Raw genomic sequence first — 230,686 nt, forward strand, 5'->3', positions numbered from 1 at the left:
TCTTGAACCCGCCGACGGTGATCTGATTACCGTGTGCCATGTCACTCACTCCAAGTAAAACGCATCCGGGGCCAATCCCCATTTGCATTTATACTATACCTTCTTATCAGATTTACTTGTAGTCCATTGTTTTCTTGACAAGATTTCATCGTATCTGGTGAGCCTGAGCAAACAAAAAACAAAAAAACGCATGGCGAAGCCATTCCTTACTGATCAGCGGCGGACGGGAGGGTGCCTGTCTGTCATCGCATCCGGAGCCGCCTTCGCATGGCGCAAGGGCCAGAGGGGATCCGGCCATGCAAGGGACGTTTCGCTGCGGCCTTTAGGAAATCTTGGAGAAAATGGGCCTGCCGACTGCTGAACCCGAGCGATGACGTCGGCAGGCCCATTTTATCCTAGATTTTCTTGGCCGGAGGCAGCCCTTGCAGGGCCGGACCCCCTCTGGCACGCCGCGACAATGCGGGGGCGGCGTAGGATGCGATGACAGACCTCGTCCGACGCTGATTGCGGGCCGAGGCGGCCTCGCCGAGGCCCGCCCCCGAGGACGAGGCGGGACGACGGCGAGATCGCGGACCGGCTCGGCGAGGCGCCCGCGGAAGGGATCGTTACGGCTTCAGCCGCCAAGACCCCGCAAGGGGGCTTGGTCGGAGCGCAGCGGAGATAGAGCCCGGTGCCCGCCTGCGGCGGGCATCCGCCCAAACAACGCTGCCCCCGCCCTGCACGGCCTCGCTTCCGCGTCACCGGATATCGGCGGGCAATGCCGGACGCAAAGTGCCCGCCGGAAGCATCAGGCCCGATCGCAAGGACTGGGGCGCTGGTGCATGCACACGGGAGGGTGCGTGCCGAACGTCGCGCGTCGCCGGGCTTCGGCGCGGTCCAGATCGGGGGCGTCGGCGAAGACCTCGCTCGTATAAGCACCGCGGATGAAATCGTCCCCGGCTGGCGGCACCATGGCGGTACAGGCGGGACAGCCAGCGGCACAGGAGCAGCGCGGCGGGCGGGTGCGTAGCGGACGAAGAGGATGTCGACGGCGTGAAGGCCGAGGGACGGCGGTCGAACAGATCGGGTCCGGACGGGAGGCGGCGAGGTCGGTTTCCATCCCGGCACACTCCGGCGGTTTCGAGGATCACGGGATAGCAGCGGCCGAGCGGCAGGCCGGCGCCCGCGAATCTGGCGGGGATGTCGATCGGCATGACGTTGGGCAGCGTTAGACGCGACCGGGGATAGAGCTGCCGGCAGGTAGCGGGTTCGTCGGTGAGTCTCATCGCTTCGTGACTCCTGCGACAGGAGGAGGTCGCCCGCGCCGGGCTGCTACCGGACGGGGCGGGCTGCCACGCCATCAACCCGGCCTCTGGGACGCGAGGAAAGCCGCCCTGTCCGCGCCGCATCGCAGTGGCAGGAAGCGGCCGTCCGGGCAGAGATAGACGAGGACGTAACAGCCGCGATTGCTCAGCCGCTCGATATTGGCAAAGCTGCCTGCGCTGGATCCGTCCCAGATAACCAGCCCGATATCAGCGAGGCGGGCCATTTCGCGGTCCTTTGCCATGTGCCAGGTGCGCGTCCCTGTAGGAGCGTCAGCGCGGACAATCCTGATCGGCCATCCACCGATATTATGACGCGGGGCACTGCCACTACAGAAGATCGTGCCGTTCCACGCTTGCCGATCGGCGAGGTATTGTTGCACGGCCGTGTCCACGCCGGGAGCATCGCCGATCAGGACCGGCATTTCGCGGTCGATGACACGGCCGAGGCGCTCCAATATCGGAGAAGGAAGACGTCGGATGGAAATCGAGCCGGAAATGAAAACAGACGGTGTGCCGGACCGGACGTTCCGGGCTTCATTGACGATGCTCATCGGGGCGGCCTTCCTCAACCGAACGACTGCGAACCCGCCCCTCTCCCTTCCTCTTCCCCGTGCATCGTCAGGATCGGATCGACGGTCGGGCTTTCCTGGCCGCTTGTCTCCGGCACTCAAGGACTAGGCAGTCGGTCCGGGCCTGATCCAGTCGCTGGCGGGCATCCAGCCAAGGACGTCGCCGCTTCCGGTCAGCCAAAAGGGCATGTCAGTCGGATGACTGATCCCTGTCGTTCGGACCGCGGGAAAAGTACACGGCTGCGAGATTCGGGTCGAGGATGTAGGAGCCGCCCCTGCCCGGGACGGCGGGCGGCCAGTTACGCAGCGCCCTGCAATAGGTCCGAAACGGGATCTTGCGCTGAAGGAGCAGGCGGGTTGCCGTTGCCGCGTATTTCAGTTTCCACATATGTCCGGTCCTTTCCGGGATTGAGGGAGCGGCGCGGAACATGGCCTGCCGGTGATTTGATCAGCGCCATCGTCGGCTGCGGGCTGGCATGCGAGACCATGGTCATCGTAAATGTGAGGTCATCCGTCGGGCGGGCCATCGCATCGTACCAGTTGTTCTCAGGCACACCAACGACGGGATCGAGGATCCGCGCGATCCGCATCGAGAAACGCCTCGAACTCGCGCAGTTCCTCGTCGGTTTCGATAATGACGGGAAAATAACGCCCCAAGGCAAGGCCCGGCCCGCGGTATCGACCCGGAATGTCGATCACGAGCAGCGCAGGGACGGTGACCAGCGGGCGAGAATAGAGCAGCCGCCGCGCGGCGATTTCATCTGACAGGCGCATGGCAGATTTCCTGATAGACTGAGGACAGTCGGGCGCCGCCTGCCGCTCGAAACGCGCTGGGCACGGAAACGTCGACCATCTGGTGGGCTCGACGACGCAGAACAGCCGATGCACTGTGTCGCCCTTATCCACCCCCTCCGCTCCGGCGGGATTGGCAAGGCGATGGATCATTCTCTAGCAAGCGTGCGGTCGAGCGCTTCGTTCCGGACCTCGCGGGCCCATCCTTGGGGATCGGTGTGGTGGTCGAGGAACTCCTGCGCCCACTGGAACACGGTCTCGGCGTCCTGCTGAACCGTGTCCAGCGCGTCACCATAATCGGCGTGATGAGCGCCCTTGCAGTTGTTCTTCATGAAGATCAGCGCACCGGCACACATCGCGCGCGCGTCGGTTCCGTCGCCGGGGATCGTCTTGTGTCAGGGCAAGGGCGGGCCATCGAACTGGACCTGTTGGGTAAAGTCCTCGGGGCGGTAGCCGCCGAGCCATCCAGCCGGGTGCTTGCGGCGCCAGGGGCACTCATTGCACGGCCACGTAAGAAGAGGTTTCATGGGGCGGACACCTCTATTCCGGCTAATATGGTTATACGAGCGGGACGTCGTAGTTCGAATTGCAGCCGGGCTCGCCGGGATAGCGGCCCTCGGGATCGCAGAAGAGAAGTTGCAGCACGTCGTAGCGTTCGTGGCCGAGATATTGACCGGCCTGGATCGTGTAGCGCCCCTTGGCTGCCGGGTCTGCCTGGCGAACACGGACGGGAAAGCGTCCGCCGAGGCTGACATCGCCCACGAGGGGGAAGCCTGCGGCGCGCATCTTGCGGCCGAGCTCGTTCAGGATCGCCGCCGTCGTGTGCGGCGCGAAATTGCCGATGATCAGCAATTCCGGCAGCCCGACATTGGCATTGCCGATCGTGTAGGCGAAGGCGGGCGACTCCTCGCTCGGAAAGATCGCGAAGACGTGCTGGCTGTTGCGGTCGATATTCTCCTGGACAAGGCGCATCAGGTCCGAGTGGTTCGGCATGGTGGTTTCCTTTCATTGAGAGTGTGCAAAAGGGATCGGTCGAGACCGGGCAGGGCGGCCACGCTCAGAAGAAGCGCAGCTGCCGTGGCAGTTCGTCGGTGCCGGCCTCGGCGGACGTATCTTTCGCTGTGCTATCCGAAGGCGGGTTGAGCAGCGCGCGGGCCGCGTCCTCGGCTTCGCGACGCGCAAGCTTGGTGGACCACCCGCCGAGAATGTGGGCGGGCGTGTACCAGCACTCGCGCATTTCCATGGACAGCGAATTGCCGACGATGACGACGGCCGGAATGTGCATCAGCGTGAGCTGGATATAGGCCATGTGGACCGCACAGGGGTCGATATCGACGGCGGTCACGTGGAGATACTGCTGATAGTTGATGCCCCGTGCGCGCATCGCCTCGGCGAGGGCGATGATCATCGCGCCGGCACCGCAGGCCGGTTCGGACGCGCGCACGAAGCCATTGCGTTCGATGAGCTCGGCGAGCTTCTCCGTGTCGCCCAGCGTCATTTCCGCCATAGCGCGGCAGATGTCGTAGGGCGTGAAAAATTGCCCCCTCGTGGCGCTTTTCAGCCCGAGTTCGGCAAAGACCGCACCGAGCACGTCGCCGGGTTCCGCTTCGAGCGCCAGGACGATTTCGGCGAGAACCTGCGGGAAAATCTCGACGACATCGCGCTCGTAGCGGCCGACGATGTCCAGGTACCGTTTCTCGCGGGCGTCCCGGTTCGCATGATCCACGCTGTTGGACAGGGCGATCGCGGCGGTCTCCATGCAGTCGGAGAACACGTTGTGGAGGTCGTAGCGATAGCCGCAGGAGCGCAGCAGCTTGCATATCGTCTTGATGTGTTTGTCATGGGGGTTCATCGCGCATTTCCTGATTGGCGGACGCACGCGAACGGCCCTTCATTCGTGTCGAATGAGGGAAGCGCGGCGACCGGCGGTGTTGGATGGATGTCGGCGGGCGCCCGAGCGAACCCCGATCGACCATCTCCCCTCACCCCCTCCCCTCCATGGGACAGGCGGTCTTCGCGGCGTCATGCAGTGTTCGGAGAAATCCGATCAGGCGATCATGGTCGCGATCCGGGAGGCGGCGCAGCTGAGACGCGAAACGGTAGCAGCGCGCCGGCGGGCCACATGGCGAACTCGACGGGGCCCGTGGCGGCAGTCCCGGAAATCCTCAACAACGTCGAATTCTAGCGGGCCAGTAGATCGCCAAGCTCGGCCAGCGATTGTTCAGCTGTGCAATGGGTGATCCATAGACCACCTCGTTCGATCCACAATGAGCGGTATTTCTCCCAGTCGTCGATGAGGATGTCGCCAGGATTGCGGATGTGTAGGCTCTTGTCCTTCGAAGAGCAGGCAATCATCGGCTGCAATGGGCCGATATGGCGATCGACCCAGGCGCGTTTGTGCGCCGCTGCATCTTCGACGGATGCGGGCACGCCGGTCAGGATAATCGGACGATAGCATTCGAGCCCCCTCCAGAGGTCGGCGAAATCAGGCATCGGCGGGAGCCGGGTGTAGAAGGCGTCGACCTGACGGACAGCGTCCCACTCCACGTTGTCGGTGACGATCGACGGCCGCGTGCCGAGCATCTGTTCATAGCCGGTATCGAAGTCAGCGAGGACGCCGTCCATGTCGACGAAAATGATCGGAAGGGTCATTGAAGCCTCCGGTTTTCAACGCAATGTCCGTCGTCAGAACATTTGGCGCAACTCGCGGCGTAAATTAGCGGAGCGCGGGCCTCGTCTGGGGGCTGATATTAGGCGGCGAGCTTGCGGTGCAGCAAGCGCCGATGTTCGATGGTCTGTCGTTTGATCCTTTCGCGCTGTTTGATGATGGCAGGTGCCCTGCCGAAGTAGGCGTCGGCTGGCGTCACGTTGCCGAGGCTTTCATGGTATCGGCGGTGATTATAGTGGTCGATGAAGGCCTCGATCTGGGCCTCCAGATCGCCGGGCAGGAAGTAATTTTCCAACAGGATGCGGTTCTTGAGGGTCTGGTGCCAGCGTTCGATCTTGCCCTGGGTCTGAGGATGCATCGGGGCACCGCGGACATGGCTCATGCCGTTGGCGCCGATCCATTCGGCCAGCTCTTCAGCGATATAACTGGGACCATTATCGCTGAGCAGCTTCGGTTTTTGCACGACCCTGGCCGAAGAACAACCCGAGGCTTCGAGCGCCAGCTCCAGCGTGTCGGTGACGTCCTCGGCACGCATGGTGGTGCACAGCTTCCAAGCGATGACGTAACGGGAGAAGTCGTCGAGCACGGTCGACAGATACACCCAGCCCCACCCGATGATCTTGAAGTAGGTGAAGTCGGTCTGCCACATCTCGTTCGGCCGTGTCGTCTTCGTGTGGAACGCATCGGCCGCCTTGATCACGATGAAGGCCGGGCTGGTGATCAGGTCATGGGCCTTCAACAGACGGTAGACCGTGGCTTCCGACACGAAGTAGCGCTTCTCGTCGGTGAAGCGCACCGCGAGCTCGCGGGGTGACAGATCGGTTGTATCCAACGCCATGTCGATGATTTGCTGCTGGATATCATCGCCGATGCGGTTCCACACTCGGCTTGGAGCCGATGGCCGATCCTCCAGTGCCTCCGGGCCGCCCTCGAGGTAACGGTCGTACCAGCGGTAGAAGGTTCTGCGCGGGATACCGAGCTGGTCCAGCGTGCGTTTAGCCGGCAGGTGCGATTGCTCGACGATCCTGAGGATCTCCAGCTTCTCGGATGCGGGATACCTCATTCGCCGCCTTCCCCATCCGCGATCATGCTTTTTTGAGCAGACGGTTCTCCAGCGTCAGATCGGCGACGCATTCCTTCAGCGCACGGGCTTCGCGGCGCAGGTCATGCACCTCGCCGGTGGTCGCGGCACGGGCGGTGTCGCCCGCCAAGCGCCGCTTGCCCGCTTCCATGAACTCCTTCGACCAGGTATAGTACAGGCTCTGCGCTATGCCTTCCTTGCGGCACAGCTCGGCGATGCTGTCCTCGCCGCGCAGCCCTTCCAGTACGATCCGGATCTTGTCCTCTGCTGAGAAGTGCCGGCGTGTCGCGCGCCGGATATCCTTCACCACCCGTTCCGCAGGGGCTTGGCCGATTTTTTCAAGGAGGATTTGGGCTTCATCTTCGTTCCTTCGTCACTACGACGAAGCCCAAATCCTCCTTACTTCACAACCTCAAATCTGTGCCATTGGTGCTGACGGCGGACACTGTTAGGACCGAACGGATTGCCGACATACAATGCGCCCGACCTTGGATCATAGATATCGAAGGATGGGTCGACACCGCCCGGTCCACGCTCCCAGTATTCTTCTTCAATTCTGATGCGCTCAAGTTCCTTGATCTCATCCCAAGACAGAGAGCCGTCTCCGGCAGGCCGAGCATCGAGCCAGGCGCGTACGTATCCGACGGCGAGCACGACAAGCGCCGTCGGCGGGAAGAACAGGATATTGAGATAGCCAGCAAATGCGCTGTCGTAGAAGGAAGCCAGCGGCGCCACCTTCACGGAAGCCGCCATTCCCATCCACCAAACGGGGATCGCCACCCACCAGAGTTTGGCATACCAGGGACGCCAGAGCCATTCAGACACGCGCGTGCGCGGTGCCAGCGGGACATCGGCATGTCCAAAGGCGGGCTCAAAATAGCGGTTCACGGCATATTCCTTCATAGAAAATGATAGCACAGTTCCGTTGAAAAGAAAAGCCCATATCCACACATTATATATAAATATCAAAAACTTGCCGGAGTTGCCAACGTGCTGTGGCCGGACGTCTTTCTCATCCGCAAGGCAGATGACAAACGTAGCGACATGATGGAGAGCGAGTATCTGGCACAAAACTGACATTGATCTTCCCCCGGTTGCGCGGACACCGATGAAGGGCTCATTGGAGCCAGGAGGTGTAAGATGGCAAAGGTTGGGAAGCGATATTTCACGGACGAGTTCAAGCGCGAGGCGGTGACGCTATGGGAGACGAGCGGTCGGATGCAGGCCGACGTTGCGCGTGAGTTGGGTATCATGCCGACGATGTTGAGGCGCTGGCAACGGGCACTGGAGATCAAGGGGACAGTGCCTGCGGCGAAGCCGCTATCATCGTCGATGGCGTCGCCGGCGGATCAGGCGTCGGAGATTGCCAGGCTACGCCGCGAGCTCGATCGCACGCGCATGGAGCGCGACATTCTAAAAAAGCGGTCGGCATTTGCGCGGAGATGCCACGGTGAAGTTCCAGTTCATCCGCGCCCATGCTGGCCCCTGGCCGGTCAGCGTCATGTGCCGCATGCTCGGTGTGTCGCGCAGCGGCTATTACGATTGGCGCGATCGACCGCCGAGTATGCGCATGACGGAGAACGCCGTGTTGCTCGCCGATATCCGCCGGATCCAGGCGCGGCATTCCGGGCGATACGGCAGTCCCCGGATGCATGCCGCGCTGCGCGCGGAAGGGCGCGGCTGCAGCCGCGGTCGTGTCGAGCGGCTGATGCGCCGTCACGGCATTCGTGCGCTTGCCGGTCGCCGCTTTCGGCCCTCGACGACCGACAGCCGCCATTACCTGCCGATCGCGCCGAACCTGCTAGCGCAGCGCTTCGAAGCAACGGCGCCGAACCGCGTGTGGCTGGCCGATATCAGCTATATCCCGACCGGCGAAGGCTGGCTGTATCTGGCGGCCGTGCTCGATCTGGCGACGCGCAAGATCGTGGGCTGGGCGATGCGGGATCACATGCGCACCGAACTGACGCTCGCTGCGTTGATGATGGCCGCCCAACGGCAGCGACCAGCACGCGGACTCGTGCATCACTCCGATCGCGGATCGCAATATGCCGCCGGGGCTTATGTCGATCAACTCACCGCGATCGGCGCGACCGCGTCGATGAGCCGCACCGGAAACTGTTACGACAACGCGCCGATGGAGAGCTTCTTTCATACGCTGAAGGTCGAACTGGTCCATCAATGCCGCTGGGCAACGCACGTCGAAGCCCGGCAGGCTCTGTTCGGATATATCGAAGGCTATTATAATCGGCATCGCATGCACTCGGCGCTCGGGTATCTCACCCCCGAACAGGCCGAGCAACGCATGACGGGCTAACCCTAGTGTCCGCACAACCGGAGGAAGATCACTCCCGGCGCCGCGAGCCGGCGACACCCCACAGCATCGTCACTTCGGAAGACCGGATGCTGCAGCATCCTCCGCTCGCCGACTGTGCCCGCTATGATCTGCTGCGAGGCTATGATGCAGCGGCATGATATGATCGACACGATGCGCGGCCTCGGACTCAAGGGCATGGCGGCGGCGTTCGACGAGGCGGTCACCACCGGCCTCCAGCGCAAGCGCACCACCATGGAGATACTGACCGACCTGCTCCGTGCTGAGGCGACCCACCGGGATGCAGCCTCCATCCGCTATCGGATGACGGCTGCGAGGCTGCCCGTGGTGAAGGACCTGGAGCGGTTCAGCTTCGAGGGCACACCGATCAATGAGGAGATGATCCGCTCCCTTCACGATGGCTCCTTCCTCCCGCCTCGCCGCAATATCGTGCTGGTCGGCGGCACGGGGACAGGCAAGACCCACCTCGCCATCGCGATCACCGCCAATGTCGTGCGAAGGGGCGCTCGCGCCCGCTACTTCAACACCGTCGATCTGGTGACACGCCTCGAAGAGGAGACCCGGATCGGCAAAGGCGGGACCCTGGCGGCGCAGCTGTCGCGGCTCGACCTGATCGTGCTCGACGAGCTCGGTTATCTGCCGTTCGCCCGCTCGGGAGGGCAGTTGCTGTTCCACCTCATCAGCAAGCTTTATGAGCGGACCAGCGTCATCATCACCACGAACCTCGCCTTCGGCGAATGGCCGACCGTGTTCGGCGATCCCAAGATGACCACGGCGCTGCTCGACCGCGTCACCCACCACTGCGATATCGTCGAGACGGGCAACGACAGCTGGCGCTTCAAAAACCGCAGCTGACAGCCACCTTCGGCGCCTTCAAAAATCTATCTTGCGCTGCGCGCGCCTCCGGTCGGGCTACGCCCGCCCTCCGCCGCACGCAGCGCAAGGCCATCTTCAACAAACCAGCATCATATTATCCGAAAAGGGGGTCCCTCTTCGACGCCGATCGGGGGTCCCTTTTGAACGCCGTTTGACATCCGAGGAGCTACCGGCCGGACGACGCGCGATAATGGGAAGGCCGGGCTAAGCGCCGGTCTTCGCCTTGTCGAACTTGCCCTTGAGCACCTTCGCACCGTCTCGGAGAAAATCGAGATGGTCGGACCAGTGCTGCATCATCCTGACGCGCTCGTCCCAATATTCGCCGCGCGTGTAGGCGCGGCGCACGGCGTTGTTGTCGCAATGGGCAAGCTGCCGCTCGATTGCGTCGGGATGCCATAGGCCCATCTCGTTCAGCAAAGTCGCGGCCATCGCGCGGAAACCATGGCCCGTCATTTCATCCTGTGCGAAGCCCATGCGACGCAGCGCCGCGTTGATAGTGTTCTCCGACATTGGCCGATCGACCGAGCGCAGCGATGGGAACAGGAAGCGGCTATAATCGGCGTCATGCTCGATGGTTTCGAGGATGGCGAGCGCCTGGGCGGAGAGCGGGATGACGTGCGGACGCCGCATCTTGGTCTTGTGCGCTGGGACGGTCCACAACGCCTTGTCGAAATCGAAGTCGCTCCATTCGGCATAGCGAAGCTCGCCGGGACGCACGAACACATGCGGCAGCAGTTGAAGCGCCGCCTTAGTGTTTGGAAGCCCCTCGAACGCCTCGATAGCGCGGAGTAACCCGCCCGCCCCTGCGGGGCTGGTGATCGCGGCGCGGTGGACCGGCTTAGGCGCGATCAGCGCGCCGCGCAGATCAGCGGCAACGTCGCGCTCCGCTCGCGCCGTGGCGATGGCGTAGCGGAATATCTGCGAACAGGTGCTGCGCAGCCGTTTGGCCGTCTCGTAGCGGCCCTTGCTCTCCATCTTGCGGAGCATCACCAACAACTCCTGAGCGGAGATAGCGGCAATGGGGCGCTTGCCGATTGACGTGTTGATGAAATCCAGAAGCCAACGCAGTTTCTTCATGGTGACGGCTGAACGGCCTTCGCGCTCAACCTTGATTAGCCATTCGTCGGCCACAGCCTTGAAGCTGTTGGAAGCTGCGACCGTCGCGGCGATCCGCTCAAGCTTGATCTGCTCGGCGGGATCACCGCCCCGCGCCAACACCTTGCGCGTGGCGTCGCGCTGCTCGCGGGCTTCGGCAAGGCCGGTGTCGGGCCACACGCCGAACGCCAACGTCTTCTGCTTGCTCAGGTGGCGATAGTTCATGCGCCAGTAGCGCGCGCCATTGGGAGAAACGAGAAGATAAAGCCCATCGCCGTCGGCGAGTTTGTAGGGCTTAGAACGGCCCTTGGCCGCTTTGATTGCCACAACGGAAAGCGCCATGATGGTATCTCCAATCCGGGGATCGGCGCGCTACCATCAAATCTACCATAAAATTGCTGGCATGTGATGGTATCAAGCCGCTCCGTATGGGATGCTTGTACCACAGAGAATCCGCATAAAACAGCCAGTTATGGCACTTTATGACATCCGCTGGGAGCGGATTTTGGTGACCCCTACGGGACTCGAACCCGTGTTTTCGCCGTGAGAGGGCGACGTCCTGGACCGCTAGACGAAGGGGCCACGGGCGGCAGAGCCGCTTGCGAAGGCGCGTGACTTAAGCGCGGGGCCAGTCCAAGTCAAGCGGGCAAGAAAAAGGGCAGCGATGCTGCCGTCGCCGCCCGGTTTCAGGAGAGGGAGCCGTGCCTACTGGTCGATGTCGCGGCGGAAGGTTTCGGGCAGGAACAGGAGGCCGATCACGAGCGTGATCACCGCCACCACCACCGGATACCAGAGGCCGTAGTAGATGTCGCCCGTCGCCGCGACCATCGCGAAGGCCGTGGTCGGCAGGAAGCCGCCGAACCAGCCGTTGCCGATGTGATACGGCAGCGACATTGAGGTGTAGCGGATACGGCTCGGGAACAGCTCGACGAGCAGTGCCGCGATCGGGCCGTAGACCGCCGTCACCAGCAGCACGAGGAAGAACAGGATCGCCACAACCATCGGCTTGTCGATCTCAGCCGGGTCCGCGGCGGCAGGATAGCCGGCATCGCCGAGCGCGGCCTTCACCTGATCCTGGAAGGCGGCGATCGCCGCCGCGCGCTCGGTGCCCGTCACCACGGCGGGATTGGGAGCGGCGATCGCGGTGCCGCCGATGCGGATCTCGGCGACGGTGCCCGCAGACGCCTCGACATTCTCGTAGTTGAGGCCGGCCTTGGCGAGATACGCCTTGGCGATGTCGCAGCTCGTGGCGTCGAACCTGTTCTTGCCGATCGGGTCGAACTGGAACGAGCACTCCGCCCCGTTCGCCGTCACGCTGATCGGCGCTGCCGCCTGCGCTGCGGCGAGCGCCGGGTTCGCTGCCTTGGTGAGCGCGCCGAACAGCGGGAAGTAGGTAAGCGCCGCGATCAGACAGCCGGTGAGGATGATCGGCTTGCGGCCGATCCTGTCGGAGAGCCAGCCGAAAAAGATGAAGAACGGCGTGCCGAGCACGAGCGCGATGGCGATGAGGATGTTGGCGGTCGCGCCGTCCACCTTCAGCGTCTTTTCAAGGAAGAACAGCGCGTAGAACTGGCCCGTGTACCAGACCACCGCCTGACCTGCAACCGCACCCATCAGCGCGACCAGTACCCACCTGAGGTTGCCCCACTTGCCGAACGCCTCGGTGAGCGGCGCCTTCGACGTGGTGCCCTCTTCCTTCATCTTCTGGAAGACCGGGCTTTCGGAGAGCTGCAGGCGAATCCACATCGAAATCGCGAGCAGGATGATCGAGACGAGGAACGGGATGCGCCAGCCCCAGTCGGCGAAGGCTTCCTCGCCCATCACGGTGCGGATGCCGATGACGACGAGCAGCGCCGCGAACAGCCCGAGCGTCGCCGTGGTCTGGATCCAGCTCGTGTAGAGGCCGCGCTTGTGGTTGGGCGCGTGCTCGGCAACGTATGTGGCCGCACCGCCGTACTCGCCGCCGAGCGCGAGGCCCTGGAGCAGGCGCAGCGCCACGAGGATGAACGGCGCGGCGACACCGATGCTGGTATAGGACGGCAGCAGGCCGACCGCGAAGGTCGACAGGCCCATGATGCCCATCGTCACGAGGAAGGTGTTCTTGCGTCCGACGATGTCGCCGATGCGCCCGAAGAAAATGGCGCCGAAGGGCCTGACCGCGAAACCGGCCGCAAAGGCCGCGAGCGCGAGGATGAACCCCGTCGTCTCGTTCACGCCCGAGAAGAAGTGGGACGAGATATAGAGCGCCAGAAGGCCGTAGAGATAGAAATCATACCATTCGAACACGGTGCCCAGCGACGACGCGGCGATGACGAGCTTTTCGCTCTGCGTCGCCTTGTGGTGCTTGGGCACGTTTTCATATGTCGTCGCCATGTCCCTGTTCCCTCTCCCTCAGAAATTGTATTTCGCTGCAAATTCCAGACGATCGAGCTGCCCGGCAAGCCCGTTCAGCAACTTTCGTTCACCGTGCCGGTATTCCACGCCGAGATCGAGACTCCTGACCGGCGACCAGAACAGGTTGCCCGCCACGCTCCATGCCTTGTCGCTCGCCGTGAGCGGCGCCGTCGACGGGTAGGCGGCGTTCTGGTAGCCGGCCATCACCGTCGAGCGCAGCGATGGCGTCCAGCCGATCTTGAGCGCCGCGAGCGCCGCGAAGGTTCGGACCGTATCGAGCGTGCCCGCAAGGCCGTCGTAAACCGCATCCGGCGCGAAGTTGAGGCCGACATACCGGCCGATGCCCTCGCCGTAGGTCGCCATAAAGCGCAGGTCGTGCCGCTTGTCCGGCCCGAACACGATCTTTCCCGCGCCGCTCACGCCCCAGCCCGTCGCCGTTTCGGAAGCACTGCCGTCATCGACGGAGAGTTTGCGGAACAGTCCCGCGAGCGAGAGTTCGCCGAAGGGGGCCGTATAGGCGAGGCGCGCGGCAAGATCGGGAAGGCGATCGTCGTCGTTCTCGGCGAGCGCCGGCGAGGCCGGCGTGATCGTGGCCGATTCCGCGTTTTCGGCGGCGACGCTGAGCGCGAGGCCCGGCCCCAGCTTCGCCGTGTAGCGCACGAGCGGCTGGCGGACGAACACCGTCCCCTCGGTGGGGCCGACGAAATCCGTGGTTTCGGGAAGCGCACCGACATACTGGAACGTCGACCAGTCCTGCCCGACAAGCAGGTTGTCAAACTGCACCCACGCGCGGCGCAGCGCGAGGTTGTAGCCGTTGGTGGTGCGCTCCGAGCCCTGCGTGCCGGGCGAGGTCTGGAAATCGGTTTCGAGATAGCCCTTCAGCGTGTGGCCCGACACGTCGGTCGAGAGGTTCAGCCACAGGCGCGTCTGCTTCGCGGAAAAATCGCTGTCGGTCGACTCGCGCGTGCCGCCCGCGGGGATCGCCTGCGGCAGATAGAAGTCGCGGCCGGGCGAAGTCCCGGCGACATCGCCGTCGTCCCAGCGGCTGAACGTGGCGACGGTCTTCAGGAAGCCGCCGATCTTCACGGCGGTGCCGCCGACCTTGAAACCATCCGCGGGCGGAGCCACCGCGGCGCGGCTTTCGGCAAGCCGGGCGCGCAGCGCGGCGTTTTCAGCGCGGGACGCTTCAAGCTCCCCGGCAAGCGCGGCCATGCGGCTCTCGATCGCGCTCATGCGCGCTTCGATGCGGCCTTCGGCGCGCGCCGGCCCGACGGCAATGGCGATCAGGGCGACCCCGACGCAAAGGCCGGAGCGCGAACGCGCGGTCATGGCAATCCTCCCAAAATCCGGCCGATCCCCGCGACGGGACTGTGCCGACGCTGATCAGCATCGCGTCGGGCAGGGAGCGCGAACACCCCGACCATGGTCGAATGCGTCTACGACCTTGGTCGAGGGTGCAGGGACGCCGCCCGGCGTTCTATGAGTCTCCCCAAACAGAAATGGGAGGATCATCATGGCCAGTCTCGCCGTATCCGCAGGTAGCGCCGCCGCGACCTATCCGGTTCCCGCCGCGTGGCGCGCACGCGCCATGATCAATCCCGAAACCTACGCCGCCTTCTATGCGGAGGCGGCGCGCGATCCCGACGCCTTCTGGACGCGCGAGGCGCAGCGGCTCGACTGGATGACGCCGTTCACGACGGTGAAGAACACGTCGTTCAACGAAGCCGACTTCGGCATCCGCTGGTTCGAGGACGGCGCGCTCAACGTCTCGGCGAACTGCCTCGACCGCCACGTCGCCGAGCGCCCCGACGCGACCGCGATCATCTGGGAAGGCGACGAGCCCGGCGACAGCCGCATCATCAGCTACCGCGAACTCCACGCGGAGGTCTGCCGCCTTGCGAACGCGCTGAAGGCAAGCGGCATCCGCAAGGGCGACCGCGTGACGATCTACCTGCCGATGATCCCGGAGGCCGCCGTCTCCATGCTCGCCTGCGCGCGCATCGGCGCGATCCATTCCGTGGTGTTCGGCGGCTTCTCGCCGGACAGTCTCGCCGGACGCATCACCGACTGCGATTCCCAGCTCGTCATCACCGCCGACGAAGGCCTGCGCGGCGGCAAGCGCGTGCCGCTGAAGGCCAACGTCGACGAGGCGCTGACGCACTGCACGAGCGTCTCGAAGGTCATCGTCGTGCGCCGCACCGGCGCCGACATCGCCATGACCGACGGCCGCGACGTCTGGTATCACGACGCGGTCGCCGCCGCCGCGCCGGACTGCGCGGCCGAGCCGATGAACGCGGAGGACCCGCTGTTCATCCTCTACACCTCCGGCTCCACCGGAAAACCCAAGGGCGTGCTGCACACGACCGGCGGCTATCTCGTGTGGGCGTCGATGACGCACCGGTACGTGTTCGATTACCGCCCCGGCGAGGTCTTCTGGTGCGCGGCGGACGTGGGCTGGGTGACGGGCCACACCTATGTCGTCTACGGCGCGCTCGCGAACGGCGCGACGACGCTGATGTACGAGGGCATCCCGAACTACCCGGACTTCAGCCGCTTCTGGACCATCATCGACAAATATCAGGTCGAGATCTTCTACGCCGCGCCGACCGCGCTGCGCGCACTGATGCGCGAGGGCGACGACTGGGTGACGCGGACGCGCCGCACGTCGCTCCGCCTGCTCGGCACGGTCGGCGAGCCGATCAACCCGGAGGCGTGGGAATGGTATCACCGCGTCGTCGGCGAGGGACGCTGCCCGATCGTCGACACGTGGTGGCAGACGGAAACCGGCGCGGCGATGATCTCCCCCATGCCCGGCGCCACCGACCTGAAGCCCGGCAGCGCGACGAAGCCGATGTTCGGCGTGAAGCCCGAACTCGTCGACGCCGAGGGCAAGGTGCTGGAGGGTGCCGCCGAGGGCAATCTCGTCATCACCGATAGCTGGCCGGGGCAGGCGCGCACGATCTGGGGCGACCACGAGCGCTTCTTCCAGACCTATTTCACGACATATCCCGGCAAGTATTTCACCGGCGACGGCTGCCGCCGCGATGCTGACGGCTATTACTGGATCACCGGCCGCGTCGACGACGTGATCAACGTCTCCGGCCACCGCATGGGCACCGCCGAGATCGAAAGCGCGCTCGTCGCGCACGCGAAGGTCGCCGAGGCCGCCGTCGTCGGGATGCCGCACGCGGTGAAGGGCCAGGGCATCTACGCCTATGTGACGCTGAACGCCAACGAGGAGGGCGACGACGCGCTGCGCCGCGACCTCGTGCAGTGGGTGCGCCGCGAGATCGGCCCCATCGCGACCCCGGACGCCGTCCAGTTCGCCCCCGGCCTCCCCAAGACGCGATCGGGCAAGATCATGCGGCGCATCCTCCGCAAGATCGCGGAAGGCGACGTCTCCAACCTCGGCGACACCTCGACGCTTGCCGATCCTTCCGTGGTTGCGAACCTCGTCGCCAATCGCCAGAGTTGAGGCCGCATGGCAGGCGAGAGCATCCTGATCGCGGACGACCACCCGCTGTTCCGACAGGCGCTCTCGCTCGCCGCCTCCAGCGTCCGCCCCGACGCCCGCATCATCGAGGCGGGAACGCTCGACACCGCCGCGCACGCGGCGGAAACGAACGCGGACATCGCGCTCATCCTGCTCGATCTCAACATGCCGGGCGCCACAGGCTATTCGGGCGTCGCGCTGCTCCACGCCGAGCGGCCGGGCGTGCCGATCCTCGTGGTGTCGAGCGCGGAGGCGTCGTCTGCGGCGGCGGAGGCGCGCCGCTTCGGCGCGGTGGGCTTCGTCAGCAAGGAAAGCGATCTCGCCGCGATCGAAAAGGCCATCGCCCGTGCGCTCGCGGGCGAGACGATCGAGACCCCGGCAAGCGGCGAACTCGACGATGTCGCGGCCCGCGTCGCGGCGCTGACGCCCACCCAGCTTCGCGTCCTCCTCGGCGTGCTCGACGGACGGCTGAACAAGCAGATCGCCTTCGACCTCGGCATCACCGAAGCGACCGTGAAGGCGCACATGACGGCGATCCTGCGCAAGCTCGACGTCGGCAACCGCACGCAGGCGGCGCTCGCGGCACGCGCGCTCGGCATCGGTATCAAGCACTAGAACGGGTTGTGATCTCATGGGATCACCCCTCCCCTTCAGGGGAGGGGCTAACCGATCCCGTCCGGTCACAACCCGTCCGGATTCAGGCTGCTTGCGGTTCCTCCGCCGCCCCCGCGAGCCACGCATCGAGCGCCGCCGCCGCGAGCGGCTTCGCAAGGACGGGAATGCCGAGTGCGGCCGCGCGGCGCGGCGTTTCGGGGCTGCGATCCGCCGTGACGAGCGCGGCGCGCAGGCCGGGATGACGCGCGCACAGGCGGTCGATCAGCGCGATTCCGTCCATCGCGCCGCCGAGCTGGAAATCGACGAGCGCGACATCGAACGGGCCGTCATGGGCCAGCGCCGTTTCCGGGTCGTCCGCCGTCGTCACCTGATGCCCGCGGCTGGTGCCGAGCACGGTCATCGCCTCGCAGACGGCGCGGTCGTCATCTACGACGAGCAGGCGCAGCGGCGCAGCGTGCGCCACGTCGACCGGCGCGTCACCCGGCCGCTCAGGCAACGCCGTTTCAGCCGCATCGAAGGTCACGCTGAAACGGCTGCCCCTGCCCTCCACCGATGCGAGTTCGACCACCGCGCCGAGACGGCGGCAGGCGCGCTCGACGATGGCGAGCCCGAGGCCGACGCCTGCCTCGCCGCCGGTGCCGAGACGTTCGAATTCGCGGAAGATCGTGTCCCGCTTATCCTCCGGGATGCCCGGCCCGGTGTCGACGACGTCGATGCGGATGCGCCCGCCCCGCCGCCGCGCGCCGACGACGATGCCGCCCCGCGCCGTATAGCGCACTGCGTTCGACAGGAGGTTCTGCACGATCGAGCGGAGCAGCGTGCGGTCCGTCTCCAGCGCCGCGTCGATGCCGCCCACGCGCAGCGTCAGTCCCTTCTCCGCCGCCATCGGCTGGACCGTCTCCGCGACCTCGCGCAGCACCGCCTTCAGCAGGAACACCGTGATCGTCGGCTCGAAGCCGCCCGCGTCGAGCTTCGAGATGTCGAGCAGCGTCCGCAGCAATTGCTCGGCCGCGTCGATCGACTGGTCGATGCGTTCGACGAGCGCATGACCGCCACCGCTCACCTCGCGGCCGAGCGCGGCGGCGAACAGGCGGGCCGCGTGCAGCGGCTGGAGCAGGTCGTGGCTTGCGGCGGCGAGGAAGCGCGTCTTCTCGCGGGTCGCGCGCGCAAGCGCGACGTTCGCCTCGGAAAGCTCGGCGGTGCGCTGCACGACGCGGGTTTCGAGCTCGGCGCGCGACTGTTCGAGCGCCCTGCGCGCCTCCGCCTCCGCGGTGATGTCGGTGAAGCACATCACGTAGCCGCCGCGCGGCATCGGGCCGCCGACGGTCTTGATGACGCGCCCGTCGGGGCGCACGCGCTCGAAGCTGTGGCGGCTGCCGCGCCGCATGTGATCGAGGCGGCGGCGGACGTGGTCGTCCACCTCGCCGGGGCCGCATTCGCCGCGCAGCGCGTTGTGGCGGATGAGATCGGCGACCGGTGCGCCGACGCGCACCATGCCGGGCGGATAGTCGAACAGGTCGAGATAGCGGCTGTTCCACGCCACGAGATCGAGGTCGCTGTCGACCACGCTGACGCCGGGGTCGATGTGCTCGAGCGTCGCCGCGAGCAGGTCCTTCGAGAATTGCAGGCTGCCGCTGCTTTCATCGAGCATCAGCGCGACGTCGCTCGCCGTGAACGTCGCGCCCGAGAGCGCCGAGGCGACCAGCGCGCGCGCCGAGGGTGCGCCGACGACACCCGCGATCATCCGCTCCGCCGTCTGCGCGGCAGCGCGGCCGACCGGAACGCCCGCCGCCGGCGCCTCGCCGAACGCGGCCGCCGTCCGCTCCGCACCGACGAAGCGCTCGACGAGGCGGGCGAGGCCCGCGAGGTCGGAGACATGCGCGACGCCGTCGCCGTCCCCGAAATCGAACGAGACGCGCGCCGAGCGGATGCGCCGTGCCGCCACCAGCGCGTGGACCGCGATGTTGAGCCCGAGGCTCCAGAGCGTGCCGTGGACGAGCGGGCTGAGCCCGTCGATGCCGAGGAGCGCCGTCGGATCGGCCAGCGTCCCGGCGAGCGGCGCGATCCCTTCGGGTCCGACGACGGCGGGGACGAGAAGCGTGTAGGTCCAGAGCGCGAGGCCGGTCGACAGGCCCGCCTTCGCCGCCGTCGCATCGCGCCCGGCGCGGCCCACGGCGAGCACGAGGCTCGGCGCGAACTGCGCCATCGCCGCGAACGCGATCAGCCCGATCGCGGCGAGGCGCTCGCCCGCCGGGATGATCTGCGTGTAGACGAGCGCGCCCGCCATCGTCGCGATGATGACGATGCGCCGGATGGCGAGCATCACGCGCCCGAGGTTCGCCTCGTTCGCCCAGCGCGGGCTGCGCAGCAGCAGCGGCGCGATGAGATCGTTCGAGACCATCGTCGAGAGCGCGACGGATTCGACGATGGCCATGCCCGTCGCCGCCGAGAAGCCGCCGATGAAGACGAGGACGGCGAGCATGTCCGCCCCGGCGGCGAGCGGCATTTCGAGCACCAGCAGGTCGGCGCTGGCGCCCGCCGGCACCAGCGCGGTCGCGGCGAGGCCGATCGGAATGACGACGACGGAGGTCACGACGAGATAGGCCACGAACGGCAGGCGCGAGCGGCCGACATCCTGGACGGACGCCGCCTCGATGACCCCGATGTAGAACTGGCGCGGCAGGCAGACGATCGCCGCCATCGACAGCAGCGTGACGACGAGGAAATCCATGCCGATCCCGGCGGGCGCGAAATTCGCGCCGAGCGCCGCGATGCCGGACGCGCGCGCCGGCGCGTCGAGCCCCATGAACACCACCGCCGCGAACACGCCCGCCGCGACGAGCGCCGTCAGCTTCACCAGCGATTCGACGCCCACCGCGAACAGCACGCCGTCGTTGCGGCCCGCCGCCTCGTAGCGCCGCGTGCCGAACAGCATCGCGAACAGCGCCAGCATCGCGGCGGTGAGCCCCATGACGAGGCCGGGATTGCCGCTGCCCGTGAACTCGGCGAAGCTGGTGCCGACCGAGCGGAGCTGCAGCGCCAGGTACGGGATCGTGCCGAGCAGCGCGAGCAGCGTCACCAGCGCCGCGACCGTGCGGCTCTTGCCGAACCGCGAGCCGATGAAGTCGGCGATCGAGGTGGCGCCCTCGTCCTGCACGGTCTCCACCAGCCGTTCGAGGAAGCGCCGTCCGAACAGGTAGACGAGGATCGGCCCGAGGTAGATGGGCAGGTACAGCCAGCCCTCCGCCACTGCGCTGCCGACCGCGCCGTAGAAGGTCCAGCTCGTGCAGTAGACGGCGAGCGCCAGCGTATAGACCGGAATCCGGTAGCGCGGCTTCAGCCAGCGGCCGCGCCGGTTCTCCGCCCAGTAGGCAAGCGCGAACAGCGCGGACACGTAGACCGCCGCGATCGCGAACAGGACAAGCCCGTCCATATGGGCCAAACCTCCCCGGAATTGACCGGAATTTGAGAGGATTCACAGGGCAATGCAAGCAATGCTATGAAGCGCCATGCGCATCTTCACGATCGGCTACGAAGGAACGACGCAGGAGGCCTTCATCGCGGCACTGCGCGATGCCGGGGTCACTGTCGTCGCCGATGTCCGCGCGGTGCCGCTGTCGCGGCGGCCGGGCTTTTCGAAGAACGTGCTCGCGGCCAGCCTGCGCGAAGCCGGGATCGACTATGTCGGGCTGAAGGCGCTCGGCACGCCGCCCGCCGGACGGGAAGCCGCCCGCAAGGGCGACCACGACCGGCTCGCCGCCATCTACACGGGCCAGTTGCAGGAACCCGGCGCGATGGTGCAGGCCGCCGAACTCATCGAACGCGCCGAGAGGCAGCCGACCGCCCTGCTCTGCTTCGAGCGCGACCCGGCGTGCTGCCACCGCACGCTCCTCATCGAGGCGGTCATGCCCGATGCGGACGTGACGCATCTTTTCGCCTGATGCGCCGCACGGGCTGTCTCACACGGACCGTACCCGCCCCCTGGAAAACGTCTCTGTCACAATTGTGCGATTGCACGGTTTCCGATCGGGCGGCAAAGAGTCCGGAACAAGGCCGAATGGCCGCAAAAACGCCATCCGGGACAATAACGACCCGAGATGGAAAAACCCCTGGGCCGCGAGGTAAGTCGATGAAAAACAGTGAAAATTTACGATACAAAATAACCAAAACGGTATCAGAGATGGCTGGACGGGTGAGTATCGGTGATGAATATTCTGTATCAGAAGAAGAAAATTCAAAAAAACAATGTAACGGTAAAGCGAAAATGTCCTGGAATATGTACAATACTAATGGACGGCGTAAATATCTTACTGAATCTGAAACTATGGATTTTGTTAGATTTGCGAAACAAAAAAATAAAGATGTCTATGCTTTTTGTTGGTTGATGGCGGAAACCGGATGCAGAATATCGGAAGCGCTGTCTGTTACGACGGAGAGCATAGATTTCCAGGCCCGAATGCTCATTATAAAATGCCTGAAGAAGCGCGGTAAATCCGTCTACAGGGAGGTTCCTCTTTCCGAGGAGTTCCTCTCTTTCATGAAGAAGTGGCAGAAAGGCAAATCGAATGCTGAATCTGCTCTGTGGACATGGTCGCGCATGACTGCATACCGCCGCGTTTGCGAGGTGATGACCGGGGCGGGACTTACCGGAGACTATGCGACGCCGCGCGGACTACGGCACGGTTTCGGCGTTCGCGCCATCCAGTCGGGCGTTCCGCTCAATCTCGTGCAGCGATGGCTCGGCCATGCCGACATGAAGACGACGGCGATCTATGCGAGCGCGTCCGGGCCGGAGGAGCGGCAGATCGCGGCGCGCATGTGGCTCGAAGGGCGGAACGGGACGGCGGCGGCGCCTGCCGGCGGAAACGCACCGCGCAATAACAAAATCGAGTCCGTTGAACGGCTTGAATCGCGGGATTCCGCCGGAAATGTATCAATCGGGGCGGGTTCTCGAACGGTTCGGGCTCGCGCCGGGGTCAGGCTGCCCTGGACGCTCCGTTCCGCGGCGCGTTTAATTTATTGCCATCTGTTACGATATTGGTTATTTCGTCTCAAACCGAAGCGAAATGATTTTGGCGGGACGAATGGCGGACACGGCAGCAAGGTTCACGACGGTCGAGGCGGCGGCCGCGCATCCGGACATTTCCGTGGCCAGCGTCTTCCACTGCGCCCCGATCCTCATCGCGCTCAGAATCGACAATATCCGGTCGATCGCGAAAGCCTACGGCGAAGCCGCCGCGCTGGCGTCGCAGCAGCATCTTGAGGCCGCCGTCGCCGGGCTGGCGACGATGCACGTGGTCGACCGCGCGCTCGGCCGGCTCGACGCCGCGTTCGTCGTTCCGGGCAGCGCCGAACACTTCACCCGGCAGTTGCGTAGCGTACTCTGTTCGCCGATCCGGCATCTGGACATCCCTATTTTCCTGACCGTGTCCAGTGCCTGGTCGGCGGCGGCATTCCCGGGCGGGGCGGACGGCATAAGCCCCGCCGGGTTTGCCGCGCTTCACGACGCCCTCGGCGCCTCTCCGCCCGCATGTCCGGACGCCGCCCGCTATCGCCGCGACATGGCGACCGCCGCGCAGGTGTTCGCGGCTGCGGCGGAGGGGCGCCTGTTTCCGGCATGGCAGGCGGTGAGCGGCGAGAGCGGCATCCTCTATCACGAATGCCTGCTGCGCCTCGTCGGCGACGATGCGCCCGCGGTGAGCGACGCCATCGCGGCGCTCGAACGCACCGGCCTCGTGCGGGCGTTCGACCAGATCATGGTGTCGCTGGTGCTGGACGAGCTGGAGGCCGATCCGGACGTCCGGCTCGCGGTCAATGTCTCGGCCGCAAGCGCGGTGCTCGATTTGTGGTGGGACGACGCGCTCGCAAGGCTGCGCGCGAACCCCGCCGCCGCGCGCCGGCTCGTCGTCGAGATCACCGAGACCGCGGCCTTCGCCTCCATTTCCGGCGCCGCGCGCTTCACGTCCGCGCTGCGCGAACGCGGCTGCCGGATCGCGATCGACGATTTCGGCATGGGCTTCAGCTCCGTGCGGAGCGTGCTCGCCCTGTCGCCCGACTATCTGAAGGTCGACGCCTTCTTCCTGCACCGCGCGAGCCAGTCGGCACGCCACCGCAGCACGCTCGCGCACCTCATCGGGCTCGCCGGCACGCTTGCCGCCGGAGTCATCGTCGAAGGCGTCGAGACCGAGGCCGAAAGCCGCCTCGCCGCCGCGCTCGGCGCGGACTGGCAGCAGGGCCACTACATCCATTTCCCGTCCACGCTGCGCCCGTGGATCGCGCGCCGCGGCGCAGCCGCCGCGCCGAGCGGATTTGCATCCACATTGGCCGCATCCGGCGGAACAGGGTTTCTCCCCGCAAATTCGGCGCAGCGGTCGCTCGGACGGGCAGGATGAGGCGCGCGCGATCGTTGCGGCAGCGGTCCGAGGCGCCGGAATGGTTCCATCCCCGGTTCGACTCCGGGGATGCCGCGTCTATGCTTTCTCCCGCGAAGTCGAACGGCAGTCGCACAAAACAATAACAAATGCTGCTGGTGATCAATGTCTCCGTTACTCTACGAAGACCCCGTCCTTCTCCGGGGAGATTCGACCGTTCTTCGCACCGCGTTCACGCGGGACAGGATCCGCACCGCGAGCGTCGATCTTGATCTCGACTGGGCCGACACCGGCGGCGGCATCAATCTCGTCAGGGCAGGCGCGATCAAGGGCCTCTCCGGGCTCGGCGCCACGGCGGACGACGACCCGCTGCGCACGCGGATGAACGGCTCCGCGTCCTTCCTCAATCTCACGCTCTACGCGCAGCGCTATCAGCCGGTCGCCGCGCTGGCGGGCGGCGATCTCGGCGTCGTCGCCAAGGGCTCCGGCCAGTGGGCCGCGACCGATGCGCTGCTGAGTGCGGCGGAATGCAGCTACGGCGGCGCGGGTTTCGGGCGCAGCTACGACAGCGGCACGGTGAGCGCCGATCATTGCCTGATGGGCGGGCTGGAAGCGCGCTGGCGCCGCGCCGTGACGACACCGGCCGGCAAGGTCGGCCTCGGCGTCCACGGCTTCGTGGACGGCGGCTTCGGCTGGCAGAAGGGCCGTCTCGATACCGGCGAGGCGCGCCGCCATTCCGCGTCCTCCGCGGGCGGCGGCGTCTCGTTCCAGATCGGGCCGCGCCTCACCGCGCTCGCGGAAGCCGCGCGCGGCCTGTCCGGCCCCACCGACCGCAAATGGCGCGCCAACCTCTCGATCTCCCTCTCGCTATGACCCTGAGCAAGGACCGACCCATGATCGCCGCGCCCGCCATCCTCCTCGCCCTCGCCGCCGCCGCGCCTGCGGCCGAAACGCCGAAGACGAACGTCCACGGCGACTGGGTCGTGCAATGCACGAAGCAGGCGGACGTGCCGCCGTGCGAGATCGCGCAGGCGGCGACGTCGAAGGGCACGGGCGAGCAGATCATGCGCATCGCCTTCGCCTATCGCGGCAGCGGCGAGCGCTATGCCGTGCAGATCCGCCTGCCGCTCGGCGTCCGCCTGTCGCAGCCGCCGCTGCTGCGCCTCGACGGCGGCACCGATCTCGAAGGCTACGGCTACACGCGCTGCGACGCGGGCGGCTGCTACATCGAGCGCCTGCTCGGCACGCCGGAGATCACGCGCCTGCGCGCGGCGAAGACAGGCGTGCTCGCCGTCCTCGGCAGCGACGGCAAGCCGATGGTGCTGCCGCTCTCCTTCAACGGATTCGCCGAGGCGCTCGACGCCTCCGCACTTCAGAACACGGCGTGGGCGAAGGCCGCCAATCGCTGAGAGAACAACAAGAGGCGTTCCCAATGGTCCTGCGTCCCGCCCTCGACAAGCGTCGCATCATCCTCGCCGGCACCAGCCTCGCGGCGCTCGCGCTTGCGGGCGCTGCGCACGCGGGGCCGAGCGGCGGCACGGTGAGCGCCGGGAGCGCGTCCATCGCGGGCGACGGCACCGGCCGCGTGACGGTGACGCAGACCAGCGACCGCGCCATCCTCGACTGGAACAGTTTTTCGATCGGCGCGGGCGAAAGCGCGCGGTTCATCCAGCCCGGCAGCACGTCGGTCGCCGTGAACCGCGTGACCGGCGCGGACCCCTCCTCGATCCTCGGCAGCCTCACCGCGAACGGCCGCGTCGTCCTCATCAACCGGAACGGCATCGCCTTCGGCAAGGACGCGACGGTGGACGTCGGCGGCCTCGTCGCGACGACCGCGGACATCGACCGGCAGGCCTTCATGGCGACCGGATCGCTGAACTTCTCCGGCGGCAGCCTCCCCGGCGCGTCCGTCGTCAACGAGGGCCGCATCACCGTGCGCGACGCCGGGCTCGCCGCGCTCGTCGCGCCGAGCGTCCGCAACAGCGGCACGATCGTCGCCGACCTCGATGTCAGCGGCTGGTCCTATCAGGGCATCATGGGCGCGGGCTATTTCGGCACGCGCAACGCCGACGTCGGCCTCGACGCCCTCGACGTCTTCGGCAATGCGGTCGCACTCAACGCCGCCGGCGACCGGATGGCGGTGGGCGTGGCCTATGACGACGGCACCAGCGGCGTCTCGACGGACAATTACGGCGCCGTTTATCTGTTCAGCTTCACGGACGGCAATTTTTCGGGCGGCGCGCTGCAAGGCATCATCGGCAAGGGCTACGCGGACGGCAAGAGCATCGACGTCGACATGCTCGACGCGGGGGATGCTCTTGGCGTCTCGGTTTCCCTCAATGCCGTCGGAGATTTGCTTGCCGTCGGGGCAGCCTTTGACGACGGCTCGGGAAATTCCGGGAGCAATTTCGGCGCCGTGCATCTGTTCGGCTTCACGGACGGCAATTTTTCGGGCGGCACGCATCTCGGCACGATCGGGCAGGGCTACGGCGCGGACGCGGGGAAACCGGCCAATATCGACATGGCCGACCACGTGGACTGGGGCATCGGGTCCGGTCTCGATGCCAACGACAATTTTGGTTCGTCCGTTTCGCTCAACGCGGCGGGCAACAGGCTGGCGGTAGGCGCGGTCTATGACGACGGCTTCGGCAACCCCGGCGCCATCGCATCCAACAGCGGCGCGGTCTATCTGTTCACCTTCGATCATGACAGCCAGTTCGTCGGCGGATCGCTGAGCGCTACCATCGGCTACGATTACAGCGGCGCCAACGACCTCGCACTTCCGACCGTCGCGGGCCAGAACGACGCTTTCGGCCGAAGTGTCGCGCTGAACGCCAAGGGCGACAGGCTGGCTGCCGGGGCCTTCGCCGACGACGGCTTCGGCGCCGACGGCGTTCTCAATATCGGCGCGGTTCACCTGTTCACCTTCGACGATGCGGACATGGACACCGGCTTCACCGGCGGCGCGCATGTCGGCACGATCGGCAAGAACTATGCGGGCGCAGGCGATATCGATATCGCCCCGCTCGCCAACGCGGACAACTTCGGATACGCCCTCTCGCTGAACGCGGCCGGCGACCGTCTTGCCGTGGGCTCGCCGGGCGACGACGGGTATGGAATCGACGACACGGGCCTTACCGCGCCGACCGCCTCGTCCGGCGCCATCTATCTGTTCAGTTTCACCGACGGCGATTTTTCCGGCGGCACACATCTCGGCACCGTCGGCAGCGGTTATATGGGCGCGAAGGACATCAATGTCGCACTGGACCAGCAGGACGGCTTCGGCACATCGGTCGCGCTGAACGCTGCCAGCAACCGGATGGCGTCCGGCGCCTATCTGGACGACGGGACCGGCAGCGATCCGACGGGCAACTATGGCGCCGTGCATCTGTTCAGCTTTGAGGATACGAGTTTCTCCGGCGGCAGGCAGGTCGGCATCATCGGCCACGGCTATGCCGGCATGGCCCGCGACGTGCATGTCGGCCTCGATACCGGCGACCAGTTCGGAATCGGCGTCGCGCTCAATGCGGCGGGCAACCGCCTTGCCGTCGGCGCGTCCGGCGACGACGGCTTCGGCGATCCCGGCACGACCGACAATGCCGGCGCGGTCTATCTGTTCAGCTTCACCGACGGCGACTTCAACGGCGCCGCGCTGGAAGCCATCATCGGCAGCGGCTACACGGGCGGCAAGAACATCCCCGTCGCGCTCGACACGAACGACGGGTTCGGCTCCGGCATTGCGTTCAATGCCGCCGGCGACCGGCTCGCCATCGGCGCGCACCGCGACGACGGATTCGACAATATCGGGCCCGACGGTCCCATCGACCCGGCCGATATCCCGTCCCTCACGCTCGGCAACATGGGCGCTGTGCGCCTGTTCGCGTTCGATGACGAGCATGGCGCCTTCTCGAACGGCGCGCATGTCGGCACCATCGGCTATGGCTATACCGGCGCCGGCGATCTCGACCTCGGCGCCGGCGTCGCCGACCCCGGCAACCGGCTGGACATCGGCAGCACCTTCGGTGTCTTTCTCTCGCTGAACGCCGATGGCACGCGTCTCGCCGCCGGCTCGCATGGCGACAGGGGCTACGACAACGACCAGGTCGGTACCGGCGCCGTCTACCTGTTCACTTTCGATGACGGCGACTTCACGAGCCCGACCCACGTCGGCACGATCGGCAAAGGCTATGTCGGCGACGGCGACATCGACATGTCATCCATGATCGGCATGCACGACCTCTTCGGACGCAGCGTCGCGCTGAACGCGGCGGGCGACCGCCTCGTCGCCACAGCGTCCACCGACGACGGACCCGGCGTGGACACCGCGGCCACCACCCATAATTTCGGGGCCGTCTATCTGTTCGCCTTCGCGGACGACAACGGCGCCTTTTCAGGCGGCGAGTTCAAGACGATCATCGGCCACGGCTATGTCGATACGCCCGATTACACGGGCATCGACATGTCCGCCCATATCCGCCCCGTCGACAACTTCGGCCTTGCCTCCGCTCTCAGCGCCGACGGCCGCGTCCTGGCGATCAGCGCACAGAATCACGACGGCAAGAACAACGACGCGGCGCCCGATGCGAACAGCGGCGCGGTGTTCCTGTTCCGGTTCGACGACGGCGATTTCACGAATCCGCAGCTCACGACTATCTTCGGCAGGGACTATGGCGGCACCGATTTCGGCGTGGCCGGTCTGGACGGCAACGACAATTTCGGCTTCACCGTCGCGCTGAACGGCGCGGGCACCCGCATGGCGGTGGGCACGTCCGGCGATGACGGCGCCGGCAACGCCGCGACGAATGCCGGCGCGGTGCGCCTCTTCTCCTTCTCCGGGGCGAGCGAGGGCTTCACCTACGCCGACGACGCCGGCGACACGGTGAACATCCGGGCCAGCGATCTGGCCTGGCAGTTGTCGCAAGGCACGAACCTGACGCTCCAGGCCAACAACGACATCACGGTGAACACGGCCATCGCCGTCGACAACGCGGACGGCGACGGCGGCGACCTGACGCTCCAGGCCGGGCGCAGCATCCTTCTCAACGCCGGCATCACGACGGACGGCGGCGACCTGACGCTGATCGCCAACGACGACCTCGCCAGCGGCGTCGTCAATGCCCATCGCGACGCCGGAAACGCCGTGATCACGATGGGCGCGAGTTCCTCCATCAACGCAGGCGCCGGTTCGGTCGCCATCGAGATGCGCACCGGCGCCGGCAAGACCAACAGCGGCAGCGGCGACATCACGCTGCGCGGGATCACAGCGGGGACGCTCAGCGTCACGAGCGCCGCCGTGGCAGGCGACATCCTGCTGAACGGCAACATTACCACCAGCGGCGCGCAGGACTATACGTCGGAGCGCGACGTGAAGCTGGCGGCGAGCACGACGCTCTCCGTCTCCGGCGCGGCGACCCTCGGCATCGACGCCGCGCGGCAGATGCTGCTCGGCGCGTCCTCGAAAATCGAAAACACGTTCGACGGCAACCTCACGCCGTTCGACGCCATCGTCATCGAAGCGAACCGGCGCGCCGTCGCCGCAAGCGGCTCCCTCGAAGGCATCCAGCTCAATACGGGGGCCATCATCCGTACGGCCGCGGGCGGCGCGGGCGCCATCGACCTTTCCGGCCGCGGGGGCTCATCCGATGGGCGCGGCATCAACATGATCGGCGGTTCCAAGATCGAATCGCTCGGCTCGGGCACCATCACGCTCCACGGCACCGGCGGCGCGGGAACCGCTTCGTCCAGCTACGGCGTCTTCCTCACCATCTCGTCCGAAATCATCGGCACGAATGGCGACATCGACATCATCGGCGAGGCCGTGGGTACGGGCAACGTCCCGGGGCTCTATATTTTCAACGGTTCGCAGGTCCGCACCACCGGCACCGGCAATATCACGCTCGAAGGGTCCACGGCAGGCGCTGGCGCAGGCATCTGGATCTACAGCGGCGGGGCCAGCGTGAAGACCGCCGCAGGCGACATCGGCATCACCGCGACCAGCGCCGCCGGCGGCTCTCCGGATTTCGAGATCGGCTCGGGCGGATCGCTCGGCGTTTCAGGCACGAACGACATCACCATCAATGCGGATACGGTCTCGTTCGCAGGCACGGTTTCCGGAAACGGCATCCTGACGATCCAGCCGCGCACCGACGGGCGGACGATCGGCCTTGGCGACGGCGCAGGAGACCTCGCGCTCAGCGCCATATCGCTCGCCAATATCCAGAACGGCTTCAGCGAGATCGTCATCGGCAATGCCGATGCGGGCGCCATCACCATCGGCAGCGGCCTTTCCGCCTTCGTCGACAATCTGCGCTTCCAAAGCGCCGACGCGCTTGCGATCGGCGGCACGCTCAGCGTCGGCAGCAATCGCCTGACGCTCGACGTCGCGGACGGCGGCACACAGACCGCGGCCCTCACCGCGGGCCAGTTGCTGCTGCTCAGCACGGACAGCGACTACACGTTCGATCATTCGGGCAACGCGGTCGGCACGCTCGCGGCGAGCGTCGGCGCGGGGTCGGTCCGCGTGAACAGCGGGGCCGCCGCCGCGCTCGCCGTGGGAACCATCGGCGCGACATCGGGCATCGCGGCAGACAGCGTCGACCTCAGCACCACGGACGCGGCCGCCGATATCCTGCTGAACGCAGGGGTCAGCACGCCGGGCGCACAGACCTACACGGCAGGGCGCGACGTCAAGCTCGCGGCAGGCACGACGCTTGCCGTGTCCGGCGCCGAAACCTTGACGCTCGACGCCGCGCGGCAGGTGAGCCTCGGCGCATCCGCGAAAATCGAGAACACCTACAGCACGGATCTCACAGCGTTCGACGCCATCGTCCTCACCGGCAACCGCCGGCTCGTCGCCGATGCAGGCAATCTTTCCGGAATCGATCTCGGCGCCGCTGCCGTGGTCAGGACCGCCGCGGGCGGCGCGGGCGCGATCGACATCTCCGGCCGGGGCGGCGCCACGCTCGGCCACGGCATCGCGATGGTGACGACCGCGACGGTCGAATCGCTCGGCGCCGGCGACATCACGCTGACGGGCGAAGCCGTGAACAGCGCGTCGAACTATTCGGGCGTGTTCATCGGCGGGGGCAGCGCCATTTCCTCCGTCGACGGAGATATCGAGGTGGCCGCTCTGTCGACAGGCTCGGCGGGCAACTACCCGGCGCTCTATGTCCTCGGCGGCACAAGCGCGACGATCCAGTCCTCCGGGACCGGCGGCATCACCTTACAGGGCACGCGCACGACCGGCGACGGCGAAGGCATATGGATCGGTCTTGCAGGCGCGAAGGTGCAGGCGACATCGGGCAATATCGACATCACCGCCGCCGCCGCCGTCTCGACGCGCGACGCGGTGCGGCTCGGCGGCGGCGGCCAGATCGTCACGACCGCCGGCGGCGACATCACGATCGAAGGCACGGCGGCGACCGGCGGCTCCGGCAAGGACGTGGGAACGCTGGCGTCGTCCGTGCTCGGCGGCGCGAACACCGGCGACATCACGATCAACGCCGACACCGTCGCGTTCGCGGGCTCGACCACCGGCGCAGGCACCCTCACCTTCCAGCCGCGAACCGGCGGCCGCAGCATCGGAATCGGCACAGGCGCGGGCGACCTCGGCCTATCGGCGGCAACGCTCGGGACGGTCGTGAACGGCTTTGCCGAAATCGTCATCGGCAACGCGGGCGCGGGCGCCATAACCGTCGGCACCGGCCTTGCGGCGTTCAACGACGACCTGCGCATCGTGGGCGGCAGCACGCTTTCGATCGGCGGTGCGCTCAATGTCGGCAGCAATCGCCTGACGCTGGATATCACCGGAGCGACGGGTCAAAGCGCCGCGATCACGGCCGCGAACCTTCTTTTGCTGAACGATACCGGCACCTATACGCTGACGAATACCGGGAACACGATCAGCACGCTTGCGGCCGACACGGACTCGATCGTGCTGACACACGGTGGCGCGGGCGCTCTTGCAATCGGTACGGTCGGCACGGTATCCGGCATCACCGCAACGAGCGTCGCCCTCACCGCGACGCAAGCAACCAGCAGCCTGATCTTCAACCAGGACGTCACGACCAGCGGCGCGCAAACTTACTCGGCGACACTCGGCAACATCACGGCGAACAGCGGCGCCGACCTGCTTGTAACCGGGAAAGCCGCACTTGCCCTGACGGCGGGATCACAAATCTCGATCAGCGGCGGCACATTGGAAAACGGCTACACCGGCGACACGGATTCGTTCGACGCCATCGTGCTCGCCGCCAACGACGATGCGACACCGTTCAGTTCGGCCGGCAGCAATGCCGCGATCACGCTTAAAGACGGCGCACGGATCACCACCGTCGCGGGCGGCGGCGGCGCGATCCGGATGACCGGCAAGGCCGGCACGGGGCTTTCCGACGCCATCGGCATCAGGATCGCGGACAGCACGGTCGAATCGCTGGGCGCAGGCACCGTCACCCTGGCGGGCACCGGCGGCGCGGGCGCGACGGGCGGCGGCAGGTCCGGCGTCGTCATCGGCGGCACGACAGGCTCGCGCATCGAGAGCGGCCTCGGCGACATCACCATCACCGGCATCGCCGGCGCGGCGACCTCCGGCCTCGCCAACGTCGGCGTCGACGTGGCCGGGAACTCGACGGTCGTCTCGACCGGAAGCGGCCCGGACGCGGCCGGGATCATCGTCAGCGGCACGGGCGGCGGCAGCGGCGGCTCCACGCTCAACCACGGCGTGCGCCTCGCCGGCGCGCTCGCGCTTTCCAGCGACGCCGGCGCCATCACCGTGACCGCGGCGGGCGGATCGCCCGTCTCCGGCAGCGACAACGACGGCCTCGTCCTTTCGGGCGCGGGCGCGGTCATCCAGTCCGTCAGCGGCGAGATCGTGGTCGACGCCGCCGCCGGCACCGGCGGCAAGCACCTCGACAACCTCGCGGGCAGCGGCGCGGTGGCCTCCGCCGGGCGGTGGATCATCTATCTCCCGGACCCGGACGACACCGTGTTCGGCGACCTCGCCAGCGGCAGCCTGCCGATCTGGGGACAGACCGGCGGAACGCTCCCGCCGGCCTCCGTGGGGGCCGGAAACCGCTACGTCTTCGCCCTCCAGCCGACGCTGACGGCGAGCACGGCCTTCAGCGACGACAAGGTCTACGGCGACGCCTATTCGTGGCCGACCCCGGTGTTCGGCACGCACTACGACCTGAACGGTCTCGTCGACGCCTCGGATTACGGCAACGTGTGGACGCAAGAGACGCTGGCAACCATCGGCCTCTCCGGCGCGCCCGTGCTGAGTTCGGCAGGCGCCGCCGCCGGCGCGAACGTCGCCGGCTCGCCCTACGGCATCAGCCTCGCGAACGGCACGCTGGCCAATACCGCAGGCTACCGGTTCGGCACGCCGTCCTCGACCGGCACGCTGACCGTGACACCGAAAACGCTCACCCTCACCGGCGTGACCGCGGCAGGCAAGGACTACGACGGCGACACCGACGCCGACCTTGCGGGCGGCGCCCTCGTCGGCCTCGTGGGCAGCGACGACGTGGAGTTCTCCGCCGGCACCGGCAGCTTCGCGAGCAAGAACGTCGGCACGTGGGCGGTCACAGCGAGCGGCTACGCCCTCACCGGCGACGATGCCGGGAACTACACGCTGACCCAGCCGACGGTCGCCGACGCCACGATCACGGCGAAAGCCCTCACGCTCACCGGCGTGACCGCGACCGACAAGAACTACGACGGCGACACCGACGCCGACCTTTCCGGCGGCACCCTCGTCGGCCTCGTCGGCAGCGAGGACGTAGGCTTCTCCGCCGGCACCGGCAGCTTCGCGAGCAAGAACATCGGCACGTGGACTATCACCGCCAGCGGCTACACCCTCACCGGCGATGACGCCGACAACTACACGCTGACACAGCCGACGGTCGCCGATGCAACGATCACCGCCAAGGCCCTCACGCTCACCGGCGTGACCGCGACCGACAAGGACTACGACGGCGACACCGACGCCGACCTTTCCGGCGGCACCCTCGTCGGCCTCGTCGGCAGCGAGGACGTGAGCTTCTCCGCCGGCACCGGCAGCTTCGCGAGCAAGAACATCGGCACGTGGACCATCACCGCTAGCGGTTACGCGCTGACCGGCGACGATGCCGGGAACTACATGCTGACACAGCCCAGCGTCGCCGATGCGACGATCACGGCGAAGGCGCTCACGCTGACCGGCGTCACCGCCTCCGGCAAGGACTACGACGGCGATGCGGATGCGGATCTTTCGGGCGGTGTCCTCGTCGGCGTGATCAGCGGCGACGATGTCGAATTCACTGCAGGTTCGGGACTCTTCGCCAGCAAGAACGCGGGAACGTGGAGCGTCACGGCCAGCGGCTATACACTCGGTGGCGACGACGCCGGAAACTACACGCTGACACAGCCGATCGTCGCAGACGCGACGATCACCGCCAAGGCCCTCACCCTGACCGGCGTCACCGCCGCCGGCAAGGACTACGACGGCGACACCGATGCCGACCTCTCGGGCGGCGCCCTCGTCGGCATCGTCGGCAGCGACGACGTTTCCTTCACGGCCGGAACCGGTGCGTTCGCCAGCAAGAACGTCGGAACATGGACGGTCACGGCGAGCGGCTATGCGCTGACGGGCGACGATGCCGGAAACTACACGCTGGCGCAGCCCACCGTCGCCGACGCGACGATCACGGCGAAGACGCTCACGCTGACCGGCGTGACAGCGGCAGGAAAGGACTACGACGGCGACGCCGACGCCGACCTTTCGGGCGGTACGCTCGCCGGTGTGATCGGCAGTGACGACGTGGGCTTTTCCGCGGGAATCGGCGCCTTCGCCAGCAAGAACGCGGGAACGTGGGCCGTCACGGCGAGCGGTTACGCCCTCACCGGCGACGATGCCGGGAACTACACGCTGACCCAGCCGACGGTCGCCGACGCGACGATCACGGCCAAGGCCCTCACGCTGACAGGCGTCGCCGCAGCGGACAAGGACTACGACGGGGATGATGCAGCCGACCTCTCGGGCGGGGCGCTCGTCGGCATCGTCGGCAGCGACGACGTCTCCTTCACGGGCGGAACCGGCGCCTTCGCCAGCAAGAATGCGGGCACGTGGACCGTTACCGCGACGGGCTATGCGCTGACGGGCGACGACGCCGGAAACTATACCCTCGCCCAGCCCACGGTCGCCGATGCGTCGATTTCTGCAAAGGCGCTCACGCTTTCGGGCGTCAGCGCCGCCGACAAGACGTATGACGGCGACACCGATGCCGACCTCTCGGGCGGCACGCTCGCCGGTATCGTCGGCAGCGACGATGTCGAATTCACTGCCGGATCGGGCGCGTTCGCGAGCCGGAACGCGGGAACGTGGAGCGTCACGGCCAGCGGCTACGCCCTCACCGGCGACGATGCCGGGAACTACACGCTGACCCAGCCGACCGTCGCAGACGCGACGATCACCGCCAAGGCCCTCACCCTGACCGGCGTCACCGCGGCGGGCAAGGACTACGACGGGGATGTTGACGCCGCACTTTCCGGCGGCACGCTCGCCGGTGTCGGCGGCGGCGACGATGTCGGCTTCACGGCCGGCAGCGGCAGCTTCGCGAGCCGCAATGTCGGCACGTGGAGCGTCACCGCCGCGGGATACGCGCTGACGGGCGACGATGCCGGAAACTACACGCTGGCGCAGCCCGCCATCGCCGCCGCGACGATCACGGCGAAGACGCTGACGCTGGGCGGCGTCGCGGCTGCGGACAAGGCCTATGACGGCACCACCGGCGCCGCGCTTTCCGGCGGCGCGCTCATCGGCATCGTCGTCGGCGACGACGTCGGCTTCGCGGCGGGCGCGGGCGCCTTTGCGAACCGGAACGCCGGAACATGGTCCGTCACCGTCACCGGCTACACGCTGACGGGAGACGACGCCGGGAACTATGCGATCGCGCAGCCGGTCGTCGCCGACGCGACGATCACGCCGCGCACCCTGAACGCCGCCGTCGCGGCGCTGGACAAGGTCTACGACGGCACGCGCGATGCCGTCCTCGCCTTCTCCACCGACGACATCGTGGACGGGGACACGGTGGCCTTCGATTACGAGGCCCGCTTCGCCGACAGGAACGCCGGCACGGACAAGGCGGTGAGCCTGACCGGCGGCGTGACGCTGACCGGAACCGACGCCGCGAACTACACGCTCGCGATCGACGCGGGCGCCCTCTCCGGCCTCGCGGCGGACATCTCGGCGCGAACGCTGACGGTGAGCACGGTCGCCGCGCTCGACAAGGTCTACGACGGCACCGCGTCGGCGGCCCTCGCGTTCACGACCGCGGACATTCTCTCCGGCGACGCGGTGACGTTCGCCTACACGGCGGGCTTCGCGGACAGGAATGCCGGAACCGGCAAGGGCGTCACCGCTTCCGGCGTCTCGCTCTCGGGCGCGGACGGCGGAAACTACGCGCTCGTCCTCGACGATGCGCTGCTCGCCGGGCTGACCGCCGACATCCACAGGAAGGCCCTGACGCTCGACGGCGTGGCCGCGCGCGACAAGACCTACGACGGCACCCGAAACGCCGCGCTGGATTTCACCACGGGCGGCATCGTTTCCGGCGACGACATCGGCTTCCTCTACGAGGCGCTGACGGCGGACGGAAATGCCGGAAGCGGCAAGGGCGTGACGGTCACGGACGGCGCGGTCGCGCTGGACGGCGCCGACGCGGGCAATTACGATCTCGGCTACGATCCGGCCCTGCTCGCGGGCCTCGAGATCGACATCGCCGCACGAACGCTGAACGTCACCGCCGTCACCGCGCTCGACAAGGTCTACGACGGAACCACCTCGGCCGCGCTCGTGTTCGACACGGCGGGTCTCGTCGGCGGCGACACCGTCGCGATCGACTACAGCGCCGCCTTCGCCGACAAGAACGTCGGCGTCGGGAAATCGGTGAGCGCGGAGGGAATGAGCCTCTCGGGCGACGACGCGGCGAACTACGTGCTCGCGCTCGATTCCACCCTGCTCGCCGGGCTTGCCGCCGACATCACCGCCCGCGCGCTGACGGTTTCGGACATCGCCGCGCTCGGCAAGACCTACGACGGCACGCGCGCCGCCGCGCTCGCCTTCACGTCGGACGCGGTCGCGGGCGACAATATCGCGTTCGGCTACGAGGCCCTGTTCGACGACCGGAACGCGGGCACCGGCAAGGCCGTCACCGTGACGGACGGTCTGGTCGCGCTGACGGGGGACGGATGCGGGCAACTATGTCCTCGTCGTCGATCCGGCGCTGCTCGGCGGTCTCGCCGGCGACATCGCCAAGAAAAGCCTCGTCGTCACCGATGTCGCCGGGGTCGCCAAGACCTATGACGGAAGCCGCAGCGCCGAACTCGATTTCGGGACGGACGACATCGTCGCGGGCGACGACATCGGCTTCGATTACGAGGCGCTCGCGGCGGACCGGAATGCCGGAACGGGCAAGGCCGTCACCGTCACGGGCGGCGCGGTCGCGCTCGCCGGGGGCGACGCCGCGAACTACGATCTCGTGCTCGATCCCGGCCTCCTGTCGGGCCTCAGCCTCGACATCGCGGCAAGGACCGTGACGATCAGCGCCGTCGCGGCGGAGGACAAGGTCTACGACGGCACGCGCACGGCCTCGCTCGCGATCACCTGGGCGGGCATCGTCGGCGGCGACGACGCGGCGTTCGGCTACGACGCCCGCTTCGCGGACAAAAACGTCGGTATCGGCAAACCCGTCACCGTCGCGGACGGCATCGGCCTGAACGGCGCCGACGCGGGCAACTATGTCGTCGCGCTCGACCCCGCATTGCTCGGCGGCCTCTCGGCGGACATCAGCGCGAAGACGCTGAGCGTCGCGGACGTGCTCGCGCTCGGCAAGACCTACGACGGTTCGCTGAGCGCCGAACTCGCCTTCGTCACCGACGACATCGTGGACGGCGACAATGTCGCCTTCGACTACGAAGCGCTGTTCTCCGACAAGAACGCGGGCATGGGCAAGGCCATCGGCGTGACCGGCGGCGCGGTGGCGCTGGCGGGGGCGGATGCAGGCAATTACGCGCTCAGCCTCGACGCCGCGCTGCTGCTCGGTCTCGGCGCCGACATCGGCCGCAGGACGCTCACCGTCACCGGCGTCGCCGCCGCCGACAAGACCTACGACGGCACCCGGAACGTGGCGCTCGACTTCACCGCCGCGGACATTCTCGCGGGCGACAGCGTCGGTTTCGACTACGCGGCGCTGGCGGCCGACCGCAACGCCGGAACCGGCAAGGCCGTGGCGGTGACGGGCGTTTCCCTCTCGGGCGAGGATGCGGGCAACTACGACCTCGCGCTCGCGGGCAGCCTGCTCGGCGGCCTCACCGTCGACGTCGCCGCGAAGGCGCTCACCGTCGTTGTCGACGACCGGTCGCGCCCGCGCTTCCTGCCCAACCCGGCGTTCACCTATCACCTCGTCGGTCTCGCCGAGGGCGACGACGCCGCGGTCGTCAGCGGCGTGACCTTCCTGACGGCCGCGACGGACGCCTCGCCGGTCGGGCAATATGCGATTGCGGCATCGGGAGGTTCGGCGCCGAACTACGTCCTCGCCTACACGCCCGGCACCCTCACCGTGACCGGCCACCTGATCCCGCCCTACGACCAGGACCGCATCGTGCACGTGCCGGGCAGCCTCGGCGGCGGCGACGGCTTCGGCGGCCTCGTTTCGATCACGCCGACGCCCACCCTGCACACGCTCGCGGGCTACGCGGACGGCAGCGCAGCGGGCGATGCAGCGCTCGACGGCCGGGGGCCGTTCTGCTCCGATCCGGGAAACCGCGGCCGCGGCCGGCGCCTGTTCCCGCACCTCCAGCTCAACATGAGCGGCCGCACGCTCTACTGCCTCGGCAGCCCCTCTCGTTTTGCGCAATAGACGGCACAAATTGACAGTCCTAGTGTCATATTGTTGACTGCCGGAAGGGCGTCTGCCCGGCGAGATAAAGGGACGGTAGGCGGGGAGGGTGTCGATGCGGCTGGGCGGGCTGCGGCATTGGTTTTGGACGGCGTTCGCCGCCATCGCGGCGACCTCGGCGTCCGCCCGCGCTGAGCAGCCGCCCGTCCGCCCCAACGTCGTGCTCATCCTCGTCGACGATGCGGCGCTCATGGATTTCGGCGTCTACGGCGGCGAGGCGCGCACGCCCAATATCGACCGGCTCGCCGCGGCGGGCACGCTGTTCACGCACTACCGCACCTCGCCGCTCTGCGCGCCCTCGCGCGCGATGCTGCTGACCGGGATCGACAACCACCGGAACGGCGTCGCCACCATTCCCGAGGTGCTGCCGCCCGGGCATCGGGGCAAGCCCGGCTACGGCCTCAGGCTGGAGCCGGACGCGATCACCGTCGCCGAGCGGCTGCGGCGCGCGGGCTACCGCACCTACATGACCGGCAAGTGGCACCTCGGCAGCGGCAAGGGCGAGCTGCCACCGTCGCACGGCTTCCGGCGGTCGTTCGCGCTCGACGCCTCCGGCGCCGACAACTGGGAGCAGAAGCCGTACATGCCGTATTACGATACGGCGCCGTGGTTCGAGGACGGGAAGCCCGCGACGCTTCCCGCCGGTTTCTATTCATCCGAATTCATCGTCGACCGCATGATCGACTATCTGGAGGCGGATCGGGCACAGGGAGGGGCGGGGGGCGACCCGTTCTTCGCCTATGTGGCGTTTCAGGCCGTGCATATCCCCGTGCAGGCCCCGCGCGCCTACACGGCGCGCTACGAGGCGGTCTACGACAAGGGCTGGGACAGCATCCGCGAGGCGCGCTGGCGGCGCGCGCAGGCGATGGGCCTGATCCCCGCGGGCGCTCCCCTCGCCGCCAGGCCGTCAGGCCAGCGGCATTGGGATTCGCTTGCCGATCCCGAGCGCCGCCTGCTCGCCAAGAGCATGGCGGTGAACGCGGGGATGATCGAGGCGATGGACCACCACGTCGGCCGCCTCCTCGCCTACCTCGAACAGCGCGGCGCGCTCGCGAACACCGTGTTCGTCGTCACCTCCGACAACGGACCGGAACCGAGCGAGCCCGTCGGCCAGCGCGGTTTCCCGCTGTGGATGCGGCTGAACGGCTACGACCAGAATCTCGACCGGCTCGGCGAGAAAGGCTCGTTCGTCTCGATCGGCCCGGAGTGGGCGACCGCCGCCGCATCGCCGCACAGCCTGTTCAAGTTCTATGCGTCGGAAGGCGGGCTGCGCGTGCCGTTCATCATGTCCGGCCCCGGCATCGCGCCGCAGCCGCGCGTGTCCGCCGCCGCCTTCGTCACCGACGTCGCGCCGACGCTGCTCGACCTTGCCGGTGTCGAAACCGGCGGCGGCATGGCGATGACCGGGCGGAGCCTGCGCCCCCTGCTCACCGGCGCGGCCGACCGCGTCTATTCGCCGGACACGCCGATCGGCATGGAGGTGGCGGGCAACGCCGCGCTCTATCGCGGCGACTACAAGCTCGTGCGCAACCTGCCGCCGCACGGCGACGGCACGTGGAAGCTCTACAATCTCGCCGACGACCCCGGCGAAACCCGCGACCTCGCCGCCGCCGATCCGGCGCGGGTGGAGGCGATGCTCGCCGACTACCGCGCCTATGCGAAAGACGTGGGCGTGCTCGAAATCCCGGAGGGCTACGATCCCTTCCGGCAGATCACGCTCAACACACGCATCAAGATCCTGAAGCATCACGGCTGGGCGCTCGGCGGCATCCTGCTCGGCCTTATTGCCATCGTCGTTCTTGCGGCGCGCCTCGTCCGCAGACGGAGACGCGCTTGACCGAACCTCTGCCATGAAAAAACGGGCGCTCCTGATCGGCGCCGCCGTGCTTCTGGCCATCGGCGTGCTCGGCTGGACACAGCGCAAGGAGGTGGTCCTCCGGCTCGTCACCACGCTCGCCAAGGACCGCGACATCGCGCCCTACAGCCCCGTGGCGTGGCAGGAAGGCCCGGCGACCGCACCGGCGGGAGAGCGCCCGCCCAACATCGTCTTCATCCTCGCCGACGATCTCGGCATCAACGACATCTCGGCGTTCGGCGGCGGCGTCGCGGGCGGGCGCGTGCCGACGCCGAACATCGACCGTCTCGCGGCCGAGGGCGCGCTGTTCGCGCAGGCCTATGCCGGAACCGCGAGCTGCGCGCCCTCGCGCGCTATGATCCTCACCGGCCGCTACCCGACGCGCACCGGCTTCGAGTTCACGCCGACACCGGACGGCATGGGCCGCATGGTGGCGATGCTTTCGGACAGCGCGCGCTCCGGCCTGCCGCCCGTCGACTGGAACCGCGATGCAGCGGGCGACGTGCCGCCATTCGACGAGCAGGGCCTGCCGGGTTCGGAAGTCACCATCGCCGAGATCCTGAAGGGCGCGGGCTATCACACCGTCCACATCGGCAAGTGGCACCTCGGCAGCGGCAGCGAGTTCGGTGCGAACGCGCAGGGCTTCGACGAAAGCCTGCTGATGGCGAGCGGACTCCATCTGCCGGAGGACGACCCCGGCGTCGTCAACGCGAAGCTCGATTTCGATCCCATCGACCGCTTCCTCTGGGCGCGGATGCAGTACGCCGCCGCGTTCAACGAGGGGCTGCTGTTCGCGCCGGGCGGCTACCTCGCCGACTGGTGGACCGACGAGGCGGTGAAGGTGATCCGCGCCAACCGCAACCGGCCGTTCTTCCTCTACCTCGCGCACTGGGGCGTGCACACGCCGCTTCAGGCGACGCGCGCCGACTACGACGCGGTCGGAGACATCAAGCCGCATCGCCTGCGCGTCTACGCCGCGATGGTGCGCGCGCTCGACCGGAGCGTCGGCCGCGTGCTCGCCGCGCTGGAGGCCGAGGGCCTCGACGACAACACCATCGTCGTGTTTTCGAGCGACAACGGCGGCGCGGGCTATGTCGGCCTGCCCGAGATCAACGCGCCCTATCGCGGCTGGAAGCTCACCATGTTCGAAGGCGGCATCCGCGTGCCGCTGTTCATGCGCTGGCCCGCCCGCATCGCGCCCGGCACGCGCATCGCGCGCCCCGCCGCGCACATCGACCTGATGCCGACCTTCGCCGCGGCGGCGGGCGCGCCGCTCCCCGCCGGTGTCGCCATCGACGGCATCGACCTGCTCGCGCCCGAAACCCCGCCGCGCGCCGACGACGCGCTGTTCTGGCAGAGCGCGTACTACCGCGTCGTGCGGCAGGGCGACTGGAAGCTGCAGGTGACGGAGCGCCCGAAGCAGACGTGGCTGTTCGACCTCGCCGCCGACCCCACCGAGAAGGTCAACCTCGCCGACCGCGAGCCCGCGCGCGTCGCCGCGATGACGGCGCTGCTCGACGCGCACCGCAAGGCCGGTCGCGCGCCGCTCTATCCGCACACGGTCGAGGCCCCGGTCGCCATCGACCGGACGCTCGCCGAGCGCGCCCGCCCCGGCGACGAATACGTCTACTGGCCCAACTGAGCCGGAACGTCCTGCGCGATGCGGAAGCCGACGTGGCTCGCCGAGAAATGTTCCTCCTCGGGCTGGCGCGCGGCGGGCCGGTAGCGGCGGCAGAAATTCTCCGAGCAGAGGTAGGAGCCGCCCTTGATCGTGCGCGTGCCCGCGCCATAGGGCGTGTCGGTGATCTCCCAGACGTTGCCGATCATGTCGTAGAGGCCGATGCGGCTCGGCGGAAAACAGCCCACCGGCGCGCGCCCGGCGAAGCCGTCCGCCGCCTTCTGCTCCTCCGGGAACAGGCCCTGCCACGTGTTGGCGACCGGCGCCTTGTCCGGGCGGTAAGCCCCCGCTTCCTGATCGCCGCCCTCCGGCAGGCCGAGCGACGCGGCATATTCCCATTCGACCTCGGTCGGCAGCCGCCCGCCCGCCCACGCCGCATAGGCCGCGGCGTCCGCGGGCGAGACATGAACCACGGGATCGCGCCCGCGACCGGCGATGCCCGAGCCCGGCCCCTCCGGCGTCCGCCACGTCGCCCCGCGCACCAGCCGCCACGGCCGCGCCTCGCCGCCCTCCGGCGTCGTGAACACCGCCGAGCCGCCGTCGGCATCGCCTGCCGTGCGCTCGGCATCGGTCACGTAGCCGGTCGCCTTCACGAACGCCGCGAACTGGTCGTTCGTCACCTCGTGCGCCTGGATACGGAACGCGCCCACGTGCAGCGACAGCTCGGGGCGCTCCTCGGGATAGCGCGGCGCGGCGCCCTTGATGAAGCGCCCCTCCGGCACGTCCACGAACGCGCCGAGCCGGTCGGCGGGAATGCCGCAGGCCGCCTCGCCGCCCCGCTCGCCGCACGCCGCAAGCGCCGCGAGCGCGACGAAGACGATCCGCCTCAAAGCCCGAGCAGCCGCTCGACGGCGATCCGCATCGCCGCCTCCGCGTCCTCCGGCGTCAGCGTCTGGTCCTGCCGCAGGCGCTGCCACGACTGGAAGCCGGTGATCATCTCGAGCGCGGCGAACAGCGCCGGGTTCGAGCGGACCTCCGCCGGGAAAATCGCCTGCAAGGCCGCGCGCTCCATCGCGAGGAAGCGGTGGTGGCCGTCCATCAGGTATTCGGACTGGAAACGGCGCACGCCCGCCGCGACCTTGAAGGGCATCACCCGCTCGTAGATGCGCGCGCGGCGCGTCACGAGTTCCGCCGCCCGGCCCTGCCAGTCGCGCGCCTCGAACGGCGTCATCACCATCGGCAGGATGTCCGCCTCCAGCTTCGCCATCATTTCGCGGTAGAGGCTGTCCATCTCCTCGAAATGCCGGAACACCGTACGCAGCGAGACGCCCGCCGCCTCGGCGACGGTCGCGGCGTTCGGGTTCATGTCGCCACCCTCGATCACCTCCAGCATCGCCGCGACGATCTGCGCGCGGCTCCGCTCGCTCCGCAGCCGCCGTCCGTCGACGCCCTCCTCGCGGTCCTCGCCGCGCGGCACCAGCCGGGTGATCTTTGCCTTGCTCATCGTGAAGCCCTTACATCCGCAATTACGAGGGCACCGCCGAGCCCCAGCTCGCAAAACCTGCGAAGCGGGGCGTCGAGGGCAGGTACATGGTTTCGATACGATCGACGCGGAACCCGGTTCCCGCCAGCATGGCGGCGGGGTCCCGCGTCAGGTGGCAGCCGCCGAAAAGCCGCCGCCACACAGGCTCGATGCGCTGCTGCCGGCGCGCGACGTTCGCATCGGGCGCGAGGCCATGCTCGGAGAACAGCACGCGACCGCCCGGTTTCAGCACCCGCCGCACCTCGCGCAGCGCACCCTGCCAGTCCGGGATCGTGCACAGCACGAACGTCACCACCGCCGTGTCGATGCTCGCGTCCGCGAGCGGAAGGCGTTCCGCGCCGGTCTCGTGGAACTGCACCCGGTCCGCGATGCCCGTGCCCTGCGCGCGCCGCCGGGCGCGCGCGACCATGCCCGGCGCAGGCTCCACGGCGTGGAGCCGCGCGACGCGCGCCGGATCGTAGAAGCCGAAGTTGGTCCCCGAGCCGCAGCCGAGTTCGAGCACCTCCCCCGCCGCCGCGGGCACGACCTTGGCGCGCTGCCGCATGACCGGCTTCGACGCGCAGGCGCACGACACGATCGCCGGCACCGCATAGCGTTCCCACAGCCCCATTCGCTTGCCTCCCTGTCCGGATACTCGGGCGCGACACCGGGGAGAGCAAGCGCCGTATTTCGGCAGGTGCGCCGGGCCGTTTGGGGTTTCCGCGCCGAACCCGCTCCTGTAACCCCGGTCGCACGGAGAACATCGCAGGGTGAACGCGGCGGGCGAGACAGGATGACGGGCGGTCTGCGCAATCTGGTGATCGAACGGCCGCGCTCCGCGCTGCGCGCGTTCCTGCGCACCGAATCCGCCGGCGGCATCGTGCTGATGGCGGCGGCGGTCGCCGCGCTCGCGGTCGCCAACTCGCCTCTCTCCGCCGCCTATTTCGCGGCGCTCAAGACCTATGTCGGCCCGCTCTCCGTCAGCCACTGGATCAACGACGGGCTGATGGCGATCTTCTTCCTGCTCGTCGGGCTCGAAGTGAAGCGCGAGCTTTTCGAAGGCCAGCTTTCCACGTGGGAGCGCCGCGTCCTCCCCGGCGCGGCGGCGGCGGGCGGCATGATCGTGCCCGCGCTCATCTTCGCCGCGTTCAACATCGGCGATGCCGTCACCATCCGCGGCTGGGCGATCCCGTCGGCGACCGACATCGCCTTCGCGCTCGGCGTGCTCACCCTGCTCGGCCCGCGCGTTCCCGTGTCGCTCAAGGTGTTCCTCACTGCGGTCGCCATCATCGACGATCTCGGCGCCATCGTCATCATCGCCCTGTTCTACACGGCCGGACTGAACCTCGCCGCGCTCGGCATCGCCGTCCTGCTGGTCGCGCTGCTCTATGGCTTCAACCGCTTCGGCGTCCGGTCGCTCTGGCCCTACCTGATCGTCGGCGCGGGCGTGTGGACGGCGATGCTGCTCTCGGGCGTCCACGCGACGCTCGCGGGCGTCGCGGTCGCGCTCACGATCCCGCTCGCGCCCGCGCATCCCCATGTCGACGACCGCTTCTCGCCCCTGCTCCGGCTCGAACACGCCATCGCCGGGTGGGTGGCGTTCGCGATCGTGCCGGTCTTCGGCTTCGCCAACGCCGGGCTCACGTTCGCGAACGTGACCGCGGACATGCTCGTGAGCCCGACCGTGCTCGGCATCGCGCTCGGCCTCTTCGTCGGCAAGCAGGTCGGCGTGTTCGGCGTGATCCGGCTGATGAAGGCGCTGCGCCTCGCCGACTATCCGGCGCACGCGTCCGCGCTCCAGGTTTACGGCGTCGCGCTGCTCTGCGGCATCGGCTTCACGATGAGCCTGTTCATCGGTGGGCTCTCCTACGCCTCCGACATCTATCTCGACGAGGTGAAGCTCGGCGTGCTCGGCGGCTCGCTGCTGTCGGGCATCGTCGGCACCGCCGTGCTGCGGGCAGCGTGCCGGGAAACACCCAAGGACTGAACTCAGCCCTTGGCGTGCTTCCGCATCAGCCCTTCCTGCGCGACGGACGCCACGAGCACGCCGTCGCGGCGGTAGATCAGCCCCCGGTTGAGCCCGCGCGCGGACGAGGCGCGCGGGCTGTCCTCCACGTAGAGCAGCCAGTCGTCGACGCGGAACGGCGCATGGAACCAGAGCGCATGGTCGAGGCTGGCGACCTGCATGGACCGGTCCCACCACGCGATGTTGTGCGGAAGCTGGCAGGTCGACAGCAGCGTCATGTCCGATGCGTAGGCGAGCATACAGCGGTGCAGCGCCGGATCGTCCGGCACCGGCACGACCGCCCGGAACCAGATGTTCTGATGGGGCGGCCTCGGCCCGCTGCGGCCCGGGATCGACGGATCGACGCGGCGGAAGTCGATGGGCCGTTCCAGCAGGAAGCGCTCGACATGCTGCTCCGGCACCTCGTCGAGGAACTGCCGCCGCCATTCGTCGTCCGACATCAGCGTCTCGGGATCGGGCACCGCGGGCATCTCGAACTGGTGCTCCAGTCCCTCCTCGGGCACCTGGAACGACGCCGCGAGGTTAAAGATCGGGCGGCCGTGCTGGATGGCGATCACCCGCCGCGTCGAGAAGCTCTTGCCGTCGCGGTCGCGCTCCACCTGATAGACGACCGGCACGTCGATGTCGCCTTCGCGCATGAAATAGGCGTGCAGGCTGTGCGGCGCGCGGTCCTCCGCCACGGTGCGGCTGGCGGCGACGAGCGCCTGCCCGATCACCTGACCGCCGAACAGGCGCTGGAAGCCCTCCTCGGTGTTGCGCCCGCGGAACAGGTTCTCCTCGATGCGTTCGAGGTCGAGCGCGGCGATGAGGTCGCGCACCCGCTCGGCCGCCGGAGACATCAGTGGGCGTCCTTGGGCGTTTCCATCAGCTCGACGAGAACGCCGCCCATGTCCTTCGGGTGAACGAAGATCACCGGCGTGCCGTGCGCGCCGATGCGCGGCTCGCCAGTGCCGAGCACGGTCGCGCCCTTCGCCCGCATGTCGTCGCGCGCGGCGATGATGTCCGGCACCTCGAAGCAGACGTGGTGCTGCCCGCCCGCCGGGTTCTTCTTCAGGAAGCCGTGGATCGGCGAGTCGTCGCCGTAGGGCTCGATCAGTTCGATCTGGCTGTTCGGCGTGTCCACGAAGCAGACCCACACGCCCTGCGCGGGCAGCGCGAACTTCTCGTGGATCTTCGTCGCGCCCAGGAAATCGCGGTAGACCGCGACGGCCTTGTCGATCGAGGGCGTCGCGATCCCGACATGGTTCAGGCGTCCGATCATAAGGCCTCCTTCGCGGCATGTTGCATCTGCGAAAGAGGCCTTAGCGCCGGTGCGCCGCCGGACGCAACCCGCCTAGAAGCTGAGGCTGAGCGTCGCCCGCACGTCGCGGCCCGCGAGCGGCACGTAGTCCTTGGTGAAGCTCGCGTGGCGGCGCGCATCGACATCGAAGATGTTGTTCGCCGAAAGCCGGAGCGTCGCCGGGCCGTCCGCGCCGAGCACGCGCCACGAAACCGACGCGTTCACCAGCGTGTGCGAGCCGGTCGCCGTCTCGAACGCCGCGACGCGCGTCTGCTTGTCGCTCCATTCGACCTCGACGCGGCCGGTGAGGAGGTCCGACTGCGCCTCGATGCCGCCGAGCAGCCGGAGCGGCGGGATGCGCGGCGCCGGGCCGACCGCGTCGATCTTCGCGCGCACGTAATCCGCCACGCCGTCCGCCACGATGCGGACCCCCCCCGCGTCGAACAGCGGCGCCGAGACTTCCGCCTCGAAACCGTAGTAGGTCGCGTCGCCCTGCGCGTACTGGAAGACCGGAAGCTCGTCCTCCTCGAGGCCGGTGTCCGCCTCGTAGATGTAATTGTCGAACCAGCTCGCGAAGGCGCCGAGCGAGAAGGCGAACCCTCCGGTCTCGCCGCGCAGGAACGCCTCGAGGCCCCAGCTCTTTTCCTTGGCGAGCGTCGGATCGCCGACCTCGAACGCCTGCGTCGCGATGTGTGGGCCGTTCGAGAACAGCTCCTCGGCGCTCGGCGCGCGCACGGCGCGCGAGGCGTTGACGCCGATGCTGATCCCGTCCGTCAGGCTGTAGCGCGCGCCGAGCGCCGCCGAGACGGCGCTGAAGCTGCGGCTGACGCCGATGGCGCTCGAGCTGACGTTGGTGCGCTCGTAGCGGCCCGACGCCTCGATGCCGAGCGCGCCGAGGTTCAGCTCCTGCACCGTGAACAGGCCGAACTGCTCGGTCTCGTTCGGCGGCAGGAACGCCTCGTCGCCCACCGCCGAGAAGTCGCGGATGTAGAACTGGCCGCCGAACGCGCCGTTCCACGCGCCGCGCTTCGCCTGCACGAGCTCGACGCGCCCCTCGACGCCCTGGTTGTCGAACACCGTGCCGACCTCGCCGCCTTCGAACTCGGTGTGCGTGTAGTCGGCATAGCCGACGCGCACGCGCAGCTTCTCGAGGAAGCCTTCGCCGAGCTCGACCTCGCCGCGAACGTCGGCGCGCCACTGCTTGAGGCCGATGCTGACGTCGCCGTGCTCGTGGCCGTGCTCGTCTTCATGGTCCTCGTCCTCGTCGTCATGCTCATCGTGCCCGTGCCCGAGCGTCGGGCGCGTCGGCACGCCGTAGCGAGATTCGAAGTAACCCACCGAGAAGCCGAGCATCCCGCGATCGGTGATGAGCGAGATGCCGCCGCCCGCCGTCTTGGTGCGCGTGTAGCTGTCCGGCAGGCGCCCGCGCGAGGCGGCTTCCTCCGCCGCTTCCTCGTTGCCCTCCTCGGCGTGTTCCAGCGCATGTTCGCGCAGCACCGGCGCGAGCTGCCAGCCGCCGATCCTGAGGTTGTTCGTGTCGCGCCAGCTCCCGTCCACGTGCACGACGATCGTGTCGGTGAGCGCGGCGTCGATGCCGCCCGCGACGCTCACCTCATCCGCCGCGCTCGCGACGCTGCCGATGGCGTCGACGTGCACGCCGTGCTCCGGCACCGCGCGCGGGATGCGCTTGTCGAGCACGTTGACGACGCCGCCGATCGCCGACGAGCCGTAGAGCAGCGAGGCCGGGCCGCGGATGATCTCGACGCGCTGCGCGGTGATCGGGTCGATGGTGACGGCATGGTCGGCCGACGTGTTCGACACGTCGATGGAGCCGATGCCGTCCGTCAGCACGCGGATGCGCTCGCCCTGCATCCCGCGCAGCACCGGCCGCGAGGCGCCGGGCGAGAAGCTCGTCGCCGAGACGCCGGGCTGGCGCGCGATCACCTCGCCGATCTGCGGTTGCAGCGCCCCGCGAAGCTCGCCCTCGGTCATCACCGAGGTGCCCGACAGCAGGTCGGCGCGGGAGCGCGCATAGGGCGCCGTCACCACGATGTCGTCGCCGATCGCGTGCAGATCGTCGACCTTCTGCTCGCCGGCGGCTTGCGCGAGCGCCGGAAGCGCAAGGACCTGAACCGCACACGCGGCGAGAAGCATCGAACGCATGACCACGAACTCCCTTTTTTCTCTGACGGGAGCCCGTTTAGAATGTGATGTTATATCTTGTCAATCAAGTGACGGCATCAGCTGGGCGCGATGCTTTCGGCAAAGGCGATCAGGTCGCGCGCCTGCGCGGCGTGGAGCACCTCGACGAGCTTGCCGTCGAGCGTCGCGACGCCCCGCCCTTCCGCCTTCGCCGCCTCGAACGCCGCGACGATGCGGCGCGCCTGCTCCACTTCCGCCGCCGACGGCGAGAACACCCGGTTCGCCGTCTCGATCTGCGCCGGGTGGATCAGCGTCTTGCCGTCGAAGCCGAGCGCCCGGCCCTGCACCGTCACCGCCTCCAGCCCCTCCATGTCCCTGATGTCGGGATACATGGCGTCGAACGCCACGATCCCGGCGGCGCGGGCGGCGATGACGACCCTTTGCAGCGCGTATTGAATCTCGCCGCGCGCCGCGCCGACGCGGCAGCCGAGGTCCTTTTCGAGATCGGCCGCGCCGACCACGAGCGCGGCGACGCCCGGCGTGTCGGCGATCGCGTCCACGGCCTGCACACCGCGCGGCGTCTCGATCATCGCCCACACCGGCACGCCGCCCGCGAGGCGGACCGCCTCCGCCGCCTCCGCCGCGCCGTTCACCTTGGGCACGACGGCCGCCGCGGGCCGTGCCGACTGCACGGCGAGGAAATCCGCCTCGCACCACTGCGTGCCGATGCCGTTCACCCGGATCGCGACCGCGCGCCGCCCCCATCCGCCCGCCTGCACCGCGTCCACGGCGGCGGCGCGCGCGGCCGGCTTCGCATCCGGCGCGACGGCGTCTTCGAGGTCGAGGATCACCACGTCCGCATCCAGCGTCCGCGCCTTCTCGATGGCGCGGGCGTTGGCGGCCGGAAGGTAGAGCGCGCTGCGGTGGGGACGAAAATCGGTCATGGCGTTAAGATTCCCTGTGGATTTCGTGCTATGGCGTTCCAATATCACCGTGGGCAACCGATTTTTGGGGGGAAAGCATGGGCGGCGGAATTTTCGTGATCGTTCTGGCGGCGCTCGCCGTCATCTTCGTGTGGACGGCCGTCGTCATCGTGCGGCAGGGCTACGAATACACGATCGAGCGCTTCGGCCGCTTCACGCAGGTCGCCAAGCCCGGCTTCACGCTGATCCTGCCGTTCATCGAGCGGGTCGGCCGCCGCATCAACATGATGGAGCAGGTGCTGGAGATTCCGGGGCAGGAGATCATCACCAAGGACAACGCGATGGTCTCCGTGGACGGCATCGTGTTCTTCCAGGTGCTCGACGCCGCCAAGGCCGCCTACGAGGTCTCGGACCTCTACGTGGCGATCCTGAACCTCACCACCACGAACCTGCGCACCGTCATGGGCTCGATGGACCTCGACGAGACGCTGTCGCACCGTGACCAGATCAACGCCCGCCTGCTGAACGTCGTCGACGACGCGACGACCGCGTGGGGCGTGAAGATCACGCGCGTCGAGGTGAAGGACATCAAGCCGCCGCAGGACATCGTGAACTCGATGGCGCGCCAGATGAAGGCGGAGCGCGAGAAGCGCGCCGCGATCCTCGAGGCCGAGGGCCTGCGTGCCTCGGAAATCCTGAAGGCAGAAGGCCAGAAGCAGTCGCAGATTCTCGAGGCCGAAGGCCGCCGCGAGGCCGCCTTCCGCGACGCCGAGGCGCGCGAGCGCGAGGCGGAGGCCGAGGCGAAGGCGACCGAGATGGTCTCGAACGCCATCGCCAGCGGCAACGCGCAGGCGATCAACTATTTCGTCGCGCAGAAATACGTGGACGCGATGCACGCCTTCGCGAACGCGCCCAACGCCAAGACCATCTTCATGCCCTTGGAAGCGACCAGCCTCGTCGGCACGATCGGCGGCATCGGCGAGCTGGTGAAGGCCGTGCGGGACGACGGCGGCACGCCGCCCGCCCCCCAGCCGCGCCCGCGCCGCCCGGGTCCGTTCGAGCAGGCGTGAGGAGGCGGCCATGCCGGATTTCCAGAACTTCGAGATGACCTACTGGGTCTGGTTCGCCGCCGCCGCCGTGCTCGCGATCATGGAGATCTTCGCGCCCGGCATCTTCATGATCTGGCTGGCGCTCGCCGCCGCCGCGACCGGCGTCGTGACGCTCGCGCTCGGCTTCGGCTGGGAGCTCCAGCTCGCGGTGTTCGCGGTCCTGTCGGTCGTCGCCGTGTTCGCGGGCCGCAACTTCCTGAGGCGCAACCCGGTGGAAACGACCGACAGCGGCCTCAACCGCCGCGGCGAGCGCCTGGTCGGCCAGCTCGTGAAGGTGGTGGAACCCATCGCCGACGGACGCGGCCGCGTGCAGGTCGGCGATTCGCCGTGGCTCGCGACGGGACCGGACGCCGCCGAAGGCAGTATGGTCCGCATCACCGGCGTCGAAGGCGCGACGCTCAAGGTCGAACCGGCTCAGGGCTAGGCGGTGGACAAATTCGGACGGTCGAGAATCAACTCCGTTGCAGACGTTGGCTGGCATCGGCTCATAGAAGAAACGCGATAAGCATGACGGTCAAAGCTACCTTCATCTGGCTTATAATCTCGGTAGCAACATTCGTAGCTTGCTGTTTGGCGACGCTCTATTTTGGTCCTGATATAGAGTCACCTGCGATAGTTTACCCGCTTCTCGCTGTATGGGGAGTGAGCGGATTGGCATGGCCGATACTCCTTATGCGGACCCTTCGGAGAGCAATTTCAGCGCTAAGAGGGTATTTCCAATCGAAGCAGCGGAAGCGTCCACTAACCACCCTAAATCCGCCATTCCGGTGAGCGCGGACTTTGTCCTCGCTGCTTAGGCTCCGACCTTTGCCTCCCCTCCCCTTCAGGGGAGGGGCCGGGGGTGGGGCGCATCCACAAGCCCGGCATCGAGGATGCGGCACCGCCCCTCCCCAAACCCCTCCCCTGAAGAGGAGGGGCTTCGGCGATTCAACCTGAAACAGGGCAACTCCGGGACCGGTCGACATTCACCCCGGAGCGAAGTCGAGAGACGCACAACACCGATTGCAGGGCCGCAAGCAGCCCGAATGGTCAGAGGGTCTGTAAGCCGGGTTCTGTACTGCCCCGCGAAGGGCAGCGACGACCATTCCTCTAGGACGGCGCTCGCGCGCCGCCTCCAGCAACCTACCCGGGCGGCCGGGCCGGATAAGCCCCGGTGCGTAAACACCCGCCGCCCCTATTCGGTCTTGCTCCCGGTGGGGTTTGCCGTGCCGCTTCCGTTGCCGGTCGCGCGGTGCGCTCTTGCCGCACCCTTTCACCCTTGCCTTCTGGCCGAAGCCGCCCGGCGGTCTGCTCTCTGTGGCACTGTCCCTGGGGTCGCCCCCGCCGGGCGTTACCCGGCACCGTCTATCCGTGGAGCCCGGACTTTCCTCCCCGCCGTTCTTTCGAACATGAGGCGCGGCGGCCGTCCGACCCTCTGACCGTCTGCGGAAATAAGGCGCCTTCCGCGCGTTGACAAGGAAAGACGGCACACGTCACGCCGCCCGCCGTACCTTCGCGAACGGGCTGCGGCCCAGCCACGCGTGCATGTTCGCGGCGAGGCGGCGGTCGCCGGTCAGGTGCAGCCGCTCGTCATCCACGGCGGCGGCGACCGTGTCGTGGCCCATCCAGATCGCCGTCATCGTGCGCAGGTCGCTCGAAACGTAGAGATCGACATCGAATCCGGGATCGACCGAGCAGAGGTCGACATCGAAGCCGGGTTCGATCATCAGCCACCATGCGCGCCGGTCCGCGGGAAGCTCGGGGTAGCGGAACTGGATGACGGTGCGCCGCTCCGGCAGCGGGCGCGGATCGAGGTTGCGCCGCATGTCCCACATCAGCAGCTGCGCGTCGAGCCGCTGGAGCGAAAGCGCGCTGTCCACCCAGCGCTGCCCCCACATGCCGAACGCCTCGACGAGCGGTTCCAGCTCCCGCCCCGCCTCCGTCAGCCGGTAGTCGAAGATGCCGGACTCACGCGCCGACGGCAGGCGGTGTATGATGCCCGCCGCCTCCAGCTCCTTCAGCCGCTGCGAGAGGAGCGCGGGCGACATGCGGGGCAGGCCGCGGCGCAGGTCGTTGAAGCGGGTGGAGCCGGCGATGAGCTCGCGCAGCAGGACGACGGTCCAGCGCGTGCAGAGGATCTCCGCCGCCATCGCGACCGGGCAGAACTGGCCGTAGGTGGTCTGTGCCATGATCGGGTTCCTTTGCGGGGGATTTTACCGCGAAGGGACCGCGGGTGACGAGTTCAGATTCTGTACCGGGGCGATTCAGATGCTGAACTGGCCGCGCCCCGCCGAAAACGCGATCGGTTGCGTCAACACCCAACGAGGAGATGACGACGATGTCTGCAACACCGGTTCTGAAAATGGAAACCCCGCGCGACTGGACGGCGGCAGGCGTAAAGATCGCCGAGGCCGTCGCCGCCACCGCCGCCGCCCACGACGCCGAAGAAAGCTTCGTCGCCGATAACTTCGCAAAGTTACGCGACGCCGGGTTTCTCGCTGCCCCCGTCCCCGCCGAACTCGGCGGCGGCGGCATCGACTACCGCACGCTTTGCAGCGTCATCCGCCAGATCGGCACGCGCTGCGGATCGACCGCGCTCACCTTCTCGATGCACGCGCATCTGGTCGCGACCGCGGCATGGCGCTGGAAGCACCAGCAGGCGCCCACCGACGGCCTGCTGCGCCGCGTCGCGGCGGAAAGCCTCGTGCTCGTGTCGAGCGGCGGTTCGGACTGGCTGAAAAGCGCCGGCACCGCCACGAAGGTGGACGGGGGCTTCCGCATCGACGCGCGCAAGATCTTCTCGAGCGGCTGCCCGGCGGGCGACCTCCTGATGACGAGCGCGGTCTACGACGATCCCGAGGCCGGCCCGACCGTGCTGCACTTCGCCGTGCCGTTCAAGGCGGAGGGCGTCAGCATCCTCGACACGTGGTACGTGATGGGGATGCGCGGCACCGGGTCGCACGACGTGGAGCTGAAAGGCGTGTTCGTGCCGGACGCCGCCATCTCTGGCAGGCGGCCGCAGGGTACGTGGCATCCGCTGTTCCACGCCATCAGCATGATCGCCTTCCCGCTGATCTATTCCGCCTACGTAGGCGTCGCCGAGGGCGCGCGCGACGCGGCGCTGACGATGGCCCGTTCGAAACCCGCGAACGCCGGTCTCATCGGCCTCACGGGCGAGATGCAGACCGCGTTCTGGACGGCCGAGACAACGCTGGCCGCGATGATCGTCACGGCGGAAACCGCAATGCCCGGTCCCGAGACAACGAATGCGATCATGACCGGGCGAACGGTCGCCGGACAGGCGGCAATCCGCACCGTCGAGCTTGCGCTGGAGGTCGCGGGCGGCGCGGCCTTCTACCGGAGCGCCGGGATCGAGCGCGCCTTCCGCGACGTACAGGGCGCACGCTTCCATCCGCTGCAAGGCCCGGCGCAGCGTGACCTCAGCGGGCGGCTGGCGCTCGGGCTCGATATCGACGGCTGAGCCACCGCCCGCCGAGCACCGGCAGCAGCGAGGCGCCGACGAGCGGGAAGAGCACGGCCAGCGCCGCGATCATCCCCACGACGACGGGCGGCAGCCAGTCATCCGCATGGGTGGCCGGCGCCGCCAGTTCGCCGGCCGGACGCCTGCGCCACCAGAGGACGATCCCCGCGATCACGCCGCCGATGAGGGTGAGGCACACGACAAGGTTCGCAAGCTGGTTGGCAAGCCCGTATTCGCGGCCGACGTGGAGCGACACGCCCCACTCCACCGCCTTCGCGACAGGGCTGTAGTTCTCCCACCCGATATCGCCGAGGATCGCGCCCGTGCCGGGATCGACATGGATCGTGCGCTGGCCTTCCGCCTTGTCCGGCACGTAGCTGATCGTGAAGACGCCGCCGGGGCCGGAAGGGTAGAAGATACGCACGCCGCCGCCGAAACGCTCGCGGCGGAGGCGCGGCAGCAGCGTCTCGATCTCGGCGATGCCGACGCCGTGGCCGCTGGAGCCATGCGGCATGGGCATCTGGCGGATCGTCCACGGCAGCTTCGCGGCGTCGGGATCGTGCATGGCGTGCTCGTCCGCCGTAAGGCCGGGCTTCATCGGCGGCGGCGCCCTGAAATTCGGCGAAGGCGCGATGAAGGGCACGCTCTCGCCGATACGCGCGAACTGCTGCCCCCAGAAGGCGGACCACGGCAACCCGGTCAGCACCAGCAGCGCGACGAGCAGCGCGTTGACCGTGGCCGGGATGGCGTGGAGGTCGCGCCAGAACCGCCGCCCCTTCGCCGACAGCCGCGGCACCAGCACGCCGCGCAGCTTCCAGCGCCGCGGCCACCAGAGCCAGATGCCGGTCGCCAGCATCACCAGCGTCCAGCACGCGACGAGTTCGACGACATGGCTGCCGATGTCCCCGCCCATCAGGTTGCCGTGAAGGTCACGTATGATCGCCATCGGCTGAAGGGCCGGATCGGCGGTGCCGGTGATCTCACCGCGATAAGGGTCGAGATACACATCGCGCATCGTGCCGTCCGGAAGCCGGGCGTTCCAGACGGCGGCCTCGGCCTTGCTGTGCGGGAGGCGGACCCTGCCGATAGCCGCGTCCGGAAACGCCCGCAGCACCGTGGCTTCCTGCGCGGCGAGCGGCAGCGCCGCTCCGCCCGCAGCAACAGTCTGCATGTCGCGGTTCCACCAGCCGTCGATCTCCCGATCGAACAGGTAGATCGCACCCGTCAGCGTCAGCACGATGAGCAGCGGCGCCGAAAACAGCCCGGCGTAGAAATGCCAGCGCCACACGGATCGGTAGGCGCCGGCGCTCCTTGTCTTCGTCATGGTCCGCCCCTCCCCTAGAAGCCGACGCCGACGCGGATGCCGAACGTCCGGGGATCGCCGGGGTTGACCGCGAAGCCGTTGCCCGAAGCGGTGTAGTACAGCCTGTCGAACAGGTTGCTGACCGTCGCGTCGATCGTGAAGCGGCCCGCGCGCAGCCCGGCGCCGACATCGGCGATGGTGTAGGCGGGAAGGCTGACGCCGCTGCCGTTCACCAGAAGGCGGCTTCCCACGTGGTTGACCGCCGCCCGGAGCGTGAGCGGCGTTCCGGGGATGGCGACGGCCGTGCGCGCCGTGATCGTATGCCGCGGAAGGTCGCCGAGCCGCATCCCCTCGTCTCCGTCGTTGCTGCGCGTGATCTTCGAATCAAGCAGCGCATAGCCCGCCGAAAGCGTCCACCACGGCGCGGGCTGCCACTCGCCTTCCAGTTCGACGCCCTGCACGCGCTGCGCGCCGACGTTGATGCTGTAGTCGGGATTGGCGAGATCGACAGTCAGCGCATTCACGCGCTTGATGCGGAACGCGGCAAGGCTTGCCCGGAAGTCGCCGTGCCGGAAACGAAGACCCGCCTCCAGCTGGTTCGATTCCTCCGGCTTCAGCGGCTTTCCATCGGCCGCGCGCGCACCGGCACTGCTTTCGACGTCGAAGCCGGTGTTGTAGCCGGCATAGACCGAAAGCCGGTCGCTGAAGCGCCAGGTGGAGCCGATCTGCCAGATCGTCGATTCGATCGGCGTGCGATCGTCGGCGGGGCCGCCCCAGTCGCCGCCCGAAGCCTTCACCCAGCTGTGCCGGATGGCGGCAACGACATCCCAGCGATCGGTGAGTGCGATCCGGTCCTGAAGGTAGAGTGCATGCCCGTCGATGTCGTAGAAGCTGTCGAACGCGAAGGTCGTGGCGGGCGCGGTGGTATCGTAGTTGTAGACCGGTGCGGTGACGTCGATCGGCGTGACGTTGTCGAGCGCATACTGCGTGAACCGGCCCCGCTCGCGGTCGTACTCGTAGCCGAGGAGCAGCGCGTGCGTGACCGGGCCGGTTTTGAACGTCCCGGCGAGGTCGAGCTGCGCGATCGTGTATGCGTCGTCCTCGCGCCCGATGCGGCCGTTACGGTCGATGATCGTGGATGTCATCGGCGCGCGCAGCCGGATTTGCAGGAAGGCCGAATTGAATTCCTGGTACTGGATGCGCGGCGTGAGCGTCCATCCGTCGGCCAGCTTCACGTCCACCCACGCCTGCACCAGCGGCGCGTCGGCGGTCAGCCGGTCGGCCGCAGGCTCGCCGAGGTTGAGCCCGCGCCGCAGACGCTCGCCGCCGTTCGAAACGACCGTGCCGACGACGGGAAGGCCGGGATAGCGGCTCGTCTTGCGCTCGGTGTATTCGGCGACGAGGTTCGCGCTGAAGCCTTCGCCGGCGTAATGCAGGCTGAGGCCGCCGTTCAGGCGGTCCATGTCCTGGAAATCGACGAACGTGTTCGAGCGCTCGACCTCGCCGGTGGCGCGGATCGACAGGCCGGGCGCGAGGCCGCCCGTCATGTCGAACGAAACCGCCTTCTGGTCAAAGTTGCCGAAATTGACGGCGAAGGTGGTGAAAGGCTCGGCCTGCGGCCGCTTGGTGACGATGCTGATGATGCCGCCGACGGCGGACTGGCCGTAGAGCACGCCGGAAGGGCCCTTCAGCACCTCGACGCGCTCGATGTTGGAAAGGGCGGAGGCGTCAACATCCTCGTAGTAGCGCTGACGGATGCCGTTGCGCATCTGGTCGGCGAGGAAGCCGCGGACCTTGAGCGTGAACGACTGATAGGCGCTGACGCGCGACGAACCCGCGTTCGCGCCCGGCACGCCGCGCAGCAGGTCGCCGATCGAGCGGGCGCCGCTCTCGACGATCTCGTCCGCCGTCACGATCTGCACGCTCTGCGGCAGACGGTCGATGGGAATGCCGGATTTTTCGCCGAAATCCCCGGAAAACTTGTTGCCGGTGACGACGATCTCGGGATCGCTCGCATCCGCGGCAAGGGCGGGCGCGGCGGCGGTGGCGGCGAGCAGGGCAGCAAACAGAACCTTCACGATATGTCCTCCTGTCGGCCGGGCAGCGCGCGAGGCGCGGGCATCCGGCGGGAATGTCTGGAAAGGTCAGAGAGGACGGCCCCGACCGGCGCGCGGGAACGCACGCGCGATCAGCGGCGGCAAGGTTCGGGCGATGCGCCGCGGGCCGTCAGGCGCGCGCGGGCGGACCGATCGCGGGCGGCGGCGGCGCCGCGAGGCGGTGGACCGTGAGGTCCGCAACGGCGCGGCTGAACGTCCGGCCCGCGTCGATCGCGACGAGGACCGCAAGCACCGGCGCGGCGGCAAGCGCGCCCGCGCCCATGCCGGCGAACGCGCAAGGCGCATCCATGCCGGTGTCGTGCTTCGTGGGGGCGTGCCCGCCCTCCAGATCGAGGAGGACCTCGACCGGGCCGTTTCCGGTGCAAAGCGTGACGACGACGCCGTCCGCGGTCGCGACCGGCATGTAGCCGGAGGGCACGAGGATGCGGGCGAACAATACGAGGAACAGCGCGGCCGCGACCGCGCCTTCCCGTATCCAGCCTTTCCGCAGCCCCCCGGTCATGCCCGCCCCGATAGGGCCATCGCGGCCGCTTGTCACGTGGGGCGCCGTGCCGCAGGTCTCCGCCGCCCGTAAATTCCCTGTTCACGTGGGGGGCGACAATTGCCTAGAAAACGGCGGGCAGAAATCGGGATCACGGGATCCCGGCCGGACAGGGTTTTGGAGGCAAGATGCGTTACATGATGGTGGCCACGGTGTTGCTGCTCGCGGCGTGCAACACGATCGGCGGCGTGGGCAAGGACCTGCAATCGGTCGGCGAAACGGTATCCGACGTCGCGAAATAGGCCCCGCGCGGTGCGCAAGCGCCGCGTAGCGCCCGAAATTCACAAGGGTCCGGCCCTTGGCGGGGACGCCTCGCTCCGCTAGGCGCTGCGGCATCGCCGCGGGCATCGCTGCGAACGGCGCTGCAAGCGTCGCTGAAAACAGGGATCAGGATACCGGCATGATGGGCAAGCTGCGCCCCGACGCGTTCACCATCGCGCTCGTCGCGACCGTGCTCGCGGCGACCGTGCTGCCGTGCCGGGGCGAGGCCGCGATGGCGTTCGCCCGCGCCGCGAAGGCGTCGATCATGCTGCTGTTCTTCCTGCACGGCGCGAAGCTCTCGCGCGAGGCGATCATCCGCGGCGCGGGCGCGGTGAAGCTCCACGTCTCCGCGCTCGGCCTCACCTACCTCGCGTTTCCGGCGATCGGACTGCTGATCGCGCTCGCCCCCGATGCCGTCGTCAGCCCGAACATCAAGGCGGGCATCATGTTCCTTGCCGTGCTGCCGTCCACGGTGCAGTCGGCGATCGCCTTCACGTCGATCGGCGGCGGCAACGTCGCGGCGGCGGTGTGCAGCGCCTCGCTTTCGAACGTCATCGGCGTGTTCCTGACGCCGCTTCTCGCCGGCATCCTCATCCACACGCAGGGCACGACCGGGGACCTCGATACCGTCGCGGCGATCCGCTCCGTCGTCGTCACCGTGCTCATCCCGTTCATCGCCGGACACCTGTCGCGGCCGCTGACCGCCGCGTTCATCGCCCGCCATGCCGCCGTCCTCGGCAAGGTCGACCGGGGAGCCATCCTACTCGTCGTCTACACGGCGTTCAGCGCGGCGGTCGTGGACGGCCTGTGGTCGCGCGTGTCGGGCTTCGACCTCGCGGTCGTCGCCGCGCTCAGCGTCGTGATGCTGGCCGCGATCCTGCTGGCCTCGCTCTGGCTGGCGCGCCTCACCGGCATGTCCCGCGCCGACAAGGTGGCGCTGATGTTCTGCGGATCGACCAAGAGTCTCGCGAGCGGCGTTCCCATCGCCGCGGCGCTGTTCGCGGCGCCGCTCGTCGGGATGCTGATGCTGCCCCTGCTGATCTATCACCAGATTCAGCTCATCGTCTGCGCCGTCATCGCCCGCTTCTACGCGGATCATCCCGGCGGCGCGCGGCAGGAATCCTAGACGGGCACGGCAGTGGTGTACTTGATCCGCTTCAACGCGAAGTGCGAGGCGGTGGACGCCACCGACGCGTGGTTCAGCAGCTTGCGCATCAGGAAGGCCTCGTAGGCGCCCACGTCCGCCACGACGACGCGGAGCTGGTAGTCCCACTCGCCCGACATGGAGAGGCACTCCATGATCTCCTCGCGCGCCATCACCCACGCCTCGAACTCCTCGCGGGCGCCGCGCTCGTGCGACTTGATGCGCACCTGACAGACGACATCGAGGCCCTTGCCGACCGCGTCGCGGTTCACGAGGCGCACCACCGGGCCGAGCACGCCCTCGGTTTCGAGGTTGCGGATGCGGCGCCAGCATGACGCCGCCGACGCGCCCACGCGCTCGCCGAGCGCGGCGCTGCTGATGCCGCCGTCCTCCTGCATGATTCGGACGATCTGGCGGTCGATCTCATCCATGTGATGCGTTCATTTCATATTCTTCGTGAAAACCGTGAGCATAGTTCATTCATATGGCCGAATGTCTGAACATTGAAAGGAATTTTCGGCATTTTCCGATTATCCTGTTCACGAGGCGTAAGATGGGGAAGCGTTCGTGAGTCAGGCAGCGACAGCACAAATCGAGACCGGCTCGGTTCTGGATGGCCTCGCCGCGCAGCCCGCAGACCCGCTGCTCGCGCTGATCGGCCTGTTCCGCGACGACCCCCGGCCCGGCAAGATCGACATGGGCGTCGGCGTCTACCGCGACGCGGGCGGCAGGACGCCGGTGATGGCCGCCGTGAAAGCCGCCGAGGCGTTCCTGCTCAAGGACCAGCAGACGAAATCCTACCTCGGCCCCGAAGGCGACGCGCGCTTTGCCGAGCTTCTAACCCCCATCATCTTCGGCGAGATCGACCGCGCGCGGCTCTGCGGCGTGCAGACGCCGGGCGGCACCGGCGCGCTCCGGCTCGGCGCCGAGCTTCTGGCGCGCGGCCGCGCCGGTGCGCGGGTGCTCGTCGGGACGCCGACATGGCCGAACCACGTGCCGCTGATGGAAGCCGCGGGCCTGCAAATCGTGCCGTTCCGGCATTTCGACGTGGCGACGCAGGCGCTGTGCTTCGAGGACACGCTGGCGGCGATCAGGGGCGCGGCGCCGGGCGACGTGATCCTGCTGCACGGCTGCTGCCACAACCCGACCGGCGCGGACTACGCGCCGGACCAGTGGCAGACGCTCGCGGCGCTGATCGCGGAGCGCGGGCTGCTTCCCTTCGTCGACCTCGCCTATCAGGGCCTCGGGAACGGGCTCGACGCCGACGCGGCCGGTCTGCGCGCGGTGGTGGCGCAGAGCGCGCAAGTGCTCGTCGCCTATAGCTGCGACAAGAATTTCGGCCTCTACCGGGAGCGCGTCGGGGCGCTGTTCGCGGTGTCGGACAGGGCGCCGATGATCCAGTCCAACCTGCTCGCGCTCGCCCGCGCCAACTGGTCGATGCCGCCCGATCACGGCGCCGCCGTCGTCCGCACCATCCTCGACAGCGCGGACCTCACGGCAAGCTGGCGCGCGGAGCTGGAGGCGATGCGGCTGCGCATCCGGAGCGTGCGCGAAGGCGTCGCCGCGTGCGACCCGGCGCTCGCCGGCCTGACGCAGCAGACCGGCATGTTCTCGATGCTGCCGCTGAGCCCGGAGCAGATCCGCACGCTGCGCGAAGTTCACGCCGTTTACATGGCCGGATCGGGGCGCATCAACGTGGCGGGCCTGACGCCGGACGCGATCCCGGCGTTCGCCGCCGCCGTCGCCGCCGTGCGCTGAGAGGGAGACGATCATGGCACAGAGAGCCGCACTCAAGGTCCCCCTTCGCAACGCGCCGGACGAGAACGTCGACTGGCGGCGCGTCGCCTATCTGCTGAGCCTGTCGCGCGCGCTCGACGCGATGGAGGAGCAGCGGCTGGTCCCTGAGAAGAAGGTGCTCTACCAGTTCTCCGCGCGCGGCCACGACATGGCGCAGATCCTGCTCGGCAGCAGGCTCGACAACCCGCGCGACGCGACCTGCGGCTATTACCGCTCGCGGCCGCTGCTGCTGGCGCTCGGCGTCGACGTGGCGGATGCGCTCGGCTCGTCGATGGGACGCTCGGGCGGCTATTCGGACGGGCGAGACATCGGCGTGGTGTTCAACTTCCCGAACCCGAACGGCGCATCGGCGCTCCCCATGTGCGGCGGCGTCGGCGCGCAGTACACGCCGACGGCCGGCTGGGCGCAGGCGATCGACTACTACCGCACCGTCATCAGGGACCCGGCCTATGACGATGCGCTCGCCGTCGTGCTGGGCGGCGACGGGTCGGTGGCCTCGAACGGCTTCTGGGCGGCGCTCACCGTCGCCACCACGCAGAAGCTGCCGATGCTGTTCTACATCGAGGACAACGGCTACGGCATCTCGGTGCCCTCCACGTTCCAGACGCCGGGCGGCAACATCGCCGCGAACCTCGCTGCGTGGCAGGACCTTCGCATCATCAACGGCGACGGCACCGAGCCTGCCGAGGCGGCGCGGCTGATCGAGGAGGCGGTCAGCTACGTGCGCGAGGAACGCGGCCCTGCCCTGCTGCGCCTCACCGTGCCGCGCCTGCAGGGCCACAGCTTCCAGGACACGCAGACCTACAAGGACGAGGACTTCGTCGCCTCCGAATGGGCGCGCGATCCGCTGCCCAAGCTGAAATCGTATCTCGTCCCCGCGCTGCTTTCCGAAAGCGAATGGGCGGCGATCGAGGACGAGGCGCAGGCCGACGCCGAAGCCGCGCGCGAGCGCGCCGAGGCGCGGCCGGTCGCGGAGCCGGAAACGGTGATGCGGAACGTGTTCTTCGAGGGCGACCTCCAGACCGTCGGCGGCCAGTGGACGCACGGCTACACACCGCCCGCCTCGACCGACCGGCCGAAGCCCGAAGGCCAGCGCATCAACATGGTGACGGCGATCCGCCGCACGCTGGAGCACGAGCTGGAGATCAACGACCGCGTCGTGCTGTTCGGCGAGGACATCGGCCCCAAGGGCGGCGTCCACGCCGTGACGCTCGGGCTTCAGGAGCGCTTCGGCGAGGGGCGCGTGTTCGACACCAGCCTTTCCGAAGAAGGCATCATCGGCCGCGCCGTGGGCATGGCGCTCGCGGGACTGATGCCGGTGCCGGAAATCCAGTTCCGCAAGTACGCCGAGCCCGCCACCGAGCAGATCAACGACTGCGGCACGATGCGCTGGCGCACCAACAACCGCTTCGCCGCGCCGATGGTGCTGCGCATCCCCGGCGGCTTCTTCAAGTGCGGCGACCCGTGGCACAGCCAGACCAACGAGGTGGCGTTCATCCACAACCCCGGCTGGAAGGTCGCGGTGCCTTCGAACGCCGAGGACGCCGTGGGCCTGCTGCGCGGCGCGCTGCGCGGCAACGATCCCGTGATCTTCTTCGAGCACCGCGCGATGCTGGACCACGCGTGGGCGCGCCGCCCCTACCCCGGCGACGACTTCGTGCTGCCGTTCGGCAAGGCGAAGCGCACGCGCGAGGGCGACGACATCACGATCATCACGTGGGGCGCGATGGTGCAGCGCTGCGAGGAGGCCGCCGAGGGCCGCTCCGCCGACGTGATCGACCTGCGCACATTGATGCCGTGGGACAAGGCGGCGGTGCTCGAATCCGTGCGCCGCACGCGGCGCTGCCTGATCGTGCACGAGGACCTGCAGACCGCGGGCTTCGGCGCGGAGATCGCCGCCGTGGTGGCGGACAAGGCGTTCATGGACCTCGACGCGCCGGTGGCGCGGCTGACGATGCCCGATATCCCCAGCCCGCATAACCCGGTGCTGCTGAACTGGGCGGTGCCCTCGGTCGAGCGCATCCGCGCGAAGATCGACGACCTCATCGGTTTCTGAAGGACGCGCCCATGATCGACATCCTCGTTCCCTACGAGCAGGAGGGGACCAAGGCCATCGTGCGGAGCTGGCTCGTGAAAGTCGGCGAGCCGGTGAAGGAGAACGACCCGCTCGTCGAGCTGGAAACCGACAAGGTGACGCAGGAGGTGCCCGCGCCCGCCGACGGCATCCTCGACGCGATCCTGCTCGACACCGACGCGGAGGCGACGCCCGGCGCGCTGCTGGGGCGGCTGCGACCGGCGGATGCGGCCACGCCAACGGCGCCGGAGGCTGCAACCGTCGAAGCGCCGAGGCCCGCGCCGACGAACGAACGCCCCGCCCCGGCGAACTGGCTGTCCCCCTCCGTGCGCCGCGCGGTTCAGGAGCATGACGTCGACCCCGCCGAGGTGACGGGCACCGGACGCGGCGGACGCATCACGCGCACCGACGTGGAACGCCATGTCGCCGAGCGCGCAAAGGCGCCGGAACCGTCTGCGCCCCCGCCCGCAAAGAGCGGCGGCGTCACCAGCGTGCCGCACGACCGGATGCGCCTCGCCATCGCGCGCAACATGCTCGGCTCGGTCACGACCGCGCCGCATGTGACCGCCGTGTTCGAGTGCGATTTCTCGGCGATCATGGCGCACCGCAAGGCGCACAAGGACGCGTTCGCGGCATCCGGCGCGAACCTCACCTTCACCGCCTATTTCATCGCCGCCTGCGTGGAGGCGATGCGCGCCGCGCCCGCGATCAACAGCCGCTGGTTCGACGACCGGCTGGAGATCTACGACGCCGTCAACATCGGCGTCGGCACGGCGCTCGGCGACAAGGGGCTGATCGTCCCCGTGGTCCACGGCGCGCAGGCGCTGTCGCTGCTCGGCATCGCGCAGCGCCTCACCGATCTCGTGGTGCGCGCGCGCGACGGCAAGCTCTCCGGCGGCGACGTTTCGGGCGGCACGTTCACGATCTCGAACCACGGCGTCTCGGGCTCGCTGCTCGCCGCGCCGATCATCATCAGCCAGCCGCAATCGGCGATCCTCGGCATCGGCAAGACCGAGAAGCGCGTCGTCGTGCGCGAGGCGGGCGGCGTCGACACGATCCAGATCCGGCCGATGGCCTACGTGTCGCTCACCATCGACCACCGCGTCGTCGACGGCCACCAGACGAACACGTGGCTGTCGAAGTTCGTCGAGACGCTGGAAAACTGGCCGCTCGCCTGAGGCCCTTCAGCCGTTCGCCGACCTGCGCCGCACTGCACGCGGGCCGGAGGACGCCGAGGGGGCGGTCGTGCAGCCGAGTTGCGGGATGCCGATCGTGCGGTTGCCGGAAAGGTCGCTGCGGCTGACGATGAGGCCGGTGCTCTCCATGTAGCCGAGCAGGCGGCGGACACGGCCGAGCGAGCTCGTGCCGTAGACGGCGGCGATGGCCGTGTCTTCCGGGCAGGGCAGACGCTCGCGCGCGGCGCGGGCGATGAGCAGGAACGCGCCGACCATCTCGGCGGGCAGCGTGTCGGCGAGCGCCATCGCCTCGCGCCAGTCCTCGCCCTCCGGGTTCGCGATCCCGGCGCGGGCGCAGGAGAGGCGGCGGCTGAAGCCGTCGAGGTCGAGCGGCGCGGCGAGGCCCGCCATGCGGCAGCGCACCTGGAAATCCTGGAAAAGCGCGCTCGGGCTGCGATGCTCGCCGCCCTCCTCCGCCAGCATGGCGTCCAGCACGTCAGCGACGATGGCGCCCACCGCTTCGGGATCGGGCGGCGGGCCTTCCGGCACGGGCGCCGCCGGGCGCAGGTCCTGCGCGACGCGGCGCAGCAGCGTTTCGGCCGGAACCGGCGTGCGCGGCGGCGGCGCGGGGAGCGGCGCATCCTCGGGCACGGGCGCGAAGATGAGGCCGCGCACCTCCGCCGCATCCATCGGCAGCGGCGCGAGCGACGGCCCGGTGCCGCGCGCCTGCGTGCGGACCGGGCCGATGCGGACGGGCACGGGACGGCGCGCGATGGCCGGGCCGAGCGCGAGGAACGCGCCGCGTTCGAGATCGCGGATCGCTTCGGCCTGCCGCCGCTCCATGCCGAGAAGATCGGCGGCGCGGGCCATGTCGATGTCGAGGAAGGTGCGGCCCATCAGGAAGTTGGACGCCTCGGCGGCGACGTTCTTGGCGAGCTTGGCAAGGCGCTGCGTGGCGATGACGCCGGCAAGGCCGCGCTTCCGGCCCCGGCACATCAGGTTGGTCATCGCGGCGAGCGAGGCGCGGCGCACGTCGTCCGACACGTCGCCCGCGCCCGCGGGCGCGAAGAGCTGCGCCTCGTCGACGACAACGAGCACGGGATACCACTGCTCGCGTGGGGCATCGAACAGGCCGGAGAGGAAGGTGGCGGCGCAGCGCATCTGCGCCTCGACGTCGAGGTCCTCGAGGTTGAGCACCACGGACGCGCGGTGCTCGCGCACGCGCGCGGCGAAATGGCCGATCTCGCGCTCGCCGTAGTCGCCCGCCTCGATCACCGAATGACCGAACGGCTCGGCGAGCGTGACGAAATCGCCCTCGGGGTCGATCACCACCTGCTGGACGCTGCCGGCACTCTCCTCGAGCAGGCGGCGCAGCAGGTGCGACTTGCCCGAGCCCGAGTTGCCCTGAACGAGCAGGCGGGTTGCAAGCAATTCCTGGAGGTCGATCGGCACGGGCTGTCCGGACCGATCGGAGCCGATGTCAATGGCGACCGTCATGCCCTCTCTTTGGGAGAGGAAGCGCGCCGCGTGCAAGCCCAAAGACGGCGCGCCGTCAGGGCGCGGCGCTCTCGACCAGTCCGCCGCCGAGCGCCACGTAGAGCGAGACGCGATTGTCGAGCACGGCGCGGCTCGCAGTGATCAGCGCCTGCTCGGCATCGAACAGGTTGCGTTCGGCATCCAGCACTTCGAGATAGCCGACGACGCCCTCGCGGTAGCGCGTGCGGGCAAGCTGCGCGATGTGCCGCTGCGCCTCCGTCGCGCGCATCTGCGCCAGCATCTGCTCGGCAAGGAAACGACGCCCCGCGAGCGCGTCGGCCACCTCGCGGAAGGCGAGCTGGACGGTCTGTTCGTACCCGGCGACCGCGATGTCCTCGCGCGCCTCGGCGACGGTGAGGTTGCCCTTGCGGCGGCCGAAATCGAAGATCGGCAGGTTCAGCGTCGGGCCGACGCTCCAGTTGAAGCTGTCGTTCTCGAACAGCGAATCGAGCTCGCCCGACGCGAAGCCGAGTGTGCCGGTGAGCGAGATCGTCGGGAAGAACGCCGCGCGCGCCGCGCCGACATTGGCGCGGGCGGCGCGAAGCGTTTCCTCGGCGGCGAGGATGTCCGGCCGCAAGGTCAGGAGGTCCGACGGCAGGCCCGCCGCCAGCCTCGGGAAGCCGTCCTGCTCGGCGAGCGGAAGCGGCTGCGCGGTTTCCGGCAGCACGCCGCCGACGAGCACGGCGAGGAAGTTCGCGTTCCGGCTGCGCGAGAGCCGGAGGCCGGCAAGCTCGGTCTCCGCCTGCGTCAACAGCGATTCGGCCTGCCGGAAATCGAGCGCGGAGGTGACGCCCGCATCGAGACGGCGCTGGGCGATCCGCACGCCGTCCTCGCGGCTCTTCACCGTCGCCTCGGCGAGCGTGATGCGCTCCTCGGTCTCGCGAAGCGCGAACCACGTCGTCGCGACATCGCGGATGAGGCTGAGGCGGAACGCGCGCTCCGCCTGCACGGTGGAGAGATACTGAGACCGCGCCGCTTCGGAGAGGTTGCGGACGCGGCCCCAGAAATCCAGCTCGAACGCCGAAACGCCGACGCCGACCGAAAACCGGTCCTGCTCCGCCACGGTCACGCCGGTCGGGGTGACGACCTGTCCCCGGCTTCGCGCCGCCTCCCCGCTCGCGGCGAGCGTCGGCAGGCGGTCGGCGCGCTGGATGCGGTAGAGCCCGCGCGCCTCCTCGATGCGGGCGATCGAGACGGCGAGGTCGCGGTTGCGCTCCAGCGCCGTGCCGATCAGCGTGCGAAGCGCCGGATCGGCGAAGAAATCGCGCCAGCCGACGGTTTCAGCGCGCGTGCCGTCCGCCGGGTCCGGGGACAGCGGATAGGCGGGGGCGGTGGGGAGCGCCGGACGCTCGTGCTTCGGCGCCATCTGGCACGCGGACGCGGACACCAGCAGCGCGGAGAGCAGCAGCAGCTTACGCATCGGCGGTCTCCGCGATCTCCGGGTGACGGGGCTCGCCGGGTGCGGGCGGGCGCCTCCGGCTGATCCAGCGGCGCACCGCGTAGTAGAACAGCGGGATCAGGAAGATGCCGATGAGCGTCGCGGTGATCATGCCGCCCATCACGCCGGTGCCGACCGCGCGGCGGCTCGCCGCGCCCGCGCCGCTGGCGATGAACAGCGGGAACATGCCGCCGATGAACGCCATCGAGGTCATGATGATGGGCCTGAGGCGGAGCTTCACCGCCTCCATCGTCGCATCGAGCGGCGATTTGCCCTTGGCTTCCTCCTCGATCGCGAACTCGACGATGAGGATCGCGTTCTTGGCGGCAAGCCCGATGATGGTGACGAGGCCGACGTTGAAATAAATGTCCGCCGAGAGGCCGCGCAGCGCCGTCAGCAGCACCGAGCCGAGCACGCCGAGCGGCACGATCAGCAGCACCGACACCGGCACCGCCCAGCTTTCGTAAAGCGCGGCGAGCAGCAGGTACACGACGACGAGCGACAGGCCGAGCAGCAGGCCGATCTGGCCCGCGGACTGCTTCTCCTCGTAGGAAATGCCGGTCCATTCGTAGGAGAAGCCTTCGGGAAGCTGCTCCGCGAACCGCTCCATCTCCGCCATCGCCTCGCCGGTCGAGCGGCCGGGCGCGGCCATGCCCGAGATCGTCATCGACGGATAGCCGTTGTAGCGCTGGAGCTGCTGCGGACCCGCCGTCCATTCCACCTGCGTGAACGCGCCGAACGGCACCATGTCGCCCGAGGCGCTGCGGACCTTGAGGTCGAGCACGTCCTGCGGCGTCATCCGGAACGGCGCATCGGCCTGCAGCAGCACCTGCAGCACGCGGCCGTCGCGCGTGAAGTCGTTCGCGTAGGCGCTGCCGAACGAGATGGCGAGCGTGTCGTTCACGTCGCCGATCGAAAGCCCGAGCGCGCGCGCCTTGATGCGGTCGATGAGCACGCGGAGCTGCGGCGAGTCCGGCTGGCCTTCCGGCCGCACGCCCGACAGCACCGTGCTCTGCGAGGCGAGGCCGAGCAACTGGCCCTGCGCGGCGGCGAGCGCCTTGTGCCCGTGGCCGCCGCGATCCTGAAGCTTGAACGTGAAGCCGCCGGCCGTGCCGAGTTCCTGGATCGCGGGCGGATTGAGCGCAAAGACCATCGCCTGCCTGATCTGCATGAACGCGCCCATCGCCCGGCCGACGATGGCGTCCGCCTTGTTCTCGGCGCCCTTGCGCTCGTCCCACGGTTTCAGGTTCACGAACACGATGGCGTTGCCCTGCCCCTGCCCGAAGAAGCTGAAGCCGCGCACGACGAAGACGTTCTGCACCTGCGGCTGATCGTCGTAGAAGGCCTTCACCTGAACGATGGCTTCCTCGGTGCGCTCGCGCGTGGAACCGGCAGGCGCCTGGATCGCGGTGATGATGCTGCCCTGATCCTCGGTGGGCAGGAAGCCGCCGGGAAGGCGCGTGAACAGGATCGCCGTGAGCCCGAACAGCAGGACGAACACGCCGAGCCAGCGCAGCGGTCGCGACAGGACCTTGCCGACCGTGCCCTGATAGCGATCCGTCGACCGGGAGAACCACGCGTTGAACCGGTCGAAGAAGCCGCCCGTCACCTGCGCGAACCGGCCCTGCCGGTCCTTCACCTCGCTGTGCGGTTTCAGGAAGGTGGCGCAGAGCGCGGGCGTCAGCGTCAGCGCCAGCAGCGCCGAGAAGCCGATGGAGACGATCAGCGTCACCGAGAACTGGCGATAGATCTGCCCGGTGGAGCCGGGGAAGAACGCCATCGGGATGAACACCGCCATCAGCACCAGCGTGATGCCGATGATCGCCGAGGTGATCTGGCCCATCGCCTTCACGGTCGCCTCGTAGGGCGACAGATGCTCCTCCGCCATGATGCGCTCGACGTTCTCGATGACGACGATGGCGTCGTCGACGAGGATGCCGATGGCGAGCACCATGCCGAACAGCGACAGCACGTTGATCGAGAAGCCGAACAGCCACAGGCCGAGGCAGGCGCCGGCAAGCGCGATCGGCACGACGATCGTGGGGATGAGCGTCGCCCGCCAGTTCTGGAGGAACAGGAACATGACGAGGAAGACGAGCACCATCGCCTCGGCGAGCGCCTTCACCACCTCGTCGATGGAGACGTTGATGAACGGCGTCGTGTCGTAGGGAATGGACCACGTGATGTCGGAGGGGAAGCTGCGCTCCAGCTCCTTCATACGCGCGTTGACGCCGCGCGCGGTGGCCAGCGCGTTCGCGCCGGGCGTCATCTGCACGGCGATGCCGGCCACCGGATTTCCGTTCAGCTCGGAATCGAACAGGTAGTTCTGCGCGCCGAGCTCGACGCGCGCGACGTCGCGCAGGCGCACCGCCGATCCGTCCGGATTGGCGCGCAGGATGATCGCCGCGAACTGCTCGGGATTGGTGAAGCGGCTTTGCGTGACGATCGTGGCGTTGAGCTCGCTGCCGTTCGCGAGCGGCCGGTCGCCGAGCGCGCCGCCCGGCGACTGGCTGTTCTGCTCGCGCACCGCGGCGAGCGCCTCCGCCGCCGAAAGGCGGTAGTTCGCGAGCTTCTGCGGATCGAGCCAGATGCGCATGGCGTAGGGCGGCGTGAACACCTGCACCTCGCCGACGCCCGAGACGCGGCGCAGTTCGTCGACGACGCGGCTGTTGGCGAAGTTGCCGAGATCGAGCGCGGGGGTTTCGCCGCTCTTCGATTGCAGGCCGACGATGAGCAGGAAGCCGGCGTTGGCCTCGGCGACGGAAATGCCCTGGCGGCGCACCTCCTCGGGAAGCCTTTGCTCGACGCGGCGCAGGCGGTTCTGCACCTCCATCTGCGCTTCGTTGATGTCGGTGCCGGTGCGGAAGGTGACGTGGATTTCCGCCGTGCCGTTCGAGAGGCTGGTCGACGACATGTAGAGGAAGCCCTCGACGCCGTTCAGCTGCTGCTCGATGACCTGCGTGACGTTCTGCTCGAGCACCGCGGCATCGGCGCCGGGATAGGTGAGCTGGATCGTCAGCGAGGGCGGCGCGACCGACGGATACTGCTCGACCGGAAGCCCGCGCAGCGCCAGCACGCCCGCAAGCGTGATGCAGAGCGCGAGCACCCACGAGAAGACCGGGCGGTCGATGAAGAAACGCGGGGTCATTGGGAGCCGGCAGCCTTCCGGGCGGCCTCTTTCGGCGGGGCGCCCGCGATGCGGACCGGCTGGCCGGGGCGAACGCCCTGAAGGCCGCTCACCACGACGCGGTCGCCCGCGCGCAGCCCGTCCTCGATCACCCAGCTTCCGCCCTGAATCCCGCCGAGCTTCACGATGCGCGCCTCGGCGACATCCTTGGCGCCGATCACAAACACGCTGCCCCCGGCTTCGGTGACGCTGACCGCGCGCTGCGGCACGAGGATGCCGTTCGCCCGCGTCCCGGCGCCGATCTGCGCGCGCACGAACTGGCCGGGCAGCAGCAGCTGCCTCGGGTTCGGGAACTCGGCGCGCAGCGCGGCCGTGCCCGTCGCCTCGTCGATCGAGAGGTCGAGGAAGTCGATATGGCCGATCTGGTCGTAGGTCGTGCCGTCCTCGAGGATCAGCTTCACGTCCCAGCGGCCGAGCTCCGGGATGTGCAGCTTGCCGCCCGCGATGTCGCGGCGGATCGCCAGCAGGTCGGAGCTCGACTGGGAGAAATTCACGTAGATCGAAGCGATCTGCTCGATCGTGGTGAGCAGCGTGCCCTGCGAGGCGCTGACCAGCGCGCCTTCGGTCACTTGCGCGCGGCCCGCGCGGCCCGCGATCGGCGCGCGCACGGTCGCGTAGCCGAGGCTGAGCCGCGCCGATTCGACCTGCGCGCGCGCCTGATCGACATCGGCCTGCGCCGTGCCCAGCCGCGCCACGGCCGCGTCGTATTCCTGCTTGCTGATCGCCTGGTCCGCGATCAGCCCTTCGTAGCGCTGAAGGTCCTGCGCCGCGTTCGCCGAGGTCGCCTGCGCGCGGGCGAGCGCCGCCTGCGCGGCGTTCAGCGCCGCCGTCATCTCGCGCGGGTCGATGGCGAACAGCGCCTGCCCCGCCTTCACGTCCGTGCCCTCGTCGAACAGGCGGCGCTCGATGATGCCGTCCACGCGCGCGCGCACCTCCGCCGTGCGGATCGCCTGCACGCGCCCCGGCAGCTCGATCACGTTCGCGATCGGCTGCGGCCGGACCGTGACGACCTCGACCTCGGGCGGCGGCGGCGCAGGGGGCGCATCGTCCGCGCAGGCTGCAAGCCACACGCAGGCGGCCAGTGCCGCTGCCGCCAGCCATCGGTTGTTACGCATGAGAACTCCGTCGCGGGGAATGGAATCGGGACGCCGTCGGCGCCGATCTTGTCAAGGCGTGTAGTGTAACGTACATTACAGGTCAACCACCAAAGACAAGATCAGCATGGGGAACGCCAGAATAGCATGAACGCAGAGGCAGATCAGCCAGATACGCCGCGCATGACACAGGACGAGCGCCGCACCGTCCGCCGCCAGGCGATCCTCGACGCCGCGGAGGTGCTGTTCCTCGAACACGGCTACCCGTGCGTCAGCCTCAGCGCGATCGTGCAGCGCTCAGGCGGCTCGCTCGCCACGATCTACCAGATGTTCGGCAACAAGCAGGGGCTGCTGCGCGCGGTGGTGGACCGCAACACCGACGAAAGCCTCAAAGACCTGGATACGCTGCTGGCAAACGGATTGCCGCCGCGGCGCATTCTGGAAGAGTTCGCCATAAGCTATCTCGCCTTTGCAACAACGCCGCGCAAGATCGCCTTCATGCGCCTCGTCATCACGGAAAGCCTCACCGATCCCGACTTCGGCGAGGCCTTCGACCGCGACATGCAGATGAAGTACGTTGCCCGTATCGCAAGCCTCTTCGAGCATTGGAACGCGAACGGCCTTGCACGCATCGACCGCCCGCGCCAGGCGGCGGAGCTTTATCTCGCCATACTGCTCTGCAATCTGCCGATCCGGTTCATGCTCGGCAGACCGCCGGAGAACACCTCACGCGAGGACACCATCTGGCGCCTCGCCTGCTTCCTCGATCGCTTCGGCATGGAGGCCGAGGCCTGCGCCTAACGCGCCGGCCCCATCCAGCGGTTGAACCACGCGACGATGCGCTTCAGCGCGTCGTCGCGCTCGGGTGTCGCGCCCTTCATGAAGACATGGCCGCCGGGGGCCTCGTCGTAGATCTTGGCCTCGTAGGTCTTGCCGTTCGCCTTCAGCGCGTCGATGAGCCTGCCGGTATGGATCGTGTGCGGCACGATCTTGTCGCCGCTCGTGGCGAGCACCAGCACCGGCGCCTCGATCCTGTCGACGAAGTTGATCGGCGACACGTTGATGTAGGCGGGCAGGTTCTCGTGCGGGAGCTTGCCCTTGAAGCCGGGGTTGGTCTCGGCGATCTCCTTGCGGCGATAGTCGGGCTTGTAGGACATGTAGGCCACGAAGTCGGTGAGGCCCACGATGTCCACCGCCGCCTTGAACTGCTTGGGCGCGCGCTCGATGGCGAGCAGCGTCACCATGCCGCCGCGGCTCTGGCCGAGGATGCCGATGCGGCCGCCGTCGATGTCAGGACGAGTCGCCGCGTAGCGCGCCGCCGCCAGCACGTCGGCGACATCGGTGTTGCCGTAGTCGTTCTGGTAGATCGCGTCGCCGTAGCCGCGGCTGCCCCGGTATTCCGGGAACAGCACGACATAGCCCGCCTCCACCACCGCCTCGATGAGCGGGAACCACGACGGCTCCAGCCGTTCGTGGAAGCCGCCGTGCACCATCACCACGGCAGGGCGGCGCGCGGTCGATGCCTTGACCGGCGTGAACACGTGCGTCGGGATCAGCTCGCCGTCGCTGTTCACGTACTCCGTCGACAGCCGGATGCGGTCCGAATAGTCGAGCCGGAACTGGGTGAGGATCGCGAGCTGCTGGTTGACGTAGATCTCCTGCTGGAGATGCTTCAGCAGCGCGGCAGGGTCGTCCGTGCCCGTGTTGGTGAAGCTGTCGAGCGCGCCTTCGCGCTCATCCGCCGTGCGCGCGAAGCTGTTCGCAGCCCCCTTTCCGGCAGCAGGCGTTTCCGGAGCCGCCGAAGCAGCAAGCGATGCGATGAGAGCAGTAACGAGCAGCATATTTTCCCCCTTATGCCCCCTATGCCCGCCATAGCTGACGCCACGCTGTCGCGATCCGGATGCCCCAGACCGCGATCGGTTCAGGCTCTAGTGCCGCGTGACCTGCTTGCCGCCGCGCAGGATCGGGATGGCATTGCGGCGCAGATGCCGCGTGCCGGGGTTGAGGATGACCTCGGGCGAATATTGCGCGAGGTAGATGCGGCGCATGTCAGGCGTCGTGTTGGGACCCGTCGCGTGCAGCACGAGGCTCGAAAAGGCCACGACGCTTCCCGCCGGGACCTCGACCGTGATGCCTTCCGCACCGCCCGTATCGGCAACGAGATCGTTCGTGCCGGGCTGGCGCACATGCGGAACGATGCCCGCGCGTGCCTCCGGCTTCTGCGAAAAGGGCAGCAGGCGGACCGTGCCGTTCGCAACCGTCGTATCGTCGAGCGTGCACCAGCAGGTGAGGTAAGGCTTGTGATCCGCCGGGCCGCCGTTCCCCACGACATAGCCGGAATCCTGATGCCAGCTGAACGCGAGGCCCTTGTCCGGCCCCTTCACGACGAACTGGTCGTAGAAGAAATAGGCCTCGTCGCCGAGCGTCGCCCGGCAGATTTCCGCCATCGTGTCGCTGAACAGCATGTCGCGCAGCTCCGGCTGCTGGCGCTGGCACTCGCCGGCGAAATAGCGCGTGCCGCGATGCGTGATGCCGTCGACGTCGACGCCGAGCGCGTCGAGTCGCGCATCTTCCTTTTCGATGATCCTGCCGCATTGCTCGCGGAGCATGTCGAGCATCGGACCTTCGAGGACCCGCTCGAAAACCGCGTAGCCTTCCCTCGCGAACTGCTCCCGCTGCGCCGAGAAATCCATCACCCACTCTCCCAAGGCCTTGATTCGTTTGAAACGAGAATCGCGCGTTTCGCCCATCGTATCCAATCGAATTGATTGGGGAGTCCATACGTGCATACTATGGCCTTATGCGGATGCGTCAGGTCGAGGCCTTCAGGGCGGTGATGCTGAGCGGCGGGGTGACGGCCGCCTCGGCGATGCTCAACATCAGCCAACCCTCGGTGAGCCGCCTGATCGCCGACCTCGAGCACGCCGTCGGGTTCAGCCTGTTCGAACGGCGCGCCGGGCGCATATACCCGACCGCGCAGGCGCACATGCTGTTCGACACCGTGCGGCGCAGCTTCGTGGGGCTGGACCTGCTCGATCAGGCGGCGCGGCGGATTCGCGCGCATCCCGTCGGCACCGTCCGCATCGCGGCGCTGACCGCGATCGCGGCGACCGTGCTGCCGCCGGTGATCGCGCGCTTCCGGGAACGCCACCCGGACGTGCGCCTCACGGTCGAGGCGCTCGGCCAGCGCGCCATCGAGGACCGCGTGTTCCTGAGCCAGGCCGACCTCGGCATCGGCGTCGCCGCACCGCCGCGCGACGGCATTCGCGTGACGCCGCTGGTCTCCGCCGACTATCTCTGCCTGCTGCCCGCAGGCCACCGGCTCGCCGCGAAGGACAGCATCGCGCTCGCCGATCTGGACGGCGAGGAATTCATCGGCCCGATGCACGAGGCCGACGCGCTCTGGGACGGGATCGACGCGGCGCTCGCGGCCGCGGGCGTGTCGGTGCGGCGGCGGCTCGAAACGCAGCAGTCGCAGGCGCTCTATGCGTTCGTGGAAGCCGGGCTCGGCGTCGCCATCGCCGAGCCGTTTTCGGCGCGGCTGTTCACGCGTCTCGGCCTCGTCGTGCGGCCCATCGCGCCGCCAATCGCCTACAGTTTCGTGATGCTGGAACCCGACATCGGCCCGACGCCGGACATCGTCGCGGGACTGGCCGAAGACATCAGGGCCGCGGCCCGCGCCTGTCTCGATCAGGCCGAGCCTTCCCAAGCCCGCGCATAAAGCACCGCCATCTCCGCCTCGCCGGGCACGCGGGGATTGTTCGCGGGGGAACCCGAGGCCAGCGCCTGCGTACACATCAAGGGCACGAGATCGTTCCAGCGCGCTGCGTCGATGCCCCATGCGGCCGGTGACGGCACGTCGAGATCGCGGTTGAGCGCGGACAGTTCCCCGAGCAGGCGCGCGACCGCCGACTGGTCCCCCTCCCCGTCCTCCGCAACGCCCATCGCCCGCGCGCAATCGGCGTAACGGGTCATGGCGGCGGGCGCCGTCCATGCCGTGACGGCGGGCAGCAGCATGGCGTTCGAAAGCCCGTGCGGCACGTGGAAATGCGCGCCGATCGGGCGGCTCATGCCGTGGACGAGCGCGACCGAGCTGTTCGAGAAGGCGATGCCGCCCTGCATCGCGCCGAGCATCATCGCCTCGCGCGCCGGGCGGTCGCCGGGATCGGCGCAGACGCGGCGGATGTTGGGCGCGAGCAGGCGCATCGCCGACAGCGCCATGCCGTCGCTGAACGGATTGGCCTTGCGCGACACATAGGCCTCGATCGCGTGGGTGAGCAGATCGATGCCCGTGTCGGCGGTGAGCCGCCGCGGCTTGCCGAGCGTGAGTTCATAATCGACGAGCGCCGCGACCGGCAGATAGGCAAGGCCCGCGCAGAGCATCTTCTCGTCGGTTTCGCCATCGGTGACGATCGTGAAGCGCGTCGCCTCGGAGCCCGTGCCCGCTGTCGTCGGGATCGCGATCACCGGCAGACCCAGCGCATCCTGCACGTGCGGCACCTTGTAGTCGGCCATCGCGCCGCCGTGGACGGCGAGCATGGCGATCGCCTTGGCGCTGTCGAGCGGGCTGCCGCCGCCGAAGCCGACGACGCAGTCGTGGTCGCCCTCCTTCAGGAAGGCGAGACCCGCCTCGATCGAGGCGACGGTCGGGTCCGGCACCGTTTCCGTGAACACGCGCGCGGCGATCCCCGCCGCGCGCAGCCCGTCCAGCAGCCGCTCGACCATGCCCTGCCCGGCCAGAAACGCATCGGTGACGACGAGCGGCCGCGAGACGCCGAGCGCGCCCAGCACCTCGGCAAGCTGCTGCGAGGCGCCGCCGCCGATCCTGAGAATGCGGGGAAGCGCGATGCCGGCAACCGTCAACTGACCATCTCCTCCCGGATCGTGCGCCGGGCCAGCCAGAACAGGCCGGAAGCCACCGCGCCGAACAACGTGAATATCATCAGCGACCAGCGTACCCCTTCCGCCGCGCCGAGGCCAAGAGGCCCGCTGATGAAATCGCTGATCGCGCCGACGCCGAGCGGGCCGAGGCCGAGCCCAATGAGATTGATGACGAACAGCAGCACCGCGGTCGCCGTCGCGCGCGTCTGCGGCCGCACGAGCCCTTGCACGGCAGCATAGCCCGGCCCGTACCAGAGCGTGTTGAGCGCCGGCGGAAACGCGAGCAGCACGAGCGCAAGCACGGCGGAATCGACCGAGAGGCCGACGATGTAGAAGGGAATCCCCATCAGCGTCGAGATCGCCGGTATGCCGACATAGTGGCGAAGATCGCGCGCGCCGTAATGGTCCGCGAGCTGGCCGCCGAGCCACGTGCCGATCGCGCCCGTGACGCCGAGCACGAGGCCGAGCGCGAGGCCGAGGAACCCGGCGACGCCGAGGCCGAATCCCGTGGCGATGGTTTCCAGTTCCGCCGCGTGGTTCCGAAAGAAGAACGGCGCGAGGAACGCCGCCGCGCCGTAGCCGATGAACGCCTTGATCGCCGCGCCGAACGCGATCAGCCAGAAGGCGCGCTTGCTGCGGATCTCCGCCATAGCCTCGGAAAAACTCGGTCCCGCCGCGCGCTTTGCGGCGAGATCGGCGGCGAGCTTCTTTCGCGGCTCCGTGAGCGTCGTCGCCGCAACGATCGCCATCAGGACGCCGGGCGCGCCCGCGACCAGAAAGGCCGCGCGCCAGCCCCACGCATCGGCGATGAGCCCGCCCATCGCCATGCCGATGAGGCCGCCGATCGGTGTGCCGAGCGCATAGAAGGCGAGCGCCGAGGCGCGCTTCTCGTGCGGCGTGTAATCGGTGATCAGCGAATGCGCGGGCGGCGTGCAGCCCGCCTCCCCGACGCCGACGCCGACACGCGCCAGCACGAGCTGCACGAAGTTCTGCGCGAAACCGCAGAGTACGGTGAAACCGCTCCACGCCCCGACCGCACAGGCAATGATGAGCGGCCGGTTGCCGCGCTCGGCGAGCCGCGCGATCGGGATGCCGAGCACCGTGTAGAACAGCGCGAAGGCAAGGCCGGTCATCACGCCGAGCTGCCAGTCGGCAAGGCCGAGATCGTGCTTTATCGGCTCGGCGAGAATGGCGATGATCTGCCGGTCGAGGAAATTCAGGATATAGATGACGAGCAGCACCGACAGCGCATAGCGCCGATAGCCGGGGGTGACGGCGGGCGCTGCGGTGTTGGCGTCGTTCATTCCATCCTCCCCTGCGGGACGTCGCATGTTCTGCCGCACGCGCTGCCCGGTATCCCGAAAGCTAGCCGCCGAGTTCGATCCACGCGAGCACGAAGACCGCGATGAACAGCGTTTCGGCCGCGACCATCACGACCGCCGTGCGCCCCGCCGCGATCAGGTCGCGCGCCGAGGTCTTGATGCCGAGCGCGGCCACCGACATCACCAGCAGCCAGCGCGACGCCTCGCCGAGCGCAGTCGCCATCCATGCCGGAACGATGCCCATGCCGTTCGCACCCGCGAGGATGACGAAGACGGCGAGAAAAGCGGGAAGCGGCGTGACGCGGGCGGCGCCGTCCATGTCACCGCGCGCGAAACGCGCGGCGCCCATGCTGATCAGCAGCACCACGGGCAGCAGCAGGGCGACGCGCATCAGCTTGACGATCGTGGCGGTGTCCCCGGTTTCCGGCGAGACCGTGAACCCCGCGCCCACCACCTGCGCGACATCGTGGATGGAGCCGCCGAGGAAGCGGCCGATCTCCTGATGGTCGAGGCCCGCCGCGACCGCGAGCGCGGGATAGGCGAGCATCGCGATCGTGCTGAGCGAGGTGATGCAGGCGATGACGATCACCGTATCGCGCTCGCTGTCGCGGCGCGGCCACGCGCACGCGATCGCCATCGCCGCCGACGCGCCGCAGATGCCGACCGCGCCGCCCGAGAGAACGCCGAAGCGGGAATCGGTCTTCATCGCGCGCGCGAGGCACCAGCCGAAGCCGATCGTCCCGGCAACGGCGAACAGCACCATCGCGGCGGTCGACCAGCCGAGCGCGCCGATCTGCTGGAAGGTGATCCTGAGGCCGAGCAGCGCGACGCTGATCCTGAGCAGCGTGCGCGCCGAGAAGGCGATGCCCGGCGTGTAGCGCGCCTCCGCCGAGAGCGTGTTGAGCGCCATGCCGAGCAGCAGCGCGAACACGATGGCGGGCGCCCCGTAATGATCGGACAGATAGGTCGCGGCGAGCGTCACGATCGCGACGGCGAGGAGGCCGGGCATCAGCGACTGGCCGGCCGCGAGCCAGCGGCGCGGCGCTTCGCCCGCCGCCGCGATCACGCGTCCAGCGCCGCCGCCACGGCCTCCGCGATGACGAAGCTGACGCGCGCGTTCGACTCCTCCGTCACCCCCGCGATATGCGGCGTGAGGACGAGGTTCGGCACACTTGCGAACGCCGCGCCGTCCGCCGCGGCGAGCGGCTCCGTCTCGAACACGTCGAACGCCGCGCCGCCGAGTTTCCCCTCGCGCAGCGCGGCCACGAGCGCGGCCTCGTCCACCACGCCGCCGCGCGCCGCGTTGACGAGGATCGCGCCCGGCTTCATCGCTTCGATCGCCGCCGCGTCGATCATCCGCCGCGTGTCGGCGGTGAGCGGGACATGCAGGCTGACGACATCGCTCGCCGCGAGGAGTGACGGTAGATCAAGGCGTCTCACGCCCGCCCATGCGGGATGGTCGGCGGCCAGCAGCGGATCATGGGCAACGACCTTAAAGCCGAGCGCGCGCGCTTTCGCCGCCGTCAGCCGGGCAATGGCGCCGAAGCCGACGAGGCCGAGCGTCTTGCCCTCCGCCTCCTGCCCGATCAGCGCCATGCGCGGCCATTCGCCCGCGGCCACGGCGGCGCTGGCGAACCATGCGCGGCGCAGCAGCATCAGCGCGGCGGTGATCACATATTCGGCGACCGCGAGATCGTTGGCGCCCGTCGCCGGACGCACCGCGACGCCGCGCGCCGCGCAGGCGGCGACGTCGATGTTGTCGAGCCCGACCCCGAGGCGGCCGACGATCCTGAGGCGCGACGCGGCAGCCAGAAGATCGCCGCGCACCTGCGTGCGATTGCGGACGACGAGCGCACGGCAATCCGCGAGCGCGGCAAGCAGATCGTCAGGCCGATCGACGAGCGTCGGATCATAGAGCACGTCGCGCCCGGCAAGCGACGCGACGGCCGCCTCGTCCATGAATTCGGTGATGACGATATCGCTCATGCCGCCGCCGTCGTGCCCGAGAGCTCGCAAAGCTCGGCATAGAGGGACGCCGGGATTTCGATCCCCGCCGTCGCGGCACGCATCCGTCCCTCCAGCCGCTTGTCGCCGGGAAGCCGCGCGGGCGCTTCGCCCGCCACCGCCGCCAGCAGCGCATCCATACGCGCGGCGAAGCCCGTGTGGCCGAACGCCTCCGGCGAGATCGCGATCAGCAGATGCCCCAGCCGCGGCGGACCGCCGTTGCCGTCGAACAGCGAACTCGCCTCCCACCCGTAGGCCCCGCCCGCAAGCGCGCCCACCAGAATCTCGACCATCAGCGCGAGCGCGCTGCCCTTCGCGCCGCCGACAGGGAGCAGGGCGCCATCGAGCGCCGCCGCCGCATCGGTCGTCGGCTGCCCGTAGGCATCGACCGCCCAACCCGGCGGGATCGGCTGGCCCGACGTCTTCGCCGCGATGATGCGCGCGCGGGCGCCCGCCGAAAGCGCCATGTCGACGACGAGCGGCGGGCGGCCCGCGACCGGCGCGGCAAAGGCGATGGGGTTGGTGCCGAGCATGGGCCTGCGGCCGCCGTGGAAGGCCATGGCGCGCGGCGAGTTGGCGCAGGCGATGGCGATCAGCCCTTCGTCGGCCAACCGCTCGACGTGGCGCCCGGCCTGCCCGAAATGATGCGAGCCCCGGATGCCCGCCGCCGCGATGCCCGACGCCCGCGCCATCGGCACGAGCCGGGCGATGGCAAGCTCGATCGCGGGATAAGCGAAGCCGTTCCGCGCGTCGATGCCGAGCGCGGCGGGCGCGGTCGCGGTGACGACCGGATGCGCCTTGCCGTCGACCTTGCCCGCGCGCAGCTGCAGCGCATAGCTCGCCACACGCGAGAGGCCATGACCGGGCTGGCCGTCGACCTCCGCGGCGACGAGCGCCCGCGCCGTGACCGCAGCGCTTTCGGAGGACGCCCCGGCGGCGACCAGCGCGGCCTCGGCGAGCCGCCGCGCCTCCCGGACCTCGATACGCTTGCCGCTCATGCGCTTCGGTAGAGCTTCGTCATCACGAACTCACGGTGACCCAGCGCCTCCGCCGCCGTCAACCGGCCGTTCGCCGTGCGCTGGATCATGTCGATGAGCACGTCGCCCGCCTGGTCGATCGTCATGTCGCGGCGCACGATGCCGGAGACGTCCACGTCGATGTGCTCGCTCATCAGCCGGACGGTACGCGGATTTCCCGTCACCTTGATGACGGGCATGATCGGATTGCCGATGACGTTGCCCTGCCCGGTCGGGAAGATGTGGACGACATAGCCGGCCGCGGCCTGCAGCGTGCAGCATTCGGCCGCCGCGGACGAGGTGTCCATGAAGTAGAGGCCTGCCCCCTTCGCGGGCGCCTCGGCGGGTTCGAGGACGTCGATATACTTCGTCTTCTTGCCGATCTTCTCGAGATTGCCGAGCGCCTTTTCCTCGATCGTCGTGAGGCCGCCCGCGATATTGCCCTTGGTGGGCTGGCTGTCCGAAAGGTCGGAGGTCTTGTGCGCCTCGATCACGTCCGTCTGGTAGGCCGTCCATGTCTTCATGAACTTGCCGGCGATCTCGGGCGATGCCGCGCGTGCCGCCGCGAGATGCTCGGCGCCGGTGAGCTCGGAGGTTTCGCCGAAGCAGCCGTAGAGCCCGAGCGGGATCAGCTTGTCGTACATGTTGCCGACCGTGGGACACGAGGCGAGGCCGGTCGTCGTATCGGATTCGCCGCATTTCGCCGCGACCCAGAGATCGGCGAGCGGGCATTCGACGCGCACCTGCCCGGAGGCCCAGTGCACGAATTCCTTCGCCTTGCGCGAGGCGGCGGCGACGGTGGCGATATCACCGTTGCCCTCGATCCAGAAACCGGCGACCGGCTTCCCGGTGGCGGCGATGCCGTCGACGATCTTCTGCGTCCAGCCTTCCTCGATGCCGATGACGATGCAGGCGGCGACATTGGGATTGGAGCCGGTGCCGATCATCGTGCGGAAATGCAGCTCGAGATCCTCGCCGAATTGCAGGCGGCCATAGGCGTGCGGCAGTGCGATCGTACCCTGAATGTGCGCGGCGACCGCTTCGCAGGCGGCGTTGGAAATATCGTCGAGCGGCAGGATGGCGACGTGGTTGCGCACGCCGACGCGGCCGTTCTCGCGCCGATAGCCCCAGATCGTTTTTTCGGACAGAGTCATGGTGTTGCCTTTACCTACCAGCGCTTCGTCTTGAGGTTGTGCGTGTGGACGTGCTCGCCCTTCGCGACCGGCGCAACGATGCGGCCGATATCCTCACCGTACTTGATGACCGTGTCGCCGACATCGAGATCGGCGAGCGCGATCTTGTGGCCGATCGGCACGTCCTGCTTCGCCGCCGCCCTGAAATCGCTGTTGTCCTCCGTGACGACGCACAGCATGTCGGTCCCCGCCGTCAGCCCTTCGACGACGACCACGCCGACATTATCCTTTTTGTGATGCACAAGCAGGTGGGGCGCACCCATATCCATCCCCTCTCGATTGACTCTTATATAAGACATAACAATACAGATTGAATGACTCCTTGCAAGGGGGTATCGACGGGACAAGCGGAACGGGCGGAAGAACGGCGTTGACAGAAGGCCGCGCCCCCGGTCTGCTCCGGTCCTATACAAGAGTTGGACGAGACGAATGACCGAGGGGAGACCGCTTCGCAGCGCGCGCTGGTTCGCATCGGCGGACATGCGCGGCTTCGCGCACCGGCAGCGCACGCAGCAGATGGGATTACGGCGCGAGGAGTTCATGGGGCGGCCGGTCATCGCCATCGTGAACACGTGGAGCGAGATGAGCCCGTGCCACATCCACCTGCGCGACGTCGCCGAAGCCGTGAAGCGCGGCGTGCTGCGCGCCGGCGGCTATCCGGTCGAGCTTCCCGCGCTCTCCGTGGGCGAGGTGATGGTGAAACCGTCCACCATGCTTTACCGCAACTTCCTCGCCATGGAGACGGAGGAACTGCTCCGTTCCCACCCGATCGACGGGACGGTGCTGCTCGGCGGCTGCGACAAGTCCACGCCCGGCCTGCTGATGGGCGCGATCAGCATGGACCTGCCGACGATCTTCTGCCCGGCGGGACCGATGGCGAGCGGGCGCTGGCGCGGCGTGAAGACGGGCGCGGGCACGCACACGAAGACATACTGGGACGAGCTTCGCGCGGGCACGATCAGCGAGGACGACTGGGTCGATCTCGAATCGCGGATGACGCGCTCGATCGGCACCTGCAACACGATGGGCACAGCCTCCACGATGACCGGGATCGTCGATGCGATGGGGCTGACCCTGCCCGGCGCGTCGAGCATTCCGGCGATCGATTCCGGGCACAAGCGCATGGCGTCGCTGGCGGGCGAGCGGATCGTCGCCATGGTGGACGAGGACCTGCGCCCGTCGCGCATCCTGACACGCGCATCGTTCCTGAACGGGGCGGTCGCCTACATGGCGCTCGGCGGATCGACCAACGCGGCGATCCACATGATCGCCATGGCCGGGCGCGCGGGCGTGGCGCTGACACTCGACGATCTCGCCGCGGTTTCGGCGCGGATTCCCGTGTGCGCGAACCTGTTTCCGTCGGGCAATGCGCTGATGGAGGATTTCTTCTTCGCAGGCGGGCTTCCGGCGCTGCTCGCGAAGCTGGCCGGGGAACTCGACCTCTCCGCCATCACCGTCACCGGCCGCACGCTCGGCGAGGCCATCGAAGGCGCCCCCTGCTACGACGACGATGTGATCCGGAGGCCGGACACCCCCGTGGTGCCGCTCTCGCGCGGGCGCACGCTGGCGCTGCTGAAGGGAAACCTGTGCCCGGACGGCGCGGTGATGAAATCGAGCGCCGCCGACCCGCGCCTGTTGAAGCACACGGGCCGCGCCATCGTGTTCGATTCGAATGCGGACATGCTGGCGCGCATCGACGATCCGGCGCTGGACGTGGATGCGGACAGCGTGCTGATCCTGCGCGGCGGCGGGCCGGTTGGCGCACCCGGGATGCCGGAGTGGGGCAACCTGCCGATTCCGAAGAAACTGCTCGCCGCGGGCGTGCGCGACATGGTGCGGATTTCCGACACGCGCATGTCCGGCACGCATTACGGCGCCTGCATCGTCCATGCCGCGCCGGAGGCCGCCGTGGGCGGACCGCTCGCGCTGGTGCGGACGGGCGACATGATCCGGCTCGACGCCGACGCGGGCACGCTCGACATGCTGGTGGCGGAGGACGAGATCGCGCGCCGCCGCGCGGCATGGACGCCGCCGCCCTCCCCCTACGAACGCTCCTACGCCGCGCTCTACCGCGCGCACGTGATGCAGGCGCCGCAGGGCTGCGATTTCGATTTCCTCGCCGGGACCGCACCGACGCCGGAACCGCCGATCTTCTGAAGGACCGCACATGGAACCGCTCAATCCCTTCAAGCGCACGCTTGCCGACACGGCGCAGACGCCGATCGGCACGTGGCTGATGTCCGGCGCGCCTTCGACCGCGGAGGCGCTCGGCTTCTGCGGATTCGATTTCCTCGTCGTCGACATGGAGCACGTGCCGATCGGCGTGCCCGGGACGGCGGACATATTGCGCGCGATCTCGGGCACGCCGGCGCAGCCGGTCGTCCGCATCGCGTGGAACGATCAGGTTCTGGTGAAGCGCGTGATGGATGCCGGCGCGCGGACGCTGATGGTGCCGTTCGTGGAGACGGCGGACGAAGCGCTGAAAGCGGTTTCGTACACGCGCTATCCGCCGGAGGGCGTGCGCGGCGTCGCCGCGGTTCACCGGGGGTCGCGCTACGGCCGCGTGCCGGACTATCTGCGCCGGGCGAACGACGAGGTGGCGGTGATCGTGCAGCTGGAAACGCCGGGCGCGGTTTCCCGCCTCGCCGAGATCGCGGCCGTGCCGGGCGTCGATGCGCTGTTCGTGGGGCCGGGCGATCTGTCCGCCGCGATGGGCCATCTCGGCGACATCGCGCACGGCGACGTGCAGGCAGCGATCGCGGACGCCGCCAGGGCCGCGCGCGCGGCGGGCAAGCCCATCGGCATCGTGGGGCCGAACCCGGACATGGTGCGGCGCTTCATCGGCTACGGCTACACGTTCGCGGCGGTCGCGTCCGACATGGCGATGATGACCGGCCGCGCCGCCGAATGGCAGGCGGCGCTGCGCGGCGAAACGCCCGCCCCCACCGGCGAGGCCGCATATTGAGCGTCATCGCCCTTCGGGCCGGCGCGTGGGCGGCGACGGTCGTGCCGGGCGCGGGCGGCGCGATTGCATCGCTGCGCCGCGGCAGCGCCCCCGTGCTGCGCGAGACGCCGGACGATGCGGTGCTGAGCGGCGACGTGCGCCGCATGGCCTGCTACGCGATGCTTCCCTACGCCAACCGCATTGCCGATGCGGCCTTCGAATTCGGCGGTCGGCGCTGGCAGCTCAGGCGCAACTTCGGCGACCATCCGCATTCGCTCCACGGTGTCGGCTGGCAGCGCGCGTGGCAGGTGGAAGCGGCATCGCCGACGCGCGTCAGGCTCGCGCTTCGGCACGCGGGCGACGCGGACTGGCCGTTCCCGTTCCGCGCCGTTCAGGAGATCGCGCTGGAAGACGGGCTTTCCATCCGCATCGCGCTGACCAATACGGACGCAGTTGCCGCGCCCGCCGGGTTCGGCTTCCATCCGTTCTTTCCGCGCGCACCCGCAAGCCGTGCCGATTTCAACGCCGCGAGAGGCTGGCGGAACGGACCGGACATGTTGCCGGCGCGCGGCGATCTCGCGCCCGTCTACGCCGTCGGTGTCGACAATGATTTCGAAGGGTGGGACGGGATTGTCCGCATCGGCGATACGGTGCTGCGCGCCGATCCGGTGTTCCGCTGGTTGCGCCTGTTCGCACCCGAAGACCGTCCCTTCATCGCGGCGGAGCCGGTGACACACGCCGCCAACGCCATCAACCGCAGCGATACGGGAATGACGGTGCTCGCGCCCGGCGAAACGCTCGCGGGAGAAATGAGGATCGGAATCGCATGACACGTTTCGAACCCGTGCTCGAGATCGGAGCGGAACTCGGCGAAAGCCCGGTCTGGTCGGCGGAACGGCAGATGCTGTTCTTCGTCGACATCCTCGGCCGGACACTGCACCGGTACGATCCCGTGACGGGCGCGCACCGCGCGGACGCGGTGGATGAGCATATCGGCTGCGTCCAGCCCGCCGAAGGCGGCGGCTTCGTCGCCGGGATGCGCTCGGGCATCTGGCTGCTCGATGACGACGGCCGGAAGCGCGAATGTCTCGCGGAGAATCCGGAGGATCAGCGGACGAGCCGCTTCAACGACGGGTGCGTCGATCCGAGGGGGCGTCTGCTTGTCGGCACCGTCGACGAGACGCGCGCGAACGGCGCGGCGACGCTCTACCGCTGTGACGCACGCGGCCTCGTGCCGCTGGTGGGCGGCCTGCTCACCTCGAACGGCCTCGCCTTCTCGCCGGACGGGTGCACGCTCTATCATTCGGACACGCCGCGGTTCACCGTGTGGCGACACGACTACGACCCCGAGACCGGCGAGATCGCGAACCGGCGCGTGTTCGCGAGGCTCGACCCCGATGCGCCCGACCGCGGCCGCCCCGACGGCGCGGCAGTGGACGCGGAGGGATGCTACTGGACCGCGCTCTATGCCGGGGGCCGCGTGCAGCGCTACGACCCGGACGGGCGGCTGATGGCCGAGTACCCGGCCAGCGTGCGCGGCACGACGATGCCCGCGTTCGGCGGTCCCGACATGAAGACGCTGTTCCTCACCACCGTGGGCGGCGAGAGCGGCGGCGCGCTGCACGCCATGCCCGTCGACGTCGCAGGCCTTCCCGCCACCCCCTTCAAACGGACCGCCGCATGACCGCAGACTATGCCTCCGCCCGCTATGCCTCGCTTCAAGGCCGCTCCGTGCTCGTCACCGGCGGCGCCTCGGGGATCGGCGAAGCGATCGTCGAGGCGTTCGCGGCGCAGGGCGCGCGCGTCGCCTTCATCGACATCGACAAGGCGGGAGGGCACGCGGTCGCCGAACGCACGGGCGCACGCTTCCATGCCTGCGACCTGACGGACATCGCCGCGCTTCGCGAAACCGTGGCAATCATCGAGGCCGAGCAGGACGGCATCGGTGTGCTCGTCAACAACGCCGGCAAGGACGACCGGCAGGCGCTCGGCGAGATCGAGCCGGAGGACTGGCGGCGGATGCTGGCATTCAACCTCGACCACCAGTTCTTCGCCGTGCAGGCCGTGGTGCCGGGCATGACGGCGCGCGGCGGCGGGTCGATCGTGATGATGGGCTCCGTATCATGGATGCGCGGGCGGCCGGGCATGGCCGGCTATTCGACCGCGAAAGCGGCGATCAACGGCCTCACCCGCACGCTGGCGCGCGAGGTCGGGAGCGCGGGCATCCGCGTGAACTGCATCGTGCCCGGCGCGATCCTCACCGAGCGCCAGAAAGCGCTGTGGCTGACGCCCGAACTCGACAGGCAATTCATTGAACTGCAGGGCCTGAAATTCCGGCTGACCGGCGAGCACGTCGCGCGCATGGCGCTGTTCCTCGGCTCCGACGAGAGCGCGGGCTGCACCGGCGCCAACTTCATCGTCGACGGGGGGCTGACGCAGAATTGACCGGGTGCCGACCTAGCTGAGCGTGATCGCGTAGGCGAGATGCGGCGCGTAGACGCGGCTGAGACGCCATTCCACCTTGCGGTCCTGAAGCGACAGTGCGATCCGGTCAATGGTGAGCAGCGGCGCGCCCACGGGCGCACCGAGCAGCTTGTGATCCTCCGCGTCCGCGATTTCGGCGCCAAGCCTCTCGTTGGCGGCGACGATGTTGACCCCGAAATCGGTCTGGTAGAGCGAATAGAGCGTGTTCGGCAGCGGCTGGCGTGCCTCGATACCGGGGAAGAGCGCCGCCGGAAGAACGATCGTCTCGCGGATTGCCGGCTTTCCTTCGAGCAGGCGAATCCTGCGGATCTCGACAACCCGGTCGCCCTTTTCGAGATCGAGCTTCTGCTGCTCGACCGCGCGCGAGGCCCGCACCTTCACGGTCTCGGCGCCGCAATCGGGCGTGACGCGGGAACCGTCCGCGCGCACCATGCGGAAGAACCGGAACAGTGCCCGCTCCTGCGTGTTTTCCGCGATGAACGTGCCCTTGCCCTGATGCCGCTCCAGCACCTTTTCCGCAGTCAGCGCATCGAGCACCTTTCGCATCGTGCCTTGGCTGACGCCGAGTTCACGCGCCAGCGCCTGCTCGCTCGGCAAGGCTTCGCCCGGCTTCCAGACCCCCTGCGCCACCTTGCCGACGACGATATCGTAAACCTGTCGGTAGAGCGGGCGATAGCCGGGAAGTTCCATCAAGACCTCATTCTCGCGATCCACCCGGAAACGTCCGCCCGGAGGAACACTTCTATAAGACAGAGCATATAGAACCTCCTTCGCGGCAAAGGCAATGCCGGCACATCAGGCAAGTCCGCCCACGCAGGCGTACTTGAACTGCGTGTAGTCATCAATGCCGTGGCGCGAGCCTTCGACACCGATCCCCGAGTCCTTGTGCCCGCCGAACGGAGCGACCTCCGTGGTGATAAGCCCTTCGTTGACGCCGACAAGCCCGTAGTCGAGCCCCTGCATCATCCGGAAGGCACGGCCGAGATCGCGCGTGTAGACATAGGCCGCGAGCCCGTATTCGGTTGCATTGGCGAGACGCAGCGCCTCGGCTTCATCCGCGAAACGGAACAGCGGCGCGAGCGGACCGAAGGTTTCCTCGCACGCGACCAGCATCTCCCCGGTGACGCCGAGCAGAAGCGTGGGCTCGAAGAACGTGCCGCCGAGCGCATGGCGCCGCCCGCCGAGCGCGACGCGGGCGCCGTGTTCGACGGCGTCGGCGATATGGTCTTCCACCTTTGCGACGCCGGCCGCGTCGATGAGCGGACCCTGCGTGATGCCAGGCTGCAACCCGTTGCCGACATGAAGCCCGCGCATCGCCTCAGCGAGTTTCGCGGCAAACGCATCGTAGATCCCGGACTGGACGAGGAGGCGATTGGCGCAGACGCAGGTTTGCCCCGCGTTGCGGAACTTCGCGACCATCGCGCCTTCGACGGCCCGATCGAGATCGGCATCGTCGAACACGATGAACGGCGCGTTGCCGCCCAATTCCATCGACACGCGTTTCATGTGCGCCATCGCCCGTGACGCCAGCCGCTTGCCGACCTCCGTGGAGCCTGTGAACGTGATCTTCCGGAGCTGCGGATTCTCGCACATCTCCGCGGCGATCTCCGATGCGGAGCCGGTGACGATATTGAGGATGCCCGGCGGAAGCCCCGCCTCTTCGGCGAGCGCGCCGAGCGCGAGCGCCGAATAGGGCGTCTGGCTGGCGGGCTTGGCGACCATTGTGCAGCCGGCGCCGAGCGCAGCGCCCAGCTTGCGCCCGATCATGCTGCTGGGAAAATTCCACGGGGTGATCGCACCCACTACGCCGACCGGTTCCCGCGTGACGAGGAGTTGCCGCCCTCGCCACGGCGAGGGAATGATCTCGCCGTAAACACGGCGCGCTTCTTCCGCGAACCAGCGCAGATAGGCGGCGCCGAGCGTGATCTCGCCCACGGCCTCGGCGAGCGGCTTGCCCATCTCCGCGGTGAGCAGGCGGCCGAGCGCCTCGCGATTCGCAAGGATGAGATCGTGCAGCTTCATCATCAGCGCGGCCCGCTCCTGCGCGGGCGTATCGCGCCATCCGGGAAATGCCTCATGAGCGGCCGCGATCGCCTGCGCCGTTTCGCTGCGCCCGCAGCGCGGCACGGTTCCGATGCGTTCACCGGTCGCGGGGTTCAGCACCTCCATGCGCTCGCCTGAAGCAGAGCCGACCCACGCCCCGCCGATGAGGCACGATTCCTTCATATACTGCATGTTGCCTCCACCCCTTGCGCCGAGCGCGCAGCCATCGTCACGCCACCTTAACTCTTATATAATACATAACTGTTGTCTTATGCCATAGGATGTATTAGACAAGATGGGAATCCGCACGGAGACGGATCGACAGAACGTGCACGGGAGGAAAAGCATGAAGGTTTCGACAACGCCGTTTCGTTTGACCGTGGCCAGCGCGTTGGCGCTCGCCATGACGTTGCCGCATCAGGCCCTGGCACAGGATGCAGCGGGCGCGGTGGATGAGATCGTGGTGACGGCGCGGTTCCGCGCCGAAGCCCTGACGGATGTGCCGATCGCGCTTTCCGCGCTCTCCGGCGACGACCTTGCCGACCGCGGCCTCAACAACATCCAAGACATCGCGCGCAGCGTGCCGACGGTCGACTTCCGCACCGGCGCCTCCAACAAGGACCGCACCGTGTTCATTCGCGGCGTCGGCACGATTTCGACGTCGCCGGGCGTCGAGCCTTCGGTCTCAACCGTGCTCGACGGCGTGGTGCTGACGCGCCCCGGCCAGTCGACGCTGGACCTGCTCGACATCGAGCGCATCGAGGTGCTGCGCGGCCCGCAGGGCACGCTGTTCGGTAAGAACGCGTCGGCGGGCGTCATCAACATCGTCAGCAAGACCCCGACCAACGATTCCGCGCAGACGCTCGAAGCCTCCATCACCGACGACAACGAGTACCGGTTCCGCGCCGGATCATCGGGCGCGCTGGTCGAGGACAAGCTGTTCTACTCGCTGACCGGCCTGATCGGCGGTTTCGACGGCGACGTGAAGAACGTCATCACCGGCAGCGACGTGAACGGCTACAAGCGCCGCGGCGCGCGCGCCAAGATCGTCGCGCAGCCGAACGAAGACCTGACGCTGACCTTCGCGGCCGACTATGTCTATACGAAGGACGACGTTCCGATCGGCGTCTTCGTGAGCACCGACCGCGTCGCCTATCCGACGAACGCCGTGACGGCCAACCCCACGCTCGCCGCCATCCTCGCCGCGCGCGGCATCGTGCCCTCGCGCAAGAACCGCGAGATCAGCGCCAATTTCGATACGAACGTCCGCGACAAGAACTACGGCGGATCAATGCAGGTCGACTGGCGGGTCGGCGACTTCGCCATCACCTCGATCACCGCCTATCGCGAGTGGAAGAACTTCCAGCACCAGGACTGGGACGGCTTCGACACGCAGACGGTGACGGGCGCGCCGGGCGTGATCGCGCAGGGCATCGACAACGGCGAGGTCCGGTCGAACCAGTTCTCGCAGGAGCTTCGCCTCACCTCGCCGGAAGGCGGCCTCGTCGACTACGTGGTCGGGCTCTATTTCCTGAAGGCCGACACGGACGAGGTGTATCGGCGTGACATCACGCGGCTGGTGGGCGCGGATCTCGTCAGCAACTACGGCATCGCGCGCTACGGCATCACTTCCAAGAACTATGCCGTGTTCGGCGAGGCGAACGTCAACTTCACCGATCAGTTCCGCGCGATCATCGGCGGCCGCCTGCTGCGCGACGAGCTGTCGTTCTATCACAACCGCGTGACGGATGCCGGCGCCGCGGGAACCACCGGCATCGCAGGCCCGATCTCCAACGCCGGCAAGACCGACGACACCGACTACACGGCGCGACTCGGCCTGCAATACGATCTGGCGGACGAAGTCGTCACCTATGCGACCTTCTCGCGCGGCTACAAGGGCAAGGCGTTCAACGTCTTCTTCAACATGCCGCAGAACGCGGTCGACCCGCTCGATCCGGAAACGTCGAAGTCTTACGAGGTCGGCCTCAAGGCGAACACGATGGACCGCAGGCTGCAGATGAGCCTCGCCGCGTACATCACCGAGTTCTCCGGCTATCAGACGAACTTCCAGGACACGTTCCAGGGCGCCATCGTCACCCGTCTCACCAACGCGGGCGACGTGTCCTCGCGCGGCATCGAGGCCGACATCACGTTCCGCGCGACGCCTGCACTCACGCTCACGATGAACGGCACCTACAACAAGGCGAAGATCGACGCGTTCAACTGCCCGACCGGCGCGACCTGCATAGATTTCGACGGGCAGCCGCTCCCCTATGCACCGCGCTGGAAGCTGTTCGGCGACGCGACGTACACGCTGGCGCTCTCGGATGCGCTCGATCTCGAGCTGCAGACCGACATCACCTACAAGACGAAAACGCAGTCCTCGATCACCCAAACGCCCGACACGATCCAGCCGGGCTATGCGATCTGGAACGCCTCCGTCGCGATCATCGGCGACACCGGCGGCGGCAACTGGCAGCTGCGCGGTTTCGTCCGCAACATCACCGACAAGAGCTACTCGTCGGTGCTGCAATACGGCTCCGCGGCCGGCGCGGTGCGCTTCGTGCCCCGCGACGACCAGCGCTACTTCGGGCTCGCCGCACGGTTCCAGTTCTAGACGGAAACGAAAACCCCGGGTCGCGGGAGGCCGGCAGCGATGCCGGCCTCCTTCCGTTTCAGAAGGCTGCGGGGAAGCGCTCGCGGAGCCGCTTCTTGTCGATCTTGCCGGTCGCGCCGAGCGGCATTTCGGGAACGAACACGACACCCTCCGGCATCCACCACTTGGCGATCCGCCCCTCGAGCGTTCCGAGCATTTCGGACGCCGTCGCGGTTTCGCCGTCGCGGAGCTGGACGACGAGCAGCGGCCGCTCGTCCCATTTCGGATCGGGGATCGCGATCACCGCGCACAGCGCCACCTTGGGATGGCCGAGCGCGATGTTCTCGATTTCGATCGAGCTGATCCACTCGCCGCCCGACTTGATCACGTCCTTCGCGCGGTCGGCGATCCGCATATAGCCCTCGGCGTCGATGTCGGCGATGTCGCCCGTGTCGAAGAACCCTTCCCGGTCGAGGATGTCCCCCGGCGTTCCACCGAGATAGGCGGACGCCACCGTCGGTCCCTTCACGTGCAGGCGCCCGAGCGCCGCGCCGTCGTGCGGTTGCCGGTTGCCGGTGTCGTCCACGATCTTGAGATCGACGCCGAACGGAGGCCGCCCCTGCTTCAGCCGCCACGGCACCTGGTCGTCGAACGGAAGCGCGGCGATTTCGGGGAGCAGCTTCGAATGGCTGCCGATCGGCGAGGTTTCGGTCATCCCCCAACCCTGTTTCGATTCGACACCGTGATCGCGCAGCCGCCGGATGATCGATTCCGGGCACGCCGCGCCGCCGACGAGAACGCGGCGCAGCGTGGTCAGCCGTCCCCCCGTATCGTCGAGGTGTTGCAGCAGCGCCTGCCAGACCGTAGGCACGGCGGCGGCGAAGGTGACGTCCTCCCGCTCGCAGAGGTCATGCAGCGATGCGCCGTCGAGGCGGCTTCCCGGCAGCACCAGCTTGCAGCCGACGGCGGGCGCGGACAGCGGCAGACCCCAGCCGTTGGCGTGATACATGGGTACGATCGGCATGACGACGTCGGCGATCGACAAGCCGAACACGTCCGGCTGCAACGTCATCAGCGTGTGGATGACGTTGGAACGGTGCGTGTAGAGCACGCCCTTGGGATTGCCGGTGGTGCCCGACGTGTAGCAGAGCGCGCAGGCCGTTTCCTCGTCGAAGCCGCCCCACGCGGCCTCGGGATGGTTTTCGGCGATGACCGATTCGTAATCGACCGCGCCGGGCAGCCGGTCGCGCGCGACCTCCGACGCCTCGCCCATGACGATGATCGCGCCGAGGCGCGGAAGCGCGGGCAGCATGTCGGCGAGCAAATCCTGAAAACAGGGATCGACGATGATCGCGTGGTCCTCCGCATGATTGGCGATGTAGACGATCTGTTCGCGGAACAGGCGCGGGTTCAGCGTGTGGCAGACGGCGCCCATGCCCATGATCGCGAACCACGCCTCGACATGACGGAAGCTGTTCCAGCCCATCGTCGCCACGCGATCGCCCCGGCCGATGCCGCGCGCGGCGAGCGCCGCGGAAAGCCGCCGCGCCCGTTCCCGCATCGCGGCATAGTCGGTCCGCACGATCTCGCCGGAAAGCGCGCGCGTCACCACCTCCCGCTTCCCGTCCCAGCGCGCCGCATGGTCGATGATCCTGTCCACCGTCAGCGACCATTCCTGCATCAGCCCGCGCATCGTTCCCTCCCCGGTTCATATCGTTGCCTTGACCAACTCTTATATTAGACATAAGACTCGAATTGAAAAGTGCGAGGCGGTAAAAGACTGCCCGGGGAGGAACGGCATGGCGTTTGAGGTGCAGGAGGGCGGTTTCACGCTGAACTTGGGCGGGAGAACGATTCTCCGCCATGCGCCGGAGACGCCCGTCCTCTTCATCGGGCGCGGCGACGCCTCGATTGCCATGCACCACGGCCATTTCGACATCGAGGACTATGTCATCGAGCGCGTCGCGCTGCGGCACGCGGAGATTCGCGGAGACAAAGTATATCTCTCCACGTCCCCCGCGTCGCCGGCCGTTCTCGCGCTCCGCATCGACGGCAACGAAACCGACGCCGCCATTGCATTCGAAGCCCTCGATCCGGCGATCAACCGGATATGGATTCGCGTCGTCGCCGAACCGGGTGAGCATGTGTGGGGCGGCGGCGAGCAGCTTTCGTACTTCGACATGGCGGGCAGACGGTTTCCGCTGTGGACCTCCGAACCCGGCGTCGGGCGCGACAAGTCGACGCTCATCACGTGGCAGGCCGACCGCCGCAGCAATTCGGGTGGAGACTATTACCGGACCAACTATCCGCAGCCGACCTATGTGAGTTCGCGGCGCTACGCGCTGCACGTGGAGACCACGGCGTGGTCGGCCTTCGATTTCCGCCGCGAAGGATTCCACGAGATCGAGGTGTGGGACGTGCCCGCGCGCATCGAGCTGTGGGCGCGGCCGCATTTCAGCGACCTCGTGATGGCGCTCTCGGACCGCTTCGGCAAGCAGCCGCCGCTTCCCGAGTGGGTTTATGACGGGGCGATCATCGGCCTCAAGGACGGCGAGAACAGCTTCGACCGACTCGAAAAATACGGCGACGCCGGCGTCGCCGTTTCGGGTCTGTGGTGCGAAGACTGGGCAGGCCTACGTGAGACGTCGTTCGGACGGCGGCTGTTCTGGGACTGGCAGTACAACGCCGCCCGCTATCCCGATCTTCCGAAGCGCATCGCAGCGCTTGCGGCGCGCGGCATCCGCTTCCTCGCCTATGTGAACCCCTATCTCTGCGTGGACGGGTCGCTGTATCCCGAAGCGGAGAAGGCAGGTTATTTCGCCAAAAAGCTCGAAAGTGACGAAACCTATCTCGTCGACTTCGGTGAATTCGATTGCGGCGTCGTCGATTTCACGAACCCGGAAGCGTCGCAGTGGTTCGCCGAACATGTCATCGCGCGCAACATGCTCGATCTCGGCATCATGGGATGGATGGCCGATTTCGGCGAATACCTTCCCACCGACATCCGTCTCGCCAGCGGCAAGGAGGCAACGCTCGCGCACAACGAATGGCCGGTGCTGTGGGCGGAGGTGAATGCCCGCGCCGTTGCCAGTCGGGGCAAGACGGGCGATGCGATCTTCTTCATGCGCGCGGGCTACAGCGGCGTGCAGCGCTATTGCCCGCTGCTGTGGGCGGGCGACCAGTCGGTCGATTTCTCGCGCCACGACGGCATCGGCACGGTGATCTGCGCGGCGCTCTCCTCGGGCCTCGTCGGCAATGCGTTCCATCACAGCGACGTCGGCGGCTATACGAGCCTGTTCGACAACGTCCGGACGCCGGAACTGCTGATGCGCTGGGCGGAGATGGCCGCGTTCACGCCGGTGATGCGCGGCCATGAAGGCAACCGGCCGCTCCAGAACCTCCAGATCGACCAGGACCCCGAGGTGCTCGCACACTTCGCGCGGATGACGCGCATCTACGTGCATCTCGCGCCCTACCTGCGGATGCTGTCCCGCGAAGCCGCCGAGACCGGCCTTCCCGTCCAGCGCCCGCTGTTCCTGCATTTCGAAGACGATGCGCGCACCTATGGAATCCAGACCGCCTATCTTTACGGCCCCGACCTTCTCGTCGCACCGGTGATCGAGGCGGATCGCAGCGACTGGACGGCATACCTGCCCGCAGGCGCCGAGTGGGTGCACGTGTGGAGCGGCAAACGCCATGCCGGCGGGCAAGATGTCACCGTTCCGGCGCCCTTCGGCGAACCGCCGGTTTTCTACCGCGCGGACTCCGCCCACGCCGATCTCTTCGAACGCATCGCCTCGGTACGCTGAATGCTCGGTGCGCGCGGCATCCTTCTCCTCCTCGTGATCTTCGGCGGCGTCCTCAACTACGCCGACCGGCAGATGATCGCCGTGCTGAAGCCGATGCTGGAAAAGGAACTCGGCTGGAGCGATTCCGATTACGGCTATCTCGTCGCCGTGTTCCAGTTCGCCGCCGCCGCGAGCTTCGTGTTCGCGGGCTGGATCGTCGATCGGGTCGGCTGGCGTGCGGCCAATCCGCTCGCGGTCGGATCGTGGAGCCTCGCCGCCGTCGCACACGGCTTCGCGCGCACGATGGGCGAATTCACGGTGGTCCGCATCGCGCTCGGCGCGACGGAAGCGCTGGGAACCCCGGCGGCGATCAAGACCATCGCGGTATGGTTCACCGCGAAGGAACGCTCGCTCGCGCTCGGCATCAACAATGCGGCGAACACCTGCGGCGCGATCATCGCGCCGCTCGCGATTCCCGCCATCGCGCTGGCGCTGAGCTGGCAGGCGGCGTTCTGGATCGTCGGCGGGCTCGGCTTCGTCTGGGTCGCGGCGTGGTTCGTGCTGCTGCGCCTGCCGGTGTTTCGGGCGCCGCCGCCGGGCGAAGGGGCTTCCGACGCCGCGGCGAGCGGCGCGCGCGTGCCGTGGCGGATCGTGCTGCGCGATCGCAGGACATGGGCCATCGCGGGTGCGAAGGTGATGTCCGATCAGGTGTGGTGGTTCCTGCTGTTCTGGATGCCGGACCTGTTCAGCCGCGTGTTCGGGCTCGACATGCGCGGATTCGGCCTGCCGCTCGCCACGGTCTACACGATGTCTGCGATCGGGTCGCTGATCGGCGGCTACGCCTCCACGCGGATGCTCGCGACCGGCATGTCGCTCAACCGCGCGCGCAAGCTGACGCTGCTCGTCTGTGCGCTGCTCGTTCTGCCCGTTCCACTCGTGCTGCACGTCGACAACTACTGGGCGGCCGTCGCGCTGCTCGGCCTCACGCTCGCCGCGCATCAGGGCTTTTCGGTGAACCTGTTCGCGACCGCCACGGACATCGTTCCGACCGAACGCATCGGCACGGTCATCAGCATCGGCGCGCTTTGCGGCAACCTCGCCGGGATGCTCGTACTCCAGATCGCGGGCTGGGTGCTCGACGCGACCGGCAGCTATGGTCCGATGTTCGCGCTCGTTTCGGTGTCCTATCTGATCGGGCTGCTCTGGCTGCACCTGCTGCTGCCCATCATCGAAGTGTCGGGCTCCGGCCCCGTCCCGCAGCAAATCCGGATGGCCCACTGACATGACAGGAAGCAGCCTCGACGCATGGTCCCGCGCATCTGTCTTCGATACGCTCGACAGCACGCGTTTCGACCTGCTGGTGATCGGTGGCGGCGTGACGGGTGCCGGCATCGCGCGCGATGCCGCGATGCGCGGGCTCTCGGTGGCGCTTGTCGAAGCCGCCGACTATGCGAGCGGCACCAGCAGCCGCTCGTCCAAGATGATCCACGGCGGGCTGCGCTATCTCGCGCAGGGCGACGTCGCGCTCGTGCGCGAGGCCGCGTCCGAACGGCAGATATTGCGGCGGATCGCGCCGCATCTGGCGCGGATCACACCCTTCATCGTGCCCACGAACTCGCTGGCGACCGCAACCAAGCTGCGCGCGGCGCTGTGGACGTTCGAGAAGCTGGGCGGTGTCCCCGAAGGCGAGCGCCACGAGGTGCTGGACGCCGCCGCATTCGCGCAGCGCGAGCCCTTGATGCGGATGGACGGGCTGAACGGCGCGGTCGTCTACCCCGAATTCCTCACCGACGACGCGCGGCTGGTGCTGGCGAACGTGCGGGCGGCGCAGGATGCGGGCGCCGTCGTCCTCAATCACGCCGCCGCAACCGGACTGGTGATCGAAAGCGGCAAGGCGACCGGCGCCGTGGTTCGCTCGACGCTTGCCGGCGAGGATGCCGGTGCGCGCGTCTGCGCGAGGCTGATCGTGAATGCCGCCGGGCCGTGGGTGGACGCGGTGCGGACGCTCGATCCCGCCGAGGGCGGCGCGCGCCTCTCGCTCAGCCGCGGCATCCACCTCGTGCTGCGGCGCGAGCGCCTGCCGGTGAACGCCACCATCGTCCTGCGCGCGCCGGACAAGCGCAGCATCTTCGCCGTGCCGCGCGGACGCTTCACCTACGTCGGCACCACTGACGTGTTCCACGGCCAGGTCGGCTACTGGCCGGAATTCACGCGCGCCGATGTCGACTATCTGCTGGATACGCTCGCGCTGCGCATGAAGACCGAACGGCCTGCCGACGCGGAGATCGTCGCGCTCTGGTCCGGCGTCCGGCCGCTGATCGCGGAGCCCGGCAAATCGGCGAGCGAAGTCTCCCGCAAGGACGAGGTGTGGACCGCGCCCTCCGGCATGATCTCGATCGCCGGCGGCAAGCTCAGCGCTTACCGCGCGATGGCGGCACGCGTCGTCGACCTTGTCGTCGAGCGGCTCGGCATCAGCGCCCACCCCTGTGCGACGGCGGAGATCCCGCTGCCCGGCGGCGAGGCGATCCATCTTCCTGCCAGCGAGGACAATGCGCGCCTCGTCGGCCTCTATGGCAACGAAGCGCAGGCGGTGCTCGACGCAGGCGGCGATGTGGCGGCCGAAGCCGCGCGCGCCGTGCTGCACGAAGGTGCGGCAACGCTGGAGGACTATTGGGTGCGGCGCAGCGCGCGCGCGTGGTTCGACGACAACGCGGGGCTTGCCGCGCTCGCACCGGCGGCAGCGACGATGGCGCCCCTCCTCGGCTGGAGCGATGTGCGCCGTGCCGCGGAGATCGCGCATTGCGAGGAGTTGAACCGGAAGAGCCGGACGGCTCTCCGCAGCGGAACGGGAGAAGGTTGATGGAAACGATCACCGAAGCGCTGGCGAGCGCGATCGGCGCGGCGCGCGTATTCACGGACACGGCGACGCTGGATGCGCGCCGCTACGACCAGTGGGCGGTGAAGCACCTGCGCGACTGGGAAGGACGGGCGCCTGCGCGACCGGGCGTCGTCGTGCGCCCCGCCAGCGTGGAGGACGTGCAGAAGATCGTGCGCCTCGCCGCCGGGCGGCGCGTGCCGCTGGTGCCGTTCGGACTCGGCAGCGGCGTGTGCGGCGGCATCGAGCCGGACGCAGACAGCATCCTTCTCGACCTGAGCGCGATGGACCGGGTGCGCAGCATCGACGAGCACAATTTGCTCGCGAGCTTCGACGCCGGTCTCAACGGCATGAAGGCCGAGGAGGCGGTGGCGGCGCGCGGCCTCACCATCGGGCACTGGCCGCAATCCATCGCGATCAGCAGCGTCGGCGGCTGGGTCGCGACACGCGCCTCGGGCCAGTTCTCCACCGCCTACGGCAATATCGAGGACATCATCCATTCGATCGAGGCGGTGCTGCCGAACGGCGATCTCGTCACGCTCGGCAAGGCGCCGCGGGCGGCCGCGGGGCCCGACCTGCGCCATATCCTGATGGGCGCGGAAGGCACGATGGGCGTCATCACCGGCGTCACGTTCTCGCTGCGCCGCAAGCCCGCGCATCGCGGCTTCAGCACGTTCTACGCGGACACGATGGACCAGGGCCTCGAGGCGCAGCGCCGCATCGTGCAGGCGGACTGGCTGCCGCCCGTGATGCGCCAGTACGACGCGCGCGAGGGCAAGCGCCTGTTCCGCGACCATTACCGCGAGGGCAAGGCGATGCTGATCTTCGTGCACGAAGGGCCGGAAGCGCGCGTCGAGGCCGAGCTGGCGGGCGTCGTCGCCATCGCCGCCGAAGCCGGGCTGTCGCCGGGGGACGGGAACGCCGGCAAGGAATGGATCGAGCGCCGCAACCACGTGCCCTCGTGGCGCGACATGTTCGACCGCGGCATCGTTGCCGACACGGTCGAGATCTCGGCCGACTGGAGCCGCATCGGCGCGATCTACAAGGACGCGATCGCGGGGCTGAACGGCGTGCCGGGCATCATCAACGCCTCCGCACACAGCTCCCACGTCTATCGCAGCGGCATCAATCTCTACTTCAGCTTCGCCGCACGCTTCGAGGGCGACACGGCGCCGATGGAGCCGACCTATTTCGAATGCTGGCGGCAGATCATGGAAGCGACCGTGCGCCACGGCGGCGGCGTCGCCCACCATCACGGCGCCGGGCGGGTGCGCAAGGACTACCTCCTCAGCGATCTCGGGCCTGCGGGCATCGCCCTGCTGCGCCGCATCAAGGCCGCCGTCGACCCCGAAGGCATCATGAATCCGGGCAACCTCATTCCCGATGCCTGAGCTGCTGCTCGCCCTCGACGCCGGTACAACCGGCGTGCGTGCGATGGTGACGGACGCCGGGGGCATCGTGCTCGGCGTGTGTAAGCAGGGGATCGAATCGCATTTCCCGGCGCCGGGCCGTGTCGAGCAGGATGCCGATGCGGTGTGGGAGGCTTGCCGCGCCGTGATCGACGGAGCACTCGCGGGCGCGGGCCGCACGCCGGCGGATATCGCCGCGATCGGCCTCACGACGCAGCGCGCCAGCGTCGTGGTGTGGGACCGGCGCACCGGGCGCGCCGCCGCGCCGATGATCGTGTGGAGCGATCTGCGCGGCATGGCGCGCTACCGCGAGCTGCGCGCAGCGGGCTTCCTGTCGTGGCCGCAGGTGCCCGCCGCCAAGCTCGAAGCCGCGCTCGCCGCGGCAGAGGGCAGCGATCTCGCATGGGGCACGCTCGACAGCTGGCTGCTCTGGAAGCTCTCGGGCGGCAGCGTGCACGCCACCGACCTCTCCGCGGCATGGATCAGCGGCTACGTCGACCCCGGCGACCTCACGCGCTGGAATGCCGGCCTGCTCGCTTTCCAGGGCCTCTCCGAGCGCATGTTTCCCAAAATCGTGGACAGTTGGGGCGAGATCGCGACAGCGGACGCGCTCGGCGGCATCCCGGTGACGGCGCTGCTCGCCGACCAGCAGGCGAGCATGGTCGCGCACGGCGCGCTCGCCGAGGGGGCGTGGAAGATGACCTACGGCACCTCGGGCGTGCTGATGATGTCGACGGGCGCGCGGCCGGTTTCGCCCCATCGCACCATGCCGGTGGCGGCGATGACGCGCGTGGGCGGCGGCACGCGTTTCTGCATCGAAGGTATGGTCGTCAGCATCGGCAGTTTCGTGGAATGGCTCTGCGGCCTCGGCCTGTTCGCGTCCGGCGCCGATCTCGAGGTCGCAGCCGCATCGGTCGAGGACGCGAAAGGCGTGACCATACGCCCCTCGCTGCAAGGGCTCGGCGCGCCGCACGGGCGTTTCGACGTGCAGGCGCTGATCGCCGGGCTCAGCCTCGGCGCAGGCCGCGCCCACATCGCCCGCGCGGCGCTCACCGGCATCGCCTGCCGCGTGCGCGAGATCGTCGACGTGCTCGCGGCCTCGGAGTTCGGCGTGCCCGAAACGCTGCCCGTCGACGGCGGGCTTTCCGCGAGCGGCACGCTGCTACAATTGCAGGCCGACCTCATCGGACGCCCGGTTCGCCGCCACGCAGTCGCCGAAGGCTCGGCATTCGGGGCAGCGATGGCCGCCGGAATCGGCGCAGGCCTTTTCGGCGAGGCGGATCTCACCGCGCGCATCCGCTACGACCGCGACTATCAGCCCGCGATCAGCGCCGACGCGGCAAATGCCCTCTTCACGGATTGGCAGACAGCGGCGCTGGGCTCTCTGTAGCGGCCTCGTCCCACAAGCCGCGCGCGATTTCCCGCATCCGCTGCGCCTCCTGCCAGCGGTCGGTGAGTTCGCGCCCGTCCGGCGCGGTGATCGCGTAGGGCGGCGGACCGAGCTCGCACATGAAGGGAAGCGCATCGTTTTCCCCTGCCGAGGCTCGCCACAGCGAAAAACCCCGCCTCCACCATGCCATGTGCTGATCGCGCCAGCCGCGATGCTGCGGCGCCTCCATGGCGACCTGCACCTGATGCGTCGTGGAGATGCGCCCATGGAAGTTCCGGGCGTTACGCAGCAACCGCTCAATCGCAGCGAGCTGGTCCTCGCGCAGCGGCAATTCCATCTCGCCCGCGACCGGATAATGCGAAAGATCGCAGGTGAGCGGCAGGTCCGGCATTTCATCGAGAATGCCGAGCGTGAACAGCAGGTCGTTGGTGAGGCGCCCGCGGTGCGTCTCGTAGAACACCGGCAGCGGCGCGGTATCCGAAACGCGGCGCAGACTTTCGAGCAGCCGCATCGCATCCGCGAGGTGCCGCACGGGGCCCGCGACCTGCACGTTGACGTGACCGGCGCCGAGACGCACGGCTTCGTCGATGTAGCCGGCGAGCTGCCCGGCATCGTGCACGAGCACCTGCCCTTCCCAATAGAGCCCATGCGCCCCCATCACGCGCGACACGCCCGCGGCGCGGGCGACGCGCGCGATATTCACGCCGACGCCGTCGAATCCGGCCGCGACGACGCGTTCGAGCGCTTCATCGAGCCGCGCCTCGATGTCGAAGCCGGGACACTTGTCGAGGCCCCAGACGGATTGCAGAACGCGAAAGTGCACGGCCGATCTCCCCGTACCCATAGACGCCGCCACACGCGGCGATGTCCAATCGTATCCGCGAATGGCCTCATCCCACGATGCGATGCGGCGCGCTCAGGCGAGCGCGCCACCTGCATCATCCCCACCTCGGGATGGTGCGGTTCAGTCCGCCGGGAACCCCTGCCGCTTGCCGCCCGCCTTGTGGACGACGCCGTGACGCATCACGAAGTCGACGCTTTCCATGCGGGTCACGTCCTCGAGCGGGCTGCCCGCCACCGCGATGATGTCGGCGTCCTTGCCGGACGTGATCGTGCCGATGGCCGCCGAGCGGCCGAGCGCCTCGGCGGCGTTCACGGTCGCGGCCTGAAGCGCGGCGGCGGGCGACATGCCCGCCTTCACCATCAGGGCGAACTCGCGGGCGTTGTCGCCGTGCTTCGAAACGCCGCTGTCGGTGCCGAAGGCGACCTTCACGCCCGCCGCGAACGCCTTCTTGTGGCTGTTGAACGCATTGGCGGCGGCTTCTTCCGCCTTCGGGATCACGGCGGGCGGCAGAGCGCCGCCACGCGCCTGTTCGACGGCGGTGTTGGCCGCAAGCATGGTCGGCACGAGCCATGTGCCGTGCGTCTTCAGCAGCCTGATCGCCTCGTCGTCGAGGAACGAGCCGTGGTCGACGGTATCGACGCCCGCCGGGATCGCCGCTTTCGTGCCTGCCGCGTGGTGGCTGTGGGTGGCGACCTTGCGGCCGAGGCCGTGCGCCGTGTCGATCACGGCCTTGATCTCCGCATCGGTCATCGAACGGCCGAGACCGCCCGAGACGTTGGAGAGCACGCCGCCCGTCGACATGAACTTGATGACCTGCGCGCCGAGCGCGACCTGCTGACGCACCGCGCGGCGGCAATCGTCGGGTCCGTCGCAGGTGTTGATCTGGTGCTGGTGGACGGCGTTGAAGAACGTCTCCGCAAGGCCGTTCGAAGGATCGCCGTGCCCGCCCGAAACGGAAATCGGCGCGCCTGCGTTCACGATCGTCGGCCCGGCGATGTTGCCGCGATCAATGCCGTCGCGCAGCGCGCGGATGCCACGCGGATTGCCGCCGAGGTCGCGCACCGTGGTGAAACCGGCATCGAGCGTGACCCGCGCGTTCGAGACCGCGTACATCATGTCGTCGGCATCATCGCTCGTCATGGCGGTGAGCCGGGCGCGCAGCGGATCGCCGCCGATCCCCCAGAAGTGGACATGCAGGTCGATGAGCCCCGGCATCACGAAGCGGTCCTTGAGGTCCACCACCTTCACGCCCGCCTGCGGCTCGGCATAGCCGTCGCGCACCTCGGCGATCTTGCCGTCCCGGATGACGATCGTGCTCGGCCCGCGCGGCGCCTTGCCCGGCTCGGCGAGCAGCGTTCCGGCGTAAACGAGGGTCACGGCCTCGCCCACGGGCGCGGGCTGCGCGGCGAGCAGCGAGGTGGACATGAGCGCAAGGGTGACGGCAGCAACACGACGCATATGGAAAATCCCCTGATTCTTCAGAATAATCGAGTCATAGTCCCGCTTCTTCAGGAGGATCAAGGCTGGCTAAACGAGCAGCGGCCTCGCGCGGATGTCAACGATGGAAGCGGCCCCGCACAGCTGCATCGCGCGGACGAGCTCGCTCACCAGCAGGTCGATACAGCGCGCGACGCCCGCTTCGCCGCCAGCCGCAAGCCCGTAGAGATAGGGACGGCCGATCGAGCAGGCGTCCGCACCGAGCGCGAGCGCCCGCACTATGTCCCCGCCCCGGCGGACGCCGCCGTCGACGACCAGCGTCAGGTCCGAACCGACCGCCTGCCTTATGGGGCGGACAGCATCGACGGGCGCGACCGTGTTGTCGAGCTGGCGCCCGCCGTGGTTGGAGAGGATGAGGCCGTTGACGCCCCGTTTCGCAGCTTCCACGGCATCGTCGATGGCGAGCACGCCCTTGAGAACGATCGGCCCGTCCCAGAGCGTTTGCAGCCATTCGACGTCGCGCCAGCTTATGGCCGGGTCGATTTCCCGGTTGGCGTAGGCGAGGAACGCTTCCGTCCCGCCCGCAGGCACGCGGCTGCCGACGTTGACCAGCCGGAAATCGCGGTCCCTGAGGAGACCGGCGACCCAGCCGGGCCGCAGGGCGAAGTCGAGGGCCGACCGCAGCCCCAATCGCGGCGGGACCGTGAAGCCGTGACGCTTGTCCCTGAGCCGGTTGCCCGGTGTCGTGGTGTCGACGGTGAGGCAGAGCACGTGATAACCGGCAGCCTTGCAGCGGGCGAGAAGCTCCGCGGTGAGCCCGCGGTCGCGGAACATGTAGAGCTGGAACAGCTTCGGCGCGCCGGGCACCGACGCGTCCTCGATGGAGGTCGTGCCGAAGGTGGAAAGGCCGTAGAACACGCCCGCACGGGCGGCGGCGCGTGCGGCGGCGATCTCCTTGCCGGGATGGAACAGGCGCGACATGCCGGTCGGCGAAAGCATGAGCGGCGCGGCCACCCGCTGACCGAAAAGGCTGGTCGACGCGTCGGGCCGGGCCGCGCCCGCGAGAACCCGGGGCACGAGCGGATAGGCATCGAAGGCGGCAGCGTTGCGGACGATCGAGACTTCCCCGTCCGCGCCGCCTTCCAGATAGTCCCACACCGGCCTCGGCAGGCGGGCGTGTGCGGCCTTGCGCAGGTCCGCTACGGCGTAGGCGCGATCAAGCCGGTTCACGATGCCGCTCGATATGCCTGCGCAGCACCATCAGCGAGACGGCGAGCATCGCCATCAGCAGCGCCGAGACGAGGAAATAGCCGCCGCCCTGCCAGCCGATGAGGACGCCCCCCGCGAGCGCGCTGATCATCGCGCCCGTGCGCCCGAACCCGACGGCGACGCCGATCGCGGTCGCACGCGTCTCGACGGGGTAGAGCTGCGTGGCCACCGCGAAGAGGATCGACTGGATGCCCGCGCTGAACACGCCGAGCAGGGCGATGAGCGAAACGCTGAGCGCGAACGCCGCGGGATTCGGCGGATAGGCAGCCAGCAACGCGCTGACCGCGCCCCCGCCCAGCGCCATCGCGACGAGGACGACGCGCGAGCCGAGCGGGCGGATCAGCGACGCGCCGAGGAGCGCGCCGACGATGCCCCCGCAATTGAAAAGCGCCGCGCCGATGCTCGCGTCGCCGAGATCGAACCCCGCGCCCGCGAGCAGGCTCGGCAGCCAGTTGAGCGAGAGATAGACGGCCATCATCGACCAGAAATAGGCCGCCCACATCGCCAGCGTGTCGCGCCGCGCGCCCGTGCCGAGCAGCACGGCCACGGTCTCGCCGAAACCCGGCGACGGCAGCGGCCGGAAATCGGGCGAGACGGATACGGGGCCGCGCTTCTCCAGGAACAGGAGCGCGCCGAGCAGCATCGAGAACAGCCCGCAGCCGATGAACAGCGGCCGCCACCCGTAGGCGGGCAGCACCCAGGACGCGAGGATGCCGCCCATCATGCCGCCGAGCGGAATACAGAGGATCGTGGCCGTGACCGCGACGGCCCGCCAGCGGGGCGCTATGGTTTCGGACATCAGGGCCGCCGCGTTCGGAATGGCGCCGCCCATGCCGAGCCCGGCGATGAAGCGGAGGAGGAGGATTTCGTTCACGCTGCCGGCGAGCGCGCAAAGGCCGGTGAACAGGCCGAACAGAACGACGCTGATGCCGAGCGCGGCGGGCCTGCCGATGCGGTCCCCGGCGTAGCCCAGAAGGATCGTGCCGACCGACATGCCGACGAGCCCGGCCATGAAGACGATTCCGAAGGCGCTCTTCTCCGCGCCCCATTCGGACGCGATCGCAGGCAGCGCAAAGCTCAGCGCCTGCCCGTCGAGCCCGTCGAGCAGGATGGCGAGAACGGTAAGTATACCAAGTTGTCGGCGGGCGGGCCGAACGAAGATCGCATTCACATCAGTCCCCTCCGCTGTGGACAAATATTATATTTTATATAATCTAGAGAAAAGCAATGGGAGCAGAGGGCGTGGGCGCTTTTCCGATGACATCCATTATGATGAAATCCGCTTCGAGGGCATCCGCTCCGGGAGCAGCCGTTTCAGGGGCGTCCGTTTCAGGGGCAACCGCTTCGACAGCATCCGCCGGGGCGGAAACCGCCGTCAACGCCGTCCTCGGCACGGACCGACGAAACGGTGGCGCTCCATCGGCAGCGACGGAAACCGCGATGAAAGCCATCCCGAGCAGAACCGGCGTCGTCGGCCTTGCGCCGGGGAAGACCACGGTGAGGACCGGCCGCTCCGGCCTCGCAGGGAGGAAAGCCATCCCGAGCAGAACCGGTCTCTCCGGCCTCCCGACGTGGAAAACCATCCCGATGAGGAACTGCCTCTCCAGCCTCGCGGCGTGGAAAGCCGTACCGAGCAGGACCGGCCTTGCCGGTCTTGCGGCGTGGATGCTGCTGGCCGGGGCCGCCAATGCCGGTGTCACCGCCGACCATGTCCTCGAACGGATGCGCAAGGCGCTCGGGACCCCCTCCGCCGAACTCGCGGCCGGGTGGGCGCTGGAAGGCACCGGCGAGGCGTTTCGGATGCCTGCGCAGTTCCGCGTGAGCCGCGAAGGCGGCGACCGGCTCAGCGTCTCCATCTCGACCGCCGTCTATCAGGTGGCGCGCGACGTGGATGCGCGCGGCGGCACGGAGCGCAACGGCTGGGACGGGATGCAGCCGGAAGCGCCCGGCCGCACCCGCGAGCTGGCGCCCGATGCGCTCGCGCGCACGCGCGCAGCATCGCTGTTCCTGCCTTTCATGGGGCCGCTTCAGCCGCGCGCCGACGCGAAGCTGGAACAGGAGGACGTGGACGGCCGCAAGGCCTATCGCGTCGCGATAAAGGACGGCTCCAGCCTGTTCGTCGACGCGAAGACGTTCCTGCCGTTCCGGCGCGACTACCCGACGCGCTGGGACGAGGGGGCGGCGGTCAGCACGTCGCGCTTCGAGGACTATCGCGCGGTGGGCGGCGCGCTGCTGCCGTTCCGTATCCGCGACGCCGCGCCGGACAACAGCAGGCAAAGCATCTCCATCACGGTAGCGTCCTACCGGCCGCTGACGGAAAAACTGCCGCCGGTCGCGCGCGCGGCCGCCGCGGCGGCGCTCGCGATCAGCCTCGACGTTGCGCCGTCGCGGCTTTTCAAGGAGCACGATTTTCTCGTCAGCGACTCGGATTGGGAAATCAACCCGGCGTGGGCGATCTCCTACCCGGCAACGGAAACCTTCACGCTCGACCTCATTCTCGACGAAGCGGACGGGCGATGGGTGGAGCCGGTCTCGGGCACGGCGTTCCTCGAAGCGAAAGGCACGGCGTTCCGCACAGTCACATTCTCCGCCGCCGAACTGAAGACGACCCGCCGCACGGTGCTGTCGCGCTATTCGGGACGCGCGCCGGTGTCGGTGTTCCGCCATCATTTCACGACGCCCATTCCGGCGGCGGTGGACGCCATCCGCTACGAGATGACTGTGCGCGACGACGAAGGACGAACGGCAACGGTCTCGCGCACCTTCCCCGTGACCGTCTACGACCAGAAGACGCCGCTGATCTTCCCGATCAAGGGGAACTTCATGGCGATCTCGGCGCACGATTACGACGACCCCTCGCACAAGGACGATTTCGGCCAGTGGGGCGCCTACGACATCGTCGCGCTCGGCGAGCGGTTCGAGTTGCTCAACAACCCGGCGGCCGTGCCGAGGAACGAGGATGTCTACACCTTCGAGAAGGAGATCATCGCGCCCGGAGACGGCACCATCGTGGCGACGCGCGACGGCGTTCCCGACGACACGCCCGCCGACCTGCTGATGCAGGGCATGTCCGATCCCGTCCACGCCATGCCGGGCAACTGGATCATGCTCGACCACGGCAACGGCGAGGTCAGCTTCTTCTGCCACCTGCGGCAGGGCTCGCTGCGCGTAAAGACGGGGCAGACGGTGCGGCAGGGCGAGGTCATCGCGCTGCTCGGCGGATCGCAGACGACGGGCTATCCGCATCTCCACTACCAGTTGCAGACGAGCGCCGACCTGATGCGGACCGACGGCATACCGGCGCGCTTCGACAATATCGAGTTCGCCTTCCCGGTGCCGGGCGCCAAGGTGAGCATCCCGAAATACGGCTATTACCTGCGCACGACGGACGTGGGAAAGGACGCGAAGTGACGGGCCTGCGCCGACGCGAGATCCTCGCCGCGCTCGGCCTCGCGCCGCTGGCGGCGAAGGCGAACGCCGCGCCCGCCGCCGATACGGGTGACGGCATGGCGCTCGCCGCGCGGATTCGCGAGGGCGGCCTGACGGCCGAACACGCCGCCGCCGACGCCGTCGCCGCGCGCGACCGGATGCAGCCGCACCTCAACTTCCTCACCGCGCCGGGGTTCGTGCCGTCGCTGTCCGGGCGGACGTTCTCCGGCGTGCCGATCCTCGTCAAGGATCTTCTCGACGTCGAGGGGCTGCCGACGCGCTACGGGTCGCGGGCCTATGACGGCGGGGCCGCATCCGGCCAGTCGCCCTATATCGACGCGCTGAGGAACGCGGGCTTCGCGATCATCGGGAAATGCACGACCTCGGAATTCGGCTTCCTGCCGACATCCGAGGCGCTTGGCCCCGGCCCCACTCGCAATCCGTGGGACCCGGACCGGTCGACGGGCGGCTCTTCTGGCGGCGCGGCAGCGGCGGTCGCGGCGGGCGTCGTGCCGATCGCGCACGGCGGCGACGGCGGCGGCTCCATCCGGATTCCGGCGGCGTGCTGCGGGCTGTTCGGGCTGAAGCCCTCGCGCGGACGCCTGATCCGCGTGGCGCCGCCCCCGCCCCGCCCGGTCGAACTCGGCGTGCAGCACGTCCTCACCCGTTCGGTGCGGGATAGCGCGATGGTGTTCGCGCTCACCGAGGACGCAAGCGCCAACACGCCCATCGGCTTCGTATCGGGCGCCAGCGCGCGGCCGCTGCGCATCGGCTTCGTCGAGGAAAGCATGGAGAACATCATGCCTTCGGACGCGGTTCGCGCGGCGTTCGACGCCAGCCTCCAGTTGCTCGCGTCGCTCGGCCTGAAACCCCTTCAGACCCGCTGGCCAGTGAAGCGCGGCGTCATGCACGACTTCCTGACCTATTGGGCGGAAGGCGCGATGATGCAGGCCAAGGCGACGCCGCAGCCCGACCTGCTCGAACCCTTCACGCTCGCGCTCGCCGAGCACGCGCGGCGCATGTCTCCGGCGAAACGGCAGGACGCTGCCGACGGCCTGATCGCCGCCTCGGCGGCGTACAATGGCTGGTTCGACGACTTCGACATCATCGCGACGCCGGTGCTGCGCACCGCGGCGCCGCCGCTCGGCCACCTCGCGCCGACGGTTCCGTTCGATACGCTCTACGAACGGCTGATCGAATTCGCGGGCTACACGCCGATCCACAATGCGGCCGGCGCACCCGCGATGAGCGTGCCGCTCGGCCGGTCGCCGGATGGGCTTCCGATCGGCATCCAGTTCGCCGCAGCGCCGGGCCGCGACGACCTGCTGTTCGACCTCGCCTACCGGCTGGAAGCGAAGCAGCCATGGGCGGGATGCAGACCGCCCGTCCACGCCTGACGTCCGTTCACCGGCCGGGCGGCCGCGGCGTCAGGCGGCGAGGAGGTTCGCGGCGTGGCGCTCGTACCACGACAGCGACTTTTCGAGCAGCGACAGCATGATCTCCTTCGCGTGCGCCGGATCGTGCGCGCGCAGCGCATTCACCAGCTCCACGTGCTGCGGCTGCACGGCGAGGAAGTCCTCGCGGTCCGCGGGCGCGGAGTTGAACACGCTGATGTGCAGCGGCCCGATACGCAGCCAGAGCCGCTCGATCATCTCGACGATGTAGGAGGAGCCGCAGGCCGCGTAGATCTGGAAATGGAAATCGTAGTTGGCCTTCAGCTTGTCGCGCGCCTCGGTGTCCGCGGGCCGCGTGAACATCTCCTGCAGGCCCTCGTTGAGCGCCGCGACCTGCTCGGCGGTGATGTATTTCGCCGCCTGCTCGACGGCGTAGCACTCGATGAGGATGCGCGCCTCGTAGATCTTGCGGACCTCCTCGAGCGTATAGACCGGCACGCGGACGGAGCGGTTCGGCAGGAACTCGAGCGCGCCCTGCGAGGCGAGCTGCTGCACGCCCTCGCGCACGGGCATGAAGCCGAGGTGCATCATCTCAGCAAGCTCGCGGACCGTGATGGCCTCGCCCGGCGCGAAACGCCCGGAAAGCAGCGCCGCGCGAAGCTCGCCGTAGGCCAGCTCGCGCAGCGTGTAACCCTTGACCCGCCCCACCTTCGGGGCAACCCACCTGTCGACCATAGATCCCGACACTCCTCGATCAGAACCTAGGCGATTGTCGGGCGGGACGCCAGCGGCCGCGGGCCGCCGGCGTCCCTTCCCGATCACGAACATACCAAGGCCCTAGAACGCCGCGCGCACACCCGCGAAGAAGGACCTGCCGATCACGTCGTAGAAGATCGGGTTCGTCGCCAGCGCGCTCAGGAAGTTGAGCGGCACGGCGGGCGGGTTATTGTCGAAAACGTTGTTGACGCCAGCGAAGAACTGGACCGACTTGTTGTCGGCGACCTCGACGTTGAGCCGCGCGCCGATATTGAAATACCACTGTGCGCCGATCTTGTTGTCGTTGATGTCTTCGATGGTGAAGCTGTTATCGTACTTCGCGGAGCCGACGTAGCGGGTCTGCAGGAAGCCCGAGAAGGCATCGCGATCGTAGTTCAGGCTCGCGGTTCCGCGCCAGTGCGGAACGCTGAGCGAGATGTTCGCGTTGGGGTTCACCTCGCCGGCGCGCTCGAACACCACGGCGCCGTTGGGGGAGAACTCCTTGTCCATCACGTGCGTCGCCAGTACCCGCGCGGTCATGCGGCCGCCGAGCGACAGGAACGACGATTCCGGCACGCGGTAGCTGGCTTCGAAGTCGAGGCCTTTCGTGCGCAGGCTGGCGACGTTGATGAGCTGTGCGCTGATGCGCGTGATCGTTCCCGAACCGTCGCGCGTGATCGTGCTGCAAACGTCGGTGTAGCCCTGCGCGCAGAGGTTCACGGCCTCCTGCGCGGCGAGCGAATTGATCGCGTCCTTGATCTTGATGTCGTAGTAGTCGACCGAGAGCTTGAGGCCCTCCGCCCAGCCCGGCTGGAAGACGACGCCGAAGGTCTTGTTGTCGGCCTTCTCGACATCGAGGTCGGGGTTGCCGCCGGTGATGATCGGCGTGAACGTGTTCGTCTCCGTGACCGGATCGAGCACGTTCGCGAACGAGAGGCGCGTCGTCGCGAACAGCTCGCCGATGTTGGGCGCGCGGATGTCGCGCGAGATCGTGCCGCGGAAGCGGAGATCGGGGATCGGGCTCCAGTTCGCGCCGAGCTTCCACGTCACGACCGAACCCATCGTGGAATAGTCGGTGACGCGGATCGCGCCGTTCACCTCGAGAAGCTCGATCCCCGGCTTTCCGGCGATGAGCGGCGCGGCGACTTCCGCGAAGCCTTCGACCACGTGATAGCCGCCATCGAACGGCTGGGCGTTCACGATCAGGAAGCCGTTGTTGATCGACGTCTCGTCGGCCGACGAGCGCACCTTTTCCTTGCGGTACTCTGCGCCGGCGGCGAACCCCACCGGCCCGGCACCGAGATCGAATAGCACGCCGTTGATCGAGCCCGCGACGACCTGCTGCGTCAGGCGGGACTGGAGAAGCCCGGTGCCGTTCACGTAGTCGATCGCCGCCTGGCTCGGCGAACCGTGGCCGAACGGGTTGAGCGGCTGGCAGCCCGGCGCCCCGCCCGTCAGCGTCGCCCGGCAGACCGGGTTGCCGGTCAGCGGGTCTTCGACGACGTCGACGGCATTGCGGAAATTGGCGACGATAAGGTTGTTGAGCTGACGGGAATCGAACTTGGTCTGCCCGTATTCGTAATAGGTTTCCCACGACCACGCGTCGCTGAAATTGCCTTTCAGGCCGAGAAGGCCGCGGAACGTCTCCGTCGTCGTGTCCGCCGTGATGAAGCCGATGTCCGTATTCAGGCGGAACAGGTTGAAGCCCGCGACGCCGTTGTCTTCAAGGAGCGTGCGGAAAGCCGCCGGTATGAAGGGATTCTGCGCTGAAATCGCCGCCGGGAAGGCGAAGCTCTGCACGGTTTCGGTCACCGCGTGCGTGCGTGCCCATCCGGCTTCGAAGAACAGCGAGATGTCGTCGGTGACGTCATAATCGCCCTGCGCGAAGACGTTCGTGCGCGAATAGGGCACCGAGAGGGTGGAGTACTGGCCCATGTTGCCGCCGTCGCCGCCGACCTGCGAATTGCCGTCGTTGAATTCGCCGAAGTCGTTCGGCACCAGCGTGCCGCCCGGACCGAAGCGGATGCCGTGAATCGCCGGATGGCCGCCGAGCACGAGACCGCCTTCGTTCGCGAAGAACAGGTTGACGTCCTGCGCGATGAGCTGCGCGGGGATGCCGTCGTTCGGCCCCGTATCCGCCGGGTTGCCGATCAGGCCCCACCGCTTGCGGCCCCAGCTGCGATCGCTCTGCGCGCCGACGCCCTTGTCGCGCTGGTATTCGGCGGCGAGCATCAGGTAGCCGCGCCCGCCCGCGAGCTCCGAGCCGACCGCACCGCCGATACGGAAGTTCTGCGCGTCGCCGCGCTGGCTGATGCCCTGCTGGACCTCGATGCGCGCGCCGTCCAGCTTCTTGTCGGCAATGAGGTTGACGACACCGGCGACGGCGTCCGAGCCCCACGAGGCCGAAGCGCCGCCCGTCACCACCTCGACGCGGCTGAGCGCGATCGAGGGCACGACGTTGAGGTTGACCGTGCCGTTGCTCGCGGTCGGCACATGACGGCGGCCGTTGATGAGAACCAGCGTGCGGTTCGCGCCGATGCCGCGCAGATCGAGCGTGTTGTTGCCGTTCTCGCGCGAGCTGAGCGACGTCGTCGCGGGCGTCATCGTCGGCGTGAACGACGGAATCTCGTTGAGGAAATCCGCGACGTTGACGGTACCGCGCGCCTGAAGGTCCTCGACGCTGATCGCCGTCACCGGCGTCGGCGCCTCGAAGCCCGTCTTCACGCGCGTCGCGGTGACGGTGATCTCATCCGCGTCGACCGATTCCTGCGCGGCGGCCGACCATGACGACAGCAGCGATCCGGCCAGAAGCGCGGCGGCGCAAGCCGACAATCGCGTGGACATGGCAGCCTCTCGGCGCATCACGATACCCGGAATCTCAATCCGCATGTTTTCCCCCTCCGGCGTGGAAGGACACCCCTTCCCGCTCCATTTCGACGTTGCGATGCTTGAATATATCTTTTATAAAATATTATTGTCAATCGGGATGGTGGGGGCATGAAGCGATACAGGTGGCTGCTGGCGTTGCTGGGCGCCGTGCTGGCGCCGGCGTCGGGCGCTTCCGCGCCCCTCCTAGACGCCGCCGACACCGTCGCCGGAATTCCGCGCGCGGCGCTGGACAGCTTCGCCGAAACCGAGGTCTACGGCCGCCTCGCCGGGTCCCGCGCCCCCGGTGCGATGATCGTGGTGGTCGACCGGCAGGGGAACCGCTACGAACGCGCGTTCGGCACGCTCGGGCCGAAGGACGGGACGCCGCTCGACACGCGCCGCCACCTGTTCCACATCGCCTCCGAGACCAAGGTGATCACCGCGCTCGGGATTCTCCAGCTTGCGGAAGCGGGACGGCTGTCGCTGGACGACGACATCGAAACCCGTCTCGGCGGCCTGCGCCTGAAGCCCGAAGGCGGCGCACCGATCACGATCCGGCACCTGCTTCAGCACCGCGCCGGGATCGGCAATATCCCGATGGTGGGCAGCGGCCTTCGCGATACCCGCGACCACCCGCCACTCGAAACGTATCTCGCGGAACACGCGCCGAAACGTCTGCGCCCACCGGGCCGCGAGATCGCATACACGAACGGCGCCTACACGCTCCTGGGGCGCATCATCGAAACGGCGTCCGGCGAGCCCTACGAACACTATATCGCATCGCGAATCTTCGAACCGCTCGGGATGACGTTCGCGCGTTTCCCCGGCACCGCCGCAGCGCCTGCGCCGATCGCACAGGGCCTGTTCGTGTCGCCGGGCGGCACCACGGCGTTCCCCGCCGTGGACACCACTACGCGGCCCTCCGGCGACGCCATGATGACGGCGCACGAGATAGGAAGCTTTCTCGTGATGATGCTGAACGGGGGTCGGTATCAGGGCAGGCAGGTGATCGGCGGCAAGGCGCTCGATACCCTCTACAACGATTGCTGGTCGGCCGATCCGGTCTTCGGCGGACGCTGCCTCGGCCCGACGCGAATCCTCCGCGGCGGCACGCCGATCTACCTGCACGGCGGCGACTACATCACTTCGCTGAGCGGCTGGTACATCCTGCCCGAGCAGGGCGTCGCCCTCTGGGTCGGCAACACCTCCAGCGTGCCGATCGACGACGGCGTATTCGAGGCCTTCCTGAAGCGCTTCCATCCCGCGCTCGCCGCAGTCCATGCGCCGAAAGGAACCGGGCCGGTCGAAAGCGATCTCGGCGGCACCTACCGGATCAACAGCCAGACCATGAGCGCCTCCGGGCGGTTCTTCGAACTGCTGATGCCCGGCAGCGAATACAGTGTCGAAACCCGCGCGGACGGCATTTCCGTGAACGGGCGGCGCTATGTGCGGATCGGCCCGGACCTGTTCCGGGCGCCGGGCCCGCCCGCGATCGACGGCGATACGCTGCGGTTCCGCCGCGACGGGGACGGACGGGTCTTCGCGTTCCATTCCAACGCACGCTCGGCGACGAAGATCGACGCCGCCGGTTCGGCGCACGTCGCGCGCGCGGTTTTCGGAATCACGATCGCAGCGCTGGCGGCCCTGTTCCTCTTCGCCGCAGTCCGCACGGCCCTCGCGTTCAGACGCGACACGCCAAAGGCCCTGCCCGCGCTTGCGGCGATCACCGGGCTGTTGTTTGTCGCGGGCACGCTTGCGGCGCTCAGCCTGCCGGCGGCCGGGCCTTTCGTGATGTTCGGCTTTCCGACGCTGTTCCGCGCCGCGCAAGCGCTTTGGGCGCTCGGCGGCGTTGCGGCGGTCGCCATGTGCATCACGCTCGTGCGCGTTTTGGCACGCCCGATGGACCGCGCCGCAGGCATCGCTGTCGTCGTCTCCGCAGCGCTTTTCATGGCCATGCTTGTCAGATGGGAGTTCCTGTGAGCCAGAAGAACCCGATGCCGGTCGAAGGCGGCGTCACCGTTGCAGGCTATACGGTGGGCATATTGTGCCTGCGCAGCGCGCACCCGCTGCTGCCCGGCAATGTCCAGCACGCGCAGAGCTTCAACGCGCCGGTGCTGTACCATGTGATCGACCTCGATGACCCGTGGCCGATGATGCGCGGCGAGCCGCATGTCGCGGACATGCTCGCCGAAGGCGTCGCCGCGCTTGCGCGTCAGGGGGTCCGCGCGGTCGCGGGCGCGTGCGGCTCGTTCGGCTATTACCAGAAGGCGGTGGCGGCCGCCGCGCCGGTGCCGGTGTTCCTCTCCATCCTCACGCAGCTTCCGTTCCTGCTGCAAGCCATGCCGCGCGCGGCGCGCATCGCGGTGATCCCCGCCGTGGGCGAATCCATGAACGCGCGCATCTACGAACAGTGCGGGATCGACGACCCGTCGCGGCTCCACATCGCGCCGATGCGCGGCCGCCCCGTGTTCGACGCGCTGCTCGACGACGGCACCATGCGCGATGTCGAGGCGCTCAGGCGCGAGACGGTCGAATGCGCCGTCGCTGCGGCGCGCGAGCCCGGCGTCGCCGCGATCCTCATCCAGTGCTCGGAGCTGCCGCCGTTCGCGGCGGACATACAGGCTGCGACGGGCCTTCCCGTCTTCGACATGACGACGCTGATCCGGTGGCTCGCGCTCGCGACGAACTGCCAGCCCTATCCCGGCCTGATCCGCCGGACCCCGCTTGTCTGAAATCAGGAGAGAAGATGTGATTCCAGGTTATTCGCGTCCATCGGCGAAACGCAAGGTCGTGCTGACCTGCGCGGTCAGCGGCAATGCGCCGGTCAATCCGCGCTACCCCTACACCTATCCGGTCACGCCCGCGCAGATCGCCGACGCGGTGGCGGAAGCCGCGGCCGCGGGCGCGACCATCGCGCACATCCATGTCCGCGATCCCGAGACCGGCCACGGCAGCCGGGACCCGAAGCTGTTCCGGGAGACGGTGGACCGCATCCGGCAGCGCGGCACCAACATCCTCATCAATCTGACGGCGGGCGCGGGCGCGCTGTTCCTGCCCGACCCCGAGGACGAAGCCCGCGGCCTTCCGGAAAGCGACATGCTCTCCGCCGAGGGCCGCACCGAGCACCTGAAGGATTGCCTGCCCGACATCGCCTCCATCGACGTGACCACCGGCAATCAGGTGGAGGGCGATCTCGACTACGTCTACCTCAACACGCCGCGCACGCTGCGCCGCATGGCGGAGCTGTTCCGGCTGTACGGCGTGAAGCCGGAGATGGAGGTGTTTCAGGCGGGCGACGTGCTGTTCGCCAACCAGATGTACGCCGAAGGCCTCATCAACGATCCGCCGCTCTACCAGTTCGTGCTCGGCGTGAAATGGGCGTCTCCGGCGGAAACCTCGACGATGATGTACCTGCGCGACCTGCTGCCGACGGGCGCGCACTGGGCGGGGTTCGGCCTTGCCCACCGGCAGATGCCAATGGCGGCGCAGGCGGTTCTGCTCGGCGGCAACGTGCGCGTGGGGCTCGAGGACAACCTCTATCTCGATCGCGGCGTCTTCGCGACCAACGGCCAGCTCGTCGAGCGCGCGCGCCGGATCATCGAGGACTTGGGCGAAGCCATCGCGACGCCTGAAGAGGCGCGCGAAATCCTCGGTCTCAAGGGGGCAGAGACCACGGCCTGATGCCCGGCCCGGACCGATCCGTTCAGGCCGATTCAGCCTGAACGGGTCGGTCCAAACCATGAAACAGGGCGGGCGCGTCAGCCGCGGTTGCGCGCCCCGCGAGACAATCGCAGCAGCACGAAGCCGAGCGCCGCCCATCCGGCCATCATGAACCATTCGATCGGCATCCCGTCCGCCCTGAACAGCGGCAGGACGGCCGCCGCCGAGCCCATCGCCAGCACCAGCAGCAACGCCACCACGATCGGCAGCGCGTTGCCGGGCACCTTGAATTCGGGTTCGGGCGCGCCGGACGCCCGCTCCTTCAGCAGCACCACGAGCAGCAACACGAACGTGACCGCGAGGCACATCGCGCAGAGGTTCAGGATCGAAACGATCGCGCCCGGCCCGAGCAGCACGGCGAAACCGGCGACGACCGAGAACGCGGCGACCGCACGCGACGGCGCGCCGCGCGAATTCAGCCGGGCCAGCGACGGCGGCAGGAAATTGTCCCGCGCCAGCGCCACGACCAGCCGCGCGCCGATGATGACGATGACGTTCCACGTCTTGGTGAGCGAGGCGACGGCGATCACGATGACGACATCGGCAAGCCACGGCGCGGACGGAATCAGCGCGCCGAAGGCGTGCGCGGTGGGGAGCCCCGCCGCGACGGTCTCGTTCCACGGCGTCGAGCCCGCCACGGCGAAGATGATCAGGATATAGAACAGCGTGGCCGCCGCGACGGCGGCGACCATCGTGCCCGCGACGGCACGCAGGCTGACGCCGTGCGCGCGCTCCTCGGCGACCTGCGCCGCGCCCTGAAAGCCGTTCAGGAACAATATCCCGAGGGAAAACACCCAGAACATGCCGGACCACGGCAGGCCGCCGTCATCCATCCTGAACAGGGGTTTCGCGTTGGACAGATCGCCGAGGCCGAGGCCAAGCACGATGAGCATCAGGGCAAAGGCCAGAAAGCCGTAGGTCATCACCTTCTGGAACATGACCGTGGCGCTGCTGCCGCGACCGTTCAGCCATGCGAACAGCACGATTCCGCCGAGGCTGACGGCGAGGCCGCCGACATGGACGGGCTCGCCCAGAACCGCGTAGAGGGCAGGCCCTTCGATGGACGGCAGCAGGGCCGAAAGCAGCCATACCAGCGCCGTGCCTTCGAACGCGGCAAGGCCGATGAAATTGAGCAGCAGGAACCAGCCGACGAGGAATCCCGGTATCGGCCCCAGCGACGTGCGCACGTAGACGAATTCCGCACCCGTGCGCGGCATCCGCGCGGTGAGTTCGGCATAGCACGCGCAGATGAGCGCCATCGCGAGGCCGCCCGCCGCGAAGGCCAGCGCCGCGCCGCCGGGACCCGCCGCGCCCAGCCACTCGCCGAGCACGACCACCCAGCCGGAGCCGACGATCCCGCCGAACGCCAGCGCGAAATACCCGAGCCGCCCGATGTGGCGCCGGAACTGCGTCGCGTCGCCCTCGCCTGCGGAAGGCGGTACGCTCACGCTCAGCTTTCCCACTCGACGTTCCCGTCGACCGACAGCAATTGCCCGGTGACATGCCGCGCGGCCGGAGACACGAGATAGAGCACCGCGCCGACGATCTCCTCGATCGCGATCTTGGTCCGCATGGAGACGAACGCCAGAAGCTCCCCCTCGACGTCGCGCTCGCTGCGCCCCGCGTGCTGCGCCCGCGATGTCACGATGGAGCGGAAGCGGTCGTTGTCGATCGCGCCGGGAAGGATCGCGTTCACGCGGATGCCGTGCGGGCCGAGTTCGCGCGCGAGGTTCCGGGTCAGCCCCTCGAGCGCGTATTTCGCGGCGATGTAAGGAGTCCGCAGGGGCAATCCGACCTTGGTCGAGCAGCTCGAGAAATTGATGATGCACCCCCCGCCCCGCGCCTTCATGCCCGGCACGACCTGCCGGATCGCATAAAAGGCCGCGCCCGCGGAACCCGCGATGATCCGGTCCCACTCCGCGACGGTGGTGTCCTCGATCGGTCGGGGCGCACCGCCGATGCCGACCGTGTTGACGAGGACGTCGACGGGGCCGGCGGTCCGCGCGATCTCCTGAAGCCAGGCCTCGACCGCGGCCGGATCGACCGCATCCACATTCCCGCAGACAATGTCGGGACGCGCGGCGGCCAGGTCGTCGAGATCCGCCTGAACGATGTCGGCCGCATGGACCTTGAGGCCGAGATCCGCCAGCGCGACCGCGATGCCGCGCCCGACACTCGATCCCCCGCCCATGACAACCGCGACCTTCCGAACCGGATCGTGCCCCACAACGCCTCGCGCAAAACTCAGATTTATAATATTTTATAAAATAATGCCTGATTGGCAAGCCAATTCGCCGATGCCGCCAACCGGGAGGCCATCGGCGACGTTCCGGCGCCATGCCGAGGGGGCGGAAGCTCGCCTTTCGGCATCTTGGGACCGGATTCCATAAAAAGCCTGTTCATTGGGAGATTCATCCTGAAAACACGGAAAACAGCAGTATGTTTGGGACCACCTTTCCAGGCTGCATCCCTATCTTCACCGACCACGAGACGGGCAGCGGCGGAGGACATATGCGATCCCTTTTCGGACTCTTCACCAATCATCCCGCCACGGTGGGCGAAACCTATCTCGAACACATGGCGATGTCGTTCGGCTTTTCGATGCGGATGCTGGGCGGATGCCTCGCCTGCCTCGTCCACGGATTGCTCCCGTTCCTCTTCGTGCGCACGGGCAGCGACCAGATTCGCGTCCTCCACGACCGGATGGTCGCCCACCGCGACCGCCGGCCTTCCCGTATCGACGGCCGTTCCGGCGGAAACGCCTGACGGCGGATCGGTGCGCCGGAACGACCGGCTCCGTTCACGGATGCCGGAATACGCCGTCAGGACTTCCCTCTCTGGCGCACGATGTCTCGGCTCGGCCCTGTCGAACCCCGCGCGATCAGCATCACGGGGAACGGCGCAACGGAAATCGTTTTCGGCGCGCCCTTCTCGATCAGCATTCGCGCCGCCGCGGCGCTCATGTCGGCGATGGGTTGCCGCGCGGTCGTGATCTGGGGCCATGTGAACGTGGCGGCGGGGCTGTCGTCGAAACCGGCGACCGAAACGTCTTCCGGCACGGAGATCTTGAGCCTCGCCGCAGCGGCCAGCACGCCCGCAGCCATGTCGTCGTTGGCGGCGAAAACGGCCGTGAGCTGCGGATGGCCCCCCAGGAGCTCCATTCCTGCGGCCATGCCGGAATCGAACGAGAAGTCGCCTTCCACGACCACCAACGAGGAAACCGATACCCCGCGCCTTTCAAGTTCGGTATAAAACCCTGCCCTGCGGCGGGCGGAGGCCCCGTGATCGGGCGGCCCGGCCACAAAGCCGATATGCCGGTGCCCGAGCTCGCACAGATGCCGCGCGATCGCCGATGCCCCGGCCTCGTCGTCGGCCCAGAGCGCAGGCGAACGCTCCGGCTCCGTCAGCGGCGCGAGCCGGACGCAGGGAATGCCCCGGGTCTCCAGCAGCGCCAGCACCCGCGGGTTGTCGGTGACGGGCGGCGACAGGATCGCGCCGTCGAGTCTTACGGTGCGAAGCGTCTGTTCGAATCTGCCGAGAGCGGCCTCGTCTTTCAGGTCGAGCTGCTCGATGATGAGGTGATACCCCGCCGCGCGGCAGGCCTGCATGGCGCCGGCCTGCAAGGTGGCAAGGTAGAAAGGCGAAGGGTTGTCGAAAAACGCGCCGATCACGAACGAACGCGTGCCGGCCAGGGAACGCGCGGCGGAATTGGGAACGAAACCGAGACTGGCGATCGCCGCCTCGACCTTGGCGACCAGCTTCTCCCGCACGTGCGGTTCGCGATTGATCACGCGCGAAACCGTTTTCACAGACACGCCCGCTGCCTGCGCGACGTCCACGATCGTGGCTCTTTGACCCGCCATGACCGCCATCTAGAGATAACGCTATCAATACACAATAGGTAGCATTCCACGCATTATGCCTCGCCATCAACGCAAAATTGACAACGTTGTCTTTTTTTGTCACGAGTGATGCACCAGAAAGAGGAAAACAACTGGTGCGGGACATATCCTTGCGGGAATTGGAGAGGGCTTCGTGCCGTCCGGCGCAGCGGCAATGCCCGGCTGCCCCGCGTGGCGGCATCGACCGAACGCCGGCGCTCGTCCTTTTCGGGGCGACCGGCGACCTTTCGCGGCGGATGCTGCTGCCTTCGCTGTTCGGGCTCGATGCCGACGATCTTTTGCCGCCCGCGCTTCGCATCGTGGGTACGGCGCGACGTTCTCTGGACGCGAGCGGATTTCGCGCGCTCGCCGGAGAGGCGCTGTCGCGTTTCGCCGGGTCCGAACCGCGCACGGAGACGGCGCAGCGTTTCCTCGACCGGCTCGACTACGTGCCGCTCGATGCCGGCGACCCCGATCATTTCCAGCATCTGGCGGACAGGGTGGGCGGTTCGGACACGGGGCTTTCGGTGTTTCTGTCGACCGCGCCTTCGCTGTTCGGGCCGACCATCGCGGGGCTCGCAGCGTCGGGCCTTGCCGGGAACCGGACGCGGCTTGCGCTCGAAAAGCCGCTCGGCGGCGACCTCGCCTCGTCGCGCGCCATCAACGACGCCGTCCAGACCGCGTTTCCGGAAGAGCGGATTTTCCGGATCGACCATTATCTCGGCAAGGAGACGGTGCAGAACCTGCTCGCGCTGAGGTTCGGCAACATGCTGTTCGAGCCGCTGTGGACCGCCGCCGCCATCGACCACGTGCAGATCACGGTGTCGGAGACGGTCGGTCTCGAAGGCCGCGTATCCTACTATGAGGACTCTGGCGCGCTTCGCGACATGGTGCAGAACCATATGCTGCAGCTTCTGGCGCTGGTGGCGATGGAGCCGCCCGCCCGCTACGACGCCGTCGCCGTGCGCGACGAAAAGGTGAAGGTGCTTCATTCGCTCCGCCCGATCGACCGCTCCAACGCGACGATGCACAGCGTGATCGGGCAATACACGTCGGGCGCGGTGGGCGGTCTTCCGGTGCAGGGCTATGCGGAGGAACTGGGCCGCGCATCCGACACCGAGACCTTCGTCGCGCTGAAGGCGCATATCGACAACTGGCGCTGGAAAGGCGTTCCCTTCTATTTGAGAACGGGCAAACGCCTGCCGACACGGCATTCGGAAATCATCATCCAGTTCAGGGCCGTGCCGCATTCGATCTTCGGCGCAGCCGGGCTCAATCCCAACAAGCTCGTCATCCGCCTGCAACCGGAAGAGAACATCCGCCTGCTGATGATGGCGAAGCAGCCCGGCCTCGACCGGGAGGGCGTGCGCCTGCGCGAGGTGCCGCTCGACATCGGCATGGCGAACGCCTTCGCCGACACGCGCCGGCGCATCGCCTATGAACGGCTGCTGCTGGACCTGATCGAGGGCGATCCCACGCTGTTCGTCCGCCGTGACGAAGTCGAGGCGCAGTGGGCGTGGATAGATACGATTCGGGACGGATGGCGGGCGGCAGGTATGCGCGCGAAACCTTACGGCGCGGGGACATGGGGACCGGCCGCCGCCATCGCCCTTACGGAACGCGACGGGGTGAGCTGGCATGACTGATCGCCCGGATTTCATGACACGCGCGGGCGCGGCTGCGGACACGGCCATGATCGACACCGACATCTCCCGGAGCCCGGCATGAGCCTGCATCCCGTCGTCGCGTCCGTGACGGAACGCATCACCGAACGCAGCGCGCCGTCCCGCGCCGCCTATCTCGATCTCATTGCAGGGCAGCGGGACAGCGGCGTGCGCCGGTCCGCGCTCGCCTGCGGGAACCTCGCGCACGGCTTCGCGGCAGCGGAAGCCGACAAGGACGCGATCCAGGCGGCGCGCGGTATGAACATCGGCATCGTCACCGCCTACAACGACATGTTGTCCGCGCATCAGCCCTACGGCCGCTATCCCGAACAGATCAAGCTGTTCGCGCGCGAGGCAGGCGCAACCGCTCAGGTCGCGGGCGGCGTTCCCGCCATGTGCGACGGCGTCACGCAGGGCCAGAGCGGCATGGAACTGTCGCTGTTCTCGCGCGACACCATCGCGCTCTCCACAGCCGTCGCGCTTAGCCACGGCATGTTCGAGGGCGCGGCGCTGCTGGGCATCTGCGACAAGATCGTCCCCGGCCTGCTGATGGGTGCGCTGCGCTTCGGCCACCTGCCGATGATCCTGATCCCATCGGGGCCGATGCCATCGGGCATTCCCAACCGCCAGAAGCAGCAGGTCCGCCAGCGCCACGCGGAAGGCAAGGCGACGCGCGACGAGCTGCTCGCATCCGAGAGCGCCAGCTACCATTCACCCGGCACCTGCACCTTCTACGGCACAGCCAATTCCAACCAGATGATGATGGAGGTGATGGGGCTGCACATCCCCGGCAGCGCCTTCGTGCCGCCCGGCACAAAGCTGCGGCAGGAACTGACGCGCGCCGCCGTCCACCGGCTCGCGGCGATCAGCGCGGAAGGAAACGACTATCGGCCGCTCGGCCTGTGCATCGACGAGAAGGCCATCGTGAACGCGGCGGTCGGTCTGCTGGCGACGGGCGGCTCCACCAATCACGCCATCCACCTGCCCGCCATCGCGCGCGCGGCGGGCATCGTGATCGACTGGGAGGACCTCGACCGGCTTTCGGAGGCCATTCCGCTGATCTGCCGCATCTATCCGAACGGCGAGGGCGACGTGAACCGGTTCGAGGCGGCCGGGGGCATGGCGTTCACGATCGCGGCACTGCTTGGCGCCAGGCTTCTGCACCGCGACATCCTGACGGTCGCCGGGCGCGATCTCGGCGACTACGCGCGGCAGCCGGTGCTGGAAGGCGACGCGCTCGCCTGGCAGGCGGCGCCCGCCGCCTCCCGCGACGAAACCGTCCTGCGCCCGGCGTCCGCGCCCTTTCAGCCGAACGGCGGGATGCGGCTCGTTTCCGGCAACCTCGGACGGGCGACGTTCAAGACCAGCGCCGTGGACCCGGCACGCTGGACGATCGAGGCGCCAGTGCGGGTTTTCCCGGATCAGGATGCCGTGCTTGCCGCGTTCCGGGCGGGCGAACTCGACCGCGACGTGATCGTCGTCGTCCGCTTCCAGGGACCGCGCGCAAACGGGATGCCGGAACTCCACAAGCTGACCCCGCCGCTCGGCGTGCTTCAGGACCGGGGCTTCCGCGTCGCGCTCGTCACCGATGGCCGCATGTCGGGCGCATCCGGCAAGGTGCCCGCCGCGATCCACGTGAGCCCGGAGGCCGAAGACGGCGGTCCGCTCGCGCGGCTGAGGGACGGCGACATCGTTCGCCTGTGCGCCGCGCGCGGAGGCCTCGAAGCGCTTGTCGATTCCGCCGAATGGGATGCCCGCCCCGCCGCGACGCCGCCACCGCCGGCCTTCGGCACGGGCCGCGAACTGTTCGCCCTGTTCCGTGCCGCCGCAGACGGTGCGGAACAGGGCGCCAGCCCCCTGCTCGCGGGGGCGGGACTATGAGCAGGATCGTCGTGGCCGACATCGGCGGCACTCATGCCCGCTTCGCCATCGCCGACACGGACAGGGGCCGCCCGATTTCCCTTGGCCCCGCACACACCTTCAAGACGGCCGAGCACGCTAGCGTCCTTTCGGCATGGAAGGCGTTCAGCGCGGCCGCAGGCGAGCCCCTGCCCCGCGCAGCGGCCATCTGCGTCGCCTGCCCGGTCTCCGGCGATATGCTGAAGCTCACCAACAATCCGTGGGTGATCCGCCCCGCGCAGATCGCCGGGACGCTCGGGCTCGATCATCTCACGCTGGTCAACGACTTCGCCGCCGTCGCGCACGCCGTCGCCCATCTGGACAGCAGCCATCTGCGTCATCTCTGCGGCCCCGACCTGCCGCTGCCCGCCGCAGGTGTCATCGGCATCGTCGGCCCCGGCACGGGACTCGGCGTCGCCACGCTGCTGCGAACGGGCGAGACCTACCATGTCCTGCCAGGCGAAGGCGGCCATATCGACTTCGCGCCCCTCGATTCCATCGAGGATACGATCCTGCAGCGCCTGCGCCAACGCTACCGGCGCGTCTCCGTGGAACGCATCGTTTCCGGCCCCGGCCTTGTGAGCATCTATGAAGCGCTTGCCGCAATCGAAGGCCGCGCCATCACGGTGCCCGACGACGCGGCGCTGTGGTCGGCGGCCATCGCGGGCACCGACGACCTCGCCGTCACCGCGCTGGACCGCTTCTGCGCGAGCCTCGGCGCGGTAGCGGGCGACATGGCGCTCGTGCAGGGCGCGGCGGCCGTGGTGATCGCGGGCGGCGTCGGGCTCCGGCTTGCCGATCATCTCCCCCGTTCCGGGTTTCGGGAGCGCTTCATCGCGAAGGGCCGCTTCGAAAATCGCATGAGCGGTCTGCCGGTGAAACTCGCGGCGCATCCGCAACCGGGTCTGTTCGGCGCAGCGGCGGCCTTTCTGCAGGAGCACGCCCGATGACCATCGAAACCGTCATGCGCCTCGCTCCCGTCATCCCGGTGGTGGTGATCGACGACCCCGCCCATGCCCGGCCGATCGCCGAGGCGCTGGTCGCGGGCGGTCTGCCCGCGATCGAAGTGACGCTCCGCACGCCTGCCGCGCTGGAGGCGATCGCCGAAATAAGCACCGTGGCGGGCGCCGTCGTCGGCGCGGGCACCGTGCTCGACGACAGGCAACTCGATCAGGCGATCGGGGCCGGTGCGACGTTCGCCGTCTCGCCGGGGCTCACCGAACGGCTGGGCCGGGCGGCGATCGAGCGGGACGTGCCCTTCCTGCCCGGCATCGCCAACGCGTCCGACCTGATGCGCGGCCTCGATCTCGGGCTGCGCCATTTCAAGTTCTTTCCCGCCGTCGCGAACGGCGGTCTGCCCGCGCTGAGGGCGCTTGCCGGGCCGTTCGGCGACGCCCGCTTCTGCTCCACCGGCGGAATCACGCCCGACAATGCCGCGGACTGGCTCGCCGACCCCGTCGTGCTCTGCGTGGGCGGAACATGGATCGTGCCGCGAGGTACGCCCGACCCGGAACAGATCAGATCGGCTGCTGCGCGCGCTGCGGACCTCAGGCGGGCCGTCTCGCGAAAAAGCCGAAACCGGCAATGACGAGGTAGCACGCGGCGGGCAGGGCCAGCGCGATCGCGAGGCTGCCCGCGAGATCGGCAAGCGCGCCCGTCGCCAGCGGCACGACCGCGCCGCCGAAGATCGCGACGTTGATGATACCGGACCCGTCCGCCGTGCGGGCGCCGAGATTTTCGCAGGCCAATGAGAAGATCGTCGGGAACATGATCGAATTCATGAGGCCGATCGCAAGCAGGCTGTAGCCGGACACGAATCCCGTCGTCGTCGTGGAAACGAGAATCAGCGTTGCCGCGCCGCAAGCGACAAAAACCAGCACCTTGCCGGGGCTGATGACCCTCAAGACGGCCGAACCGATGAAGCGCCCCACCATCGCACCGCCCCAGTAGAGGCCGATCAGCTTTCCGGCCGACTGCTCCGCGAGGGCCATCACGCCCGGCTGCATCAGGTAGTTGACGATCAGCGACCCGATCGAAACCTCTGCCCCGACATAGAGGAAGATCGAGAGCGCGCCGAAACCGAAGCGCGGACGCTTCAGCAGATCGAATCCCGCGAGCCCGGCGCTCTCCTCGTGCCTTTCGCCTTTCAGGCGATCGCGGAACAGCCAGACGGCGGCGGCGACGAGCGCAAGCACGACGGCAAGCCCGAGATAGCCGTGAACGATCGCGCGGCTTTCGGCCGTGCGATAGGCCGCGAGATCGGCGCCGGAAAGCTGATCGGCACTGACACCCGCAAGGCTGCCGAGGATGAGGATGGCGCCGCCGATCGGGAAGATCGTCGTGCCGAGCGAATTGAACGCCTGCGCGAACGTCAGGCGGCTGTGCGCCGTTCGTGGCGGCCCCAGGAGGACGATCAGCGGGTTCGCCACGACCTGAACGATCACGACACCGCTGGCGAGAACGAAAAGCGCGAACAGGAAGAGTGCATAGAGGGCCGCCTGGCTCGCCGGGATGAACAGCAGGCATCCGAGCATCATGAGGAGCAGGCCGCAAACGGCGCCGCGCATGTACCCGATCCGCTTGACGAGCTTCGCGCCCGGAATCCCGATCAGGAGATAGGCGGTGAAGAAGCAGAACTGAACGAGCATCGCCTGCGTGTAATTGAGCGTGAACAGCTCCTTCAGCTTGGGGATGATGACATCGTTCAGGGAGGTGATGCCGCCGAAGATGAAGAACAGCGCGAAGACGTGGACCTGAAGGCCCTGCATGTCCGCCGCGTCGCGCTCGGCGGTGGGGGCGTCTGCCCGGTTTGTTCCCAATGAAAAAAATGCCATCACCGCGCCCCCGGTTCGGGAATCCCGTCGGACGCACCGCCCGGTTCCGGCGCCATGCCGAAGATCGAGCGGTCGAGCCCTCCGGAGATCCGGTTCAGAACGATATCCAGCGTTTCCGCATCCGTCCGATAGGGCGCGAAGTGCGTGCCCAGTTCCATGACGGTAGACGTATCGTGCCGGTACGCCGGCCATGACGGCACGCCCTCGCCGTTGGGATTCCCGGTTTTAACGAAATTGACCCAGTATGCCGACATGACGCGCGCGATCTCCCGGTCCGCGTCCGTGAAGTTCCGCCACGGGGAAACGTCCAGCGTGTCGAAGACATAGGGCAGCTCCGCCGAATGGAAGGCCCCGAACACATCCGGCGCATTCCCCGGCTCGGCGTGCGTGAAATAATAGGCGAACAATCGACCGCCCCTCGCCGCAGGCGCGCTTCGCGACCAGTCGACCAGCGATGCGAGCCCGTAGAGGCGGGTGAGCACCTTGTTGCCCGCCGTGGCTCCGGCCTCGGTATCGACGCCGCCTTCGGGAAGGAAGAGCGCGGCCTTCTCCGGTCCGGCGAGACGTGAGACTTTTGATGCGAACATTTGCGGCGACATGCGGAAATAATCCGGGCTGAGGACGCCTTCGTCCGCATTCAACCCGACCATAACCGGCACGGATGCCAGATCACCGTGCGCCTGGAGCGCCCTCACCTGATCCGGCAGAACCCGGCCGTCGACGACAGGGCCGACGAGCGGCACGCCGCCGATGTCGGCAGCACCGGCAAGCGGACCCGCAGAAAGAATGGCCATGATCCTTTCGGCGGACACGGCGCGGAGTTCCGAAAGCGTGCCGACACCGGCCTTCGCTTTCAGGTCCTCGCCCCGGCGCCAAGCGTCATCGAGCGTCGGCAGGGCCGTTTCGATGATGCCGCTCTGAGCGATGGCCTGCGAGAACAGGCCGCGCGCCTGCGGCGATACCATCAGCATGTGCACGGCCATCGCGCCTGCGGATTGACCCGCGATCGTGATCCTTTCGGGATCGCCGCCGAACGCCCGGACGTTGCGCCGAACCCACCCGAGCGATGCGATGATGTCCTGCAGGCCGAAGTTAGCGGACCCTTGCGGATCGTCGGCCAATTCCCGGAATCCGGCATAGCCGAATACGCTGAGGCGGTAGTTGATCGCAACCACGACGATCCCCTGCCCGGCAAGCGCGGCACCGTCGTAGATCGGCACGGAATTCGATCCGCTCATGAACGCGCCGCCGTGGATCCACACGAGAACGGGACGGGCTTCGCTTCCTTTCGATGCGGGCGCCCAGACGTTGAGATGCAGGCAATCCTCGGACACGGGAGGCGGCGCGACGTACTCCTTCGTCCACGGGCCGAAACCTTCGGGCGTGATCGCCTGCATACAGGACGGCGCATGGGTCGTCGCATCGCGTACCCCGCTCCACGCCTCCGCCGGACGCGGCGGCGCCCAGCGCAGCGTGCCGACGGGAGGCGCCGCATAGGGCACGCCGAGGAAACGGGACACGCCGTCCACGATCTCGCCGCGCAAAGCGCCGCTTTCGACCGTCACCGTTGCGGGCTGCGCTACCGCCGGTGCCACAAACGCGCAAACGGCCAATCCAGCCGCGAACAGACGTGTCCAGATCACCGTCCCGATGCTCCCGTCACGAAAGCCTCGATGAAATCCAGCCGCGCGCGGATCGGGTCCGCTTCCTGTCGCGCGCCGTCTTCATCGAAGATCATGATGTTGTCGGCAGCCGGATCGTAAGGCGACCATGCTCCTCCGCCGGTCGACGACGGAATGCCGCTCTTCGCGAAATTAACCCAATAGTCGTGGATCAGGCGGGCCGCGGCCCTGTCGCCCTCGGACGTCTTCTCGCCGTGACGCGCCTCGACCGTATCGAAAACGAACGGAAGCTCCGAGGCGTGGAACGCGCCCGGCTGCGCAGCGCGCAGATAATCGGGCACGTAGCCGAAGCGGTACGTATAGACCGGCCGGCCCTTGCGCGAAATGATGCGCGTCACATGCCGCGCCGGTTCAAGGAACAGCAAGTCCGCCGAAACCGCGACGCCGATTTGCATGGCGTCGCGCTTGCCGTCCGGATCGTAGACCTTTTCCGCACCGGCCTGCACGGGGCCGAGAGGCGCATAGGCCTCGTCGATGCTACCGCCGAAGAAAAATCCGTCCGCGCTGTTCGCGCCGATGATCATGGGTATCGGGGCGCCGTCTCCGTTCTCGTAAGCCTTGTCGACAGACTTGCGAACGACTGCACCGTCCGCGAACAAGGCGGTGAAGTTCGTTGTCGAGAAAAGGCTCATCAGGTTGAGGCCGTCCATGACGCTCTCCGCCGGAAGCGCCCTGAGTGCCTTCAGCGAAGCGCCATCGGTTCCGGTCACGCCTTTCCCGCGCGCGAATTCGAGGCCCGTTGCTTCCGCCTCCGCCGCCGTGCGAAGCGGCCCCATGAGATCGCGCCCGCCGCCGGAAAGAACGATGGCCTTGTGGAAGAGCCCCTTGGCGAGCGGCGTGGTGGCAAGCGCATGGACCGACATGCCGCCCGCGGATTCGCCGAATATGGTGACATTACCGGGATCGCCCCCGAAGGCCGCGATATTCGCCTTCACCCACTCAAGCGCCGCGATCTGGTCGAGAATGGCGTAGTTGCCATGCGGCGTGCCGTTCGCCTCCCGCGTCAGCGCCGGGTGCGCGAAGAAGCCGAAGCGCCCGAGGCGGTAATTGAAGCTGACGAAGACGACGCCGGATTCCGCGAACTTCGTGCCGGCATAGACGGGCGGCGAACTGCCGCCGTTCACGAACCCGCCGCCGTAAATCCAGACCATGACGGGCCGTTTTTCCGAAGACGGCTCCGCCGGTGTCCAGACATTCAGGTAGAGACAATCCTCCGACGGTTTCACACCGAGAGGGGCAGCATCGGCCTTATAGGGAATCTGCATACAGTCCGGCCCGTATCGGTCCGCACGCCGCACGCCCTTCCACGGTGCGGGGGCCTGCGGCGTGCGCCAGCGCAGATCACCGACCGGAGGCTTTGCGAACGCTATTCCCTTGTAGGCGAGCACGTCCCCTTCAGGCACACCCTGAACGCTCCCCGACTGTGTGCGGACCGGCGCCGGGGTCGATGCACCCGCGCCTTGCGCCGCGCCGAGGAGCGCGGCCACGATAAACATACCGGCGGTCTTCATCACCTTCCGTCTCCCTCGCCCGCAGCCACTGTTTCTCTCTGCGGCGTACATCTCACGCCAAATTCCGCAATGTCGATGCAGCGTCCATCCACATCGCCAGACGGCGATACCCCTGCCAGCGCGGCAAGCGTCGGCGCGAGATCGACCACGCTGATCGGCAGGGCGCGTTCCTGATGGGCGATGCCCGGCCGCCAGAGCAGGATGGGAACCCGGCGATTGAAATCGCTGGGGCCGGAATGGCCGGTCATGAACAGCCCCGGAAACGGCGGCGCCGGGACCTTCAACGGGTCCGTCGCCAGCAGAACGTCGCCGCTGCGCTGCGCGTAGAACGACAATGCCATGCGATCGGCAAACGAAAGCTGGTCCGGGAGAAAGCGCGGGTCCGGCTTGCGACCCTGAAGCTGCTTCCCGGTCCATGCGCCCGCGATCCCCGGATGGTCCAGCGCATACTGGGCAGCGGCATCGGCAATGCGCTGCTTGAGCGCCGCATCGCCAAGGGCCTTTCCGCCTGCGTCCACGATGACGAGCTGGGTCGGATCGAAGAAGGCCGGCTTCAACGTGTTCCAGTCCACGCCGACAGCCCCGCGAACCGCGACATTCAGCGTGCCGAGCAGGTCGGCGGCGTCGATCCGGCCGGCCCCCGTATAGCCGCGGCGCTTCAGGCGTTCCGGTATGTCCGAGCCGCCGTGATCCGCCGTCACCGCCACGGCAACGGGAATACGCAGCGCTTCCAGCCGCCTGAGCAGCCGCCCGATCCCTTCATCCAGACGGACCAGATGGTCGCACATTTCCGGCCCCTGCGTTCCATAGGCATGTCCGACCATGTCGGTGCCGGAAAGCCCGACCGCCAGCAGGTCCGTTGCGGACGCGCGGCCGAGCCGCTCCGTTTCGATCAGGCTGAGCGCGGCATCAATCGTAACGCTGTCGTAGAACCACGGCGGCAGGGCCGGTCCCGACGCCTCCGGCCGTCCTGACACCGGCGCGGGCGGATCGGGCGGCAGATGCGCATGGAACACGCCGCCGCCATCCAATGGAAACGACGCCTCCAGCGTGCGGCAGGCCTTGCGATGATAGAGCCACCGAATCTCGCGGCCGGCGATCCGGCGGAAGACCGCTTCGTTGACCTTCTCCAATGACCGGAGCCGCTGCCTCGCGGCCTCGACGCTCGTGCCCCAGCTGTCGAATCCCTGTTTCCCGTCGAACCAGAAGGCACCGTCCGGCTGATGGCCGCCCATCATGATCGCGGACCGGTCCTTTCCGGCAACCGAATAGACGCGGCTTGCAGGCGACGCGGCCTTCAGCCAGTCGCCCAGCGTGGCAACCTCCAGCAGGCCCGGCCCCGTTCCCGACTTGCGGATCGTGCGGGCAGCGACATGGACGCCGTCATCGGTGCAGTACCGGTCCACCGAGTCTTTCTGGTCGAACCACTGGTTCGCGACGATGCCCGTCGCATTGGGATGACGGCCGGTCGCGATCACGGCATGTCCCGCGCATGTTTCGGTTATGCCGTGGGTATGGAAGGCATTCGCATAGACGATTCCGTGCGCGAGCGTTTTCAGCCCGCCACGGAATTGGTCGCGATAGCCGTTGAAGAGATCGGCGGAAAACTGGTCTATGGAGATGAGGACGATCAGCCTTGGCTGCACTCCGTCCTTCGGCGGACCCGCCTGCGACGGCGGGATGAATCCCGCCCCCGCCAGCATCACGACGAGCATCGCCACCAACCGAAACGCCATCGCCACCTCCGCGCGTATCGGGGCGGGGTTCACCATACCCGGCTCCCCCGCCCCATGATCCTAGAAGCGGCCTTCCAGCGACAGCCCGATCGTGCGGAACGAGTTCAGACCGAACATGTGGTAATAGTCGCCGCGGGACTGGGAGTTCGAGTTGATGAAGGTCGGCTGACGTTCATCGAAACAGTTCCGACAGAACAGCGTGACCTTGTACCGGTCGTCGATCTGCTTGAGCCCGATGCTGGCGTCGAGCTGCGAGTAGCCCGGCAGCACAGTATTCGGATCCTCCGTCGAGCTGAAGTTCGATTTCGTCCGGCTGTACAGCGCGCCCTGCAGGAACACGGCGAGGTTCTCGCTCACCGGCGTCTCGTAGCGTCCGGTGAAGCTGATCGTCCACTTGGGAACGTTCGGAAGATTGTTTCCTGACGAATCCGTCGTCCCGTTCGCGCGGCAATCCGGCTGGAACGGATAGCAGCGATCGAACTGGAAGTCGGAGAAAAACGCGTCGACGTAGCTGACGCCGAGATTGAGGGTCAACCCCTCGGCCGGGAGCGCCGAGGCCTCGATTTCAAAGCCCCGGGATTTGAGCGCGCCGGCATTGAGAAGCACATATCCGTTGGATGCGGCGTCGAACGCCTGCGCCTGGAAATCCTTGAACTTCGAGGTGTAGGCTGAAATGTTGAAGATCAGGCGCCGATCCAGCAGCATGGACTTGAGGCCCGCCTCATACGAGGTGGGTATTTCCGGCTTGATCAGCGGCGCATTCGGATCGATGGACAGGTTGAAACCGGGGCCCTTGTAGCCGCGCGCAACCGAGGCATAGACCATGGCGTCGTCGGCGACATCGTACTGGCCGCCTATACGCCAGGAGAAATTCTCCTCGGAAACCGATTGCGCCCGCTCGCCGGGCACGCCCAGCGGGAACACGAAGCCGGTGTCATCACTGATCGAATTCAGTTTGAGCTTGTCGTAGGTGTAGCGCCCGCCGAACGTCAGCCGCGCCCGATCGGTGAGGTTGAGCGTCGCCTGACCGAAACCGGCATAGCTCTTCGACGTCATCTCGCCGATCGAGATGATGCCGAGCCAGGCGTCGTATCCGGGGGGCGGCGCTTCGGTTTCCCCGAAGGCTCCGCTCGCCGTGATGCTGCTGTCGCTGCCGGACCAGTAATAATAGAGGCCGAGCTGGTATTCGAGGAAACCGCCCGTCGGCGACGCGAGGCGCAGCTCCTCGGTGAACTGGCGGACGTCGGTGAGCTGGTGGTTGGTATCGAGAATGTCGACCCGGTGCTTGTCCGAATCGAACAAATTGTCCGCCTTGAACTTCCGCCATGCGGTTATGCTCGTCAGCGTGTGGCCGCCCGCGAATTCGTAGTCGATATTCGCCTGCAGGCCGCCGACATCGAAACTCGCCACGGTCGGGGCACCATAGCTCGAGTACGCGTTTTTCGGCCCTGCCACGATACCGAGTTCCGCGTTCTCGGCGGCGAACAGGCTCGTCGGCCGAACGATCCGATCCGCGCTGCCGCCCGAGCCGACCCCCTTGGAGTGAGCGTAATCGCCGGCGATGAAGATGCTGAGTTCGGGCGTGGGCTCCCAGAGCAGCTTGGCACGAAGACTGGTCTGGTCCTGCCCGTAATCGCTGCCCGGGACATCCACCAGATTCTTCATGATGGGATCGGTATGCGTTTGCGATCCGCTGATCCTGAGCGCCGCGTTCTCCGAAACGGGCACGTTGATGACGCCCTGCAGACGATAGAGAAGGCCGCGTCCCGGCGAGGCGGTCGAGGCCGCCTCACCCAGAAGCGAGCCTTCGAAGCGTCCGATCTCGGGACGCCGCGTCGTGATGTTGACAAGGCCCGCCGACGCGTTTTTGCCGAACAGCATCCCTTGCGGCCCGTTGAGCACCTCGATCTGGGCAAGGTCGAGATAGTTCATGAATCCGAGGACGGGACTCCCCATGACGACGCCGTCGATCACCGAGGTGACGCTGGACTCGATGGTGTTCGAGAAGCTGAGCGTACCGACGCCGCGGATCGAGAAGTTGGACGCGCCCATCGCCGCGTTGAAGCTCTTCACCTGAAGACTCGGCGCGACGAGCTGCAACTGCGACGGGTCGAAGATCTGGCGCGACGCAAGCTGGTCGCTGCTGACCACGGTGGCCGAGATCGGAACGCTCTGGAGATTCTCGGCGCGCTTCTGCGCGGTGACGATGATCTCGCCGAAACCGCCGCTGTCCGATTCGACTTCGCGCGCACTGCCGGCCGACGACTCCTGGGCATGAGCTGCAGCGGACAGCACGAGAACGGTCGCCATTGCGCTTGCCGACGACAGAATTCCTTTCATGTTCATCCTCCCCTGCTTGTGTTTACCTGACGTAATTCCAAGTGCGCTCCGTCAGCTGCGCGGCGGTCTCCTCGAGGAGATCTTCTGCCGACGCACCCAATGCGAACCGATAGGTCCCTGCGGAAATCTTCCAGCCCTTCGGCGTCCATTCGGCGAGGAGCCGCGGGTCGATCGGGACCTCGGCGGTTCGCGCTTCGCCCGGTTGGAGGTCGACCCGGGAAAAGCCAACCAGACGACGCGTCTTTCCGTGCGGCGTTTCGATCAGGTACACCTGCCCGATATCCGCGCCCGCGCGCGAACCGCTGTTCCGTATCGTGAAGGATGCGACCGGCGCATTGCCGCCCGTGACGGTGAGGGCGGATCTTTCGAAACGCGTATAGCTGAGACCGAAACCGAACGGGAAAAGCGGCTTTTCGCCCTTGCGCGCGAACCAGCGATAGCCGACGTCGGCGCCTTCGATGTTATAGTCGATGTCGAGCGTCTGGCCGGGCTTTCCGTGCCCCGAGAAATCCGGCTCGACGGTATCGGCACCCGGCAGCGCGGGGCGCGGTAGCTGCGCGACCGAGGCCGGAAACGTCACCGGCAAACGGCCGGACGGGTTGACGTCGCCGAACAGCACCGCAGCGACGGCCTCTCCGCCCCGGGCACCCGGATACCACGCCTCCAGAATTGCAGCGACGTCGCTGCGCCACGGCATCGCGACCGGGCCGCCTGTCTGCAACACCACCACCGTATTCGGATTCGCCCTGGCGACCGCCGCAATGACCTCGTCCTGACCGGTCGGCAAGGACAGGTCGGGCACATCGAAGCCTTCCGTCATCCACTGCGTTGCGAACACGATGACAAGGTCCGCACTCTTCGCGGCCAGCGCGGCCTCCGACGCGTAACGGCCATCCCGGAATACGACCTCCGCCTTCGGCGCACGTGCGCGAATGGCCTTCAGGGGCGAGGACCGGTGAAAGTTCTGCGCCATGATCGACGCGAACATGCCTTCGGCCTGAACGGGCAAGGACACGACCGGGCCGCCCTCTCCTTGCGTCTGCGAGGAGCCCCCGCCGGAAAGCACACCGGCATCGGCATATCCGCCGACCACCAGAATGCGGTTCGCCGAAGCGGCAAGCGGCAGGATATTGTCGCGGTTCTGCAGGAGGACCATGCCCTGCTCGGCAATTCTTTGCGCGACGGCCGCACCTTTCGCGAAGTCGACCGGTGCGCGCTCGGGAGGGTTCGCATCGACGCCGACCGCATAGATCGACCGGAGCACGCGGCGGTTCATATCCGCAACCTTGCTGCGGTAACGCCTGTCCTTCTGCGATGCATCCAGAAGCGGCTGGCCGAAAAACACCGACGCATCGAGTTGCGCGCCCGACTGCTGATCGAGCCCGGCCAGAGCGAAATCCGTTCCCCGGACCGCGCCCCAATCGGACATCACCCAGCCCTTGTAGCCCCAGTCCCGCTTCAGGACCTTGTTCAGGAGCGTGTCGCTGCCGCACGCCTGCGCGCCGTTCACCTTGTTGTAGGCGCACATCACCGAACCCGGATCGCCTTGCTCGATCGCGATTTCGAAGGCGAGCAGATCGCTCATGCGGAACGCGCCGTCTTCGATGATCGCGTTGTGGAACTGCCGCCCCGTTTCGGTCGGGTTCAGCGCGAAATGCTTGACTGTCGATATGACGTGACGGGACTGGATGCCCTTGACCGCCGCACCGCCGAGCAGGCCCGAATGCAGCGGATCCTCGCCGAGATACTCGAAATTGCGACCACCGCGCGGGTCGCGGACGAGGTTGATCCCGCCGGCCAGAAGCACGTTGAAGCCCTTCGCATGGGCTTCCCCTGCGATGAGCGCGCCGCCTTCGCGCATGAGTTCGGGGTTCCATGTCGAACCCATCGCAAGGCCGGAGGGGAGCGCCGTTGCGCCGTCGCCTCGCGCGCCGCCGACATAGGAGACGCCAAGACTCGCATCCGTTTCGGTCAGCGCCGGAATCCCCAGCCGCTCGACTCCGCGGATATATCCGGCGCCGAACGGCACGCCCTCGGGGATCGGCGTACCGTCGAACGGCAAGGCCATGATGCCGTTCAAAAGCCGGACACGCTCCTCGCCCACGAGCGCAGCTTCGGCTGACGCCGCGCGCCTGTCGGGATCGCCGGCGTGTTGCGGCTGCCCTTCGGCCACAGCCACAGCTGCGTGCGTAACGAGAAAGACCGCACCGCACAGTCCGAGCCTCATGTGATCCTCCCATCCCGTTTTTATTGATCCAATTGCTACGAGATATATGACAGCGCTGTCAATCACAAATTGTCAGCGCTGTCATCATATGGACCAAGCACATGTTTTCCGGCTAGATTCTCCCCCATGCCCCTTGGGACACCAACGCCCTCGAAACCGCCCGTGACACTTGCTCACGTGGCTGCAATCGCGCGGGTCTCTCCGAAAACCGTGTCGCGCGTCATCAATCGCGACGCAAATGTAAGCCCCGCAACCAAGGCCCGCGTCGAAGCCGCCATCCTGGAGACCGGCTACGTGGTCAACCTCGCCGCGCGATCGCTTGCGGCCTCGCGTTCCTACCTGATCGGCATGTTCATGCCGAACATGTCCTCCCACTATTGCGCAGAGATTTTTCGCGGCGCCGCCCGGGCCTGCCGCCAGCACGGTTTTCACCTCGTGGTAGAGGAATATGACTTCGGGGCGGCAACGGTCGTGGACCGTTATGAATACGGACTGCGCAGTACGCGGTGTGAAGCGCTTCTGCTTATTCCGCCTGTGTGTGACGACATGCCACTGCTGGAGGCCTTGGATCGCGATGGGGTCCGCTATGTCTGCATTTCACCCGGAAGGCACGACGACCGCACTACGGCAATATTCGCAGATGACAGTCAGGGCGTCGCATCGCTCGCACGGCATTTGTGGAACCGCGGTTGCAGACGCTTCGGCCTGATTGCCGGCCCTTCAAGCCACGCTTCGGCGGCGATACGCGAAACGGCCTTCACCGACACACTGAAGGGTTTGGGCGCAGGCCCTGATGACATCACAATGGCAAGGCCTGACTGGAATGGCACGATTGCCGAAGTCGGCCGGAAAGCCGCATTGTCGTTGCTTTCGGGTCCGCAGGCACGGCCTGACGCGATCTTCGCATTCAACGATGAAGCCGCGATAGGCGCCATCACCTGCGCCCGCGATCTGGGCCTGAACATTCCGGGCGACGTCGCGATCGCCGGCTTCGACGACAGCTATATGGCGCAACTCGTCTGGCCCCAGTTGACCACGGTGCATCAGCCGATCGCCGAAATCGCAATCAAGGCCATTCAGGTGATCGCCGAAGAACAACCCGCAGAGCACCGACGAATCTATATGCCTACGCATCTCGTTGTTCGAGACAGCGCATAGGGCCATTTGCCGAATGCACGTACTTTCATGGCATGGACGAAAATTGCAGGACATGAAGGAAATCGTGCCTGCAGGCCGGGCGACAGCCGACATTGCCGCGCCCGCATCGTGCGCAGCGTCGCCGGGATCATCCAGCTGTCGAGCGCCGGAACGGGGAGCCTGCGGAACTCTAGGTTCGAGCCACTTCCGCCTCACCCCGTCGTCGACAGCGCGCGGCTACAGGCCTCGCGCGTCGCGCAGATATAGAGGACCGACTTGGCGCGCGACATGCCAACGTAGAGCGTTTCCCGATCCCGCCCGGGCGTGCAGTCGTCGAGCGCCCAAAGGATGATGACGGGCCGTTCGAGCCCCTTGAAGCGCGCCACCGTGTCCACGGTGATGACACCGGGGTCATATTCCTCGATCCAGCCGAGCCGGGAGTCCGAGGGGATCGGGACTCTCGCCAGCGCGGTTTCATAGGCGCTTCTGAGCGCCCCCTTGCAGATCAGGACTGCGATGTCGTGGGGAGCGATCCGTTCCGCAACGATCAGCCGCGTCAGCAGCGAGCCGATGGCGCGCGCCTGCCGCTCGATCCCGCCGGCGTGGATCGTCCCGACCTCGACGCCCGCGATCTCCGGCGCCGCGACGGCCGTGCCGCGATAGTGGCGGTAGGCCGCGTCATGGATGGCGCTGGTGTTCCGGCAGTTGCGGTCCAGGATCATCGGTTCGCCCGGAACGGGAATGCTCGCCGACCGGTGATAGAGGTCCTGGTTCTCGTCGAGGAAGACATAGAGCATCCCCTCGTCGGGCCGGGTGAGCAGCATTGATCTTCCCCCGGTTGCGCGGACACCGATGAAGGGCTCATTGGAGCCAGGAGGTGTAAGATGGCAAAGGTTGGGAAGCGATATTTCACGGACGAGTTCAAGCGCGAGGCGGTGACGCTATGGGAGACGAGCGGTCGGATGCAGGCCGACGTTGCGCGTGAGTTGGGTATCATGCCGACGATGTTGAGGCGCTGGCAACGGGCACTGGAGATCAAGGGGACAGTGCCTGCGGCGAAGCCGCTATCATCGTCGATGGCGTCGCCGGCGGATCAGGCGTCGGAGATTGCCAGGCTACGCCGCGAGCTCGATCGCACGCGCATGGAGCGCGACATTCTAAAAAAGCGGTCGGCATTTGCGCGGAGATGCCACGGTGAAGTTCCAGTTCATCCGCGCCCATGCTGGCCCCTGGCCGGTCAGCGTCATGTGCCGCATGCTCGGTGTGTCGCGCAGCGGCTATTACGATTGGCGCGATCGACCGCCGAGTATGCGCATGACGGAGAACGCCGTGTTGCTCGCCGATATCCGCCGGATCCAGGCGCGGCATTCCGGGCGATACGGCAGTCCCCGGATGCATGCCGCGCTGCGCGCGGAAGGGCGCGGCTGCAGCCGCGGTCGTGTCGAGCGGCTGATGCGCCGTCACGGCATTCGTGCGCTTGCCGGTCGCCGCTTTCGGCCCTCGACGACCGACAGCCGCCATTACCTGCCGATCGCGCCGAACCTGCTAGCGCAGCGCTTCGAAGCAACGGCGCCGAACCGCGTGTGGCTGGCCGATATCAGCTATATCCCGACCGGCGAAGGCTGGCTGTATCTGGCGGCCGTGCTCGATCTGGCGACGCGCAAGATCGTGGGCTGGGCGATGCGGGATCACATGCGCACCGAACTGACGCTCGCTGCGTTGATGATGGCCGCCCAACGGCAGCGACCAGCACGCGGACTCGTGCATCACTCCGATCGCGGATCGCAATATGCCGCCGGGGCTTATGTCGATCAACTCACCGCGATCGGCGCGACCGCGTCGATGAGCCGCACCGGAAACTGTTACGACAACGCGCCGATGGAGAGCTTCTTTCATACGCTGAAGGTCGAACTGGTCCATCAATGCCGCTGGGCAACGCACGTCGAAGCCCGGCAGGCTCTGTTCGGATATATCGAAGGCTATTATAATCGGCATCGCATGCACTCGGCGCTCGGGTATCTCACCCCCGAACAGGCCGAGCAACGCATGACGGGCTAACCCTAGTGTCCGCACAACCGGAGGAAGATCAGCATCTCGATCGGAAGCCAGAACGCGTCGCCGAAGTCCTGACCCTCGTCGACGACGATCGCGTCATAGGCCGGCCCCAGCAGGTTCACGGCAGTGGCCAGCGCGAGCGGCATCTGCAGCTCGAACTTGTCCGCCCCGGGATGGTCGCGCCCGGCTTCCGCCATGACGTCGCGCCCCAGTTCCATGCGCGCCCGGCTCGCCCAGCGATGACAGACCTGGTGGAAGGTCGCGACGTCGAGGCCGTCGATGCCCTCGCACTGCTCGCGCAGGTGATCCGCCAGCCCGCGGTTGAAGCAGACGAGTAGCGTGCGCAGCCCCTCGTCGGCGAGCCTGACCGCCTTCTCCCGCGCGATCAGGGTCTTGCCGGTTCCCGCGCCGCCGGAGATCATGACCCGCCGTTGCCGCCGCAACATGTCCAGGATCATCGCCTGGCGCCGGGTGAGCTCGATCCGCCGCACCTCCTCGTCCTGGATCCGGGCGGAAAGGAGCGGGCGCGTGGTCGCCGCGCGGGCGAAGATGCGGATGATGGCATTGACGCCCCGGCTGCCGATCTCCGCGATCCGGCCTTTCTCGTCGTCCCGCCAGTAGGCGAAGACCCGCTCGACCCACCCGGCCAGCGATTCCATGTGGCCCCGGTCGCCGATCAGCGCGGCCGGAGCATCCGGTCCGCACAGCCGCGCCCCGTCGCCGACGTCGGGAAGGAACACGGCATGGCCGAGGTTGAAGCGGCCGATGCGGAGCGTCTGCCAAGCCGGATTTTCCCTGATCTTCTCGAGGATGCCATATTTGCCGGTCCTCGCCTGCTCGAAGGGGTTCCTGATGTCATGGACCGTCCCGTCCCTGTCGGTCGAGGTCCATGCGCGCGTGCTGTAATCGAGCGAAACCCGGCCGCCCTTCACCTCGACGACGAGCACGCCGCGGCGCGGATGGCAGATCAGGAGGTCGGTCTCTCCGTCCCGCGGCCCCGAACCGCCCGGCTTCGATATCCATGCGACCGAATGCAGAACCGTGTAGTCGTCGTCGAGCTGCTTCCCCAAGGCCTCGAAAAGCTTCAGCTCCGCCTTCGAATCCGACGTCGCGACCTCGGGGGAAGGGATGCACCTTGCCATCAGTCGATGATCTGCAAGTTGGAATTACAGGGAATCCGCTTCACGCCCCCGAAACCGAAGCCGACCTTCAACGACAGGGCGACGCCCCGGGCGATCACGATGATGGTGCCCGTACCCTGATGCCTATTCGGAGTTCCAGCGCGCATGACACAATTACTAACACTTTACTTGCTGGGCGTTTCCATATGCTGATCACCTTCCGGCACCCTAGCATCGAATCAAGGGCCGGACCATGCTTCACCTTATTTTGAACTTTCCCGCTCTTCAATTCCGGCCTTCATCCTTTGCCCGAGATGGAAGGCCGGCGCGCGGCATGGGCTGCGATGATTGCACCATCGCAGGGGCTTTGGATGCAAATGACCGCCGGGAATGGCGCCCGCGTCTAGCCCGCGAGCTCCACGAGCTGCGCCGTGGGCCGCGCCTTGACCTTCGTCGGCCCGGCGAGCGGCTGAAACCGTGCTGTGAAGAAGCGCAGCACCTTCGGCTCGTAGACCATCTCAAGGCCCCGGATCGTATCGCGGCGGCGGTGCAGCGCGATGCAAGCCTCGGCAACCGTGTCGAGATGCGCGTAGGTGTAGACCCGCCGCGGGATGGTGAGCCGCACCAGTTCCAGCTTCGGCCGGTGGTGGTCGCCCGTCTCGCGGTTGCGGCCGGCCGAGACGATGCCGCGCTCCATGGCGCGTACGCCGGCCTCGACATAGAGCTCGGCGGCGAGCGTCTGGGCGGGAAAGCGGTCTTGCGGGATGTGCGGCAGGAAGGCCTTCGCGTCGATGAAGACCGCGTGCCCGCCGGTCGGCTTGACGACCGGGATGCCGGCCTCGTCCAGCCTGTCGGCGAGGTAGCGGCATTGCGTCACGCGGTGGTGGACGTAGTTGTAGTCGACCGATTCGACGATACCGCGCGCCATGGCCTCCATGTCGCGGCCGGCGAGCCCGCCATAGCTCGGCATACCCTCGAACAGCACCACGAGCTCCGACGCCTTCTGGTAGAGATCGTCGTCGTTCATGCACAGGAAGCCGCCGATGTTGACCAGGCAGTCCTTCTTGCCGCTCATTGTGCAGCCGTCGGCGTAGGACATCATCTCCTTGAGGATCGCGGCGATCGAGGCCTCCGCATAACCCTCCTCGCGCATCTTGATGAAATAGGCGTTCTCGATGCAGCGCGTGGCGTCGTACATCACCTTGATACCGTGCGCGGCGCACAGCCTGTATACGGCGCGCATGTTGGCCATGCTGACCGGCTGCCCGCCCGCGAGGTTCACCGTGACCGCGAGGCACAGGTAGGGGATGCGCCCGGCGCCGACCTCGGCGATAAGGCGCTCCAGCTTGGCGAGGTCGATATTGCCCTTGAAGGGCAGCTCGATCTGCGGGTCATGCGCCTCGTCGACAATGACGTCGACGAAGGTTGCGCCGTTGCGCTCCTGATGCGCGCGGGTCGTGGTGAAGTACATGTTGCCCGGCACGTAGTCGCCCGGCTTTATCATGATCATCGACAAGAGGTTCTCGGCACCGCGGCCCTGATGGGTCGGCACGATGTGGCGGAACCCGTAATACGTGCGCACGACCTCCTGCAGGTGCAGGAAGTTGCGGCTGCCGGCATAAGCCTCGTCGCCCAGCATCATCCCGGCCCACTGGTTGTCGCTCATCGCCGTGGTGCCGCTGTCGGTCAAAAGGTCGATCGTGCACTGGTCCGAGCGCAGCAGGAAGGTGTTGTAGCCGGCCTCGGCGATGAAGCGATCGCGCTCGTCTCTGGTGGTGACGGCGATCGGCTCGACCACCTTGATCTTGTACGGCTCCGGGACGTAGCGCCTGTCCATCCTGATCTCTCCCTATGGCCGCGCGTCCAGCGGCGTGTTTGCGGTCACGAAGTCGGCGAGCGCGTCGATGTCGGTCACCACGATCCCGTGCGTGTTCTCCTCGAGCAGGCCGGCGCGCTTCAGCGCACCCACGGTCCGGCTCACGGTCACGCGGTGGAGGCCGAGCAGGTCGCCGATGTCGGCGTGCGAGAGCGGCAGCCGCCGCGAGTTGCGCGCGAGGCACAGGCCGTAGAGGAAGCGGCCGACCCGCTGCGGCACCGCCAGGAAGGCGGTCTCCTCGACCTGCGTCGACATCACGTAGCACTTGGCGGAAAGGTTGGAGAGCAGCGCCGCGCTCACCGCCGGACGGGACGGCAGCAGCTCCTCCAGGATCACCTTCCGGGTAAACCCGTAGGCGACGCAGTCCTCCATGGCGGTGATGTGGTGCATGTAGGGATGGCGGCCGAACATCGCCGCCTCGCCAAGCGTCGAGCCCGGCCCGCTCAGCCACAGCGTGCGCTGCAGCCCGGCCTCGCTCGCGGCCGCGACCTTGATCATGCCCGAACGCAGCAGGAAGATGCTCGCCACCTCGTCCTCGGGCCGCTGGATGACGGTGCGCGCGTTCCATGTCACCTTGCGGCCGAGATGCAGCACGTCGTCCCAGCCGCTCTGGTCCCGGAACTCGATCCAGGGCACGATCGGGGACTGGTCCCCCTCGCCGGCATGAGCCCGCATGACCATCAACCGTTACCTCACGCAGCCCTGAACATTGGCAATCCTTCCTAGGAGCCGATCGCCTGCCGGTCAGTAGCGGCAACTACAATTCCACGATTCAGCAGCCTTGAAGAATGGTCGAAATGTCGCAGCGGGCAGGTCGGGCACGACGGGCATCCCGACGCAGCGCGGCCTTCATTCCTCGCGAGCACATTTCATTCACACTCTACATAGTGAATATTGACTCGTCCGTGAGTATGGCGGATAAACTCGTCCCAGGTCGGCGCCAACGAGCGCCGACGGGGAGGGAGAGTTCATATGAAGGCTGGACTTTTTGCGTCCGTCTCGGCGGTCGCCCTTTTTGCTCTACCAGTGACCACCATGGCCCAATCGACCGGCGCCCCGGCGCCCGCGGGCACAACAGCGCGGGATGATCGACGCGACGAGGACATCATCGTCACCGCCACCCGCCGCACCGAGCGGCTTCAGGACGTTCCGCTCAGCGTCACGGCCTTCGGGCAGGATGAGCTCGATGAGCTGGGCGTTGTCGGTTACGAGGGGATTGCCCAGAATACGCCGGGCATCGTCGTCAACCGCCCGACGCAGAATTTCAACAATTTCACGAGTCGCGGCATCAACACCAACGGCTACAGCGCCGGGCTGCAGAGCGCTGTCGCCATCTACGTGGATGAGCTGCCGATTTCCGCGAACGGCAACTCGACGATTCTCGATCCGAATCTCTACGACGTCGAGCGCGTGGAATTCCTGCGCGGACCGCAGGGCACGCTGTTCGGATCGAATTCGCTCGCAGGCGCCATGCGTATCCTGACGCGCAGCCCCGATCTCGACGAGTTTCAGGCGTCCGCCAGCGTCGATCTCGGCCTCACCGGCTCCAGTTCCGTGCGTCAGCGCTACAACGCGATGATCAACCTGCCGATCATGACCGACGAGCTGGGTCTGCGCGTCACCGGCTATTATCGCAACGAGGACGGCTGGGTCGACAACATCGGCACCGGCGTCAAGGATTCGAACAGTCTCGAAGCCTATGGCGGGCGCGCGATCCTGCTGATGCAGCCGAGCGATCGCATGAAGGTGAAGCTGCTCGCGTCCTACGAGAACAGCAAGCCGGCGGATTCGGCGCTCACCAACCCGCTCCTCGGCAAGTTCGTGCGCCGTTCGGACCGGCCCGACCTGTTTCAGGGCAAGCTCACGAATTACAACGTGACGGTCAATTACGAGTTCGATTTTGCCGAGCTTATCAGTTCCACGACGCTGTCGGATTACGATGCCTCGTTCTATGTCGATCTCGCCGGGACGTTCGCGCAGGCGTTTCCGTTCGCGCTCGACGCCTACGGCTACGACGACCTGTTCGTCCAGGAAACGCGGCTGGTTTCCCGCACCTCGGGGCCGGTCGACTGGGTCGCCGGCTTCTTCTATTACGACAAGCGGCGCACGGTGGATTTCGCCTATCGCTCCACGCAGGAATTTCTGGACGCGCGCGGCCTGACCGGGCTGCCAGACGAATACTACCAGCGTTTCAACAGCTACACCGACCAGACCGAGATTGCCGGGTTCGGCGAGGTATCCGTACACTTCACGGACAATTTCTGGGTCACCGGCGGTCTCCGCTACGGCCGGACCGAGGTTCAGTCCTTCACCCGCGGCGGCGGCTACAACAGCAACTATCTGACGCTGGCCTTCCTCGGCATTTCCAATTTCCCGCTGACGGTTACGCCGGTCACTCCGGTCACCGGATTGAAAGTCTCGGACGACCGCGTGTCCTACAAGGCCAGCGTCTCGTGGCGGCCGATGCCCGAACTCACCACCTATGCGACGGTGTCGACGGGATTCCGCACCCCGGTCGTCAACGCGCGCGCCGGGCTCGTCAGCACGATCAATCCCAGCGACATCGTGATCCCGGACGGCGCCAAGTCGGATAGCGTGACCAACTACGAAGTCGGTCTCAAGGGTCGCTGGCTGGGCGGCGATCTCACCACCAACTTCGCGGCCTATTATATCGACTGGCAGGACATTCAGGTTCAGGCGAACCGCGTGTCGGATTCGATCCAGTTCGCGACCAACATCGGCGGCGCAGAAAGCTACGGCCTCGAATTCGAGATCGTTGCAAGGCCGGTCGAGGGCTTGAGCCTCGCGCTCAACGGCTCATTCAACAGGGCCAAGGTGACGGAATTGTCGGCCATTGAAGCGGCGATTTCCGGTGCGGAACCCGGTGTCCGTCTTGCCTCGCCGCGTTTCCAGGGATCGAGCACGCTGCGCTACGACTTCTCGATCGGAGGCGACAAGAGCGCGTTTGCAGCGGTCAACGTCTCACACGCGGGGTCCTTTCCGAACCAGTTCCCCAACGTGCCGGGCAACCCCAATGCCGTCAGCCCCACCTATGACTACACCGAGGCATGGACCAACGTGAACCTCTATGCGGGTGCGAAGCTCGGAAGGCTCGACCTCACCGCCTATGTCGAGAATCTCTTCGACGACAGCTCGATCACCTATGTCCACCCCGAGGCGTTTCTCGACGGCCGCTATGCCCGGCTTCGGCCGCGCACGGTCGGCGTGCGCGCCAATTACCGCTTCTGATCCGGCGTGAGCGAAGGAAGGAGTCGATGATCCGCCTGCAATTCGCGCTCATGCTGGCGGCCCTCGTGGCCGGTCCGGCCGCTGCCGGTTCCGTGATCGACGCCCCCGGCGGTACGGTGCGCGGGACCGAGGATCGCAGCGTGCGCGTGTTCCGCGGCATTCCCTTTGCGCAGCCGCCCGTGGGCGAACGCCGGTGGCGGCCACCGGCGGAGCTGCCGCGCTGGGAAGGTGTGCGCGAGGCGACGAGGTCGGGGCCCGCCTGCGTCCAGCCGAAACCTCGCGCCGCCAGCATCTATGCGTGGAAATTGCCCGCGATGAGCGAGGATTGCCTGTCGCTCAACATATGGGCGCCGCAGGCGGCGGACAGGGCCCCGGTGTTCGTATGGATCCACGGGGGCGCGCTGACGACGGGATCGGCAAGCGAGCCGATCTACGACGGGACGGCGCTCGCGAAGCGCGGGCTCGTCGTGGTGTCGATCAACTACCGGCTCGGCGTGCTCGGCTATCTCACCCACCCCGCGCTCAGCGCTGAAGCACCAGACGGCGTGTCGGGCAACTACGGGCTGCTCGACCAGGTGGCGGCGCTCGCATGGGTCAGGCGCAACATTTCGGTCTTCGGAGGCGATCCCGCCAATGTCACGATCGCGGGAGAGTCCGCGGGCGCGCTCAGCGTCATGGCGCTGATGGCCGCTCCCCCTGCGCGCGGACTGTTCCAGAAGGCTATTGCACAGAGCGCCTATATGGTGTCCGCCCCTGCCCTGCGCGAACGGCAGAACGGCATGGTGCCCGCCGAGGAACAGGGCAGCGACCTCGCAGCGAAACTGGGCGCCGCCGACCTTGCCGCACTGCGCGCGATGGACGCGGAGGCCATCGTCGAGAAGACGGCGGGCACGGGGTATTTCCCCTTCATCACGATTGACGGCAAGACCTTGCCGCGCCAACTGGTCGATACCTTCGATCGCAGCGAACAGGCGCCGGTGCCGATCCTCGCGGGTTTCAACAGCGGCGAGATCCGCTCCCTGCGTTTCCTGCTGCCGAAGCCGCCTGCGGGCGAGGCCGCCTACGAGGCGGCGATCCGCACGGGCTACGGCGACCTCGCCGACGCGTTCCTCGCCCGTTATCCGGCGAAGACCATCGAAGAGAGTATGCTCGCCGCGACACGCGACGCCATGTACGGCTGGACGGCCGAGCGCCTGGTCTCCAACCAGGCGGCGTTGGGGCAGCCGGCGTATTTCTATCTCTTCGATCACGGGTATCCTGCGACGCAGGAATGGGACCTCCATGCCTTCCATGCCGCCGAGCTGCCGTATATTTTCGACACCGCCGGAAAAACGCCGCCGCTGTGGCCGAAGATCCCGTCGAACCTCGCCGAGCGCAGGCTGACCGACGCGATGGGCGATTACTGGGCAAGCTTCGCCGCGACCGGCAAGCCGCGTGCGAAGGGCTGGCCCGATTGGCGGCCCTATTCCGAAGATCGGAGCTTCCTGCATTTCGCCGATGTGCCGCGCGCGGGCAAGAACCTGTTTCCCGGCGTCGCGGCGCTGCACGAGGCCGTGGTGTGCCGCCGCCGCGCGGCGGGCGACATCGCCTGGAACTGGAATGTCGGCGTCGCAGCGCCGCCCTTGCCGCCGAAAGCCAAGGGATGCCAATGAACGACGGCGCGATGCAGTATTATGGACTGACGCTCGACAAATTCCTCTCCCACGCCGCGAAATGGCATACCGACGCCGAAGTGGTGTCGGGCGCGGCGGATGGAGCCGTTCAGCGCATTTCCTATGGCGCGCTGTATGACCGCGCGCGCGGCGTATCGGGGGCGCTACGCGCGCTCGGCATCGGCCCGGGCGACCGCGTTGCGACGCTCGCGTGGAACACGCAGGGGCATCTCGAAGCCTGGTACGGCATCATGGGCATGGGCGCGATATGCCATACGCTCAACCCGCGCCTCACGGCCGCGCAGCTCGGCGCGATGCTCGCCCAGTCGCAAGCGGCGTTGCTGCTGGCAAGTCCCGATCTGCTTGCGCTGGCGCGCGAAGCCAGCCTGAACCTCCCCGCAATGCGGGGCATCCTGTTGCTCGACACCGATGAGGGGGCCGAGAAGGCCGACGCGCTAGGCCCCCTCATCGCCGGGGCGCCCCGGGACACGCCCTGGGGCGACTTCGCGGAATCCGCGCCCTCGGGACTCTGCTTCACCTCGGGCAGCACCGGGGCGCCCAAGGGCGTCACCTATACCCATCGCGGCTGCTATCTGCACACGATGCGCCAGCTCCAGGCCGACGTGCTCGGCCCGACGTCGCGTGACGCGATCCTCGCGGTCGTGCCTATGTTTCACGCCAATGCCTGGGGCCTGCCCTTCGCTGCGCCTGCGGTGGGCGCGAAGCTGGTGCTGCCGGGCCGCCACAGCGACGGCGCGCATCTGGCGCGGCTCATCCGCGCCGAAGGCGTGACCGCCGCGGCGGGGGTGCCCACCGTCTGGCTTGGCCTTGTCGAGCATCTGGAGGCGGAAGGCGGCGAGGTGGCGTCGCTCGAGCGTATCCTCGTGGGCGGATCTCCCATGCCGCCCGCGCTCATGGAGCGCATCGAGCGCCGTCTCGGCGTGGAGGTGCAGACGAGTTGGGGCATGACCGAATTGTCCCCGCTCGGCACGGCCGCGCTGCCCGGCGACCCGCATCGCCGGGCGTCGCTGTCGGGACGCCCCGCCATCGGTATTGATCTGCTCGTCACCGACGCCGACGGGCGCCCGCTCCCCGAGCAGCGCTGCGTGGAGGGGCATCTGCGCGTGCGCGGAGGCACGGTCGTCGAACGCTATTTCGGGCAGAGCGAGCCCGCGACCGATGCGAACGGCTGGTTCGACACCGGCGATCTCGCGCGCATCGACCGAAGCGGCAATCTCACCATCACGGGCCGCGCGAAGGACCTCATCAAGTCGGGCGGCGAATGGATCAACCCCGCCGAGATCGAGGCGCTGGTCGGCGCCCTGCCGCAGGTATCGCTCGCCGCCGTCATCGGGCGCCCCGATCCGAAATGGGGCGAACGGCCGATCCTGCTCGTCGAGACCTGCGACAGCGCGATCAGCGACGATGAACTGCTGGCACCGCTGGCCGGGCGCGTCGCGTCGTGGTGGGTCCCCGACGCGGTCATCCGCCTCGCGGCGATGCCGCTCGCGCCGACGGGCAAGATCGATAAAATGCAATTGCGGGCCGAATATGGACAGGTGTAGGCCCGAAGCGGCTGCTGCGCGATATGACGGCTTTGAAAGGGAAGTGATTTTGGCGTCCAAGGCGAAGACCCCGACGAAGCGGCCATCGAAGGCGGAGCAGCGCGCCGAAACGATGGAACAAATTCTCGACACGGCCGAGCATCTGTTTTCCAAGCACGGGTTCTATGGCGTGACGCTGAAGGATGTCGCGAAGCGCGTCGGCGTCCATCACACGCTTCTCAACTATTATTTCGACGACAAGAAGACGCTGTTCGATGCCGTATTCGCGCGGCGCGCCGTCGTCACCATCGAGAAGCGTATGCAAGCGCTCGATGACTACGAGCGGGTCGCCGCCGGAAAGCCGACGGTCGAGGGCGCGCTCCATGCGTTTCTCGATACCGACCTCGATCTCTACATACAGGGAGGCGAAGGCTGGAAGAACTACGGCGCATTCGGCGCGCAGGCGTCGAACAGCCCGGAGGGCGCCGAGTTCATGGACAAGTATTTCGATCCCGTCGTGCTGCGGCTGATCGAAATCCTGAAGAAGGCGCTGCCCGAAGCCGCCGAGGAAGACATATTCTGGGGGTATCATTTCGTGACCGGGGCACTGATGCTCACGCTCGCGCGCACGGGGCGCATCGACAAGCTGTCGCACGGCCTTTGCCTGTCGGACGACTATGAATCCGTCAAGCAGCGCATGGCGCGCTTCATGGCGGCCGGTTTCCGCGAAATCTGCGACCAGAGAAAGGTCGCACGAAAGGGCTGAACGAAAGCGCAGGCACCGTGAGGGGAACACATCGCACTCCCGGGTCTATATTATTAACTCACCAGTGAGTTATCGTTTTAGGATGTGGAGATGGACATGAATCTGTCGGGACAAGTCGAGATCGGGATCGTGCCCGCCTATGGCTTCATGCAGGCAGAACGCGAACTGGCCGGCGCCGACCATACCGCCCCGGTGATGGCGGCCGCGCGCCGATAATTCCGGTGGCGGACGGGCCGGTGAAGAGCCCGCCGCCGCCGGGTTTGACGGGAGGGAGGATATGGCAACCGAAAGCGAGGCCCTACCCGCTGCGGCGAAGGGTCAGAACGAGAAACTCGTCATCACCGCCTCGTCGTTGGGGACGGTGTTCGAATGGTATGATTTCTATCTCTACGGTCTGCTCGCCACCGCCCTCTCGCGGCATTTCTTCTCGGGCGTCAACGAAACCACCGGTTTCATTCTCGCGCTGATGGCGTTTGCCGCCGGCTTTGCCGTGCGTCCCTTCGGCGCGCTGGTGTTCGGGCGCGTGGGCGACGTCGTCGGGCGCAAGAACACCTTCCTCGTCACCATGGCGATCATGGGCCTGTCGACCTTCGCGGTGGGCTTCCTCCCCGGCTACGACAGCATCGGCGTCGCCGCGCCGATCATCCTGATGATCCTGCGTCTGCTTCAGGGCCTCGCGATCGGCGGCGAATACGGCGGTGCCGCCGTCTATATCGCCGAGCACGCGCCGCCGGGAAAGCGCGGCTTCTACACGAGTTTCATCCAGACCACCGCGATGATCGGCCTGATCCTCGCCTCCACGTTCGTCGTCGGCCTGCGCAGTTTCATGGATGCCGAAACCTTCAATGCCTGGGGCTGGCGGTTGCCCTTCATCTTCTCGATCGTGCTGCTCGCCATCACCCTCTGGATACGGCTGCAACTCGAAGAAAGCCCTGTCTTCAAGCGGATGAAGCAGGCAGGGACGACCTCCAAGGCGCCCCTGCGCGAAGCCTTCGGCGAATGGCGGAACCTGAAGCTCGTTCTCGTCGCGCTGTTCGGCGCGGTCGCGGGACAGGCGGTGATCGGCTTCGCCGCCCATCTCTACCCGCTCTTCTATCTTGAAAAGATCGCGAAAGTGGACGGAGCAACCGCCAATTTCCTCGTCGCCACCGCGCTCCTGATGATCATCCCCAGCTTCGTCTTCTTCGGGTGGCTGAGCGACCGGATCGGACGCAAGCCGATCATGATGACCGCCTGTGTGATCGCCGTTTTCGTTTATTTTCCGCTCTACAAGGCGCTGGTCACGGCGGCCAACCCGGCGATGGCGGCAGCCGTCGCGCACGCACCGGTGCAGGTTGTCGCCGATGCCGATGAATGTTCGTTCCAGTTCGATCCGATCGGCCGGAACAGCTTCGACACGACGAGCTGCGACATCGTGAAAGCCTATCTCGCGCGCAGCGGCATCAACTACTCCAACGTCGACGCGCCTTCCGGCACGACCGCGACGATCCGGATCGGCGATGAAGCCCATGCCGCACCGGACCCCGGGACGCTGACCGGCGAAGCGAGAGCCGAAGCCATCGCGGCGTTTCAGGACGAGGTGCAGGCGGCGCTGTCCCGCGCCGGGTATCCCGCCGCGGCCGATCCCGCCGCGATCGACAAGGTGAAGGTGATCGCCATCCTCTGCATCTTCGGCGTCCTGGCAACGATGGTGTACGGTCCGCTCGCAGCGCTGCTCGTCGAGCTCTTTCCGGCGCGCATCCGCTACAGCTCGCTCTCGCTGCCCTATCATATCGGCAACGGCTGGATCGGCGGCTTCATGCCCACGATCGGCTTCGCAATGGTCGCGGCGACAGGCAACATCTATCAGGGGCTCTGGTATGCCGTGGTGATCGCCGCGATCACCGCAGTTGTCGGCATCCTCTTCCTGCCGGAAACCTACAAGCGCGACATCGAGGCCGACTGATCCGTCTCAGGCCTTCGCCGCCTCCGTCAGCAGCCGGCGGAAGGCGGCGACGGTCGCCGCGACGGCCGCCGGGTCGATGCAGCGCGCATCGTCATCCTCGACATGATGGAAACGGTGCAGCCCGAACACGCCCGCGACCGAGGCATAGCCCGCAGCGACGATCGTCGCGAGTTCGCCGGCCGAGAATTCCGCCGCGGAATAGGGACTCTCGAGACCGGCGAGGCCCGCGAAAAGGCGGCGCGCGCGCGAAAGATGCTGGGGGCTGACGGCGAGGTAGCGCTGGGAATCCGTGCCTGCGATCGGCTTGAGGCCAAACAGCCCCTCGTGCCAGTCGCGGGCCGCGAGATTGGCGCCGAGGTGAAGCCAGAAATGCGTCTCGTGCGGTTTCGGCGCCGCCGCCTTCAGCGCTTCCTCCGCCCCGAGGTTCTCGTATTCGTGCCCGCTGTTGCAGAGGAAAGCGAGATCGTGGTCGGGCAGCGCCGCGGGCGCCCAGCGCGCAAGGTCGAGCCATGCGGCGATACCGCCGCCGCGCTCGCCCGCGCAGCCGAACCAGCCGGAGCGCGGCGTGGAAACGACGAGCCAACGACCTTTGCCGCGATCGCGGCGTCCGATGACGTTGAAGCCGGGGCGGCGTCCGCCCCTGCCCGTCAAGGTGACGACCGCAGGCGTGTGCGTCATCGCGGCGGCGATGAACGGGCCGGCATCGGCGGGGGCGACCAGTCCGACCGGTCCTTTGAACATCGGCGCCCGCCCGTCGGCATTGAGGGCGATGATCTTGCCCGTCGGCCCGTTGGTGATGATGACCGCGGCTTTGGCCCCCGCAGCGAAGGCGGTATCGACCGGCGTGCGGACGGGCCCGGCGAGCACCGACGACCAACGGCCATAGGGAAGGTCGACAAGCGCGATCGCGCCCGCCAGCGGCGCATCGGCGCGCCCCGCCGCATCGACCCGCACGAGCGGTCCCGACACGCCGGCACCGGGCGTGGGCGAGACGATCGGCTGCGGCCACAGCGCAGCGCGGGCATCGCCGCACAGGATGTCGCATCGTCCCGGTTCGAAACAGGGCACGGAAAACGAATGCTTCTCGACGGCGAATCCGGCCGCCTCGAGTTCGGCCGCCATCCAGTGGCCCGCCGCCGTGTCACCCGCACCGCCGGACTGCTTGCTCCCGAAGCCGATGTAGCGGGAGAGATCGTCAGCGACCGCGCGCGCCGCCCTCGCCTGTTCCGGCACCATCGTGAGCGGCAACGCTGCCGTTCCCGCCAGAAAGCCCCGCCGCGTCGCACCGTCCATGTCGCGCTCCCGATCGCAGCACGCTTGATATTAACTCGCGTGTGAGCGTAGGTTTGCCGTGCGGCGATGGCAAGCGCCCGAAAGGGGAGGCAGCATGATCGGTTTCGGGATGCGGCTTTGCGCGATCGTGCTGTCGCTGTTCGGCACGGCAATAGCCGCCAGGGCGGATGATCGGCCCGAGGTGCAGATCGAACAGGGCCGGCTGGCGGGAACCGTCGTCGACGGGCTTCGCGTCTTCAAAGGCATTCCCTACGCGCTGCCGCCCGTCGGCGCGCGGCGCTGGCGCGCGCCGGAACCGCCCGCGCGCTGGGCCGGCACACGCGACGCGGACGCATTCGGTGCCAGTTGCATTCAGCCCCCTACCCCCCGGGCAGCGTCTATTTCGAACCCTCCCGCCCGATGAGCGAGGATTGCCTGACGCTCAATGTCTGGGCGGCGAAAGACGCGAAAAGGGCACCCGTAATCGTCTGGATTCATGGCGGCGCGCTGCTTCGCGGCACGAGCGCCAGCCCCCTGTACGACGGCCGTGAATTCGCAAGGCGCGGCATCGTCTTCGTGTCGGTAAACTACCGGCTCGGCGTGCTGGGCTGGCTCGCGCATCCGGGGCTGAGCGCCGAAGCCAAGGACGGCGTTTCGGGGAACTACGGCCTTCTCGACCAGATCGCTGCGCTCGAATGGGTGAAGCGCAATATCGACGCCTTCGGCGGCGATGCCGCCAACGTCACCGTCATGGGCGAGTCCGCAGGCGCGCTCAGCGTCTCGTACCTGCTTGCCAGCCCCCGCGCGCGCGGACTGTTTGCCCGGGCGATCCTGCAAAGCACCAATGTGCGCGCCGTGCCGCACCTGCGTGAAGCCGCCTTCGGCCTTCCGGCCGCCGAGGCGACGGGCGCAGCGCTCGCAAGCGCTGCGGGGGCGGGAGACGTGGCGGCGCTTCGGGCCGCGGATGCCGGGGCGCTGACGGCGATCGCCGTGCGGGCGCATTTCATATCGCAGCCGACGGTCGATGGCGTGATCGTGCCCGATCAGCTCGTCAACATCTTCGATCGCGGCGAGCAGGCGAAGGTTCCGGTTCTGGCCGGTTTCAACAGCGGCGAAATCCGCTCGCAGCGTTCACTGCTGCCGCCGATGCCGGAAGATGCGGCTGCCTATCGAGCGGCTGTCTCGGTACGCTACGGCGATCTCGCAGGGGCCTATCTGCGGCTTTACCCCGCATCCGATACGGCCGCGAGCCAACTCGCATCGACGCGCGACATCGTTTACGGCTGGGCGACCGAACGGCTCGTCCGCCAGATGGCGGCCACCGGACAGCCTGCCTATCTGTATATTTTCGATCATTGCTATCCGGCCGCGCGGGCACGCGACCTTTGCGCGTTCCACGCAAGCGAGCTCCCCTTTTCCTTCGGTCTGGCCGGCGACCCCGGAACCCTCCCGCAGACCTGGCCGATACCGGGCAGCCCCGAAGATTTGCGCCTTGCGCGCGACATGATCGACTATTGGTCGAGCTTCGCCGCCACCGGCACGCCGAGGGCGACGGCGCGGGAGGCGCCCGCCTGGCCCGAATATGGCGAGCGCGAGGATTATGTCCGCTTCAACGCCCGACCTTACGTCGAGCGGGACCCGTATCCCGGTATGTTCGAGCTTCATGAGGAGGTGATGCAGCGCCGCCGTCTCAATGGTCAGCAGTGGTTTCTCAACGGCAGCCCCATGCCCCCACCGCAAACGCCGCAACGTTGACGCCCTGCCCGCGGGAGCACGACTTCCGTATCACGTAGCAGGCCGATGAACTCTTGCCCCTGGCCACTCCACAGAGAACCGAAGAATTGATTTCGGCCGCTCAGGAGGGCGTCACCGGAGCCTGTTCATAAGGGGTACGGCAATCGTTCGCATGGCCCACGGGATCAGGCGCGCACCGGCAAGAGGCGCTGGCGTCAGGATCGGCAGCGCAAGATCGTCTTCGGCCGTGCCGTCGATCATAGCGGCGGCTTCGCGCGCGGCGGCGATACCGAGTGTGAGGCCGAAGCCGTTGCATCCGGCAAGCGCATGCGCACCTCGACGGCGGTCGTCGCGGGGAGGTCGAGCCCCACATAGTGCGCGGTGCGCGCGCCGTTGGCGGCAATGAAGGCATCCATGTCGGTCACGTAGACATTTTCCTTCAAGACATTCGCCATCGTGGCTCCAAAAGCGTCGAGCGTCCGTTTGATCGCGGCATAGGCGCTGCCGATCTGGGCCGCCATGTCGCCCGGAAATTCCGGCCGGAAGGCATCGTCGACGCTGAGCGAGCCCGAGATGTGGAGCGTGTTCCCGCACCGTACCGCCTGCGCGTATCCGAACGCCTTTTCGCCGTCGGGGCGGAGGTGGAACGTCTGCCTGTCGATCATGTCCGTGCCTTTCAGAACTTCACCCGCGCCTCGACGCCGAACGTGCGGCCCGGATCGGGCTGGATCGCGTCGCTGCCGAGCGGCACCAGCCCGGCCGCGAAGATGTAGCGTGAGAAGGCCGAGGTCGCATAATGCTCCTTGAACAGGTTCTTCCCGAAGACACTGAACGCCCAGCCTTCGCCTTCGAGGCCGATTTGCGCATCGACGGTCGAATAGGCCTTCTGGAACAGATACGCGTCCGGTGTCGCCGGGAGCTGGAAATCCTGAAAGGACTGCCGGCCCTGGGCATTGAAGTCCGCCCGCACCTTCGCGGTCAACCCGTCCGAAAGATCCAGCGCGTACTGTGCGCCGAGGTTCAGCGTGTATTTCGGCGCGTTCGGCAATTGCTGGCCGACATAGGCATCGGTCGCGCCGTCGAAATCCTTGATCTCGGTGTCGATGTAGCCGAACGCGGCATTGAGATCGACGCCCTTCGCCGGGCGCGCGGCAAGCTCGAACTCGAAGCCCTTGATCGCCGCCTTGCGTGCGTTGAGCGATGCGTTCGAGCCGCCGTTCCTCGATCACGCTCGCCGAAAACGCCGTGACCGTGTCGGGAACCTGCTGGAGATTCTCCTCGCGCTTGCGCGCCGTCACGATGATTTCCTCGAAGCCGCCGCTGCTTGCGCCTGCGCGTTCCTGCGCCGTTGCCGCTCCGCCAAGCGCCGAAAGCGCCGTCGACATCACCAGCACGAGCCGGCCCGTGCCCTCAATTCCGCTCCTCATATTTCCCCTCCGCTCCCTTTTGATCGACGGCCCGTTCAGACCAGGCTCGCCGGCATGCTCTTTTCGTCGCTCTCGTTGTCCCAGATCGCCGACAGGATGACCCAGCGGCCCTCGTGGCGAACGATATGGGCGAACGTGACGCCCCTGCGCTTTTCGCCGTTCATCTCGGCGATGAAGCTGCTGCGCACGCCCGCGACATTGCCAAAGGCCTCCACATGGCGCGCGATCTCGATCTCGCTGAAATCCGTGAGCGCGCCGGCGGCGCGCTGCGCGTTCATCGCGGCGACGAATGCCTCCACCGCAATCGGGCTCGCGGCGCCGGAACTGAGTGCGGCAAGCGTCGCATCCGGATGGCAACAGGCCCGGAAGGTGTCCCAGTCGGGCGCCTTGCCGGCGTTCCAGCCCACGGCGCCGTAAAGGCGCGGGCACAGCGCGAGGATGGCTTCGAGATCCGCGTCGGTGATGCTGCCGGGCATATGGTCTCTCCTTTCGTCTTCAGCCGATGAGATCGGCGGATGGATGCGCACGCGGATATCCGGGACACGATTACCTGAAACGCAACCTCGGCTTCACCCTGTCCATCGAGCCGGGCAACGCGGCCGCGCGCGCATTGGCGTCCGCGCTCGAATCATCGGATGGCACGGCACCGCATTTCACCACGATCGGCGAAGAGCGCGCGATCAACCTGTTCCTGCGGCCTGACAGCCCCGAAGTCCGCGCGAACCTCCCCGAACTGCCGGCTCCGGCGACCGATCCGGACGTTTTCCTCGCGATCAGGAAGCGCCGCGATCACTGGTAGCTACAGCGCTCGCGGATTCCTGACGAGGGCGCCGGAGCCAGATGGACATATGGCAGCTATCGGGTGGTCAATCTGCTTCGCGAACGTCGGGTTATCGGATGCTCCGGCTGAAACCCGACAAACCGGACCCCGCCCGTTCCAAGTCATTCAGATCGAGCCTGCAAGGCTTGCCGGTGTCGATTTGATGATGAATCTGCTGATCGCATCGTCATAGACCGGGCTGCTCCGCGCCGCCTCACTCGATTCGGGCGTACCGAACACTCCGGGCATGTCTAATCGTACCAGGGCGGCTGGTGCCGCCTATCGGCTGCAGAGCCTTGCCGGGATGGCGAAAGAAGTCACCACCTTCGCCCGGACAGACGTTCAGGCCGGCAGGCTGCGCACGCTGGGCAACCGCCCGCCGGTGGTGCTGACTGCCACCCGGCCCTATCCCGAGGCGATGCTGGCGGCGACCGGCCTGACACGCGCGGAGGCCGACAGGATGCAGGCGATCTGGAAAGTGCTGCAAGCCGAGGAAGCCAGCTGGTCCACCCGTTCGCGGCACGCGCTGGTGCCCGATTCCGGTCACTACATCCAGGATGAACGCCCCGATCTCGTAATCGGGGCTGTGCGCGAGGTGATCCATACGGTGCGTGCCGACGAGGCGCAGGCGGACGCAGATGGTCAAGGGAAGGAATGAATTTGCCGTTCGTTCAGGCTGACAAACGTGCGGCAGCTTCGCGCCCTCATTCCGGTCATAATTGCAGAGAGGCCATACTCCGAATAGCGGACATCGCCCGGAGCCAGTTACACGGGCGTCCAAGGTTTGTGTCGTTCCACTGGTGCGGCCATCCTTATTCAAATCTGTACGGATCGAAGCAGGAAGCATCAGGGTCGGGCTTGCCGTCGAGCGCGGCTGCGATCAGTTCGATTGCAAGCGCCGCGAAGGTGACGCCGTTGCCGCCGAACCCGCTCGCCAGCCACAGATGATCGTGGTTTACGGCACGGCCGATTGCGGGCAGGCCGTCCGGCGACGACCCGAATGCCGCCGCCCATGCGCAGTCGGGCGGCATAGTGTCCGTGCCGATGATGGCTGCGACCTTCGCCTGCAATATACCCGCCTTGGCGCCGATGAGGGCATCACGCCGTCCGGCATCGTCGAAGTCTTCGTCCTCGCCGCCGGCCACGATCCGGCCGTCAGCCGTGGCGCGGGCATAGATGTAGGGATTCGAAGCTTCCCAGATCATCGCGTTCTCCCGCCAGAGCGGCGCGATGCCGGGCGGTGTCGCGATGGCATAGCTGGAACTCACGGCAAACGCGGCGGGCAGATACCAGTGCGCCCGCTCATAGCCCGTTGCCAGGATGACCTCATCCGCCAAAAGCACGGTGCCTTCCGCGGTGCGAACGGCAAGACCTTTCTCTTGTTGCTCCACAGCGACGACATCGTAGGGAAAGCCGATTGCCGCGCCATGCCGACGCGCCCGTATCAGCAGGCCTTCCGTCAGCTTTACCGGGTCGACCTCGTAGCTGCCCGCCGACAACAGCGCCGCGCGCGGCGCGATACCGAACCGCGCGGCAACCGCGTCGGCTGCAAGAAATGCCGAGGGCAAGCCGGCTTTGCGCCGGGCATCACCTTCCGCTTCCAGCGCGCGCTCATCGAGCAGGGTTCCCGCCAGATAAAGTTCGGGGCGGTCGATGCGCCCGCACGCGATGCCAAGAGCGTCGATCCGGTCCGAAAGGCTGCGGGCGGCAGCGCGAACCCTCCGCCATCGCCGCGCGGCTTCATCAATGCCGATCCTTTCCGCGAGATGCGTGAGCGGGACGTCGGCGCCCCACATGACAAGCGCGGTCGAGGCGGCCGTGCTGCCGTGCGCGGGCGGCCGGCGATCGAGCAGCGCCACCCGACGTCCGCCCGTGGAGAGCCGCTCGGCAAGCATGGCGCCCATGATGCCCGCCCCGACAATCGCGACATCGACGCGCGCCTTCGGCGGAGGTTCGCTTGCGAGCGAAGGCTTGTCCTCAGGCTTCCAGCAGGACCGTCCGCCGCGCAGATCCCGTGCTTCGGTCAGTTCCACAAGCGCTCCGTCCGTCCCCGTCGCGGCAACGCATGGGCAATATCATACATCTCCATGCTCAGGCCGCGGCATCGAGATCGACCCTCGCTTCCCGTTCCCACAGGCGCAGCGCGCCGCAGGCCTTCAGGAAGGCGCCTGCGTCACGCGCGCCGGTGAGCTCGATGCAGCCTTCGTCGAGATCATCGGCCAGTCCCGCCTTCTCGAACAGCGCCATCGCCTCGCTCGAATAGCCGATGAACTTGCAGTGGGCGAAGGCATCGGTCGCGAAGTCCTTCGCCGCCGCATCGCCGGCGAGCAGCGTCGCGCCGTCCTTCGAGGCGATCACCGCCACGGCATCGAACAGCACGGACGGACCGCCGTCGATCTTCTGCTGCGCGGCGACCTTCGTGCCGTCTGACAGCGTGACGCCACCGATCTTCGGCGCGACCACCTCATGGACGGCCTTTTCCTTCTTCACCGCCGCGACCAGCGCGGTGAACAGCGCCGCGTCCGCGCCGTCGGTGACGAGGATGCCGAGCTTGCGGCCCGCAAAGCTCCCGGGTCCGTTCCTGACGATGCTGAGCGCGTCTGAAGGCGGCAAGTCGGTGATCGTGGGCCGCGCGGCCTTCGCCGGCTCGGGAAGCGGCAGGCCGAGCCCATCCGCCACCGTCGCCGCCAGGCTCCCGTCGATATGGCGCAGGTGCGAGACGACGCGCGACCGGATGTCGGGGCGCTCGCACTTGCTCAGCTCGAACACCAGCGCGTCGACCAGATGCTTCTGCTCGATCGGCGTCTGGCTAATGTAGAACTGCCGCGCCTGGCTATAGTGGTCGGCGAAGCTTTCGGGCCGGAGCCGTGTCTTCGGACCCGTCTCCTCGGCGGCGAAGCTGCGGAAACCGCGCGCCGGGTCCTCGCGCGGCCCACCCTCCGCGCCCCAGCTGTTGGGCTCGTAGTTGGCGCGGCCTTGCGGGTTGCGCATCGCCATGTGCCCGTCCTGCTGGAAATGCGCCATCGGGCACTTGGGCGCGTTGATCGGGATATGCGTGAAGTTGGGACTGCCGAGCCGCTTCAGCTGCGTATCGAGATAGGAGAAGTTGCGGCCCTGAAGCAGCGGGTCGTTCGAAAAGTCGATACCCGGCGGGACGTTCTGCGTGCAGAAGGCGACCTGCTCGGTCTCGGCGAAGAAATTGTCCACCGCCCTGTCGAGCACGAGGCGGCCCACCACCTGCACCGGCACCTCATCCTCGGGGATGAACTTGGTGGGATCGAGCACGTCGAAGGCGAAGCTCTCCGCGAAGTCCTCGTCGAAGATCTGGACGCCCAGCTCCCATTCCGGGAAATCACCGCTGCCGATCGCATCCCACAGGTCGCGGCGGTGGAAGTCGGGGTCGGCGCCGTTGATCTTGACCGCCTCGTTCCAAGCGACCGATTGCAGGCCGAGCTTCGGCTTCCAGTGGAACTTGACGAAGGTCGAGCGGTCCTTCGCGTCGAGAAAGCGGAACGTGTGGACGCCGAAGCCCTCCATGAAACGGAAGGAGCGCGGGATCGCGCGATCCGACATCGTCCACATGATCATGTGGAAGCTTTCGGGCGTCAGCGAGATGAAGTCCCAGAAATTGTCGTGCGCCGATTGCGCCTGCGGGAAGGCGCGGTCGGGCGCGGGCTTCACCGAATGGACGAGATCGGGGAACTTGATCGCGTCCTGGATGAAGAACACCGGGATGTTGTTGCCGACGATGTCCCAGTTGCCTTCCTTCGTATAGAGCTTGACGGCGAAGCCGCGCACGTCGCGGGCGAGGTCGAACGAGCCCTTGCTGCCCGCGACCGTGGAGAAGCGCACGAAGGCAGGCGTGCGTTCGCCGACGCGCTGGAAGATGTCGGCGCGCGTGACCTTCGAGAGTGATTTCGTCAGTTCGAAATAGCCGTGCGCGCCGTAGCCGCGCGCGTGCACGACCCGTTCCGGGATGCGCTCGTGGTCGAAGTGGAAGATTTTCTCCCGGAAATGGAAGTCCTCCAGGAGCGCGGGACCGCGCGCGCCGTAACGCAGCGTGTTCTGGTCGTCGGCGACCGGCGCGCCCTGCGCGGTGGTCAGCGCGGCGACCTCGCCCCCCGCCACCTGATGCGTCTCGCCGCCCGCGCCTTGCCGTTCGGCATAGCTGGTCTCGATCTTCGCGCCGGGCGCCTTCGGCGCCGTCTTCGCGGACTCTCCGGGCTTCTTTCCCTTGCTGGCCATGACACCCTCTCCTCGTTTTGCTTCAGGCTGAGGTTTGCAGTCAGTCCGTTGCCTGGAACGAATGATGATCCTGATCGCGCAGCCAGTTGTGCGCCCTGGTCGCCGCGAGCGCGCCGTGCCCCATCGCGACGCTGATCTGGTCGAGGCCTTCCACAACGTCGCCGGCCGCGAAGAAGCCCGGCACGCCGCTGTCCTTCACCGCGCTTGCGGGGACGCAGCCTTCATCCTCCAGCCCGATCCCGAGCTGCGCGGCAAGCTCGGCGCGCGGCCGACACCCGAGCGCGGGATAGACGACGTCGTACGACAGCAATGCGTCCCGGCCTTCGAGGCGCACGTCCATGCGGTCGTCGCGCGGTTCCAGTGCGTCGAGCGCACCGGTCTCCACACGGATGCCGGCTTCGGCCATCTCGCGGGCCTGTTCGGCCGACAGCTCGGGATGGCTGAGCGGCATCAGCGTGATGTCGTCCGAATATTGCCTGAGGAACAGCGCCTCGGCGGCGCCATCGCTGTCGCAGCCGATCACGCCGATGCGGGCGCCGCTGTGCTCGTAGCCGTCGCAGACCGGGCAGTAGCGCAGCACGCCGGCGCCGATCGCCTGCTCGTGAATTTCATGCGGAAGATCGACCTGATTGAGAAAGATGCCGCTGGCGAGGATCACCGCGCGGCTGTCCGGGCTCTTGCCGTCAGCCAGGGTCAGGCGAAACGCGTCTGCGGTCCGTTCAATCCCGTTGACCTCGGCTTGCTCGATCCGGGCACCGAACGCCGCAGCGTGCCGGGTCATCCGCGCGATCAGTTCGGGACCTTCGATGCCCTCGGGAAAGCCGGGCGCGTTGTGGGTCTTCGGAATCCTCAGCGCCCGGCTCTTGCCATCGTGAAGGACGAGAACATCGCGGCGATAGCGGGCGAGATAGAGGGCGGCGGTAAGGCCGGCCGGGCCTGCACCGATGACGATGACCTCCGCCTCTTCCGCGTTGTCCACGTCAGGCCGGCACGAGATTGAGCGCGCTCGGCTTCGCGAGCGGCAGCCCGCCGTTCTCCGCCTTGCTCAGCAACTCCTCCTTGCGGGCCAGCATCCGGTCTCTCAGCGCGACAAGGTCGACATCGGCCCGTCGGCACTGCGCGAACATGCCCTCCGAAGGCATTTCCTCCTCATGAACGTGATGCTTGATCTCTTCCGACAGCACCGTGACCTTGGCGTCATAGAAATCGGCGCGCGGGCTCGAGCTTTCGATGTCGTTGATCAGCACCTTGGCGCCGTCATGCTCGACATAGGCCTCGTCGAGCATGTCACCCTCGATCTTCCCCCGGAAGGCCGGATAGAAGATTTCTTCCTCGATCATCGTGTGGATCTTGAGTTCGTTGCAGATCTCGTGCGCAAGCGCCTGCTTTCGATCATCGGCCCTTGCCTTCCCGAACTGTTCGAACAGGCCCTCGACCTTGCGATGATCCGCCTTCAGCAGCGCGATCGCGTCGGTGTACTTTGCCTTCGGCATGGTGGACCTCCCTCGTTCAGACCTGTATGCAGAAGTCGCATCAACCAGCGATGTTCCATGCGAACGACTCGCAATGTGACGGATGTTGAATGGTCGGTGGAAAAGCATTCCGGAGGTCCGCCGTTCTTGACACCCGCGACCGGGCAGCAGCGCCGATATACCAAGGGGGCGCTACAGATTTCCGCCGAGCAATAGAGGTCAGGGCGTCCGTGCCGGGCGTGCATCCGATCGCGACGTTCCTGCGTTGAGGACAGATGGTATTCAGGATCGGAACGGCGGGGTGGAGCATCGCTTCGCACTATGCGGACCGGTTTCCGCGCCTGGGCTTCGCGCTCGAACGCTATGCTGGACGATTCTCCTGCGTCGAGGTCAATTCCTCCTTCTATCGGTCACACCGCCCGACCACATGGTCGCGCTGGGGGTCGATCGTGCCGCAGGGGTTCCGCTTCGCGGTCAAGGTTCCCCGCACGATGACCCATGAGCGCAAGCTCCGCGATTGCAGCGACCTGATTGCACGGCTGCTCGACGAGACGTCCGGACTTGGCGAGAAGCTCGCGGTCCTGCTCGTCCAGCTTCCGCCCGGTCTCGGCTATCAGGCTGGCGTGGCGGAAGACTTCTTTCTCGAACTCACCGCCGCGACCCCGGCGCGCGTCGTTTGCGAACCCCGCCATCCGAGCTGGTTCGAAGCGGCGCCCGATCGGTTGCTCGCACGTCTCGGAGTCGCGCGGGTGGCCGCCGATCCCGCACGGGTTCCCGCGGCAGCCGTTCCGGGCGGCTGGCGCGGCCTGTCCTACTGGCGCCTGCACGGATCGCCTGTCGTTTACCGGTCTCCCTACGGTGCGGAACAGCTCGACGATTATGCTGCGCTGCTCGCGCTCGAAAGCTCGGCGATTGAGCCGCCATGGTGCATATTCGACAACACTGCGTCGCTGGCGGCCACCGGCGATGCCCTTGCGCTTTGTGAGCGACTGTCTTTGCGCGGCGGGCGGGCGTGCATTCCTTCGGCATCGGCCTGACGGCGACCGGCACCGCCGGCGCTAAGGCTTTGCCGGTGTGCTCTTCGCCCGCCGCGCCATGATCTGCATGAGCGGATTGGGTTTCGCCGGACCGACACGCTTCAGCGTATTCTGGTCGTGATGCTCGAACGGCTCGGCACGACCATGGACGGCGAGCATGGTGCGGATCTCATAGCTCCACGCATCCTCGCCATCGAATGCGATATCGATCCGGTAGCTGTCCGTGCGGAAGCCGTACTCGAGGAAGGCGGTGGAGCAGATGCCATATTGCGTCTCTCCGCGCGTGGCGGTCAGCGAAAACCGGTCGTCCCCGGCCTTGCCCTGGCCCGACGCGAGCGCCACCTGCCCGCGCGGGATCGCCAATGTCTGCAGAATCAGGCCGGTCGCCGGTTCCCACAACCAATAGCCCACCTGTTCGTGGAAGGTGATGTCCTCCTCTTTGGTCGTGATGTGAATGTGGTAGCGAAGACCGTAGAAAAGCTGTGGCCCGTTGGTCTGCGGATCGATCGCATCGAACGCGATCCGCTCGATGAAGACGCGGCGCTCGGGGGCATCGGCCTTGGGATTGATATCGACACCCTTGTGGGCTTCCCAGCGCCCGGCCAGCCGCGTGAGCGGCCCCAGGTTGGCGAGCGTATCCGGATCCACGTCGGCGGGTTCGGTGAAAATATCGTGTGGGAACGGGATCATGGCGGCTTCTCCACGTCTGGTCGACTGCGACGAAAGCACAAGGGTCGGCTTTCGTGAAGACGCAAAATCCCGTCAGGACGCAAGGACAGGCATCCGGGTCAACCCGATGTCGCCGCGGCTCCAATGCGGACCGAGACCGACATTGCCTCAAGGGCGTCAGCCGCGCCGGCATAGCTGCCGGAAACGGGCAAGACCTGCCCGATGCTGCGCGCCACGGCGACGGGGATCAGGCTGAACCCGCCGACGCCGAGGTTGGTGGGGTCGTAAGCGATCCAGCCTGCGCCCGGCACATAGACCTCCGCCCACGCGTGCGTGGAGCCGTCGTCGGCCGAGCCCTGCATCGTGCCGTCGGCATTGTGCAGGTAGCCCGACACGATGCGTGCGCCGAAACCGAGACTGCGCACGGCCTCCACGAACAGGACGGCGAAATCGCGGCAGGAGCCGGAGCGACGATCGAGGGTCGCGATCGGCGATTGCGTGCCTTCGTCCTCGCGCGCCTGATACCGTATCTGTGCCTGCACGCCGGCGTTCAGGTCCCTGAGAAGCGAGAGCGTATCGGTGGGATCGCTGCGGACGAATGCTCTTGCCCACGCGGCGAGCCGCCCTTCCGGGTCCGGATATTGCCGGGCCAGCATGGCGCCGAGATCGAGCCGTTCGTCATCGCTGTAGTCGAACGGGAATGCGGCCGCCGATGCCGCGATGTCGAACACCGGCCATTCGGCAGCATCAAGCCGAAGCCGGGAGGTGCTTTCGATGACAAGGCTGTCGGTTGGGTTTTTGAAGACGACGGTTGCGATCGTATTTCCGTAAACGTCCTGCGCCCAGTGCATCTCCGCCGCCGGGTCCGTTTTCACTTCGAACACGATCAGCCGAAGCGCGCAGCTTTCGCGCGGGCGCAGCATCAGGCGATGCGGCCCAAGGCTGACCGGCTCCCGATAGCGATAGCGGGTCTGGTGGCGAATATCGAGCGTGACCACGGCAGTTCCGGCCGGTTTCAGGCGTGCGCGAAACTACGGTCCGGGTTCTCGTTTTCCGGCATGGTATCCGAAGCCGGAACGGGCAATGCAATGCGGCCCTCCGCAGGCCCGGCGGCCGCGGCACGTCGCTTGTCGCGGCGCTCCGCCGCCTCGGCCTCGCGCGCCCATGCCGCTGCGGCACCGGTCGCCTGCTCCCGAAGATTGGGAAGCACGGACTTCGCCGCCTGATCGAGATGATAGCGTTCCTGCGTTCGGCAAAGGCTGGATGATGGCTGCATTTTGAAATCCCTTCGAAACGGAGCGACAAGCGGTCGCCCGGCGCGGCTTACCCGCCAGTGTGCGTGGACGATCCGATCCCCATGCAGGACGAAACGGTCCTGCGCGTCCCCGTGAACAGGTCAGTCCTTCGACAGCCCCGGCAGGACAGCCTTGATGGACGGATTCGAGGCATTCCGCTTCGGGGGCGCGGCCTTCTTGGGCTTGCGCGCTTCCTTGCTGCCTTTGCGCTGACTTTTTGCCATGGGATGCTCCTTGATGGCGTTCGAGCCCGGAAGCCAACGCTCTGATCCGGATCGGAGCAGCAACGGCCACCATAGGCTCAACCGGGCGAATGTACCAACCCTATATCGAACGGACGTGTATCGAGATCCTGATCCGTGCTGTGTCTGAACGCTTCAGGGTCGTGTACGCAGCACCCAGTCCGCGCCGGGGCTCTTGATCATCGGCCGCCCGCATTTTTCGCATTCGCTGACGAAACATCCGCCCTCCCATCGGCTGCGGCCGTGATCGGGCGCGTGGAAGCCCAGCAGGGCGTGGAGCGTCACGACCGAAAATCCCGCGCGGGGTTCGAACCCGCGGCGCCGGGGAGGAACGGCACGATATCGCGGGTGAGTTCGGAAACCAGTTCGGGGTCTCCCGTGTCGAGAGCATCTGCGAGGCGTGTCCACCATCGGGCCGACATCAGGCAGCGGCTTCGAACCGCGGGCGTGGCGTCGGTTGCCTGACGTTCCGCCTCTGCGGCCCGGCTCCGGCAGAGGTCGCGCCGGCTCATGCGGTCGCCGCGACACTGGACCTGACGGGGGCGGACACCGGGATCGGAGGCATCGCAGCCGGGGTGCGATACAAGGGACGCAGGATCGTGCGCGGCGCGGCGGGCTCACGAACCGCGGGCGCTTCTGGTGCCGTGATCGCCAGCACAGCCTTGCGGGCGAGCGCCTCGAAAGCGGTTGCGAGCTTGCCGTGGACGATCCTTACGCTGTCATGCGCGGCGCGCTCCTCTGCCTGCCTCGACTGCGCCGCACGGCGCGTGAAATACTGGATATCCGGTTGATAGGGCATGGAAGCCTCCTCGAAGCGGGAGCGCATATCGTCTCCCAGTCGCCGGGACGCTGGTTGGAAGGCTGCGGCGATATTTAAGCCTTAAGGCATTTCTTCATTAAAAGCGAAGTAAAGTTTCAGATTCCGAAATTAAATCGAAAAATCATACTTATCATATAATTAAGATTTCATGCCGTCCACTGGAAGATTATGCATTTATTCATGATCTGTTTGAAAACACCGGTGCCGTTCATATTCTTGCCAAGTCGGATTATTTTCCGATTTTCTGGAAAATCAGCCTGAAGCCTCCTATGTTGGCCAGGCATTGCATGCCGCGGTGTCCGCCCTTCCGGAACAAGGCTTCTGCATGCCGCATGACACGACACTGATTACCACGCTTGTCATGGGGCTTGTGCTCGCGTTCGCGGGCGGTTTCATTGCCAGCAGGCTGAAGCTGCCGCCGCTGGTGGGCTATCTGGCCGCAGGCGTTGCGGTGGGGCCGTTCACACCCGGCTTTGTCGGCGACGCGGCATTGGCCGGCCAGCTCGCCGAAATCGGTGTCATCCTGCTGATGTTCGGTGTCGGACTGCACTTTTCCATCAAGGACCTGATGGCCGTCCGCAGGATCGCCATTCCGGGCGCGGTCGCGCAGATTGCCGTCGCGGCGGGGCTCGGCGCCGGTCTGACGTGGCTGTGGGGCTGGCCGATCGGTGCCGGTATCATCTTCGGGCTCGCCCTATCCGTTGCATCCACCGTCGTCCTGCTCCGCGCCATGGAAGAGCGCGGCGCGCTGACCTCCATCAACGGCCGCATCGCCGTCGGCTGGTTGATCGTAGAAGATCTGGCGATGGTGCTGGCGCTGGTGTTGCTTCCCGCGCTCGCGGGAGTGCTGGGCGGCGGTCCCGCCAGTGCAGTAGGATGGATCGGCGGCGGCGATGTGGGCATCACGCTCCTTCTGACGCTGGGCAAGGTTGCGCTGTTCCTGGCGCTCATGCTGGTGGTGGGGAAACGCCTCGTGCCGTGGGTGCTGGAGCGCATCGCGCGCACAGGTTCACGCGAACTGTTCACGCTCTCCGTGCTCGCGACCGCGCTCGGCATCGCATACGGCTCGGCCGCGCTCTTCGGCGTGTCGTTCGCGCTCGGCGCATTCTTCGCAGGCGCGGTTCTGAGCGAGAGCGATTTCAGCCATCAGGCTGCGGCGGACTCCCTGCCGCTTCAGGATGCCTTCGCCGTCCTGTTCTTCGTGTCGGTGGGGATGCTGTTCAACCCGGCGATCCTGGTTCACGAACCGCTGTCCGTGCTGGCGGTGCTGGCGATTATCCTGATCGGCAAGTCGATCGCGGCCTTCGGAATCGTGCTTGCCTTCGGCTATCCGGTCCGAACGGCACTGACCGTATCGGCAAGCCTCGCCCAGATCGGGGAGTTTTCCTTCATTCTCATCGGCCTCGGCGTCACGCTTGGCATGGTCCCTTCGTCGGGGCAGGACTTCATCATCGCAGCCGCCGTACTTTCCATCGCGCTCAATCCACTTGTGTTCTGGAGCTTCGACAGGCTGGAACATTGGCTCGGTCGCCATCCCGGCCTGCTCGCGGGAATGGAGCGCAGCAGCGGCGACAACTCTCTGCATCTGACCGAAGCAGAGAGTATAGGCGCGCCAGGGAGACATGCCGTCGTCATCGGCTACGGCCGAATTGGAAGAATCGTCGTCAAACTGCTCAAGGAGCAAAACCTCCCGGTCATCGTCGTGGACAAGGATCGCCGCCGCGTGGAAGCGCTGCGCGAGCGCGGTATTCCGGCGATCTACGGCGATGGATCGACGCCCGGCATTCTCGAAGCCGCCGGCATTGCAACCGCCCGCCTGCTCGTCATCGCCACGCCGGAAGGTTTTCAGACACGGCGGATCATCGAACTCGCACGCCTGCTCAATCCGGAGATCGACACCGCGATCCGCACGCACAGCGACGCCGAGGTGGCGTATCTGGAGAGTCAGGAGGTAGGCCTTGCCATCATGGGCTCGCGTGAGCTGTCGTTTGGTCTGGCGGACTATGCGCTGCGCAGTCTCGGCGTTTCGCAGGACAAAGCGCGCTCCATCATCCAGAAGGAGCGCGTATCCGGAGAAGGCGGGGCCTTCGAGCGACGACCGGATATTCCGGCACGCCATGCGCCCGAGCTGCGGGTACATCGTGCGGAGGGTGGCGGAGAAGAGTAAACGCTGATGCCGGCATCATGATTGGCCGGCATATCCCCTAAGGCCGCCGGCGCCAATGACACTCTGACCCGCCGCGTGGCACAGGCGCATGATGTTGGAAAGTTCTTGCGTTGAGGCTGGCCGGACAATTGCCCGGGCCCGTCAATTCGAGCGTCCAAGCCAGTCGGCGGGGCGAGCGTGAACATCATCGCCGGAGATCAGCCCGTTTGGGCCTGCGATATTTGAAATCTGTGCCAGAAGTTCGGTCATGAGACGGACCCCTGTTCAATTCTGGTGCGCGATCGGAACCGGCTGGCGTCTTAAATCATGGCTTCGATCAGCCTGGGCCCCCGATGGTTGAGGGCATCTTCAAGTGCCAGCCGGAATTCGCTCACGGTCGTAACGCGGCACGCCGGCACCCCCATGCCTTCCGAAATCGAGACCCAGTTGATCGCCGGATTGGTGAGATCAAGTAAGGACAGTGCCTTCGTGCCGGGATTTTCGACGCCGACGCGTTGGAGTTCGATGTTCAGGATGGCGTAGCTGCCATTGTTCAGGATGATTGTCGTCACATCGAGATTCTCGCGGGCCATGGTCCACAGGGCCTGCACAGTATACATGCCTGACCCGTCAGCCTGCAGGGCGATCACCTTGCGGTCCGGACAGGCGACAGCGGCGCCGACGGCAGCGGGCAGGCCTTGTCCGATTGCACCTCCGGTGAGCATGAGCCAGTCATGCCTGGGTGCGCCTGCGGTCACCGGAAAAATGAAGAGACCCGCTGTTGCCGCTTCGTCGGAGACAATACCATTCTCAGGCATATGAGCGGCGAGCACTTTGCCGAGATCAAGCGGGTTCAGCGGTCCCTCTTCAGGTGGCGGGGCTCCGGCGGGCTGCAAGGTGTGCGGTTCCGCCGGGGCGGCGACTTCTTCGGCAAGACGCGTGAGCGCGTCGAGCGCGTCCACATGCCGTTCAGCCAAGCTGACAAGCTCGGCTGTTTCGGGAGAAAGCCAGCTGGGCTTTCCGGGATAGGCGAAGAAAGATACTGGCGGCTTTGCACCCACACAGACGATCGCCGCGAAATCCTTCAGATAGTCCGCTGCCTGCTCGCCAAAATAGGGGAGACGCTCCACGGGTACCCGACCGGCGCCGCGCTGCAGCCGGGCAGCAAAGGTTTCGCAGATCAATCGGGCTCCGGTCGCCGCCGCGATACGCCCGGCCTGGAAAAGGGCATCTTCCCGGAGTGCGCGGCCACCGAGATAAAGTGCGACGGGACCATTCTGTCTCAATGCGGAAACGGCTGCCTGCAGATCATCATCAAGGGCTTTTGGGGGCGACGCGGTGGGGAGGGCTTCATCGGCGCCATTTGCCTCGTCCCAGGCATGATCTGCGGGGGCGATGAACGAAGCGACCTGGCCGGGATAGACAAGGCTTGCCCTCAGGGCTGCCAGGCCGGTTGCCGCCAGATCGGCCGCACTTGCGGAGGTTCCAACCCAGTCGGAGACAGGCTTTGCAAATCCCTCAATATCGGCCGTAAGCGGAGCATCATATTTCAGATGATAGGTGGCATGATCGCCGATCATGTTGACCACCGGTGATCCGGCGCGCCGGGCATTGTGGAGGTTGGCTGTCCCATTGCCGAAGCCCGGTCCAAGGTGAAGCAGTGTAAGTGCCGGCTTGTCTGCCATACGGCCATAGCCATCTGCGGCTCCGGTGACGACCCCCTCGAACAGACAGAGAATCGCCCGCATATCCGGAGCCTTGTCTATGGCCGCGACAAGCTGCATCTCGGACGTTCCGGGATTGGCAAAACACGTATCGACGTTCGCCCGGCTCAAGGCTCCGATAAGGGCTTCAGCTCCATTCATCTTATACTCCAGTGGCGGTGGTGTCGCATGGTCCAGCAGGGTGGAAAGTAAACGGAATGGCATATCCCGGCGAGGGCGGCGCCGGATTCTGGCCGCCGGGCGCGTGACGGATACGGCTCACTTTCCCCCGGAATGTTCGTGGCCCTATTGGAGAGGCAATTATTCGAACGATAAATAACAGGCACCCTTCCGGGCGCAAGTGAATTACATCCCGAGTTCAGGCGCCGGGAATGCGCGAGGCCGCGGTGGGCCCGGCCCTCAGGCACGCTGGACGCGGGGATCGTAGACGTCCTGCCGCCGATTGCGCCTGCGCACGACCTGCTGCGGCATGGCACGGGGTTTTTCTGCAATGAGATCCGTGAAGCTGCAGGCTAGGAGTTCCGCGCCGCCGGGTATGGCAGGGATTCGTGGTTCTGTCTGCGGTTCGTTGAAGGAGATATCGACTTCGATGGCAGTGGCTGCCCATCCTTCTATCAGGGCTTCATGTGCCGCAGTGCCTTGATCTGCATATCCGACTTTCAGTTTGATGGCGGGGAACTCGGCCGTGTCAAACCGCTTCTTCGGACGCAGTGTCACTGAATGTACTTTGAGGAGCAGGCCGGCATAACCCGGTCTGACGATGATCTGCGGGAAGGCGCCATCCAGCAAGGCTCTCACCTGGTTGACAGCTTCTTTGTCCGCTTCAAGGCTGGTTGTGAGGTCGATATCCGTCGTCGTGCGGGGACTGTCATAGGCAATCCCCATCAGGGCGCTGCCCTTGAGGAAGAGAGATTTTTTCAGAGGGCTGGTATGCGCGATCGCATTTAGGACTACTTCCGTGACCTGACGAACTCACTCCGCTAGCCAGCGAAGTACAGATGCAGCTTTTCCAACGCGCTCGCACATCCACGACTTCGCGGTCGAACGAAGCATCCGCGGATCATGACAAGCATCTGCTCGGCCTGCGCGATAATATGGTGGGTGCCGCGAAGAATACCGATACCGACGAGCTTCGGTTTCATGCCGGCAGGGCGGACGAACTAGTGGAAGATGCTCATCATCAACGGGTTCCGTCGTGCGGTAGTGCGCCGGCGGATTGACCCCATTGTACAGGTCAAACAGGCTGTTGAGGCGGACAACTTCGCCGTCCTTCGCCTCACTTTGCAGACCACCATTGACGAATTGATCCGCTGACAGCTCCAATCCCTCAGGCTCGGTAGAGTTCACCCATGATGGAACGTCAGATCTAGCGGGCACTAGCAGGCTATCCAGACTCCTGTTCGCCTCTCGCCCGTGCGAGGAATAGCGATGGCGATTATGCGCGATGCAAGCGCAGTAATAAACCTTCTCACGAAACGGCATCTCACCTTTCGGACTGAGCACCTTCACATTTTGAGCTGTGTAAAACTCCTTCGGCTGCACGAATGTGCTGAGCAGGTATGAACCGCCGAAAGTGACCGTAATCAGGCCGCCCGGATATGGCTCCACGCTCGGTAGCTTCTTGACTCGTGCGATCACGCCGAGCCGCATTCTTGAGCGACTAACGAAGTTTACGCCGTCGTCGTCTGCCTCCATCGCATTAAAGTTGAGCTTATTTCCGTACTCAACGTCGAAGATTTCGGAGAGCGGGACAGCACTCATACCCCCTCACCAATGCGATACGAGAGATACTTCCGCAGCTCCCGTGCGAACTCGTTCTCGGTTAGAGTTGAATAGTCTGTCGTAATGTAAGCTTCCGCACACCATTCATTGGAGGCCGCCAACTCAACCATCACAGAAGTGCGACCATCGACCTCCCTGTTCTTGAAGGCGGCAAGCCAAGTGTCTTTGATGCTCTGCCACTTGTGATGAGCGTCGATCCGGCCCTTCCCCTTCTGCTTAACGAAGCCATCATCGCGCCAGTAGCCTAACCACGTTTTTTTGCCCGCAGCGTGAGGCTTGTGCGCCGTTACGACGAGCGTGCAGGTGATCACCCCCACGTCCGAATTATGAAACAGATCCTCTGGCATGGACATGACGGCTTCTACCGTATGCTCCTTCATGAGCCTTTGCTTGAGGATTAAGCCCGGGCCGTCTGACGCCAAGACGGTGGAGATTGGCACAATGGCAACACACGTGCCGTTTACTTCAAGTGCGGAGAGGTTGTTCAAAATGAAATCCAACTCCTCTGGATCATCGGCGTTAGACTTATAGGGGGGATTGAGCAGGCCGACGTTCGGTTTCTTCTCCTTGATCCGTGCGGCGTCTTCGAAACAGGAGTTCGGCGAGATTCCGCTTTTACCATCGCCCTGCAAAATCATATTGGAGATGGCTAGCGCGTAAATGTCATCCTGGATTTCACTACCAAAAAGTTGACTCTCTTTAAGTTTCTTAACCTTGGAGGTGTCTCCTTTACAGTCAGCAACCATCCTCTTCATCGCGCTGATCAGAAATCCACCTGTTCCGCAGCAGTTGTCCCAAACAACACTATTTGCGTCTACTCCGGCTAAGTCAGCAAATAGCTCCGTGATATGAGGCGGCGTCAGAACAATTCCCAAGCCCTTGTCGTTATTTGCGTACCTTAGAAACTCAATGTAAAATTGACCAATTGTATCGAAATACTCATACGTCCGCATAAATGAGTTTATTTCTTTGTCAATCTCTTGGATAAGCTCCACGAGATCTTCCTTCTTGCGGGAGAGTATTGCATGAGAGGATATGAATGAATACGCATTCTTTAGACTCTGTATTCTGTCTTTGTCGATCCCGTCGTCAACTAACTCGTTTACGATGGTCTGCACTAAAGACTGTGTTAACTGAAGAGCCGTCTTCTGTTTAGAGTACGAAGCAATAAACGACTGGTTCTTCAGCGAAATCAAGATTCCGCTCAGCAGAAGGCTTCTCTGAGACTCTTTCACTTTTAGTTTATGGAGATTCGCGTTTAACTTCTGCGTGTAGGTGAGCAATCCACTGTAGTCGTGGTTGAACTTTTCGGGCGAGCTCTGAAATAATTTGACGTAGTCATCGAAGATCAGGAGGGCGTCCCCTGCAAACTCCGTGAACGAATGCTCATTCTCAAGGTGCAGAAAATGGCTGATCGTGCATTCAGCATCAGTTTCGCCGCTTACGCCAATAGCGATGACATTATAGGCTTTTGAGAGAAACGACGCGTAGAGAAGCGCGCCGTCACACGCGTAGTCGGCGTATTGATCAAGCTTAGCGCTGCGGTGCCGCTGCGGGCTTCCCTTGCACTCGATCACGATTATTAAATCGGGGAAATCGGCGCTCGTGATGACGAATTCAGGAAGCCCGATTCCGGTCCCCCGTTTCGAAGCATTCTTAAGAAGTTTACTTATCTTCGGATTATCACTTCGCTGCTCTTCCACGCGCAGAGCGCCGTCCGCGAAATATCCAAGTTTTCGTAGACGATCTCGGACGAGATTTTCAGTTTTTCGTTCGTTTGCCATTTTTGAATGCTACCCCGGCCCGACTTTCGGCAAGGTGTAACGAAACGCCGACTCGGCAACAAGCGGAAGCGCTATCTCAGGTCGCTTCTCCTGAAATTAAGCTCAGACCGCTCGGGTGCGAAAATCGTTTTGTGGGTAGAAGCGTGGATCAGAAACGAGGGTGGCTTAAAAAGCACCGACTAAACAACAGCTTATCTTCAACTAGTGGCGGTGGGAATAGAACTGGATTACAACCTCATCCATCCCAGTATTTGGCCGGAACTCTTGAGGGAAAATTTCGACCTCAGATTTTCACCAGAACTTAGGATTACGCAGCCCCTTTTGTTCGCATCCTCTGCTTAAGTACTGAAACTCGAGGCCAAGGATACGATCGCGCCATGCCGGCCCCGCTAGTGCGGAAACGCCAACTCGCCGACAATCATCATGATCCAGAACATGCCGATTGCCATCGAGGAAATGAGGCCGACCCACATCACCCATGACCTTTCACCAAGCTGATACGCCTTGATGGATGACTTCAAGGCCAGAAACACCAGAGCCAGAGAAAGGACAACCAGTCCGACACCCATTTGAATGCCCAACGTGTCTGTGCGACCTTGCATGCTGGCGGGGTCAATAAGCGGCCGCAGCACCGATGCGAATACGCCGAGAAATGGCGGGATCAACAAGCAAGACAGTCCCATCCACATCCCAGTCCATGCCGTTCTTGTCTTCGGCCGATCACTGAATTTGCTGATAATTGGCTTCTTCATGTTTCACATCCGGTGGCAGCAAGCACGACACTGCATTGAATAACCAAAATACGACTTTGGCTCTACCGGCCCGTATGCGGGCAGGCTGGATTCGCCATTACCCTTGATAACACCGACGTCTTGGTTTCCCATGGGCGCCTGACTGGCTATCACCATTGACCCGTACGGCGTTTTGCCGTACAAGATGGCAACAAGGAGATTGACCATGTTCGCCCTGGAAACCGTAACCCCGACCCCGGGCAAGATGGAGGCCCGCAAAGAGGTGCGCATGCACCGTGCCGACGAAGAGCGGATCAGGGCTGCGGCTGCCGCCACCGGCCTGCAGGAAGCGGACTTCATTCGCCAGGCTGCTCTGCTCCGTGCGCAGGAAGTCGAGCAGCGGATGTCCCTGTCGATTCTGCCGGTCGAGGCATTCGAAGCCTTCAAGGCCGCTATCGATGCACCGGGCAAGAAGGTGCCCGGCCTCGCCCGTGCAGCCAAGGCAACGAAGGGCCTCCTCAAGGATGCCGGCTGAAACCGGGGCTGCCCTCCCAGCCCTGACAATCGCCAAATTCGACAAGGCGCTGCACGACCGCAGCGCCTTTTCATGTGGCTTCGCACCGATCGACAATTTCCTGAAATCGTCCCTGTCCGACCAGGTCAAGGACGGCATGGTCACCGCGTGGATCGCGACGGCAGACGGGGATAACGCGGTACTCGGATTCTACACGCTCGGCGCCATGGCCGTGCGCGCGGAGTTCGGGCCCAAGAAATGGCAGCGCGCCCGGGTTCCGGATGTCCCGGTCATCTACATTCGGGCGGTGGCTGTCCGCGAGGACATGCAGGGCAAACGCGTTGGGACTGCGCTTGTCATTGACGCGATGGAGCGGTGCCTTGGTATAGCCGACCAGATGGGCGCGGCCGCCATCGTACTCGACGTCCTGGACGGAGACCACTTCGACCGGCGATGGAAATTCTACGCTGACTTGGGTTTCCTGCCGCTGGAAGACCCGGGAAACCCTCGCCGGGTGTACATTCCCATGGCTGATGTCAGGGTGACCTTAAGTGAAAACAAATAGGTAGAGCGCTGATGCCAGATTTCTCGCTCTACAAACGCATGCGCGAGCATGGGACCTTGGCGGAGACACCCGAGGACATTCCGGACGCACGCTTTGCGCTTCCCTCAACGATCAACTGGATGCGGGCGCTCGCTATCCTGGTGAAAGAGTTGAACCTCTCTTTTTCAACAGCAGTTCGCGCTTACGGAGCAGTTCAGCGTCGATCGATGCCGGACCGAGACCTCAATACCGTCTGTGAACAGATGCTGTTCACACTTAATCAGCTCGCCAGCCTGCGCGCGATCGCAAACGTTGAAAACAAAGCTGATGTTGCCCGTATTGGTATCATGGCTTGGTATTACGGAGTCTATGGCGCGGCATCGGCTATGATCGCGGCAGGTGATGGCTCCTTCCCGGACACTCACGCTGCAACCGCCCAGCAGTGGGACCGCCAATTTTCTGCTACCGGGCTCGCCCTTGAACCTTTTGGAGACCGCCTCTCTTCGCTGCGCGCCGACGCGGTTTCGCTGGATCTCGCTCCAATTCGAGCGCGGGGAAAGCACTCCCTGACTGTGACGCCTACCGACCCAGAGCAAGCCTGGGGCTGCCATGCCGAGTATCTGGCTGGAACGGCGAAGTGGGAGCAATGGAACATCCAGGAACGCGTACGTGAGTCGAAAGATTTCAAAGCTCTGGGCGTTGATAGTTTCCGGTCGGTGGCGGCCCGGCAATTGCGCGATGTCGCGTTCGATCGACGTGGTATCGCCTTTCTGCACCAGGCATCTCGGTACCGAGGCAAGGCAAATTACCGCGACGCAATCTATCTCGCATATGGTCGATCGGTTCCGAGCCTTCTTGAAGGCTTTATTGACGATCTCGCGGCGGTGCTTTCAGCTTTCGGTGCAATGTCAGCCGCCTACGTTTCAAAACGCATCGGTCGGCAGGCCTGGAATGCATTCCTTGACGACCTGGAGCAGAAACGTTCGCTCTCCATTTCACCCAGAGATGAGTGGAGCTAAAAAGGCCCATCGCCTAAAGATCAAATATGCAAACGTAGATGAGAACGGCCGACGTCAGGGCGACATTAAGCTGAAGGTGGCCAGAGTTTGAAGTATGAATGATTTCATCCCTCTCGCTGACGACAATCCGGATCTGGCCTTATCACCGTTGCTGCGAGGGGCGCGACTGACACTCGACTACATCGAGGCCAACGGACCGATCGGCCTGACGCCCCTGAAGGCGCTGAAACGGTATTTTGTGCAATGGGCAGCCGAAGCCTTCGCCTGGCCGTTTTACGAGCCCGAGGACCTTTATTACCTCAATAAGGTCCTCAACGAGCAGGACTTTCCACCGCTGATGGTTTTGCACGACGTGCTACTCAGCGCGAAGTTGGTGCGCCACGCCAAGAGCGCAATGCATTGCACAAAACTCGGCAAACAGCTCAAATCCAAGCCCGGGGAGCTCTGGGCAGTTTTGGCCGATCACCTGCTTGTCCTCGATCACGCCCCCTATACGCGCCATGAAGATGGCCTCGTGGGTAACTGGGACATTTTTCTCAATGTCATCAACGTGGAAGCGCAGAATGGGGTCAGTAAGGATCGCCTGAACTCAGTCCTGTTTGGCAGCGGATCCGAGGACGGGCGTAATGATCATAGACTGACGGCAGCTTTCTACATCCACGTGCTGCGTCCGCTGACATGGCTGGGCCTGTTGCAGGAGCATCGGGTTGGGAGGGGACGGGAACGGCAGGACATTTTTACCAAGACCCCGCTGTGGGCTACAGCATTGGCGCTTGAGACTGACAGGCATCTCGAAAACCCCACCCGGCATTGACGGAAGCGGGTGAGATATTTTCAATCGCGCAGTTGCCTGACGATCAGCGCCAGTCGATCTCGGTGTCGCCATTGCCTGATCCTGCCCTGGTGAAACCGTCATCGCCCGTTAAGGCCGTTTCGTTTATTGCGTTTGCAGTCTGTGAGGATCAGCGTGCAATAGGCACCCCCTTCGTGGGGTGATCGGCGTGCAAAAAGGACCCCTTCATCCCGGGGATTTAGTCGGCCGACTGGTTTTGATCAGTTGGCGAGAACGGGATGTTGATCGTGGAGACAGTGGTTCGGATTCGGCGTGAGCATGCAGCGGGTAAGGCGATCAAGGCGATCGCTCGTGACCTTCGTTTGTCGCGGAAGGTCGTCCGCAAAGCGATCCGGTCGCCGGAGGCGGCGTTCAACTATCAGCGCAAAGTCCAGCCGCTGCCGCGGATCGGTCCTTATCAGGATCGTCTCGATGCGCTGCTTGAGGAGAACGAAGGTCGCGGCCGCCGCGATCGGCTACGGATGACGCGTATCCATGACCTGCTGGTGCGCGAGGGGTTCGATGGATCCTATGATGCGGTGCGCCGCTATGCGGCGCGCTGGCGTGCTGCGCGGCGGAAGGATGCTGGCGAAGGCGCACCGGCGTTCATCCCGATGACCTTCCAGCCGGGTGAGGCCTACCAGTTCGACTGGAGCCACGAGGATGTGGAGATCGCCGGCAAGCCGATGCGGGTGAAGGTGGCGCATATGCGTCTCTGCGACTCGCGCGCACCCTATGTCCGAGCCTATCCGCGCGAGGGCCAGGAGATGCTGTTCGATGCCCATGTGATCTTCCCCGGTTGCGCGGACACCGATGAAGGGCTCATTGGAGCCAGGAGGTGTAAGATGGCAAAGGTTGGGAAGCGATATTTCACGGACGAGTTCAAGCGCGAGGCGGTGACGCTATGGGAGACGAGCGGTCGGATGCAGGCCGACGTTGCGCGTGAGTTGGGTATCATGCCGACGATGTTGAGGCGCTGGCAACGGGCACTGGAGATCAAGGGGACAGTGCCTGCGGCGAAGCCGCTATCATCGTCGATGGCGTCGCCGGCGGATCAGGCGTCGGAGATTGCCAGGCTACGCCGCGAGCTCGATCGCACGCGCATGGAGCGCGACATTCTAAAAAAGCGGTCGGCATTTGCGCGGAGATGCCACGGTGAAGTTCCAGTTCATCCGCGCCCATGCTGGCCCCTGGCCGGTCAGCGTCATGTGCCGCATGCTCGGTGTGTCGCGCAGCGGCTATTACGATTGGCGCGATCGACCGCCGAGTATGCGCATGACGGAGAACGCCGTGTTGCTCGCCGATATCCGCCGGATCCAGGCGCGGCATTCCGGGCGATACGGCAGTCCCCGGATGCATGCCGCGCTGCGCGCGGAAGGGCGCGGCTGCAGCCGCGGTCGTGTCGAGCGGCTGATGCGCCGTCACGGCATTCGTGCGCTTGCCGGTCGCCGCTTTCGGCCCTCGACGACCGACAGCCGCCATTACCTGCCGATCGCGCCGAACCTGCTAGCGCAGCGCTTCGAAGCAACGGCGCCGAACCGCGTGTGGCTGGCCGATATCAGCTATATCCCGACCGGCGAAGGCTGGCTGTATCTGGCGGCCGTGCTCGATCTGGCGACGCGCAAGATCGTGGGCTGGGCGATGCGGGATCACATGCGCACCGAACTGACGCTCGCTGCGTTGATGATGGCCGCCCAACGGCAGCGACCAGCACGCGGACTCGTGCATCACTCCGATCGCGGATCGCAATATGCCGCCGGGGCTTATGTCGATCAACTCACCGCGATCGGCGCGACCGCGTCGATGAGCCGCACCGGAAACTGTTACGACAACGCGCCGATGGAGAGCTTCTTTCATACGCTGAAGGTCGAACTGGTCCATCAATGCCGCTGGGCAACGCACGTCGAAGCCCGGCAGGCTCTGTTCGGATATATCGAAGGCTATTATAATCGGCATCGCATGCACTCGGCGCTCGGGTATCTCACCCCCGAACAGGCCGAGCAACGCATGACGGGCTAACCCTAGTGTCCGCACAACCGGAGGAAGATCACATGCCCGGGCGTTCGCGTTCTTCGGCGGTGTGCCGCGACGCGGTATCTACGATAATATGAAGACGGCGGTGACGGCCGTGTTCACCGGCAAGGAGCGTGTGTTCAACCGCCGCTTCCTGATCATGACCGATCATTACATGGTCGAGCCGACCGCCTGCTCGCCGGCGGCGGGATGGGAGAAGGGCCAGGTCGAGCAGCAGGTCCAGACGATCCGAGGCCGCTTCTTCCAGCCGCGACTCCGGTTCGCCAGCCTGGCCGAGCTCAACGGGTGGCTGGAGGCCGAGTGCCGGCGCTGGGCCGAGCATCATGCCCATCCCGAACGCGGGGATATTACCGTCGCCGAGGCGCTGGATATGGAGCGACCGGCCCTGCAGCCGATCCTGGCACCGTTCGACGGCTTCCATGAGAGCGAGCATGCCGTCACCGGCACCTGCCTCATCAGCTTCGATCGCAACCGCTACTCGGTCATGTCGACGGCCGCACGCCGGACCGTTCAGGTGCGCTCCTATGCCGATCGCATCGTCATACGCTGCGGCGATGCGATCGTCGGGGAGCATGAGCGCCACTTCGGTCGGAACCGCACGATATACGATCCCTGGCATTATCTGCCGGTCCTCGCGCACAAGCCCGGCGCGCTGCGTAACGGCGCACCGTTCCAGGACTGGGATCTGCCGCCCGCCCTGCACCGATTACGGCGAAGGCTCGGCACCGGGGACGAGGCCGATCGCAGGTTCGTGCGGGTCCTCTCGGCGGTGCTCACCGATGGCCTGGAGCCGGTAGAGGCTGCCGTGCGCGAAGCGTTGGCGAACGGAACGGCCAGCGACGAGCTGATCCTCAACATCCTCTCCCGGCGCCGCGAGCCGGCGACACCCCACAGCATCGTCACTTCGGAAGACCGGATGCTGCAGCATCCTCCGCTCGCCGACTGTGCCCGCTATGATCTGCTGCGAGGCTATGATGCAGCGGCATGATATGATCGACACGATGCGCGGCCTCGGACTCAAGGGCATGGCGGCGGCGTTCGACGAGGCGGTCACCACCGGCCTCCAGCGCAAGCGCACCACCATGGAGATACTGACCGACCTGCTCCGTGCTGAGGCGACCCACCGGGATGCAGCCTCCATCCGCTATCGGATGACGGCTGCGAGGCTGCCCGTGGTGAAGGACCTGGAGCGGTTCAGCTTCGAGGGCACACCGATCAATGAGGAGATGATCCGCTCCCTTCACGATGGCTCCTTCCTCCCGCCTCGCCGCAATATCGTGCTGGTCGGCGGCACGGGGACAGGCAAGACCCACCTCGCCATCGCGATCACCGCCAATGTCGTGCGAAGGGGCGCTCGCGCCCGCTACTTCAACACCGTCGATCTGGTGACACGCCTCGAAGAGGAGACCCGGATCGGCAAAGGCGGGACCCTGGCGGCGCAGCTGTCGCGGCTCGACCTGATCGTGCTCGACGAGCTCGGTTATCTGCCGTTCGCCCGCTCGGGAGGGCAGTTGCTGTTCCACCTCATCAGCAAGCTTTATGAGCGGACCAGCGTCATCATCACCACGAACCTCGCCTTCGGCGAATGGCCGACCGTGTTCGGCGATCCCAAGATGACCACGGCGCTGCTCGACCGCGTCACCCACCACTGCGATATCGTCGAGACGGGCAACGACAGCTGGCGCTTCAAAAACCGCAGCTGACAGCCACCTTCGGCGCCTTCAAAAATCTATCTTGCGCTGCGCGCGCCTCCGGTCGGGCTACGCCCGCCCTCCGCCGCACGCAGCGCAAGGCCATCTTCAACAAACCAGCATCATATTATCCGAAAAGGGGGTCCCTCTTCGACGCCGATCGGGGGTCCCTTTTGAACGCCGTTTGACACTTACAGCCTGGTCGGGTTCACCCCGGACCGGGATTACCGCTACATCGCCATCAACCGGGCATTGCGCAGGCTGCACCCCGATATCCTGCGGCAGGTGCTTGAAGGCCTGCGCGAACAGGGCAGCGATGCCTGGCAGGACCTTGCCACCGACCGCGTCGCCGTGAACAACGAGTTCAGCCTGTCGATCGTCATTGCCCGCTGCACGCCGACACCGACCGGCCTGCTGCGCTGGAAGCTGCGCTTTGATACCTCGCTCATGCCCGACATCACGATCGTGGTGCGCATGGACGCGGACAACCGCGCGCCGCTCGATTTCTACCTGTTCCCCCGTCTTGATGTGGCGTCGGATCGCGTGCGGCTGGCCGAGGAAAACGGTCTCAGTCTCGACGCCTACCGTTTCGACACGCTCGACTATCTCTATGACATCGCAGCGCCGGTCAGCATCGTGGAGGCAGCCTGATGCCGGACGCCCATCCCCAACAGATCGAGATGATCCCGATTTCCCGGATCACGGTGCTCAATCCGCGGGCCCGCAACAAGCGGCAGCACCGCGAGATCGTCAACAACATCGAGGCGATCGGCCTGAAACGCCCGATCACGGTCAGCCGGCGTCCCGGCGAAGGCAGTCCCCGATATGACCTGGTTTGCGGCGAAGGCCGGCTCGAGGCCTTCCAGATGCTCGGCCAGACCGAGATCCCCGCCGTCGTGATCGAGGCCGCCGAGGCCGAATGCCTGGTGATGAGCCTGGTCGAGAATATCGCGCGCCGACAGCACCGGCCGATCGATCTGATGGAGGAAATCGGCAGTTTGCACCGACGCGGCTATAACGACACCGAGATCGCCGCCAAGATCGGCGTGACACCCAGCTGGGTCAACATGATCGTCACCTTGCTGGAGCGCGGCGAGAACCGGCTGGTGGCAGCCGTCGAGACCGGGCTCATTCCGATCAGCCTCGCGGTCGACATTGCCCGTGCCACTACCGACGAGGCTCAGAACCTGCTGATCGATGCTTACGAGAGCGGCCAGCTCAGGGGCAAGAAGCTGGGCGCGGTGCGGCGGATGCTCGACCAGCGGATGAAGCGCAACGGCAGGGCCGCTGCCGTCCATGGCCTCGGGCGCCGGAATGCCAACCGGCGCATGACCTCCACCGACCTGATGCAGATCTATCAGCGGGAGGCCGAGAAACAGCGGATACTGGTCAAGAAGTCGGATTTCACCCAGACGCGGCTCCTGTTCATCGTAGAGGCCCTGCGGGACCTGCTCAGCGACGACGGCTTCACCACCCTGCTACGCGCTGAACAGCTCGAAACCATGCCGCGCGCCCTTGCCATGCGGATATCCGGGGACATGGACGCGTGAAGGACCGGATCGATCAGCTACCCACTGACGGAACCGGCCACGACGGGGTCAGGCTTGCCTTCCAGACCACCAGCGTGACGCTAGGCCTTGATCAGCTGGTGACGCTCAAGACCCTCCGCCCAGGCACCCGCGAAAGCAAGAAGTACGCCCAGATCCTCGGGTCGGTAAAGGCGATCGGGCTCGTGGAAGCGCCTGTCGTCACGCCCGATCCCCAGAACCGGGAGCGGTATTTTCTGCTCGACGGGCATGTGCGGATCGAGGTCCTGCGCGATCTCGGCATCGACACGGTCGAGTGCCTGATTTCGACCGATGATGAGACCTACACTTACAACAAGCGGGTCAACCGCCTGGCAGCGATCCAGGAGCACCGGATGGTGGTCAAAGCCGTCGAGCGCGGCGTGCCGGAAGCCAGGATCGCCGAAGCTCTCGGGCTCGACATTGCCACGATCCGCCGGCGGTTCCGGCTGCTTGACGGCATCTGCCCCGAGGTCGTGGAGATGCTGAAGGACGTTGCCTGTCCGATGAAGGTGTTCGACGAGCTGCGGCGGATGACAACCATTCGCCAGATCGAAGCCGCAGACCTCATGGTCGGGCAGAACAACTTCACGGTGCCGTTCGCGAAGGCATTGCTGGCCGCCACGCCTGACAACCAGCTGGTCAAACAACCCCGGAAACGGCGCGACGGCATCAATGCCATCAGCACCGAACAGATGACGCGGATGGAACGCGAACTGGCTGCGCTGCAGGCCCAGGTCAAATCGGTCGAAGAAACCTACGGGCTCGACAATCTGCACCTCACCGTGACGCGCGGGTACATAGCGAAGCTGCTTGGTAACGCCCGCATCGTCCGGTGGCTCTCGCAGAACCGGCAGGAATATCTCGGCGAGTTCCAGCGGATCGCGGAGATCGACAGCATCAGTCCCGCACCGACGCCGGTGCAAGAGTGAGCTGGATGGGGACCCGGACCCGATAAGCGCGGGGACCATGGGAGACGCCGCACGATGGGGCGGATCGAGCATGGCGGTGGGAATGGCGGCGAACCCGCATGAAGCCCACCAGGCCGGCCGTCATAGGGACCGGCTGCATGCGGGGCCTTGCCCCGCATGATGGAAAACCGGGCGTGTCGGCATGGCGGGCTGCCGGCACGCCCATATCGAGCAGAATGGGTTCAGAACGCCTTCTTAAGCCGATCGTAGGAGGCACGCAGTTCGTCAGCCAGGATCTCCAGCGCCGATTTGATGTTCTGCCCGGTCTCATGAAGGCCGGCTTCGGCCACGAAATGGTTCCATTTGGCTTCGGCTTCCTGCCATTCCTGCTGGGCTTCCATGCTGCCCAGATGGGCCTGCACCTTGGCCTCATCGCGCAGCGCGGCGAGTTCTGTCTTCAGATTTTCCAATGCGCTCATCATCTTCCTCCTGTGCTGATTTTCGCTGGTCTACATTTCGGATTATCGCAGACGGTCGATCGCTCGCGCGAGCTTGTCACGGACTACCTCGGCCGCCTTTGCCAATTCAGGATTGCTGATGGCCTGCATGGACGCCACCGGGTCAATCGCCGCGACCTCAACTTCGTCCGAACCTGACTGCTGCACGATGACATTGCAGGGCAGCATCAAGCCGACCTTGTCTTCCAGCTGCAGCGCCTCATGCGCCAATGTCGGATTGCAGGCGCCAAGGATCGTATAGGGACGAAAGTCGACGTCGATCTTCGATTTGAGGGTCTGCTGGATATCGATCCGGCTGATCACCCCGAACCCTTCCGTCTTCAGCGCAGCCTCTGCGCGCGCGATGGCCTCGTCAAAGGGCACCTTCAGCCTGGCTGAAATATAGTAGCTCATCTTCTGCCTTCTCCTGTCGGGCCCGGGTTTCGTCAGTTTGCCGCAACCGTGGTGATAACCGGCGTGCCCTCCAGCGTGCGCTGCACCGGGCAACGGGCCGCAACCGAGATCAACTTTTCCCGCTGCTCATCGGACAGATCCTGGCCAATGACACGGATCGTCTTGGCGAAATAATCCGTCTTCGTCGACTTCCCTTCGACCGTACCTTTGGCATGCGTGAGGGTGACTTCCACGCGTTCAAGCGGCCAGTTCTGCTGACGGGCATACCAGCGCACCGTCATGGCCGTGCATTCGCCCAGTGCTGCCAGCAACAGGTCATAGGGCGCCGGCCCCATGTCCCCACCACCCTGTTCGACGGGCTCGTCGCCGATGAGGTGGTGGCCGGACACGTCGATGCTGACAGCAAAAGCACTTTCACCGGTCTCAACGATGTGCGCTGTGGTCGTGCCTGTACTCAAAGAAAGTCTCCCTATGCTGTGACCATAGCAGGTCGTTTCTCGAACTGTCTGACAAAATGCCACTCGATTGCCGTTAAGGTTGCACCGGTCGATTTCAACCTCGGCTTGCCGTCACTGGCGTGTGGGCTTGAATGCGCGCAGGTGCGGAAAATCGCCCTTTTCGAGATATTCCTTTTCCGCAGGCGTTGATTGCCTGCCAAGGCTCTCATTGCGGTGCGGGTGGCGGCCAAAGATGGCAATGACCTGGCGGACGTCTTCGGCCTGTTTCACCAAGGATCGATAAATTGGGCGCAACTGATCCGGCGCAACTGAAGCGATATCCTGGCGAAGGCGGATAAGGAGATCGATACGCTCGAGGTGATCGGGGCCCTCGCAGTGACCGAGTGGCTGAGTGTAGGCTATCTTGAGCCAGGGTGTCACAAGGGCCTGAAAGTGCCCGTTCTCCAGACCATCCATGGCCAGTGCCAAGGCCGCGGCATCCTGCGCAAATGCCCGGGGCGTGCCTCGCCAGAGTGACCTCGAAAACTGATCCAGCACGACAATGAGCGAGAGCCGGCCCTCTGGCTCGTCTGCCCAATGGTCGAGCTCGCCTAGCGCACCGCGCACCGTCAGTTCCGCAAACCGGGCGACGATCGCCTCGTCTGCACCGCCCTGCATGCGCCAGAACCAATGCTTGTGATGAGTCTCTGCGTCCACATCAACAGTGCGACCTTCCGGAAACCAGAAATCCAGAACGTCACACCACGGCTGAGCAGGGCTTGCGGTCATGCGGATTCAAGCGGATCGGGTCACTGCTCGCTACTTGCGCAGGAAATGCACAGTGCCGCTTCCGGGCGCGCCTCAAGTCGCTTGGGAGCGATGGCATCGCCGCAGCGAACGCATTCACCGTAGGTCCCATTCTCGATGCGCAACAAGGCACGGTTTACCGAGGCAATTTCACGCGCGACCAGCGCGGCCTGGGCTTCGAGCGAGGCGTCATCCTCCATCTCGACCGCCTGCTCGGATGAGTCCGGGTTCAACGGCTCGGACAGCTCCTGAGCGAGGCGCTGTTGCCGGCCTTCGAGCTCGGCGAGTTGCTGCGTGAGGCGCGCTCTGGCGGCGTCGGCATTCGGCATGGGTGATGATCCTTTCAAGTCTGCCGGCATAGCGTAGCAATTGCTGGCAAAGACTGACAACGAGAAGTCACGGACCCTGAAAATGCCATGATGCAATCGCAGCAATATCGTGACATGTACGAGCGGCAGAGACTTTTGATCGGCGTTTGCAAGACCCGATGCGTCGAGATGAGCGAACTCTGTTCAGGCCAGTCAGAGAACGGATTGCACACGACATAAATCAAGGAGCGGATCATGGCGTACAAGATCGATGAAATCGAAGGCATTGGTGCAAAGTACGCCGAACGGCTCCAAGCGGCAGGGATCAAGACGACGGACGACCTGCTCAAAGCCTGCGGCAGCCGCAAGGGCCGGGATGACACAGCCGAGCAGACGGGATTTTCTGCCAGCCAGCTTCTCAAATGGGCCAACATGGCGGACCTGATGCGGATCTCGGGCGTTGACGAGGAATATTCGGAACTGCTCGAGGCGGCCGGGGTCGATACCGTCAAGGAGCTGGCCACGCGCAACGCCGAAAATCTCGCGACCAAGATGGCCGAGGTGAATGACGCAAAGAAGCTGACCCGGGCCTTGCCTGCAGCGTCTCAGGTCCAGAAATGGATCGACCAAGCCAAGACCATGGATGCCGCCATTAGCCATTGAACGCCTTGAAACCTGCAATGGGGGGAAGTCTTATGAGTGATAGCCCGGTGCAAAGGCAGAGCGTCGAGCGCCTTCCCGAACAGCGGTCAACCGTCATCACCGACGAGTTGAACAAGATCCTGGACATGTTGACCAGTGCCTGCCCCAAGGGAGCGGTCATCAGCTTCGATTTCGATGGCAGACTGCACGTCCATGTCGACGTGCACAGCTTCGAAGACATGCTGAAAGTCGAGGGGATCTTGCCGATCCTGGGCGGAGGAACGTTTCACGACATCTCGCGAGGCGATACGCCGCACCGCTCCTTCCATCACCGCCTGAGCGCCATCGTCGATCGATGAGCGTGAAAGCGGGATCTGAGACCCGACTGGTCGCAGAACTTACGCCTCAGCCAAGAAGAGGACATTGCCATGAGTATACTTGATGGAATTCTGGGCCAGTTGGGCAGCAATGTTGATATTGCGAACCTTGCGAGCAAAGTCGGCCTCGATCCAGCGCTGGCAGAAAAGGCCGTTGCCGCCTTGGGTGCCGCCCATCCGCAGCCCGGCGATACGGTAGCCACTGCCGCTTCACAGACGGGAATAGACAGCGGAACGCTGAGCAAGATCGTCGATCAGATTGGCGGCGATGGAGCCCTGGCAAAGGTCAGCCAGCTCATCGGCCAAAACCCGCAAGCTGCCGGACTTCTGGGCAAGCTTGACCGCGACGGCGACGGCAATCCCCTGAACGATGTGATGGGCATGGCCAAGAATCTGTTCGGCAAGAGCTGAAGCCCAGGCGGCGTCACCTCGGTGCGTCATTCGAATGTCGAGGAGTTAAGTCAAAACAGGAGGGGATCATGGTGCGCAAATTGTCGGCCGAATTTTTCGGCACTTTCTGGCTCGTTTTTGGCGGCTGCGGGTCTGCCGTGCTGGCAGCCGGATATCCGGAGCTAGGCATCGGGTTTGTCGGGGTCTCGCTGGCTTTCGGCCTGACTGTCCTGACTATGGCCTATGCAGTGGGCGGGATTTCCGGCGGCCATTTCAATCCCGCGGTTTCGCTCGGACTGGCCTTGGCCAATCGCTTCAGCTGGAAAGATCTGATTCCCTACTGGATCGCCCAGGTGGTGGGTGCGATTGCTGCCGCAGTTGTGCTTTACGCCATTGCTTCTGGCAAGACCGGGTGGAGCGCAGGCGGCTTTGCGTCCAACGGCTTTGGTAACCTGTCGCCCGGCGGTTACACGATGCAGGCAGCCCTGCTGATCGAGATCGTTCTGACAGCAGGCTTCCTGATCGTCATCCTCGGCGCGACCTCGAAGGCGGTACCGTCCGGCTTTGCGCCAATCGCAATCGGCTTGGCGCTGACGCTGATCCACCTGATCTCGATCCCGGTCACCAATACCTCGGTCAATCCAGCCCGGTCCACCGGCGTCGCACTCTTCGCCGAGACCGCCGCGCTGGGGCAACTGTGGCTGTTCTGGGTCGCGCCGCTCGTGGGTGCGGCAATCGGGGCGCTGATCTGGCGGGTGGTGCTGTCACCCGGCGAAGTCCCCGAAGACCTCGGTGACGGGTCATTTGTAGACGTCAGCGTGACGCACCTGGAAATCCGCAACTGAGGAGGAAGGCACTATGGGCTGGATTATCGCACTGATCGTGGGCGGGGTTGCCGGTTGGCTCGCCAGCAAGGTGATGAACCGCGATGCCTCGATGGGCATCTTCTGGAATATTGTTGTTGGCTGCGTCGGCTCGCTGATCGGCAATGCTGTCGCAGGGCCGCTGCTGGGCATCAGTGGCAGCGTACAGGAGTTTTCGCTGACCGGACTGATCATCGCCTTTGTCGGCGCAGTGATCCTGCTGGCTATCGTCAACATGGTTCAGCGCAGGAATATTCGCTGAACATATCGATCCGTTGGGTGGGGATGATGCCTCCCCACCCGATGACAGTCATATTCTGTTTTTGGCTTGCAGCCTTCGGCTCGTGCTGTCCGACTCCCTGAACCGCCGCTAGCGCAGTCCGGCCAGGAAGCTCGTAGCGGTCAATTCGACATGGGCTTCCAGCGGAAACCGCAAGACATAGGCCTGCGGTGACCGGGCAAAGCTCCAGACTCGCACCAGGTGCCAGTCATCGCGGCGGGCTTCTGCAACCGCCAGCTCGTTTCGGGAAATGTGGAAAGGCGTGCGCTCCCACCCATTGGTCGTCTTGACCTCAAGCAGGCGTTCGCGGCCATCGGGCTCATAGCTGGCGATGTCGAAGCCATAGCCGTCGCCATCCTGTATCGCAGTCCAGCGCACCCGGTCGGCGAGGTCCTCCCGCCCGGCGGAGAGCAATGATCGTTTTTCGTGGTGCAGGACGAGCTCTTCGCCTGCTTTTCCGAGCGCGCGGTTGCGCGCATTGAGGTGGTCCCGCCTTCTTGGACAGTTTGGCGGCTGAGTTAAGCTAATCCCAGTTGTCGTTCATGCCGCCTGCTTGATCATCAGATCATGGGGGGCATGCCCCCCATGATCTGATTGCCCGATCCGCCGATAGGCCTCGACCGGGGTTCTGCCGGCAAGGCCCGAGTGCGGACGCTGGGTGTTGTAATAGGTGATCCACCGGCCAAGGCCAGCGCGCAGCTCCGATCCGGTCTCGAAGGCATGGAGGTAGACGCACTCATACTTCAGGGATCGCCAGAGGCGTTCGATGAAGACGTTGTCCATCCACCGGCCCCGGCCATCCATGCTGATGCGGACCTCGGCCTCGCGCAGCACGCTGGTGAAGGCGAAGCTGGTAAACTGGCTGCCCTGATCCGTGTTGAAGATTTCCGGTCTGCCGAACCGGGCAAGTGCCTCCTCCAGAGCCGCGACGCAAAAGCCGGCGTCCATCGTGTTCGACAGGCGCCAGGCCAGCACCTTGCGGGTTGCCCAGTCCATGATCGCCACCAGGTAGAGGAAGCCCCGACGCATGGGGATGTAGGTCACGTCGGCGCACCACACATGGTTGGGCCGATCGATCGCCAGCTTGCGCAGCAGATACGGATAGACCCGGTGCTGTGGGTGCGGATCGCTCGTGCGCGGCCGCTGGTAGATCGGCGTCAGGCCCATCTTCGCCATCAGCCGCCGTGCTCGGCGACGGCCGACCTCATGTCCTGCACGCCGCAGATGCCGCGCCATCTGGCGGCTGCCGTACTATGGGCAGTCCATGAAGATCTCGTCGATTACCGTCATTAGTGCCAGCGTCTCGTCCGTTTCTGGCACCGGCGCGTAGTAATAGGACGAGCGGCTGATCCGAAGCAGACGGCACTGCGCCGCGATCGACAGGTGATGGTGAGCAGGTTCGACCATCGCCCGCCTCCGGTCCACGCTCATCGACCGAAGGCTTTCGCTAAAAAATCCCGCTCCACGACCAGTTGCCCGATCTTGGCGTGCAGCTTTTCCACCTCGCTCTCGCTGACGGCCTTGGCCCCATCGCCGGCGCCGGAGAACGTGCTCGCCATTCCGCCGATGGCTTGCCGCTTCCAGGCGGCGATCATTGTATGGTGCACGCCATGCTTGGCCGCCAGCTCCGCCAGTGTCAGGTCGCCCCGGATCGCTTCGATTGCCACCTTCGCTTTGAAATCGGCGCTGTAGCGCTTTCTCGTCGTCTTCATTCCCGTACCAATCCATCAGGTCGGGAGTTGATCTTCCTCCGGTTGTGCGGACACTAGGGTTAGCCCGTCATGCGTTGCTCGGCCTGTTCGGGGGTGAGATACCCGAGCGCCGAGTGCATGCGATGCCGATTATAATAGCCTTCGATATATCCGAACAGAGCCTGCCGGGCTTCGACGTGCGTTGCCCAGCGGCATTGATGGACCAGTTCGACCTTCAGCGTATGAAAGAAGCTCTCCATCGGCGCGTTGTCGTAACAGTTTCCGGTGCGGCTCATCGACGCGGTCGCGCCGATCGCGGTGAGTTGATCGACATAAGCCCCGGCGGCATATTGCGATCCGCGATCGGAGTGATGCACGAGTCCGCGTGCTGGTCGCTGCCGTTGGGCGGCCATCATCAACGCAGCGAGCGTCAGTTCGGTGCGCATGTGATCCCGCATCGCCCAGCCCACGATCTTGCGCGTCGCCAGATCGAGCACGGCCGCCAGATACAGCCAGCCTTCGCCGGTCGGGATATAGCTGATATCGGCCAGCCACACGCGGTTCGGCGCCGTTGCTTCGAAGCGCTGCGCTAGCAGGTTCGGCGCGATCGGCAGGTAATGGCGGCTGTCGGTCGTCGAGGGCCGAAAGCGGCGACCGGCAAGCGCACGAATGCCGTGACGGCGCATCAGCCGCTCGACACGACCGCGGCTGCAGCCGCGCCCTTCCGCGCGCAGCGCGGCATGCATCCGGGGACTGCCGTATCGCCCGGAATGCCGCGCCTGGATCCGGCGGATATCGGCGAGCAACACGGCGTTCTCCGTCATGCGCATACTCGGCGGTCGATCGCGCCAATCGTAATAGCCGCTGCGCGACACACCGAGCATGCGGCACATGACGCTGACCGGCCAGGGGCCAGCATGGGCGCGGATGAACTGGAACTTCACCGTGGCATCTCCGCGCAAATGCCGACCGCTTTTTTAGAATGTCGCGCTCCATGCGCGTGCGATCGAGCTCGCGGCGTAGCCTGGCAATCTCCGACGCCTGATCCGCCGGCGACGCCATCGACGATGATAGCGGCTTCGCCGCAGGCACTGTCCCCTTGATCTCCAGTGCCCGTTGCCAGCGCCTCAACATCGTCGGCATGATACCCAACTCACGCGCAACGTCGGCCTGCATCCGACCGCTCGTCTCCCATAGCGTCACCGCCTCGCGCTTGAACTCGTCCGTGAAATATCGCTTCCCAACCTTTGCCATCTTACACCTCCTGGCTCCAATGAGCCCTTCATCGGTGTCCGCGCAACCGGGGGAAGATCAGAGTAGCTTAACACCCTGTCCAGATTTCCGGCACCACCTCAGTGCGGCCGATGCGGCAACGCGCTGTTCGACGGGCAGCCAATAACCTTGGGAACTCCAAACTTCGATGCCCATGCCACGAAAAGCGACATCCCGCTGCTCGCCGATTTCTGGGCGTCGTGGTGTGGTCCGTGCCGTCAGATGGCACCTGCATTTGCCGCGGCGGCAGCGCAACTGGAGCCCTATGTCCGTTTGGGCAAGCTCGATACTGAAGCGGAGCAAGCGATTGCTGGCCGCTACAGCATCCGTTCGATCCCTACCCTCATCCTGATCCGCAAGGGCCGCGAAATCGCACGACAGTCTGGCGCCATGCCGGCGAATTCCATCGTCAACTGGGCGCGGCAGGCAATCGGGGCCTGATCAACCGAGCGAGGGGGCAATTTGCTCCTCCAGTGTGATGCCATCCCGGATGTTGTAGAGTCGGCGGAAGGTCGGAATGATCTTCTCGTCATGTGTCACAACGATAATCGCGGTATCGAACTGCCGGGCCATGCTGTTGAGCAGATCGACGACCGCCAGCGCGCGGACACTGTCGAGCGGCGCGGTCGGCTCATCGGCCAGAATAACCGGCGGGCGGTTAACGAGCGCACGGGCAATTGAAACCCGTTGTTGCTCCCCGCCGGAAAGCTGCGATGGCATGGCCCCCGCCCGGTGCCCGACGTCGAGGGCATCAAGCAGATCGCGCGCTTCCTTGCGGGCGACGGCATTTGGCTTGCCCGCCAGCATGGGTAGCAACGCCACATTGTCGGTCACGTCGAGAAACGGGATCAGATAGGGTGCCTGGAAAATGAACCCGATGAGGTCGCGCCGCAGTGCGCGCAAGTCGCGGACTTTCCAGCCATCGTCGTAAATCACATTGTCGCCGATGATCATCCGGCCCGAACTGGGCTCGATCACCGCGCCGAGGCACTTGAGTAGCGTGCTCTTGCCCGAGCCAGATGGCCCGATCAGCCCCACGACCTCGCCTTTGGCGACCGCCATGTTTACCCCGCGCAGGGCGTGGACCGCGGTGTCGCCGCTGCCATAGGTCTTGACCAGGTTCTCGATGCGGATGCCTTCAGCCACCGATCGCCTCCGCCGGATCGACCTTGATCGCCGCATGGATGGCCAGCAGGCTCGCCAGCGTACAGATGCCCATGACCACGAAAAAGCCGCGCAGGGAATCAGCGGGCAGCAACAGCACGTATTTCGGGAAGAACGGCGCCCAGAAACTGGCTGCAATCTTCCCCACGGCGAATCCGATCAGGCCAAGGCCCAGCGCTTGTTGCAGGATCATGCCGGCAATCGTCCGGTTGCGGGTGCCGATCAGCTTGAGCACCGCAATCTCGCGGATCTTGCCGATCGTCATGGTGTAAATGATGAAAGCGACGATCGCCGCGCTGACGATGGCCAGGATCACCAGGAACATGCCGATCTGCCGCGCGGAATTGGCGATCATCTTGTCGATCAGAATGCTCTCCATATCGGCGCGGGTATAGACTGTCACCCGCTGCCAGCGCCGGATTGCCGCGGCGACCTGATCGGCATCGGCCCCCGGCTTCACCGTCACGAGCACGGCATTCACATTATTGCTGCTCGCCTGGGCGGCATTGACCGCTTCGGCCACCGCCGGATTGCCCGGCGGGTTCAGCACCGGGCTGGACGCCGTGCGCGCCCGTTCCCGGACTATGGCGTCGCTGTCCCTATCGAACTGCGCGTCCTGCGCGTCCTTGAGCGACAGGAACAGCATGGGGTCGCCCCCGGACGAGACCATGCGGCTGGTCAATCCGACGATGCGGTAAGTATTCCGGCGCACTTTCACCCGGTCGCCGATGGCGAAGCCGGTCTTGACGTCTGCTATGGCCTCGTAGTGGCCGTGCACGATCCGGCGGCCGGCGAGCAGGTGGGGCGGCTGTCCCGGCTCACCGGGAATGGCAACTTCCGCGCCCACCACCATGACTCGCACATCACTGCCTTCATGCGCGATCTGCATGGTAAGGTAGGTGACACCCGCCGCGCGATCGACCCCGGCCATGGCGCGGATCGGGCGCTCGGTATCCTCGTTGAGGCTCGATGGCTCGGCATAGGGGCCAAGCGTGTCTTTCTGTACGACCCACAAGTCCGCACCGCTGTTGTCGAGCAGCGCCTGGGCATCGTCCACCATGCCCCGATAGACACCGGCCATGGACAGGGTGACGCCGATCAGCAGCCCCAGCCCCACGCCGGTGAGGACGAACTTGCCCCAGCCATGGAGGATGTCGCGGCCGGCCAGACTGATCATGACGATATCACCATGACGGACCGGTCATGGGAGCTTGTCGACGATCGAGAGACGGCTGGCAGAACCGAGCGGCCGGGCGCTATGCAGGACGACCTGCTCGCCCTTCGCCAGCCCTTGCAGCACCTGGACCCAGCCTTCCGCATCCTCTGCGCCCAGCTTGACCACCACGAATTCCGGATCGCCGTCACGGATCACCCAGACGCCCAGTTCCCCGTCGATCCGGTGGATCGCCGCATTTGGCAAGGCGAGCGTCTTGTGCTGCGGCGGCAGGCCAACAGTCACTTCAGCCAGTTCACCGATTGGCGGCAGGCTGGCCGATCCATCGAAGGCCACTTTGGCGAGCACTTCTTCCGTCACCGCATCGGCGACAGGCTCGATCCGCAGCACGGATCCTTTCAGCGGCTTGTCCGACCGTGAACGCAGGACGATACGCGCCGGCAAGCCTGACGAAATACCTCCCGCACGCGACTGGTCGAAACGGGCATTGATCCACAGTTCCGACGGATCGACCACTTCGATCACGGCTTGTCCGGCGACAACAGTGGTCCCCGGCTCGGCAAGGCGGCGAACGACCAGCCCCGCGCGCGGTGCGACAAGCCGCAGGTTGGCTTTCTGCTCCAGCAAGGCCGCGCGTTCGGCGCCGGTACGACCGCGATCCTGCGTGGCGGCAGTGCGGTTCGCCTGTGCAGTTGCAAGCCCCGCCTGCGCCGCCGCGAGTGCCTGTCGGCGCTGGTCGAGTGCGGTGCGGGTCAGCCAGCCACCACGGAATAGTTCCTCGCCGCGCGCGGCTTCGCTGCGGGCCAGTTCCAGCCGTGCGCGGGCATCCGCAATTTGCGATGCGGCGGCCTGTTCAAGCGCCGCAGAACGGCCTGCACTACCCGATGCCGCCTCAATGCGCTGGTCAAGATCGATGGGGTCGATCACTGCGATCAGTTGCCCCACCTCCACCCGATCCCCGACATCAACGGCAAGGCTGGCGACGCGCCCCGGCGCAGTCGGGCCAATGCGCTGCGTATAGCGTGCTTCCACTGTGCCGATGCCGAACAGTGCGGGAGCAATCGCTCGTTCCCCCACCGTCACCGCCGTCACCCGCACAGGCGCAAGCGGTCCGGACCGGAAAGCCACCCACGCAAAGACCAGAAGCAATGGCACCAGGACCGCCACGAGCATCCAGGCGCGCCGACTCAAGGTGAACGGCCCCAAGTAGAATGGCAGAGTCATTCCACGGCCTCCAGACTGCGGCGAAAGAGCGCAAACTGCCGCTCAGACATGGCCGGCAATGCCGAGAAATCATCAATGGCGAGCGCCTGCATCACGAGGCCCTGGACAAGCGCCAGAAACATCACTGTCGCTGCTTCGAGATCGGCGTCCCCGGCAATCTGCCGGGCCGCATGCGCCACCGACAGTTCGCCTGCCACCCGCGCGCGGTAAGTCGCCATCAAATGCCGGACGATGTCTTTGGCCGGAGTTTCGCCAGTGCGCTGGAGTACGCCCCATAAAATGCGCGGCACGCCAGGGTTCTCCATGATGAAGCCGATATGCGCTGCCAGCATGGCCTCGAGCCGTGCGAGCGGCTGCGAAGCCCGAACACCGTCGAAGCGGCGCTGCAATTCGGTGCAGGTCCAGTCGAGAACGGCGGTCCACATTGATTGCTTGTCGGGAAAATGGCGAAACAGCGCGCCTTGCGACACGCCCATGGCCGCCGCGATCTGCCCCGTAGTGATTTCCGTCGGGTCACTCCGCGCCGCCAGTCCGATCACCGTCGCTATGGTTTCGGCGCGCCGCATGTCAGCGGAAAGATAAAGACGGCTCATTCCCTGCCAATGCCACAATAAAAGCGAGTCGTCACTTTCTTTTGGGACTTGATTGGCTTACGGTAAATTCGGAAGCCATGCAGCCGAAGGACGCCCCATGACCGATAATCCCCTACCCCACGCCGATGCCCTGAAGTATGAAGACTGGGCCGGCGAAATGGGCGCGCGGTGGCTGGCAAACCTCAGCGGTTTTGAAAGCACGATTGCGCCGGTCGGCAATGCCTTGTTGGCACACGCGGCCTATTCGCCCGGCGAACGCGTGCTGGATATCGGCTGCGGCGGCGGCGCTACAACGCTTGCCATCGCGCAGTCTGTCCAGCCGGGCGGCGAAGTGCTCGGCATCGACATCTCGCCCGATCTGATCGCGGCGACCACGCGCCGCGCTGCGGCCGCCGGCATCGCCAATGCACGCTTCCTGTGCGCCGACGCGGCCAGCGTGACACTGCCCGATGGCCCCTACGACCGGCTGTTTTCACGTTTCGGCAGCATGTTCTTTGCCGAGCCGATTCCCGCCTTCGCCAACCTACGCAAGCTGCTCAAGCCGGGCGGGCGGATCGACCTTGCCGTGTGGGGGCCGCCCCAGCAGAACCCGTGGATGCTGGAAGGCATGGCGGTGGCGCGCCGCCATGCCGAACTGCTGGCCCCCGTTCCCCGCGCGCCTGGCCCCTTTGCTTTCGAAGACCTCGACTACATGCGGGAGATTCTCGATGGCGCTGGTTTCCACGGCGTGGATATCATCGCCGCCAAGGGACTGCTCGCCGTCGGCGGGCCGGGCGCCACCCCAAGTCAGGCGCAGCAGTTCGCCTGCAACGCCATGGCTTTCGGGCAAGTCCTGCTGGACTATCCGGAGTCCGTGCAGCAAGCGGCGCAGGCCGATCTAGTCGAGCTTTTCGACCAGCACCACCGGGCCGGCGAAGGTGTGATGATGGGTTACACCGCCTGGCTCGTTTCTGCGCGCGCCTGAGGTTAAGCTTTCAAATCACCGCGGCAGATGAGGCGAACCATGCACCGATCTGCAATCATCTCCGCGGTCAACTTGCTGTCGATCAGCGCCACTGCCTTTGCAGAACCTGAGCGGGGCAAGGTCGAAGTCGTTGATCACCGTCATGCGCTGGGCGTCGACGGCAATCGCCCCTACCACTGACAAGACACATGAACCCCAATGACATTATCCAGATCGGCCCGCTGGCGATGGCGCTCGATCGCCTTGTGGCCATAGCGCTCATCCTCACTTTCCTTGCCGGGATGGACTGGATCGTGCGCCGGTTTGCCATAGCTGGCTGGCAACCCGCAGGGCTTGCACTTCTGGCTGGCCTTGTCGGCGCACGAGCGGCCTATGTGTGGGTCCATCGGGAGAGCTTCGCGCTCGATCCGGTCGTCTCGTTACAGGCGTGGCTGGGAGGCTGGGTATGGAGCGCGGGAGTGGCGACAGCGGCGCTGGTGGTGGTCGTGATCATGCGCAGGCTTCGCCCGATTGCGGCGGGGCTAGGTCTGCTGGCGGCGCTTTCTTCGGTGTGGTGGGCCTTCGCCGAGGGACAGGCTCCGCGGTCCGCGATCCTGTTGCCGACAGGCCTGCGCTTCGACATGGCGCGGGGCGGCAGCATCACGGCAGGCGATCTGCGCGGCCGTCCCGCCGTGCTCAACCTCTGGGCCAGCTGGTGCCCGCCCTGCCGCCGCGAAATGCCGATGCTGATCAACGCCGCTGCCAACGAAAGGCGTGCGGCGGTCCTGCTGGTCAATCAGGGCGAAACCCCCGCGCAGCTTCGCGCCTTCCTGCAAAGCCAGGGCCTTCCGCCCCGCGACGTTGCGCTGGATCAGGAAGGCATGCTCAGCACTTTCACCGGCTCACCTGCACTGCCAACGACGCTGTTCGTCGCTGCTGACGGCACCATCCGGCAGACTCATGTGGGCGAAATCTCGCGGGTTCAGCTCGACATCGCGATCCGCGCGCTAACGAAAGCAGATCGTCCGCGGCGGTAAACGCGCGGCGCGGGACCGGTCGGCCAAAGGCAGGCCCGCCCCGCACAGGCACCGTCAGTTCATCGCCCAACGCAGGCGCATGAAGGCGGAACGTCCCGGTCCCGGCAGACGCGCGCCCAGCGGAACGTCAGAGCCGACGATGCGGTTATAGCCCGCAAGATGTTCGAGATACTGGCGGTCGAACAGGTTCTCGATACCGAAATCGAGGCGCAGTCCCTCGCGCACCAGCCAATGGCCATAGAAATTGGCCAGGACATAGCCCCTGCTCGCCGCCTCATCGTTGGTGGATGACACCTTCTTCTGCGCGGCCACCGCCTGCCCCTCGATCGACAAGGACCAGCGCGCGGTCTCCCATGCCAGCGCAAGACGTCCGTTGGCCGGGGCCATGCGATAGAGATTGTCGGCCACATCGCGACGCCTGCCCCGCACATAGCTCGCCACGCCGTCGATCCGCATAGGGCCAGCGATCTTCGCGCCAAAGGCGATGTCCGCCCCCCAGATTTCCGCATCGGTATTGGCAAAGCGCAGCGGCGTGGCATCGCCGCTTGCCTGCGAGACCATTTCGACCGGTGTGTTAACCACCCCAGGCGTGGCGTCATAAGGCACGCCCTGGATGAAATCGTCGATACGGCGGTAATAGACGACCGGCCGTGCATAGGTCGTTGCCCCAGCCCAATCGAAGCCGAGTTCCGCGATCCACGCCTTTTCCGGCCGGATGCCGGGCGTGCCGACATAGATGTTGCCATCGGCAAGTCCGCCGCTGGCCTCGGTCGGCAGCCAGGAAAAGCGTTCGATCAGGCTGGGGGCACGGGTCTTGCGGGCAAGCGTCAGGCGCGGGGTGAACGCCCCCAGTTCCGCCCACAACCGCATCGAGGCATCGAGGGTGGTGCCTGACCATTCCCGGTCGGCATTGGCAAAGGCCAGCGCCAGACCTGCGGGACCAGCAGGCACGCCTGGACCAAAGCGCGGCGCCCCGGTTTCGGCGCCGTGGCGGTCCACCCGCACACCGAGTTCGGCCTCCACCGGACCGGCACCGGTGCGCCATTCGGCAAAGGCGCCCAGCCGATCGCTGTGTGCGCGGTCCAGCGGATGGATGAAGAAGGCCGGCGCCAGCGGATTGTAGAGCATGTAGCCCTTGTCGATCAGTTCAAAATCCGCACCGATCCGCAGGTGGCGCTGTGCCGAGCCGAAGCGCAGCGACACATCCGCGCTCATGGTGTCGGCATAAGTGTCCGACTGACGGGTCATGGCAAGAGCTGGCGCGGGCCGCTCTTCATAATTGTTCATGCGGTGGCTGACACCGGCATAATCGGCGTGCGCTTCCAGCCGGACACCATCCGCGACATCGCCCGCAAAGCCGATCCGGGCGAAGTCGGTGTGGAAATAGACGATGTCCATCGCAAACGGCGGATTGCCCGAACGCCCGGTTTCCTGCCGGCGGTATTCGAGGCTCAGTTCACCTGCTCCCGTGCGCAATCCGGCATGAACGCCATAGACCGCGCGTTCATAGCCCGTTGTGGCAATGCGACCGCCGGGAAAGCGCGTGTCGTCGCCCTTCTCCCACGATGCGATCACGCCGAAGCGCAGGCTGTCGCTGGCCAGCCCGGCCATGCCCCCCAGTGCCACGCTGTCATCGACGCTGCGGTACTGGCCCGAGATGTCGACCTGCGGCGACAGGTCCTGGCCCTCACCGAACCGCACCTGCTTGAGCACGGTGTTGATCCCGCCGCCCAGCCCCGGCCCATCGCGCACCGGCGAAATTCCGCGCGCGATCTCCACCCGGTCGATCAGCGCCATCGGCGCGTAATGCATGGCCGGGTCCATGGCGTTCGGCCCGCCGGTGGCGAACTGCTGACCATTGATGCGCAGCGCGATGCGTTCCCCGAACAGGCCGCGCATCTGCACTTGGCCTGAAAGCGTGCCGTTATCGACTAGCGCGGCACCGGGCTGGCGGGCGATGAACGCCGCGCCGTCCGGGCTGGTGGCGTGCTCGTCCTCGGCTGCGGCCGCTGCATCGAGCGAGGTAATCCGCGGCGCGGTGACGACGATGGTCTCGGCCGAAGGCGCCTCGCCCTCAGCGGCAAGGGCCGAAGTGGTGGAGGCAAGCGCCATCGCGATGGCGAGCGTGGAGGTTTTCATGGGTCTTGTCCTTGAATCGTGAAACGTCAGCCGATCAGGCGCTGGAGCTTTTCCAGCGCGACCTTGTCGGCTTCGTGGTGATCGATGGTGCCGGCGAACTCGCCGCCGGCTGTCATGAGGTAGATCGCGGCGGTATGGTCGATGGTATAGTCTCCGCCCTCGGTCGGCACCTTCTTGACGTAAACGCCGAAGCCTTTACTGATCCGGGCGAGTTGGGCATCGCTGCCGGTCAGGCCGATGATCGGCGTGCCGAACAAGTCGACATAGCTACCGATGTCGGCGGGCCGGTCATGGGCCGGATCGACCGAGACGAAAACGATGTTGAACTTCATGCGGTCTGCGCCAAGCTGCTTCCTCAGCCGTGCCATGCGCGCAAGACTGGTCGGACAGACATCGGGGCAGCGGGTAAAGCCGAAGAAGATGGCATAGGGCTTTCCCGCCAGCGTCTTGTCGGTCACCTGCGTGCCGTTGCGGTCGACCAGCGTGAATGGCCCGCCGAACGCCCCAGCGAAGCTGGAAGACGGCGCGGGCGGCGAGCGGTCCTTGCTGCCCCACAGAGCCAGCCCGAGCGCCGCGACGACAAGAACCGCAAGCCACAGCACCATGCGCAGGCCGCCACGGCCCGGTTTAGGCTCAATGATGGCCATGATGGCCTCCATCCGGCCCCATCGCGCCGATCGGCTGCACAGCCAGGCGGGCGGTTACCGTTCCCGCCCTAGCAAAGCGCAGTGTCACCGGCACAGTTTCGCCCCGCCGAAGCGGCGCCTTGAGGCCCATGAACATGATGTGGAACGAACCTGGCCGAAGTTCGACCTTGCCGCGCGCGGGTATGGCGATACCGCCCGCTACCGGACGCATCCGCATCACTCCGCCGTCCATCGACACGGTATGGAGCTCGACCTTGTCCGCCACGCCGGACGCGGCCGACAGCAGGCGGTCCGCTCGGTTTCCGGCATTGTCGATGATCATAAAGCCACCGCCTGCCTTCTGCGCGGGGGCGGTTTCCCGCGCCCATGCATCGGACACGGTGATGGAAGCAGTCCGATAAGGCTCGGCGGCAATCGGCGTGGACGTAACGGTGCTGAGCGCGGCTACGGCAAGGACAGGGGCAACGCCACGATGAACCGCGCGCGCGGCGCGGCAAGCGATGGTAGGCATGGGAAGTGCTCCGGCAATCCGGCGCGCACGAAAAAGGCACGCCGGGCGGTCTGACAATCAGGCGGGAAGTCAGGCCGGAAGCGGCGGTCCGCGCGAAGGTGGTCGGATATGACAGGAGCGGCGCAACGGCTCTGCCGCTTGCCGCAGGAAGCCCAGCGCCAGGATGAAGGCCAGCGCCAGTACCAGAAGTTCCGAATCGGCCCCGAAATGGGCAGCCGTTGCAAGCGCCGTCCACGCGCAGGTGGCATCGGACTTGCCGTGATCGGACTGCTCGCCACCCGCACTGCCTTTCAACGGGATGGTCATTTGCCGGGTCAGTTTCCCGCCCGAGGCATCGGCGCAAATCTCGATGGTGATCAGCTTAGTGGTTGCTCCGACCATGAATCCGGCCGGCACCAGCGCCTTCATGCACAGCGCCAGGGCCACCAGAATGGCAGCCAGGCAGCGATGTTCGCGAAGGAGGCGACTCCATGTCCTCATCGCGGGTTCACCTAGTCTCCCGGCCTGTCGATGTCATCAGGACAATGGCATCTCATCGACGAGGACGTGATCCGCAACCGGATACCCAACGACCCATCTGCCCATCAACTTATCTGAGGGTCAGCAGATGATCGACGACCTGTTTGCGCCGGGCGGAATCCGCGATCCCGGTGAAAGGCATCCTGGTTCCCGGCACCATCCTTTGCGGCGCGGTCAGCCAGCGATCAAGCGTGGCGGCGTTCCAGGTCAGTCCCGACGAACGGAGCGCCGCACTGTAATTGTAACCTGGCAAGCTGCCGGCCCGGCGTCCGGCCACCCCGGCAAGACTCGGTCCAAATACGGTCCTGCCCGCTTCGATCGAATAACAAGCCGTACACTGCGTGAATGCGGCGGGCCGGACGGACTGGACTTCGGCCCGGCCTGGGCCAGCACTGCCGAACGCAACTGCCATGACGGCTGAAGCGCACAGGGTCCAGAAAGTTGCGCGCATCGCGGCACCTCGTTTGCCTGGAAAGCCAGGAGTGACGGCAAGGGAATGCCCTGCCGTCACTCCTCTGCAGGAAGGCGGGATCAGAAGCGGTCTGCGTCCATTACCTTGGCCCAGGCCGCAACGAAGTCGGTAACGAACTTCTGCCTGGAATCATCGGACGCATAGACTTCCGCGACCGCGCGCAGTTCGGAGTTCGACCCGAAGATCAGGTCGACCGGGCTCGCCGTCCACTTCGCCGCGCCGGTAGCGCGGTCCTTGCCTTCATAGAGGCCGGGCGTACTCGCCGACTTCGACCAAACCGTGTCCATCGACAACAAGTTGACGAAGAAGTCATTGGAGAGTGTGCCCGGACGACTGGTAAAGACGCCCGCAGTGGAGTTGCCGGCATTGGCGCCAAGCGCGCGCATGCCGCCCACCAGCACGGTCATTTCCGGCACAGTCAGGTTCAGCATATCGGCCTTGTCGACAAGTGCCTCAGCCGGACCGAAGTCGGAATTGGCCGCGTACCAGTTGCGGAAGCCATCGGCCTTGGGCTGAAGATGATTGACGGACGCCACATCGGTCTGCGCCTGCGTGGCATCGACCCGTCCTGGCGTGAACGGCACGGTCACGTCCTGTCCGGCAGCCTTGGCAGCCTGCTCGACCGCAACATTGCCGCCCAGCACGATGAGATCGGCAAGGCTGACCCTCTTTCCGCCAGTGGCGCGCTTATTGAAGTTTGTGCGGATCGCTTCCAGCCGACCAAGAACCTTCGTGAGTTCCGCCGGGGTGTTCACGGCCCAGTTCTTCTGCGGCTCAAGCCGCAGCCGCGCACCATTAGCGCCGCCGCGCATGTCGGTCGCACGGAAGGTCGAGGCAGAGGCCCAAGCCGTGCGCACAAGTTCGGCGGTGGTCAGCCCCGAACCCGCGATTTCGGCCTTGAGCGCCGTGACGTCGGCATTGTCGATTGTCGCATAGTCAGCCTTGGGCAGCGGATCCTGCCAGGTGAAGGTCGCGCTGGGCACGTCCTTGCCAAGGTAGCGGGCCTGCGGACCCATGTCGCGATGGGTCAGCTTGAACCAGGCCCGGGCGAAAGCATCGGCGAACTCCTGCGGGTTCTTGTGCCAACGCTGGGTGATCCTGCGGAACCCCGGATCCTCGCGCATCGCGATGTCGGTGGTGAACATGATCGGCGCGTGGCGCACGTCAGGCCGATGCGCATCGGGTACCAGGCTCGCGGCGGCCGGATCCTTGGGAACCCACTGGACGGCACCTGCCGGGCTGCGGGATTTCACCCACTCGAAGCCGTAGAGATTGTCGAGGTACTGGGTGGTGAAGGCGATGGGATTGGCCGACCAGGCGCCCTCGAGCCCGCTGGAGACAGTGTCCTCGGCATTGCCCTTGCCACACTTGTTGGTCCAGCCAAGGCCTTGTTGCTCGATTGGGGCGACGCCCGGATCACCGGCGACACATTCCTCGGGCTTGTGCGCACCGTGCGCCTTGCCGAACGTGTGCCCGCCAGCAATCAGGGCTGCAGTTTCCTCGTCATCCATCGCCATGGCGCCGAAGGCACGGCGGATGTCCGCGGCCGCTGCCAACGGGTCGGGATTGCCATTCGGGCCTTCCGGATTGACGTAGATGAGGCCCATCTGGGTCGCGGCAAGTGGTCCCCTGAGGTTGCCCTTCTCGTCGCGGCGCTGGTCCATCAGCATCTTGGTTTCCGGCCCCCAGAACACGAGGTCGGGCTGCCAGGCATCGACACGGCCGCCGGCGAAGCCGAGGGTCTTGAAGCCCATGTCCTCCATGGCGACGTTGCCGGTCAGCACCATCAGGTCACCCCAGGACAACTTGCGACCGTACCTCTGCTTGATCGGCCAGACGAGGCGTCGGGCCTTGTCGAGGCTCACGTTGTCGGGCCACGAATTGAGCGGTTCGAAGCGCTGCTCACCGCCATCCGAACCTCCGCGGCCGTCACCGGTGCGGTAGGTGCCGGCGCTGTGCCAGGCCATGCGGATGAAGAACGGGCCATAGTGGCCATAATCGGCCGGCCACCAACTCTGCGAGGTGGTCAGCACCTTGCGGATGTCGGCCTTGACCGCGTCGAGGTCGAGGGAGGCGAATTCGCGCGCGTAGTCGTAGTCGGCGCCATAGGGATTGGACTGCGCCTCGTTCTGGCGCAGCGCCGAAAGGTCGAGGTCTGGTGACACGCCTCGAAGAGGAGACCCGGATCGGCAAAGGCGGGACCCTGGCGGCGCAGCTGTCGCGGCTCGACCTGATCGTGCTCGACGAGCTCGGTTATCTGCCGTTCGCCCGCTCGGGAGGGCAGTTGCTGTTCCACCTCATCAGCAAGCTTTATGAGCGGACCAGCGTCATCATCACCACGAACCTCGCCTTCGGCGAATGGCCGACCGTGTTCGGCGATCCCAAGATGACCACGGCGCTGCTCGACCGCGTCACCCACCACTGCGATATCGTCGAGACGGGCAACGACAGCTGGCGCTTCAAAAACCGCAGCTGACAGCCACCTTCGGCGCCTTCAAAAATCTATCTTGCGCTGCGCGCGCCTCCGGTCGGGCTACGCCCGCCCTCCGCCGCACGCAGCGCAAGGCCATCTTCAACAAACCAGCATCATATTATCCGAAAAGGGGGTCCCTCTTCGACGCCGATCGGGGGTCCCTTTTGAACGCCGTTTGACAATCCTGCGCAAGGCCGCGTTCAATGCAATCGTTCATCTCACGCCAAATTAGTTCAAGCCGAACATCCCAGATCAGCGCCATGCAGCAATATCTCATTCGCACGCTTCATCTGCCTGCCGACGCGAACGATCCGGAGCATCGTGTCAGCGTTGACGCGCATGCTCAGCCGTTCGATGAGGTGCGCGCCCGCTTCACCGCCAAGGGCAAGGCCAACCGAACGCTGGATATCGCGCAGCCGCATCGTGGGACGAGCGTGACTGCCAGCGAAATCCTCCGCACGCTCGGCGAAAATGCGCTGCTCGCAACGTCAGTTGACACACCGCAACCGACGGACGCGAACGCAGAGCGTAATGGGGCGGCCCTGCCATGGTAGATCGGCAATGCGCCGCTGATATCTGCTGTGCATCCGTGACTATACACGCCAACAACTCGGGCACCGCGGCGCAGACAACCGCGATCGGCAATTGATGACAATTCGCTCGGGCTCGAGAATGACCTCCTCCACGATCAGCTAACGTGGAATGAGTGGCGGGATGCGCTTGGCCACGGTTCGAAAGGCTCCCTCTATGGAGCCTTGATGAATCCACCGGATTCATGGTTCGTACACGCTGCCTGTACCGAAATTGGGGGAGAACCCACATCTGCGGAAACTTCAGTACCAATTGACGCACATTACCCGAAATAGGCTGAGCCGGATCGCCTTCACGTTCAAAACGCCGTCCGAAAAAGAATCCAGATCATCGGCGCTTCTCCCAAGACCATGTAAATGTTTATTTCTCGATCTCGTCCATGATCTGCGCACGAACCGTCATCGAATCGGTGATGAGCGGCTGCTTGCGCAGCGCTTGTACCTCTGCGGCAGTGTACGGCTTGAACGTACGCGGCATGTTGGCGGGATCATAGGTCTGTACTACCCAGTTCAGCAGATCGGCCACCCTTTGGTCAGACAGCGGCGCAAACGCAACCCCGGGGACACGGCCGAGGAAGGCTCGGCCGTGTTGCAAGTGCAGGAAACGAGACACATTGCTCGCGAGACCCGGCACACCACTGCCCGAGCCCGAGCCCTCGGATCGGTGGCAACCCTGGCAGTTCATGATCCAGTCTTGCCGGGTCTGCCCCTCATTTTTGACGCCAGGCAGCGGCGCAGCTGGACTTGCAGAAGCCACCGCCGCCAGCAAAAAGGTCGCAATGACACGCCACCGGATCATCGCTCTATCGCCCTCCAAGCGACTTCGGGCGCAGCGCAATCACATCGCGCGCCCGCAGCTTTGCATGTTTCTCCCGAATTGCCCCGACCTCGGCGACGCTGAACTTCGTCCAGGTTGGCGGAAGGCTTTTCTTGTTAAAATTGTCGAGGATGAAATTCAGCACGCCGGCGAGTTGCTCATCCGACAAGCCCGATCCCTGCGGCGGCATCACGCCGCTGTAGGTCGTACCTTTGACATTGATCGGACCAGTCAGGCCGGCATGAACTACCATTACCAGATAGTCTCGCCCGGCCGGCGTTGCCGCCAGCGGACCCAGCCGGTCAGTCAATCCCGGATAGATGCCAGGGATTCCCGCGCCGGTCGGCAGGTGGCAGCTCGCGCATCTTTTGTACAGGCCGGCGTTGTCGGCGCTTGCATCAGACGCGACGAAAAAAGCCGCCAGCAGAAGCAGGAGTCGGATCATTCAGCCCTCCTGCGCCAAAGCCAAGCCGACGACGGTCGCGGTCGAACATGTGTACATGCTGCTCTTGGTGCCGATGCACCAGAGATACTCGCTACTCGACTGCGGACGGATCGAGGGCCGGTCCTTGGGATTGTTCGGGGCGCAGGGGCAGCGGGTGCAGTTTGGCTTCCCACAGCAATCATTGTAGGAAATGATGTAATGCTTGTTGTCTACCGGATTGAGACAGGTACCAATCCAGGACATCGGTGACATTTCTGTCCCCGGCGGACAGGCTGCCGGACCGCCGCCGCAGCAACTGCACAAGGTTCCGCCAACGCCGCAGTAGCGCCAGTAATCGCAGCTCGTCACGTCGCCCTCTTCGCCTGGATTGGTAGTGAAATCAGGAGCGACGCCGGGATAGCTTTCCTTGGGTTCTCGCGCCTGTGCGGAGGCGCGCGCGATCGGGAGCAAGGGAAGCGCGGCACCCCCCACCAGTGTGAGGCCGAGCCGTCCGAGAAAGCTGCGGCGCGAGCTTGACCGCGCGACACCGCGTAACGTCCGTTCGGAGAATTTGTCGAATATGTTCATTACTTTGCCCTCAGTGCGCAGCGCCGGAGTGTTTTTCGAGAAAGTCCTGGATCGTCGGTGTGCCGAGCGTCCTCGCCTCGAACAGGCTCTCCAGATGCTCGCGTGAGTTGACGAGGCCAAGCGCGCTGACCTTTCCGCCCTCGTCGATCAGCACTGCATAGGGCAGTCGGCTGACACCATATGAACGGCCCAGCGTTTCCGACCGAACATAGGGGAAGTCCTGGAGTCCGTTTTTCTTTACGAACGCCCGGTGCTCGGCATCATCTCCGCCATCGCTGGCCAGGATGACATTGAGCCACGCCCGCTCATGCTGGCGGATCGACTTCAATACGGGGAGGAGCGTCTTGCAGATCGGGCAGGTCGGCGCGAGGAAGAAGATGAGCTGGCTGGTCCGCACCTTGTCCTCCCCTTTGCCGATCGACAAACGCTGCCCGTCGAGCGTCTCCACCACGATAGCCGGTGCCGTGGATCCGCCTGACAGCTTCTGGTTCACCGTCAGTGCCCCCACCGGTGCTATACGCTCGTAAAGTGCGCCGACCTGTCGCACCAGCGCCAGGCAGACCACTGCCAGACAAGCGACAAGGAGCCAGAGAAGAATTTGGGAGACGGCCAGACCCTCAATCATCCTATGCGTTCTTTTCCATAAGGGCCCGGTTCGATAACAATGCCTCAGCGGCCAGATAAAGGAAGCCGAGAACGATGACAGCGGCGGCAGTCTGTACCAGATCGAACCAGATCAGCGGGCGGCCGGTCATAGGCACCAAGGTCAGCAGTGCGAGACAGATGAGAATTGCATTCCGCGCAGGATGTAACCAGCTAAGACGAAATCCGCTCCGTCCCAGCGAGCAGCCGCAGTCGATGTCGATCAAGCCACGCGACAGGTTAATACTCATCGCAACAGCATAAGTGCTGAAAATTAAAGCGGCCGCCCATCCCGCCCACGGTTGCGCGAAGGGCAGCAACAATGCCACGCCGATCAGCAACTCGCCAAGCGCCAAAAACACGCTCGCAGCAGCGACCAGGCGATTGGGCAGGAGATGATAGGCCGAAACCGCCTGGATAAAGGCAGTGCGATCGACAAGCTTATGCCGTGCCGACGCCAGCAACAGGCCACTCAGAAACAGCGAGACCACAATGTTGAATAACGGATCAATCATGTGATGCACCTCACTTCACCGCGTAGAGCGAGAAGGGGGTTATGTCGCGCCATCCACCGATTCGGCGGATAAACTTGCCGCTGTCTGCGGCATAAACATCAAGCTCCTGATCTGCGTTCACTACCGCCAAGAGTGCCTCCTGGCCTCTCGTCGCCTCAATCACGCGCCCTTCCTTGCGAAGCGGGATACGCATCAGCCTTGTCTGCGAAGACACGTCGTAAACCCAGACTTCGCCGCCGCCGGCGCCATGTTCACCGTCGCGCGCACCCTTTCGCATCAGCACGTAGAGCCGCCCGGCGCGATCCGCGCTGAGCACTTGCGCCCCTGATGGACGCCAGGACTCCTTCGCATCAGCCGCATCCAGCAGCGACCATGTCTTAAGGATCGTCCCGGCGCCTCCGGCCAGCCCCAACGGCTGGACGTGTCCGCGAAAGCTAACAAAATAACGCACATCGTTGACGAGGGCGCTGTCCATGAACAGCGGATCCTTGTCGATGTCGTTGAACACTTTGCTGACGTTCTCACTCGCCAGCTTGCCATCGGAATCGAGGGCGATAGCCGCCATCGAACCATTCCCGCACAATGTGATAAAGCTGCGCGGCCCCATCGGGTAGATCATCGTGCAGCCCGGGATATTAACCTCGCCGACCACGGCCCGTTTTATGAGATCCACCACGGTGACCGATGCCGCAGGGGTGAAATTATAGACAAGACCAAATTGCTCGTCGCCGCTAAGCGTGAACATGGCCTTGCGGGGCATCATCAACGCACGCTTTTCGGCGGGCAGAACGATCTCGGCGATCGGATTGAGCGTGGCCTTGTCATAAACGACGATGAGGTCAGTGCGCTCTCCATAGGTCCCGCGCGAATAGACAGTCTCATTTGCATAAAGTTCGCTACGACTCTTCGCTTCGGCGAAATTGCCAAGTAGCGACGACTGAATCGATCCCTTAAGATGTCGATTGGCGGAAGCCGCATCCACGATGAGCGTCTGCCCAATCATACCGTTATGAGCATTGCTTTCGTGGACGAACAACCAGGTATCCGGATAGCTGCTAGGAAGCGAGGCAACGTTCGGCACCGGATCGGCGGGAACTTCCGCATTAAGCGCCACCGGCAGCAGCATGACCACCAATGCTATGGACTTCTTTACAAGATGCATACGCCCCTGCTCCCGGAACATTTCGTTGCTGCGCTCTCCGCCCGTCGGCCCAACTTTTCCGCCGCAACATGAGGTTTGCGCAACTTATCCCACCTTTTGCCATCTTAGGGGCCTTCGCGGGCTCCGCTTTTGAAAGTGACACTCTTTTTTTTGCGTAGTCGAATAAATTTGGATCTTTTCTCGCCTCCGCACCGAACGGTGCCACCCCGCCCCTCTTAGAGGGCGGGGTGGGTACTCCTAGAAATGCACCCGCGCTTCTAAACCGAACGTGCGGGGTCGAACAGTGGAAGCCGTGCTGAGGCCCTGATCAAGATTATAATCGATGAAGGGACGCGAATCGAAAACATTATTGACAAAGAGGCGATAGTCTACGCGTTCGGTCTCAAGCAGGATTTGCGCATTCGCAAGATCGTAACTCTCGCGGAATTCGGCGGCATTTGGAATGAGGCCCGCGACTCCGCCAGCATAGACAACCGGCAGGTCCCGATTGAAGGACCGTCTAGCCTTGTCTTGATACTGCCAGTCAGCACGGAACGTCAGACGCGTCGTGGCACCAAGATCGACACCATAAGCCGCAAAGGCGCTCAGCATCCATTGCGGAACGGACAGGATCTCGTCTCCCTTCAGCGCGGGTGTCCCGGGAACCGCTCCAGTGATCTTGGCATTCATATAAGTTGCGGTACCGCCGATGGATAGACCTTCGGTGGGCGCAAAATTGGCCTCAATCTCGGCGCCCTTAATCCGTGCCGAGCCGACGTTATCGGTAAAGCTGAAGCCGCAACTCGACATCGCGATCTGCTGCTGGATTTTCTTCCAGTCCGTGTAAAAGGCCGCCGCATTGAAAGTCAGCCTGCGGTCAAGAAACTGGTTCTTGCTTCCCACTTCATAAGTCCACAGATTGTCTGACTTAAAGCTGTCGGGCGTGTCGGTCCGGCCGAGCCGGTCGAGATCGCTGCGGCACAGGTCGGCATCGATCTGGAAGCGGTTGGGGCCGCCGACACGGAAGCCCTTGCTCGCCGACGCAAAGAGCAGATTGTCCCGTGTCGCCTGATAGGACGCAGCGAATTTCGGATTGAGGCCGTTCTCGCTGTTCTCACGGCCTTTGAGCTCACTCTCACCGCCGTTGAGCGGCCCGGATCCAAACAGGTCGATCGTCTGCTTGATTCCGAACATGCGCAGGCCGACCGTCAATTCCAGCTTCGGAGTCAGCTTGTAACTCACCTCTCCGAAAGCTGCATATTGCCGTTCGACATCGTTGATATCGCCGAAATAGCCGATCTCTGTACCAAGAATGGGCGTGCCGCCATAGGTCTGGACCGTCTGATCGAAATGAGCCTTCTGCCGTGAATAATAGAGACCCGCTATCCAGCGCCACTTGTCTTCTGGAGCACCTGTTGAGGCGATGCGCAGTTCCTGCGTCAACGTTTTGGTCCTGATATGTGCGAAGTTGAAGGAGTCATAATCGTAGAGGACGGGCAACAGGTTGCCGAGGAAGAAACTGTAGTCGCGATCGATGCCCATGCTGCGGTCGAAATAGCCCGTCAGCGAGGTAAATTCGGCACCCTCAAACTGTTTGCGCACCGACAGCCTGTAAATACCACTTTTGTCGGTCGTGGGGCCTTCGATCCGGTAGGATGACTGGAGACCGGGAAGATTGGTGAAGAACAGAGTCGGATTGTCGAGCTTGTAATCCTGATAGAAAGCAGAGGGGAGGATCGACCAGCTGCTGTCCGGTTCCCAAAGCGCCGACGCTCGCAGTACGAAAGTGTTAGACTCGTTGAAACCCTTCTTCGCGAGCGTGCTCTGGGATGGATGGCGGAGCGGGTCAAAAGATTCCGTCGGGCCGTTAGTGCTGAACCGGGGATTCAGAGCTTCGCCATTGGCGATATTGTCGATGAACCCACCGTCACGGCGATAGGCGGCGCCCAAGCGCACGGCCAGGACATCAGTAATGAGCGGAATGTTAACGATTACCTCGCCATTGTAGGATGGTTCGCCATACCTCGTCGTGGCAATACCGGCGGCCGCTTCGCCCTCGAAATCCAACAGACTCGGTCTGCGGCTGACATATTTGATCGCGCCACCCATCGAGCTGCCACCATACAAAGTGCCCTGTGGCCCCTTCAGAACTTCCACGCGCTCGATGTCGAAAAACAGAAGGTCAGCAGTACCCGTGAAGACATTACCGCCTGTAACCAGCGAAATGTCGTCAAGATAGAGGCCGACCGTCGGCGCCGTCGCTACGGTGCTAACACCGCGAATATTATAAATACTCTGACCACGGTCCGCGCCGGAGAAGGCGACGCCAGGCGTGCTGAGCAAAATATCCTTGAAATCCCTGGCACCCATAGCATCCAGCTGCTCGCCACTGAGCGCAGTGACGGACACGGGCACATTCTGCAAACGCGCCTCGCGCTTCTGCGCGGTCACAACGATGTCCTCAGCGCCGCCCTCCTCTTGAGCGAGTGCTGCGCCAGCCATAAAAACTAGAGCCAGACTTGTGGTCGATGCAAGAAGACGAGAGGAAAAATTCAAATCTTTAATCATGATATGCTCCTGTTCTGAAAGCCAACTTTGGCTGGCTTTCCCCACCTCTTTGTTTTGCACGTTATTTGAACCGAAGCGGCTTCCGGTCGCTGAAGCGCCGGAGGACGTTTTCGGTTATTCTTGCGATGTCATTGTCATAATCGTTGTGACTGAGCGCGCCCGGCCAGGACATCGATCCGACGCTGAAGACGGCGCCGCCATTAGGTGTTTCGAAGAACACCATGTCGGCCGCCGGCACAGGTGCATTCGCCCGATATTCGGGTGCGATCATGCTTCCGAATTTCTTGAAGTCCTTCGCCTGCGCGAGATGAAGCGCATGTGTCCGTCGTCAGAACATTTGGCGCAACTCGCGGCGTAAATTAGCGGAGCGCGGGCCTCGTCTGGGGGCTGATATTAGGCGGCGAGCTTGCGGTGCAGCAAGCGCCGATGTTCGATGGTCTGTCGTTTGATCCTTTCGCGCTGTTTGATGATGGCAGGTGCCCTGCCGAAGTAGGCGTCGGCTGGCGTCACGTTGCCGAGGCTTTCATGGTATCGGCGGTGATTATAGTGGTCGATGAAGGCCTCGATCTGGGCCTCCAGATCGCCGGGCAGGAAGTAATTTTCCAACAGGATGCGGTTCTTGAGGGTCTGGTGCCAGCGTTCGATCTTGCCCTGGGTCTGAGGATGCATCGGGGCACCGCGGACATGGCTCATGCCGTTGGCGCCGATCCATTCGGCCAGCTCTTCAGCGATATAACTGGGACCATTATCGCTGAGCAGCTTCGGTTTTTGCACGACCCTGGCCGAAGAACAACCCGAGGCTTCGAGCGCCAGCTCCAGCGTGTCGGTGACGTCCTCGGCACGCATGGTGGTGCACAGCTTCCAAGCGATGACGTAACGGGAGAAGTCGTCGAGCACGGTCGACAGATACACCCAGCCCCACCCGATGATCTTGAAGTAGGTGAAGTCGGTCTGCCACATCTCGTTCGGCCGTGTCGTCTTCGTGTGGAACGCATCGGCCGCCTTGATCACGATGAAGGCCGGGCTGGTGATCAGGTCATGGGCCTTCAACAGACGGTAGACCGTGGCTTCCGACACGAAGTAGCGCTTCTCGTCGGTGAAGCGCACCGCGAGCTCGCGGGGTGACAGATCGGTTGTATCCAACGCCATGTCGATGATTTGCTGCTGGATATCATCGCCGATGCGGTTCCACACTCGGCTTGGAGCCGATGGCCGATCCTCCAGTGCCTCCGGGCCGCCCTCGAGGTAACGGTCGTACCAGCGGTAGAAGGTTCTGCGCGGGATACCGAGCTGGTCCAGCGTGCGTTTAGCCGGCAGGTGCGATTGCTCGACGATCCTGAGGATCTCCAGCTTCTCGGATGCGGGATACCTCATTCGCCGCCTTCCCCATCCGCGATCATGCTTTTTTGAGCAGACGGTTCTCCAGCGTCAGATCGGCGACGCATTCCTTCAGCGCACGGGCTTCGCGGCGCAGGTCATGCACCTCGCCGGTGGTCGCGGCACGGGCGGTGTCGCCCGCCAAGCGCCGCTTGCCCGCTTCCATGAACTCCTTCGACCAGGTATAGTACAGGCTCTGCGCTATGCCTTCCTTGCGGCACAGCTCGGCGATGCTGTCCTCGCCGCGCAGCCCTTCCAGTACGATCCGGATCTTGTCCTCTGCTGAGAAGTGCCGGCGTGTCGCGCGCCGGATATCCTTCACCACCCGTTCCGCAGGGGGCTTGGCCGATTTTTTCAAGGAGGATTTGGGCTTCATCTTCGTTCCTTCGTCACTACGACGAAGCCCAAATCCTCCTTACTTCACAACCTCAAATCTGTGCCATTGGTGCTGACGGCGGACAATCCCGACATCAAGGCTGATCCAGTGGAAAGCCACCATTCGGCGCTGACAGCATATCTCTTTGATGCCAAAACCGTCGCGAATCGCCACCTTGTAGTTAAAGAGGAGAACAGTCCTATCAATGGCGCAGATAAGATAATCATCGGCTCAAAACCAATCGACGGTGGTTATCTCATCTTTGACGCTTTTGAGCGGGAACAATTGCTATCGGCAGAGCCGGGTGCAAGAGAACACTTGCGTCCTTTTATAGGTGCTCAAGAGTTCATAAATGGCGGAATGCGGTGGATAGCAACCTTACAATCTGTTCCGCCGGAGGAGTTGCGTCGTCTACCGCAACTTATGGCCCGCGTTTCTCTTGTGAGGCAGTTTCGACAAGGTAAGGTTTCTGCCAAAGGTAAAGACGACGATAAAAAATCCCCGCCCGGCATTTCCGCTCAGGCCTTGGCGGCGACGCCTACCGCTTTTCACGTTACCGTCATTCCGGAACGACCCTTTTTAGCAATACCTGAAGTCAGTTCAGAAAGACGGGAATACGTACCGTTTGGCTGGCTTGAGCCGCCCATAGTACCGAGTAATAAACTGCGCTTGTTACAGGGTGCAACTCTCTGGGACTTTGGGATTCTAACAAGCAGATGCCATATGGCTTGGCTGGCGCATGTTGGCGGCCGCCTTGAAAGTCGCTTCCAATACGGAATCGGGGTTGTCTACAATACATTCCCTTGGCCGGACGCATCGTCAACTCAGCGCGCCAAGATAGAAATTTTGTCCCAAGCGGTGCTGGACGCCCGCGCAGCGCACGCCACATCCAGCCTCGCCGACCTTTATGATCCAGACACCATGCCCGCAAATTTGCGAAAGGCTCATGCAGCCCTCGATACGGCTGTGGACCGGCTTTATAGGCCCGCCCCCTTCGCATCAGACCGAGACCGCGTAGAGCATCTTTTCGGGCGCTACGAAGCGCTGGTGAACCCCTTGGAACGGCTGGGAATTGCCAAGAATCGGCGCGTAGCGAAAAAGGCGGCTGAACGGGACTGAATAGCCTTGAATGTTCCCGGTGTGTTTCCAGATGCGCAGGGGCTAGGACGGTGATAAGGCAAGCGCGCTTCCCGCTCACCCCTTCGGAACTGTCAGGGAGGCGGATTTGAGAGACAACTGGACACCGATTGAGAAGGCGGGAAAGTACGGCGGTCCATTCGTCCTGATTGACCGAGAACCGATTATTCGCCGCTTACAAGATGGCCTGATTGCCTCGCGTGTCAAACTCGCCGTGACAGTGCATCGACCCAAAATTTTCGCCGATACCTCCCATATTGAGGACCAATTGGCGGCGGCCATAGCTGGCCAAACCTACCGATTGGGCGATCCCATCGAGGAACGACAATCGGATGTTGAACTGCCTGCTGCCTATTGGACCAACGACAAGCTCGGCCATCCTTGGCTCGACCTCTGGCATACTGGCGATGCCCGACTTGAATCAAGGGATGGCAATGAGCGGGCTAGCTTCTACGGCCTTCAATTGCTGGATACGGCTAGCGACGGCGATCAGCGGGAGAAGCGCCCCAAGCTAAATATGAAGCTCGAAAATGAACCGCGCGATCAGACCGAAATCGATGATCGGAAATGGCTGCGAATATCGAAGGCGGTTCGCATCTTGCATCGTATCCTGAAAACCCGGCTGGCGGGGCAGGAACCGGCTCCATGGATCAATCCGCCTGCCGATCCATTTGACGCGGATTGCGCAAATACAGCGCATCGACACAGGCGTACTGCCCGCACGACGCTCACAATGCGCCGCGCATTGCTATCCGGCGATTTGACTGCGCATCTGGTGAGCGATCGTCACTCTGTCCCACTTCCCGGCTGGGCTTGGGAAAACGCAAGCGCAGCGGAAAACGCTTTCAACTTCAATTGGCTGCCAATCAACCCATTACAGGACCATGGCTTGCAGAAATTTGCCGATTGGCGCTGCTTCGTCTCGCGTGCCGAGTTCAGCGCCTGGGTCTCGGCACGGGAGTTTGCGGACATTGGCGACCTGCCAGCACTCCCCGCCCCATTTGACCGAGATTCGCAGCCCGATCAGCTTTCCTATCGGGAGCCACCCGAAAGGTCGTTTATCGAGCTAACTCAGGCTTTGACGTGGATTGCCTTTGACATCTCTCTGAGCCGTGACGAGTTCAATTTCATGGAGTCATGTCGATTTGGCCCGTTTGCACGGAAGGACTGGGCCGACACCTTGCGCACTGCGATAGCCCGATTTGCCGATCAGGCCAGCGCCGGAAAGATTTGGGTACGCGGGCGGTACGTCGCGAACTACGGCGATCATTGTGCCGCCGATCGGACAAACACCGACTATCTGTCGGACACGCAGTTGCGGGACTTTGCTTGCTTTGACAGCCTCTATGGGGGCCTTGAGCGTGGTGTTGGGCTGGTGTGGGAAGCGAGCGTGCTGGAGCGCGCCTTTGAAGGGCGCGGCGACGGCTGGCGCGACGTTCAGGTTTCCCGTGCCGAATTGCTCGATGCGTTTCCGCCGAATGTTAGGGGACGGAAAGACGTGGGGGGGATTGTGCCCCCAAACCGCAAGCTCAATCACGCTAAAATTATCGAGCAGGCCGCGTCCATGCTAGCCGCTCAGCCGGGTATCTCGAAAGGATCGGCAGCAGCCTCAATTGTTGCTGAATTGCCGTCTAATCCGAAGTCCGGCAAACCGAGGGACACACGACACATCGAACGCATGATTGCGCATCTATGGGAGGGGGGACTTTAACAATCCCCCCGATAAGCCGCATTCCCCCGGTTCAAGGTCGGCCAAATCCGTTCTAATTGGTCTCCCCACGAAGCGAAGGCACTCCGCCTCTGCAAAAGTGGGGCCAAAGAAATGCAGTCCACCAGAAATGACCCAACCAAGATCGCCTACAGCATCAAGGAAGCTGCACAGGCATCCAGTCTAGGGCGAACATCGATCTATAATCACATTGCTTCCGGTCGCCTGCGTGCTGTCCGGATAGGCGGTCGCACAATCATCCCGGCCGAATCCCTTCACGCCCTGATCGCCGGGGAGGCGTGAGCCGTGACCCAGAAAAGCGAAACCCCGCACGGTGGCGGGGCGTCGCGGAATAGCTGTGGCGGCTGGTTCCGTGACACTTCTAACCCTCCAGCGTTGCAGGCGCAATTCCTGATCGCAGCGCATCATGTTCGGCCGGAACTGGCTGCAATGATCGCAGCGTTCGCTTTCGGTGGAGGCTCGGCATGAGCGAACTTGCATCATACATGGCCGACACCGCCACGAAGCTGCTGGGACAGCCGAACCGGACGCTATCGACTGCCGAGAATTGGCGATACGGCCGGAGAGGTTCCCTGTCTGTGGACGTGAAGCGCGGCCGCTGGTTCGATCATGAATCCGGCACAGGGGGCGGCGTCCTGTCTCTGATCCGCGCCATGACCGGCACGGACAATCGGGGTGCGTTCGACTATCTCGGCATTGCGCCTGATCCGAATGACGGCGCCGGCCGACTCGTGAAGCGCATTGTTTCCAATGATGCCCGCGACGCGGCGGTGCAGGCCAGCCGGGAAAAGCGGATCGCGTTGGCGCTGCGACTATGGGCCAATGCCACCGATCCGGCCGGAACGCTGGTGGCGACATACCTTGCCAGCCGCCGCCTTGCGCTTCTCGATGACGAGCCGAACCGCGTCATCCGGTTCCACCCTGCATGTCCGTTTGGCGGGGGTACGGTGCACCCGTGCATGATCGCCCTGTTCCGCGACATCGTGACCGGCGAGCCCTGCGGCATCCACCGAACGGCGCTGACCCCGGATGGCGGCAAGATCGGCAAGAAGATGCTTGGCCGTTCCGGCGGCGCGGCCATCATGCTTTCAAAAGCCGCCGAGGTCACAATGGGACTTGGTATTGCCGAGGGCATCGAGACGGCCTTGTCGGTGCTGAATACCGGCTGGGCACCGATTTGGGCCATCGGTTCATCCGGGTGCATTGCCACGTTCCCGATACTCGACGGCATCGAGGCGCTGACTGTGTTTGCGGATGCCGATGACGCCGGACTGAGGGCCGCACGCGAGGTTGCCGCACGATACGCCGCACATGGTCGCGAAGGGTTCGTGCAGATACCGCCACGCGGCGACTTCAATGATCTGGCACGGGAGGCGGCCCATGGCTGACTCTGGCGTCTATGGTGCGGCTGTGGAGCATTTCGCGCCGCGCACCAGCTTCGCGACGATCCGCGCCGACGTGCTCGCCGCAATGGAGTTCCCGCCGGTCGCATGGGCTGTTCCCCGCCTTGTGCCGGAAGGTCTGGCGATCCTTGCGGGCAAGCCTAAACTCGGCAAGTCGTTCCTGTCGCTCCAACTCAGCGAAGCCGTCGCCGGGGGCGAAGGCAAGGCGTTTGGGGTGGAGGCGTTCGACCCCGGCGACGTTCTTTATTGCGCTTTAGAAGACAGTCCCCGCCGCCTGCATTCCCGGCTCCACATGATGCACCCGTGGGGCGGCGATGTTTCCGGCCGCATTCATTTCGCGACGGAGTGGCCGCGCATCGGCGACGGCTGCATAGAGCAAATGGAGGAATGGTGCGACGCACACCCGAAAGCCAGGCTCATCATTCTGGATACGTGGCGGGCTATCAAGCCCGTGACGGCCGGAAATGGCTCGGCCTATGACGAGGATGCCACCAGCGCCGCGCCGCTCTTGGAGTTCACGAAGCGCAGACCCGGCCTTGCCGTCATTGTCGTGCATCATGTCCGCAAGATGGATGCTGACGACATATTCGACACGATCAGCGGCACGCACGGCCTGACCGGGATTTTCGACACGCTCATGGTGCTGGCGCGGCATGGCGAGGGCGTGAAGCTGGCAGCGCAGGGACGCGACCTTGAAGGTTATGAGAAGGCCATGGAGCGGGACCGGCTCACCGGCGGCTGGATCGTCAAGGGCGATGCCGGGGAGATCGCCAAGACGACGGAACGGCAGGAAATGCTTGATGCGCTTGCGGATGCGAACGGCGAACCGCTTACGCTTGCAGCCATCGCCGGTGCGGTCGGGAAACGGAAGGACGCAACTCGGTATCTGCTGAAGCGCCTGATCGACGAAGGCCGCGTGCACCAGCCCAATTACGGGAAATATGCCCTTACTACCCCCTCAAACCACTCAAAGTCCTCAAACTGGCAGGGAGGCAGCGGTGAAGATTGAGGGGGTTGAGGGAGTTGAGGGGGTGAACATACGACAATCGACAATGAAGGTGATGACGGCATGACGAGCACGACGAGACGAATTAGCCGGAAAGCGACCGGGAAAGCCAAACAGGAAACCATCGTCGTCGCCGTGCCGGAATCGGGAACGGCCGAAGAAGCCAAGGCCACGCTCAGCGACAGCATTCCGGGTTGGAACGAACTGACGAAGCAACAGCAAACCGAACTGGCGGAAATTGCCGTGGCTCAACGCAAAGAGCGCCAGCCGGTCAAAGTGAAGCTGACCCGCAAGCCGGACGGCGGCATAATGATCGACATGGACGGGAAGTGCGAAGCGCTCGGCATTCTCAAGCTGCAAAAGGCATTCGCGGCCACCAGCATGGAGCCGGTGAACGCACGCGCCAACGAACTGCTGAGATATATGGGATCAGTTGGAACGGACAACACAGGGCGCTACAACGCGGCGCTTTCGTTCATCGAGAGCATGGCGCCGCAAAATCAGGCCGAGACACTGTTGCTGGTGCAAATGTATGTCACGCACGATGCCGCGATCCGGGCACTCAGCCAGCTTGGGTCGGCGGAATGGCTGCCGACCGCTCAGATATTCGGCAATCTCGCCGCGAAGCTGCTGCGTACGTCTCAGGGCCAAATGGAAACGCTCGCACGGCTTCGTCGCGGGGGCGAACAGGTCGTGAAGCATATTCATGTCGATAACCGGGGCGGGCAGGCCATCGTGACCGATGCCGTGGTGACGGGGGGTGAAAATGGAAAATCAGACGGACAATCCCATGCAGCCGGAACGCTTGTCGAGTGCGCCGCGCTGCCTTGCCCGGACCCGCAAGGGTTCTCCCTGCCAGTCACCGGCTTTGAAGGGAAAGAAGCGGTGCCGGATGCACGGTGGAACGAACCCCGGCGCGCCGAAGGGTAACAGGAACGCATGGAAGCACGGCGGCCGGTCGGCGGAGACCATGGCGGCGGTGCGGTATCTGCGGGGTATGGCTCAGTTTGTGCGAGAGTGAGGTCCGCGCACCTGTTGCGATTTATCAACCGCTGGCTAGGCTAGGTCTTATCGGGGGGATGGATATGCTTGGATACTTTTCCAAATTTGTAATGATCGGAGTGGCGGTAGCCGCAGGTATGGGCGCCTTTTCATTCTGGTGGGCACTTATTCCGGTGTTTCTCGCCGGTTCACTGGCTCTTTCAAATGGGCCTCATTACGAAATTGTGATGAGAGCAAACGAAAGAGGTTCGCTTACGATCTTTCCCTTGATGCTCGTAATATATTGTGCGGGGCAACTTGCGCTCGCTGGAATCGCTTATTGGATCGGAACGCTCTTTGGATAACTACTTCGACCGATAGCATCGAGCTTAAGCGTGCAGGTTATCGGGGTTCCATTAGGGGAACCGCCCCATCAAGAGAAGAATTGTTCAATAAAATCAACTGAATTTGGCGGAGCGGGAGGGATTCGAACCCTCGATACGGTTTTGCCGTATACTCACTTTCCAGGCGAGCGCCTTCGACCACTCGGCCACCGCTCCGCATCGCTGGCGGAGCGCCTTACCGCCCATCGCGGGGGTTCGTCCAGCCCCTCATTGCAAATGCCGTCTCCCGCAGCCGCGTGAAAGGGGCTATCTTTCGGTTTTCAGCCGCGAAACGCGCGGAGAGCTGTGGGAGAGCCGTGATGAAGCGTAGCCTGGGCATCGTGACCGTCGTGGCGATGGCGGGCTGCGCGGCGGGCTCGTCGGAGCAGGAAACGACGGGATCGGCGGCATCCGCGCCCGCGGCACCTGCCCTCGTCGATACGGTGTGGGCGGCGGAAGCGGTTGCGGGAGAGGCGCCTGCGCCCGGCGCGCGGTTCCAGCTGGTGCTGGGCGCGGACGGGCGTGCGAGCGGCCGTTCGGGGTGCAACGGCTTTTCGGCGCGCTACGAGCTGAGCGGCACGGCGCTCACGGTGCATCCCCCGATGATCGGCACGATGATGGCGTGCCCCGAAGCGGTGATGGCGCAGGAAGGGACCTTCCGCGACGTGCTGGAGGCCGCCGCCACGGCAACGGTGGGCAGCGACGGCAGGCTGACCGTCACCGGCAAGGACGGGCGCACGCTGCGTTTCGCATCGGCCGGGAAGGCCGGGAGTGAAAACAGCGATGCCGGGAGCCCCGCCATGCCGATGCCCGTTCCCTCGCACATCGTGATGCGCTGCGGCGCGGAGCAGCTGCGCGTGCGGCTGGCGGAGGGCAAGGCGCAGGTGGTGCTGGAGGACGGCAGCGAAGTCGAACTCCCGCGGCTCGCGGGCGACGCGGGCGCGGCCGAGACCTACACCAACGGCCGCATGACTGAGGATCAGCGTGCAATAGGCACCCCCTTCGTGGGGTGATCGGCGTGCAAAAAGGACCCCTTCATCCCGGGGATTTAGTCGGCCGACTGGTTTTGATCAGTTGGCGAGAACGGGATGTTGATCGTGGAGACAGTGGTTCGGATTCGGCGTGAGCATGCAGCGGGTAAGGCGATCAAGGCGATCGCTCGTGACCTTCGTTTGTCGCGGAAGGTCGTCCGCAAAGCGATCCGGTCGCCGGAGGCGGCGTTCAACTATCAGCGCAAAGTCCAGCCGCTGCCGCGGATCGGTCCTTATCAGGATCGTCTCGATGCGCTGCTTGAGGAGAACGAAGGTCGCGGCCGCCGCGATCGGCTACGGATGACGCGTATCCATGACCTGCTGGTGCGCGAGGGGTTCGATGGATCCTATGATGCGGTGCGCCGCTATGCGGCGCGCTGGCGTGCTGCGCGGCGGAAGGATGCTGGCGAAGGCGCACCGGCGTTCATCCCGATGACCTTCCAGCCGGGTGAGGCCTACCAGTTCGACTGGAGCCACGAGGATGTGGAGATCGCCGGCAAGCCGATGCGGGTGAAGGTGGCGCATATGCGTCTCTGCGACTCGCGCGCACCCTATGTCCGAGCCTATCCGCGCGAGGGCCAGGAGATGCTGTTCGATGCCCATGCCCGGGCGTTCGCGTTCTTCGGCGGTGTGCCGCGACGCGGTATCTACGATAATATGAAGACGGCGGTGACGGCCGTGTTCACCGGCAAGGAGCGTGTGTTCAACCGCCGCTTCCTGATCATGACCGATCATTACATGGTCGAGCCGACCGCCTGCTCGCCGGCGGCGGGATGGGAGAAGGGCCAGGTCGAGCAGCAGGTCCAGACGATCCGAGGCCGCTTCTTCCAGCCGCGACTCCGGTTCGCCAGCCTGGCCGAGCTCAACGGGTGGCTGGAGGCCGAGTGCCGGCGCTGGGCCGAGCATCATGCCCATCCCGAACGCGGGGATATTACCGTCGCCGAGGCGCTGGATATGGAGCGACCGGCCCTGCAGCCGATCCTGGCACCGTTCGACGGCTTCCATGAGAGCGAGCATGCCGTCACCGGCACCTGCCTCATCAGCTTCGATCGCAACCGCTACTCGGTCATGTCGACGGCCGCACGCCGGACCGTTCAGGTGCGCTCCTATGCCGATCGCATCGTCATACGCTGCGGCGATGCGATCGTCGGGGAGCATGAGCGCCACTTCGGTCGGAACCGCACGATATACGATCCCTGGCATTATCTGCCGGTCCTCGCGCACAAGCCCGGCGCGCTGCGTAACGGCGCACCGTTCCAGGACTGGGATCTGCCGCCCGCCCTGCACCGATTACGGCGAAGGCTCGGCACCGGGGACGAGGCCGATCGCAGGTTCGTGCGGGTCCTCTCGGCGGTGCTCACCGATGGCCTGGAGCCGGTAGAGGCTGCCGTGCGCGAAGCGTTGGCGAACGGAACGGCCAGCGACGAGCTGATCCTCAACATCCTCTCCCGGCGCCGCGAGCCGGCGACACCCCACAGCATCGTCACTTCGGAAGACCGGATGCTGCAGCATCCTCCGCTCGCCGACTGTGCCCGCTATGATCTGCTGCGAGGCTATGATGCAGCGGCATGATATGATCGACACGATGCGCGGCCTCGGACTCAAGGGCATGGCGGCGGCGTTCGACGAGGCGGTCACCACCGGCCTCCAGCGCAAGCGCACCACCATGGAGATACTGACCGACCTGCTCCGTGCTGAGGCGACCCACCGGGATGCAGCCTCCATCCGCTATCGGATGACGGCTGCGAGGCTGCCCGTGGTGAAGGACCTGGAGCGGTTCAGCTTCGAGGGCACACCGATCAATGAGGAGATGATCCGCTCCCTTCACGATGGCTCCTTCCTCCCGCCTCGCCGCAATATCGTGCTGGTCGGCGGCACGGGGACAGGCAAGACCCACCTCGCCATCGCGATCACCGCCAATGTCGTGCGAAGGGGCGCTCGCGCCCGCTACTTCAACACCGTCGATCTGGTGACACGCCTCGAAGAGGAGACCCGGATCGGCAAAGGCGGGACCCTGGCGGCGCAGCTGTCGCGGCTCGACCTGATCGTGCTCGACGAGCTCGGTTATCTGCCGTTCGCCCGCTCGGGAGGGCAGTTGCTGTTCCACCTCATCAGCAAGCTTTATGAGCGGACCAGCGTCATCATCACCACGAACCTCGCCTTCGGCGAATGGCCGACCGTGTTCGGCGATCCCAAGATGACCACGGCGCTGCTCGACCGCGTCACCCACCACTGCGATATCGTCGAGACGGGCAACGACAGCTGGCGCTTCAAAAACCGCAGCTGACAGCCACCTTCGGCGCCTTCAAAAATCTATCTTGCGCTGCGCGCGCCTCCGGTCGGGCTACGCCCGCCCTCCGCCGCACGCAGCGCAAGGCCATCTTCAACAAACCAGCATCATATTATCCGAAAAGGGGGTCCCTCTTCGACGCCGATCGGGGTCCCTTTTGAACGCCGTTTGACACGCATGACGCTGGAGCGCACGACGGCGCCGCAGCACGGCTTCCGCTTCGCGCGCGGTCGCATGGCGATGATGCCCTGCATCCTCGCGCAGAACTGAGGCCGCGTCTGCGCCGCCGTCGGCCTCAGAACTGGAACGACACCGTCACGCCGTAGGTGCGCGGCGGCTGATACGTGTTGAGCTGCTGCGCGTAGGGCGCGAACGCGACGATGTGGTTCTTCACCAGCTTGTCGGTGAGGTTCATGCCCCACACGGCGACTTCCCAGCGGTCGTCCGCCGAGCGCACGGCGAGCCGTCCGTCGAGCATCCCGTAGGATTTCTGGATCTCGAGCGGCGTGTTCGACGCTTCGAAGAAGATCTTCGAGCGGTAGGACCAGCCGACGCGCCCGAACAGGTTGACGCTGTCCGTCACCGGCACCTCGTATTGCCCGGCGAGCCCGATCTGGTGCTTGGGCGCGCGCGGCAGGCGATTGCCGGTGTAGTCGGCGGTGGCGCCGTCCGCGAAGCTCGAGAACTCGGCGTCGAGCCAGCTGTAGCTCGCGTCGATGCGGAAGCCTTCGAAGAGCTGTGCGACGAACTCGGCCTCGACGCCGTCGATCTTCGCCGTCGCGGCATTGCCGATCACGACGCAGCACAGCGGCACGAGCTGCGAGACCTGGAGATCGGTGTAGTCGGTGTGGAACGCGGCGACGTTCAGCTGCACGCGGTTGTCGAGGAAGCGCGACTTGAAGCCGGCCTCGTAGTTCCACGCGAATTCGGGGTCGTAGGGCGTGGCGGCGCTTCCGCCGGTTCCCGCCGTGCCCTGGAAGCCGCCGCTCTTGAAGCCGCGCGCGGCGCTCGCATAGATCATCACGTTGTCGCTGACGTGATAGTCGACCGCGAAGCGCGGCGTGAACGCCCGCCAGCTTTCGCGCGCCCGCACGTCGTAGGGCACGCTGAGCGGCGGCGGCAGGCCCGGCCCCTCGACAAGGATGCCTTGCAGATGCGCGCGCTTCGATTCCCACGTCATGCGCGCGCCGACCGTCAGCGTCAGGCGATCGGTGACGGCGAGGCTCGCCTGCCCGAACAGCGCGAAACTGTCCGAGTCCACGTCCTGCGGAAACGACCCCACGCCCTGCGACGCCGGGACGGGAAACGACTGTTCGAGGATCTCGTTGCGCTCGACGTTCTCGGTCAGGAAATAGAGGCCGACGACGCCGCTCAGGCGATTCTCGAGGGTCTTGAACGCAAGCCGCAATTCCTGGCTGAACTGCTCCGACGTCTCGATGTTCTCGTTGATCGATTCGATCTGCGCGGGCGGATTAATGGGGTTGCTGAAGAAGGCGTCGCGGTGGCTGTAGTCCGCCTTGCGCCACGCGGTGATCGAGGTGATCTCGCCCATCGGGCTGTCGAGCGTGACGGTGGCGGAAACGCCGCCCACCTCGCGCCTCAGGAACCCGTCGTCGACGGCGTTCACCACGCGCGGATCGGGGTCGACGCCGGCGCAGTGGATGCCGCCGTCAAGCGCCGCGTTGCAGACGTTATCGCGCGGCTGCCCCAGCGTATCCTGCTTCGTGTAATCGCCGCTCAGCAGAATATCGACACCGTCGCCCGGCGCGAGCCGGACCGAGAGGCGGCCGCCCCAGAGGTTCTCGTCGTCGACGCGGTTTCCGGTCGTCGCGTTCCGCGTGTAGCCGTCGCGGTCGATCGTCGTGAACGCGCCCGAGACCGCCGCGACGTCCGACAGCGCGTAATTGAATCGCCCGAGCAGTTCCAGCCGGTCGTAATTGCCGTACGTCACCGATCCGCCGACGAAGGTCTCCGTGAAATCCGGCTTGCGGCTGACGAGGCTGATCGCGCCGCCGACGACGTTCTTGCCGAACAGCGTGCCCTGCGGGCCGCGCAGCACCTCGACGCGTTCGAGATCGTAGAGATTGAGGTTCGATCCGCCGCCGCGCCCGATGTAGACGCCGTCCACGAACATCACCACCGAGGCGTCGCCGCCGGCGTTCGAATTGATGCCTTCCGTGCCGATGCCGCGGATCGCGAAATTGGGCTCGCCGGGGTTCACCTCGCTCGACGTGAGGCCGGGCGTGTATTGCGCGAGGTCGCGCACAGATTCGATCCGCGCATCGCGAAGCTGCGCCGCCGAAAAGGCGCTGACCGCGATCGGCACGTCCTGCAGGTTCTGCGCGACCCGCTGCGCGGTGACGACGATTTCCTCAAGACCCTGCGTGGATGTCGCGGCCTGTTCCTGCGCCATGGCAGCGCCTCCGCCCGCGCTGAGCGCCAGACACGAAACAGCCTGCATGAATCGACGAATCGCCATGATAACTCCTCCCTGATTTTCGACCGTTCTTTGAAGCCGTATTGCGCTAAAATCGCACGAATGTAATTAGATGTCTAAGGATTTTTCAAAACCGTCCACGGGGAGACGATCAATGGCGCTCAGCAGCCGGCCGCTTTGCCGCGTTTCGATCACACTGGAAGCCGGGGCGCCCATCGCGGTCGGCGCCTCGCCGTGGCGCAACCGCCGCGTCAGCCATATCGCGGGCGGCAGCATCGGGGGCGAGCGGCTGCGCGGCACGGTCGAGCCGGGCGGCGGCGACTGGTCGGAGCTCGGCACGAACCCCGAAGGCGACGGGCTCACGCTGCTCGACGTGCGCTCGCTGTGGAAGACGCACGACGGCGCGCGCATCTACGTCGCCTATCAGGGGCGGCTGGTGATCCCGTCCGCGGTGCTGCCCGCGTTCCGCGATCCCGAAGCGCTGAAGGCGCTCGATCCCGCGCACTATTACTTCCGCATCACGCCGCTCTTCGAAACTGCCGACCCGCGCTACTTCTGGCTGAACGGCATCGTCGCGGCGGGCATCGGCACACGCACGCCGGACGGCGTCGACTACGACATCCACGAACTGCTCTGAGCCGTGTCCGCAGCCGCCGAGCCGAACGCCGCAGCGCATGAGGACCCGTCCGAGGCCTATGCCTGGTTCGTCGTCGTCGTACTGCTGCTCGCCTACACCTGCTCGTTCATCGACCGGATGATCCTGACGCTGCTCGTCGGCCCGATCCGCGCCGATCTCGGGATTTCGGACACGGAGATGAGCCTGCTCGTCGGCTTCGCCTTCGCGGTGCTCTACACGGTGGCGGGCATCCCGCTCGGCTACATCGCGGACCGCGGCAACCGGCGGCGGCTGATCACGGCGGGAATCACGGGCTGGAGCGCGATGACCGCGGCCTGCGGGCTCGCCCCCAATTATCTCTCGCTGTTCCTCGCCCGCGTCGGGGTCGGCATCGGCGAGGCGACGCTGTCGCCCGCCGCCTATTCGCTGCTCTCGGATTATTTCCGGAAAGACAAGCTCGGCCGCGCCGTCGCCGTCTATTCGATCGGCGTGCCGCTCGGCTCGGGCATCGCGCTGATGCTCGGCGGGCTGATCGTCGAGATGGCGACGAAGATACCGCCTGTCGATCTTCCTGGCATCGCGAGCGCGTCGCCGTGGCGGCTGGTGTTCTTCATGGCCGCGCTGCCGGGGCTCGCCGTGGCGCTGCTCATGCTCCTCGTGCGCGAGCCTCCCCGCAAGGGCGCGCGCGTCGAGGCACGCCGGGGCTTCGGCGGGGTCTTCGCCTTCGTCTGGCGGCACCGCGCCGCGTTCGGCCCGCATTTCCTCGGCCTGTCGCTGCTCACGCTGGTCATCTACGGCTACATGGCGTGGGTGCCGACCTTCTTCGCGCGCAGCCACGGCATGGAACCGGCGGCCGCCGGTTTCTGGTTCGGCATCATCCTCGCGGCAGGCGGCGCCGTGGGGCTGCTCGCGGGCGGCGCGCTCGCCGACAGGCTGTTCAAGGGCGGCCGCAAGGACGGCCATCTCGTCACCATCCTCGTCGCCACGGTCGGCGCCGCACCGTTCCTGATCCTCGCGCCGATGATGCCCGGCCCGGCGCTCGCCTTCCTGTGCCTTGCACCCGCCATGCTGATCGCCTCGATGCACGGCGGCGTCGCGGGCGCGGCGCTCCAGATCATCACACCGAACCGCTTCCGCGCGCAGGTGACGGCGCTCTATTTCTTCGTCGCGAACCTCATCGGCTTCGGCCTCGGCCCCACCGCCGTCGCCGCGATCACCGATTACGGTTTCGGCCGGGACGACGCGCTCGCATGGTCGATGGTCATCGTCGCGGCGGCGGCGCTTCCCGCTTCCGCGCTCGTCATCACATGGGGCCGCGCGCCGTTCCGCCGCAGCGTCGCGGCGATGGAGGCGGAGGACGCGTCAGCCTGACGGCGGCTCGTCGGAAACGCGCACCAGCAATTTCCCGTCGTGCGCGCCGCTGAACAGCAGCTTCAGGATCTCGGGCGCGTTCTTGAGACCGTCGCGGACATCCACCCGGTACTTGAGCAGGCCCTTCCCGATCCAGTGGCCGATCGCCGCGAACGCCTCCGGATAGCGGCGCCAGTAATCGCTGACGATGAAGCCCTCGATCCGGGCGCGCTTCATCAGCACGTTGCGGAACATGGCGGGGCCGCCGCCCTGCTCGATCTCGTTGTAGGTCGAGATGAGGCCGCACACGGCGATGCGTGCACCCTGATTGATAAGGGTGAGCGCCGCATCCAGAATCCGCCCGCCGACATTGTCGAAATAGACATCCACGCCGTCCGGGCACGCCGCCGAGATCGCGCCGACGAGATCGGCCTCGCGGTAATTGATCGCGGCGTCGAACCCGAGATCGTCCGTGATCCACGCGCATTTCTCCGCGGACCCGGCGATGCCCACGACGCGGCACCCCATGATCTTCGCCATCTGTCCGACGAGCGACCCCACGGCGCCCGCCGCCGCCGAGACGAGCACGGTTTCGCCGGGGCGCGGCCGCGCGACTTCGAACAGTCCGAAATAGGCCGTCGCGCCGATGTTGCCGAGCGGCCCCATGAACGCGGTGAGCGGAAGGTTGCCGGGGACGACGCGGCGCACCGCCTTGCCGGAGATGGCGATGTAATCCTGCCAGCCGCCCTGCCCCGTCACGATGTCGCCGACCGCAAGGCCCTTCGCGCGCGAAGCCTCGACGACGCCGAGCGTGCCGCCCCGCATCACGTCGCCGATCGCGACCGGCTCCATGTACTGGTCGACGTCCGACATCCAGATGCGGTGCGTCGGGTCGATGGACAGGTAGATGTTGCGGACCAGCACCTCGCCCTCGCCCGGCTCCGGAAGCGCCGCGTCCTCGAACGTCAGCAGGTCCCGCTCGACCTCCGTCTGCGGTCGGTTCGCGAGAATCCATCGGCGGTTGCGGCCCGGAATGCGCGCGGCTGGCTGGCCCATGTCGTCTCCCCGTCGTCTCTTTGGCACGACACCCTTAGCATACTAATATTCTCGGGAAACCTCCTGCGTGCCCGATCGTTGCAGGCCGGACGGACGACGACTGGAGGATCGACAGCATGAAACGCCTCGCATGGCTCGCA

The 230,686-nt window shown here is 65.9% G+C and carries 200 protein-coding genes, 2 tRNA genes, 1 other RNA gene and 6 pseudogenes (2 of these 209 only partly in view); 96 read left to right on the top strand and 113 right to left on the bottom strand.

The features are described from left to right. The 10 genes and pseudogenes from PE061_RS00520 to PE061_RS00565 form a co-directional block, all read right to left on the bottom strand. Nucleotides 1-40, bottom strand: partial view of a DUF736 family protein gene (locus PE061_RS00520; protein ID WP_271257298.1) — the 5' end (the start) only. The gene continues 509 nt to the left of window position 1, outside the view; the window shows 40 of its 549 coding nt (coding positions 1-40); it begins with the start codon at nt 38-40; its stop codon lies off the left edge, out of view. Nucleotides 41-1,339: 1,299 nt separating this feature from the next. Continuing rightward, nucleotides 1,340-1,855 carry a hypothetical protein gene (locus tag PE061_RS00525; RefSeq protein WP_271257299.1) on the bottom strand — a complete coding sequence of 172 codons (516 nt, stop codon included), beginning with the start codon at nt 1,853-1,855 and terminating at the stop codon, nt 1,340-1,342. Nucleotides 1,856-2,172: 317 nt separating this feature from the next. Further along, on the bottom strand, nt 2,173-2,463 hold the full coding sequence (locus PE061_RS00530; protein WP_271257300.1) for a hypothetical protein: 291 nt from the start codon (nt 2,461-2,463) through the stop codon (nt 2,173-2,175). After that, complete coding sequence (locus PE061_RS00535; protein ID WP_271257301.1) at nt 2,420-2,647, bottom strand: hypothetical protein; 228 nt, start codon at nt 2,645-2,647, stop codon at nt 2,420-2,422. Before PE061_RS00535 ends, PE061_RS00530 begins: the two co-directional genes overlap by 44 nt. 167 nt (nt 2,648-2,814) lie before the next feature. Beyond that, the gene (locus tag PE061_RS00540) at nt 2,815-2,997 is read right to left on the bottom strand and encodes a hypothetical protein (RefSeq protein ID WP_271257302.1); all 183 of its coding nucleotides are present in this window, start codon (nt 2,995-2,997) and stop codon (nt 2,815-2,817) included. Nucleotides 2,998-3,223: 226 nt separating this feature from the next. Further along, nucleotides 3,224-3,658 carry a DUF4262 domain-containing protein gene (locus tag PE061_RS00545; protein ID WP_271257303.1) on the bottom strand — a complete coding sequence of 145 codons (435 nt, stop codon included), beginning with the start codon at nt 3,656-3,658 and terminating at the stop codon, nt 3,224-3,226. A 64-nt stretch (nt 3,659-3,722) separates the two neighbouring features. Continuing rightward, nucleotides 3,723-4,517, bottom strand: coding sequence for an N-6 DNA methylase (locus tag PE061_RS00550; protein ID WP_271257304.1), 795 nt, complete (start codon nt 4,515-4,517; stop codon nt 3,723-3,725). Nucleotides 4,518-4,846: 329 nt separating this feature from the next. Continuing rightward, nucleotides 4,847-5,317 carry a hypothetical protein gene (locus tag PE061_RS00555; RefSeq protein ID WP_271257305.1) on the bottom strand — a complete coding sequence of 157 codons (471 nt, stop codon included), beginning with the start codon at nt 5,315-5,317 and terminating at the stop codon, nt 4,847-4,849. A gap of 98 nt (nt 5,318-5,415) precedes the next feature. Then, nucleotides 5,416-6,774, bottom strand: a pseudogene (locus tag PE061_RS00560) (IS3 family transposase). A 39-nt stretch (nt 6,775-6,813) separates the two neighbouring features. Beyond that, on the bottom strand, nt 6,814-7,494 hold the full coding sequence (locus PE061_RS00565; protein WP_271257306.1) for a hypothetical protein: 681 nt from the start codon (nt 7,492-7,494) through the stop codon (nt 6,814-6,816). Between the two features lie 60 nt (nt 7,495-7,554). On the opposite strand from PE061_RS00565, the gene PE061_RS00570 reads away from it, so the two are divergent. From PE061_RS00570 to istB (PE061_RS00580), 3 genes are all read left to right on the top strand, one after another. Next, nucleotides 7,555-8,728, top strand: a protein-coding gene (locus PE061_RS00570) for an IS3 family transposase (RefSeq protein WP_420794306.1) whose coding sequence is annotated in 2 segments (ribosomal slippage) — nt 7,555-7,838 and nt 7,837-8,728 — 1,176 coding nt in all. Because the reading frame shifts where the segments join, the coding sequence is not laid out codon by codon here. Nucleotides 8,729-8,733: 5 nt separating this feature from the next. Beyond that, a complete protein-coding gene (locus PE061_RS00575; protein WP_271256237.1) occupies nt 8,734-8,886 on the top strand; it encodes a hypothetical protein in 153 nt (50 codons plus the stop codon). Continuing rightward, nucleotides 8,873-9,601: an IS21-like element helper ATPase IstB gene (gene istB / locus PE061_RS00580; protein ID WP_031304487.1), complete on the top strand. Its 729-nt coding sequence runs from the start codon at nt 8,873-8,875 to the stop codon at nt 9,599-9,601. Before PE061_RS00575 ends, istB (PE061_RS00580) begins: the two co-directional genes overlap by 14 nt. A gap of 225 nt (nt 9,602-9,826) precedes the next feature. Here istB (PE061_RS00580) and PE061_RS00585 read toward each other — a convergent pair whose 3' ends face one another. From PE061_RS00585 to PE061_RS00600, 4 genes are all read right to left on the bottom strand, one after another. Next, nucleotides 9,827-11,059, bottom strand: coding sequence for a tyrosine-type recombinase/integrase (locus PE061_RS00585; RefSeq protein ID WP_271257307.1), 1,233 nt, complete (start codon nt 11,057-11,059; stop codon nt 9,827-9,829). Nucleotides 11,060-11,223: 164 nt separating this feature from the next. Beyond that, nucleotides 11,224-11,299: transfer RNA gene (locus PE061_RS00590), tRNA-Glu, on the bottom strand. A gap of 123 nt (nt 11,300-11,422) precedes the next feature. Next, nucleotides 11,423-13,090, bottom strand: a complete 1,668-nt coding sequence (locus PE061_RS00595) for an MFS transporter (RefSeq protein ID WP_271257308.1) — start codon at nt 13,088-13,090, stop codon at nt 11,423-11,425. 18 nt (nt 13,091-13,108) lie between these two features. Then, entirely contained in the window at nt 13,109-14,440 is a 1,332-nt protein-coding gene (locus tag PE061_RS00600; protein ID WP_271257309.1) for a DcaP family trimeric outer membrane transporter, read from the bottom strand. 184 nt (nt 14,441-14,624) lie between these two features. On the opposite strand from PE061_RS00600, the gene acs reads away from it, so the two are divergent. Both acs and PE061_RS00610 read left to right on the top strand, forming a co-directional pair. Then, nucleotides 14,625-16,586, top strand: a complete 1,962-nt coding sequence (gene acs, locus PE061_RS00605) for an acetate--CoA ligase (RefSeq protein ID WP_271257310.1) — start codon at nt 14,625-14,627, stop codon at nt 16,584-16,586. A gap of 6 nt (nt 16,587-16,592) precedes the next feature. Continuing rightward, nucleotides 16,593-17,219 carry a response regulator transcription factor gene (locus PE061_RS00610; RefSeq protein ID WP_271257311.1) on the top strand — a complete coding sequence of 209 codons (627 nt, stop codon included), beginning with the start codon at nt 16,593-16,595 and terminating at the stop codon, nt 17,217-17,219. Between the two features lie 82 nt (nt 17,220-17,301). On the opposite strand, the gene PE061_RS00615 is transcribed toward PE061_RS00610, so the two are convergent. Beyond that, nucleotides 17,302-20,652, bottom strand: coding sequence for a PAS domain-containing hybrid sensor histidine kinase/response regulator (locus tag PE061_RS00615; RefSeq protein WP_271257312.1), 3,351 nt, complete (start codon nt 20,650-20,652; stop codon nt 17,302-17,304). 76 nt (nt 20,653-20,728) lie between these two features. On the opposite strand from PE061_RS00615, the gene PE061_RS00620 reads away from it, so the two are divergent. From PE061_RS00620 to PE061_RS00660, 10 genes and pseudogenes are all read left to right on the top strand, one after another. Next, nucleotides 20,729-21,160 (top strand): DUF488 family protein, encoded by a 432-nt coding sequence (locus PE061_RS00620; RefSeq protein WP_271257313.1) that lies wholly within the window; start codon nt 20,729-20,731, stop codon nt 21,158-21,160. A 188-nt stretch (nt 21,161-21,348) separates the two neighbouring features. After that, nucleotides 21,349-22,482 carry a tyrosine-type recombinase/integrase gene (locus PE061_RS00625; protein WP_271257314.1) on the top strand — a complete coding sequence of 378 codons (1,134 nt, stop codon included), beginning with the start codon at nt 21,349-21,351 and terminating at the stop codon, nt 22,480-22,482. A gap of 298 nt (nt 22,483-22,780) precedes the next feature. Beyond that, nucleotides 22,781-23,611 (top strand): EAL domain-containing protein, encoded by an 831-nt coding sequence (locus tag PE061_RS00630; protein WP_271259096.1) that lies wholly within the window; start codon nt 22,781-22,783, stop codon nt 23,609-23,611. Between the two features lie 144 nt (nt 23,612-23,755). Further along, nucleotides 23,756-24,463, top strand: a complete 708-nt coding sequence (locus PE061_RS00635; RefSeq protein WP_271257315.1) for a ShlB/FhaC/HecB family hemolysin secretion/activation protein — start codon at nt 23,756-23,758, stop codon at nt 24,461-24,463. A gap of 20 nt (nt 24,464-24,483) precedes the next feature. Beyond that, nucleotides 24,484-24,999, top strand: coding sequence for an invasion associated locus B family protein (locus PE061_RS00640; RefSeq protein WP_271257316.1), 516 nt, complete (start codon nt 24,484-24,486; stop codon nt 24,997-24,999). 23 nt (nt 25,000-25,022) lie between these two features. Beyond that, the gene (locus PE061_RS00645) at nt 25,023-36,929 is read left to right on the top strand and encodes a YDG domain-containing protein (protein WP_271257317.1); all 11,907 of its coding nucleotides are present in this window, start codon (nt 25,023-25,025) and stop codon (nt 36,927-36,929) included. Further along, nucleotides 36,874-37,044 (top strand): annotated as a pseudogene (locus PE061_RS21710) (YDG domain-containing protein); the annotation flags it as partial. The gene PE061_RS00645 and the pseudogene PE061_RS21710, both read left to right, overlap by 56 nt. Nucleotides 37,045-37,104: 60 nt before the next feature. Further along, entirely contained in the window at nt 37,105-38,484 is a 1,380-nt protein-coding gene (locus PE061_RS00650) for a YDG domain-containing protein (RefSeq protein WP_271257318.1), read from the top strand. A gap of 94 nt (nt 38,485-38,578) precedes the next feature. Next, nucleotides 38,579-40,360, top strand: coding sequence for an arylsulfatase (locus tag PE061_RS00655; protein ID WP_271259097.1), 1,782 nt, complete (start codon nt 38,579-38,581; stop codon nt 40,358-40,360). A 13-nt stretch (nt 40,361-40,373) separates the two neighbouring features. Then, complete coding sequence (locus PE061_RS00660; RefSeq protein ID WP_271257319.1) at nt 40,374-42,020, top strand: sulfatase-like hydrolase/transferase; 1,647 nt, start codon at nt 40,374-40,376, stop codon at nt 42,018-42,020. Here PE061_RS00660 and PE061_RS00665 read toward each other — a convergent pair. From PE061_RS00665 to PE061_RS00675, 3 genes are read right to left on the bottom strand one after another with little or no spacing between them, the layout of a single operon-like run. Next, nucleotides 42,005-42,886, bottom strand: a complete 882-nt coding sequence (locus tag PE061_RS00665; protein ID WP_271257320.1) for an SUMF1/EgtB/PvdO family nonheme iron enzyme — start codon at nt 42,884-42,886, stop codon at nt 42,005-42,007. The two genes, PE061_RS00660 and PE061_RS00665, sit on opposite strands and share 16 nt — an antisense overlap. After that, nucleotides 42,883-43,500, bottom strand: a complete 618-nt coding sequence (locus tag PE061_RS00670; protein ID WP_271257321.1) for a TetR/AcrR family transcriptional regulator — start codon at nt 43,498-43,500, stop codon at nt 42,883-42,885. Before PE061_RS00670 ends, PE061_RS00665 begins: the two co-directional genes overlap by 4 nt. Before the next feature lie 22 nt (nt 43,501-43,522). Next, a complete protein-coding gene (locus PE061_RS00675; protein ID WP_271257322.1) occupies nt 43,523-44,149 on the bottom strand; it encodes a class I SAM-dependent methyltransferase in 627 nt (208 codons plus the stop codon). Nucleotides 44,150-44,311: 162 nt separating this feature from the next. Here PE061_RS00675 and nhaA point away from each other — a divergent pair, with 162 nt between their 5' ends. Continuing rightward, complete coding sequence (nhaA, locus tag PE061_RS00680) at nt 44,312-45,505, top strand: Na+/H+ antiporter NhaA (RefSeq protein ID WP_271257323.1); 1,194 nt, start codon at nt 44,312-44,314, stop codon at nt 45,503-45,505. A gap of 2 nt (nt 45,506-45,507) precedes the next feature. Here nhaA and tesB read toward each other — a convergent pair whose 3' ends face one another. The 4 genes from tesB to PE061_RS00700 form a co-directional block, all read right to left on the bottom strand. Further along, nucleotides 45,508-46,383 (bottom strand): acyl-CoA thioesterase II, encoded by an 876-nt coding sequence (gene tesB / locus PE061_RS00685; protein WP_271257324.1) that lies wholly within the window; start codon nt 46,381-46,383, stop codon nt 45,508-45,510. Then, a complete protein-coding gene (gene mce / locus PE061_RS00690; RefSeq protein WP_271257325.1) occupies nt 46,383-46,805 on the bottom strand; it encodes a methylmalonyl-CoA epimerase in 423 nt (140 codons plus the stop codon). The genes tesB and mce overlap by 1 nt, the downstream gene beginning before the upstream one ends. Before the next feature lie 72 nt (nt 46,806-46,877). Beyond that, nucleotides 46,878-48,986 carry a TonB-dependent receptor gene (locus tag PE061_RS00695; protein ID WP_271257326.1) on the bottom strand — a complete coding sequence of 703 codons (2,109 nt, stop codon included), beginning with the start codon at nt 48,984-48,986 and terminating at the stop codon, nt 46,878-46,880. 77 nt (nt 48,987-49,063) lie between these two features. Continuing rightward, nucleotides 49,064-49,909 carry an HpcH/HpaI aldolase/citrate lyase family protein gene (locus PE061_RS00700; RefSeq protein ID WP_271257327.1) on the bottom strand — a complete coding sequence of 282 codons (846 nt, stop codon included), beginning with the start codon at nt 49,907-49,909 and terminating at the stop codon, nt 49,064-49,066. 77 nt (nt 49,910-49,986) lie between these two features. On the opposite strand from PE061_RS00700, the gene PE061_RS00705 reads away from it, so the two are divergent. Then, nucleotides 49,987-50,958, top strand: a complete 972-nt coding sequence (locus tag PE061_RS00705) for an SPFH domain-containing protein (RefSeq protein WP_271257328.1) — start codon at nt 49,987-49,989, stop codon at nt 50,956-50,958. Between the two features lie 10 nt (nt 50,959-50,968). Next, nucleotides 50,969-51,421 (top strand): NfeD family protein, encoded by a 453-nt coding sequence (locus tag PE061_RS00710; protein WP_271257329.1) that lies wholly within the window; start codon nt 50,969-50,971, stop codon nt 51,419-51,421. 601 nt (nt 51,422-52,022) lie between these two features. Here the strand turns inward: PE061_RS00710 and rnpB are convergent. After that, an RNA gene (gene rnpB / locus PE061_RS00715) (RNase P RNA component class A) lies at nt 52,023-52,415 on the bottom strand. Nucleotides 52,416-52,469: 54 nt separating this feature from the next. Next, nucleotides 52,470-53,165, bottom strand: a complete 696-nt coding sequence (locus PE061_RS00720; RefSeq protein ID WP_271257330.1) for a winged helix-turn-helix transcriptional regulator — start codon at nt 53,163-53,165, stop codon at nt 52,470-52,472. Nucleotides 53,166-53,314: 149 nt separating this feature from the next. On the opposite strand from PE061_RS00720, the gene PE061_RS00725 reads away from it, so the two are divergent. Beyond that, nucleotides 53,315-54,457 carry an acyl-CoA dehydrogenase family protein gene (locus tag PE061_RS00725; protein ID WP_271257331.1) on the top strand — a complete coding sequence of 381 codons (1,143 nt, stop codon included), beginning with the start codon at nt 53,315-53,317 and terminating at the stop codon, nt 54,455-54,457. Here the strand turns inward: PE061_RS00725 and PE061_RS00730 are convergent. The 3 genes from PE061_RS00730 to PE061_RS00740 form a co-directional block, all read right to left on the bottom strand. Then, entirely contained in the window at nt 54,417-55,781 is a 1,365-nt protein-coding gene (locus PE061_RS00730; protein ID WP_271257332.1) for a PepSY-associated TM helix domain-containing protein, read from the bottom strand. The two genes, PE061_RS00725 and PE061_RS00730, sit on opposite strands and share 41 nt — an antisense overlap. 14 nt (nt 55,782-55,795) lie before the next feature. Beyond that, complete coding sequence (locus PE061_RS00735) at nt 55,796-57,838, bottom strand: TonB-dependent receptor (protein WP_271257333.1); 2,043 nt, start codon at nt 57,836-57,838, stop codon at nt 55,796-55,798. A gap of 148 nt (nt 57,839-57,986) precedes the next feature. Next, nucleotides 57,987-58,379 (bottom strand): hypothetical protein, encoded by a 393-nt coding sequence (locus tag PE061_RS00740; protein ID WP_271257334.1) that lies wholly within the window; start codon nt 58,377-58,379, stop codon nt 57,987-57,989. A gap of 167 nt (nt 58,380-58,546) precedes the next feature. On the opposite strand from PE061_RS00740, the gene PE061_RS00745 reads away from it, so the two are divergent. Next, nucleotides 58,547-58,660, top strand: a complete 114-nt coding sequence (locus PE061_RS00745) for an entericidin A/B family lipoprotein (protein WP_271257335.1) — start codon at nt 58,547-58,549, stop codon at nt 58,658-58,660. A gap of 56 nt (nt 58,661-58,716) precedes the next feature. Then, nucleotides 58,717-59,805, top strand: a complete 1,089-nt coding sequence (locus tag PE061_RS00750; RefSeq protein WP_336297013.1) for a bile acid:sodium symporter family protein — start codon at nt 58,717-58,719, stop codon at nt 59,803-59,805. Here PE061_RS00750 and PE061_RS00755 read toward each other — a convergent pair. Beyond that, nucleotides 59,802-60,254: an Lrp/AsnC family transcriptional regulator gene (locus tag PE061_RS00755; RefSeq protein WP_271257336.1), complete on the bottom strand. Its 453-nt coding sequence runs from the start codon at nt 60,252-60,254 to the stop codon at nt 59,802-59,804. The two genes, PE061_RS00750 and PE061_RS00755, sit on opposite strands and share 4 nt — an antisense overlap. 136 nt (nt 60,255-60,390) lie before the next feature. Between PE061_RS00755 and PE061_RS00760 the strand changes: the two genes are divergently transcribed. Genes PE061_RS00760 through PE061_RS00770 form a run of 3 tightly spaced genes read left to right on the top strand, consistent with a single transcriptional unit; the run spans nt 60,391 to nt 64,872 of the window. Then, complete coding sequence (locus tag PE061_RS00760) at nt 60,391-61,581, top strand: aromatic amino acid transaminase (protein ID WP_271257337.1); 1,191 nt, start codon at nt 60,391-60,393, stop codon at nt 61,579-61,581. A 13-nt stretch (nt 61,582-61,594) separates the two neighbouring features. Further along, entirely contained in the window at nt 61,595-63,676 is a 2,082-nt protein-coding gene (locus tag PE061_RS00765; RefSeq protein ID WP_271257338.1) for an alpha-ketoacid dehydrogenase subunit alpha/beta, read from the top strand. 11 nt (nt 63,677-63,687) lie between these two features. After that, the gene (locus PE061_RS00770) at nt 63,688-64,872 is read left to right on the top strand and encodes a dihydrolipoamide acetyltransferase family protein (RefSeq protein WP_271257339.1); all 1,185 of its coding nucleotides are present in this window, start codon (nt 63,688-63,690) and stop codon (nt 64,870-64,872) included. A gap of 6 nt (nt 64,873-64,878) precedes the next feature. Here the strand turns inward: PE061_RS00770 and PE061_RS00775 are convergent, their stop codons facing one another. The 4 genes from PE061_RS00775 to PE061_RS00790 are packed head-to-tail and all read right to left on the bottom strand — an operon-like array spanning nt 64,879 to nt 72,145. Next, a complete protein-coding gene (locus PE061_RS00775; RefSeq protein WP_271257340.1) occupies nt 64,879-66,366 on the bottom strand; it encodes an ATP-binding protein in 1,488 nt (495 codons plus the stop codon). 55 nt (nt 66,367-66,421) lie between these two features. Next, nucleotides 66,422-67,825, bottom strand: coding sequence for an efflux transporter outer membrane subunit (locus PE061_RS00780; protein ID WP_271257341.1), 1,404 nt, complete (start codon nt 67,823-67,825; stop codon nt 66,422-66,424). Beyond that, nucleotides 67,818-70,991, bottom strand: a complete 3,174-nt coding sequence (locus PE061_RS00785) for an efflux RND transporter permease subunit (RefSeq protein ID WP_271257342.1) — start codon at nt 70,989-70,991, stop codon at nt 67,818-67,820. Before PE061_RS00785 ends, PE061_RS00780 begins: the two co-directional genes overlap by 8 nt. Continuing rightward, the gene (locus PE061_RS00790) at nt 70,988-72,145 is read right to left on the bottom strand and encodes an efflux RND transporter periplasmic adaptor subunit (protein WP_271257343.1); all 1,158 of its coding nucleotides are present in this window, start codon (nt 72,143-72,145) and stop codon (nt 70,988-70,990) included. Before PE061_RS00790 ends, PE061_RS00785 begins: the two co-directional genes overlap by 4 nt. 126 nt (nt 72,146-72,271) lie before the next feature. Between PE061_RS00790 and PE061_RS00795 the strand changes: the two genes are divergently transcribed. Next, nucleotides 72,272-72,925 carry a TetR/AcrR family transcriptional regulator gene (locus PE061_RS00795; protein ID WP_271257344.1) on the top strand — a complete coding sequence of 218 codons (654 nt, stop codon included), beginning with the start codon at nt 72,272-72,274 and terminating at the stop codon, nt 72,923-72,925. Here the strand turns inward: PE061_RS00795 and PE061_RS00800 are convergent. Next, on the bottom strand, nt 72,922-73,965 hold the full coding sequence (locus PE061_RS00800; RefSeq protein ID WP_271257345.1) for an alpha/beta hydrolase family protein: 1,044 nt from the start codon (nt 73,963-73,965) through the stop codon (nt 72,922-72,924). The genes PE061_RS00795 and PE061_RS00800 overlap by 4 nt on opposite strands. A gap of 87 nt (nt 73,966-74,052) precedes the next feature. Further along, complete coding sequence (locus PE061_RS00805) at nt 74,053-74,817, bottom strand: phytanoyl-CoA dioxygenase family protein (RefSeq protein ID WP_271257346.1); 765 nt, start codon at nt 74,815-74,817, stop codon at nt 74,053-74,055. A gap of 113 nt (nt 74,818-74,930) precedes the next feature. On the opposite strand from PE061_RS00805, the gene PE061_RS00810 reads away from it, so the two are divergent. Further along, nucleotides 74,931-75,845, top strand: coding sequence for a LysR substrate-binding domain-containing protein (locus PE061_RS00810; protein ID WP_271257347.1), 915 nt, complete (start codon nt 74,931-74,933; stop codon nt 75,843-75,845). Here PE061_RS00810 and PE061_RS00815 read toward each other — a convergent pair. The 7 genes from PE061_RS00815 to PE061_RS00845 all read right to left on the bottom strand — a co-directional run bounded on the left by PE061_RS00815 (nt 75,815) and on the right by PE061_RS00845 (nt 82,803). Further along, a complete protein-coding gene (locus PE061_RS00815; RefSeq protein ID WP_271257348.1) occupies nt 75,815-76,987 on the bottom strand; it encodes an iron-containing alcohol dehydrogenase in 1,173 nt (390 codons plus the stop codon). The genes PE061_RS00810 and PE061_RS00815 overlap by 31 nt on opposite strands. Then, a complete protein-coding gene (locus tag PE061_RS00820; protein ID WP_271257349.1) occupies nt 76,984-78,309 on the bottom strand; it encodes a spinster family MFS transporter in 1,326 nt (441 codons plus the stop codon). The genes PE061_RS00815 and PE061_RS00820 overlap by 4 nt, the downstream gene beginning before the upstream one ends. Nucleotides 78,310-78,370: 61 nt before the next feature. After that, nucleotides 78,371-79,393 (bottom strand): YeiH family protein, encoded by a 1,023-nt coding sequence (locus tag PE061_RS00825; RefSeq protein WP_271257350.1) that lies wholly within the window; start codon nt 79,391-79,393, stop codon nt 78,371-78,373. Then, a complete protein-coding gene (locus tag PE061_RS00830; RefSeq protein ID WP_271257351.1) occupies nt 79,390-80,313 on the bottom strand; it encodes a hydroxyacid dehydrogenase in 924 nt (307 codons plus the stop codon). Before PE061_RS00830 ends, PE061_RS00825 begins: the two co-directional genes overlap by 4 nt. After that, nucleotides 80,310-81,329 (bottom strand): Ldh family oxidoreductase, encoded by a 1,020-nt coding sequence (locus PE061_RS00835; protein WP_271257352.1) that lies wholly within the window; start codon nt 81,327-81,329, stop codon nt 80,310-80,312. Before PE061_RS00835 ends, PE061_RS00830 begins: the two co-directional genes overlap by 4 nt. Then, nucleotides 81,326-82,501: a UxaA family hydrolase gene (locus PE061_RS00840; protein ID WP_271257353.1), complete on the bottom strand. Its 1,176-nt coding sequence runs from the start codon at nt 82,499-82,501 to the stop codon at nt 81,326-81,328. The genes PE061_RS00835 and PE061_RS00840 overlap by 4 nt, the downstream gene beginning before the upstream one ends. Nucleotides 82,502-82,515: 14 nt before the next feature. Continuing rightward, nucleotides 82,516-82,803, bottom strand: coding sequence for a UxaA family hydrolase (locus tag PE061_RS00845; protein ID WP_271257354.1), 288 nt, complete (start codon nt 82,801-82,803; stop codon nt 82,516-82,518). A 166-nt stretch (nt 82,804-82,969) separates the two neighbouring features. Between PE061_RS00845 and PE061_RS00850 the strand changes: the two genes are divergently transcribed. Genes PE061_RS00850 through PE061_RS00870 form a run of 5 tightly spaced genes read left to right on the top strand, consistent with a single transcriptional unit; the run spans nt 82,970 to nt 87,929 of the window. Next, nucleotides 82,970-84,697 (top strand): IlvD/Edd family dehydratase, encoded by a 1,728-nt coding sequence (locus PE061_RS00850; RefSeq protein WP_271257355.1) that lies wholly within the window; start codon nt 82,970-82,972, stop codon nt 84,695-84,697. Between the two features lie 10 nt (nt 84,698-84,707). Further along, nucleotides 84,708-85,505, top strand: coding sequence for an HpcH/HpaI aldolase family protein (locus PE061_RS00855; RefSeq protein ID WP_271257356.1), 798 nt, complete (start codon nt 84,708-84,710; stop codon nt 85,503-85,505). Next, nucleotides 85,502-86,314: an aldose 1-epimerase gene (locus tag PE061_RS00860; RefSeq protein ID WP_271257357.1), complete on the top strand. Its 813-nt coding sequence runs from the start codon at nt 85,502-85,504 to the stop codon at nt 86,312-86,314. Before PE061_RS00855 ends, PE061_RS00860 begins: the two co-directional genes overlap by 4 nt. After that, nucleotides 86,311-87,168: an SMP-30/gluconolactonase/LRE family protein gene (locus PE061_RS00865; protein ID WP_271257358.1), complete on the top strand. Its 858-nt coding sequence runs from the start codon at nt 86,311-86,313 to the stop codon at nt 87,166-87,168. The genes PE061_RS00860 and PE061_RS00865 overlap by 4 nt, the downstream gene beginning before the upstream one ends. Beyond that, nucleotides 87,165-87,929 carry an SDR family NAD(P)-dependent oxidoreductase gene (locus tag PE061_RS00870; RefSeq protein ID WP_271257359.1) on the top strand — a complete coding sequence of 255 codons (765 nt, stop codon included), beginning with the start codon at nt 87,165-87,167 and terminating at the stop codon, nt 87,927-87,929. Before PE061_RS00865 ends, PE061_RS00870 begins: the two co-directional genes overlap by 4 nt. 12 nt (nt 87,930-87,941) lie before the next feature. Here the strand turns inward: PE061_RS00870 and PE061_RS00875 are convergent, their stop codons facing one another. Next, a complete protein-coding gene (locus PE061_RS00875; protein ID WP_271257360.1) occupies nt 87,942-88,658 on the bottom strand; it encodes a GntR family transcriptional regulator in 717 nt (238 codons plus the stop codon). Nucleotides 88,659-88,763: 105 nt separating this feature from the next. Then, complete coding sequence (locus PE061_RS00880; protein ID WP_271257361.1) at nt 88,764-90,203, bottom strand: NAD-dependent succinate-semialdehyde dehydrogenase; 1,440 nt, start codon at nt 90,201-90,203, stop codon at nt 88,764-88,766. A 154-nt stretch (nt 90,204-90,357) separates the two neighbouring features. On the opposite strand from PE061_RS00880, the gene PE061_RS00885 reads away from it, so the two are divergent. After that, nucleotides 90,358-92,628 (top strand): TonB-dependent receptor, encoded by a 2,271-nt coding sequence (locus PE061_RS00885; protein WP_271257362.1) that lies wholly within the window; start codon nt 90,358-90,360, stop codon nt 92,626-92,628. A 58-nt stretch (nt 92,629-92,686) separates the two neighbouring features. Here PE061_RS00885 and PE061_RS00890 read toward each other — a convergent pair whose 3' ends face one another. Then, a complete protein-coding gene (locus PE061_RS00890; RefSeq protein ID WP_271257363.1) occupies nt 92,687-94,300 on the bottom strand; it encodes a long-chain-fatty-acid--CoA ligase in 1,614 nt (537 codons plus the stop codon). Between the two features lie 106 nt (nt 94,301-94,406). On the opposite strand from PE061_RS00890, the gene PE061_RS00895 reads away from it, so the two are divergent. The 5 genes from PE061_RS00895 to PE061_RS00915 are packed head-to-tail and all read left to right on the top strand — an operon-like array spanning nt 94,407 to nt 102,069. Next, nucleotides 94,407-96,416, top strand: a complete 2,010-nt coding sequence (locus PE061_RS00895; protein ID WP_271257364.1) for an alpha-glucosidase — start codon at nt 94,407-94,409, stop codon at nt 96,414-96,416. Then, a complete protein-coding gene (locus PE061_RS00900; protein WP_271257365.1) occupies nt 96,417-97,676 on the top strand; it encodes an MFS transporter in 1,260 nt (419 codons plus the stop codon). A 1-nt stretch (nt 97,677) separates the two neighbouring features. Continuing rightward, the gene (locus tag PE061_RS00905; protein ID WP_271257366.1) at nt 97,678-99,255 is read left to right on the top strand and encodes a glycerol-3-phosphate dehydrogenase/oxidase; all 1,578 of its coding nucleotides are present in this window, start codon (nt 97,678-97,680) and stop codon (nt 99,253-99,255) included. Then, complete coding sequence (locus PE061_RS00910; RefSeq protein WP_271257367.1) at nt 99,255-100,661, top strand: FAD-binding oxidoreductase; 1,407 nt, start codon at nt 99,255-99,257, stop codon at nt 100,659-100,661. The genes PE061_RS00905 and PE061_RS00910 overlap by 1 nt, the downstream gene beginning before the upstream one ends. Next, on the top strand, nt 100,654-102,069 hold the full coding sequence (locus PE061_RS00915; RefSeq protein WP_271257368.1) for an FGGY family carbohydrate kinase: 1,416 nt from the start codon (nt 100,654-100,656) through the stop codon (nt 102,067-102,069). The genes PE061_RS00910 and PE061_RS00915 overlap by 8 nt, the downstream gene beginning before the upstream one ends. Here PE061_RS00915 and PE061_RS00920 read toward each other — a convergent pair. The 4 genes from PE061_RS00920 to PE061_RS00935 form a co-directional block, all read right to left on the bottom strand. Further along, nucleotides 102,032-102,892, bottom strand: a complete 861-nt coding sequence (locus PE061_RS00920) for a sugar phosphate isomerase/epimerase family protein (protein WP_271257369.1) — start codon at nt 102,890-102,892, stop codon at nt 102,032-102,034. The two genes, PE061_RS00915 and PE061_RS00920, sit on opposite strands and share 38 nt — an antisense overlap. A 141-nt stretch (nt 102,893-103,033) precedes the next feature. After that, a complete protein-coding gene (locus tag PE061_RS00925) occupies nt 103,034-104,371 on the bottom strand; it encodes a metal-dependent hydrolase family protein (RefSeq protein WP_271257370.1) in 1,338 nt (445 codons plus the stop codon). Between the two features lie 69 nt (nt 104,372-104,440). Then, a complete protein-coding gene (locus PE061_RS00930; RefSeq protein ID WP_271257371.1) occupies nt 104,441-105,580 on the bottom strand; it encodes an alpha-hydroxy acid oxidase in 1,140 nt (379 codons plus the stop codon). After that, on the bottom strand, nt 105,567-106,790 hold the full coding sequence (locus tag PE061_RS00935) for an MFS transporter (RefSeq protein WP_271257372.1): 1,224 nt from the start codon (nt 106,788-106,790) through the stop codon (nt 105,567-105,569). Before PE061_RS00935 ends, PE061_RS00930 begins: the two co-directional genes overlap by 14 nt. Before the next feature lie 269 nt (nt 106,791-107,059). Here PE061_RS00935 and PE061_RS00940 point away from each other — a divergent pair, with 269 nt between their 5' ends. Beyond that, nucleotides 107,060-109,030 carry a peptidoglycan DD-metalloendopeptidase family protein gene (locus tag PE061_RS00940; RefSeq protein ID WP_271257373.1) on the top strand — a complete coding sequence of 657 codons (1,971 nt, stop codon included), beginning with the start codon at nt 107,060-107,062 and terminating at the stop codon, nt 109,028-109,030. Further along, nucleotides 109,027-110,445: an amidase family protein gene (locus tag PE061_RS00945; RefSeq protein ID WP_271257374.1), complete on the top strand. Its 1,419-nt coding sequence runs from the start codon at nt 109,027-109,029 to the stop codon at nt 110,443-110,445. Before PE061_RS00940 ends, PE061_RS00945 begins: the two co-directional genes overlap by 4 nt. 30 nt (nt 110,446-110,475) lie before the next feature. Here the strand turns inward: PE061_RS00945 and PE061_RS00950 are convergent, their stop codons facing one another. Together PE061_RS00950 and PE061_RS00955 are read right to left on the bottom strand one after the other, a co-directional pair. Further along, entirely contained in the window at nt 110,476-111,177 is a 702-nt protein-coding gene (locus PE061_RS00950; RefSeq protein ID WP_271257375.1) for a GntR family transcriptional regulator, read from the bottom strand. 102 nt (nt 111,178-111,279) lie between these two features. After that, nucleotides 111,280-114,042 (bottom strand): TonB-dependent receptor domain-containing protein, encoded by a 2,763-nt coding sequence (locus tag PE061_RS00955; RefSeq protein WP_271257376.1) that lies wholly within the window; start codon nt 114,040-114,042, stop codon nt 111,280-111,282. A gap of 153 nt (nt 114,043-114,195) precedes the next feature. On the opposite strand from PE061_RS00955, the gene PE061_RS00960 reads away from it, so the two are divergent. From PE061_RS00960 to PE061_RS00970, 3 genes are read left to right on the top strand one after another with little or no spacing between them, the layout of a single operon-like run. Then, nucleotides 114,196-116,046: a serine hydrolase domain-containing protein gene (locus tag PE061_RS00960; protein ID WP_271257377.1), complete on the top strand. Its 1,851-nt coding sequence runs from the start codon at nt 114,196-114,198 to the stop codon at nt 116,044-116,046. Next, nucleotides 116,043-116,798 (top strand): aspartate/glutamate racemase family protein, encoded by a 756-nt coding sequence (locus PE061_RS00965; protein WP_271257378.1) that lies wholly within the window; start codon nt 116,043-116,045, stop codon nt 116,796-116,798. The genes PE061_RS00960 and PE061_RS00965 overlap by 4 nt, the downstream gene beginning before the upstream one ends. A 16-nt stretch (nt 116,799-116,814) precedes the next feature. Then, nucleotides 116,815-117,747, top strand: a complete 933-nt coding sequence (locus PE061_RS00970) for a 3-keto-5-aminohexanoate cleavage protein (protein WP_271257379.1) — start codon at nt 116,815-116,817, stop codon at nt 117,745-117,747. A 77-nt stretch (nt 117,748-117,824) separates the two neighbouring features. Here PE061_RS00970 and PE061_RS00975 read toward each other — a convergent pair whose 3' ends face one another. Beyond that, nucleotides 117,825-119,234 carry an APC family permease gene (locus tag PE061_RS00975; RefSeq protein ID WP_271257380.1) on the bottom strand — a complete coding sequence of 470 codons (1,410 nt, stop codon included), beginning with the start codon at nt 119,232-119,234 and terminating at the stop codon, nt 117,825-117,827. A gap of 2 nt (nt 119,235-119,236) precedes the next feature. Next, nucleotides 119,237-120,013, bottom strand: a complete 777-nt coding sequence (locus PE061_RS00980; RefSeq protein ID WP_271257381.1) for an SDR family oxidoreductase — start codon at nt 120,011-120,013, stop codon at nt 119,237-119,239. A 284-nt stretch (nt 120,014-120,297) separates the two neighbouring features. Between PE061_RS00980 and PE061_RS00985 the strand changes: the two genes are divergently transcribed. Further along, a complete protein-coding gene (locus PE061_RS00985; RefSeq protein WP_271257382.1) occupies nt 120,298-120,552 on the top strand; it encodes a DUF6356 family protein in 255 nt (84 codons plus the stop codon). 56 nt (nt 120,553-120,608) lie between these two features. On the opposite strand, the gene PE061_RS00990 is transcribed toward PE061_RS00985, so the two are convergent. Further along, nucleotides 120,609-121,625, bottom strand: coding sequence for a LacI family DNA-binding transcriptional regulator (locus PE061_RS00990; RefSeq protein WP_271257383.1), 1,017 nt, complete (start codon nt 121,623-121,625; stop codon nt 120,609-120,611). A 242-nt stretch (nt 121,626-121,867) separates the two neighbouring features. Here PE061_RS00990 and zwf point away from each other — a divergent pair, with 242 nt between their 5' ends. The 4 genes from zwf to eda all read left to right on the top strand — a co-directional run bounded on the left by zwf (nt 121,868) and on the right by eda (nt 126,818). After that, nucleotides 121,868-123,313, top strand: coding sequence for a glucose-6-phosphate dehydrogenase (gene zwf, locus PE061_RS00995; protein ID WP_271259099.1), 1,446 nt, complete (start codon nt 121,868-121,870; stop codon nt 123,311-123,313). 78 nt (nt 123,314-123,391) lie between these two features. Continuing rightward, complete coding sequence (gene edd, locus PE061_RS01000) at nt 123,392-125,212, top strand: phosphogluconate dehydratase (protein ID WP_271257384.1); 1,821 nt, start codon at nt 123,392-123,394, stop codon at nt 125,210-125,212. After that, nucleotides 125,209-126,180, top strand: a complete 972-nt coding sequence (glk, locus tag PE061_RS01005; RefSeq protein WP_271257385.1) for a glucokinase — start codon at nt 125,209-125,211, stop codon at nt 126,178-126,180. The genes edd and glk overlap by 4 nt, the downstream gene beginning before the upstream one ends. Further along, nucleotides 126,177-126,818: a bifunctional 4-hydroxy-2-oxoglutarate aldolase/2-dehydro-3-deoxy-phosphogluconate aldolase gene (gene eda, locus PE061_RS01010; protein ID WP_271257386.1), complete on the top strand. Its 642-nt coding sequence runs from the start codon at nt 126,177-126,179 to the stop codon at nt 126,816-126,818. Before glk ends, eda begins: the two co-directional genes overlap by 4 nt. Here eda and PE061_RS01015 read toward each other — a convergent pair. From PE061_RS01015 to PE061_RS01040, 6 genes are all read right to left on the bottom strand, one after another. Then, nucleotides 126,778-127,998: a sugar MFS transporter gene (locus PE061_RS01015; protein WP_271259100.1), complete on the bottom strand. Its 1,221-nt coding sequence runs from the start codon at nt 127,996-127,998 to the stop codon at nt 126,778-126,780. The genes eda and PE061_RS01015 overlap by 41 nt on opposite strands. Before the next feature lie 65 nt (nt 127,999-128,063). Next, nucleotides 128,064-129,629, bottom strand: a complete 1,566-nt coding sequence (locus PE061_RS01020) for a carboxylesterase/lipase family protein (RefSeq protein ID WP_271257387.1) — start codon at nt 129,627-129,629, stop codon at nt 128,064-128,066. A gap of 74 nt (nt 129,630-129,703) precedes the next feature. Then, nucleotides 129,704-131,257 carry a carboxylesterase/lipase family protein gene (locus PE061_RS01025; RefSeq protein WP_271257388.1) on the bottom strand — a complete coding sequence of 518 codons (1,554 nt, stop codon included), beginning with the start codon at nt 131,255-131,257 and terminating at the stop codon, nt 129,704-129,706. Beyond that, complete coding sequence (locus PE061_RS01030) at nt 131,257-133,029, bottom strand: alkaline phosphatase family protein (RefSeq protein ID WP_271257389.1); 1,773 nt, start codon at nt 133,027-133,029, stop codon at nt 131,257-131,259. Before PE061_RS01030 ends, PE061_RS01025 begins: the two co-directional genes overlap by 1 nt. A 24-nt stretch (nt 133,030-133,053) precedes the next feature. Continuing rightward, a complete protein-coding gene (locus PE061_RS01035) occupies nt 133,054-135,333 on the bottom strand; it encodes a TonB-dependent receptor (RefSeq protein ID WP_271257390.1) in 2,280 nt (759 codons plus the stop codon). Nucleotides 135,334-135,355: 22 nt separating this feature from the next. Beyond that, a complete protein-coding gene (locus tag PE061_RS01040; protein WP_271257391.1) occupies nt 135,356-137,560 on the bottom strand; it encodes a beta-glucosidase family protein in 2,205 nt (734 codons plus the stop codon). Between the two features lie 177 nt (nt 137,561-137,737). Between PE061_RS01040 and PE061_RS01045 the strand changes: the two genes are divergently transcribed. Then, nucleotides 137,738-138,718 carry a LacI family DNA-binding transcriptional regulator gene (locus PE061_RS01045; protein WP_271257392.1) on the top strand — a complete coding sequence of 327 codons (981 nt, stop codon included), beginning with the start codon at nt 137,738-137,740 and terminating at the stop codon, nt 138,716-138,718. A 191-nt stretch (nt 138,719-138,909) separates the two neighbouring features. Here PE061_RS01045 and PE061_RS01050 read toward each other — a convergent pair whose 3' ends face one another. Beyond that, the gene (locus tag PE061_RS01050; RefSeq protein ID WP_271257393.1) at nt 138,910-139,521 is read right to left on the bottom strand and encodes an ATP-binding domain-containing protein; all 612 of its coding nucleotides are present in this window, start codon (nt 139,519-139,521) and stop codon (nt 138,910-138,912) included. A gap of 60 nt (nt 139,522-139,581) precedes the next feature. Here PE061_RS01050 and PE061_RS01055 point away from each other — a divergent pair. Next, nucleotides 139,582-140,755, top strand: a protein-coding gene (locus PE061_RS01055; protein WP_420794306.1) for an IS3 family transposase whose coding sequence is annotated in 2 segments (ribosomal slippage) — nt 139,582-139,865 and nt 139,864-140,755 — 1,176 coding nt in all. Because the reading frame shifts where the segments join, the coding sequence is not laid out codon by codon here. A 2-nt stretch (nt 140,756-140,757) separates the two neighbouring features. Here the strand turns inward: PE061_RS01055 and PE061_RS01060 are convergent. The 3 genes from PE061_RS01060 to PE061_RS01070 form a co-directional block, all read right to left on the bottom strand. Beyond that, nucleotides 140,758-141,894 carry an NERD domain-containing protein gene (locus tag PE061_RS01060; RefSeq protein ID WP_271257394.1) on the bottom strand — a complete coding sequence of 379 codons (1,137 nt, stop codon included), beginning with the start codon at nt 141,892-141,894 and terminating at the stop codon, nt 140,758-140,760. A gap of 382 nt (nt 141,895-142,276) precedes the next feature. Further along, on the bottom strand, nt 142,277-143,710 hold the full coding sequence (locus PE061_RS01065; RefSeq protein WP_271257395.1) for a tyrosine phenol-lyase: 1,434 nt from the start codon (nt 143,708-143,710) through the stop codon (nt 142,277-142,279). 12 nt (nt 143,711-143,722) lie between these two features. Beyond that, a complete protein-coding gene (locus PE061_RS01070; RefSeq protein ID WP_271257396.1) occupies nt 143,723-144,430 on the bottom strand; it encodes a Crp/Fnr family transcriptional regulator in 708 nt (235 codons plus the stop codon). Nucleotides 144,431-144,784: 354 nt separating this feature from the next. Here PE061_RS01070 and PE061_RS01075 point away from each other — a divergent pair, with 354 nt between their 5' ends. The 6 genes from PE061_RS01075 to PE061_RS01100 all read left to right on the top strand — a co-directional run bounded on the left by PE061_RS01075 (nt 144,785) and on the right by PE061_RS01100 (nt 152,905). Next, nucleotides 144,785-146,998 carry a TonB-dependent receptor gene (locus PE061_RS01075; RefSeq protein WP_271257397.1) on the top strand — a complete coding sequence of 738 codons (2,214 nt, stop codon included), beginning with the start codon at nt 144,785-144,787 and terminating at the stop codon, nt 146,996-146,998. Nucleotides 146,999-147,024: 26 nt separating this feature from the next. Next, a complete protein-coding gene (locus tag PE061_RS01080; RefSeq protein WP_271257398.1) occupies nt 147,025-148,650 on the top strand; it encodes a carboxylesterase/lipase family protein in 1,626 nt (541 codons plus the stop codon). Then, nucleotides 148,647-150,215 (top strand): AMP-binding protein, encoded by a 1,569-nt coding sequence (locus PE061_RS01085; RefSeq protein WP_271257399.1) that lies wholly within the window; start codon nt 148,647-148,649, stop codon nt 150,213-150,215. The genes PE061_RS01080 and PE061_RS01085 overlap by 4 nt, the downstream gene beginning before the upstream one ends. Before the next feature lie 49 nt (nt 150,216-150,264). Beyond that, complete coding sequence (locus PE061_RS01090; protein WP_271257400.1) at nt 150,265-150,960, top strand: TetR/AcrR family transcriptional regulator; 696 nt, start codon at nt 150,265-150,267, stop codon at nt 150,958-150,960. Nucleotides 150,961-151,050: 90 nt separating this feature from the next. Further along, entirely contained in the window at nt 151,051-151,176 is a 126-nt protein-coding gene (locus PE061_RS01095; protein ID WP_271257401.1) for a hypothetical protein, read from the top strand. Between the two features lie 61 nt (nt 151,177-151,237). Further along, nucleotides 151,238-152,905, top strand: a complete 1,668-nt coding sequence (locus PE061_RS01100) for an MFS transporter (RefSeq protein ID WP_271257402.1) — start codon at nt 151,238-151,240, stop codon at nt 152,903-152,905. Nucleotides 152,906-152,911: 6 nt separating this feature from the next. Here PE061_RS01100 and PE061_RS01105 read toward each other — a convergent pair whose 3' ends face one another. Beyond that, complete coding sequence (locus tag PE061_RS01105) at nt 152,912-154,198, bottom strand: PA domain-containing protein (protein WP_271257403.1); 1,287 nt, start codon at nt 154,196-154,198, stop codon at nt 152,912-152,914. Nucleotides 154,199-154,292: 94 nt separating this feature from the next. On the opposite strand from PE061_RS01105, the gene PE061_RS01110 reads away from it, so the two are divergent. Then, nucleotides 154,293-154,601 carry a carboxylesterase family protein gene (locus PE061_RS01110; protein WP_271257404.1) on the top strand — a complete coding sequence of 103 codons (309 nt, stop codon included), beginning with the start codon at nt 154,293-154,295 and terminating at the stop codon, nt 154,599-154,601. After that, nucleotides 154,598-155,932 carry a carboxylesterase/lipase family protein gene (locus PE061_RS01115; RefSeq protein WP_271257405.1) on the top strand — a complete coding sequence of 445 codons (1,335 nt, stop codon included), beginning with the start codon at nt 154,598-154,600 and terminating at the stop codon, nt 155,930-155,932. Before PE061_RS01110 ends, PE061_RS01115 begins: the two co-directional genes overlap by 4 nt. 111 nt (nt 155,933-156,043) lie before the next feature. On the opposite strand, the gene PE061_RS01120 is transcribed toward PE061_RS01115, so the two are convergent. The 4 genes from PE061_RS01120 to PE061_RS01135 form a co-directional block, all read right to left on the bottom strand. Continuing rightward, a complete protein-coding gene (locus PE061_RS01120) occupies nt 156,044-156,172 on the bottom strand; it encodes a hypothetical protein (RefSeq protein ID WP_271257406.1) in 129 nt (42 codons plus the stop codon). After that, nucleotides 156,169-156,576, bottom strand: a complete 408-nt coding sequence (locus tag PE061_RS01125) for a RidA family protein (protein ID WP_271257407.1) — start codon at nt 156,574-156,576, stop codon at nt 156,169-156,171. The genes PE061_RS01120 and PE061_RS01125 overlap by 4 nt, the downstream gene beginning before the upstream one ends. A gap of 11 nt (nt 156,577-156,587) precedes the next feature. After that, nucleotides 156,588-157,088, bottom strand: a complete 501-nt coding sequence (locus PE061_RS01130; RefSeq protein ID WP_271259101.1) for a TonB-dependent receptor domain-containing protein — start codon at nt 157,086-157,088, stop codon at nt 156,588-156,590. A gap of 285 nt (nt 157,089-157,373) precedes the next feature. Then, complete coding sequence (locus PE061_RS01135) at nt 157,374-157,814, bottom strand: nuclear transport factor 2 family protein (protein WP_271257408.1); 441 nt, start codon at nt 157,812-157,814, stop codon at nt 157,374-157,376. 26 nt (nt 157,815-157,840) lie between these two features. Here PE061_RS01135 and PE061_RS01140 point away from each other — a divergent pair, with 26 nt between their 5' ends. Further along, on the top strand, nt 157,841-158,137 hold the full coding sequence (locus PE061_RS01140) for a hydroxyacylglutathione hydrolase C-terminal domain-containing protein (protein WP_271257409.1): 297 nt from the start codon (nt 157,841-157,843) through the stop codon (nt 158,135-158,137). A 325-nt stretch (nt 158,138-158,462) separates the two neighbouring features. Then, complete coding sequence (locus PE061_RS01145; RefSeq protein ID WP_271257410.1) at nt 158,463-158,816, top strand: hypothetical protein; 354 nt, start codon at nt 158,463-158,465, stop codon at nt 158,814-158,816. 154 nt (nt 158,817-158,970) lie between these two features. Here the strand turns inward: PE061_RS01145 and PE061_RS01150 are convergent, their stop codons facing one another. Genes PE061_RS01150 through PE061_RS01165 form a run of 4 tightly spaced genes read right to left on the bottom strand, consistent with a single transcriptional unit; the run spans nt 158,971 to nt 163,896 of the window. Further along, complete coding sequence (locus tag PE061_RS01150) at nt 158,971-160,191, bottom strand: NAD(P)/FAD-dependent oxidoreductase (RefSeq protein ID WP_271257411.1); 1,221 nt, start codon at nt 160,189-160,191, stop codon at nt 158,971-158,973. Nucleotides 160,192-160,249: 58 nt separating this feature from the next. Beyond that, nucleotides 160,250-162,403: a catalase gene (locus tag PE061_RS01155; RefSeq protein ID WP_271257412.1), complete on the bottom strand. Its 2,154-nt coding sequence runs from the start codon at nt 162,401-162,403 to the stop codon at nt 160,250-160,252. A gap of 40 nt (nt 162,404-162,443) precedes the next feature. After that, on the bottom strand, nt 162,444-163,382 hold the full coding sequence (locus PE061_RS01160; protein WP_271257413.1) for an NAD(P)/FAD-dependent oxidoreductase: 939 nt from the start codon (nt 163,380-163,382) through the stop codon (nt 162,444-162,446). A 1-nt stretch (nt 163,383) separates the two neighbouring features. After that, nucleotides 163,384-163,896 carry a hemerythrin domain-containing protein gene (locus tag PE061_RS01165; RefSeq protein WP_271257414.1) on the bottom strand — a complete coding sequence of 171 codons (513 nt, stop codon included), beginning with the start codon at nt 163,894-163,896 and terminating at the stop codon, nt 163,384-163,386. A 254-nt stretch (nt 163,897-164,150) separates the two neighbouring features. Here PE061_RS01165 and PE061_RS01170 point away from each other — a divergent pair, with 254 nt between their 5' ends. Beyond that, nucleotides 164,151-164,912 carry a DUF72 domain-containing protein gene (locus PE061_RS01170; RefSeq protein ID WP_271257415.1) on the top strand — a complete coding sequence of 254 codons (762 nt, stop codon included), beginning with the start codon at nt 164,151-164,153 and terminating at the stop codon, nt 164,910-164,912. Between the two features lie 21 nt (nt 164,913-164,933). On the opposite strand, the gene PE061_RS01175 is transcribed toward PE061_RS01170, so the two are convergent. From PE061_RS01175 to PE061_RS01195, 5 genes are all read right to left on the bottom strand, one after another. Next, complete coding sequence (locus PE061_RS01175; protein WP_271257416.1) at nt 164,934-165,602, bottom strand: FABP family protein; 669 nt, start codon at nt 165,600-165,602, stop codon at nt 164,934-164,936. A 98-nt stretch (nt 165,603-165,700) separates the two neighbouring features. Further along, the gene (locus PE061_RS01180; protein WP_271257417.1) at nt 165,701-166,579 is read right to left on the bottom strand and encodes a transglutaminase family protein; all 879 of its coding nucleotides are present in this window, start codon (nt 166,577-166,579) and stop codon (nt 165,701-165,703) included. A gap of 17 nt (nt 166,580-166,596) precedes the next feature. Further along, on the bottom strand, nt 166,597-166,857 hold the full coding sequence (locus PE061_RS01185; RefSeq protein WP_271257418.1) for a hypothetical protein: 261 nt from the start codon (nt 166,855-166,857) through the stop codon (nt 166,597-166,599). A gap of 120 nt (nt 166,858-166,977) precedes the next feature. Continuing rightward, nucleotides 166,978-167,100 carry a hypothetical protein gene (locus PE061_RS01190; protein ID WP_271257419.1) on the bottom strand — a complete coding sequence of 41 codons (123 nt, stop codon included), beginning with the start codon at nt 167,098-167,100 and terminating at the stop codon, nt 166,978-166,980. 526 nt (nt 167,101-167,626) lie between these two features. After that, the gene (locus PE061_RS01195) at nt 167,627-167,917 is read right to left on the bottom strand and encodes a hypothetical protein (RefSeq protein WP_271257420.1); all 291 of its coding nucleotides are present in this window, start codon (nt 167,915-167,917) and stop codon (nt 167,627-167,629) included. A gap of 346 nt (nt 167,918-168,263) precedes the next feature. On the opposite strand from PE061_RS01195, the gene ybaL reads away from it, so the two are divergent. Next, the gene (gene ybaL / locus PE061_RS01200) at nt 168,264-170,105 is read left to right on the top strand and encodes a YbaL family putative K(+) efflux transporter (RefSeq protein WP_271257421.1); all 1,842 of its coding nucleotides are present in this window, start codon (nt 168,264-168,266) and stop codon (nt 170,103-170,105) included. Nucleotides 170,106-170,404: 299 nt separating this feature from the next. Here ybaL and PE061_RS01205 read toward each other — a convergent pair whose 3' ends face one another. The 5 genes from PE061_RS01205 to PE061_RS01225 all read right to left on the bottom strand — a co-directional run bounded on the left by PE061_RS01205 (nt 170,405) and on the right by PE061_RS01225 (nt 176,126). After that, nucleotides 170,405-171,949, bottom strand: coding sequence for an acetolactate synthase large subunit (locus PE061_RS01205; protein ID WP_271257422.1), 1,545 nt, complete (start codon nt 171,947-171,949; stop codon nt 170,405-170,407). Between the two features lie 258 nt (nt 171,950-172,207). Then, nucleotides 172,208-172,747 carry a nucleotidyl transferase AbiEii/AbiGii toxin family protein gene (locus PE061_RS01210; RefSeq protein WP_271259102.1) on the bottom strand — a complete coding sequence of 180 codons (540 nt, stop codon included), beginning with the start codon at nt 172,745-172,747 and terminating at the stop codon, nt 172,208-172,210. A gap of 33 nt (nt 172,748-172,780) precedes the next feature. After that, a complete protein-coding gene (locus tag PE061_RS01215; RefSeq protein WP_271257423.1) occupies nt 172,781-173,569 on the bottom strand; it encodes a hypothetical protein in 789 nt (262 codons plus the stop codon). Further along, the gene (locus PE061_RS01220) at nt 173,566-175,374 is read right to left on the bottom strand and encodes an HsdM family class I SAM-dependent methyltransferase (protein ID WP_271257424.1); all 1,809 of its coding nucleotides are present in this window, start codon (nt 175,372-175,374) and stop codon (nt 173,566-173,568) included. Before PE061_RS01220 ends, PE061_RS01215 begins: the two co-directional genes overlap by 4 nt. A 389-nt stretch (nt 175,375-175,763) precedes the next feature. Next, entirely contained in the window at nt 175,764-176,126 is a 363-nt protein-coding gene (locus PE061_RS01225; protein ID WP_271257425.1) for a hypothetical protein, read from the bottom strand. A gap of 205 nt (nt 176,127-176,331) precedes the next feature. Between PE061_RS01225 and PE061_RS01230 the strand changes: the two genes are divergently transcribed. From PE061_RS01230 to PE061_RS01280, 11 genes and pseudogenes are all read left to right on the top strand, one after another. Further along, the gene (locus PE061_RS01230) at nt 176,332-176,640 is read left to right on the top strand and encodes a DUF1778 domain-containing protein (protein ID WP_271257426.1); all 309 of its coding nucleotides are present in this window, start codon (nt 176,332-176,334) and stop codon (nt 176,638-176,640) included. Continuing rightward, nucleotides 176,630-177,184 carry a GNAT family N-acetyltransferase gene (locus PE061_RS01235; protein ID WP_271257427.1) on the top strand — a complete coding sequence of 185 codons (555 nt, stop codon included), beginning with the start codon at nt 176,630-176,632 and terminating at the stop codon, nt 177,182-177,184. The genes PE061_RS01230 and PE061_RS01235 overlap by 11 nt, the downstream gene beginning before the upstream one ends. 11 nt (nt 177,185-177,195) lie before the next feature. After that, complete coding sequence (locus PE061_RS01240) at nt 177,196-178,182, top strand: hypothetical protein (RefSeq protein WP_271257428.1); 987 nt, start codon at nt 177,196-177,198, stop codon at nt 178,180-178,182. A 94-nt stretch (nt 178,183-178,276) separates the two neighbouring features. Next, nucleotides 178,277-178,996, top strand: coding sequence for a hypothetical protein (locus PE061_RS01245; RefSeq protein ID WP_271257429.1), 720 nt, complete (start codon nt 178,277-178,279; stop codon nt 178,994-178,996). Nucleotides 178,997-179,253: 257 nt separating this feature from the next. Further along, a pseudogene (locus tag PE061_RS01250) lies at nt 179,254-179,799 on the top strand (IS21 family transposase); the annotation flags it as partial. Between the two features lie 60 nt (nt 179,800-179,859). After that, nucleotides 179,860-181,033 (top strand): IS3 family transposase gene (locus PE061_RS01255; protein WP_420794306.1). Its coding sequence is split into 2 segments (ribosomal slippage): nt 179,860-180,143 and nt 180,142-181,033, totalling 1,176 coding nucleotides; the frame shifts between segments, so codons are not numbered across the junction. Between the two features lie 28 nt (nt 181,034-181,061). After that, nucleotides 181,062-182,036 (top strand): annotated as a pseudogene (locus PE061_RS01260) (Mu transposase domain-containing protein); the annotation flags it as partial. Next, nucleotides 182,023-182,751 (top strand): IS21-like element helper ATPase IstB, encoded by a 729-nt coding sequence (istB, locus tag PE061_RS01265; RefSeq protein WP_031304487.1) that lies wholly within the window; start codon nt 182,023-182,025, stop codon nt 182,749-182,751. The pseudogene PE061_RS01260 and the gene istB (PE061_RS01265), both read left to right, overlap by 14 nt. A 240-nt stretch (nt 182,752-182,991) precedes the next feature. Further along, a complete protein-coding gene (locus PE061_RS01270) occupies nt 182,992-183,390 on the top strand; it encodes a hypothetical protein (RefSeq protein WP_336297014.1) in 399 nt (132 codons plus the stop codon). Then, entirely contained in the window at nt 183,390-184,289 is a 900-nt protein-coding gene (locus tag PE061_RS01275) for a plasmid partitioning protein RepB C-terminal domain-containing protein (protein WP_271257430.1), read from the top strand. The genes PE061_RS01270 and PE061_RS01275 overlap by 1 nt, the downstream gene beginning before the upstream one ends. Next, nucleotides 184,286-185,236 carry a plasmid partitioning protein RepB C-terminal domain-containing protein gene (locus tag PE061_RS01280; protein ID WP_271257431.1) on the top strand — a complete coding sequence of 317 codons (951 nt, stop codon included), beginning with the start codon at nt 184,286-184,288 and terminating at the stop codon, nt 185,234-185,236. Before PE061_RS01275 ends, PE061_RS01280 begins: the two co-directional genes overlap by 4 nt. 221 nt (nt 185,237-185,457) lie before the next feature. Here PE061_RS01280 and PE061_RS01285 read toward each other — a convergent pair whose 3' ends face one another. The 5 genes from PE061_RS01285 to PE061_RS01305 form a co-directional block, all read right to left on the bottom strand. Beyond that, nucleotides 185,458-185,694 (bottom strand): hypothetical protein, encoded by a 237-nt coding sequence (locus tag PE061_RS01285; RefSeq protein ID WP_271257432.1) that lies wholly within the window; start codon nt 185,692-185,694, stop codon nt 185,458-185,460. A gap of 42 nt (nt 185,695-185,736) precedes the next feature. After that, nucleotides 185,737-186,126, bottom strand: a complete 390-nt coding sequence (locus PE061_RS01290; RefSeq protein ID WP_271257433.1) for a DUF302 domain-containing protein — start codon at nt 186,124-186,126, stop codon at nt 185,737-185,739. Between the two features lie 32 nt (nt 186,127-186,158). Continuing rightward, nucleotides 186,159-186,584 (bottom strand): OsmC family protein, encoded by a 426-nt coding sequence (locus PE061_RS01295; RefSeq protein WP_271257434.1) that lies wholly within the window; start codon nt 186,582-186,584, stop codon nt 186,159-186,161. A 111-nt stretch (nt 186,585-186,695) separates the two neighbouring features. Continuing rightward, complete coding sequence (locus PE061_RS01300; RefSeq protein WP_271257435.1) at nt 186,696-187,352, bottom strand: DUF924 family protein; 657 nt, start codon at nt 187,350-187,352, stop codon at nt 186,696-186,698. A gap of 20 nt (nt 187,353-187,372) precedes the next feature. Further along, complete coding sequence (locus PE061_RS01305) at nt 187,373-187,699, bottom strand: TraR/DksA family transcriptional regulator (RefSeq protein WP_271257436.1); 327 nt, start codon at nt 187,697-187,699, stop codon at nt 187,373-187,375. 234 nt (nt 187,700-187,933) lie between these two features. Here PE061_RS01305 and PE061_RS01310 point away from each other — a divergent pair, with 234 nt between their 5' ends. The 5 genes from PE061_RS01310 (at nt 187,934) to PE061_RS01330 (ending at nt 190,212) form a co-directional block, all read left to right on the top strand. Beyond that, nucleotides 187,934-188,341, top strand: a complete 408-nt coding sequence (locus PE061_RS01310) for a DUF4332 domain-containing protein (protein ID WP_271257437.1) — start codon at nt 187,934-187,936, stop codon at nt 188,339-188,341. A gap of 32 nt (nt 188,342-188,373) precedes the next feature. Then, nucleotides 188,374-188,679: a hypothetical protein gene (locus tag PE061_RS01315; protein ID WP_271257438.1), complete on the top strand. Its 306-nt coding sequence runs from the start codon at nt 188,374-188,376 to the stop codon at nt 188,677-188,679. Nucleotides 188,680-188,748: 69 nt separating this feature from the next. After that, complete coding sequence (locus PE061_RS01320) at nt 188,749-189,108, top strand: hypothetical protein (RefSeq protein WP_271257439.1); 360 nt, start codon at nt 188,749-188,751, stop codon at nt 189,106-189,108. A gap of 68 nt (nt 189,109-189,176) precedes the next feature. After that, nucleotides 189,177-189,932: an aquaporin Z gene (gene aqpZ, locus PE061_RS01325; RefSeq protein ID WP_271257440.1), complete on the top strand. Its 756-nt coding sequence runs from the start codon at nt 189,177-189,179 to the stop codon at nt 189,930-189,932. Between the two features lie 13 nt (nt 189,933-189,945). After that, entirely contained in the window at nt 189,946-190,212 is a 267-nt protein-coding gene (locus PE061_RS01330) for a GlsB/YeaQ/YmgE family stress response membrane protein (RefSeq protein ID WP_271257441.1), read from the top strand. A gap of 108 nt (nt 190,213-190,320) precedes the next feature. Here the strand turns inward: PE061_RS01330 and PE061_RS01335 are convergent, their stop codons facing one another. The 3 genes and pseudogenes from PE061_RS01335 to PE061_RS01345 form a co-directional block, all read right to left on the bottom strand. Next, entirely contained in the window at nt 190,321-190,758 is a 438-nt protein-coding gene (locus PE061_RS01335) for a DUF3883 domain-containing protein (protein WP_271259103.1), read from the bottom strand. Between the two features lie 12 nt (nt 190,759-190,770). Then, nucleotides 190,771-191,942: pseudogene (locus tag PE061_RS01340) on the bottom strand (IS3 family transposase). 59 nt (nt 191,943-192,001) lie between these two features. Then, a protein-coding gene (locus PE061_RS01345) for an IS3 family transposase (RefSeq protein ID WP_420794306.1) occupies nt 192,002-193,175 on the bottom strand; the annotation gives its coding sequence in 2 pieces (ribosomal slippage) (nt 192,002-192,893 and nt 192,892-193,175; 1,176 coding nt in all). A 75-nt stretch (nt 193,176-193,250) separates the two neighbouring features. Here PE061_RS01345 and trxA point away from each other — a divergent pair. Continuing rightward, on the top strand, nt 193,251-193,634 hold the full coding sequence (gene trxA, locus PE061_RS01350; RefSeq protein WP_271259104.1) for a thioredoxin: 384 nt from the start codon (nt 193,251-193,253) through the stop codon (nt 193,632-193,634). On the opposite strand, the gene PE061_RS01355 is transcribed toward trxA, so the two are convergent. From PE061_RS01355 to PE061_RS01370, 4 genes are read right to left on the bottom strand one after another with little or no spacing between them, the layout of a single operon-like run. Next, nucleotides 193,635-194,339, bottom strand: coding sequence for an ABC transporter ATP-binding protein (locus PE061_RS01355; protein WP_271257442.1), 705 nt, complete (start codon nt 194,337-194,339; stop codon nt 193,635-193,637). Continuing rightward, a complete protein-coding gene (locus PE061_RS01360) occupies nt 194,332-195,534 on the bottom strand; it encodes an ABC transporter permease (RefSeq protein WP_271257443.1) in 1,203 nt (400 codons plus the stop codon). The genes PE061_RS01355 and PE061_RS01360 overlap by 8 nt, the downstream gene beginning before the upstream one ends. Nucleotides 195,535-195,558: 24 nt before the next feature. Continuing rightward, nucleotides 195,559-196,755 (bottom strand): efflux RND transporter periplasmic adaptor subunit, encoded by a 1,197-nt coding sequence (locus tag PE061_RS01365; protein WP_271257444.1) that lies wholly within the window; start codon nt 196,753-196,755, stop codon nt 195,559-195,561. Beyond that, nucleotides 196,752-197,348 (bottom strand): TetR/AcrR family transcriptional regulator, encoded by a 597-nt coding sequence (locus PE061_RS01370; protein WP_271257445.1) that lies wholly within the window; start codon nt 197,346-197,348, stop codon nt 196,752-196,754. Before PE061_RS01370 ends, PE061_RS01365 begins: the two co-directional genes overlap by 4 nt. 97 nt (nt 197,349-197,445) lie before the next feature. On the opposite strand from PE061_RS01370, the gene PE061_RS01375 reads away from it, so the two are divergent. Genes PE061_RS01375 through PE061_RS01385 form a run of 3 tightly spaced genes read left to right on the top strand, consistent with a single transcriptional unit; the run spans nt 197,446 to nt 199,328 of the window. Then, on the top strand, nt 197,446-198,312 hold the full coding sequence (locus PE061_RS01375; protein WP_271257446.1) for a class I SAM-dependent methyltransferase: 867 nt from the start codon (nt 197,446-197,448) through the stop codon (nt 198,310-198,312). Nucleotides 198,313-198,351: 39 nt separating this feature from the next. Further along, nucleotides 198,352-198,492 (top strand): hypothetical protein, encoded by a 141-nt coding sequence (locus PE061_RS01380; protein WP_271257447.1) that lies wholly within the window; start codon nt 198,352-198,354, stop codon nt 198,490-198,492. A gap of 8 nt (nt 198,493-198,500) precedes the next feature. Continuing rightward, nucleotides 198,501-199,328, top strand: coding sequence for a TlpA disulfide reductase family protein (locus PE061_RS01385; RefSeq protein ID WP_271257448.1), 828 nt, complete (start codon nt 198,501-198,503; stop codon nt 199,326-199,328). A gap of 54 nt (nt 199,329-199,382) precedes the next feature. Here the strand turns inward: PE061_RS01385 and PE061_RS01390 are convergent, their stop codons facing one another. The 4 genes from PE061_RS01390 to PE061_RS01405 form a co-directional block, all read right to left on the bottom strand. After that, complete coding sequence (locus tag PE061_RS01390; protein WP_271257449.1) at nt 199,383-201,467, bottom strand: TonB-dependent receptor domain-containing protein; 2,085 nt, start codon at nt 201,465-201,467, stop codon at nt 199,383-199,385. 26 nt (nt 201,468-201,493) lie between these two features. Next, entirely contained in the window at nt 201,494-202,126 is a 633-nt protein-coding gene (locus PE061_RS01395; protein ID WP_271257450.1) for an SCO family protein, read from the bottom strand. Beyond that, nucleotides 202,101-202,625 (bottom strand): copper chaperone PCu(A)C, encoded by a 525-nt coding sequence (locus PE061_RS01400; protein ID WP_271257451.1) that lies wholly within the window; start codon nt 202,623-202,625, stop codon nt 202,101-202,103. Before PE061_RS01400 ends, PE061_RS01395 begins: the two co-directional genes overlap by 26 nt. 69 nt (nt 202,626-202,694) lie before the next feature. Next, on the bottom strand, nt 202,695-203,105 hold the full coding sequence (locus tag PE061_RS01405) for a DUF2946 family protein (protein ID WP_336297015.1): 411 nt from the start codon (nt 203,103-203,105) through the stop codon (nt 202,695-202,697). Between the two features lie 127 nt (nt 203,106-203,232). Here PE061_RS01405 and PE061_RS01410 point away from each other — a divergent pair, with 127 nt between their 5' ends. Then, the gene (locus PE061_RS01410; RefSeq protein WP_271257453.1) at nt 203,233-203,565 is read left to right on the top strand and encodes a hypothetical protein; all 333 of its coding nucleotides are present in this window, start codon (nt 203,233-203,235) and stop codon (nt 203,563-203,565) included. 110 nt (nt 203,566-203,675) lie between these two features. Here the strand turns inward: PE061_RS01410 and katG are convergent, their stop codons facing one another. Next, complete coding sequence (katG, locus tag PE061_RS01415) at nt 203,676-205,781, bottom strand: catalase/peroxidase HPI (protein WP_271257454.1); 2,106 nt, start codon at nt 205,779-205,781, stop codon at nt 203,676-203,678. Between katG and PE061_RS01420 the strand changes: the two are divergent. Further along, a pseudogene (locus tag PE061_RS01420) lies at nt 205,772-206,092 on the top strand (ATP-binding protein); the annotation flags it as partial. The gene katG and the pseudogene PE061_RS01420 sit on opposite strands and share 10 nt — an antisense overlap. Nucleotides 206,093-206,322: 230 nt before the next feature. Here the strand turns inward: PE061_RS01420 and PE061_RS21715 are convergent. The 11 genes from PE061_RS21715 to PE061_RS01470 all read right to left on the bottom strand — a co-directional run bounded on the left by PE061_RS21715 (nt 206,323) and on the right by PE061_RS01470 (nt 215,127). Beyond that, complete coding sequence (locus tag PE061_RS21715; RefSeq protein ID WP_420794358.1) at nt 206,323-206,511, bottom strand: hypothetical protein; 189 nt, start codon at nt 206,509-206,511, stop codon at nt 206,323-206,325. A 66-nt stretch (nt 206,512-206,577) separates the two neighbouring features. Then, entirely contained in the window at nt 206,578-206,676 is a 99-nt protein-coding gene (locus PE061_RS21720; RefSeq protein WP_420794359.1) for a transposase family protein, read from the bottom strand. 364 nt (nt 206,677-207,040) lie between these two features. Continuing rightward, on the bottom strand, nt 207,041-207,478 hold the full coding sequence (locus PE061_RS01430) for a cytochrome C (RefSeq protein WP_271257456.1): 438 nt from the start codon (nt 207,476-207,478) through the stop codon (nt 207,041-207,043). 4 nt (nt 207,479-207,482) lie between these two features. Next, the gene (locus PE061_RS01435; RefSeq protein ID WP_271257457.1) at nt 207,483-207,941 is read right to left on the bottom strand and encodes a c-type cytochrome; all 459 of its coding nucleotides are present in this window, start codon (nt 207,939-207,941) and stop codon (nt 207,483-207,485) included. Continuing rightward, nucleotides 207,942-208,508, bottom strand: coding sequence for a methylamine dehydrogenase light chain (locus tag PE061_RS01440; RefSeq protein WP_271257458.1), 567 nt, complete (start codon nt 208,506-208,508; stop codon nt 207,942-207,944). It abuts the gene before it with no gap. A 10-nt stretch (nt 208,509-208,518) separates the two neighbouring features. Beyond that, the gene (locus PE061_RS01445) at nt 208,519-209,133 is read right to left on the bottom strand and encodes a thioredoxin-like domain-containing protein (protein ID WP_271257459.1); all 615 of its coding nucleotides are present in this window, start codon (nt 209,131-209,133) and stop codon (nt 208,519-208,521) included. Nucleotide 209,134: 1 nt separating this feature from the next. Beyond that, complete coding sequence (locus tag PE061_RS01450) at nt 209,135-209,665, bottom strand: MauE/DoxX family redox-associated membrane protein (RefSeq protein WP_271257460.1); 531 nt, start codon at nt 209,663-209,665, stop codon at nt 209,135-209,137. Nucleotides 209,666-209,675: 10 nt separating this feature from the next. Next, on the bottom strand, nt 209,676-210,827 hold the full coding sequence (locus tag PE061_RS01455) for an amine dehydrogenase large subunit (protein WP_271257461.1): 1,152 nt from the start codon (nt 210,825-210,827) through the stop codon (nt 209,676-209,678). A gap of 237 nt (nt 210,828-211,064) precedes the next feature. Continuing rightward, nucleotides 211,065-213,374, bottom strand: coding sequence for a TonB-dependent receptor (locus tag PE061_RS01460; protein WP_271257462.1), 2,310 nt, complete (start codon nt 213,372-213,374; stop codon nt 211,065-211,067). Between the two features lie 61 nt (nt 213,375-213,435). Beyond that, nucleotides 213,436-213,645 carry a N,N-dimethylformamidase beta subunit family domain-containing protein gene (locus PE061_RS01465; RefSeq protein WP_271257463.1) on the bottom strand — a complete coding sequence of 70 codons (210 nt, stop codon included), beginning with the start codon at nt 213,643-213,645 and terminating at the stop codon, nt 213,436-213,438. Between the two features lie 122 nt (nt 213,646-213,767). Next, nucleotides 213,768-215,127 (bottom strand): IS3 family transposase gene (locus tag PE061_RS01470; RefSeq protein WP_271255801.1). Its coding sequence is split into 2 segments (ribosomal slippage): nt 213,768-214,782 and nt 214,781-215,127, totalling 1,362 coding nucleotides; the frame shifts between segments, so codons are not numbered across the junction. Nucleotides 215,128-215,196: 69 nt separating this feature from the next. On the opposite strand from PE061_RS01470, the gene PE061_RS01475 reads away from it, so the two are divergent. The 7 genes from PE061_RS01475 (at nt 215,197) to PE061_RS21725 (ending at nt 221,423) form a co-directional block, all read left to right on the top strand. Next, a complete protein-coding gene (locus PE061_RS01475; RefSeq protein WP_336297025.1) occupies nt 215,197-216,246 on the top strand; it encodes a type IIL restriction-modification enzyme MmeI in 1,050 nt (349 codons plus the stop codon). Between the two features lie 106 nt (nt 216,247-216,352). Further along, a complete protein-coding gene (locus PE061_RS01480) occupies nt 216,353-217,975 on the top strand; it encodes a hypothetical protein (RefSeq protein WP_271257465.1) in 1,623 nt (540 codons plus the stop codon). 111 nt (nt 217,976-218,086) lie between these two features. Continuing rightward, nucleotides 218,087-218,275, top strand: a complete 189-nt coding sequence (locus PE061_RS01485; protein ID WP_271257466.1) for a helix-turn-helix domain-containing protein — start codon at nt 218,087-218,089, stop codon at nt 218,273-218,275. Nucleotides 218,276-218,457: 182 nt separating this feature from the next. Then, nucleotides 218,458-219,381: a DUF7146 domain-containing protein gene (locus PE061_RS01490; protein ID WP_271257467.1), complete on the top strand. Its 924-nt coding sequence runs from the start codon at nt 218,458-218,460 to the stop codon at nt 219,379-219,381. Next, on the top strand, nt 219,305-220,405 hold the full coding sequence (locus PE061_RS01495; protein ID WP_271257468.1) for an AAA family ATPase: 1,101 nt from the start codon (nt 219,305-219,307) through the stop codon (nt 220,403-220,405). Before PE061_RS01490 ends, PE061_RS01495 begins: the two co-directional genes overlap by 77 nt. A gap of 60 nt (nt 220,406-220,465) precedes the next feature. Further along, nucleotides 220,466-221,332 carry a hypothetical protein gene (locus PE061_RS01500; protein ID WP_271257469.1) on the top strand — a complete coding sequence of 289 codons (867 nt, stop codon included), beginning with the start codon at nt 220,466-220,468 and terminating at the stop codon, nt 221,330-221,332. Then, nucleotides 221,271-221,423 (top strand): hypothetical protein, encoded by a 153-nt coding sequence (locus PE061_RS21725; RefSeq protein WP_420794360.1) that lies wholly within the window; start codon nt 221,271-221,273, stop codon nt 221,421-221,423. The genes PE061_RS01500 and PE061_RS21725 overlap by 62 nt, the downstream gene beginning before the upstream one ends. A 429-nt stretch (nt 221,424-221,852) precedes the next feature. On the opposite strand, the gene PE061_RS01505 is transcribed toward PE061_RS21725, so the two are convergent. After that, nucleotides 221,853-221,943 (bottom strand) — tRNA-Ser (locus PE061_RS01505). A 143-nt stretch (nt 221,944-222,086) separates the two neighbouring features. Here PE061_RS01505 and PE061_RS01510 point away from each other — a divergent pair. From PE061_RS01510 to istB (PE061_RS01520), 3 genes are all read left to right on the top strand, one after another. Then, nucleotides 222,087-222,779, top strand: a complete 693-nt coding sequence (locus tag PE061_RS01510; RefSeq protein WP_271257470.1) for an META domain-containing protein — start codon at nt 222,087-222,089, stop codon at nt 222,777-222,779. A gap of 75 nt (nt 222,780-222,854) precedes the next feature. After that, nucleotides 222,855-224,369 carry an IS21 family transposase gene (istA, locus tag PE061_RS01515; RefSeq protein ID WP_021238707.1) on the top strand — a complete coding sequence of 505 codons (1,515 nt, stop codon included), beginning with the start codon at nt 222,855-222,857 and terminating at the stop codon, nt 224,367-224,369. Beyond that, nucleotides 224,356-225,084 (top strand): IS21-like element helper ATPase IstB, encoded by a 729-nt coding sequence (gene istB / locus PE061_RS01520; RefSeq protein ID WP_031304487.1) that lies wholly within the window; start codon nt 224,356-224,358, stop codon nt 225,082-225,084. Before istA ends, istB (PE061_RS01520) begins: the two co-directional genes overlap by 14 nt. Before the next feature lie 298 nt (nt 225,085-225,382). On the opposite strand, the gene PE061_RS01525 is transcribed toward istB (PE061_RS01520), so the two are convergent. Continuing rightward, the gene (locus PE061_RS01525) at nt 225,383-227,566 is read right to left on the bottom strand and encodes a TonB-dependent receptor (protein ID WP_271257471.1); all 2,184 of its coding nucleotides are present in this window, start codon (nt 227,564-227,566) and stop codon (nt 225,383-225,385) included. 112 nt (nt 227,567-227,678) lie between these two features. Between PE061_RS01525 and PE061_RS01530 the strand changes: the two genes are divergently transcribed. Next, nucleotides 227,679-228,161 carry a DUF3237 domain-containing protein gene (locus tag PE061_RS01530; protein ID WP_271257472.1) on the top strand — a complete coding sequence of 161 codons (483 nt, stop codon included), beginning with the start codon at nt 227,679-227,681 and terminating at the stop codon, nt 228,159-228,161. 3 nt (nt 228,162-228,164) lie between these two features. Continuing rightward, complete coding sequence (locus tag PE061_RS01535; protein WP_271257473.1) at nt 228,165-229,511, top strand: spinster family MFS transporter; 1,347 nt, start codon at nt 228,165-228,167, stop codon at nt 229,509-229,511. On the opposite strand, the gene PE061_RS01540 is transcribed toward PE061_RS01535, so the two are convergent. After that, on the bottom strand, nt 229,503-230,546 hold the full coding sequence (locus tag PE061_RS01540; protein ID WP_271257474.1) for an NADP-dependent oxidoreductase: 1,044 nt from the start codon (nt 230,544-230,546) through the stop codon (nt 229,503-229,505). The two genes, PE061_RS01535 and PE061_RS01540, sit on opposite strands and share 9 nt — an antisense overlap. A gap of 116 nt (nt 230,547-230,662) precedes the next feature. On the opposite strand from PE061_RS01540, the gene PE061_RS01545 reads away from it, so the two are divergent. Further along, nucleotides 230,663-230,686: the 5' end (the start) of a hypothetical protein gene (locus tag PE061_RS01545; protein ID WP_271257475.1), read on the top strand. 435 nt of this gene lie beyond the right edge of the window; 24 of the gene's 459 nt are visible here — the first part of the coding sequence; it begins with the start codon at nt 230,663-230,665; its stop codon lies beyond the right edge, outside the window.

The organism is Sphingosinicella microcystinivorans (genome assembly GCF_027941835.1).
Classification (GTDB): Bacteria; Pseudomonadota; Alphaproteobacteria; order Sphingomonadales; family Sphingomonadaceae; genus Sphingosinicella.

Bases quoted from the DNA above. Each gene is read 5' to 3' on its own strand.
- nhaA (WP_271257323.1), top strand. From the start codon at position 44,312: ATGACGGGCGGTCTGCGCAATCTGGTGATCGAACGGCCGCGCTCCGCG.
- PE061_RS00525 (WP_271257299.1), bottom strand. From the start codon at position 1,855: ATGAGCATCGTCAATGAAGCCCGGAACGTCCGGTCCGGCACACCGTCT.
- PE061_RS00675 (WP_271257322.1), bottom strand. From the start codon at position 44,149: ATGGGGCTGTGGGAACGCTATGCGGTGCCGGCGATCGTGTCGTGCGCC.
- PE061_RS01110 (WP_271257404.1), top strand. From the start codon at position 154,293: ATGATCGGTTTCGGGATGCGGCTTTGCGCGATCGTGCTGTCGCTGTTC.
- PE061_RS01510 (WP_271257470.1), top strand. From the start codon at position 222,087: ATGAAGCGTAGCCTGGGCATCGTGACCGTCGTGGCGATGGCGGGCTGC.
- PE061_RS00795 (WP_271257344.1), top strand. From the start codon at position 72,272: ATGAACGCAGAGGCAGATCAGCCAGATACGCCGCGCATGACACAGGAC.
- PE061_RS00830 (WP_271257351.1), bottom strand. From the start codon at position 80,313: ATGAGCGATATCGTCATCACCGAATTCATGGACGAGGCGGCCGTCGCG.
- PE061_RS01370 (WP_271257445.1), bottom strand. From the start codon at position 197,348: ATGAGCCGTCTTTATCTTTCCGCTGACATGCGGCGCGCCGAAACCATA.
- PE061_RS01155 (WP_271257412.1), bottom strand. From the start codon at position 162,403: ATGGCCAGCAAGGGAAAGAAGCCCGGAGAGTCCGCGAAGACGGCGCCG.
- PE061_RS00890 (WP_271257363.1), bottom strand. From the start codon at position 94,300: ATGCGCGGGCTGATGCAGGAATGGTCGCTGACGGTGGACAGGATCATC.
- PE061_RS00695 (WP_271257326.1), bottom strand. From the start codon at position 48,986: ATGCGTTCGATGCTTCTCGCCGCGTGTGCGGTTCAGGTCCTTGCGCTT.
- istB (WP_031304487.1), top strand. From the start codon at position 182,023: ATGCAGCGGCATGATATGATCGACACGATGCGCGGCCTCGGACTCAAG.
- PE061_RS01135 (WP_271257408.1), bottom strand. From the start codon at position 157,814: ATGCCCGGCAGCATCACCGACGCGGATCTCGAAGCCATCCTCGCGCTG.
- PE061_RS01445 (WP_271257459.1), bottom strand. From the start codon at position 209,133: ATGATTGAGGGTCTGGCCGTCTCCCAAATTCTTCTCTGGCTCCTTGTC.
- PE061_RS01460 (WP_271257462.1), bottom strand. From the start codon at position 213,374: ATGATTAAAGATTTGAATTTTTCCTCTCGTCTTCTTGCATCGACCACA.
- PE061_RS00895 (WP_271257364.1), top strand. From the start codon at position 94,407: ATGGCGTTTGAGGTGCAGGAGGGCGGTTTCACGCTGAACTTGGGCGGG.
- PE061_RS00955 (WP_271257376.1), bottom strand. From the start codon at position 114,042: ATGTCCACGCGATTGTCGGCTTGCGCCGCCGCGCTTCTGGCCGGATCG.
- PE061_RS01375 (WP_271257446.1), top strand. From the start codon at position 197,446: ATGACCGATAATCCCCTACCCCACGCCGATGCCCTGAAGTATGAAGAC.
- PE061_RS00910 (WP_271257367.1), top strand. From the start codon at position 99,255: ATGGAAACGATCACCGAAGCGCTGGCGAGCGCGATCGGCGCGGCGCGC.
- PE061_RS01385 (WP_271257448.1), top strand. From the start codon at position 198,501: ATGAACCCCAATGACATTATCCAGATCGGCCCGCTGGCGATGGCGCTC.
- PE061_RS00615 (WP_271257312.1), bottom strand. From the start codon at position 20,652: ATGGACGGGCTTGTCCTGTTCGCGATCGCGGCGGTCTACGTGTCCGCG.
- PE061_RS01030 (WP_271257389.1), bottom strand. From the start codon at position 133,029: ATGGTGAACCCCGCCCCGATACGCGCGGAGGTGGCGATGGCGTTTCGG.
- PE061_RS01035 (WP_271257390.1), bottom strand. From the start codon at position 135,333: ATGAAAGGAATTCTGTCGTCGGCAAGCGCAATGGCGACCGTTCTCGTG.
- PE061_RS01145 (WP_271257410.1), top strand. From the start codon at position 158,463: ATGGCGAAAGAAGTCACCACCTTCGCCCGGACAGACGTTCAGGCCGGC.
- PE061_RS00700 (WP_271257327.1), bottom strand. From the start codon at position 49,909: ATGACCGATTTTCGTCCCCACCGCAGCGCGCTCTACCTTCCGGCCGCC.
- PE061_RS01165 (WP_271257414.1), bottom strand. From the start codon at position 163,896: ATGCCGAAGGCAAAGTACACCGACGCGATCGCGCTGCTGAAGGCGGAT.
- PE061_RS01405 (WP_336297015.1), bottom strand. From the start codon at position 203,105: ATGAGGACATGGAGTCGCCTCCTTCGCGAACATCGCTGCCTGGCTGCC.
- PE061_RS00880 (WP_271257361.1), bottom strand. From the start codon at position 90,203: ATGCAGTATATGAAGGAATCGTGCCTCATCGGCGGGGCGTGGGTCGGC.
- PE061_RS00785 (WP_271257342.1), bottom strand. From the start codon at position 70,991: ATGACCCCGCGTTTCTTCATCGACCGCCCGGTCTTCTCGTGGGTGCTC.
- PE061_RS01240 (WP_271257428.1), top strand. From the start codon at position 177,196: ATGCCAGATTTCTCGCTCTACAAACGCATGCGCGAGCATGGGACCTTG.
- PE061_RS01230 (WP_271257426.1), top strand. From the start codon at position 176,332: ATGTTCGCCCTGGAAACCGTAACCCCGACCCCGGGCAAGATGGAGGCC.
- mce (WP_271257325.1), bottom strand. From the start codon at position 46,805: ATGATCGGACGCCTGAACCATGTCGGGATCGCGACGCCCTCGATCGAC.
- PE061_RS00765 (WP_271257338.1), top strand. From the start codon at position 61,595: ATGGCACAGAGAGCCGCACTCAAGGTCCCCCTTCGCAACGCGCCGGAC.
- PE061_RS00550 (WP_271257304.1), bottom strand. From the start codon at position 4,517: ATGAACCCCCATGACAAACACATCAAGACGATATGCAAGCTGCTGCGC.
- PE061_RS01290 (WP_271257433.1), bottom strand. From the start codon at position 186,126: ATGAGCTACTATATTTCAGCCAGGCTGAAGGTGCCCTTTGACGAGGCC.
- PE061_RS01305 (WP_271257436.1), bottom strand. From the start codon at position 187,699: ATGCCGAATGCCGACGCCGCCAGAGCGCGCCTCACGCAGCAACTCGCC.
- PE061_RS01360 (WP_271257443.1), bottom strand. From the start codon at position 195,534: ATGATCAGTCTGGCCGGCCGCGACATCCTCCATGGCTGGGGCAAGTTC.
- PE061_RS00635 (WP_271257315.1), top strand. From the start codon at position 23,756: ATGTCTCCGTTACTCTACGAAGACCCCGTCCTTCTCCGGGGAGATTCG.
- PE061_RS00875 (WP_271257360.1), bottom strand. From the start codon at position 88,658: ATGGAACTTCCCGGCTATCGCCCGCTCTACCGACAGGTTTACGATATC.
- PE061_RS01380 (WP_271257447.1), top strand. From the start codon at position 198,352: ATGCACCGATCTGCAATCATCTCCGCGGTCAACTTGCTGTCGATCAGC.
- PE061_RS00985 (WP_271257382.1), top strand. From the start codon at position 120,298: ATGCGATCCCTTTTCGGACTCTTCACCAATCATCCCGCCACGGTGGGC.
- PE061_RS01085 (WP_271257399.1), top strand. From the start codon at position 148,647: ATGAACGACGGCGCGATGCAGTATTATGGACTGACGCTCGACAAATTC.
- PE061_RS01065 (WP_271257395.1), bottom strand. From the start codon at position 143,710: ATGGACAGGCGCTACGTCCCGGAGCCGTACAAGATCAAGGTGGTCGAG.
- PE061_RS00625 (WP_271257314.1), top strand. From the start codon at position 21,349: ATGAAAAACAGTGAAAATTTACGATACAAAATAACCAAAACGGTATCA.
- PE061_RS01495 (WP_271257468.1), top strand. From the start codon at position 219,305: ATGGTCGCGAAGGGTTCGTGCAGATACCGCCACGCGGCGACTTCAATG.
- PE061_RS00840 (WP_271257353.1), bottom strand. From the start codon at position 82,501: ATGACTCTGTCCGAAAAAACGATCTGGGGCTATCGGCGCGAGAACGGC.
- PE061_RS00845 (WP_271257354.1), bottom strand. From the start codon at position 82,803: ATGGGTGCGCCCCACCTGCTTGTGCATCACAAAAAGGATAATGTCGGC.
- PE061_RS00645 (WP_271257317.1), top strand. From the start codon at position 25,023: ATGGTCCTGCGTCCCGCCCTCGACAAGCGTCGCATCATCCTCGCCGGC.
- PE061_RS01190 (WP_271257419.1), bottom strand. From the start codon at position 167,100: ATGGCAAAAAGTCAGCGCAAAGGCAGCAAGGAAGCGCGCAAGCCCAAG.
- PE061_RS00555 (WP_271257305.1), bottom strand. From the start codon at position 5,317: ATGACCCTTCCGATCATTTTCGTCGACATGGACGGCGTCCTCGCTGAC.
- PE061_RS01125 (WP_271257407.1), bottom strand. From the start codon at position 156,576: ATGATCGACAGGCAGACGTTCCACCTCCGCCCCGACGGCGAAAAGGCG.
- PE061_RS00740 (WP_271257334.1), bottom strand. From the start codon at position 58,379: ATGACCGGGGGGCTGCGGAAAGGCTGGATACGGGAAGGCGCGGTCGCG.
- PE061_RS01395 (WP_271257450.1), bottom strand. From the start codon at position 202,126: ATGGAGGCCATCATGGCCATCATTGAGCCTAAACCGGGCCGTGGCGGC.
- PE061_RS00865 (WP_271257358.1), top strand. From the start codon at position 86,311: ATGACACGTTTCGAACCCGTGCTCGAGATCGGAGCGGAACTCGGCGAA.
- PE061_RS00630 (WP_271259096.1), top strand. From the start codon at position 22,781: ATGGCGACCGCCGCGCAGGTGTTCGCGGCTGCGGCGGAGGGGCGCCTG.
- tesB (WP_271257324.1), bottom strand. From the start codon at position 46,383: ATGTCTCCGGCGGCCGAGCGGGTGCGCGACCTCATCGCCGCGCTCGAC.
- PE061_RS00915 (WP_271257368.1), top strand. From the start codon at position 100,654: ATGCCTGAGCTGCTGCTCGCCCTCGACGCCGGTACAACCGGCGTGCGT.
- PE061_RS01365 (WP_271257444.1), bottom strand. From the start codon at position 196,755: ATGACTCTGCCATTCTACTTGGGGCCGTTCACCTTGAGTCGGCGCGCC.
- PE061_RS00640 (WP_271257316.1), top strand. From the start codon at position 24,484: ATGATCGCCGCGCCCGCCATCCTCCTCGCCCTCGCCGCCGCCGCGCCT.
- PE061_RS01120 (WP_271257406.1), bottom strand. From the start codon at position 156,172: ATGATCGACGGCACGGCCGAAGACGATCTTGCGCTGCCGATCCTGACG.
- PE061_RS01070 (WP_271257396.1), bottom strand. From the start codon at position 144,430: ATGGTCATGCGGGCTCATGCCGGCGAGGGGGACCAGTCCCCGATCGTG.
- PE061_RS01435 (WP_271257457.1), bottom strand. From the start codon at position 207,941: ATGATCCGACTCCTGCTTCTGCTGGCGGCTTTTTTCGTCGCGTCTGAT.
- PE061_RS01235 (WP_271257427.1), top strand. From the start codon at position 176,630: ATGCCGGCTGAAACCGGGGCTGCCCTCCCAGCCCTGACAATCGCCAAA.
- PE061_RS01525 (WP_271257471.1), bottom strand. From the start codon at position 227,566: ATGGCGATTCGTCGATTCATGCAGGCTGTTTCGTGTCTGGCGCTCAGC.
- PE061_RS01170 (WP_271257415.1), top strand. From the start codon at position 164,151: ATGGTATTCAGGATCGGAACGGCGGGGTGGAGCATCGCTTCGCACTAT.
- eda (WP_271257386.1), top strand. From the start codon at position 126,177: ATGACCATCGAAACCGTCATGCGCCTCGCTCCCGTCATCCCGGTGGTG.
- PE061_RS01285 (WP_271257432.1), bottom strand. From the start codon at position 185,694: ATGAGCGCATTGGAAAATCTGAAGACAGAACTCGCCGCGCTGCGCGAT.
- aqpZ (WP_271257440.1), top strand. From the start codon at position 189,177: ATGGTGCGCAAATTGTCGGCCGAATTTTTCGGCACTTTCTGGCTCGTT.
- PE061_RS01050 (WP_271257393.1), bottom strand. From the start codon at position 139,521: ATGCTGCTCACCCGGCCCGACGAGGGGATGCTCTATGTCTTCCTCGAC.
- PE061_RS01390 (WP_271257449.1), bottom strand. From the start codon at position 201,467: ATGAAAACCTCCACGCTCGCCATCGCGATGGCGCTTGCCTCCACCACT.
- PE061_RS01450 (WP_271257460.1), bottom strand. From the start codon at position 209,665: ATGATTGATCCGTTATTCAACATTGTGGTCTCGCTGTTTCTGAGTGGC.
- PE061_RS01485 (WP_271257466.1), top strand. From the start codon at position 218,087: ATGCAGTCCACCAGAAATGACCCAACCAAGATCGCCTACAGCATCAAG.
- PE061_RS01455 (WP_271257461.1), bottom strand. From the start codon at position 210,827: ATGCATCTTGTAAAGAAGTCCATAGCATTGGTGGTCATGCTGCTGCCG.
- PE061_RS01195 (WP_271257420.1), bottom strand. From the start codon at position 167,917: ATGCCCTATCAACCGGATATCCAGTATTTCACGCGCCGTGCGGCGCAG.
- PE061_RS01330 (WP_271257441.1), top strand. From the start codon at position 189,946: ATGGGCTGGATTATCGCACTGATCGTGGGCGGGGTTGCCGGTTGGCTC.
- PE061_RS01540 (WP_271257474.1), bottom strand. From the start codon at position 230,546: ATGGGCCAGCCAGCCGCGCGCATTCCGGGCCGCAACCGCCGATGGATT.
- PE061_RS00820 (WP_271257349.1), bottom strand. From the start codon at position 78,309: ATGAACGACGCCAACACCGCAGCGCCCGCCGTCACCCCCGGCTATCGG.
- edd (WP_271257384.1), top strand. From the start codon at position 123,392: ATGAGCCTGCATCCCGTCGTCGCGTCCGTGACGGAACGCATCACCGAA.
- PE061_RS00805 (WP_271257346.1), bottom strand. From the start codon at position 74,817: ATGGATTTCTCGGCGCAGCGGGAGCAGTTCGCGAGGGAAGGCTACGCG.
- PE061_RS00810 (WP_271257347.1), top strand. From the start codon at position 74,931: ATGCGTCAGGTCGAGGCCTTCAGGGCGGTGATGCTGAGCGGCGGGGTG.
- PE061_RS00585 (WP_271257307.1), bottom strand. From the start codon at position 11,059: ATGGCGCTTTCCGTTGTGGCAATCAAAGCGGCCAAGGGCCGTTCTAAG.
- PE061_RS00730 (WP_271257332.1), bottom strand. From the start codon at position 55,781: ATGACGAAGACAAGGAGCGCCGGCGCCTACCGATCCGTGTGGCGCTGG.
- PE061_RS01245 (WP_271257429.1), top strand. From the start codon at position 178,277: ATGAATGATTTCATCCCTCTCGCTGACGACAATCCGGATCTGGCCTTA.
- PE061_RS00745 (WP_271257335.1), top strand. From the start codon at position 58,547: ATGCGTTACATGATGGTGGCCACGGTGTTGCTGCTCGCGGCGTGCAAC.
- PE061_RS01185 (WP_271257418.1), bottom strand. From the start codon at position 166,857: ATGCAGCCATCATCCAGCCTTTGCCGAACGCAGGAACGCTATCATCTC.
- PE061_RS00720 (WP_271257330.1), bottom strand. From the start codon at position 53,165: ATGGCACAGACCACCTACGGCCAGTTCTGCCCGGTCGCGATGGCGGCG.
- PE061_RS00565 (WP_271257306.1), bottom strand. From the start codon at position 7,494: ATGTCAGTTTTGTGCCAGATACTCGCTCTCCATCATGTCGCTACGTTT.
- PE061_RS00960 (WP_271257377.1), top strand. From the start codon at position 114,196: ATGAAGCGATACAGGTGGCTGCTGGCGTTGCTGGGCGCCGTGCTGGCG.
- PE061_RS00790 (WP_271257343.1), bottom strand. From the start codon at position 72,145: ATGCGTAACAACCGATGGCTGGCGGCAGCGGCACTGGCCGCCTGCGTG.
- PE061_RS01215 (WP_271257423.1), bottom strand. From the start codon at position 173,569: ATGAGTGCTGTCCCGCTCTCCGAAATCTTCGACGTTGAGTACGGAAAT.
- PE061_RS00620 (WP_271257313.1), top strand. From the start codon at position 20,729: ATGCGCATCTTCACGATCGGCTACGAAGGAACGACGCAGGAGGCCTTC.
- PE061_RS00850 (WP_271257355.1), top strand. From the start codon at position 82,970: ATGACCGAGGGGAGACCGCTTCGCAGCGCGCGCTGGTTCGCATCGGCG.
- PE061_RS00775 (WP_271257340.1), bottom strand. From the start codon at position 66,366: ATGACGGTCGCCATTGACATCGGCTCCGATCGGTCCGGACAGCCCGTG.
- PE061_RS00545 (WP_271257303.1), bottom strand. From the start codon at position 3,658: ATGCCGAACCACTCGGACCTGATGCGCCTTGTCCAGGAGAATATCGAC.
- PE061_RS21720 (WP_420794359.1), bottom strand. From the start codon at position 206,676: ATGCACAGCAGATATCAGCGGCGCATTGCCGATCTACCATGGCAGGGC.
- PE061_RS00800 (WP_271257345.1), bottom strand. From the start codon at position 73,965: ATGCTGCTCGTTACTGCTCTCATCGCATCGCTTGCTGCTTCGGCGGCT.
- PE061_RS01300 (WP_271257435.1), bottom strand. From the start codon at position 187,352: ATGACCGCAAGCCCTGCTCAGCCGTGGTGTGACGTTCTGGATTTCTGG.
- PE061_RS00835 (WP_271257352.1), bottom strand. From the start codon at position 81,329: ATGAGCGGCAAGCGTATCGAGGTCCGGGAGGCGCGGCGGCTCGCCGAG.
- PE061_RS00755 (WP_271257336.1), bottom strand. From the start codon at position 60,254: ATGGATGAGATCGACCGCCAGATCGTCCGAATCATGCAGGAGGACGGC.
- PE061_RS01040 (WP_271257391.1), bottom strand. From the start codon at position 137,560: ATGAGGCTCGGACTGTGCGGTGCGGTCTTTCTCGTTACGCACGCAGCT.
- PE061_RS01175 (WP_271257416.1), bottom strand. From the start codon at position 165,602: ATGATCCCGTTCCCACACGATATTTTCACCGAACCCGCCGACGTGGAT.
- PE061_RS01440 (WP_271257458.1), bottom strand. From the start codon at position 208,508: ATGAACATATTCGACAAATTCTCCGAACGGACGTTACGCGGTGTCGCG.
- istB (WP_031304487.1), top strand. From the start codon at position 224,356: ATGCAGCGGCATGATATGATCGACACGATGCGCGGCCTCGGACTCAAG.
- PE061_RS00780 (WP_271257341.1), bottom strand. From the start codon at position 67,825: ATGCGTAAGCTGCTGCTGCTCTCCGCGCTGCTGGTGTCCGCGTCCGCG.
- PE061_RS01315 (WP_271257438.1), top strand. From the start codon at position 188,374: ATGAGTGATAGCCCGGTGCAAAGGCAGAGCGTCGAGCGCCTTCCCGAA.
- PE061_RS01275 (WP_271257430.1), top strand. From the start codon at position 183,390: ATGCCGGACGCCCATCCCCAACAGATCGAGATGATCCCGATTTCCCGG.
- PE061_RS01105 (WP_271257403.1), bottom strand. From the start codon at position 154,198: ATGGACGGTGCGACGCGGCGGGGCTTTCTGGCGGGAACGGCAGCGTTG.
- PE061_RS01500 (WP_271257469.1), top strand. From the start codon at position 220,466: ATGACGAGCACGACGAGACGAATTAGCCGGAAAGCGACCGGGAAAGCC.
- PE061_RS00540 (WP_271257302.1), bottom strand. From the start codon at position 2,997: ATGAAGAACAACTGCAAGGGCGCTCATCACGCCGATTATGGTGACGCG.
- PE061_RS00595 (WP_271257308.1), bottom strand. From the start codon at position 13,090: ATGGCGACGACATATGAAAACGTGCCCAAGCACCACAAGGCGACGCAG.
- PE061_RS01310 (WP_271257437.1), top strand. From the start codon at position 187,934: ATGGCGTACAAGATCGATGAAATCGAAGGCATTGGTGCAAAGTACGCC.
- PE061_RS00670 (WP_271257321.1), bottom strand. From the start codon at position 43,500: ATGAGCAAGGCAAAGATCACCCGGCTGGTGCCGCGCGGCGAGGACCGC.
- PE061_RS00855 (WP_271257356.1), top strand. From the start codon at position 84,708: ATGGAACCGCTCAATCCCTTCAAGCGCACGCTTGCCGACACGGCGCAG.
- istA (WP_021238707.1), top strand. From the start codon at position 222,855: ATGTTGATCGTGGAGACAGTGGTTCGGATTCGGCGTGAGCATGCAGCG.
- PE061_RS01430 (WP_271257456.1), bottom strand. From the start codon at position 207,478: ATGATCCGGTGGCGTGTCATTGCGACCTTTTTGCTGGCGGCGGTGGCT.
- PE061_RS00725 (WP_271257331.1), top strand. From the start codon at position 53,315: ATGTCTGCAACACCGGTTCTGAAAATGGAAACCCCGCGCGACTGGACG.
- PE061_RS01400 (WP_271257451.1), bottom strand. From the start codon at position 202,625: ATGCCTACCATCGCTTGCCGCGCCGCGCGCGCGGTTCATCGTGGCGTT.
- PE061_RS01530 (WP_271257472.1), top strand. From the start codon at position 227,679: ATGGCGCTCAGCAGCCGGCCGCTTTGCCGCGTTTCGATCACACTGGAA.
- PE061_RS00705 (WP_271257328.1), top strand. From the start codon at position 49,987: ATGGGCGGCGGAATTTTCGTGATCGTTCTGGCGGCGCTCGCCGTCATC.
- PE061_RS00885 (WP_271257362.1), top strand. From the start codon at position 90,358: ATGAAGGTTTCGACAACGCCGTTTCGTTTGACCGTGGCCAGCGCGTTG.
- PE061_RS00925 (WP_271257370.1), bottom strand. From the start codon at position 104,371: ATGCGTCGTGTTGCTGCCGTCACCCTTGCGCTCATGTCCACCTCGCTG.
- PE061_RS00900 (WP_271257365.1), top strand. From the start codon at position 96,417: ATGCTCGGTGCGCGCGGCATCCTTCTCCTCCTCGTGATCTTCGGCGGC.
- PE061_RS01080 (WP_271257398.1), top strand. From the start codon at position 147,025: ATGATCCGCCTGCAATTCGCGCTCATGCTGGCGGCCCTCGTGGCCGGT.
- PE061_RS01025 (WP_271257388.1), bottom strand. From the start codon at position 131,257: ATGAAGACCGCCGGTATGTTTATCGTGGCCGCGCTCCTCGGCGCGGCG.
- istB (WP_031304487.1), top strand. From the start codon at position 8,873: ATGCAGCGGCATGATATGATCGACACGATGCGCGGCCTCGGACTCAAG.
- glk (WP_271257385.1), top strand. From the start codon at position 125,209: ATGAGCAGGATCGTCGTGGCCGACATCGGCGGCACTCATGCCCGCTTC.
- PE061_RS01220 (WP_271257424.1), bottom strand. From the start codon at position 175,374: ATGGCAAACGAACGAAAAACTGAAAATCTCGTCCGAGATCGTCTACGA.
- PE061_RS00600 (WP_271257309.1), bottom strand. From the start codon at position 14,440: ATGACCGCGCGTTCGCGCTCCGGCCTTTGCGTCGGGGTCGCCCTGATC.
- PE061_RS00660 (WP_271257319.1), top strand. From the start codon at position 40,374: ATGAAAAAACGGGCGCTCCTGATCGGCGCCGCCGTGCTTCTGGCCATC.
- PE061_RS00770 (WP_271257339.1), top strand. From the start codon at position 63,688: ATGATCGACATCCTCGTTCCCTACGAGCAGGAGGGGACCAAGGCCATC.
- PE061_RS01075 (WP_271257397.1), top strand. From the start codon at position 144,785: ATGGCCCAATCGACCGGCGCCCCGGCGCCCGCGGGCACAACAGCGCGG.
- PE061_RS01140 (WP_271257409.1), top strand. From the start codon at position 157,841: ATGAGATCGGCGGATGGATGCGCACGCGGATATCCGGGACACGATTAC.
- PE061_RS21715 (WP_420794358.1), bottom strand. From the start codon at position 206,511: ATGCGGCTGCGCGATATCCAGCGTTCGGTTGGCCTTGCCCTTGGCGGT.
- PE061_RS01465 (WP_271257463.1), bottom strand. From the start codon at position 213,645: ATGATCGCACCCGAATATCGGGCGAATGCACCTGTGCCGGCGGCCGAC.
- PE061_RS00610 (WP_271257311.1), top strand. From the start codon at position 16,593: ATGGCAGGCGAGAGCATCCTGATCGCGGACGACCACCCGCTGTTCCGA.
- PE061_RS01015 (WP_271259100.1), bottom strand. From the start codon at position 127,998: ATGCAGGGCCTTCAGGTCCACGTCTTCGCGCTGTTCTTCATCTTCGGC.
- PE061_RS01225 (WP_271257425.1), bottom strand. From the start codon at position 176,126: ATGAAGAAGCCAATTATCAGCAAATTCAGTGATCGGCCGAAGACAAGA.
- PE061_RS00905 (WP_271257366.1), top strand. From the start codon at position 97,678: ATGACAGGAAGCAGCCTCGACGCATGGTCCCGCGCATCTGTCTTCGAT.
- PE061_RS00940 (WP_271257373.1), top strand. From the start codon at position 107,060: ATGAAAGCCATCCCGAGCAGAACCGGCGTCGTCGGCCTTGCGCCGGGG.
- PE061_RS01490 (WP_271257467.1), top strand. From the start codon at position 218,458: ATGAGCGAACTTGCATCATACATGGCCGACACCGCCACGAAGCTGCTG.
- PE061_RS00870 (WP_271257359.1), top strand. From the start codon at position 87,165: ATGACCGCAGACTATGCCTCCGCCCGCTATGCCTCGCTTCAAGGCCGC.
- PE061_RS01115 (WP_271257405.1), top strand. From the start codon at position 154,598: ATGAGCGAGGATTGCCTGACGCTCAATGTCTGGGCGGCGAAAGACGCG.
- PE061_RS00535 (WP_271257301.1), bottom strand. From the start codon at position 2,647: ATGCGCCTGTCAGATGAAATCGCCGCGCGGCGGCTGCTCTATTCTCGC.
- acs (WP_271257310.1), top strand. From the start codon at position 14,625: ATGGCCAGTCTCGCCGTATCCGCAGGTAGCGCCGCCGCGACCTATCCG.
- ybaL (WP_271257421.1), top strand. From the start codon at position 168,264: ATGCCGCATGACACGACACTGATTACCACGCTTGTCATGGGGCTTGTG.
- PE061_RS01095 (WP_271257401.1), top strand. From the start codon at position 151,051: ATGGACATGAATCTGTCGGGACAAGTCGAGATCGGGATCGTGCCCGCC.
- PE061_RS01205 (WP_271257422.1), bottom strand. From the start codon at position 171,949: ATGAATGGAGCTGAAGCCCTTATCGGAGCCTTGAGCCGGGCGAACGTC.
- PE061_RS01320 (WP_271257439.1), top strand. From the start codon at position 188,749: ATGAGTATACTTGATGGAATTCTGGGCCAGTTGGGCAGCAATGTTGAT.
- PE061_RS00950 (WP_271257375.1), bottom strand. From the start codon at position 111,177: ATGGTCGACAGGTGGGTTGCCCCGAAGGTGGGGCGGGTCAAGGGTTAC.
- PE061_RS01410 (WP_271257453.1), top strand. From the start codon at position 203,233: ATGATCGACGACCTGTTTGCGCCGGGCGGAATCCGCGATCCCGGTGAA.
- PE061_RS00710 (WP_271257329.1), top strand. From the start codon at position 50,969: ATGCCGGATTTCCAGAACTTCGAGATGACCTACTGGGTCTGGTTCGCC.
- PE061_RS01060 (WP_271257394.1), bottom strand. From the start codon at position 141,894: ATGGCAAGGTGCATCCCTTCCCCCGAGGTCGCGACGTCGGATTCGAAG.
- PE061_RS01100 (WP_271257402.1), top strand. From the start codon at position 151,238: ATGGCAACCGAAAGCGAGGCCCTACCCGCTGCGGCGAAGGGTCAGAAC.
- PE061_RS00655 (WP_271259097.1), top strand. From the start codon at position 38,579: ATGCGGCTGGGCGGGCTGCGGCATTGGTTTTGGACGGCGTTCGCCGCC.
- PE061_RS00530 (WP_271257300.1), bottom strand. From the start codon at position 2,463: ATGCGGATCGCGCGGATCCTCGATCCCGTCGTTGGTGTGCCTGAGAAC.